This is a genomic window from Natrinema sp. SYSU A 869, from assembly GCF_019879105.1.
Lineage (GTDB): Archaea > Halobacteriota > Halobacteria > Halobacteriales > Natrialbaceae > Natrinema.
This window is the reverse complement of the sequence record NZ_CP082249.1, coordinates 3,513,373-3,744,058: the sequence shown is the minus strand read 5'-3', so window position 1 is coordinate 3,744,058 and position 230,686 is coordinate 3,513,373. Positions and strand designations below refer to the sequence as shown.

The window sequence follows — 230,686 nt, the reverse complement described above, 5'->3', positions numbered from 1 at the left end:
ATCGTCTCTCACAAGAGTTCGTCTCTTGCATAGTATACCCCATATTATTCTCCAGCAAGTACCCTTATATTAGTTATAAATATAGATATGATATACTCACTTCCAATTACAAACTCCATCTAGGACAACACCGTACTCTAATGGCTACTTGATCGTGGAGAGCGCTCAAACCGAGACAGGTTCGATATATCGGTATATGATTCATACCTCACCGTTTCGATCGGTTAGCCACTCGAGCCAATCGAACAGTCGCTCGAGCAACCGCTCTTCGCCGGCCGTCGAAAACCGGTGGCCTTCGCCCGCAAATCGCTCTACCAGCACGTCGGACTCGAGTCGCTGGGCAGCGGCGAAGCTATCGCCCGGATCGACGACATCGTCGCTGCCGCCGTGGAACATCGCGACCGGAATCTCGATCGACCCGACGACATCGTCGAACGGATACCGATCGAGAGCGTCGAAAAACCGCTCATCGATTCGCTCGCCGGTATCGAACGTCCACTCCCCCTCGCGCTCGACGGCGCTCCGGTACTCGTCGAACGTCCCGTTGGTCGTCACGGGTGCACGCGTGGCGACCGCCTCAACCCGCTCGTCCTCGGCCGCGGCGTGGAAGGCGACTTTCCCGCCGAAACTCGAGCCGAACAGCGCGTAGGAGCCCGGATCGAAGTAATCGACGACGTGGCTGAGGTCGGTGAGTCGTGTTGCGAGTGTCGAGTCGACGAACTCGCCGTCGGACTCGCCACAGCCCCTGGCGTCGAATCGGACGGCATTGTAGCCCGCCTCGCGGGCCTGCTGACACCGGTACTCGTAACTGCCGGATTTGTCGCTTCGAAGGCCGTGACAGAAAACGAGCCAGTCGTCAGAGTCGACCTCATGATGGACGGCGGCGACGTCCGGAGCGGCGTCCGTCGTCGCGTTCGCGACCGGAATGCGGTGTGTCTCGGGCATCTCGTATCTCGATAGATGACTGCTGGGATCTTGATATCGGCGTTTACGCAGAGCGTTGGGTGTTTCCCTCCGTGTCGCTTCCGTCTCGAGCCGACTCGCCTCGCGACCTGAGCCCCGGTCGCTCAAGGACGTTCCAACGCCGAACGCTGAAATAGCGGGCAGTGGGTCCGAAGCGAGCCGAGAGGGAACTTGTGAACAGACAACCCCCGGGTTCGAGGTGGCCAAACGCAGGAACGTTAGCCCGGGAATGGACCACTGATGTCCGTGATTGCAGACGAGATCGTTCGATGGGATTCTCCTGCCGCCGGTATACGAACGAATCGGGAGCGAGTCGACGGCATCCGGTCCGATTCCGTTGCGCGTCGAGCCCGTCTCGAGCGACCGCTCCGATCCGCGACCGGTGAACTCCGGCGAACCGTTTATCGCTCCCCGGCGGGTTGGTTCGTTCATGACCCGCACGACCTACCAATGTCCGTGTGGCGCACACATCGAGTTCAAGCAGGACCTCGAGAAGGAATTCGGCATCCCGACCCCGGACTGGAAATGCAAGGACTGCGGGACGCTAGTCCCGGGGATGACGGCCGAGAAGATCAGACATCAGCACCCCTCCTAAATCGCTGGATTGAAATCACGAGCGACGCTGCTGGCAGTTCATAAATCAAATGTCGGTATATTAAACCCTATCTTCGCGCAGAACGATCGATCCCGAGGCACACGTCGAACTCGAGGGCCCGCCGTCGCCAGGCTACTAGCCGGTTACCAGCCGTGCGGAGATGTATACTGAAATCTATTCGCACGGACAGTCGATCATCTTGCTATACGGGGGAATTATAATTTATTTTATCAGTGGCTCCGGTCTGCCGATCTGCTGATGTCCGAGACACACGACGACGAGCGACGAACCGACCACCCGGATACGTCCAGTTCCGCGCTTCGCCGCCGATCGTTCATCGTTGCGACGGGCGCAGCGGCGACCGGCATGGTCGGCGCTGCGGGGGCAACGCCCGGTCGCGGGAACAGAGACGATACGCCTGGTAAACGGCGACGCGACGAATCGAAGCCGAGCCGTTCCGGCGGTCACGGCGGCAATCCGGACCTGATTGCTCACCGCGGCTTCGCCGGCCTCTATCCCGAAAACACCGTCGGCGCGGTTGAAGCTGCGGCCCGCGGCGGGCAGTCCGCCGTCGCACCCTCGCGCGGCGCCGACATGATCGAGATCGATGTCGTGCCGACAGCCGAAAACGATGTCGTCGTCTTCCACGACGACCGACTCGCCAATCGCGACGGCGGCGAGCGCGGCCTTACCGACACCGAGGGCGTCGTCTGGGAGACGGACACGGCGACCGTCACGAACGCCGAGGTCCTCGCAAGCGGCGAAACCGTCCCCCGATTGCGCTCGGTCCTCGAGGCGATTCCGCCACACGTCGGCATCAACGTCGAACTGAAGAACCCGGGATCGTTCGACGTGGCCTTCGCGGAATCGCTGCCACAAGGGGAACTCGAGAAGCAGAAAGAACACTGGCAGCCCTTCGTCGCGCGAGTGCTCGACATCGTCGACGATTTCCACCACGAGTATCTCTTCTCGTCGTTCTACGAGGCGGCGCTGGCGACGACCCGCGACGCGTCCGACTACGCCGTCGCGCCGTTGCTCTGGAACTCCGTCCGGGACGGTGTCGAAATCGCTCGACGATACGAGTCCGAAGCGATTCACCCGCCCTACCACATGATTCGGGGCACGCCGTTCTACGGCGACCAGCGCTACGAGGAAGGTGCCGGCTGGGCGGACATCGATCTCCTCGAGGTCGCACACGAGGAGGGCCGAGATGTGAACGTCTTCACCCTTGCGACGTGGTATCAGGGAGAACAGCTCGCAGCGGCCGGCGTCGACGGGCTCATCAGCGACCACGCGGACGTGCTCCGGTTCGGCGCGACGAACTGAGTCCGCGGCACTCGGAGACGCCTCGCGTCCGGTCGTGGCCGGGCCATGTTTTTCCCATCCGTGAGACCGAAACACGGATTTAGGATCGTGGAACAGTATTCAACGAGTAATGACCCGTGGCGTTACCCGCACGATTCGTTCTTGCCGCGGTGATACCCACCTCGAGGGGCGAAGCAGCGGCCAAAACGGGGACCCGCGGCCGCCGGCACGTCTCCGTCCGAGACCTGGACGGGTGATCGTGTCGTGACCGAAGTGGCGATCGCCGACGCGGTCGACGCCTATCTCCAGCGAAAGGCCGTCGGGGATCCCGACGGATCAGGCGCGGGAACCTACGCGTCCAACGCGGAATCGATTCTCCGGCGGTGGGCAACTTGGCTCGAGCGGGAACACGACCTCACGTCGCTGTTCAGGCTCGATATCGACCACATGTGTGCGTATGTCGAGGAACTCCGTCGACGGACGGAGCGCGGGGAGTACACCGCCTCGACCGCCGGCACCTACTACGCGGTGGTCCGCGCGTTCCTCTCGTGGTGCGTTCGCGGCAGCGTCCTCGAAACCAATCCTGCCGCAACCGACCGAGCCGAGGCTGCACTGCCGACCGCCGACACGCGGCCGTCCGACGACTCCTGGACGGTCGATCAGCGCCGCGAACTCGAGCGCTACGTCCGCGAACGGGTGCTCGAGGCCGACTCCCAGTCGACGAGCGATCGACGCACCCGACTTCGCGAATACGCAATGGTGGCCGTTCTCGCTCACTCGACGGTCCGCGGGGCGGAGCTGTTCCGGGTATCGGAAGACGACCGGCGCACGGGCGCGACCTGGGACGATGTCGACTTCTATACGGGAACGATCCGCGTGTTGGGGAAGTCCCAACGCCTCGAGGACGTGCCGCTTCCCGCCCGTGCGCGGACGCCGTTGCGGCGCTATCGGGTCGTGCTCGATCCGCCCGCGAACGATTGGCCGCTGTTTCCGACGGGCCACGCGCCCTCGATCGCCGCGCGGGTCCGGTCGGTTCTGGGCGACCGCGGCCACGACGAGAGCGAGATTGAGACGCTGCTCGAGGACGCGACGGCGATGGAACTCGCACGAGAGCGGTCGATCGCCCCGCCGGCGATTACCACCGAGGGAGCACGATCGATCCTGAAGCGACTCTGCGAGGCGGCCGTCGTCGACGTCGACGGGAACTACCTGACGCCGCGGGGCGTCCGCCGAGACCAAGACGAGGTGTACCGGCGCGAGGCGACGGCGTCGAAACCGACCCTGCGTGCGTCGGTCCTCGAGCAGTCGATCGTCGTACAGGAAACGCAGCCGCCGATCGATACGAACGCGAGTCAGCGCGACGAGCAGCCGGACACGGACTGACGGGGCGGCAGAACGGGCAGAACAGGCAGAACGGTGACGCACTGATTCTTCGACAGCGTCCTCAGACGACGAGAAGCCACAGGATCACCGTCAGGACGAGCGTCAACAGCAGGACGGTCGTCCCGATACTGGTCCGGAGATGAATCGTCGACGGGCGACCGCCGTCGGTCGGCTGGCGCTCGTCGACGTCAACCAGCCAGTCGGGCAACTGACCCGCTGCCGCGTCGACGGCGAGAACGGGGTTGTTCCCGATCCAGTAACAGCGTTTGACCGCGCCGACGACGGCCCGGTCGACGGCGGCGTAGGTCTCGGTGACGCCCAGCATCGTCCAGCGACTGACGGCGTAGGTTGCGGGATAGACGAACATCGCCGGATCACCGAGATCGAGCTTCGAGAGCGGCTTCCGGACGAGGACGAAGGTGACGGCCGCGACCCCGTCAGGATACCCGCGGTCTGCAGGTGGCCCGAACTGTAGGGGTGGAGGTGGCTGTGGCCGCCGTAGTACTCGAACTCGAGACCGTGGATCGTCGGCGCGAGATCGGCCAGCCCCTGCCACCAGACGCCGAAGAGGAGACAGGCACCGCCCAGGCCGAGCATCGCGACGGTCTGACCGGGCTTCGCGTCGGCGACCTCGCGGTCGCTCTTGCCGTGGAAGAAGACGTAGTAGCCGAGCTTGATGAAGGACAGCAGGGTCCCGATTGCGCCGATCCAGAGCAGCCAGTACAGCGCCTGATACTCGGGCTGACCGTAGTAGTGGGGATTGGCGGCGTCGAAGAGCATCCCCTTGCTGACGTAGCCGTTGAAGCCCGGAATCGCGGTGATCGAGAGCGCACCAAACCCGAACCCAATCGCGGTCAGAGGCATTTCGCGCCAGAGGCCGCCCAGCTTGTATAGATCCTCTTCGCCAGTGCGATAGATGACGACGCCGACGGCCATGAACAGCAGGCTCTTGAACAGCACGTTGTTGAACAGGTGACTCATCGCGCCGGCGGCGGCGAGATCCGATCCCATCGTGGCCATGCCAATTCCGGCGACGATGTAGCCCAGCTGCGCCTGGATATGGTAGGACAGCAGCGCCCGCATGTCGTGTTGCAGCAGGGCGAAGGTCGCGCCGTAGACGGCCATCAGCCCGCCCATGTACGCGATGTAAATACCCAGATCGCTCCCGGCGTCGACGGGGAACGCGCGGTAGAGCACGAATGCGCTCGTCTTCGTCGTGTAGACGGAGAGGAACACCGAGGCCGCGAAGTGCGGTCGCGGGTAGGTGTCGGGCAGCCAGGTGTGGAAGCCGATGAAGGCGACGTTGACGCCCATCCCGAGCACCGCGAGCAGCGCCGGAATCCCGTTGGCGATACCGGCGTCACTGTAGACGAACGTACCAACCTCGACGTAGTGGACGGCGACCGCCATCATCACGAGCACGCCGCCGGTGCCGTGGAACAACGCGTACCGGAAGCCCGCCCGGACCGCCTCGCTGCCGTAGTGCCAGACCACCAGCGTGCTCGTCACTGCCATCAGCTCCCACATAAACAGGAGGACGAGCCAGTCGCCGGCGAATGCCGCGCCGATCGACGAGGAGACGTAGACCAGCGCGAATGCGACTAGCGTCTTACTGGCCTCGCTCGAGTAGGCGTAGATAACGCTACAGATACCCAAAAAGCCGAGGCCGAGCCCGACCATTCGGGAGAAGTCGTCGACGTAGAACGGGACGACCTTGAAGCCGAGGAAGGTCCCGCCCAGATGCTCACCGCCGGGCGCGACCAGCGAAATCGCCAGCACGGCCGCGAGGCTGAGCGCACCGACGGCGAAGCCGGCGATTCGGGGCAGGACGAGCACGAGCAGCGCCGCCGCGAAGACGATGAGCGGCGGGTAGGCCATCGACAGGAGTTCGACTGCCATCAGTTATTCACCTCCGAAATGAGCTGTTCGAACGGAACGTCGGTCAGGTCCTCGAAGCGCATCCCGAAGACGCCCTCGACGATCCGCATGGCTAACTCGAGGAAGACGGCGTAGTCGGGGCCGATCCCGAGAACGACCGCGCCGGTCGCGATCACGGCAATGGGCGCGAGCATGAGCCATGTACTCTCGGTAAACAGCGAGTGACGCGGCCAGCCACCGGCCGGCGGCCCGCCGGTCAGGTGGTCGTCGTGGTCGCCGTGGTGGTCGACAGTACTGACCTGCTCCCCTTCGGAAATTTCGGCGTCGCTGGGGTACTCGTCGACGGCGTACTCGTAGTTCTCGTCCTCGTCCGCGGCGGGTCGCTCCGCATCGGCCCGATCGGCTTCGCCATCAGTCGGCTGCCCACCGTCGGCGGCGACGTCCTCGTCCGTCCCAGCGGTGTAGGATTCGACCAGTCCGCCCCGCGGGAACTCGAGCAGGGGTTTCGCGTCGTGTCGGTCCTCGCTCTCGAAGAAGGCGGTGTAGACGATCGGCCAGAAGTACGCGACGTTGAGAACGGCTGAGAGCAACAGAGCGCCGGCGAAGAGCCAGTATTCGCCGCTCATGGAGCCAGCGCCGATCAGCATGTAGAACTTGCTGACGAAGCCGGCGATCGGGGGGAGACCGGCCATGCCTGCGGCACCGACGGTAAAGGCGGTCATCGTTAGCGGCATCCGCTTGCCGATACCGGCCATCTCGCTGATGTAGTCGGTGTGGGTCTCGACGTGGATCGTGCCGGCACAGAAGAACAGCGTGAGTTTCGCGAACGCGTGGGCGGGGATGTGAAACAGCGCACCGACCATTGCGTAGGGGTGCAACATCGACAGCCCGAGTACGATGTAGGAGAGTTGGGCCGTCGTCGAGTACGCGAGCCGGCGCTTGAGATGATCCTTCCGCATCGCGATGATGCTCGCCGCGGTCAGGGTGAACGCGGCGACGATGGCAACGGGGATGTTCAATCCGACGTCGCCGATGCCGGGCACATCAAGTGGAAGATCGTGAATGAGCCCGGGGCCGTAGACTTCGAGGATGACACGAGCGATGCCGAACGCGCCGGATTTGACGACCGCGACCGCGTGGAGCAGCCCGGAGACGGGGGTCGGCGCGACCATCGCGTCGGCGAGCCAGGAGTGAAGCGGCATCAGCGCGGCCTTGACGCCGAAACCGGCGATGAGTAGGAAGAAGGCGGCCTGTGCGTAGACCGGTTCGACCTGTGCGGCCGCGGCCAGCGCCTCCATACCGCCCGCTTCGAAGGCGAGGGTCGGCCCTTGGCTGACCAGACTTGTCAGCCAGTAGACAATGGCCGTCCCGGCGAGCAGGAAGACGCCGCCGCCGAAGAACGTGTACGTGAGGTACTTCCGGCCGGCGATCCGTGCTTCGTTGTCCTCATTATGGGCGACTAACGGATACGTCACCAGCGAGAGGAGTTCGTAGAAGACGAAAATCGTCACCAGATTCGCCGCGAACGCGATCCCGACAGCCGTCGAGAGGCTGGCCGCGAAGGAGGCGAAGAAGCGGGTCTGGGAGTGCTCGTCGAGTCCACGCATGTACCCCGTCGCGTAAAACGACGTGAAGATCCAGAGGAAACTCGCAAGGAGGGCGAAGAAGATCCCCAGTGGATCCGCTCGCAGGGCGAAGTCGATGTGCTCGAGGAACTGGATGCCCGTACTGTCGTAGAGACTCCACCGGAAGACAGTGCCGTCCATGACCGCGGGGAGCATGCTAACGATGATTCCGAACTTCGCGAGGGCGGCCACCACAGACCAGCCCTCCCGAAGGTTCGGTCGGCGATGCGACGCGACGATCAGGACGATGGCGACCGCCGACACCAACACGGCGGCGAGCGGTCGGAGATCTGCAACCATTAGTTGATCACCTCAGTGAGGAACGGATCGAGCAGTTCGGCGATCGTTCCCCCCGCGAAGCCGAGGGCAACAGCGCCGAGCGCGGCGACGACGACGATCGCGATCATACCGGTCGAGACGGGGTCCTGGGAACCCTTGTCGCGGATGGCAGCGATAGCGGCACCAGGCTCGTCGTACGCGGGTTCGGTGTCTTCAGACTCGTCGCGTCCGGCGTCGCCGCCGTCCGCCGCGACCGGGCCCGGCGCATATGGCCGTTCGGCCGACGCGGACGGTGTGAAGTACATCTTCTCGAGCAGGCGGGCGGCGTAGGCGAGGGTGAGCATGGTACTGAGGAAGATCACGGCGGCGACGGGCCAGAGTTGGGCCTGGACGGCTCCGAGACCGATGTACCACTTGCCGACGAAGCCGACTCCGGGCGGGACGCCGACCAGCGAGAGCAGGAGGACGGCCATGGAGCCGGCGACGACCGGCCGCTCCGTAGCGAGCCCGGCGTACTCGTCGACGGTGCGAGCGCCGTAGCTCGCTGCGACGAGCGCGACGCCGAGGAAGAGGCCGGCTTTCAACAGGCCGTGGCCGACGAGGTGGATCGCGGCTCCGGTCAGCGCCGTCCGCGAGCCGTCGGCGATGACGACCCCGTAGGCGGCGATGACCAGCCCGAACTGCGAGACCGACGAGTACGCGAGCATGCGTTTGACCTCGGTTTGAATCACGGCGAGTACCGTGCCGGCGAGGACGCTCACGCAGCCGACGGTGAGGACGACGGGGGCTGCGTTCGGCATGGTGGCGAGATACTCGACCTCGAAGACGGTGACGATCAGTCGGCCGAAGGCGTACGCCGAGGCGGTCGAGACCAGCGCCGCGATCAGCGGCGTCACGCCGTCGGGGGCCTGCTGGTAGGCGCTCGGCTGCCAGGTGTGCAGGGGCCACTGGGCGACCTTGACGGCGAAGCCGACGACGATGAACGCGAAGCCGGCGTGGATCAGCGTCTGGGCTTCCGCCGCCGGAATCGCCGTCGAGAGCTCGACCATGTTGAGCGTTCCCGTCGCCATGAAGACGAACGCGACGCCGATCAGGTACATCGACGCGGCGACGGTCCCCAGGATCAGGTACTTCAGGGAGGCGACCGCTGCCTCGGGGCCGTCGCCGCTGGCGACCAGTGCGTAGGTCGCGAGGCTCGTGATCTCGAGGAAGACGAACAGGTTGAACACGTCGCCGGTCAGCGAGATGCCGAGCAGGCCGCCGACCAGCAGCAGGTAGGCGGTGTAGAACGTGTTCCCGCGCGGCCCGCCCTGGCGTGTGTACGCGAGGACGCCGGTGGCGACTGCGGTCACGACCAGGACGATCAGCATCGAGAACTCGTCGGCAACGAGTTCGATCCCGTACTTGGGGGAGTAGCCACCGAGCGCGTGCGTCACCGTGTCGTCAGTGTAGACGACGCTCGCGAGGGTGATTGCCCCAGCGAAAAGGCCGCTCGTCGTGAGTGCGGCGACGGACCAGCCCGTCCGGTCGAACCAGAGACCCAGCGCGATCGGGAGCGTCGCCGCGAGGATCGGAACGACGATCAGCAGCGGCGGGAGCAGGTCGACGCTACTCATCGGCACGCACCTCCCGAAGGGTGTCCTCGCGGAGCGTCCCGTACTCCGCGTAGATGCGGATAATCAGCGCCAGCCCGACCGCCGTCAGCGCGATGCCGACGACGATGGCGGTCAGCACGATGACCTGGGGAAGGGGGCTCGCAACCATGACCTCCCCAGGCGTCCCCTCATGGGGGACGATCGGTGCCGATCCGCCCTCAATGTATGCCATCGAGATGAAAAACAGGAAGATCGCCGTCTGGAAGAGGTTCACCCCGATCAGCTTCTTCACGAGATTTTCACTGGCGATCACCATGTAGATCCCAAGGCCCAGCAGGACGAAAGTGAGCACGTACGTGTAGTGACTCGTTAGGAGATCAATCATCGTCGCTCACCTCCGCGTTGGGCGAGTCGGGACCCTCGTCGGCGTTTCCGCCGCCGATACCGCCGGTCCCGCTCGGCCGCTCGGGCGTAAAGCCCGCGGCCATCGTAAAGAAGAGGCTAATGATGACTCCCGAGACGATCAGCGAGATGCCGCCGATCTCGACGGCCTCGAGCCCCCACTTCGGTTTGATGTGGAAGACCTCTTTGAGCATGGTAAACTCGAGGAATCTTCCACCGAGGGCGACCATCGCGAGGCCAATGGCCCCGAAGATGACGACGCCACCAGTGACGATACCGGTGATAAAGGAGTTTCTGAGCCACTGCCGGGTCGGTTCGATGCCGAACGCGAAGGCGATCATGAGGACGGTGACGCCGACGATGGTCCCGCCTTGGAAGCCGCCACCGGGGGCGTCGCCCCCGTGGAAGGTCATAAACAGCCCGTAGGTGAGCGTAAACGGTGCGATGATCTTGACGGCGGTCATGATCACCTGACTCTCGGTGTAGGTATCGTCGACGGATCCAGACATTAGGCGAACACCTCGCGTTTCAGGACGAGCAGGGTCGAGACGCCGGCGGCGAAGACGACGACCGCCTCGCCGAAGGTGTCGAACCCACGGTAGGCAGCGAGTACGGACGTGACCGCGTTCTCGACGCCGGTCTCGTGATACGTCTCCGTGATGTAGTGTTGGGTCACGTCAGGGTTCGACCAGACCGGTGTCTTCGTGCCACCGACCGCGTACATTTCGGGCAGGACGGCAGTACAGAGCAGGAGTACGAACGCACCGACGACGACGACCGCCGGGAGGTGGATTCGCTCTCTGAGCCGGTCAGTCGAGGGCCGCGTCGTGCGCGCGATCGTCAGCAACAGCAGCAGCGTCGTGACGCCGGCACCGATCGCGGCCTCGGTCATCGCCACGTCGGGTGCCAGCAGGAACGTGTAGAGGATCGCCATCCCGAGGCTGTAGGCTCCGAAGACGATGATCACCGACAGGATGTCCCGGAACAGCGCCGTCGCGACGGCCGTCGCAAGGATAAAGGCCACGAGGGAGTACGCGAACAGACTCATCGCGATTCACCATCCGTTTCGGCGGCTACCTCGGGTTCATCCGTGTCTCCGCCCTCCTCGGCGAGGACGGGCTCGACGCCCGTCTCCGCAGCCGATCGGGTGATTGCGTGGGCCGCCGTCGGGTTCGTGATGAACACGAAGAACAGCAGGAGGATGGTATAGACCGCCGCGTGCCGCCAGCCGAAGGCTACTGCGACGCCGGCGAGGGCAAACCCAGCTCCGAGCGTATCTGTCTGGGAAGCGGTGTGGGCCCGCGAGTAGACGTCCGGCAGCCGGATGACGCCGATTGCCGAGACGAACGTAAAGAGCACACCTAGTCCGAGCAGGACGACAATCGCCCAGAACCGGACCGTCTCGAGCGTCGCCTGCAGCGGGATCGGTTCGATCACAGCACACCACCCCGCTCGACGGTGAACTTCGAGATGGCGATCGACATCAGGAAGTTCAGCAGGGCGTAGATCAGCGCCACGTCGAGGAACCACGCCTGATCGAGCCCCGCAGCTAACAGGGCGAGGATGACGACTGTGTTCGTCCCGAGGACGTTGACCGCCAGCAGCCGGTCCTGCGTCGTCGGGCCGACGACGGCGCGATAGAACATCGCGATCGCGAGGATGACAAACAGCGCGGCTGCGACGAGGAACACATCCTCGAGCGAAGCCGGCGTCATAGCTCCTCACCCCCGATGATTTCGGCGTCGTCGCGCTCGCGCGGCGAGGCGATCTCCGCCGAGTCGCGGCCGTAGAAGACGAAGCGGATTCCCCGCTCTAAGCCGCCATCGAAGAGGTCGTCGCGGGCCCCCGGGATCAACGTGTGGACGAGCAGTTGCTGGTTGTTAGCCCGAACCGTCAGTGTCCCCGGCGTGAGCGTGATGCTGTTCGCCAGTGCGGTCAGCGGCAGGCCGCTTCGCACGCGAGAGTTGACCCGCGTCAGCGTGGGCTCGATCGGCATCGACGGCCGAAGGATCACGGCCGAAACCGCGATGTTGGCCTTGACGATCTCCCAGAGCAGATACGGGATGTAGATGACGAACCGAACGACTCGGAGCGGCGACTGAACGCGGTCGAGTGGCACGGTAAACGTCACCTGTGCGAGCGAGACGGCGACGATGCCGGCGACCGCCGCGCCGGTAACGAGATCGAACCAGTAGGTCGGATCCCCGAGGACGAGATAGAAGCCGTAGGAGATCAGGAAGGTTGCGAACAGGCGGTCAAAGTCTTCGGAACCGCCGGCGAGACGGCCGCGTCGGGCCGGCCGCTCGACGGGTGCCTCATCGTAGGCCAGCCCGACGTGCTCGAGTTCGCGCTCGAGTGGTTGGAGCATCTGTGCGGTGACGCCGGGCTGGTACTCCGGATCGAGGACGATACGGTCGATCCCGTGTGCCTCGGCGTAGACGTCGAAAATCTCGGCGTAGTCACGGGGACCGAAGAGGTACTCGTCGGCACCAAGCGTCGTCGTCTCGATCGTCACGTCAACCCCGTTGGCATCCTCCTCGACCCAGTTTCGCGCCCGCGAGAGCAGCCCCTCGGCGTCCTCGCTGTACTGGCTGCTCTCGGGCACGTCGGCGTCGTAGGGCATCGCAACGACGAGATGTAATTCGAGGGGATCGGCTGCCTCGAGGCCGGATTGGACGGCGTAGCCGACCGTTTGCCGGACAGTCACTGTGTCCGATAGCGGGACGAGCAGGCGTTCAACCGCCACGGCGTCTCCCTCCTGGCGACCGTCGTTGGACACTCATGACTCTGGTTGTTAGTCGAACCAAGCGGTAGCCGTAGGAAAACGATTTCGTTATTCGCCAGCAGTCACCCGTTCCGACGGGTTCGGTCCGGTCGTTCGTGACAGACGGGCCGTGTTCTCGGCGAACGGTCGAGCGAATGAAAACCCGCAGCCGCCGCTGGCCGATCGGTAGTTTTACAATCGCAGTTTCAGTAGAGAAAACTGACTTGCATGACGACGACTGAAACCGTTCACGATCGAATCGGGACCGCACGCGACGACCTCACAACTGGCCAGCTGCTGGCCGTCTTCGCGTTCGTCGCGGCGCTGACGTTCGCGCTGCTGTTCCTCCAGGAGCCCCTGGCACACGACTCGATGCATAACTTCCGGCACGCTGCCGGCGTCATCTGTCACTGATGCTCGTTGACTACCTCGAGCGGGGCGTGCTCGCCGGGGCGATTGCGGGAATCGCATACGGCGTCTATATGGCGCTCGTCGCGAACCCGCTAATCGGATACATGGAGACGCTCGCCGAGGGCGGCGAGCACGGCGACCACTCTCACGCCGGCGAACACGCCCACGAGGCCGGTGAGCATGCACACGCTGCCGGCGAACACGCCCATGCGGTCAGCGAGGCGACGACCGCCGCCGTGAGCGTCGGCAGCGGCGTCCTCTGGGGGATCCTACTCGGCGGCGTCTTCGCGCTCGCGTTCTACTTCCTCGAGCCGGCGTTGCCCGGTCGGGGGCGGGTCAAGACCTACGTGCTGGCCGGCGCTGGCTTCCTCACAGTCTCAGTTGCGCCCTGGCTGGTGCTTCCGCCGACGACGCCAGGTGCCGAACAGGCGTTCGATCCCACGCTCCGAAGCGCGATCTACGCAGGTATGATGGCTGTCGGCGCGGTCGTCGCCGGCGCGTCGGTCTACGGCTACGGGCGCGTCTCGGCTCGAAGCCGTCCGTTCGGGGTAGCCACAGCAGCGGTCCCGATTGTCGTCCTCGTCGCGATCACGGCGATTGCGGCGCCGACGATCGTCGAGATCGACGGAATGCCGGCCGATCTCGTGGCCGCGTTCCGCGGACTGACCGTGCTGAGTCAGGCCGCGCTCTGGACGCTCGTCGCCGGCTGTTTCGGCTGGCTTCAGACGCGAGCCGGCGTGCGCTCGGTCGCCGACCGACGCGACGACCTCTTGACTAATCCATGAAAGATCGGACCGAAGAGCATCGTGAGCGCCTCGACGCGCACGTTTTCGTCTGTACCAACGACCGCGACGGCGAGCACGCGAGCTGTGGTGCGGTCGGTGCCGAGGAGACGGTCACAGCGGTCAAAGACTGGTTGCGGGAGCGCGACGCCTTCTGGACGGCTGTTTCGGTCAGCGAGACCTCGTGTCTCGGGCTGTGCAGTGAGGGTGGTACCGCGATTTCGATCCAGCCGCGAAACACCTGGTACTCGGACGTAACACCCGAGACCGTCCCCGAGCTGCTCGAGTCAGCGTTCGGTCCGGACGCAGAGCAGATCAGCGACGAGAGCTGAGCGAGTGCGACGGCCAGTAGGCCGACAGACTACCGACCCGCGGGCGGATACCTGTTTTACCGGTCGGCTCTGATATCATGCACGGTATGAAGGCTCACCTGAACAGAGGAGGCCAGTACGAGGAATCACGGCAGTCGAGACGGCTGTCCCCGACCGCCGGGTCGTCGTCTTCGTCGCATTCGACGGAACAAACGCGGACGGTACTTGCGCACAGTCTCGGGCGGGAGCGATGATCTCGAGTCGATCTGAGTCGCGACTGCATGGTGTTCGATCCCGAGCGCTTCGAGACGTTTACCTGTCGGCCGCCCCCACGTCCCGGCAATGACGCTGTATTCGCGGGTTCGCCCCCTCGCGTTCACACTGCCGGCCGAGACGGCACACGATCTCGGTAAACGGACGCTCCGGGCGGCTCAGTCGACGTGGCCGACGCGGACGGCACTGTCCTACGCCTACGGGTACGAAGATCCCGCCCTCGAGGTCGACCTGTTCGACACCACGTTTCCGAACCCGGTCGGTATCGCCGCCGGCTTCGACAAGAACGCCGAAGTAACTCACGCCCTCGAGGCGCTGGGCTTTGGCTTCGTCGAGATTGGAACCGTCACGCCCTATCCGCAGGCGGGCAACGACCGCCCTCGACTCTTCCGGCTGCGCGAGGACGAGGCAATGGTCAACCGAATGGGATTCAATGGCCAGGGGATGGAACGCGTCAAATCGCGGCTCGCAGACGACGGGACTCCCGATTTCCCGCTCGGCGTAAACATCGGCAAGATGAACTCCTCGACCGAACGAGAGGCAATCGAGGACTACCGCCGCGTCTTCGATCGGCTCTCACCGTTTGCCGACTACGTCGTCGTGAACGTCTCCTGTCCAAATACGCCCGATGAGTTCGACGAGGGGTCGTCCGAACACCTCCGCGCGATCTTCGAGATGCTCGAGGTGGAAAACGACCGGAACGTGCCGATCCTGGTGAAGATCGGTCCCGACGAGCCCGAGGTATCCGTGTTCGATCTCGTGGACATCGTTCAGGAGTTCGACCTCGACGGGATCGTCGCGACGAACACCTCGACGAGCCGCGAGGGCCTCGCGTCTCCCAATCAAGAGGAATGGGGCGGGCTCAGCGGGAAGCCCCTCGCGGATCGCTCGACGGCCGTCATCCGATCGCTCGCGGAATATACGGACGGCGAGCTTCCGATCATCGGCGTCGGCGGCGTCGACTCGGCCGAAAACGCCTACGCGAAGATCCGTGCCGGTGCCTCACTCGTCCAGTTGTACACCGGGTTCGTCTACGAGGGGCCGTCGACCGCGACACAGATTAATCGGGGACTGGCGGCGCTGCTCGAGCGCGACGGGTTTTCGTCGGTCGAGGACGCGGTTGGTGCGGACCTCGAGTAACTGGGTTTCAGCCGCAGCGGTGACGCGAGTGGCGATTCTCGTTCTCAATCGAAGTAGAACCGCTCGACGGAGCGGGTCGCATACAATGCTGAAAGGAGTCCGACGACGACTGCGAACGCACACGACGCCACCGTTCCGGCGATACGAATGGTTCCCTGTGAGGGGTTGACCGCCGACGCGATCGCGCCGGCGATAAACGAGCTATGGCCGACGACCGTCGGCGCGGCAATGAGGAAGAGAACCAGCGAGTAGACCGCAAACGCCACCGTACTTGGGACGATAGCCTTGGTGCTCCTGGAGACGCTGACCGCCTCGAACCGGGGAAATATCGCGCCGATTCCGGTCGCGATCGGTCCGGCGGACGCGGCGAGTACAAGCGCGCTCACCGCGAGCGTGGCGACTGCGCCCGCCGAGTGGGAACTCGCCAGTCCGAGGCCGACGGTCGCCGCGACGGCTATCGGACCGACAAGGAGCGCCCCGGCCGCGATGTGTCCGCCAACGAGCGCGCGGCCGGGTGACGCGCCGAGGAGCGTCGCCGGGAGGACAGCCCCCTCGTTCCCAACGACGTTGAGCGCGAACAGCGCGCCGGCGATCCACGGTCCGAAGAGCGCGATCCAGAGCGGAAGCCCTCGGCCGATCGTCCCGGTCTGGACGGCAGTCGAAACCGGACTGATCAACAGGAAGAGCGGATAGATCGCGAACGTCAGCGTGATCGGTGCCCGCCGTGCCCGCTTCCAGTCCGCCGCGACGACGCCGAGGACCGGCTGCGGAAGGACCGCCGAGAGACGATTCGCTCCTGCGGACGAGGACGCGGGCTCGGCTTTGTGTTCGATGTGAACCCCGTCGGCGTACCAGACGCCAGCCGCGAGCCTGGGAAGGACCGCGGCGCTCACAAGGAGGAACGCAGTACTCACAAGAACCGTGCCGACACCCCGGACGAGGGACGCCTCGGACATCGACCCGACGAGCGCGAGGTCGCCGTACCAGCCGATCGGCGTCGGCTCGAGAACCCGATACAGCGGCTCGAGGACGGAGGCGAACGATTGTGTGAAGAGCACGCCGAAGTAGGCGAGGCCGAGAAGTGCGAACAGGACCGACCGGAGCCGCGTGAGCAGTTTCGAGCGGACGCCGGCGTTCCTGACAAGCAACGCGACGATGAATCCCGTCGCGAGCGCCGTCGTCAGCGTGGTGCAGACGGTGAGAAAGAGGAACGGTGCCGACAGAACCGACCCGGTCCCCGCGGCGAACGCGAGCGATCCGAAGACACCGAACGCGACAGCGGGGACGCCCCACATGGTGACCTCCGCAAACAGGAGGCCGGCCAGCAGTTCGCGGTGGGAAACGGTCGTCAGATAGCCGTCGAGCCGGTCCGGACGGAGCGCCGCCGCGTATGTTCGATAGCCCCCGAAGACGGCGACGAACAGCCATCCGTAGACGAAGCCCATTCGAGCCAGCGTCACCGGTGTTTCGATGTCTCCGGACGCGATCCCCGCACCGAATAGGTAGACACCGACCACCGCCACGGGCGCAACGGGAACGAGAAACAGCGCCGAGATAGCGATCGCAATCATCTGGGCCGTGTTCTCCTTCAGCACCCGCCAGCGCCGACTGAGTTCGAGGCGGCCGATCGTGATGACGTGGTCCCGTGCGATCATCGCTGCTGCACCGCCGGACCGTGATCGGTCGTGACTGCGAGGAACACGTCCTCGAGCGTCGAATCGGTCTCGCTTTCGATCTGTCGGGTCAGCGTCTCGGGTGAGCCCTCGGCGACGATTCGGCCGTCAGCGAGGACGCCGACGACGTCCGCGAGTTCCTCGACGACGGAGAGGATGTGCGTCGAGAGAAAGATCGTGTGGCCCTCATCGGCCATCTCCGCGATGGCGTCCATGACCGTCCGGGCGGCCCGCGGGTCGAGTCCGCTCGTTGGTTCGTCGAGAAAGCAGACGTCGGGTTCGTGCAACAGCGCCTGAACGAGTCCGATCTTCTGGCGCATCCCCTTCGAGTACTCCTCGATCCGTTTGTTGGCGTCGCCGGTCAGGTCGAAGCGCTCGAGCCAGGCGTCGATCCGTCGGTCCGCCTCCGAGGCGGGGATGTCACGGAGGCGCGCGAAGTAGGTGAGCTGTTCTCGGCCGGTCAGTTCGTCGAAGACCGGTGGCTCTTCGGGGAGGTAGCCGATCGAGTCGCGGACGGCGTCGCGGTCGGTCACGGGCGCACCGACGATCCGCGCTTCGCCTGCTGACGGCCGAATAAGCGTCGTCAGCATGCGCATCGTGGTCGTCTTTCCTGCCCCGTTCGGGCCGAGAAATCCGTAGACCGTTCCGTGGTCAACGGCGAGGTCAACGCTGTCGACGGCGACCGTGTTCCCGAATCGTTTCCGCAGACCGGTCGCGTCGATCGCAAACTGAGCAGCAGACATCGGATGTATTGGTTATATTTATAATTGTACTGTATTTAAGTTTTGACTACCGAGAGACGTATTTGTACAGGAGAACGCGATCGTCGGCTTGGTACCGACGGACTCGAGAGAATGGGTTTCATCGGGGACCGTCACGATTTGGGAGGGCCCGATCAGACGGGCTCCGGATCGTCGATCGCGTCGTCGAGCCCGTGGTGTTCCGCGGGACCGACGACCTCGTCGCTTCGCTCCTCACGGATTTCTCGTGTACGGGAGTCTTCCTGCTGTGATTCGACGACTGGTTCGGTGTCACCGTCGGTGACGGAGAGGAACACCGACCTGAGCTGCTCGGTCTTGTCCGTCTCAGTCGTCTCGTCCGGTTCGTCTCGCTCGTTCGGTTCGGATGCTGCATCAGTCATGGCGAGCGGTCCTCACCGAGAGCAGACGGATGGCATCCGAATATAAACCAACCGCGACTTTCACGAACTGAAAACCATCGAAGCAACGGTGAGAGAAGCGATTTGTGACAGGAAACGACGTCTGTCCCCGCGATCAGATTGCTGCCAGTCGCGTGAACCCGGACGGGCACTCATACGGACTACTGTAACGATTTACCGGTGCAACCCCAGAGCGGACGGGGTTGCGCCGGCAATGACTTACAGTAGACCGTATCAGTCGACGTCGACGCGCGTTCCGTGTCCCGACTCGCCGACGACTGTCCCATCCTCAGCCACGACCTCGCCGCGGACGACCGTTGCGACCGCTTTCCCGGTAAATGACTCGCCCTCGAACGGCGTCACGCAGTTCTTCGAATGCAGTTCCGTTCGGTCCTCAAGCGTCCACTCCCGGTCGGGGTTGACGATCGTGAAGTCGGCGTCGGTGCCGACCTGCAGCGACCCCTTCTGCGGGTACATTCCCCAGACTTGGGCCGGCCGCGCCGAGTGGCGGCGGACCCACTCCTCGAGCGTGAAGCGGCCCTGATCGACGAAGCTGAGCATGGCTGGGACCTCGGTCTCGAGGCCAACGAACCCTGAAATCGCGTCCCAGGTGTTGCCGAAGGGGTCGTCTACCATCTTCTCCGCGGGCGTATGGGGGGCGTGATCGGTGGCGATACAGTCGATCGCGCCGTCGTCGATGCCGGTCTCCCAGAGTCGCTCGTGTTCCTCGGCGTTCCGAATCGGTGGCTGGACGCGCGCGACGTTGCCCTTCTCGCGCATGACGTCCTCGGTGAACCAGAGGTAGTGAGGCGTCGTCTCGGCGGTGACATCGACGCCGCGAGATTTGCCGCGGGCGACGGCGTCGGCAGCCGAGCCGGAGGAGACGTGGAACATATGGATCTTTGCGCCCGTCTCCTCGGCGAACGTGATCATCCGCTCGACGGCCTCCTGCTCGGCGATCACGGGCCGTGAGTGGGAGTGATCGATGGGTTCGTTTCTCCCCTCGGCTTTGAACTGCTCCGTGTAGTAGTCGATGATCTCGCCGTTCTCCTCGTGGAATCCCAGGCGTTTGCCCGTCTCGCCGATCCGCTCCATTGCCTCGAGAATCTCGCCGTCGTTCGGCGGCGGCACGTCGCCGACCGTTGACCCGAGGAAGATCTTGTAGCCGAGCGCGCCGGTCTCATCGATCTCGGGAATCAGGTCGAGGTTTTCCGAGGTGACGACCGCGTAGCTCTGGAAATCGACGTGGGCCGACGCCTCTCCCCGTTCGAACTTGAGCTCGAGGTGCTCGGGGCTGTCGATAACTGGATCCGTGTTGGGCATCCCGACGACGGTCGTCACGCCGCCGACGGCGGCCGCTCGCGTCGCGGACTCCCAGTCTTCCTTGTACTCGAGGCCGGGTTCACGATTGTGGATGTGACAGTCGACGATGCCGGGGACGAGCACGTTCCCCTCGGCGTCGAAGACGCGGTCCGCCTCGGGAAGCCGGTCGCTCCGGCCGACGGCGACGATGGTTCCGTCCTCGACGGCGACGCCCGCGTCGGGCGTCCGCCCCGCGGGCGTGACGACGGTACAGTTGCGCACGACGAGATCCACGGTCATTGCCGTGGCATTGCCGAGGACGGCGCATATAGCTTCCCCAACTGGCTCGTCTCCGCGCTGATTTGAATGGGTCTGAAACAACGACTATAGTCGCCGACGAATACGCCTCCCCGTCCAACCGTCATCGGTGGCGCGCGCTGTCCGCGAGACACGACTAGTGCGAGACCGCTGGTCTCGCAGACCATTCGCCCGACAACACTGCGCGAAGACGCCGGGAGCGTCTCGGAAGCGAACGGGTAGCGAGGCGCGAACACTGAAAGCACCTCGGAAAGCGAACGGTGACCAACGGGAACCGTGAGCAGCGAGCGAGTCGGCTGGAGAGGATGAGGTAATCCCGTGTTGCCACGGTAGCAGAACGCTCGCAGTTGCTCCCGTCTTCGACGAGACTGGATCAGTAGTTCACACGTACATCGACTAATCCTCTCAAGCAATCCGCCTCGCAAATTCGGACTTCCGTATCACCACTCACTCGAGGTCGCAGTTATATGGTCTCGTGACTACCCTCACGGGAATACGACACGGATCCGGAGACCACGCAATGACGAGAAATCGATGCTCGAGCCCCGCTTGCGGACCGGCCGCCCGAGAACACTGTCGACGGCGATGGTGGTGCGGTGGTGATTCCGATGACAGCGCTGACCGACCGGTTGGCCGCCGAGGGCTCGAGCGCGAGCCCTCAGTTAGTCCTCACGCAGATCTGCGAGCAGGCCGGGCGGAACCGAACAACCGCAGGGACTGACAGATCCGGTATGCGGGCCGGTGGCGACGGAGACCAGGACCGGGTCGCCACAGCGCGGGCAGTCAGGGAGTGAGGACGATTCGTCGCCATTACTCTCTTCATGGTCACTACTCATCGCAATCACTACTTGTCGTCCGTGTCGGACTCGAGTTCGGACTCGTGACTGGTCGTGTCGGGCGATTCCGCCGTCGTGCGGGACGTTTATATCCCGCTAGAATGTACGCAATCATGGCTTGCAAACGGGTCGTGTTTGGAAGCCAAGTCTCGGGTGTCCCTAGCACCCGGGACGTTTGCGAAACGTCCGTTCGAAAGACCGGCTTCCGTTCTATCCGTTGACCTGTTGAGCCTTATATCTACTGGAAGTCAGGTGAAACCAGTCAGCCGAGTCAGTGTTCAGGTGGTCCTGATACGCAGTTCTGACTGACACCAAGGCGCGATAGTCGCGACGTTCCGCGATCGCCGTCATGACGATCAAAAACGCGAGCAACATGGCGGCTATCGGGCTAATCCAATGGTAGGCGGGAATCATCGCCCATCCGTTCCCCTATAGAATCACCGTCCGCGGATACCGGTCGGCCGGAACGAGATACGTGACGACCAGCGTCGTCATCGCCGCCCCGAACGCGAAATGGCCGATCGCGATCGACATCTATCGTCCCTGTCGAGCGGCGTGACTGAGACACTGTCGCGATCGATGCCGACAATCGGGCCTGTAAGCGCTGCCTTCCGCTCGAGCGAGCACCTGATCAACGAGGGTACGAGTGTGATACTAAACAGCGAGGAACTGGTCGTGTCCAGAAATGGACTCGCCAGCGATACGCGACAGCACGATCCTCGTGACCGGCGGTGCGGGCTTTATCGGCAGCCATCTCGTCGAGGCCCTCGTCCCCCACAACGAGGTCAGAGTGCTCGACAACTTCACGACTGGTAACCGCGCCTATCTCCCCGACGACGTGACGATCATCGAGGGCGACGTTCGGGATCCGATCGCCCTCCAGAAGGCGGCCCGCGGCGTCGACATGATCCACCACCACGCCGCACTCGTCAGCGTCACCCAGAGTGTCGACGACCCCCGCCAGAGCAATCGGACGAACCTTGAGGCGGGGCTACTGGTCCTCGAGCAGGCTCGCCAGGAGGACGCGCGGGTCGTCGTCGCCTCGAGTGCGGCCGTCTACGGCCATCCCGAAGAGCTGCCAGTGCCGGAGACAGCACCGACGAAGCCGACATCGCCCTACGGCGTCCAGAAGCTCGCGCTCGATCAGTACGCCCGCCTCTACGAGGAACTGTACGGGCTCGAGACCGTCGCGCTGCGCTATTTCAACGTCTACGGGCCGCGCCAGCGAGGGCCCTACAGCGGCGTCATCTCGACGTTCCTCGAGCAGGCGCGAGCGAACGAGCCAATCACGATCGAGGGCGATGGCCAGCAGAGCCGCGATTTCGTCCACGTCAGCGACGTCATCCGGGCGAACCTGCGGGCGGCGACGACCGACGCGGTCGGCGCAGCGTATAACATCGGCACGGGGCAGCGAACGACGATTCTGGACCTCGCCGAGACGGTCCGCGATGCCGTGGACTCCGCCTCGACGATCGTCCACCGCGATCCTCGCTCCGGCGACATCAGACACAGTGGCGCAGACACGTCGAAAGCGACCCGCGATCTCGGATTCGACGCCAACGTCGGCCTCGAGTCCGGAATCCGGTCGCTGGTCGGCGACAGTCGAACGGAACTGACAGAGACCGAGACCGACACTGCGCTCGAGCCGAACCGAGGCGGTGGGTCGTATAGCTGAGGCGACTCGACTGGGATGATTCGATCGTCGATCGAGTTCACTCGGCGTGTCGGACTGGCAAGATAGCGTGAAACCTGATACAGACGGCGTCGGACCAGCGATACGGTCGGTCGTGTTCGATCGAGAGAGAATCAGGCTAACGTTTTTTTACCAGCTAAATCTGGACTGAATCCGCGCTAACCGTCTCGAACGTCCGGTCGAGTTTATTCAGTCAGTCGATCAAAGGCCGCCTATACCATGACCAGCGAGTGTTTCACCAGTGTACCTTCGAGTCGCCCCCGACTACTCCCGCCACCCAAGGAGGTCGCTACTCCAGACCGGCCTCCGAGGGACGATCCGTCGTTCGCGTTGAACTCACAGTTGTCGTGATTTACCCGTGAAACACTAACAGAATATGTGTTATAAAAAACAATTTGTAGACCGGTCACGACGGTACAGGACATGAATCACGCGACAACAAACCGTTCACAGCCATGAGCAGTCGACGACGGGGTTCCACTCTTCGCGACGCGTACGAGTCGTCGAGCGGTGGTGCGGTCGCGTCCACGGTCACCGCGGGTTCGTGGTCCGGGTTCCTCCCGGGATTCAGCCGGCCGCTCCAACTGGACGGGAGTGCGCATCTCGCGGCCTTCGCCGGAATGGTCGCGCTCGCAGTGCTCGGTGGGATACTCGTCGCTCGCAACCGATACGAGGAACCAGCCTCGCTCGCGAACGAACCGGAGCCGGCCCGGGAGAAGTTCGTGACCGACCGGGAGCGGGTTCGTCAGCTCCTCCGAGAGAACGGGGGGCGGATGAAGCAGTCGAACATCGTCGACTCGGTCGACTGGTCGAAGGCGAAGGTCAGCCGACTGCTCGCCGATCTCGAGGAAGACGGCCAGATTACGAAACTGCGGCTCGGGCGCGAGAACCTGGTCTGTCTGCCGGGTCATGAACCGACGGCGTCGAAGTCGCCCGAACAGGCGAACGACGATTAGTGTCGACGCATCTCCGTCCCGGATTGCTGTGATATCGAGATCGGAAAGCGGTGGTCCGCTCTTCTAGTAATCACTGACAGTCACTGCACACCAGATTGCATGACAGCTGTGCGATCAGCGTGTCACTCGCTTCAGTGGCTCCGATATTTCGGTCGGCGAGAGACGGATACCAGCGCCCGGTCGTTCCTATCAACAATCGTTGTTTTCCGTGACCGGGGACACCACTGCTGGGCCGTAGTACCCAATTTCTTAGCGTAATGGTTCTGCTGGTTTATCCGCCGAAGGCACGACGAGACGGATGCCTTCACGGCAACTATGAACGCACGCAATCAGTTACTCGTCGTACTTACCGCGCTGATGGTCGTCAGCTCTGGCGGGGCGATGGTGGCAGCCGCGACAGCCGGTGACACCGTCGAGCAGAGCGACAACGTTAGCGAGGACGAGTACGATGAAACAGACACCGAATCGGCGGACGAATCAGTAGCCGAGGGTGAGGACAGTACGGACACGGCGACTGAACTCCAGGACAACGAGTCAGACGGAGAGATCACGCCGGATAACGAATCCGACGGAGAGGTCGAGCCGGATAACGAATCCGACGGTCAACAGGCCGCGCACGTGACGTTTACCGACCAGACGGTCGAGAACGACACGGTCGTCGTCGAGAACGCCACGCTCGCGAGCGGTGGCTTCGTGACGATCCACGACAGTAGCCTCCTCGTAGGCAACGTCTTCGAGAGCGTCATCGGTACCTCGGCGTACCTCGAGGCGGGCACGCACGAAAACATCGAGATCACGCTCGACGAGCCGCTCGAGGAAGACGAGACCCTGATCGCGATGCCGCATCGTGACACGAACGACAACGAGACGTACGATTTCGTCGAGACCGAAGGACAGGCTGACGTGCCATACCTCACGGCCGATGATGAGCCAGTGACCGACGATGCGGAAGTCACCATCGATGGGGACGATGAAGACTCCGTTGAGGAAGAGACGGGAGACGAAGAGTCGGTCGATAACGAGACTGAGGAAGAACCGGTTGATGACAATGAGACTAGCGAGCTCCCTGTCGAAGAAGAGCCGGTCGATAACGAGACTGAGGAAGAACCGGTCGATAACGAGACCGACGAAGAACCGGTTGATGATAACGAGACTAGCGAGCTCCCTGTCGAAGAAGAGCCGGTCGATAACGAGACTGAGGAAGAACCGGTCGATAACGAGACTGAGGAAGAACCGGTCGATAATGAGACCGACGAAGAACCGGTTGACGAGGAGCCCGTTGCTGAAGATCCGATGGACCAGATACCCATCGACGCCGATGAGCGTCCGGTCTTCGTCATGGTGGAGGACCTCACTGTCGAAGATCTGAACGTCGAGAACGCGTCCATTTACGTTCTCGTCAGTGAAGATGTCGATACAGAAGAACTTCCGGACGAGATCGACAACATCACCGAGGAACCGATTACGGAAGAACCGGTCGACGATAACGAGACCGACGAAGAGACGTTCGACAACGAAACCGACGACACTGACGAAGAGACGTTCGACGACGATACCGACGACACTGACGAAGAGACGTTCGACAACGAAACTGACGACACTGACGAAGAGACGTTCGACAACGAAACTGACGACACTGACGAAGAGACGTTCGACAACGAAACCGACGACACTGACGAAGAGGAGTTCGACAACGAAACTGACGACACCGAGGAAGAAGTGACGGCCGGTTCCTTCAACGTCAGTGATCTCGAGGCTCCCGAAAGCGCCGCAGTCGGTGAGACCATCACCGTGACGGCGACGATCGAGAACCCGACCGACGAGGAACGCACCGAGACCGTCCAGTTCCGTCTCGATGGTGACCTCGTCGTCGAGCAGAACGTGACCCTTGAGGGCGACGAAAGTGATGACATCGGCTTCGAGGTCGACACGAGCAACCTCCAGGCCGGCTCGTACATCCACATGGTCCTGACCGACCAGTTCGGTGAAGTCGCGATACTCGAGCTGGTCGAGGAGACCGACACCGACACTGACGATATCGAGAACGAAACCGACGACGACACGGACGACGACCTCAACGACACTAACGAGACCGAGGAAGAAGTGACGGCCTAAGCGAGGAGCGACCCAACGGACAGCGCGTCTTTTCGCGCCGTCGCGGCCAACATGGCGGCGGTGCCCTTCGCCCGAACGGCAACCAGTGATCTATTTTGTCAGTGCCCCTCCGACTTCGAACGGGGAGCGGACCAACAGTTCTCAGGAGAGGACTTGCATCACAGTACTCGAGATGTTCGGCCGTCTGCAGGTCCAAGACGAGCCAGCGGTAGCAATTACGACAGGGCCTCAGCCGAGCAGTCGATAGAGACTGCTCGCGGCAACGGCGAGGAAGACGAGTACGCTCGAGAGCACGGGATCGATGCGCGAGACGACCGGGAGGCTGAGTCCGGCCAGCGCGATGATGGCGAGGCCGAGCACGCAGAGTCCGAGGTGGAGTTGCAAGACCTGTGAGTGATCGTCGGAATGACCGTCGACGTACCGGAGGACTTCCTCGAAGTGGTGGCCCGATTGAATGGTCTTCGCGTCGGAATCGTACTCGATGACGGCGTCTTCCTCGAGTTGGGGGAGATGCGTTTGCTGGAGAGAGACGTAGACGCTCTTATAGAGGTTGTTCGGGACGGGTGTCGTGTCGGATTCGGTGGCAGCGATCTCGCTTGCGACATCGGAGACGTCGATCTGTCCGCCCTCCTCTGCGAGTAGTTGGACGATAGCACGACGTCTGTCGTTGCCGAGGATGTGAAACACTTTGCTCTCCGCGAGCGGCTCAGTTCTGTCCGTTTGAACTGACATCGATCAGGGAGAAGGGACGAGAGTTTCGAGGGGCAATCCACCACCAGTGACCATGTATCCCCACTTCACTCACCACTAACTTTAACTTTTGCAGGTTACGTCGTTGGTCGGTTCGAACTGCGAGTGCGAGTAACTTGTCTCTCTCTCTAGGGAGCGGATACAGTCATCAGTGCTGGCTACCTACCTGCAGAGCTACTATTATCGCGCGTGAACAGGTACATCATCGGAACGTGACGAGGTGGGGGCGGATCAATACTTGCAGCTGATAGTACCGTGTCGGTGTCAACCAGAGGGAACAGGTGTTGCGATAGTTGGTCGGTGAAGAAATACTGGAACCCGTTCGGCGCAATGGTGGTACTCAGTCGCCAGGGAGATGACCGCCGGATTGCATCTCCCGATACGTCGTACAGGACGGACAGCCGTGCACGATATCGCCGTTATCACCGAAGACGCGAGCGAACTGCTGTGTTACGTGCGTGCCGCAGTTTCGACAGCGGGCACCAGCTGTCGACGATTCCATGGGCTTCCAGTCGTGTTGTGTGGAGTTCATGGGTTGTGGGGGTGTACTCGGACGAGCCGCGATCGATCATACCGCCGACCGAGGACGATCCGCTCTGCCTGTAGTCCCGGCCGCCAGTGCTGCCGCCGATCCGTCACGATACCCGTCCGGGCATCATCGAATCAAGGGGAGCAAATGCGAATAAAGGACGCAGACCGTTTACCCAGAGCGCTGGTTTGAAAACCGGGAAAGAGCTGCTTTACGGAGGATAGAGGGGCTGATACCGCGTAAAACAGCGTATCCCGGAATCGGTCGATGAGGGACCTCAATCCGAATTTAGTCGTGTTGGGCAGTATTTGGCACTCAAAAATGGAATTGATCCGTTCGATAGCTGGTCGAAAGCTGTTGTTTCCGGATCGAAATACGATCTTACGTCATGCAGCGAGATGGCTGGAAGGGATAAGGTACATCGTTATAAAATACCACTATCGCTTACCGATCTTCGTGTCGGAATGTAATGGTGGTTCGCCCGACAGTGGTGGCCCGACTGCCGCCCGTCTCGTATCGTCACCTCTCACGAAGAGCGAATGGATCCTGCCCGTCCTGGACGGGTGACCACGACTATGTCAACGCAAGCGAGTAACACGCGATCGGAGTCGACTGCCGACCAGACGGCCCAGCTCGACGTCCTCGGGGACGACTGTGCCCGGACGATCCTCATCGCGACGAGCGAGGGCCCGAAGACGGCAAAGGAATTGACTAAACGAACGGATAGCTCGTCGGCGACCGTCTACCGACGAATCAACAACCTCCTCGAGAGCGATCTCGTCGCGGAGTGCGTGCGGTTCGACGACGACGGCTCACATACGACCGCCTACGAGGCGACCGTCGATGTCCTCCGCATCCAAATCGACGCCGACGGAATCGATGTCGCGGTTTCGGATATCGAAGAGTAATCGTCTGCGACAGATCGAAGGAGAGTCATTCGGATCGTCTGGACGGATGCCGGATGATAGCGACTGAGCGCCGCTCGAGCGCGATAATTGCACGTTCGAAATCGCGTGATCGGTCGGAGAACAGTCAGTTTCCCTCGAGTAAGACCGTTTAAATACAATCGAGAGACCCTGTATGATACGGATAACAAATATCTACTCAGTAGAACGGTCAGTGTGATTGAGCAATGCACGATCTGACCGGCTTCCAGCGTGATCTGCTGTACGTGATCGCAGGCGCTGACCGACCGTCAGGCCAGACTGTTAAAGACGAAGTCGAGAAGTACTACAGTTCGGAGATCAATCACGGGCGGCTATATCCGAATCTGGACACGCTCGTCAACAAGGAGCTCGTCGAAAAGGGGCAACTTGACAGACGAACGAATTACTACGCGATCACAGAGTCCGGTCAACAGCGGATCGAAGAGCGCCGGGAGTGGGAGGCACAGTACGTCGACTTCTAGGTGCTCGAGCGGAGATCGGACGGCCACGTGTGGTCCGACATAGCACCCTGCTTCCCGTCTGACCGTGAACCGGGCAGCCAGCCGGCTTCTATCGGTAATACGGCCATAACAAAGAACCGAAGAGTAGTTCGATCCGACGAGAATGCCACTCGTATTGTCCGCATGTGGATCGAACGCCAACCAGCGAACGCTGGTGGATTATCGATGAGCCATGAAATGAGTACCTGGACCCGATTCGGAGTGGTTCGTCGCTACCCGTTCGACCTCGCGGCCGTTTCGGTCGGTGCAGTAGCCGCCTACCTGCTCGTGATATCGTTCGCAAGCGAGAATCCGCTGCGACTCTTCGTAACTGTTCCGCTCGCCCTGTTTCTCCCGGGCTATGCGCTCGTCTCGGTCCTCTTTCCGGCCGGCGAGCGGGACGCACGCGAGACAGCAGCGACGGCCGCCGAGCGCCGGCCTCGTGGGATCGACGGGATCGAACGCGCGGGCCTGGCGTTCGTCCTGTCGCTGGCGGTCGTTCCCCTGGTCGTCTTGCTATTGCCGCTCGGCGGAATCGGACTGACGACGACGTCAATTGCAGCAGCGCTCGGTTTTGTTACGGTTGCCATCGCACAGCTGGGCGTCGTTCGACGGCTCCAAGTCCCAGACGGCGAGCGCTTTACGGTCTCGCCTATCGCGAGTCTCGGCGGTCTCAGCGGTGACAATGCGATCGCAACGGCGTCGTCGGTACTGCTCGTTCTGGCCATCGGGACGGCGGTCAGCGCGTTACTTGTTGCGTTCCTGGTGCCCGCGTCAGCGGGCGGGTTCACCGAACTCGCGCTCTACAGCGAGGACGAGGACGGCGAAGTCGTCGCCGGCGAACTCCCGAGCGAAATCGAGTCAGGCGAGTCGATTCCGCTGACGATCGCCATCGAGAATCAGGAGGGAGCCGATCGAGACTATACGGTCGTCGTGCAGGAACAGACCCTTGAGGACGGTGCAGTCGTCGATCGAACGGAGTTACGACGGATCGACGCGACCGTCTCAGACGGCGCGACGGGAACCGGGGAGCGGACGATCACACCGACGGCGGAGTCGGGCGAAACGGTTCGAATCAGCGTATTGCTCTACGAGGACGAACCGCCGGCGACGCCGACGAACGAGAACGCCGCTGAGGAGACCCACTTCTGGGTATCGGTGACCGGGGAGTGACTCTCTTGTGGGACTGGCAACTGGAGCGTCCCGTCGCGGGTCGGCCTCGACTCGAGGCTGGGTTCGTCGCTCCGACGGGGAACGCCCCGGTGGGTTCGGTAGGGCGATAGTATGCAGTCGGCCGACGACCGCCAGCCCGTCTTGGCGAATCAACTGCCAGCCCCCGACGAATCAACTATGTATTCGAGAGCGACAGGAATCGCATGGAGGACAGGAGGGGACGGCGCTGGCGTATCGAAGGACGGGGGCCTGACTGATACCGTGTAGAGGGCGGCACGAACGGTGTTAGCGGCTCGCACGACCGAACGGGAGATCGATTCCCGGGCGACGTGAGACGTACTGTGTTGCCGAGAGAACGAGGATGACGACACAGATCACCAGTGCAACGACCGGCGCGGTGGCCGTCGTCAGCGGACCGATCGCGAGTGCCGAAAGCCCGAACGCGATGACGCCGACTGTCGCCACGGCCGCGTAGAACTGATGCCACGGCCGCTGATCATCAAGGTGCCGGTCGAGATACGGTTCGAATCGGTCCTCGCTCGGCAGGAGCTCGATCTCGTGACCGTCCGGATCCCAGTCGACAATCCCGTGATCTTCGAGCATCGGCAGGTGGGTCTGATACAGCGAGATGTAGACCCGCCGGCGCTGTGTCCGGGTCACGTCGTCGGGGTTGGTGTCGTTCTCCCAGGCGGCTACCTGCTGGACGAGCGGTGCGAGATCGCAGGAGCCGCCCTGTCGTTTCAGATACTGGACCGTTCGGCGCCTGCGCGCGTTGCTAAATACATCGAACAGTTTCGCTTGCGTGAGTTCGCTATCAGCCATGTGTGCCCTCCTCGGATCGGATCAGATCCCGTTCCCGTCTGACGGGTGTGGTCGGATTCCTCACAGCACACGATGCCAGACTGTACCACTTTACTATCACTCTGCTACCCGTCCGAAAGGGAATTGTACCAGTTAGCGGCCGTGACTGACGCCTAACTCGACGTTTCGCGGATCAAAGCTGGTGCGATTGGTCACTCGCGGGCGCAAGCGGGGGAGTTTCCGGCGAGCATCGGTTGTCCGTCTCGCTGATACTGTAGTTCGCGGCTACGGGACCTGCAGGCCGGGGATAACAAAGCTTCGTTACCGGCTGTTTGAGCACGATTGCCCACGCGGGTATCGATTAACACTATGAAACGAATACGCGACCAACCACGATCTCGAGTAGCGGTCCGAACGGACGCCACGATTCGTCGCGTTCACTCGAGCGAGAACTGGGACGACTCCCGTGCTGACGGAGGTGGCCAGCGATGAGCGAGGCAGTACGCGACATCGTTCACGGCGACTGCTGTACGATCGACGACGACGCGACGGTCGGCTACGGCGAGTTCGACGAGCCGACCAGAATCGGTGACGACGCGACGATCAGAGCTGGCTCGATCGTCTACGGCGACGTGACGATCGGCGACGAGTTCGCAACGGGCCACGACGTTCTGGTCCGCGAAGGGACGGCAATCGGCGACGACGTGCTCGTCGGGACCAAAACGGTTATCGACGGGCAGACGACGATCGGCTCGCACGTCAGCCTCCAGACGAACGTCTACGTCCCGACCGAGACGTCGATCGGCAGCAACGTCTTCGTTGGCCCGGGAGCCGTGCTGACCAACGACGAGTACCCCATCCGAACCGACGATGGTCTCGAGGGGCCGACGATCGAGGACGGCGCGTCGGTCGGCGCGAACGCGACGCTGTTGCCCGGCGTGACGATCGGCGAGAACGCCTTCGTCGCGGCTGGAGCCATCGTCACAGAGGACGTTCCGGCCGATAGTATGGCCGTCGGAACCCCAGCGACAGTTCAGGAGCTACCGGACCCGCTCGAGGGGGCGAACCAGCTCGCATGACTGACACCGAAACGAACCCCGAGTCCGACCGGAGTATCGAGGCCGCCACCAGCACCGGTACGGGGGCCGAGACGGCGGGCGCTGAGACCGAACTCGACCGCGACGACGCGTCGACGCCGGTTCCGATCGCCGATCCTGAGCTCAGTACCGACGCCATCGAGCACGTCGAGTCGGTTCTCGAGGACGGTCGGCTCGCCGATGGGCCGGAAGTGAGGGCCTTCGAAGAGGAATTTGCCGGCTACTGCGGGACGGATGAGGCGGTCGCAACCGCCAACGGGACGACCGCCCTCCACGCAGCGCTTGAGGCCATCGGGATCGAGGAGGGCGACGCGGTGATCACCTCGCCGTTTTCCTTCGTGGCGAGTGCGAACGCGATTCGACTGGCGGGGGGCAACCCCGTCTTCGCTGATATCGATCCCGAGACGTACACGCTGGACCCGGCCGACGTCGAACGTGTCCTCGGCGAGCGGGACGATATCGTCGGGATCCTCCCCGTTCACCTCTATGGTCTCCCAGCAGACATGCCGGCGCTGTGCGAGCTGGCGGACGAACATGACCTGTTCGTCGTCGAGGACGCCTGTCAGGCCCACGGGGCGAAGGTCGACGGCCGACGCGTCGGCGAGTTCGGCGACGCTGCGTGTTTCTCGTTTTACCCGACGAAGAACATGACCACCGGCGAGGGCGGAATGATCGTCACCGATCGCGACGATATCGCCACCCGCACGGCGAGCTACGTCAACCACGGCCGGGACGTGAGCGGGACCGGCGGCTACGAGCATGTCAATCTCGGCCATAACTACCGGATGACGAGCGTCGCGGCGGCGATCGGCCGCGTCCAACTCGAGCGGCTCTCGGAGTTCAACCGCGACAGGCGTGAAACCGCCGCCTACTACGACGATCGGCTCGCCGATCTGTCCCTCGAGACGCCGACGGAGCCGACGAACTCCCGGCACGTCTACCACCAGTATACGGTTCGGACCGACGAACGGGACGCCCTCGAGTCGACTCTCGCCGAGCGGGAGGTCGGGACCGGCATCTACTACGAGACGCCGATCCACCGCCAGCCGGCCTACGAGACGGTCAGCGCGGCCGCGGCGTCGCTGCCGCAGGCCGAACGAGCCGCCGACGAAGTCCTCTCCCTGCCCGTCCATCCCGGCCTGACCGAGCGCGACCGACGGACCGTCGTCGAAGCAGTGCGCGATCACTTTGCTACCCAATGAGTACGGACCACCGAGCGAACGCGACGACCGAGGAACCGATCCGGGCCGGCGTCATCGGCGTCGGCTCCATGGGCGAGAACCACGCACGCGTCTACGGTGAACTGCCGACCGTCGAACTCGCCGGCGTCACCGACCACGACGACGGGATCGCCGAGCGAGTCGCCGAGCGATACGAGACCGATCCGGTTGATCTCGAGACGCTGTGCGAGCGCTGTGACCTCGTGACGGTCGCCGTCCCGACCCACGCCCACTACGAGACGGTCTCGACCTGTCTCGAGGCGGGCGTCCACGTGCTGGTCGAGAAGCCGATTTCGAAGACCGTCGAGCAGGGCTACACGCTGGCCGAGCAGGCCCGCGAGGCAGGGCTTGTTTTGCAGGTCGGCCACATCGAGCGGTTCAACCCGGCGGTACAGACCGTCGAAGAGCTGATCGACGATCTCGACGTGATCAGCGTCGAGGCCGAGCGGCTCGGCCCGCCGATCGATCGGACGGCGCCGGGCAACGTCATCTTTGACCTAATGGTCCACGACGTCGACATCGTCGGCTCGCTGCTTGACGACCGACCCCACTCGGTCGCTGCGATGGGGGTCAACGACGGCCGGTACGCGACCGCGACGATCGAGTACGACGACGCGATCGCGACGGTGACGGCGAGCCGCGTCACCCAGAAGAAAGTGCGAAAGCTCACCGTCACCGCTCGAGAGTGTCTCGTCGAGGTCGACTACCTCGAGCAGTCGGTATTGATCCACCGCGATTCCTATCCCGAGTATCTCACAGACGATGGCCAGTCCCGATACCGCCACGAGAGCGTCGTCGAGCGGCCCCGTGTCGACAGCGGTGAACCGCTCCGCAACGAACTCGAGTCGTTCGTTGAGGCCGTTCGAACCGGGGCGGAGCCGGAAGTCACCGCCGAAGACGGGATCGCGGCCCTCGAGACGGTCCAGTTGATCGATCGGCTCGCAACGGGGCCGTCGGAGGAAACGGACGACGAACCGCCACAGGAGCGGGAGGTCGAGGTCTGATGGCGGAGCGTTCGATCGACACCGAGACGGCCGATGAAACCGGTGGCCCCGACGCTCGGGTGACTGGGGGCTCTACGGTTCGAGTCAGTCCATGGATCGACAGCGCGATCGGCTGACGAGCGGCGAGATACCGGTCGCGGTCTACGGGCTCGGCAAGATGGGGCTCCCGCTGGCGGCGGTGTACGCGGAGACGACGGGCAACGTGACCGGCGTCGACGTCGACCCCGCCGTCGTCGAGACGATTAGCGACGGCCAGAGCCACGTCGTCGGCGAGCCTGGCCTCGACGACCTCGTCGCCGACCAGGTCGACGCTGGCCGGCTCGAGGTGACGACCGACGGCGAGACGGCGGCCGAGGCGGCGCAAATTCACGTTGTCATCGTCCCGACGCTGCTGGACGACGAGAACGAGCCGGACTTGACCACCGTCGAGTCGGTCGCCGACGACATCGCGGCCGGGCTCGGCCCCGGCGACCTGGTGATCGCGGAGTCGACGCTCCCGCCGGGGACCTGTCGCGATGTCCTTCGACCCCACCTCACGAGCGAGAGCGGGCTCGCACCTGACGAGTTCGGGCTCGCGTTCTGTCCGGAACGCACGTCCTCGGGGACGGCGCTGCGGGACATTCGCGGCCAGTACCCGAAGGTCGTCGGCGGCGTCGACGCGGAGAGCACTCGCGCCGCGGCGGTCGTCTACGACGAGCTCTCGGAGAACGATGTCCACCCCGTCTCGGACGCGACGACCGCGGAGGCGGTCAAAGTGTTTGAGGGGATCTACCGCGACGTGAACATCAGCTTGGCGAACGAACTCGGCCGACTCGCGGACGAACTCGATATCTCCGTTCGCGAGGCGATCGATACGGCGAACGACCTGCCGATGTGCCAGCTGCACGACCCCGGTCCGGGCGTCGGCGGCCACTGCATCCCGTACTATCCGCACTTCCTGCTCGACCGGACCGAGGAGCCGATGGCCGTGACGGAGATGGCCCGCCGGGTCAACGACGAGATGTCTGCAGTCGTCGTCGACCGACTCGAGCGGGAACTCGAGCGAACGGGGGCCGACCTCGCGGACACCTCGGTCGTCGTCCTCGGGATCACGTATCGACCGGGCGTCGAGGAGACCCGTGCCTCGCCCGCGCTGGGGATCATCAACGGGCTCAGCGATCGCGGGGCGGACGTCGCCGGCGTCGATCCGCTCGTCGATCCGGCCGACTACGGCGCGCGACCGGTCGCGATAGACGATCTGGCCGAGGAGTCGTTCGACGCCGCCGTGATTGTCACGCCCCACGCGGCGTTCGACCGAATCGACTGGCCAGCACTCGAGCCGATGACGGTCGTCGACAGCCGAGACGCAGTCGACCTCTCGGAGACGGCCCATCGAGAGTACGACCTGGCGGGCTCGAGCGACGGACGGCCGCCGCGAGGAGCGCGCGACGGCGACGATACCGAACGCGGCGATTCGATGCCGGTGAACGCGACCGTAGACGGAGGAGACGATGTATAAGGGGGACCAGATCGGCGTCGTCGTGACGGCCTATGACGAGGCGTCGTTTGTCGGCCGCGTCATCGAGACGGTGCCCGACTTCGTCGATCGGATCTACGCCGTCGACGACCGCTCACCCGACGAGAGCTGGGCGGTCATTCAGCGGGTCGCCCGGCAAGTCAACGAAGCGGCAGACGGCGAGACCGCCCCGGAGATTGCGGTGGCCGACGGCGGCGACGACCGACGCGTTGTCCCGATCCGCCACACGGAGAACCGCGGCTACGGTGCGGCGGTCAAGACCGGCTACCGCCGCGCCGCCGAGGACGGGATGGATGTCGTCGCCGTGATGAACGGCGATGGGCAGATGGATCCGGCCATCCTCGATCGGATCATCGACCCGGTCGTCACGGGCGAGGTCGACTACGCTAAGGGCAACCGGCTGCTCCGCCCCGAGGACCGCGAGGACATGTCGACGTTTCGCTTCGTCGGGAACGCGATGCTCACCGGCCTCTCGAAGTTCGCCTCGGGCTACTGGTCGATCGGCGACCCACAGAACGGCTATACCGCCATCTCGCGAGAGGCGATCGAGGAACTCGATCTCGAGATGATCACCGACCAATACGGCTTCCTCAACCACCTGCTGACCGCCCTCAACGTGGCCGGGTTTCGGGTCGCGGACGTTCCCATGTCGGCCGTCTATGGCGAGGAGGAGAGCAGCATCGAGTACGTGTCGTTCGTTCGGTTCGTCTCGCTCCTCTTGCTCCGGAGTTTCTGCTGGCGGCTCGCGAACCGGTACGTGATCCGGTCGTTCAATCCGGCGATCGTCTACTACGGTGCCGGCACGGTGGGCCTGGCCGGTGGGCTGGCAGGGCTCGTCGGCTCGGCCGCTCGGACGGCTCGGGGCGAGGACGGCCTTACGGGGATGATCGCCGCGGTCATCGCTGCTCTACTCGGGCTCCTCTCGCTCGGCACCGCCATCCGGCTCGACGCCGAGGCGAACGAAGACCTCGAGCGCCCGTGTGCCGATCAGGCGAGAGCGGACCGGGATCAGGAGCGCGACGAGCGAGCGCCGGCACAAGGCGACTCGACGTAACCGCCCCTCGAAGACGTCGGACCCACACGAATCCGTCACGTCTTCGGGATGACGGGAAACGGACGATAGCACTTTTCGCTGGCAGAAAGGCGGCATAGCCACTCGAGAGCGGACGTTTAGCGCAGCTACTGGCACAGAAAGCAGTCCCGTTTGCAGTCGGTTCGATCGAGACGATAGCAACGGACCGAACTCGAAGAGTCAGTCGGGACTCTACTCGATCGAATACGTGACGATATCTTCGCCCTCACAGGCGGGACAGCGGGCCGTTTCGGCCGAGACGTTTGTCCCGCAGTCGCGGCACTCGTGGACGACCGTGACAGACGGGACGTTGTCGCCGCCCTCGCGGGGGGTTTCGGGGGAGTCGGTCGCGGACCCCGACTCGGAGAACAGATGACTGAGGAGTGTGGAGAGACTCATAGAACGGGCTAGTCGGCTCTTTTCCAGAGATGAATAAAAGTGTTTTGTGTGCGCCAATACAACATTATCGTTCGTGAAATATAGAGAAGGTGGGAACAGAGACTCGTTACATCGATCGCGAACGGGGCTGTAGGACTCGCTTCGTCGACCGATCGAGTCGCTCGAGTTCACCGCGAGACCGAGCGACATCGACGAGCAAGTCAGTGAGATTCACGAGGTCATCCGTATACTCCCGTCGCCGCGTTTGCCAGCGATCGTTCGCACCGTCGTCGGCGAGGATTTCGAGGGAGCGATCGTGAACCGCATCGTACTCGTCGAACTGTTCGGCCAGGCCAGCGCGCTCGAGTTCCCGGAACTCGCCGTACTCGTGGTCGTCGGTTCCGCGGTAGCGGAAGGCGGGCGTGCCGAGCAGCGCGGCCTCGTTGACCATCGTTCCTGTGTCGGCGACCAGCAGCGAGGCCTCGGCCATGGCGTCGTGAATCAGGGCTGGGTGGAGGTCGTAGGACCGGGCGGGGAGTTCCCGGAGGTCCATCTCGTCGCCCTCGTCGGAGACGAAAACCGTTGCTTCCTCGCTCAGGCGCTTGATCAGGTCCCGGCGCTGTTCGGGACGGAACCCCTCGAGATCGGCGTCGTGGAGCGCGTCGAGGGCGTTGAACCGGACGAGGACGTACGGTTCGTCCGGGTCGACGTCGAGGTACTCGCGGACGTCGTCGTTCGGTTCGAAGACGTCGGGGTGGAGATAGGCACATTCCTTGAACCCGTCGAAGGTGTAGTGAGCGTCGCCAAGATCGCGGCGCGTCACTTTCGGGGAGATAATACAGTCGGCGAACGGTCGCGACACGGTGTGATTGAAGTCTCCGGGTTCGTCGTCGAGGACGAGGACGACCGGCGTCCGCGTGAGCGTGCCGGCGTAGGCCGCGTAGGGCCCTCGGCCGAAAACGATGTCGGGATTGAACCGGACCGCTTCGGCCCCGATCGTCAGGAACTGGCCGCCCAGCTCACGGGCAAACCCCAGTTTCGAGTAGCCCTCCGTTTCGTGGTCGCCATATACCCGGTAGGGCATGTCGAAATAGTCGAGTAGGTCGGTCGTACAGGCGTACTCCCGGGTGAGCACGAGCACGTCGTGTCCCGCTCGCTCGAGGCGGTCGACGGCGTGTCGATACAGATGAACATGTGCGGGCGTATTGGCCAAGACGAGGATCCGCATCGATGCCAGCTACCCCGCGTCGGCCCTTTGTAATAGCATTGCTACGGGGGGATTCGCTCGGAAGCCTCCATATACGGCCCGTTCGTCTAGGTTTACGTGAAGAAAACTCGAGTGGCCTCACGGATAACAAAGCGACCCCGGGCCGTCGAGCCAGTCACCGAGATGCACGTCCTCACGCTCACGACGAACGCCGACGCTCCCTTCATGACCCAGCAGCTAGCGGCGCTCGAGGAGCGGGGCATCTCGTTTACCACGGTATCGGTGGCCGGCGAGGTCGACGCCGACACCGACCGATCGCCGGCGGATTACGTGCGGACCGTCCCGAGGGTCATTAGAGAGGCGGGATCCGGCTACGACCTGATCCACGCCCACTACGGCCTGACGGCACCGATGGCGCTCGCACAGCTCCGGCAGCCGGTCGTCCTCTCGCTGTGGGGGTCTGACGTGCACGGCCCCGTCGCTCCCGTCAGCCGGCTCTCCGCGCCGTTCTGTGAGGAGGTCGTCGTCATGTCCGAAGAGATGCGTGAGGCCCTCGGCCGCGACTGTACGGTGATCCCCGACGGGGTCGACCTTGAGAAGTTCCGGCCGGAGCCACAGGAGAGAGCGAAGAAACGGGTCGGTTGGGACGACGATGAGGACACATACGAGGTACTGTTTCCGTACTCGCCCGCACGCGGAGTAAAAAATTATCCGCGGGCAGAGCGCGTCGTGACCGTCGTCAACAACCTCCTCGAGCGACCGGTGCGGCTCCGGACCGTCTCCGGTGTCGACCACGACGCCGTCTCGGACTACATGAACGCCGCCGACGCGCTCCTGTTGACCTCCGATAGCGAGGGCTCGCCGAACTCGGTGAAGGAGGCCCTGGCCTGCAACCTCCCTATCGTCGCTGTCGACGTGGGCGACGTTCGGGAGCGCCTGGCCGGCGTCAACTCCTCGCACGTCGCAACGAGCGACGAGGACCTGATTCGCGGGTTGATCGACGTCCTCGAGCGCGACGAGCGATCGAACGGCCGCGAGGCCGCTCGCGAGGTCAGTATCGACCGCACGGCCGACCGGATGCTCGCGGTCTACGAACGGGTCGCCGGGACGGTGATCGAGACCGAGGCCGGCAGTGAGACGCGGCGCGTGGAGGGTGCGGCGGGCCGACTCGAGTAACGGCCGTTCCGGTCTTCAGCGGGAGACTCGAGCGAAACGCGATCGAAGCCGAACCGTTCTCCGATCGGGTAGCGCTCGATGAACGTCGTCAGCGAGATCTCGAGGTCGTCACGGTGCTCTTCGAGTCGCGATGCGGCTCGATCACTCGCTCTCTCGTCTGTTATAAAATGAGTCCGTTCTCACCCTCACTCCTTGTGCGGGAGTTTCAGGTTACAGCGGTTCAGCCGTCTGACGAACGTGGTCTTCGAAATGGAGATGAGGATGTTTCTGTTCCCGTATGTCGGTCGGACCGACGATCGGTGACTACCGCACTTCCGTCCGATACCACTCCATCGCCTCGGGCACATGGGCCTCGATCGGCTGGTACTCGTAGCCCAGTTCCTCGCTGGCTTTCCGCGAGGTGTAGAACAGCCGTTGGGTCGCAAGGCGGGCCATCTCTCGATCGAAGGGGAACATCCGTCGGTCAGCGACGGCGTCGACAACCTCGGCCACGGGACCGGCGGCCTGGATCGCCGCAGCTGGGACGCGGATTCGCGCGGGCGAACCGTCGACGGTGTTGGCGATCCGGGAGACGGCACTGTCGTAGGTGAGATTCTCACCGCCGAGGATGTAGTGCTCGCCGCTAGTGCCGTATTCGTACGCCGCCGTGATGCCGTCGACGACGTCCGACACGCCGACGATGCTCAATCCGCCGGGGAGGTGGGCGGGCATCGTCCGGTCGACGCCCATCGAGAGCAGTTGTGCGGTGAAGGCCTCGTCGCCGGGGCCGAAGATAGAGGTCGGATGGACGGTGACGGCGTCCCCGTCCGTATCGGCGTATCGATCGATCAGATCCTCAGCCGCAGCTTTCGACGCCTGATAGGCCCCGATCGGCTCGGCCACGTCCGTCTCGTCCGCAAAGTCGTCGTCGCCCTGCGGACGGCGCGTCCCGGAGGTACTGGTGAACACGACACGGCCCACGTCGCCGTCGCGACAGGCCTCGAGCACCCGATCCGTGCCGTCGCGGTTGACCGCCCAGACGGTCTCGGGGCCGGCACTCCAGAGGCCGACCCCCGCGAGGTGGAAGACGGCGTCGGCCCCGTCGACGAGTTCTCGCAGCGTCTCGACGTCGAAGATATCGCCGACGTACCAGTCGACGCCGTCGAGGTCGCCCCGATCCGAGGTCGGCCGACTGAGCCCGCGAACCGTCCAGCCCTCCTCGAGCAAGCGGTCACAGAGCCGCGAGCCGAGGAACCCGGTCGCGCCGGTGACTGCTGCCGTACGCGTTTCGGTCATCGCGGTCATCGCCCGCCCTCGAGTTGCGGCGGGACAGCGTCGCCGGCCACCGCTGCGTAGACGCGGTAGGCAGTGGAGACGGCGGGATGGGTGTCGTCCGCCGGTGGCAACTCTCCGTCGGGAATTCGCGCTCGAAGCGCCTCGAAGTCGGCGTTGCCCTCGACGGAGATCGGTCCTCGATCCCCGCGAGCGGTCTCAAGCGCCCCGTCGCTCTCGAGCGATCGGCCGAGAAGGGAAGCTGCGACGGCGTCGACGGCGGGTGCCGAGCCCGCAAACAGCGCGTTCCCCGCGACGGGCTCGCCGCCGTACGCGGTCACCGCGTCGAGGACGGCGACCTGGGGGTCAATGACTCGCGTCGCCACAACGGGAGCCCGATCGGACCCCGCGTCGCAGTCGACGAGGTCGGCGAGCGTCCGCATCGCGCCCGCGACCGGCCCGTCCTCAGTCGGCCGGAGCGACGGCATGACGACCACGGCCCCGTCGGCGAGGCGATTCGGTACTGAGAGCGCGACCGGGGCGTCCTCGACCACACAGAGGTCGCCGGTGTGGGGCTCGTCAGCCAGATCGACGAGGGCTGCGTCGAACCGCTCGAGCAGACTCTCGTAGCCGAGATACGCGGCGGTCCGGTCGAACGAAATGTCCTCATCGCTCGCGCCGGCAACCGCGACGTCGGCGTCCGTCTCCCGCTCGAGGCGGGCGACGACCGAGCCGACGACGGCGGGGTCGGTGACCATGCCCGAGGAGGGGTGGAACGGATAGTGTGCGTCCGGGACGACTGTAATTCGGTCGGCCTCGGCGAGCGTCTCGAGGACGGGCTCAAGGATATTCCGAACCGGTGACTGGAGTGTGGCCATGCGGGCGTTGACGTCGGGAATCCAGCCGCCGCGGCGTTCGGCGGTCTCGACGGCGGCCGCGCGGACCGGTGCAGTGCTCATAGGGACACCTCTGGCGTCTCGAGGCCGTCCGGGTCCTCCACGTCCGCCTCCGCTCCTACCGCGGCGAGTTCGTAGGCTGTTTCAGCGAGCTCGAGCGTTCGCCGGCCGTCTTCGCCGTCGACTGGCGGCCGCTCGCCCTCGCGAATCGCGTCACAGAAGTCGGCCAGTGCGTCGTAATGGGCCTGCAGATAGAACGTCGGCCCGAAGACATCCGGCTCGTCGCTCGTCAGCCGGCTCGCGACGTTCGATAGCGCGGACTTCGCCGCGTCGCCGTAGAAGTTCTCCGGCAGATGCTCCTGGTTGCTGATCGTCCCCGTCACGCCCTCGAGGCGCAGCCGGGTGTTGACCTCCGGAAGCTGCTCCCACTGGTAGGTACCACAGTGGAGCGTGATCGTTGTGTCCGTTTCGGGAGCCGCCATGAGCACAGTCGCGGCGTCCTCGGCGTCGGTCTCGAGCGTTCGTCCCATCGACGCGTCTCTGACCTCAAGGTCCCCAAACAACCACTCGAGGACGTCGAAACAGTGGACGCCGAGTTCGACGAGGGAGCCGCCGCCGGCGGCGTCGGGGTCCATGGGCCACTCCGGCGGCGCGTCGCCTGCGGGCGGCCGACCGAGCGGATGGTCGTTGAGCCGCGTGATCGAGGCGTATGGAACGTGGCCCACGCCGCCCTTGTCGTAGGCCTCCTTGACGCCCACCATATCAGGCTGGTAGCGCAGCGTGTGGTCGACGCCGACAGCGATGTTCGCCTCGCGGGCGGTCTCGAGCAGTCGATCGGCTTCCTCAGTCGAGCGAGCGAGCGGTTTCTCGACGAAAACGTCGACGCCAGCCTCGGCGGCCCGTTCGACCGCGTCGGCGTGGAGGAAGGGCGGCAAGGCGACGACCGCCGCGTCCAACTCCTCGGATTCGAGCAGCGTCTCGTAGTCGTCGTATGTGCGAGAAACGCCGGCATTCCGGGCTCGATCGCGGTTCTCGGGAAGGGCGTCGGCGGCCGCGACGACCGCGACGTCCGGCATCGCGACTGCCGATTTCAGGTGTACCATGCCGATGTTACCGACGCCGAGTATCCCCACCGACAGGGCGCTCGAGTCAGTCCATCGATGTAGAAGCGGTAGTGCCATCTACCCGGAGTCGGACCGGCTGTAGGCTTTGTTATCGTCGCCGTATCCTCCCGAGCGGGCGAGTAGCAGGTGCCTTCGGTCGACTACTGGCGAAGTCGACCGGAGCTGGCGATCAGCTCCAGCTCGCCGTCGCCCGTTCGGTACTACTTGGAGGTCCCGTGATACGACGAGCGACGTCGGCAATCGTCTCGACGGTGAGATCGGTCGCCGACCGCTGGCGCTCGAGGTGCGACAGGATTGCCCGCATGCGGCGGTCGTCCCGTTCGCGGGTCAGGTTGTTCGGATGGAGCCACATGTGAAAGAGCCCGTCAGTGCGCGCTGCCTCGTCGATCCCGCGGCGAGCCAGCGCGACCATCGGGTCCTCCCAGATCGACTCGGCGACGGTCCGCGCCGGGCCCTCGAACCCGAAGAGGAACATCGACGCCGGCACGTTGACCAGTCCGTACTCATCGACGACCGGTTCGACCAGCATCGATTGGTCTCGGATCGTCGAGTCGAAGACGCCGCGAACGCCGTCTCTGGTCGGCGATTTCCCCCGATAGGCCGTGACCCCATGGTCGGCCAGTACGTCGCGGTGGCCGACGTCGTTGCGCGGATAGATGAACGAGTCGATCGACTGGTTCCAGTCGGCCGCGAGTTCGTGGCTGCGCTCGAGTTCGGCGTCAGCGAGCTTGCGGTCCGTCTCCGGACGGCCGAACAGGACGTGCGAAAAGGAGTGGCTGGCAAACTCGTGTCCGGCGTCGGACTCGAGAACGTCGGAGACGAGATCGGGGCCAAATCGAAGGTCGGGGCGGTCTCCCCACTCACCCCGTTCGCGCTCGAACCAGCCCTCGGGAGCCGGATGATCGGCATGGGTGCCATCACAGGAATCGAGCATGAGGTGGCCGACGATGGCCCACGTCGCTGGCACGTCGAATTCCTCGAGCAACTCCACCATGACCGACCAGCCGCGGCGGCCGGCCTCGACGCGGTCCGCCGGCGGTTCGGTGAGGTCGTGAAATCCCCACCCGAGTTCGGCATCGAGGGAAATTACGACGCTGCCCACGGATCCCACCACGATTGAATGCGTCTCATATCCGGACGGTCGCGTTTGGGTGGCTTTGTTATGGATGTCTTGTTGGGACGACGGCCGGACATCGAGAGGGACTCGAGCCGAGCGGAGCAAAACGAGAGAGTGACAAACGCTGATCGACGCGTTAACTTGACCGAACAGTCTCGGCAGGAACGAACCCTCCGCTGAAACCTCTCTATAACAAAGCGCTCATCGGGCGATCCACAGGACAACAGGCGTCTTCGACGTCTCATACAATAATCATGAGCGGATCTACGACCCCCTCCGAGCGAGCGTTCGTGCTTGGACTCGACGGCGTGCCGTGGAGACTCATCGAGCAATGGAGCGACGAGGGTGAACTCCCGAACTTCGCCCGGATGCGCGAGGAGGGTGCGTCCGGAACGCTCGACAGCACTCGCCCGCCGACGACGCCTCTTGCCTGGCCATCGATCGCGACGGGGGTATGGCCGGACAAACACGGCATCTACGGCTTTCAGAATCTCTCTTCGGAATACAGCCACGAAATGTACACGAGTCGGAATCTCGCACAGCCGGCCCTCTGGGATCAGCTCGGGCCGGCCCACGTCGGGAACGTCCCGATGACATATCCAGCCCGCGAGATCGACGGCACCATGGTCACGGGGATGATGACGCCCTCGACGGATCGGGAGTTCACGCATCCATCGGATCTGCAAGACGAGATTGACTCCCGGATTCCGGACTATAATATCAGTCTCGACTATCCCGAGTACGCCGATCGGCTGGACGACTTCGAGGTCGCTGTTGACGACATGCTCACAAAACGTCGCGAACTCATGGAGATCCAGATGGATCGCGCCGGCGACGACTGGCAGCTGTTCTTCTTCGTCTACACCGCGCCCGACCGGTTCCAGCACCTTATCTGGGATATGGACCGACTGCTCGCCCATTACAAGAAACTCGACAACATACTCGGCGAGGTCATGGAGTACACGGATGATCACGATGCAGACCTCTATGTCGTCTCCGATCACGGCTTCGGCCCGATCGAGGAACTTGTCTATGTCAACCGTATTCTGGAGCAGGAAGGGTACCTCTTCCGGCGCGAGGACGAGGGAACCCGCGGGGCGCTCGCGAGCCTCGGCATCTCTCGCGAAGCCATTACCGGGGCACTCAATCGGGTTGGTATCACCGAAGAAACCCTCGTCCAGTCGCTGCCTCGGCGGCTGGTCGACTCCGTTGCCGAGCAGATCCCCGGCGATCACGCCCTCTACGACGTCGACTACGACCGGACCGTCGCGTTCGTCCACGACACCGGCAACTGCTATATCAACGACACCGAGCGCTTCGACAGCGGCGTCGTCTCGCCGAGCGAAGTGTCCGAAATAAAGGCCGATATTAGAGCCACGTTCGAGTCAGCGACCGACGACGACGGCGATTCCCTCTTGGTCGTCCACGACGGGGACGACCTGTTTCCGACGGATGAGGACTCGCCTGATCTCGTGGTCGGCGGCCGCGGCGTCTACGAGTCCCGAAGCGGGATGTCAGACGAGATACGCGGCGATACGGGGACCTACGACGCGAGCCACCGCAGCGAGGGGATCGTTCTCTGTCGCGGCCCGTCGATCGCACCCGGCGCGACCCTGCGCGGGGCTCGAGTAGTCGACATCGCGCCGACGCTGCTGCACGGAATCGGCGAGCCCGTGCCGGAAAACGCCGACGGGCGGGTCCTCTTCGACGCCTTCGATGAGGAGGGGACGCCGGCGGCGACCAAAGTCGAGCGGACGGCGGTGGGCCGGATCGAGAACGGTGAGGAGGTCGACGAGGACTTCGACGACGTGGAGGATCGGCTGAAGGGACTCGGCTACATGGAGTGACCGACCCGACGGTCCGTCGGTCGGTTCGCTCACCGACCGAGACTGGTCGTCGTGAGCGAACCGATCAGGACTGGCCGCGCGGGAGCGACACGGTGATCGTATTCCCGTTCTCGGACCGTTCGAAGGAGATTTGGCCGTCCGAGAGGTCGACGGTCCAGTAGATGAGCCACAGCCCCAGTCCGGACGTGTGATAGATATCGTCCATCTTCCAGTCACCGGTCAGAACGCGAAACTCGACCTCCGGAATCGGCGGACAGTTGTCCTGGATGACGATATCGACAGTTTCCGCGCCTGAACGGACAGTAACCGATACGTCCGGCAGTCCGTCAGGCTCGTGTCGGACGGCGTTCTCGAGGAGTTCCGTCACGGCCAACTCGATCTCGTGGAGGGTGCTCGCGGTCGCAGACGCCGGTAGCGTCGTTTCGATCGTCACGTTCGGGTACTTCTCTCCGATCGCATCGACCGCGTTAGCGACGACTGCGACGAGATCGATCGACGCCGGCACCCCATGGTCCGTGAGCAGATCGATGATCTCGCGCTGTTTGTCCGCGCTCTCGAGGAGTTCCCGTCCCTGTTGTCGAATGATCTCTGCGCGCTCGCGAGATGGATCGTCGGCCTCCTGGGCGATACACTCGGCGTTCCCGAGGACGACGGCCATGTCGTTTCGCAGGTTGTGTCGGAGCAGGTTGTCCATGACCGCCAGCTGGCGTTCGCGCCGTCGACGACCGGTGATATCTCGAGAGAACCCGACGATGCGGACGACCTCACCGTCCTCGACGATCGGTTCGGCTCGGACCCAGACCCAGCGGTTGTACTCCGCGTTCGGGTTGACGCGATACTCGATGTCGACGGATTCGCCGCTCGAGGCGCGATCCATGGCCTTCCGGACGCAGGCGGCGTCGTCGGGGTGGACGGCTTCGAGAAAGTTCTGGGGGTTTGCCTCGAGATCGGCGACGGACTGGCCGAAGACGTCCTCATAGGCCGGATTGACGAACAGCAGTTCGCTCCAGTCGCCGTTGAACATCCACAGGACGTCGCCGACGGTGCCGGCGATCGTCCGTAGTCGGCTCTCGGCGTCGCGGCGTTCCCGTTCCGCAGTCACCTGATCGGAGATATCCCGCGAGCTGACGACGTAGCCGTCGAGAGTATCGTCCGGGAGGTTCGTCACGCGGCTCTCCAGCCACACCCATTCGCCGTCCGCGGTCGCGTGGCGATAGCGGACCGTCACCGACGACTCCGCCGACGAACGGACCTGCTCGAACCGATCCGCGACTGCCCGCCTGTCATCCGGATGAACGTACTCCTGAGACCGCTCGCCGACGAGCTGGTCTGGTTCGTAGCCGAGAATGGGATCGCTCGCCGCGTTGACGTAGACGTACGTGCCACCCTCATCGACGATAGCGAGTTTGTCTTGGGCATACTCGAGCAGGACCGAGTCCAAGTCGTCGATTTCGACGGTCATCGCGATACTATGCTACCGTTTCCTGTACCGGGAGAAAAGCGTGGTGGGCAGTATACAGGCTCGGACCGTCGGAAACGATCGACCGACGGGACGAGGGTGGCCCTCCGAGCGAGACGACGGAGCCAACGGCTATCGATCCGTCCGGATGTGCCGTAGTCCGGTTTTCGCCGTGACCCAGGCCGGGTAGACGGTGTTATAGACGGGAGCGGGGGCGTTTCTCGCGCCGGCACGGAGCAGTCGGTCGGTGAGCGGTGGTTCAGACTCCGAAATCAGGTCGTCCAAGTCGACGCCCTCGAGCCACTCGAAGAAGGTCTGCTCGGCCGGCGTGGCGGGTTCTGTCTCCCGAGCGCGCTCGCGGATATCCGCCCACATGTGGCGCTCATCCTGACCGAGCACCCAGTCACCGCGCTCGAGGGAGCGCCGGAGCCGACGGTAGTCCGAGTCGGCGAACGGATAGCCATGATTGGCCGGCTCGAGGCCCGAGAGACGAAGCCCGACGGCAGTGCGGTAGCACTTTTCACACTCACCGCAGTTGCCGTCCATCTGATCGTTACAGGTCTGGAGTTGCAGTGTCGGCTCCTCGTTGCGGACGTAGTCGGCGATGCGGTCGATACGTTCCTGGCGGTGAGTTCGTAGCCGTCGTGGTGACACTGCGTCCCGGTCCACCGAACGTGATCATCGATGTCGGGACGCGAGCCCCACTCGAGGTCGATTCCGTCCCAGTGGGTCGCGGCGACATAGAGAGTAGTCATCCCGCGCGCGTAGGCCATCGGTGCACAGAGACCGAGCAGTCCCAGCCCGTGGCCGACGGAGCTGTACCAGCCGCCGTCGACGTGACGCTTGTAGTGGGCCAGCAACATGGGATGGTCGAGAAACGAAAGCATGTTCGACTCGACAAATGCGGTCTCGCAGTCGTGGTCGTCGGCGAACCGCGAGACGCGCGTTCGCAGCGCGTCCCACTTCCCGTCGTCGGCGGAGTTCGGGGTGATCGTCCAGCCCCGGATGCTGACCAGCGTCGGCGACTCCTCGCGGTGGCGGACGTACGAACACGTCGAGTCAACGCCGCCGGTAAAGAGGAGCCCGCTCTCGTCGCTCGGCTCTGGCTCCGGATCGATCGTCCAACGCGCATAGAGGGTTCCACCCTCGAGGAAGTCGTGCATCTCGCACAGCGACGTTTTCACGTCCTCGAGAGCCTGTGCAAAGGTTGCGTCGACCTCGTCGACGTAGACGTCGGCCCCGTTGGCCCACGCGACCGGACAGATCTGTGCGAGGACCGGAATCGCCAGCACGCCGTCGGGAACGTCCTCGATCGAGACGTCATACTCTGTTCGGAACGATTCGTCGGTGAAGAACCGCTCGAGGTCGGCCGTGGATCGAATCGAACACTCGAGGGTTCCGCCGTCGGCAGTCAGCCGATCAATGATAATTGATGACATGATGAAGGACGTGTCGCTCTCGAGTGAGCGGACCACGACGGGCTACAAAAACCACCAGAACCGTTGATCAATCAGCACTCGAGAAAGCAATCCATAGCTGACTGTCCGGGACCGATAGGGGCAGCATACTTCGACTGCGGGGACCGCAGTCGGTCCCGCTCACCCGCGATCGGAGAGTGGATCGCTCGCTCGAGGTGTGCGGTCGGCGGGGACGACAATTGGGACGGTATCGGAGCCCGTAATCGTGTGACCGACGCTCACACCTAGTTTCGAGGGTAGGAGCTGTATAACAAACCACGCCAGCGCCGACGACTTGGGCAAGACATGCGTATCGAGACTGGCCCGGACGAACGCGGTGAGATGATATGAGACGGTCGACGCTCAACGTGACGGTCGCGGCCGGATTTCTCGCAGTCGCGATCGGAATTCTGGTCGCGAGAGCGAACCCGGCGGCCGCCTACGAGTCCTCAGTCTACGTGGGATCGCCGACGATCACCTGGGCCGTGTTCGCACTCGCGCTCGCCGTCGCAGTCGGGACGACCCTGTCCTGTCGCGGTCGCCAACAGGGGTACGGGATTGCACTCGGCGGGACGACGGTGACGGCCATCGTGAGCCTCCCCGTGATCCGGAACTATCGCTTCGCCGGGATGGGCGACGCGATGACACACCTGGGCTGGACGCGAGATATCGTCTCCGGGGGAACCGCGCCCCACGAACTGTTCTATCCCGGATTACACGCCATCGCAACAGTGTTTCACTTCGTCGGTGGCATCCCGATCGAACGCGGGCTCCTGATCGGTATGGTCGTTCTCTTCGTTCCGTTCGTTATCTTCGTCCCGCTCGCCGTCCGCGATATGGCCGGCAGCGGACTGGCGGTCGGGCTCGCCGCCATCGTCTCTTGGATGATATTGCCGGTCAACAACATCGCGACGTTCATGGGCGTCCACACCAACTCGAACGCACTCTTTCTCGTTCCACCCGTGGTCTTCGCTATCGTCGCCTATCTCCGACGGCGGTCGACGGTCGAACGGCTCCCGCTCGGGCTATCGCCGTTCAGCGCGCTCATCTATCTCACCAGTCTCGCACTCCTGTTGGTCCATCCTCAGCAGATGTTCAATATCATCGTCTTCGTCGGCGCGATCAGCGGCGTCCAGTTCCTCGCCCGCCGACGATTCGACGAGCACCCGATGCTCGAGCATCCGACGACGTACGCGCACACGCTCGTCCTCGGTGGGATGTTCGGACTCTGGGCGCTCGGCAACGAACGGTTCAGAAGCGCTGCGTCCGGACTCATCTCCGGGCTGCTCGCCCAGGACATCGGTGCCGGGACCGAGGTCGATCAGCGAGGATCGTCGCTGACCGATATCGGCGGGAGCCTCGCCGAACTCTTCGTGAAGATGTTTCTCGACGCGGCGATCATCGGGCTCCTCGTCGGCTTGCTCATCTTGGCCGTCTGGCTCGGGCGGACGAGTCTCGACGCCGAGAGCAGATCCTTCGTCAACTACGTCGGATTCGGATTCATCCCGCTCGGTGGCCTGTTCGCGGTCTACTTCGTCGGGACCCCGACGATGGCGTTCCGACAGATCGGCTTCATCTACGTTCTCATCACGATCCTTGCCGGAATCGCGCTGGCACAGTTCACGGGCGGCCTCTCGAGACTGCTCACGAGACCGGGAGCGAACGCGGTCACGGCCCTGATACTCGGCTGCTGTCTGGTGCTCGGTCTGATAACGGTGTTCGCGTCACCGCTGATCTACAACCCGGGCCAGCACGTGACCCCCGAAATGATGAGCGGCTACGAGAACGGCTTAGATCACGGGGCCGAGGACGTTCCCTACGCGGGCATGGGTTATGATCCCTACCGGTACGATCACGCGATCAACGGTATCTCCGGCGGCGGCGATACCATCGGTGGCGCGTCGGCGTCCACCGGAACCGTCAACGCGAGCGTCTTCTCGTCAGGCAACTACAGCGGGGCCTATCCGACCGACGAGTACTACTTCGTCGTCACGGAGTGGGACAGGACGAAAGAGATCGACATCTATCAAGAACTCAACTACCGCAACGCCGCACTCGAGGGGCTCGACACCGAACCGGGCGCGAACAAGGTCGTCTCGAACGACGAGTTCAAGATGTACGCTATCAGTAGCGAGCCGTAGCTTGACCTCCTCCACGCCCTGAAGGACGTGGAATCCGACCATCGGATTTCCGCCGAGTGCGACGTTCGAGGTTCCAACCCGCACTCAAGGGGAACTCTCGTTTCCTCCCCTGTATAGGGCTGTGGCCCGGTCAAATAGGCCCCATCGAATACCATGTCATCGCCGTGTGAGGAACAGACCGCGCTCCTCACCATCCCTTGTCTGTTCGGGAACGGCCTCTCACGGTATTCGTAGCACCCTATGTTACGTGCTATCACACTAAAACGATTACGATGGAAATCCGTCCCGATCACCGGCTGCGGGTGACACGCTGCGCCTACCGCTCGACCTGCGCCTGAAGACGCAGGTATGCGCTCGAAATTCGTATCAGTCCCGTTCGACGGTCCGCTTTCCCAGCGCTGGCCAAACTGACTCTACTCGCTGGGGACCGCCCACGGTTCGAGTCGAGGGCTCATATTTCTATGCGCACTCGCGTCCGCGAGCTCGTTCGCACTCCCAAGGTTTGCATCGTTTGCCCGAGACGTCCATCGACGTCCCTCGCTCGAGACCCTGCGCTCCTGTTGTGATCCTCTCCTTCCCTCGCTGCCGGAGCCCCGAAACGGCTCGAAACGGCCGGTAATAGAGTATTACGACTCGAGAAAGACAATACTGCCCGCTCGAAACAGTGTCGTCGATACGGACGGCTGGTCCGAGTGTCACTGCCGGATTTAGGGTCGAGATCGGTTTGCTGCACGATATGCTCTCGTTTCCTCGGAAAAGAGCTGGTTACGACCACGGCAACTGTCATCAATTCGTTCGTATATTCGTGAATGAATACCGGTAGATTGTGACCTAATCAACAGTGTTAGAAATATATTCTGTAAATTTAAGCCATAGCTCCAAGAAAAAGTTTATGAGTGTAAAGCGATGTTACGGACATGTATGGCGCAGAATCCCCGTACGTCCGAGACGGAATCTACTCCGACTGCAGGCCGTAATAGCGACTTAACCCGCCGTAACTACGTTCGCTCGCTCGCCGCCGTGGCGACTGCGGCGACTGCGATCGGTGGAGCTGGCACGGCAGCCGCCCAGGACGACTACGAGGTCATTGAAGCAGAAGGACAGACGATCACCATCGATGCCGGTGAGACGTGGGAGAACAAGCTCATCGACATGACGACCGGCCAGGACATCATCATCACCGCCCACAGCAGTGACTGGACGATCCGAAACATCGGCTTCAAGGGCGAGAACACCTCCGGCACCGGGTCCGCTACGTTCGGTATCTCCGATACGGGCAACGGCACTAGCACCATCGAGAACGTCTACCTCGGTGACGGCTCGAGCGCCGGTAACGGCAATCCGAACGGCCACGGGCAGACGGCCTTCTGGGTCGCTCCGGACCACAACGGTCACATCGACTTCGAGAACGTCAACATCCAGAACTTCGCGGACAACGCGATCTACGGCTCTGCCCCCGGGAACAAGGGCGGCGGGACGATCCACATCGACAGCACCTTCGCCGCGAACTGTTACGTCTCGCACTTCCGACTGGCCACCGAAGGGAGCAAGGTCACGAACTCGAGCGTCTACGTCGACAGCAGTCACGGCTACGTCGGCCGCGGTATCTGGGGCTGGGCCCCAGGGACGATCGAGGTCGAGGGCTGCCAGATCGAGATGAACGGGCAGAACACCGCCATCGACGCCGGCGCGAACGGAAGTCCGACTGAGATCAACGTCACGGACTCCGATTACGACGAACAAGCCGGCGTCGCGAAACACGCCGGTTCGACCGTCCAGCTCGGCGACAGCGTCGGCACCGACCCCAAGGCGTTCATCCCGCAGGGCGTCCCGACGAGTCCCGAAGAAGCAGCATCCGGTTCGCAGAACTGACGACGCGACCCGCTCTCGAGGAACCCCGACCCGTTGACGCGAACGCATCCCTCCCCCGCTGACGCAGCCCTCCCCACCCCACCACGCACACATCGTTGCGGTCCCGTTGACGCAATTTTCGCGTATGGCCTCGATACGCGGCAGCCACTATACGCGACCGTTTTTCACGTCTCGTTTTTCGCAACTCGTTCCGAAACAGGAGCACCGACAACTGTATCGTTTCTCTCCTCGACCGGCCACCGGTATCGACTGCGAACGTGCGACGGTTCCGTTCGACGCTATTGGCCCAGCGAGCGGCCGGCAATCCGTGGCCATGCTCGAGAACGCCAGTCGTCGTTCGATCCCAGCTTGATCGACCGGCTGCAATCGATGGCCGCCAGACCCGGGAAGTGAACCACACGAGCTGATGACAAACAGTATCGCAGAGTAGCAGCGAAGCGGTAATACCGTATTACTCGCTGAATTACCCGGATCTCGACGGCGAGTGCGTAGTTCGCGTGAACAGCGGTTCCGTCTGCGGATCTCTCGAGCGCTCGAGACGCTTCCGAGACGCCGGGGAACCGTGATTGAACGGCTCTCGAGTGCTGTAAATCGAATGAGAACGAGTAAAACGAGCGCGAGTCGGGCCGATCACTGATACCGCATCGCAACGTATCGATGCCGCGTCAGTTACGACGTTGTCTATTGTTCGCGCGCGTTGTATTGAACGTCGACCGTCGCGTCACCGAGGATCGTGAAGTCCTCGATATCGCCGTCGAACCAGTAGGCGTCGAGCCAGTTGCCGACGCCACCGCGGACCGTCGTCTCCTCGACGATGTCGTTCTCATCGACCGACGCGTCGCGGTACTCGGCCTGAATGACCTTTCCGTCGATGCGGAACGAATACGTGCTCGGCTTGGACGCTTCGGTACCGTCGAAGACGATCGCGTGGGGCAGCAGTTCGGGATCGCCATACTCCTCGAGGTCGATCTCTTCGCCGTCGACCGTGATGGTTGGCGTCCCATTGGTCAGCGTCACGTCGGTCAGCGTTCCGGAGAAGCGAAAGCGGATGCTGTCGTCGGTGACGGAGCTCTGGACCGTCGATCCGGAGATCGTCGTCGCTTCGTCTTCGGGCTCCTCGTCGGAAGCGAGTTCGATCGTCCCGTCGACCGTGATCTCGAATCCGACCGGGTCCCCCGACCCCTCTACCTCGAGGACGTGCGGGAGGTCGTCGCCGAAGTCCGAGGGATCGATCTGCTCACCGTTGACTGAAACCGTTCCCGGCCCGTCGACGGTCAGCTCTTCGATCTCACCGCTGAACAGGAACGCGTCCTTCCAGTCGGCAACGCCGCCGTAGATGGTGCCGTCCTCAATGGCATCCTCGTCGTCGATCGAAGCGCCGTCGTAGCTGCTCCGTTCGGCCTCACCGCTGACGGTGAACTCGTAGCGGGTCGCGTCCTCGTCGCTCCCATTGATAACGACGATATTGTCCAGAATGTCGTCGATGTTTGCGGGGTCGATCTCGACGCCGTTGACCCGGACGGTCGCGTCGCCGTCGACCGACAGGCGCTCGATTTCGCCGTCGAAGCGGAACGCATCGAGGTAGTCGGCGACGGTACCGCTGGCGCGGGTGCCGTCGACCGAGGCCGCCTGGTCGATTGTCGCGTTTTCGTCAGTGCTCGCTTCGACCGCCTCGCTGACGATGAACTCGTAGCTCGTGGCGTCCGACGTGCCGTTCCCATCGAAAACGATCGTATTCGCCAGTGATGAGTCGTTGGGATCGTCTTTCGTGGGTTCGTCGGTGGGCGGGCTACTGGACGAACCGCCGCTCGCGGCCTCCTCTGCGGAGGTCGGAACGCCCTCGGGCATCGAGAGATCGGGGTTCGAGCCGAGCCCGCTCCCGCGATTGAGCCGGATGTCACCGCGCTGGCTGATGCCGTCGAACTGTGTATCCTTGACGCTGATCCGCGTCGTCTCGCCGTTCCGACCGAGGTGGATCGCGTCGTTGTACGAGCCGGAACTGAAGTCACAGCCCGAGACCTCCATCTGTCCGGGGTTCCAGCCCCAGAAACACCGGCCGTTGTAGCGGCCGTTGCCGTCGTTGTACGCGACGGAGTCCGTACATTTCGAGCCGTCGGAGCTCAGCCGGTAGCTCGAGACGTAGTTGTTCGCCGCGTAGCAGCGATCGATGTGGACCGTGCCGCCGTTGCCGTTGTATCCGGGTGCGGACCCGTAAATCCCGTTGTTGGGCCAGTCCTGAACGTTGCAGTGTCGAATATCGATGTGACCGCTGTGCTCCGGAGCGACCCAGATCCCACACTGACCGTGGGAGCTGTAGCTGCTCGGGCGCACGCAGCCGTCACCCATGTAGACGTTTTCGATCGTCGACGTGTTGCCGTCGACGTCGGCCACCGCGATCGCGTGCTTGTCGTGGCTGTGGGTTCCGACGAAGCCGACGTTCCGGATCGTCCAGTTCGTCGACTCTCGAGCGTAAAGCCCGAACCAGTTACCGTTTGAAAAGTCGATGATCTTGTTCTCGAAGACCTCGCCGTCGTCGATGTTGTACCACTCGTTGGAGGCCTCGATGACCTCGTACTCCTCTGCGGCGGCCGCGGTGCCGGTCGCGAAACCGCCACCGACCACGGACGCCGCACCCGTCAGCTTCAGGTACGAGCGACGGTCGAGTAATTTGTTATTACCGGTCGTATCCCCGTTTTTGGGGATATTACCCGCAGAATCGTCGTCATCCAATACCGAATTGTCGCGTGCCATGCATTCGGTTAAGGATAATATGCCACCATAAACTTTCCGCTTATATCTGTATAAATAAACAGAATTCAGGCGTTCATCGATATTTGTTGTTTAATATATTGAATTGGAGTATGGATGTCTTATATTGGAACCGCGGTACTGCGGCGTGGTAATAGCTAGTTAGCGACGTTTCCTCCGTATACACTGACACTCTCGGCTGTCGATCAGTCAAGAATTACTGGCAACAAACATATCTCGGTTTAAGGCGACTATCAATAGTCGAACTATCAAAATTGTCTGTATATTCGCTCCAGATAACTATCAGTCTTTGAGGGCAAAGACAGATCCATCGCTTTCGAGATACGACAGTGGGCGCTGCTACGGGACAGCAAGTGACGACTCGCCGGACGACTTGAGCGCCTCCGATCGAACCGGGCATGAAAGCGGCAGAAAATCGAATCACCGTCGCCGAGAGCCAGCGAGACAGCTCAGATATGGGCCGTGAGCTCGTAGATATCGATCAGACCGCTCGCGACGGAGAGCACTGCCCAGACTGCGACGCCGGCGGCGATGACGGCGAGCAGGGTGATGAGTCCGGTGACGAACGGCTGCAACACGACGACGGCGGCGATCATCGCGACCGTCACGCCGCCGGCCGCCACGATTGATGTAGCGAGTCGCCGCCAGTGCAATTCGAGTTCCTGATCGATGAGATAGACGTTGTAGCACACCATGAGGCCATAACAGAGCGCCGTCGATGTCGCCGCGCCGACGACACCGATTGCCGGGATCAACACGAGGTTCAGCCCGAAGTTCAGCGCGCCGGTGAGACCCTTCCCGAGCGCGCGTTCGGTCGCCCGACCCAGGTAATCGAGGCTATCGTTGGTGATCTTGTCGATCGCCTGGAACAGGACGAAGGCGCTGAACACCTGCAGGACGGGTGCGGCACCGGTGTACTCGTTACCGAAGACGAACCGAACTCCGGGTTCCGCCAGGAGAACGATCCCAGCGACCGCCGGCAGGTACAATAGGAGGACGTACTCGAGCGACTGTTCGTACACTCGAGCGGCGCGCTCGAGTTGCTCGGACGATTTGTGCTCGCCGAACGTCGGCGCGACGGTAAAGCCGAGTGAGTCGGCGGGTGCGATCACGAACGTCGAGATCTGTTTGGCGAGTTCGTAGAAGCCGACCGCGACCGGCGTCAGGAAGAACCCGACCATTAGTGTGTCGACGCGCTTGTACAGTACGTTTGCGCCCTGCGAGGCCGTCAGCGGCAGACTGTACCTGCCGATCCGTTTCGAGAGGCCGGGTTCGGCGGACTCGGACGCGGGGTACGACGAGAGGAGCCGATAGAAGAAGTATCCGCCGACGACGACGGACACCAGATAGCCGGCGACGAAGCCGGCCAGCGCACCGTACGCGCCGAATCCGGCGGCCAGAAAGAGCACGATGAAGCCGAGTCGGCCGACGCTCGAGACCGTACTGGTCGCCGCGGTCAGAGTGACCTTGCCAAAACCCTGGAACGCGATCAGCAGGTAGCCGTGAGCGACCTTGACGACGATGAAGACGATCCCGAGCGCCAGCAGCGGCTCTAACCGCGGCTCGCCGTACGCGGCCGCGATCGCGTCGCGAAAGAAGAAGAACAGGACGCAGACGAGTCCGACGGTGACGACGTTGAACGCGATCGACGAGCGGACGATGTAACGGATCTGGGAGTCGTCCGTTTCCCGATACTCCGTGACGAACTTCGCCATCGATTTCGGAATGCCGAGGGTTCCAAAGAGGGTCGCGATCGAGAAAACCGCGATGGCGAGGAAGATGAGGCCGTACTCGTCGGGCGAGAGGAACACCCGCGTGAGTAACAGGGTGATGGCCCCCTGTGCGCCGAGTCGAAGCAGTTCAGCGCCGAACGTGGCTTTGACTCCGCGGACGATACGCTGTGAGAGTGACATTGTAAGCGATGAACAGGTGCGGCTAGCAGCGGTCGGTTAGAAGTCAACCGGGACGGACTCCTCGTCCGTCCCCGTCTCCACTGTTTCGGTTCCGTCCGCCGCGTCGACCGCCGCCGCGTCCCCCTCGTGGTGGAGCTGGGCGGCGTCGCGGATGGTCTCCATGATGCGGATCGTCCACTTCGACTGCTCGAGGGGCACCGGCACGTCGGCGTCGCCCTCGATTGCGTCGACGAACCCGTCGAAGATCGCACAGTGTGAGTTCGTCTCCGTCTCCGCCTCCCAGCTGTCGTCGAACCGGGAGGTGGCGACGGACTTCGCGTTCTCGAGGGTGCTGGTGACCTGGGCAAGCGAGACGTCAAGGCTCTTCTTCGAGCGGGCGATGACCGACGACGTGTAATCCTCGTCGACCTCGTAGAGCGATTGGTTGATCTCGTCGACCACGAGCGACTTTTCGGAGCCGGTGATCACGTGGAGGCGCTGGGGGAGCGTCCCCGAGAGCATCGTCACGTTACAGAGCGCGCCGTCTTCGGAGACGTATTGGGCCTGTGCCTGGTCGTACTCGAAGTCCTCCTCGTAGTGCTCCGAGAGAACGGTCTGTGCGGAGACGTCGTCGTCGCGTTCCGGCCAGCCGCCGATACCGAGAACCGAGTAGATCGGATGCGGAAGTCCTTCCTCAAACTCGCCGCCAGGCAGTTCGAACACCCACGATCCCCGGTTGACTTGATCGGGCGGCGTCAGTCCCGCATAGAGGGTGTCCACGGACTTGACGTGGCCGAGTTCGCCGGCGTCGATCAGCTCCCGGGCCTTGCGGACCGCCGGATAGAACAGGTGGTTGTGAATGACTGTTACGGGCGTCTCATGCTCTCGAGAGAGCGTCTGGAGTTGTTCGACCTCCTCGGCGGTGACGGTAGCGGGTTTCTCGATGATGACGGCGACGCCGGCTTCAATCGCCTGCCGGGCGATGTCGAAGTGCGTCTGGACCGGCGTGCACACGTGCAGACAATCGAGTTCGTCGAGGAGTTCCGTAAAGTCCGTCACTGCCATCGTCCCGAACTCCCTGGCCCGCTCCCTGGCCAGTTCCTCGTCGAGGTCACAGACTGCGACCAGTTCCATCTCAGGGTTGTTCTGCGCTCCCGCGAGGTGGGCCCGCGAGACCGTTCCTGCGCCGACGACTGCGGTTCGAACGACCATGAAAGAGCGGACACTACTTCGGTCATTAGTTTTAGTCCGATTACTTCACGAACGCTAACTCGGTCTCGACGCACCGACCGGGTATGGACCTGTTACCTGGGGTGATGGTCGTCCCTGCCGGTACCGGACGAGACACTGAGCCGGAGTCGGAATACGTGAAATAGCTACCCTAGTCGAGTTGCGACTCGAGGACGAATTCATCCGAGAGCGGAGTATCGACAGCCGAGACGGCACGGTTTGAAAGGCGGCTCCCGCGCCGGGAACAGCTGCTGGCACGCGACTGTTCCGGTATCGGATGACGGTCGTCGGGAGCCAATTGGACGTACGTAACCGGATGATAAAACCTTCTCAGCGATCCGATAGCAGCGGTCGCCGAAATCGGGTGTAACGATCATGTCAATCGTAGAACGCGTGCGTTCGAGTGGCGATCGCACTGACCGTGTGAGATGGTTCTACCGGTGATCGTGTCGGTCACTCGATCGAATCAGCGGTCGATAAACGAAGTGGTACTCGAGGAGACGTGAGCGGACAGCGCGGGCGAGAATAGCCATCAGCGATTAGGACACGGAGCACCGTCCGAATGTCGGGTCACTCGATCCGGGACAGTTTGCCGTCGACGTTGCGTTCCTGCGAACGGTTCTGGACGACATGAGCGATCGAGAGACAGAAAAAGGCGACGACGACGACGCCAGCGAGGCCGAGCATCGGGACGGCCGATAGCAGCGGCGTGCCGAGGGCCGCCGCACCGAGGAGGACAGCGCCGACCACGCTGAGGCCGGCATACCATCGGTCCCACCGGTCCTGGCGGTGGCTGTCCGTGTCGAGATACATCATCAGCAGGTCGGCGTTATCGGCCAGCGAGATCAAGCCTCGGTCCTGGTCGTACTCGACGATACCGGCATCGTCCATCTTCGGCAGGTGGGTCTGGTAGAGGGCGACATAGACGCGTTTCCGTTGATCGGAACTGAGCGCGTTGACCTCGGTATCGTTCTCCCAGGCGGCGATCTGTTCGGCGAGTTCACCGAGAGTGACTGTTTCGTCGGCTTCGAGCAAGTACGCGAGGACTTCTCGGCGACGGCGATTCTTTAAGAGCTCAAAAATGACGTCCTTCGAGAGACGCTCATCCTCGTCTGCGTCGGCGACTGAGGCGATCTCGTCGGGCAGCGACGTATCGATTGAGGACATTACGACGACCCTCCGGTTGTAGAGACTCCATTCGAGCTCGGTGCCCTCCGGACCCGCTCCCCGTCACCGGAGCGTTGTCCCGACGGCGACCGCTGTACGTTCGAACGGCGAGTCGAAATCACGATTGACACACCAGGTTGTACACCAACAGAGATACTCTTAAACACGGCCACGTTTCGCACCGTCTGCAAAGGGGGTACGGAACGACTTCCCGATAGGATCGGCGGGAGACCTGCCCAACGCCGGGGCTGGCGATTACGGTCGCTGTTGAAATCGATCGGTATCTGTCGATTGTATCCGTATATCGATAGCGTACGAGCGACCGACTCGATGGGAGACCAAATACGAGTGTGGTCCCGTGGACTGATTACCAACACAGCACTGGTACCGAAGGTTCGAACCAACCAACATAAAGTCGAACGACAGTTCACAGCCGAACGACGGATTTACTTCATGAACAGGTGATTTACGTCGTCGACTCGTCACAACAATCGCCACGTTTCATGTGGCATGTGTGCATTGGTCACGATGGGTCGAAACGACCGATCCGCGGTCGTTTCACCCGGACACGACCGATGGGACACGGTCTCGGTACGGCCGCCACCCCTGTTTGCTCGAGGCAGCTGGCGGTCGTATCGATCATCTTCCGTTCTCTCTTCGGGCGGTGACAGCCATACCGTCGGCTGTTCTCAGTCGTGTAAGCGGACTCCCGCCGATTCTGGGTATGTGATTCACCGCAAACGGGCCGGCGAACTACCACGCAAACTGACAGCCGGCAGCGTCGTAAGTCGGTGTTTCCCGCGAAACCATGTGAACCCCTTACAGTGCCGGCACGGTTTCTTCCGGCTACTGATGACGCGGTCTATCATCGATCAACACAGCACCGAATCACAGTCCGAGGAGGTGGAGACCGGTCTGTGTCCCGACTGCGAGACCGACACGGTCGTCCACGATCCGGACCGCGGTGAGCAAGTCTGTAAGGAGTGTGGCCTCGTCCTTACCGAGGATCCCATCGATTACGGGCCAGAGTGGCGGGCGTTCAACGCACAGGAGCACGACGAACTGTCGCGCGTCGGCGCGCCACTGACTCAGTCGATGCACGACCGGGGGCTGACGACGACCATCGACTGGCGCAACAAGGACGCCAATGGCCACTCGATGTCGGCCGACAAACACGGCCAACTCCATCGACTCCGGGTCTGGCAGGAGCGAATTCGAACGAAGAACGCGGGCGAACGAAACCTCAAGTACGCCCTCTCGGAAATCGACCGAATGGTAAGCGCGTTAGGCGTCCCCAAGCCCGTCAAGGAGACTGCAAGCGTCATCTACCGACAGGCGCTCGAGCAGGACCTCATCCGGGGCCGGTCGATCGAAGGCGTTGCGACCAGCGCGCTCTACACCGCGTGTCGGAAAGAAGACATTCCGCGCAGTCTCGAGGAAGTAACCGCTGTTTCACGTGTCGATCAGCGTGAGATCGGCCGTACTTACCGGTACATTGCGGACGAACTAGACATTAACCTCGAGCCGACAAACCCCCGGCAGTTCGTCCCGCGGTTCTGTTCGGAACTGGACGTCGACAAGGACGTCGAGACGAAAGCCATCGAGATCATCGACCGAACGACCGAGCAGGGGCTGCACTCAGGGAAATCACCGACCGGGTTCGCCGCCGCGGCCATCTACGCCGCCGGCCTCCTCTGTGACGAGACCATCCCGCAGCGAGCGGTCGCCGACACCGCCCAGACGACCGTCGTCACTGTCCGGAACCGATATCGGGAACAGCTCGAGGCGATCGATCAGCAGCCCGCTACATGATCGACCGCTCGTCCTCGCCCCCGCTCTCGGTGTAGAGGGCTTCGTCGGCCAACGCGTGGAGGTTGGCGTAGGGCACGAACGCAATGAACTCGTCGTCATCGCCGTAGAGTTCGACGCCGTTCTCAGTCTTGTCGTACCGGTCGCATTCGATCTGTCCCTCGGGGAGGATCGCGCGGTACATACTGGCTATCCATGCCGTCCAGTCAGATATAGCTATCCCGGAACGACAGAAGAGATCAACGAAGCGCTTGACGTCGTTCCCGTTGGATGGACAGTGGCGGATCTTCTCCCCCGGATCCCGAGGGAGACGATGGGATTCCACGCGGACGGAGAACCGGTTGATAATCCTGCCGAGCTGTTCGGATCGAGCGTGGGGCTATCCTTCCATAACCTCGACGAGGTGCTACAAGAGTGAAAGAGACTGTACGAAGGTATTTCCGCACCAGTCAGAAAACATACACTGACTATGTCTAAATACCGGCGTGAAGCACTTTGGCACTTCCTCCTATCGTCACCGCCAGCGCCGGCTGCGTGAGCTTCAACGGCGAATCCGACGAGTGGGAACTCGACCGGGAACGGCTCAGGTGGCGATACGAAACCGACGGCCGCGTATCCGCATCGCCAGTTCTCAGTGACGGACATCTCTACGTCGGCAGTCACGACGGGTATCTTCGGTCGCTCAATCCGGCGAGGGGATCTCTCAACTGGAAGTTCGATACTGGCGATCAGATCTGGTCCGCCTCGACAGTCCACGAGAAGGTACTCTATACCGGCAGTGAAGGCGAGGGGCTCTACGCTATCGACATCGACGGCCGTGAACGATGGCAGTTTCGGGCAGATGACAGCATCGGATCGACGCCAACAGTAGTGAACGGAATAGTGTACATTGGAAGTTACGATGGGAACGTGTACGCTGTGGATACGGAGACAGCGGTAGAGCAGTGGTCGTATCAAACGGGAGACGGCATCGTCTCCAGACCGACGATACACGACGGAACGGTCTACATCGGGAGTAGAGCCAACTCGCTTTCTGCGCTCAATGCGGACGACGGCACGTTCATCTGGAAGTACGGTACAGGTGACTACGTGTCAGTCGACGCTGCTGTCGACGGTGACCGCATCCTCTTCGGTTCGGCTGACAAACATTTCTACGCAGTAAATCGCCATGACGGAAGTCTCGTCTGGTCACGAGAGGTCGACGGGGGAATCAATTCCTCTCCGGCTATCTCCGATGGTACCGTCTACTTTGGGACGTACGGCAGGACGTTCTACGCGCTCGAGACGGAGACAGGAGATATTCGCTGGACGAGCGACAAACCGATCGGGACGATCAACTGCGATCCGATAGTCGTCGACGGAACTGTCTTCGTCGGGGACCTCCGAGGACATCTCCGCGCGTTCGACGCATCGACGGGCGATCAACTGTGGACGTACCGAACCGGCAACGCAGTCCACTCGACTCCCATCGTCACCGACGACACGATCTACTTCGGCAGTAACGATGGCTACGTCTACGCCATCGAGCGACCGCCCTGATCGAGGGCTATCGATCGAGGGAGACCGCTCGAGTCCGTCCCCCGAGCGAAATCGGTTTATTAGCCCCGCCGCTACGACATGCCAGTGACCGACGAACGTTCTTCGCCGCCCTCCGACGAACAGCGAAGCGATCCCCACGACTCGAGCGACGGGGAGACGGCCGACGCCGACGCGACCTCCGACGAGAACGACGCCGACGCGACCGACGACGCCGACGAGTTCACCATCGCCGACTTCCACGACGCCAGCCAGCACGAGGGGCGGCCAGTGCTCACCGCCGCGGCCGTCTCCCGCGCGCTTGAGATGCCCCACGAGGAAGCGAATGAACACCTCGAGGAACTCGCCGAGCGCGGGGGCCTCGAGCGCCACGCCGTCTCGACGGATCCCGTGGTCTGGTACCCCACCGAACTCGAGGATCTGACCGATCGCGAGCGGGTGATTGTCTTCCCCAAACAGCGCGAGATCATCGTCGATCGACCGGACCAGTTCACCCGCGCACAGCTCTCCCAGTTTGCCCACCTCGCGGACGGGAACGGCGAGCAGGGCTATCGCTACGTCGTCCGGCCGGAGGACGTCTGGGGGACGCCACACGACTCGTTCGAAGACCTCGCCCGGACGATGCGGCAGGCACTCGGCCAGCGCGCCGAGAAACTCGAGGACTGGGTCGAGAGCCAGTGGGATCGCGCCCACCAGTTCCGGCTGGCGACGCACGAGGACGGCTACACCGTTCTCGAGGCCCAGAGCCCGGAGATCATGGGTAACGTCGCCCGCCAGAAGCTCGACGAGGAACACGTCCATGCGCCGATTTCCGAAACCGAAGACTGGGTTCAGGAGGGCTCGGAGGCCGCAATCAAGCGTATCCTCTACGAGGCCGGCTATCCGGTCCAGGATCATCGCGAACTCGAGTCCGGCGAGGAACTGCCGATCGATCTCGAGGTTCGACTGCGGGACTACCAGCGGACCTGGGTCGATCACTTCGCCGAGGCCGGCGAGGGCGTCTTCGTCGGCCCACCCGGAAGTGGGAAGACGGTAGCCGCGATGGGTGCGATGGCCCACGTCGACGGCGAAACACTCGTGCTCGTGCCGAGCCGCGATCTCGCACAGCAGTGGGCCGATACGATTGTCGAGTACACCTCGCTCGAGCCCCACCAGATCGGGCAGTACCACGGCGGCCGGAAGGAGGTGCGGCCAGTGACGATCGCGACCTACCAGATCGCGGGGATGGACCGCCACCGCTCGCTGTTCGACGACCGCGAGTGGGGCTCGTTATTTTCGACGAATGTCAGCACGTCCCCTCGGACGTCTACCGGCGCAGCACGCATCTCCAGTCCAAACACCGACTCGGGCTCTCTGCCAGTCCCATTCGGGAAGATGACCGCCAGAAGGAGATTTTCACCCTCGTCGGGCCGCCGATCGGCACCGACTGGGAGGCGCTGTTCGACGCAGGCCACGTCGCCGAACCCGAACTCGAGATCCGTTACGTGCCGTGGGGCGACGATGAACAAGCGAATGCCTACGGCTCGGCCGACGGCCAGGAGAAGTACCGGATCGCCGCGCGCAACCGGGGCAAGATCGACGAAGTTCGGTACCTGCTGTCGGCCCACCCCGACTCGAAGGCACTCGTCTTCGTCGACTACTTAGAGCAGGGCCGGGAGCTATCCGAAGCGCTCGACGTGCCCTTCCTCAGCGGGGAGACGCCCCACCACGAGCGCCGGCGACTACTCGACGAGTTCCGGCGCAACGAACGCGACCTGTTGCTCATTTCCCGAGTCGGCGACGAGGGGATCGACCTGCCGACGGCCGATCTAGCGATCGTCGCCTCCGGGCTGGGCGGGTCCCGCCGGCAGGGCACGCAGCGAGCCGGCCGAACGATGCGGCCCGCGGGCGGCGCGCTCGTCTACGTGCTCGCGACGCGAGGCACGCGCGAAGAAGACTTCGCCCGGAAACAGCTCCAGCATCTGGGCCGCAAAGGAATGACGATCCGCGAGCAGGCGGTCGACCGCGGCGAGGACTGATCGGACTCGAGGGGAGACGGACCCCCAGAATCCCCCATCACGGCGGATCGGTGGTTTCGGACCGAAATCGAACGCAGGCACGAGGCCAATATTGAAGGTCGCGTATTCGGACTGTACTGATAGTATGAACGAGCCGCGCACCATCGGGGTGGGGAGTCGGTGAGCGACCAGTCCCAGCAGCGTCAGATTCTCGTCGGTGAAACGGACGACGGCGCGGACCTGAGGCTACCCGTCGTCGAACTCCTTACTGGCCGCGGGTTCGTCACCGGCAAGTCCGGGTCGGGGAAGTCGAACACCGCGTCGGTGATCGCCGAGGAACTGCTCGAGGCTGGCTATCCACTCCTCATCGTCGACACGGACGGAGAGTACTACGGGCTGAAAGAGGAGTATGAGATGCTCCACGCCGGAGCCGACGAGGAGTGTGACATCCAGATCGGGCCGGAACACGCCGAACAGATGGCGACGCTGGCCCTCGAGGAGAACGTGCCGGTCATCCTCGACGTCTCGGGGTATCTCGACGAGGACGTGGCGGACGAACTCCTGCGGAAGATCGCTCGCCAGCTCTTTATCAAGGAGAAGAAATTAAAGAAGCCGTTCCTGCTGGTCGTCGAGGAGGTCCACGAGTACATTCCGGAGGGTGGTGGCGTCGGCGAGACCGGGAACCTGCTGATCAAGATCAGCAAGCGCGGCCGCAAACACGGGCTGGGCATCGTCGGCATCAGCCAGCGGCCGGCCGACGTCAAGAAAGACTTCATCACGCAGGCGAACTGGCTGGTCTGGCACCGGCTGACCTGGGACAACGATACGAAGGTCGTTGGCCGGATCATCGACACCGAGTACTCGGAACTCGTCTCGGATCTCGGCGACGGGCAGGCGTTCGTCCAGACGGACTGGACCGAAGTTGACGTCCGGAAGATCCAGTTCCGCCGGAAGCGGACCTTCGACGCCGGGGCGACACCCGGTCTCGACGACTTCGAACGCCCCGAGCTCAAGTCCGTCTCCGATGCCCTAGTCGGCGACCTCCAGGACATCTCCGAGCGCAAGGAGCGCGAACAGGACCGGATCAACGAACTCGAGAACGAACTCGAGAAACGGGAGAAACGGATCGAGACGCTGGAGGACGAACTCGCCTCGGCGCGGGACGTCTCGAGTGCGGCCAGACAGATGGCCGATGCTCTGCAGAACACGGACACGATCCAGTCGGAGCTCCCGGGGTCCGACGAGGACCTGCGCCGACTCCACGAGGAGATTGCAGAACTCGAAGCCGAGCGAGACGACCTCCAAGAGGACCTCGACGCGCGCGACGATCACATCGAGAGCCTCGAGGAGCAACTCGCGGATCGAGCGGCGGAAGTCGATCGGCTCCGAAACGAAACCAAGCAGTTGCGCGAGGTCGTCCGCGACCTCCAACGCGAGGAGCGTACCGAGCAGGTGACCGACGATGTGCCGAGCGGAGACGAGGGAAGCGACGCGGGCGACGAATCGTCGATCATCCAGGCCGGCGGTGACGACATTGAGTTCGGATATACGTCCGTTGACGAGGATGCGGAGTCGGCAACAGACGTCGCGGACGAGCCGGGATTCGTCGTCGCGGACGAGGAACGCGACCTGACGGAACTGCTCGAGACCCCGTGGATCAGCGAGCGGGTTACTCGCGCGTGTGATGGATCACAGTGTTCGACCGAAACGGCCGAGAAGATTCTCGGCGTGTTCGCGCGAAACGGGTCGCTCGAGACGGCGACCGTCGCCGCTCGGGTCGATCGGTCGAGAGTCGCGGTCCAGAGTCTCGTCTCGGAGCTCCGAACGGAAGGGTTGCTCGAGCGGTCCGGCGAACGGGCGTACGTGCTGGCCGACAACGTTCGGTCGGAACTGCCGGCCGTGGCCACGGACGACTAGCGGAGAACGCGGTCCCGATCGGACCGAGACAAGCGGAGGGAGCGGACTCATTTTGGAAGTCGATCGCCGACCGCCTCGATGGCCGACGGCTCGATTCCCTGGTGGACGGGGAGTGCAACGAGGTTGTCAGCGAGCCGGACCGATGTCTCGTAGGTTCCGTCCTCGCGAACGGCCTCGCGAAGGGTCGGCCAGGAGTGGGCACCGACGACGCCCAGATTCCCGAGTTCCGCGCGAAACGAATCCGAATCGGTCGCCCGGACCGGGAACTCGTACGGACTGATTCCCGCTGGAAGGTGCTCGTAGAGCGGGGTCACGTCCTCACGGTCGTCCAGGACGCGCTGCCAGACCCGGAAATTCTCCCGGCGGACGGTTCGGATCGCGTCCGGATCGGCGGCGTCTGCGACGACCGCCGAACACTTCGACATCGGAACTTTGGCCGCTTCGTATCGATTCACGGGATCCACGGACGAGGAGTCGTCGGCCCCGTCGGCGAGGACCGCCTCGACCGATCGATGCAGCGACGGGCTGATCTGGAGGACGCTTTCAGCGACGGAGGTGGCTACGAACCGGCAGTCAGTGGTCGCGATGCGATCCGATCTGCCGGCCAGCGACGAGGGAGAGAACCACTCGTTGACCGTCTCGCCCGTCCGGTAGAGGACGGCACCGTCGGGAACCGGAAGCAGTTTCCGCAACGTCGTGATGCCGAGGTCGCCGTGCGTTCCGAGCAGGGTTCCCTCGTGGACGCTGAGCGGTGAATGCGCGTTGTCGTCGATGTGGTAGCAGTCGTACTCGTCGGTCAGCGCGGCGATCCGATCAAGGCCGGGCTGGGGGAAGCCGAAGTAGTTGACCGACATGACGGCGGCGGTATCGTCGTCGATTCGCGCCTCGAGGTCGTCGAAGTCCGGCGCGAGCGACGCTTCGATGGCGTAGTACCGCGACTCGAGCCCGAGTTCGTGGAGCGGTTCGACGACGGCGGGCGAGAGGTAGGCGGGAACGACGACGTTCTCACCGGGTTCGACGAGTCCGGCAAGGCCGTCCCGGAGCGCGACTTTCCCGGACCCGTAGTACGTGTGCATGGTGCCGGGGGCGTGTCGGTCGACGAACGCGTCGATTCCTGCCCCTGGCTTCGAGAGCGACGCGTCGAACACGGAGGGAGTCGCATCGATCATAGAGAGCGGCGGTGTGGGAAGTCAGTAGTAGAGACGATCATCGACGTAACACGGAAACGGGCGCGGCCTTAGTGATAGGGGCGATACAGCCCGCGATCGGCGGGTCAATCGGGTATTACAGATATCGACAGCGAACGACAGTCACGCTGCCTGAACTACTATTCTGACCGTAGAGCGCCCAGCACGATCTTACAGCACGCCAGTAGTTGCATAACAAAGCACGGGCGAACGGACAACGCCTCCATGGCAGGTTCGACCGACGACAAAGACCTTCGTCTGCTCGTTGTTGGGCTGGACGCCGGCTGTCGGCCGGTGCTCGAGCCGTTGTTCGAGTCGGGCGAACTTCCCACACTCAGGGGCTGTTCGATCGCGGGGCTGCGGGGCCACTCGAGTCCCAGATTCCGCCGTGGACGGCGAGCGCATGGCCATCGCTGTACACTGGCAAGAATCCGGGAAAACACGGCGTCTACGACTTCCTCTCGTTCGACGGCTACGACTGGGACGTCGTCAACGCGACGCACGTCAGGGCGCGACCGGTCTGGGAGCTACTGAGCGAGCACGGGCTCTCGAGCGTCGTCGTCAACGTGCCCGTAACCCATCCCGCCCGGGAGTTCGATGGCGCGTTGATTCCGGGACTGACTGCCCCCGAGGATCCGGGCTGCCATCCCGAGGGAATCCTCGAGGACGTGAAACTCGCCTGCGGTGGCGAGTACTGGGTGTATCCACAGAGCGGGCCGGCACCGGACCGGTCGATCGAGGGGTACGAACGGACGATCGAACTCCGAGGGCAGGCGTTCCGGTACCTCTGTCGCCGAATGGCTCCCGACTTCGGCTTCCTGCAGTTCCAGCAGACCGACTCGGTGTTTCACGAGCGTCCTGGGGACAAACGGGCGATCGAGGCGGTCTACCGCGAGGTCGACCGACAGCTCGAAGCGACCATCGAGCGAACCGAGCCGGAGAACGTCCTGGTCGTCAGCGACCACGGCATGGGGACGGTGACCGGCGACGAATTCCGGGTCAATGAGTTCCTTCGCGAGCGCAACTACGTGCGTGCTCGAAGCGGCGGTGGCGGAATGCCCAACTGGTCGAAATCCTGGGAGAACGATCTCCTCGAGGGACCGAGGCCGGCGATCACGCGCCGAGCCCGCTCGAGCGAGCGATGAACCTCGCCGCGAACGTCGGGCTCACGACCCAGCGGGTCGCGAGTGCACTCGATCACGTCGGCCTGAAAGAACCGATCGGCAAACGGGTACCGAACGACGCGATCCGAGCGGCGAGCGAACAGGTCGACTTCCCGGCGTCGAAAGCATACGTCCGCTCGAAGAGCGAACTCGGTGTCCGGATCAACCTCGCGGGCCGCGAACCGAACGGACAGGTGCCGTCCGCGGAGTACGAGAGCGTCCGCGAGGAACTCATCGAGACGCTGTCGGACGTCCGAACGCCGGACGGCGAACCGATGTTCGACGCGGTCGAACCGAGAGAGACCTATTTCGACGGCCCATACGTCGATGAGGCACCCGACGTCGTGACGGTTCCGAGAGAGTTCGACACCGCGATCGACGCTGGCCTCGGGAAGGCGCAGTTCGGCGAACCGATGGAGCCGTGGAATCACAAGCGAACCGGCGTCGTCGCAGCTGCCGGGCCGGCGTTCGACGAGTCCGCTCCCTCGAGGGAGCGACGATCTTCGATGTCGCACCGACGATCTGTTCGCTCTTCGACATCCCGGTCGACGCCGCGATGGACGGTGACCCGCTCTCGATTATCGGCGGGAACGCGGAGCGAACGTACCCGGCCTACGATCCGAACCAGATCGTAGCGACCGACGATGGGACTGTCGAAGACCGACTGTCCGACTTAGGCTATCTATGAGCGTGGAAATACGCGTCCTCGATTCACGAACCGATGCGGACGAGTGGAACCGCCACGTCGAACGCTCCGACGGAACGAACCCGTTCTTCCGGGCCGAAGCGCTTCGGTTGCAGGCCGAAGATACCGGATCGACACCCCACCTGCTCGCCGGCTTCAAGGGCCAGGAGCCGGTCGGCGTCTTTCCCGTCTTCGAGTACACGAGGGGGCCGGTTACCGGTGCCTTCTCGCCGGCTCCCCACTCGTGGACGTCATACCTCGGCCCCTCGCTGCTGAACGTCGACAAACTCAAACAGCGTAAGGCCGACCGCCGGACGAAGCGGTTCCTCGAGGGCTGTCTCGAGTGGATCGAAGACGAAATCTCGCCGCTGTACAGCAAGTTCGTCACGGCGGAGTTTGACGACATCCGGCCGTTCGTCTGGAACGAGTACGACGTCGAACCCGGCCACACGTACGTCGTCGATCTCGAGGGGACCGAGGAGGAGTTACTGAAACGGTTCAGCAGCGACGCGCGGAGTAACATCCGGAACGCCGACGAAGACGGCTATACGATCGAGGAGGGCGACAATGACGACGTCGCGCGCATCGTCGAGAAAGTCCGCGAACGCTACGAGAGCCAGGGCCAGCCGTTCCAGTTGAGCACCGACTTCGCACAGTCGCTGCACGAGACGCTCCCCGACGGCGCGATTCGGCCCTACGTCTGTCGCGTCGACAGCGAGTTCCTCGGCGGCATTCTGGTCGTCGAGTCCGAGCGGACGCGGTATCGGTGGCAGGGCGGTGTCAAACCGGACGCCGATGTCGATATCGCGATCAACGACCTGCTCGATTGGCACGTCATGCGCGACGGCCTGCACGGCGATATCGATGAGTACGACCTCGTCGGGGCCGGCGTGCCGAGCATCAACCGGTACAAAGCGAAGTTCAACCCGCGTCTCGAGACCCACTACGAGATCACGGCCGGCTCGTTCGGGATCGACCTGCTCGTCGATCGGTATCAGAAACACCGGTAGCGCAGTCCGTCAGCGTCTGACCGTCGACCGTTCGTCGCCGTCCGATGCCGACGTTCGTCACGAGTACCCTACTTCGGGAGCCGATACTTCGACTGACGCGCGTCCTCGAGACAGACGCGACTGGTGACCAGTTCCTGATCCTCGAGTTTCCCCAGCGCGTAGCGGACGGTCCGGGGACAGAGCCTCGACTCGGCCGCAACTCCCTCCTGAGTCAGCGGTGCCTCGTACTCGAGGACCTTGTGGACCAGTTTCGCGCTGGGCGGGAGTTCGGCGAGCACACTGTCACGGTCCCGGTCGTCGCGGCTATCGGTGTGCTCGCTGGTGTCGTCTCGCTCGCTGGTCTCGTCGGTCCCGTCAATTTCGGCGTCCGGTTCAGTCGTACTCATCGGTATCGACCACTGCGTTCGGTCCGTGTGCGATTAGTGCACAGTACTCGAGGCGACGATCGATCAACGCCCGTTGCGTCGGTCGATCGGGGCCGCGTCACGATTCCGTCGACCACCGGAGTCCGTCCGGCGACGGTAGGATCTGCCGGTATCATTCTCACTCGAGCGTACTGGCGCGGCCCATATATACAACACTGACGGTTCAGAAATATAGGGAGGAACTAACGAGTGGTCATCGCTACACAGGTCGATCCGGATCGCCACGAGCGGCCATCGATGAACGACGCTCGAAACGACATCGTAGCGACGATACCGGAACCGGAAGCAGTACGGTCGCCGTCGTTAACACGTGCATAGTAAGGCACTCGACGCCCTCAGGGGAGGGTATGTTCGGAACTAGCGGCATTCGCGGACGGGTTGGGAGCGAGGTGACGGCGGAGTTAGCACTGTCTGTTGGGCGCGCGGTCGCGTCGGAGGGATACGATCGCGTCGTCGTCGGTCGCGACGTCCGTGAGAGCGGATCGATGTTCGTCGACGCGGTCAGCGCGGGGCTGCGTGAGTGCGGGGCGGACGTGATCACGGTCGGCGTCGAGGCGACGCCGACGGTCGCGCGAGCGATTAGCCACCTCGAGGCCGACGCGGGGGTCGTCGTCACGGCATCGCACAATCCGGCAGCGGACAACGGAATCAAGCTCTGGAATCCCTCCGGGAAAGCCTTCGGCCCCGACCAGCGCGAGGCGATCGAGCGGTGGCTCCGCGAGGACGACTACGCGTTGGCCGAGTGGGACGGCGTCGGCGATCGATCACTGCGCAAGGGCGTCCGGGACCATCACGCCGAATCGATCCGGGACACGGTCGACCTAGAGCGGTCGCCGAGCGTCGTCGTCGATATCGGTAACGGTGCCGGCGGCGTGACGGCAGCGGTCCTCGACGATCTCGGTTGTCGGGTTCAGACGCTGAACGGGCAGGAAGACGGCTCGTTCCCCGGGCGGCCCAGCGAGCCGACCGAGGAGACCCTCGAGACTCTGTCGACGCTGGTCGCGGAGACCGACGCCGAGCTGGGAGTCGCACACGATGGCGACGCCGACCGGATGATGGCGGTCGACGAAACGGGATCGTTCGTGCCGAAAGACGCGTTATTCGCCCTCTTCGCCCGGGAAGCGGCGGGCGAGGGTGATCGCGTCGCTGCTCCCGTTGATACCAGTCTCGCCGTCGACGACGTACTGGCCGGTGTCGGCGCGTCGTTGACCCGGACGCAGGTCGGAGACGTCTACGTCGCGGAGCGGACGACCAAATCCGATGTCGTCTTCGGCGGCGAACCGAGCGGTGCCTGGATCTGGCCCGCGGAGACGCGCTGCCCGGACGGCCCGCTGGCGGCCTGCAAGCTGGTCGCACTCGTCGCCGAACGAGGGCCGCTATCTGACCTCGTTGATGGAATCGATCGATACCCGATCCGGCGAACGTCTATCGAAGTTACGGACAAAACGAAGGTTATGGCCGACGTGACCGACCGCGTCGGAACGCGATACGACGAGGTTGACACGCTCGACGGCGTCAGAGTGGAGACCGAAGACGGCTGGTTCCTGCTTCGCGCCAGCGGGACACAGCCACTGATCCGGGTGACCGCAGAGGCGCGGTCGGCGTCGGACGCAGCAGCACTGTTTGAGACTGCACAGGGGCTTGTTACTGAGACGGCTGCGGTGGATGCCTGACGAGACAGACGAACTGTCCTGATTCGTTCTGCAGTGGGACGAAGACATGCAGACGGTGCTCGAGACGACCGATCGGTCACGAACCGGTTATCTGGCTTCCTTGGGAATGAAATCGGAGGTCTTCATCTCGCGGTACGTCGCGCAGTCGGGACAGGCGTGGACGACGTCGCGATTATCACCGAACACGCGGGCGAACTGACGTGTTACCTGATTCCCACAGTTGACACAGCGAGGGGCACTCGTTTGCGATCGGGACGACATCGGCGTCCACTTCGCGGATTGATCCGTCGACATCAACAGCCCGTACCGACAGAACAGTATTTACTATAGACCGCATAATTGACGGGATAGCTGTTAGTCGGTGCTTTCGTTCGAAATGTGCCCGTGAGAAAAACACTCCGGATATCGAGAGAGTCGACACCCCGTCCGCGGGAAATTGGATATTTCGCTCGAGTAATACGATATTATGCGGCCGTGACGCCGAATACCGACCGGAGAATCGGCGGCCTCGAACGAGCGATTCGTTCGGCGACCCTCGACCTCGCACTGTGTCGAGACGGCCGTCGACCCGAGCGTGGGGACTATCGACGGTGGTGTTATATGTCAGGAAATAAACCTGTCAGACCGAGCGAGTGGACGACTCGCGCTCATCAGTGTCACCGACATCGTCGAATGACCACGGAGTCATCGTCGGCACTCGTCACGACGCGCGCGATTATGAATATTCGATGCAACTGTCGACCGGCCGGTGCCGCTCCCGGTCAGCGTCACTCTCGCTCCATCGATGCTGACGCCGTCGCTCATTCTCGACTGTGACTGACGCTGTCGTGTACGTCCACTCGAGCGACGATCCGGTACCGATCGAACGGGCTGCCCGTAGCTATCAGGTGTGCCCTTTATATCACGCGGAATTCCTAGCCTAACTGGAGGGTATCGGTCGATACCCACGAGTCCGGTGATACCATCACCGCGACTCGGTCGCACAGTGACCCTCCACGTTCGATTCCGACATCGTTCGAGTACGGGTCGAGTTACCGACGCCGTGCGGACCAGGGCTACGGGGGTGGTCTCGGGTCCTGCGGCTTCGATGACCCCTACTCGAGTCCGATCGTCGTCCCGACTCACCGCAGTCGGCGCAGAGACGGAGAGCGACTGGTCCATCCGTACTGACGGTTCGTTATCGTGACTCTGCCGTCGCTGGAAGTGAGACCGTCCCCGTCTTTTGTGCGCGAACCAGCGACAGAGTGACTAGCTCGAGCGGAGCACGCTATCGGCGTCACTGACCGAGACTCGCGGCCGGCAAAAGAGATCGAGACTACGATCGACCGACGTCACTCGACGGTGACGCTCTTGGCGAGGTTTCGGGGTTTGTCGATCGGTCGATCGAGGAGGTCGGCGGCGTAGTAGGAGACGAGCTGGAGCTGGACGTTCGCGAGCAGCCCAGCGAGGTCGGGGTCGGTCTCGGGGATCGCGAGGTGCTCGTCGGCGGCCTCGACGGCCGGATGCCCGTCGGGACAGACCGCGATCACGGGCGCGCCGCGGGTCTGGGCCTCCTCGGCGTTTTTCAGCGTCTTCTCGTCCTCCTGGCCAGTGAAGATCGCGAACACGGGCGTCTCGGGCGTGACCAGCGCCAGCGGGCCGTGCTTGAGCTCTCCGGAGGCGAACCCTTCGGCGTGCTCGTAGGTAATCTCCTTGAACTTCAGCGCGCCCTCGAGCGCCACGGGGAAGCCGAGACCGCGCCCGATGAAGAAGTACGACTGGCTCTCGCTGTAGCGCTCGGCGATCACCTCGGCGTCGGACTCGGCGAGCAGGTGGTCGATCTGACTCGGCATTGACTCAAGTTCCGAGAGGAGGGTCTCGAGGTCGGCTGGCGGCTCGCCCCGCAGGTCGCCGGCGATGCGCTGGCCCAGCAGCGTGAGCATGACGGCCTGCGAGGAGAACGTCTTCGTCGCGGCGACGCCGATCTCCGGGCCGGCGCGGATGAAGAGGGTGTCGTCCGCCTCGCGAGCGGCCGTCGACCCGACGACGTTCGTCACCGTCAGCGTGTCCGCGCCCTCGGCCTTGGCCTGCCGGAGCGCGTTGAGCGTGTCGGCCGTCTCACCGCTCTGCGTGACCGCGATCACCAGCGTGTCGTCGTCGATCGGCGGGGCCGAGACGCTGTACTCGTTGGCCAGAAGCGCGGTCGACTGCACGCCGGCCTGATTCAGCGTGAGCGAGCCGTAGAGCGCGGCGTGGTAGGAGGTGCCACAGGCGACAAACTGGACGCTATCGATGTCGTCGAAAGAGCCCGGTTCGAAATCGGACAGGGCGATCCGCCCGTTCGTCGGATCGACCCGCCCTTCGATCGCCTGTGCCAGCGAGGTCGGTTGCTCGGTGATCTCCTTGAGCATGAAGTGATCGTACTCGCCCTTGCCAGCCTGTTCGGGATCCCACTCGACCGTCTCGGACGCTCGTGTGACCGGGTTCCCGTCGAGGTCCGTGAACTCGGCGCCGTCCTCGTCGACGATGACGACGTCGCCGTCCTCGAGGTAGACCACGCTGTCCGTGTACTCGAGGAAGGCCGGCACGTCGCTCGCAAGGAAGTACTCGCCGTCCTCCATGCCGACGACGAGCGGCGAACCCTGTCGTGCGGCGTAGAGGACGTGCTCGCCCGAGACCATCGCGGTGACGGCGTAGCTCCCCTTGAGTTCGTCGATGGCCTGCCGGAACGCCGCCTCGCTGTCGAAGCCGGCATCGAGGTAGTACTGGACGAGATGCGGAATGACTTCGGTATCGGTGTCGCTCGTGAACTCGTAGCCGTTTGCCGCCAGTCGGTCCCTGAGCGCGGCGTAGTTCTCAATGATCCCGTTGTGGACGACCGCGACGTCTTCGCTTTCGTCGGTGTGGGGATGGGCGTTCGCGTCGGTCGGCGGCCCGTGGGTACTCCAGCGGGTGTGGCCGATCCCGACTTCTCCCTGCAGGGGGTCACCGATCGACTCCTTGAGCTCCTCGACCCGCCCGGAGCGTTTCTCGATGTTGATTCCTGATCCGTTCTGAACGGCGACGCCGGCCGAGTCGTAGCCCCGATACTCGAGGTTCTCGAGTCCCGTTAGCAACGGCTCGAGTGCGTTGCCGTCGCCGACGCGGCCGATGATACCACACATCGGTTGCTCACCGACCGTCGGGCCGTTCGATACGTTTGTGTGGCCCGGTCACGGTATCAGTTCCCACGGACGACGCGCCGTCGGCTCGGTCCCCCTCCGACATCAACAGGAGATGCGACGTAGTGTCCTGCTGGTCCATCGCAATTGATCGAGACGGTAGACGGTACGCAACCATGAGAGAAGTCCAACCCTCCCGAACCCATTACTATAGACGGACTACTGAACCCTGTAGTCTGCAGGTACTCGAGCAGTGATTATCGATGACAATGATTTCGAGTATTGTATCCGAACTGTCTATTAAGGGATTATTTCGTACAGCTATCCGAGGAGAGCTGCTCTCTCGTCGGTTTTCTGGGAGAGTGGCGTTTGTCTGAAAAGTATGGTAAACGAACAGCCGATCGTCGCTCTCGCATGGTGCGTCGGACGATCGGTATCGGCTGTCAACAATCGGTAGGAAGGGGAAACAAACGACACTGGTTGCCGCCATGCTGAGCGCGGTCGTTGGCTCTCCAGAACGACTCGAGTTGCATCCGATCGGACCGCGCAGTTCCGTGGGTCGCTGTCGGCTGACTGCCGGCAGTGGAATGAACCGCCACACCTTTTGCAGTGGGGCGGCATGTATGCGTATGGGTTTTGGTAGCTACGACGAATCCGAACAACAAGAGCAGACGACGGATGACGAGGACGTAGAGGCAGTCAACGTCCACGAAAATGACCACCAGGGCGAAATGTCATTCGAGTCTGATGTCTCGACGGACGAACTGGTCGACCAGCTTGGCTCGATGAAAGACGACGAGTCCGAGGAGTAAGGTACCCCGCGAGTTCGGGGTCGAAGTCGATCGGAGAGGCCACCTTCGATCGACACATCTCGAGGCGGCCCCGTCCCGAAGCGGTTCGACTCGGTCGGAGATTTGCTTTTTCGCGCGCGCTTGAAGTTTAGGTAGCTACGACGAATCACGACGGAGTAGTCACGATCAGAACGCACTCCTCGGTGTTCGGCGACTGATACTCGGCGTTCAGTGACTGGGACTCACGTCCGGCAGCCGGAACCCGGTGCGTAGTCGTCGCTACTCGGCGAGTGATCGATAGACGAGCAGGGTCGCACGGTCAGGAGAGCGTCGCGGCACAGAGTTCGCCGATCGCCCGTCGCAGTCGCTGGGAGACCGCCGATTTCGAGACGTCGAGCCGATCCGCGAGTTCGTCCTGCGAGATGCCCCGTGGCACATCGAAGTAGCCCTCCTCGTAGGCGACGGCGAGGAGTTCCTGTTGTTTGTCGGTCAGGGCGACGACGCCGTCTCCCTCGTCGTCGGAGACCCGAAGGTGATCGACCGTGACCGAGATATCTCGCTCGCGACAGTAGTCGTTGAACGCGACGAGCCGCTCGCGGTCGGGGAATCGAAGCTGGACGAGCCAGCCATCACGGGAACTCGAGAGGTCGAGCAGACGACCGCCGACGGCGGCGGTCTCGGCGGTGAACGTAACCGCACGGTCAGTGAGCGTCACGCGGTAGACCCGTCTATCGGGGTAGCGATCGACGAGCACCGGATCGGTGACGGTCGGATCGGCCTCGAGGGCGGTGTCGAAGGTCTCGAACTCGCTTCCGTAGACGGTGACGAACACGAACGGCCGTTCCGGTTCGACGGTGGTCCAGTACTCCGGTTCGACGGTGACATCCGGCGCGTGCTGGAGGGTCGGGCGCAGGAACAGGGCCGAGTGATCGAGTCGGAGCTGGGCAATGATTCCGCCCTCGGCCTGGGATCGGATTCCTTGCTGGTTGTCATCAGTATCGGCGCTGGAAACACGCCCGGTGTCGGCGGTAGTTGCGCCCTCAGTATCGGCCGCATCCTCGGCATCGGTGCTCACAGGGCCATCCGCCATCCGGAGAGACGACCATCGTAATTACTACTTACCTCGAACGCACTCATTGAATAGCCCATTAGGAGCCGAGTACATGATCGTGGACGCTATACACGGAACCCGGCCGGTCTCGGTCTCAATATTGATTCATCCATCAGCCTATTGGGGTCTTCTGCCAGCATGGAAAGATCGAATTACCGGCCCAAAACGGCCTGGTAAGAGCATTATACTGATCGAAACCGTCCGGAAGACACTACTGTCTCAGTCTTCGGCTTCGTCGAACAGCGACGCGAACAGTTTGCGCTGTGCAATCCGGAGATGTCGGCTGAACGTCGGCTGCGAGACGCCAAGTGACTCAGCGACCTCCTCGCCGGTGTGCGTGCGAGGCCACTCGAAGAAACCACTGTGGTAGGCCGCCTCCAGCGTCCGGCGCTGCCGTTCCGATACGGTCTCGGCCAGGGTATCGAACGGCTGGGTCGAACGCGGCGGTCGATCCCGCTCCCGGCGAGCGACCAGTTCCGTTCCCGAGTGAATCGCCTCGAGAGCGTGGAGGAACGAGCGGACGCTGACCGGTTCCCCGAGGTCGATCACGAGTCTGGTCCGATCATCGACCGGCGTGACCGACCGGAGGACGCCGCCGTGGTCCGCGATCGTCCGCGCGATAGATGGCTCAGTAGCGTCAACCAGTCCGATCTCGAGGACAGTTTCGTCGGTCCCGCGGCCGACGATCGAGACCGAGTCGACCGCCGGAAGCGACCCGACGCTATCGTGGATCGCGTCCGCGTCGGACTTGGGGACCGAACAGAACATCGTCGACCCGCCCGACGATCGGGGGATCACGGCCCGAACGTCGATTCGGCAGTCCAGCTGCCCTGCGATCGACGAGAGTGGCTCCGACTCGTCTCGGAGGACGACCTCGAGTTCGGTGACGCGATCGGCGAGGAGAGCGCGTTTCGTCTCGATCGCACCGATCGCCTCGCTGGCGACTGTCGCGAGATGTTCGCAAGCCCGGCGGGTGGCATCGTCGAACGCCGACGGCCGTGCCGCGTACGCGGTCAGCGTTCCGTACCGAAGCGCGCCCGATTCGAGCGGGAGACTCAGCGCGGACTGAAACCCCCGCTCGAGGAGGTGCTGCCGCCACGCTCGCTCCGCGTCGCTACCGTCCGTCCGACCGGCTTCGGTGGTGTCGAGAGCCTCGAGAACGACCGGTTCGCGGGTCGCCGCCGCGTTCGCCGTCGGCGACTCGGTGTGTCGGTCGAGCGAGACTTGAGTCGACTCGAGGAACTCGCCGTCGCGACCGGCCCACGCCTCGGGGACGATCCGCTGACCGCTGTCGTCCGTGCGGCCAACCCAGGCGAGTTCGAGCCCGCTGGCCGACTCGAGGGGAGTCAACGAGACGAGCGCCTCACAGAGCCGTCGTTCGACCGTTTCGCGCGTCGAAGCGTCCAGTAGCGACCGTGCCGCGTCACAGACCCGCTCCGTTCGCTCCACGCGGGTTTGCAGTCGTTCCCGGTCGTGCTGACTCGTGTGGAGGGTATCGGCGCGCTCGAGCCCCTCGAGCGTCAGTACGGCCGCGTCCGACAGGGTTTCGATCGGGTCCGTGTCCAGCCCGTCGAACGCCATCGGCTCCGTACTGGTCGCGAGAACGAGACCGTGATCCCCGATTGGGACGGCCAGGGCCTGTTCGGCCCGGAGTCCGAGACGGGCCAGTCCATCGTCGAGAGCCGCACGCTCGTAGACGGTCGGCTCGCCGCTCTCGAGGCCGTCGGCCAGCGGGGTGTCGCCGAGGTCGATCGCCGGCGGCTCGATCGTTTCCTGCTCGTTTTCGGGTGCTCGTCCCGTTGCCGCCGTTACTGCCGCCGGACGAAGGCGGTCATCGTCGACGAGATACCAAATGGCGACGTCGGCGTCGGCACACTCGCGAACGGCACCGGTGACGGCCGCTCGAACAGGAGCCGGTGTCTCGGCACGGCGGAGGGCCGCGACGGTTTCCCGGATCGTCGACAACGCGGCAGCCCGAGAGCCGCGCCTGTCGCGGACCACACAGAGCGTTCGATCAGGATCGGGCAACGGTGCGACGGAGACGTCGACCGGTCGGGGACGGCCCGCGTCAGTCGCGAGCTCGCCCATCGCGGGCTCCATCCACCTGACGACGGGCGATCGGGCTCGCTCTCGAATCGTCGCGGCGAGGTCATCCTCGAACAAGTCCGCGAGGTCACGACCGACGAGCGCGTCCGCCTCCGAAAGCGCCAGCAGGGCCGTGTTCGCCAGCCGAACCGTCGACCCCTCGAGGACGACGATGCCGTCGTCCAGTGTATCGACGACAGCCTCGAGGAGTTCGAGGCGATCCCGATCCGTCGACGCCACAGGAGCCTCGATATCGGGGGATCGCTCCCTCGTATACACGGAGACGCCCTCATCGCCGGGATGGACGGAGACGGATAGTCGGCTCTCGCGATCGGGCAGTGGCGTCTCGAACTCGACGATCGATCCCGTCGTTTCTGCCTCGCGGATCCGGTCGGCGAGCGCTTCGCCAAGTCGGTCGGGAAGCAGGTCCCAGACGACCGTCCCCGTCGGGACATCGTCATCGATCGGCTGATCGGCGATGTCGGTAACGAGCCGGATCGCCGCTGGATTCGCGTACCGGATCTCGCTCCGCGGACCGAGCGTGAAAAACGCATCCGAGAGCCGGTCGACCCCCGCTCGAGCCCCGTCATCGGTAGCCGACTCGGTCACGGGCGAACTCGTCCGCGTGACGACGATCCCCTCGACGGCCGGATCCTCGAATCGGTTGGTGCAAGTCAGTGCCGCGACCTGCCAGGTGCCGTCGGCGTGACCCAGCCGACCGGTGACCCGTTCGGTCGTCCCGATCGGGGCAGCGGCGACGGCGGCGATCGTCTCGCGAACCGTCTCGCGATCGTCCGGATGGACGAGTCGCGTGATCGTCGTCCGCTCGAGTTCCGTCGGCGTGTACCCCAGTCTGGACTCGACGGCCGGGCTCGCGTACTCGATATCGCCGTCAGCGTCGAGCACCCAGACGACCGCCGCGGCGTGCTCGAGGATCGACCGGTGGCGCGGATCCGCGTTCGCCGCCGCCAGCCGGTACCGCTCTCGCTCGGCGGCGTTCCTGACGCGAGCGGTCAGCACCGCTTCGGACGCATTCCGGCCGACGACGTCGCTCGCGCCGGCCTCGAGGGCTCGGGAAGCGTCCTCATCGTCGACGACAGCCACGATCGGTCGTTCGCCGGTTCGGGCCGCCAACTCCTCGAGCGGCGAGTCGGACGATGACCCGTCGTCTGCGCTCGCGAACGGGCAGACGAGACAGTGGATCTCTCGAGTAGCGAGTCGGTCGAGCGCCCCCTCGAGCGTTCGTTCTCTGAGCAGCGACCCGCCGTCAAACGCTGGAGCGAGTGCGTCCATCGCGTCATCGGCGGGGTCGGAGTCACCGACGACCAGGACACACGGAGCGTCGCTGACGACGGTCGTGGTGCCGTCACTCATCCGAGGACACCTTCGGGGAGGAGTGTGGACCAGGCTAGTGTTGCCCGCTCCAGATATCGGTTCAGCCGACTGGCCACTAGATCGATGAGGGGACGAGCGGGATGAGCGGCCACGATAGGGCTCGAGTCACTCCCTCGCGTGGTAAGTATCGGGTTCGTATCGACGCGTAGCACAGGACTAGGAGTCGAAGCGACCGGAACCGCAATTACGGCTGTTCGCGAACAGTGAGAACCGGAATCGGTGCGTTTCGAACGATTTCCTCGGCGACACTGCCCGAGATCAGGTGGTCGAGCCCAGACCGGCCGGCCGTCCCGACGATGATCATATCGACCGGGTTCGTCTCTGCGAAGTCGACGATCTGTTCCTGGGGGACACCGTGACGGATGTCGGTCGTGACGTCGACGCCCTCGCGCTCCGCTGCCTCTTTGGCGTGTTCGGCGGCCGAAGCGGCCTCTTCTTCCCGATCGGACCGTAACCGGTCCTGTTTTTCCGTGGCCTGCGGGCCGTCTTCGGAGACCGACAGGACGTGTAGTGTCGCATCGAGTTCCCTCGCGAGTTCGACTCCGTGATCGGTCGCTCGACGGGCGGCGTCGCTCCCGTCCGTCGCGAGCAGCAAATCCTGGTACATCGCTTGCATCTACCTTTGGGAGACAGCGGGATAGGTTCCGGACCTGCCGTTGCTTGCCGGATACCGGTTCGGCGTCCGCTCGAGTGACGACTGTCCGGACGCGCTGTGTTGTTACGCGACGCCCGTTTCGAGCTGCGGTCGTCGATGGAAGGGCGACCCGATTCAGAACAGACCGAAGATATCGAGGACAACGACCGCGAGATAGAGCTGTCCGATCCCGGCAATGATCATGACGGCACCCGCAACGCGTTTCAGGACGCCAGTGTAGGCCGCGAGTTGACCGGCGCTTGCGACCAGCCCCATCCCCGTCGCAACGGTCAGCGAGACCATGAGGACGACGAAACTCCCGACGTACGTCCCGAGGAGGACCGCCGCCGAGGTCGCGGGTACCGAGAGCGCACGGCCGACGACGCCGAAAAACACCGGCGCGACGCAGCCGGCCGCCGCCAGGGCGTAGCCCACGCCGAAGATCGCGAACCCGACGACGCTCGAGCGGCGTTTGGGGAGTGCGATCGACGCCGACGGGGCGCGGTCGAAGACGATCAAGAACCCGAACGCGATCAGGACGAGCCCGACGACGACTTCGAACCACGTGATCTTCGACAGGGTCGAGTAGCCGACCCAGAACGTCGCGCCGAGTAATGCACCGAAGGTGACCAACACGCCGAGACCGGCGACCAGCCCCCGGCTCAGCGCGCCGCCGAGCGACGCGCGATCGCCGTCGGTCTGACTGGCGTAAAAGCCAACGTATCCTGGAAGGAGCGGATAGGAACACGGCGAAAAGAAGGTCGCGATTCCCGAGGTAAGCCCAAACGCGATCGAGGTGGCGAGCGTCGTGTCGACCATGTCAGTCCCCGTTCTCGAGGGCGCGTTCGATGCCGTCGACCAGTTCGTCCGCGGACTTTCGACCGCCCTCCGACCATTGGATGCGTCCGTTAGTGTCGATTGCAACGGCGTAGGGAACCCCGCGGATAGAGTACTCAGCGCTCAGTTCGGCTGTCGGATCGATTCCGAGTGACCAGTTCCCGTTGTGATCTTCCCACCAGTCGACGACCTCGGCTTCCGTCACCGATCCCCCGACATCCTCGTTTGTGACCGACATGAACAACACGTCGTCGCCGAGACGCTCGTGGGCCTCGACGAGGGCGGGCATCTGCTTGGAACAGGGGGTACACCACGTTCCGAAAAAATCGACGAACGTCGCTCGATCGGTCGCCGGGACGCGTACCTCGTCGGCCTCGCTGCCCTGAGCAGCGATCGTCTCGACCGTGTGAGGATCGGCGGTCGGTTTCCCGTCGCGTCCCCCGCCGAACGACGGCGTCCCGTGTATCGCTACTGCGCCTGCGCTCCCGATCACGGCTAGGCTGCCGACGCCAGCGAGGACGTCGCGCCGACGCATCTACCCTGTCACCACCGTTTCAAAGTCGTCGACGAGCTGTGGGATATCCACTGTGTGTCCCCTAGCGTATACACGTTCGACGATCCCCTTGTCGTTTACGAGGAAGATGTAGGGGAGATGCGGGAAGGTGTACTCGAGTTTCTCGTACTCGTTTTCGTACTGTTTCTCGAGGCTCTCTTCTGGCAGTCCGTACGTCTCGCTAATAATCGATTGGGCGTCCTCGTACCGTTCGGGCCGCAGGAAGTGCCAGTTGCCGGCGTCGAGATCGACGCCTCGTTCTTCGCCGAAGGTACGCAGTTTCTCTTCGGTATCCCGCTCGGGGTCGAACGTCATCGCGAGGAACGCGGCCTCGTCACCGTACCCGTTCTCGGCGGCAGCCTCCTGTGCACGTCGCAACCGGAGTGTCAATGCGGGACACATCCCGTCGGGACAGCTCGTATAGAGAAAGGTCATCAACACGGTGCGGTCCCCCTCGAACTGGTCAGTCGAGATCATCTCGCCCGACAGGGGGTCTGGCACGCTGATCGCCGGGTATTCGTCGCCGTAGCTCGGATGCGTCGCCTCGCTGAGATCCGTCTCTGGCGGGCCGAGAACGGCGTCAGGATGGCCCGCGTTCTTTTCGTCACCGCCGAGTGCCTCGCCGAGACAGCCGGCAACGCTGGTAAGTCCCCCAATTCCGGCTGCGCCGAGGTATGTTCGCCGGTCCATACGTAAACCGTAGGATGGACCGATCAAAGGTTCGTTGGTTCGGTTGCCGAAGATCTGAATGGGATCACAGATTACCCGTTCGATTGCTGAACCAACAGGCGTTTTGTCGCCGGTGCCCAAGGATTGTCCAATGAATCGCCGGGGTTTCCTCCGCGGAACAGCCACGATCGGAGCCGTCGGGACCGTCGGAACCGCCGGCTGTCTCGAGCGACTCGGGTTCGAAGAAGAGTCCGCGTGGGCGAATCCGCCGCTCGTCGAGAACCGCCCCGACGCCGTCTACCTCCCGTCCTCGCGCGAGGAGATGGGAACTTACGGGATGGCAGCCGACGGCGACTACGCCGTCGCAATTTCCTATACCTTTCCGCATCGGTTTTGGACCGTTGAGGCCACCAGCGACGGGAAACAGCTCGTCGATGTCAACACCGATGACAGCCACCACCTCATGGTCACCCTCTGGGACCGGGAAACCCACACCGTCCTTCCGGTGGACATGCAAGTCGAGATCCTACAGGACGGCTCGCCGGTCGATGCGGGCATCTCGTCGCCGTGGCCGATGCTCTCCCAGCGGATGGGATTTCACTACGGCGACAACGTCCGGCTGCCCAGCGAAGGCGAGTACACGGCCCGCATCCGGGCCGGTCCTGTTTCGCTCGAGCGAACTGGCGCGTTCGAGGGGCGGTTTAAATCGGCGGCCTCGCTCGAGGTCGACTTCGAGTACGCCCGATCGGATGTCAACGACCTCTCTTTCGAGACGATCGAGGAGAGCAAGCGAGGGAACCGTGACGCCTTATCGGTGATGGACCACGGCGAGGGCAGCGGTAACCACGACGGTGATCACAGTGAGGGTAGCGGCGACCACGGCGGTGAACTCGGGCCACCGCCGACAGGACAGGGGCCGCCGATCGCAGACATTCCGGGTGAGTCACTCGGAACTGAGCGCAGCGGCGACGCGGCGATCACCGCGTTCGTGATCGACGCCGACCGGTTCACCGGTGGGGAGTCGTACCTGGCAGTCTGTCCCAGAACGCCGTACAACGACATTATCCTCCCGCTGATGTCCCTGTCCGTCGCCGTCGAACGCGACGGTGACATCGTCCAGGAGGGGGCACTCGCAGAAACGCTCGACGGCGAGATCGGCCATCATTACGGACTCGAGATCGCCGATCTCGCAGCGGACGACCGTGTGACGATTACCGTCAATTCGCCCACACAGGTATCCCGTCACGACGGCTACGAGACGGCGTTTTTCGAGTTCGACGATATCACGTACACCGTTTAGTCGTCGGAGGCGCTGTGCAGTCGAGACACTGTGCAGTCCGAATCACTAGTTACTGTATCGCTTCTCCGCTTCGAGATTACGGACTGTTCGGCCTTTCACCTGCGATGGTGCACACCGGTGCTTTTGACGGTACCGCTCGGGCAATGGGTCCGTCAGTCAGTCGACCACTGCCGGGAGAGCAGATGCCGGTGCTGGAACCGTGTCTGCGGCGAGTCGGGATAGTCATCCGAGATCGGTCACCGAGCTCGGGTCGGAAACAACGGCTTTCGGGTTACCAACGACATCCAAACGGAGTCGAATCGGCGGACGAACGGCCGACGGAATTCCGCACCCGTTTCGGTCGTTTCGCGGCGTAAATCCGACTCTATAGCGATCGAACGATCAGATGGGAGCGACAGCGGTTCCGTACGACTCCGATAACTATTTGGGGCCGTCGACTACGCTCGAGTGATGTCCCGTACAGGTCATGCAGATATGCATATCGGCTGCCCGGAATGCGAGACGATGGTCAACGCGACCGTCCCGCCGGGGCCGGGGATCCACCCGGAGAGCGATTCGAATCCGCTACTGGGGAAAGAAACCCGGTGCCGGAACTGCGGTCACGAACTCGAACTCTACTATTACTGAAACCGACTGCGACTGACGGATCGGCCAGTTGATGGACTGGCCGACTGCGCAGTATTCGATTTGAATACCGAGCGACGAATTCGTGGACCGTCGGGTAACCGATCCGTGGAGGTGACGCGGGCATCCTTCTCGAGGGAGTACACGTATTGGGACCCGCCCCACACCGTGTTTCCGGTGAAATTCATTCGATCGCCAGAGACACGATGTGGGGGCCAGGACGGGGAGACACACCGTGTTTCCGGTGAATCGCATCGGAAACCGAGAGCGAACGAACGGTCGATCAGCCGATTTTCGGTAACACCAGACATTCCCGATAGGAGAGTCAACGACGATCGAGGCTGGAACGACTCGACACACCGTGTTTCCGGTGAAGTTACGAACGATGTCGGCTGTCGAATATCGCGATCGACTCGGTCGTCAGGGGACAGTTCCATTGGATTTGGCCCACACCGTGTTTCCGGTGAAATATTACGGAGTCATCGGAATTACTGAAGGTATCGATCGATGGCGGCCGAAAAATGGGCTACTCAAGATATCTTGATCCGTTGGACACCGGAACAAGTAGAGAACGGGAGCACGTGCCGACAGCAATCGAGATCCCGCAACTGGAGCGAACTCGAGTTCCCGCATCTGGGACGGACTCGAATGCTCATACAGACACACACCATGTTTCCGGTGAAAGCCGTCGAGGACGGTCCCTGCTGTGGACGATGATGTGATGTGGTAGTATTCTCCTCTACTATGGTGAGAATTTCAGTGCCATGCCAATATGTTATAGGAATACATAAATAGTAGATATGAGTATAGTCCACCAAGTGAATCAGTTCATAGTTTTCCAGTGATCGGAAAGGCAACGCACGATACGATACTCGCTTCTCATCTTGCAATTGTCATATAGCGATTGTCGTCAGCGTCGGCCCTCGTTGTCGGTCGTTGGCGACGCTCTCCTCGCAGACATCAGGGTTCCGGGGAACGGAACCCCCGTTTCAACTGGACCGTCCCCACGGCTTCTCCCCGTTTCACCGGAAACACGGTGTGTGTTCGCGGCCGATAAATCATTGAACCGCTTCATCGAGTAGGCCGCCTCGAGCCCGTGCGCCGAATCTGAATCCGTTGTATATCTGGTTCTCAGGGCTGTTCCACCGAATCCCGTTCCGTACTCAAGTCTCCGATGTCAAACGGAAGGGCTATTTCACCGGAAACACGGTGTTCGACTATGTCGAGTTCCGGCGACGACCTGTTCACGCGCGACGACCCGATCTTCGAGAACAAGGAGCTCCTCGAGATCAATCATCTCCCGGCGGAGGGCCGGATCGTTGGCCGGGACGATGAGATTTCGGAACTCGCGAACGCTGTCAATCCCGCGATTTTCGGGCAGAGTCCGAGTAATCTCCTCATCTACGGGAAGACGGGGACGGGCAAGTCCCTCTGTGCGAAGTACATCTCGGAACGGGCCGTCCGTGTCGCGGGGGACGAGGACGTCACCTCCGCGTTCGCCTACGTTGATTGCGCACAGGACAACACGGAGACCCAGGCCGTCCAAACGATCGCCCACTCGCTGAACGAGCCGGCAATCACCGACGTCCGGATCCCTGACAAGGGACTCAGCACCTCGACATACTATAAGCGGCTCTGGACGGTGCTTGACTCCCAGTACGATGTCGTCCTCGTGATCCTCGACGAGGTCGACAAACTCGACGACGACGACATTCTCATGCAACTCTCTCGCGCGGGCGAGGCCGGCAAACTCGAGTCGTGCAAGATCGGCGTGATCGGGATCAGTAACAAGATCAAGTACAAGGACCGCTTGGACGAGCGGGTTAAGTCCAGTCTCTGCGAACGGGAGTTCGTCTTTCCGCCGTACGACGCGAATCAGCTCCGGAACATCATGCAGGCCCGCAGCGACGCGTTCAAGGACGGCGTCCTCGAGCACTCAGTCATTCCGCGAGCCGCGGCGCTGGCCGCCCGCGAACACGGTGACGCACGGAAGGCGATCGATATCCTCCGATACGCCGGCGAGATCGCCCAGTCGAAGGGCAGCGAAACGGTTCGCGAAGAGTTCGTCGTTCAGGCACGAGAGCGAGCCGAAACCGATCGATTTCGGGAACTCATCCGCGGGTCGACGCCTCACTCGCGATACGTCCTGCAGGCACTTGCCGTCCTCTCGCTCAACACGGCCGACGAGGACGGGTTCCGAACGACGAAGATCTACGACGTCTACGAAGAGATCTGTCGGCAGGAGAGCTCCGAACCCCTCTCGCTGCGACGGGTCCGTGATCTGTTGAAAGAACACGCCTTCCTCGATATCCTGGAGCAGACCCGCCGGAGCGGCGGGAGCGCGGAGGGAAGCTATACCGAACACCAGTTGCTCGAGGACCCGGATGTCGTCCGAACGGTGCTCGTCGAAACCGACGAGCCGTAGCCGTGTGCCGGCACTGACAGCGGCCGGACGATCACTGACAGCGGCCGGACGATCACTGACAGCGGACCAGACGATTGCGGACGATCAAGTAGCACGCATCAGTCGGCAGCGCGCCGACATTTCACCGGAAACCCGGTGTCCCCGTTCGACGCGCGTCGGGGTCACCGACCCGATTTGGTGCGCACTCAGCGACCGACGCACTCAACGACCGCTCTCCCTGCCGCGCGGCGTGTCGTTCAGTCGCTCGGCACCGTCGTCAGTCACGGCGACGAGATCCTCGATCCTGACCCCGAACTGTCCCTCGAGATAGATCCCCGGCTCGACGCTGAAGACCATGCCGGGCTCGAGTTCGCGGTCGTTGCCATCGACGATGTAGGGCGGTTCGTGGACCTCGAGACCGACGCCGTGGCCGGTCCGGTGGACGAAGGCGTCACCGTAGCCGGCGTCCTCGATGACTGACCGGGCGGCGCGGTCGATCGCACCGGCTTCGACGCCCGGCTCGATGGCGGCGATCGCGGCCGCCTGTGCCTCCCTGACTGTTTCGTGGACTCGTTCGTACTCCGCAGGCGGGTCACCAACGACGATCGTTCGCGTCTGGTCACCGGGATACCGGCCCGTTCCGCCCTCGAGATCGGCCGCGACGAACGCGCCGAAATCTAAAACGATCGGGTCGCCGGCCTCGATTGCTCGCGAGCTGCTGTGGTGGTGTGGCCGGGCCCCGTTCGGGCCGGCGGCGACGATGGTCTCGAACGCGGGCTCCTCGCCGCCGTCCGCGGTGAGCAGTCGGTTGATCTCGTCCGCCAGCTCCGATTCGGTCATCCCGACGAGGTCGGCCCCGCGCTCGCGAATCTCGAGCGAGATCCGATCCGCGAGCGCGCCGGCCCGCCGGAGCGCGTCGAGTTCGACGGCATCCTTCCGGATTCGCAGCGATTCGAGGACGGTGCTCGCGAGCCCAAACGTGGCGTCCGGCAGCAGCTCTCGAAGGTCCTGCGAAAACGTCGCCCACAGTCGGTCGTCAAGGAGGACGGTCGCCGGGTCGGTTCCACCGAGGGAATACCCCTCGAGTACGTCCGCGATCTCCTCGAGCGGGTCGTCCGCGTCGGTCCAGAGCTGGAGTTTTAGGTCCGCGATCGGCAGTCCGGACAGTTGCGCCTCGTACATCGCCGGTGCGACGAGGGTCGGATCGCCGTTCTCGGGAACGAACAACAGCAGATGGCGCTCCGACGGTGATTCTTCGAATCCGGTCAGATAGGTCAGATTCGGACTCGGGAAGCAGACGGCCAGGTTGGCACCCTCGCGATCGAGTCGGCGTTGACAGGCCGCGATTCGGCGCTCGAACGGCGTTTCCATGGGGGAGGCTTCGCTCGAGCGAGAAATCAACGTTTGGTTGCGGTGACGGTGACACTGATGGCGGCAATTGCGGGAGTGCTTTGCTCGTCCTTCGCGTCCTTCACCGCGGCACACATCATCGTGTTCTGGCGCGTTCGAAGCCCGGCTCGGTCAAAGAAGCAAGTCTCGAGCAGCGACTGTCTCGGTGTTCGAACAGTCGGTATCCTACGATCACTAACGGGAACCTATTAACCCCCAAGCGATCGCAAGCGGCGGAGCAACCCGTCGTGACGCTGTGGTATTTCAGCGAATGCGAGTTACCGAGCGGTTGTCGTCGACGACTGTACGCAATCGACAGCGACGGGCCGACGGCCGCGGACGAGCAGATGATGGGTCTGCGTCTGACGGTCCCAGCTGTCCCGGTTCGTTGATCGTTGTCTCGAACCGGCAACCGTATCGTCACGAGTATGAAGACAAGGACGAGAACGATTCCGTCACACCGTCGGATTCCGGCTCCTCGAGCCCCGACGGAAACGGAACCACGTTGATGGGAGCTGACGGCGGTACCCATTCGACGGCCGAAACGCGATCGATCACGGTCGATGAGCCGACCGGTGGGCTGACCGCCGGTCTCGATCCCGTGGTTCAGCGGACTGATGGCACCTGGATCGCCTGGGGTGACGGCGACGCGGACTTCACCGTCACGGACGAGCGAAACTGCGTGGCCGTGCCGCCCGACGAGGAGGCCTACACGCTCCGCCGGCTCGAGCTCTCCGACGAGGCGGTCGATTCCTACTACTATGGGTTCAGCAACCAAGTGCTCTGGCCGCTTTGTCACGGCTTTCCCGACTTGATCGAGGATCGATCGAACGACTTCGAGTGGTATCGGACGGTCAACGAGCGGTTCGCCGAGGCGGTGGCCGATCACGCGACGGACGATTCAGTAATCTGGATACAGGACTACCACCTCGCGCTCGCGCCGCGGATGGTCCAGGAGTCGGTCCCCGCCGGCGCGACCGTCGCCCACTTCTGGCACATCCCGTGGCCGTCGCCCGAGACATTCCGGCACTGCCCCGCCGGCGGCCGTATTCTCGAGGGACTGCTGGGTAACGACCTGCTCGGTTTCCACGTCGAGCGGTACGCCGATCAGTTCCTGAACTGTGTCGATCGATTCCTCCCGAAGGCGACCGTCGACCGCGCCCGCCGGACGGTCCGCTACGATGGACGAACGACCCGTGTCGTGGCAACGCCGATGGGTGTTGACGCTGAATCGTACGAGCGGGACGCACAGTCGAGCGATCCCGACCAGCTCTCCGATCTGTTCGAGGAGTACGGAATTCCACAGGGAACGACGATCGGTCTCGGTCTGGACCGCCTCGACTACACGAAAGGGATCCCCGAACGGTTAGCGGCGCTCGAGCGCTTCTTCGAGCGAAATCCGGGATGGCGCGGCGAGTTCACGTTCGTCCAGAAAGCAACCCCCTCGCGCACGGAGATCGGCACCTACGAGCAGTACGGTGAACTCGTCCGCAGCGAGGTCCAACGGATCAACCGTCGCTTCGAAACGGACGACTGGCGGCCAATCGTCTATACTGAAGACATGCTGTCTCAGACGGACATCTGTGCACTCTATCGTCGCGCGGACGTGATGGTGGTCAGTCCGCTGATCGACGGCATGAACCTCGTCGCACAGGAGTACGTTGCCGCGAGCATCGACGGCGACAGCGCGCTGGTACTGAGCGACCGGACCGGCGCACACGAACGGCTCGGTTCGCACGCACTGACGATCGATCCGACCGATACCGACGGATTCACGGACCAACTCGAGCACGCGCTCTCGATGTCGCCGTACGAGCGCCGCCGGCGGATGAACACGCTCCGTCAGCGCGTCTTCAACAATGATCTCGAGTCGTGGATGGATACCCAGTTCGACTGGATCCGGCGCGTTCACGGTGACCACCAGCAAACCGAAACGGGTACTGACACTGACTCCGACTCCCGGGAACCGACTCCGCCAGTGTAGCCGATGACAGGGACCGAGACATCACCGCAGCCGCTCGAGGAGTGTTTGCCACGGATCCGGGCGACGCTCGAGGAGGCCACCGGACTGCTGGTCTGTCTGGATTTCGACGGCACGCTCGCCCCGATCGTCGACGACCCGGACGCGGCGGTACCGACCGAGCCGAACCAGCAGGCAGTGACCGCGCTCAGTGAAACGCCGGGCGCGACCACGGCGGTCGTCAGTGGCCGTGCGCTGGCGAACGTCCGCGAGCGGATCGACGGGCCGGTGATCTACGCCGGCAATCACGGACTGGAACTCGCCCGCAATGGATCGATCGCCGTCCACCCGGTCGCTCGAAAACGCACCGCGCGAGTCGAACGGCTCTGTGCGATCCTCGAGACCACGCTATCGTCCGTGCCGAACTGCCGGATCGAAAACAAGCGCCTGACTGCGACGGTCCACCTCAGATCGGTTTCAGCGGCCGCAGAACCGATCGTTCGGCGGGCCACCCACGAGGTCGTCGACCGCTTCGGTGGCGACGACCTTGCGATTTCGACCGGGAAACGGATCCTCGAAATCGGGCCGGACTTCCCGTGGGGGAAGGGAAACGCGGTCGAGTTGATCGCCGCCGACGAGCCACCCGGTACGGCCGTCATCTATATCGGAGACGATGTCACCGACGAATCGGCGTTTCGGGCCGTCGAGCCGGACGGAATCGGTGTCCGAGTCGGTAACGACGACCTCTCGAGTGCGTCCTGTCGGGTCGAGTCACCCGCTGCCGTCGCGTCGTTTCTCTCATGGCTCGAATCGACTCTGGCCGACCGTGTCGATCGAACGAGCACGGCGTCGGCGACACGAATTAGTACTGATAGCGTGCGCAGTCACTATCCAGATCGGTGGTAGCGACGCTGTCGGTTCGCCGGTCCCGTGGGTCTCCGGAAATCGAGGACGGTCGGGATGGGGAGAATCTGGTTCGGGGGTGGGGGGTGGGGGCCGAGTGGGGGAAGGTCCGATCGAGCCCGGCATGGGGGAGCAGAGTAACCTATACTGGCTCGACCCGATTTGGACGGCCGGGGGGCCCGTCCGGAATCGCTCGGCTACCCACTCGGATCATATGAATGCCCACCACTTAATACTATTGATGGCAATAACCAATACGAACATCTTGTTCCGAGCCGAAAGTATTAGTTACCACTGGAAATATAGACCGGTACGAGAGTGAACGAGAGTGAAACTCCGCCAACCAACTGATTTCCTGATTCTCGAGGCGCTCGAGGATAAGGGACGAAACGTCGCAACGAACCTGGCCGCACACACGGAAAAGAGCCGGAAGAACATCAACACCAGACTGCCGGTGCTCGAAGATTACGGTCTCGTCCGCAAGATTGGACCCGCCGAGCGATCCGGTCTCTACGAGATCTCCTCGACGGGGAAAGCAGCGCTGGTGTACCAAGACCAGTACGACGAAGTCGACGACTTCGAAGCGCTCATCGAGGGGCCAAACGCGGGTACGGACCAAGATGGTGAAACGCAAGCCAGTTTCGCCCGCGGTGAGAACGACGACGAAACAGACGAGTAACGTCACGGTCTTCCAGTTCCGTTCGGTTCCGCGTCGGCCGTTCGGTTCTTCGTACCGGTCACAATGCCCGGTAGCGATCGGTTCACGGCTCCGACCGGCGACCTATGAGAAGAGCCCGCCGTCGTACGCCGCGAGTTCGCGGCGGGCACACGACGAAAAAGCGAGACTGAGTTTCTTGTCCAGTTCGTCCGGCGTCGACGGAATCGCCGTGCCACAACGAGAGCGGTCGGCCTCGTACGATGGGTCCCACGCGTAACTGCTGAGCATCGGCGTCGCAATCACGGCACCATCGTAGCGAAACGCAACGCCGTGACCGTGGTCCAACCCGAGTGCGTGTCCGATCTCATGGACGAGAACCTGAATTGTTCGTGTCGATGCCGTGTTCGGAACGATCCGACGCGCGTCGGTGAGTTGCTCGTCGAACGGCTCGAGGTCGGCGATGTGTCGCGCCCCGCCGACCGATGCGATGTATGGAATGCCGTACCCGGTCGGTGCCTCTTCCATCCCCCCATCGGTCACCAGCAGGTTGACGTCCGAGACCGGCTCGAGGTCGCGTCGGCCGAGTCCGCCCGCAGCGACGGCCATCGGCCACTCTCCACGAGTCATAAGCCGAGCAGCGTCCTCGGTCGAGACCGAGACGGTCCCGCCAATAGAGAGGTCGAGCGTCCAGTGCTCGAGTGCGAGTATCTCCGAGAGATACTCTCGAATGCGGTCGGTGACTCCCTCGTAGGTAGCGGCTTGTTCCGAGAGCCAGATTCGAACCGAAAGCGTCTCGTTGGGTTCGCGCGCTTCGTATGCCAGCGTGCCCAGCGAGGCCATCGATCCGACCGCCCGAGGAACACGCGACGCTTCATGAGTGACACCGTCCCGCTGGCCCCCGGTTCCTGCGGATGAACATGACGGTCGTTACCCCTCGTGTGGCGCTGGATCGCTTCGATCACTGTCGGCCGTCGGGACGATCGATGCCATCGAGGAGGGTCTCACTCGAGTATCGGCGATTCGAGCAGAGTTCTCGAAAACGCGAATTTCGATGCCGGCCGGCAATCCGCTCGGCTCAATCGGAGTGAGCAAGAGCAACGCCCCCGCTTCGGTTTCGATCAGCACCCTGTTGGGAGCTCGCTGTCGAATGCAGAGCGACCACACGCCGGTTCGAAGGCGTCGCTCGAGCTGCCAGCCAGTGAAGTACCGCCCATCGGACCCTTCGAAGAGGGACTCAAACGGAGACACGAATCTGACCCCCTGCCACACGCGATGTGGCACCGAATAGCGTTTCTCGAACGGTCGTCGTCATTTCTATCCGACCGATACGCTCCCGAATGCATCGATACTGGGGTTCATATGGGCGACGTTTAAGGAAACATGACAATCAAGTCGGTATTAACATACTACCGAAATCAAACACGTCATCTTCCAGTGGTCCACAGCAGGACTTCGACGAGACGAACGGATTCTGTACTCTCCAGTCGCCGAACACGGCCGATTCCGGCCAGTTCAAGTGTGGCTGCCGCTCTCGAAGAACTCCCCGAGGATCCCCTTGAGCCCCTTTCGAAGGTGCTGGTGCATCGTCGGTGGTGAGATATCCATCGCCTCGGCGATCTCCTCGCCGGTACTTTCGCGCGGCCAGTCGAAGAATCCACCATAGTAGGCGAGTCGCAGCGTCGTGAGTTGACGGTCGGTGAGTTGATCGAGGATCCGGTTTCGGCGTTGGGCCGCCGTTCGAACCGGTCGGTCGACTTCCCGTTTGGCGACGAGTTCGGTATTCTCGTAGACGACGGTCAGTGCCTCCGCGATCTCTCGGACGTCAGCGGTCTGAGAGAGTTCGACCAGACAGGTCCCGACCCCGTTCTCGACCGCGACCTCGCGGATCGTCGCTCCGTGATTCGCGAGCGTCCGAACTCCCGACTTCGCCAGCCGCATCTCGATCGTACAGTTATCCTCGCCATCGTGAATGAGCCGACACTCCTCGATAGAGTCGTGGTCCTGTGCCTCCTTGAGGACCGTCTCGCCGCCCACTCCGTCGATCGTCACATACTGGAAGGTGCGCCCGTTCGCTGTCGTGCCAGCCCACTCGAGGGCGCAGGTACAGTCGTACATCTCGGAGAGATCGAACGAGAACGTATCACCGCCGTCGATCCGGAACTCGAGTTCAACGACGGTATCGGCAAAGAGTAGCTGGCGGTTCTTCACCGCCATGATGGTAAAGCCGATCGTCTCGCCCAGTAGCCTGAATCCTGCCCGTTCGCGCTCGCTGAACGCATCGTCGCGGCTCGCGAGAACGGTGAGCACGCCGTAGGTCGCGTCCTCGTGGGTGATCGGGACGGCGATCGCGGATCTGACGTCGTCTTTGCGTGCGGCCGCTTGGAGCGGTTCGGGGACCGTCTCGTCCTCGAGAATTCGATTCGTCGTTCGGATTTCACCGGTCCGTACTGCCTGTGTGACCGGCCGTTCCTGTTCGACGGAGAGATCGCGGACGCTATCGAGATAGGTCTCGGCCTCCCCTGCGCCGGTCCGATAGGACAGTCGCCCGTCACCGGTCCGTTCGGCGATCCACGATCCACAGTACAGTTCGGAATCAACGAGTTGCTCACAGACCTCGCGTTCGATAGCGTCCCGGGCCGGTGCCTCGACAAGCGTCTCGATTACCTGCCGGACGACCGCGTTGATACGGTTGAGCGTCTCGAGTTGGTCCTGTCGCGATCTGAGTTGCTGTTCGCGCCGGACCCGTTCGGTGATGTCACGGGCCAGCCAGACGACGGCGCTTCGACCCTGAATTTGCTGATCGATCGGCACGACGCGGGCTTCGAATCGCCGGCATCCGTCGGTCGTCTCCGCATCGTACTCGACGGACTGGACATCGTCGTTCCTGATCGCCTGATCGATACAGTCCTGTAGCTTCGCGGCGACCTGGTCGGGGAACGCGTCCTCGAGTCGGGCTCCGGGAAGGTCATCGGCTGCCGTCGAGTACAGGTCGGCCGAGTCAGGCCGGACCTTCGCCTCGAGGTAGGTGCCGTCCTCGCCGATGACGAAGGCTTCGTCGGGCAGTTCGTTGGCGAGAATACGGTGGTATCGGCCGTCGTCGCGGTTCTCCGGCGGCCGCGATCGGGACCGAACCGTTGAAACGATCCGATCGATCGGGTTCTCGTCGCCTTCCGTCGGTACGTATTCGGTCGCATTCGCCCTGAGTGAAACCGTTGCGAGCCGTTCGCATCCCTCTTGGGGTGCGACGATCGTCGGGACAGTCGCCAGCATCGCGTGGACACGCTGGAGGATGGTCTGTATTTCACCGGGACAGTCGAGTTCGAGGACGACGGCGCTCGGGGTAGCCGATTCCGTCTCACTGCCAGTCGAATCGTCAGTGTCCGCCTCGAGAGCGGAATCGAGATCCCCGGTCGCGGGGACCGTTCGAACGTCGTGTTCGGTCGCCCTGCCGAGTCGCGTTCGGAGATCGCTCTCTTCCTCTCGAGCATCCGTCACGACAACGATCGGGCCAGATCGATATGCACCGTTCATCCTGGGTCCTCCCTGTTCCGCATGACTGCAGACGAATTCACCCAACGCCAAACTCCGTTCTATCAAGACAGGTTGTGGAATAAAAGCCTACTGGTCGTCTGCCCTCCGTTCGAGAGATGATACGCGATACCGTCCCCACTCCCTGCAGTCACATTTGGCTTACAGTTCGCCTCGCTCTCGGAGTTCCGCAAGCAGGTCGTCGACGAGTGACTCGACGTCATCGTACGGAAAGTCACCGCCGGAGGTCTTCGTGCTCAACTCCATCGCGGTCATCGAGAAGTCGCCGGACTCGAACTTAGTACCTGGACCGTTCGGAAGCGCCGGGACGAGATCCATTGGACTCGAGACCGGGTAGTCAGCGCCCTCGAAGGCATCGATCAGTTGCGCTCGGAGTTCGGCTTCGTCTGCCATTACATGCCACCGTTCGGCGTCGCAAATGATAAATCTGCAGGTAGTTCCGGGAAACGTGTGTACCTCGAGCGTGTCCGTCCCGGACGCGTGAGCGGCGAACGAACGGAGGAATGACCGGTATCGAACGGACGGAGTCGAGGACAGCGATCGGCTTGCGGAGTTGACGGCAGCGATCGGCTCGAGGTGACGAGAGATTCACAGAGAACACCTCCGGTCGAGAGACATCGTTACATCCCACGTCCGAGCGATCACAGCCCGCCGTGGTACCGATCCCCGTTCGAATCTCGATACGGATACCGTGGAATCGGCCTAGTCGGCGGCCGCGACTCGAGTCGATACCGCCTTCGTCTCCTGCGTTTCGACCGATCGATATCATACCGAATCCGACACATCTACTGAACAGTAGAAACAATAATTAGTCAGCAGCAACCAGTGTTGGGACATGGCGAAGGATACCGTCAGGTACCCCGACGACGTGGTCGAGGAAATCGACTCGCTCGTCGAAGACGGTATGTTCGAGAGTAAGTCCGAGTTCTATCGCTTCTCCGCGGAGTACGTGCTCACCCTGATCGATTCCGACCACAAGGTGAAGACGTTCAACTTCGACGAGATCAAGACGGAACTCGATATCAGCGAGGAAGACCACGCCAAAGCGCTCGGAGCCGACGGTGGCACGTTCTTCCTCGACGCCGTCATCAACGTCCGAAAACACGGCCTGCGCAGCAACTATGAGGCCGCCGAGCGGTTCATCGACACCCACTACGACGAGACCGACCAGGAGTGTATCATCCTTGAGGAACTGCTCGGCACCTACCGCGACGAATCAGCGTAGTCGGTTCCGCGTCGCGTCGCTCCGGCCGATTCCGTCTTTCCTCCTCCGAACGACTCCGCCCGTGTTCTCTCCGCCGGTTTCTCAACCGGATTCGTCAGTTCGATTCGAACGGCTCGCCCAGCGCCGCCAGATCGACGTGTTCGTCGACGAGTCGCGCCGCTCGGTCGTACGGCGTCGGTCCGGTCGCATCCGGTTCCGTCGACGCCACGGATTCTGCATGCGCTGGCCGATCGACGCCCGCCGTCGCAGCGACATGCTCGAGAAACGCCGCTCGAACCGATTCGTTATCGAACAGGCCGTGCAGGTACGTCCCGAGTATCTGCCCGCGGGCTGCACTCGAGTCACCGAGCGGACGGTTCACGTCGTCGAGCGTCGCCGTTCGTCCGGCGTGGATCTCGTAGCCCGAGGCGGGGCCGTTGGCCCCCGAAAGCAGCGGCGACGCAGTTCCGTCGACGGGAACCGCCGTCTGCTTGAGGCGCTTGTCGCCCTCGAATCGCGTCTCGACCGGTAGCAGGCCTAATCCCTCGACAGTGTCGTCCTCACCAGTCCCCTCAAGCGCGGCGTTGGTAATCCGCTCGCCGAGCAGTTGGTAGCCGCCGCAGACGCCGACGATCGGCCCGTCGAAGGCCGCGAGCGCGTCGGGGAACCCGGCCTCCCGCAGCGCTAGGAGGTCATCGACCGTGTTCTTCGTGCCCGGAATGACGACCGCGTCGGCGTCGACGCCCTCGAGAGGAGCAGTGTCGCTGCCGTCGACCGGCACGTACACCACCGAAACGCCGGGTTCGTCGGCCAGCGCCTCGAGGTCGGTCGCGTTCGAGAGTCTGGGAAGCCGAGGAACGGCGATCCGGACGCGTCGATCGGCGGGAACGCCGTCGTCATCGCCAACGATGCCGCGCTCCTCGGTTCCGGGGAGGCCGACGCTGTCCTCCTCGGGGAGCCCCGGGTCGTCGTAGGGCAACACACCCAGAATCGGAACACCGGTCTTGGACTCGATCTCCTCGATGCCGGGCTCGAGCAGGGATCGATCACCGCGGAACTTGGTGATGAGCGCACCGACGATACGATCGCGAAGGTCGTCGGGGACGAGCTCGATCGTGCCGTAGAGACTGGCGAAGGCCCCGCCGCGTTCGATATCGACCAGCAGGAGAATGTCGGCGTCCGCAAACGTAGCGGTCTCGACGTTCGCCAGGTCCCGGTCGTGGAGGTTGATCTCGCCGATGCTGCCGGCACCCTCGGCGATAATCACGTCGTTGTCAGCCGCTAATCTGCGGTAGGACTCCTCGGCGGCCTTGCACGCTCGCTCCCAGTATTCCTCATAGTAGGTTCCGGCAGGGACATGATCGTGAGCCTCCCCCTGTACCACCAGTTGACTCTCGCCGTCGCCGCGCGGTTTGAGCAACACCGGGTTACAGTCCGTGGTCGGCGTGATCCGGGCCGCTCGAGCCTGGACAAACTGGGAGACGCCGATTTCACCCCACTGGTCGCCGTTACTGTCGTCTGACTCGACACGCTGCCGGCCGTCCACATCCGGCTGAACGACGACGCGAGCGTTGTTGCTCATGTTCTGGCCTTTGAATGGCGCGACGTCGATCCCGCGATCGGCGAGCAGCCGACAGAGGCCAGCCGCGACCGTCGACTTACCGACGTGGCTCGCCGTTCCGGCGACGAGAAGCGTTCTGGTCATCCGCGTTGTCGGTACTCGAGTGTCGGGTAGTATCGTCCTATCGGTTCAGTTTGGAGCAGTCCTGTCGTAGCTATCAGGGCAGCGTATCGGTACGGTCACGGAGTTCGTCCTCGGTCTGCCAGACGTACAGTCGGTCAGCGTCCGAGAGCATGTCGAAAATCGCCGTCTGCATCCCGCTGTACGGCTTCTCAAGATCAACGGCCGTATCGACGGCTTCGGGTTCTAAGTCGTCGTATGTCCGTTTGAAGACGTGCGTCTTTTCGAAGTACTCCGGTATGGCAGTGAAATACCCCTGTTCGACGAGGAATCCGCTGCGGTCGTGTTCGGTTACGCCGACGATGAAACCGGCGTAATCGGCGAGGAGGCGGAACTTGAGATAGGTATTCGTTCACTCGCTTCGGATATCGACCATCAGAAACGCGTAGCTACCCGAACGTCGATTGAGTCTGTCCTTGACGAGTTGGAGTCGATGGATCTCCGGCCGTCCGTAGCTGCCCAGAACGAAGTATGTCCGCTCGGTCGTGAGAAGCGGCGAAAGTTCTGCGACGCTGTGTTTGAGCGCTTCGTACTCTTCGGGCGTCAGCGACGACTCGTGGAGGTGTGATTCGGCTTTCTCGGCGAGTTCGTCGACGGTCACCGACTCCTCGGTCATCAGCCGAGCGGACGCAGCTCCGATCCTTCAATTTACCGACTGGATCGGTGGACGTATCGTATATGACCTATTCGCTTTTGAGCGAAACGCTTTTGCACGTATCGCATGAAATGACGGATATGAGCACGCCGGATCGGACGCCGACCGACCTCGAGACCGTTCGCGAGCGGCTGAACGTCGTCACCCAAGAGACACGGTTCGCTCTCGTTCAGGACGTTCTGGGCCATCCCGCGCAACTGCCGACGCTGAAGGAACTGGATTACGTGAGCCCCAGCAAGAGTCGGACGACGATCCGGCAGCACCTGCAGCGACTCATCGAGGCGGGTATTGTCGATGAGCTGACACTCCCGACGGATCGCCGACGGAACGATCTCCCGTACAAGTTCTACGGAATCAGCGAAGAGGGACGGGAGTTCCTCGAGGCACACGATCTCCTGCGAGCGGAAGAGACGCTGCAGTCGATTTACGAACGAGTGGAAACGACCGACGAAATCGAGCGGTACGAAAACGCACCGCGACCCGAACGCTGACTCGAGGACTGACTACTCCCATTCTCTCGGACGGTATGGGAGCGGTGTCCGTTTCAGGGTGGATTGTCGGCCGTATTGAGGATCGAGGGGTCGTTCTGCTCGTAGGCTCGCCGCCACAATTTCGTGACCGCTCGAGCGACCAGACGATGTTCCTCGATGTCGATACACGATCGTGCTGCCGTCTCGGCGGGTGCGTCGGGCGGTTCGTGAAAGTGCTTCTCCGGAGAATGGGGGTTCGGATGGCGGTCGAATCGCCAGTTCACGTCGTTTTCGTCGACGTAATGGAATCGATACGCGCCCGATTTGTACCACGTGATATCCAGTCGGCACCATTCCGCGTCCCCGATCCCGTCTACATATTCGACGCGGATCTCTTGGGGATCGAGAACGTCGTCGAATGCGGCGGTCTCGACGAGCGGTTCCGTCTGCCGGAAGAACTCGCGGAGGCGACGCATCGTCGTGACATCGGGCGCGCCGAGATCGGTCGTTCGTTCTTCGGACGGAATGCCGGCTGACTCGTCACGATCCATCCGTTACGCCGAGAGGTCCCCCGTCTCACCGGCGAACGCGCCTCGAGACGTGTCAGTATCGTCCGATCGCGCCGTTTCGTCGCCGTGTTCACCGTCCGGATCGAAGTCGTACAGCGACAGCGCCGCCTGCGCGATTTTCAGGTTCTCCTCGAGCGCCCGCCAGCGCGAGATCGCAGTCCACCCCTCGCCGTCGTCGGCCTCGAGTTCGAGCGCGAGGTCGTTCGGGTCCATTACGCCGTATTCCTCGCGGTAGGTCTCGATCTTCTCCTTGAGGTCTCGGATGCCGTCGACGAGTTCCGCCTTGGTGAGTTCCGCGTGCAACTCGCGGATCCGACCCATCGCGACCGTTTCGCGCGAGCGTTTGTATCTCGTCCCCCGACCTGTAGCCTCGCGCTCGGCGAGGCCGGCTTCGGCGAGCGTCTGCAGATGCTTGCGGGCGCTGGGCTCGCTAACGCGTGCCCGTTCGGCGATCGCCCCCGCATACTGGGGCGTCGTCGTCGCCAGCAGCACCTCTTTGACCCGATCGAACGGTGACGTTTCGGCCCGCCACTCCTCGATGACGGTTTCGTTTACGTCCCCGTCCCATGGGACACCGATATCACTCATTGCTATCGTATTACGAGATTGGCACAAAATAGTTTGCTATAGCTATTCTATAGCTTGCTGTAGCCGTTCAATACGTCCGAATCAATCCCAGTTCGAACCGCTATTCCGCTCTATATCGCGCGTCCCAGCGCGGTCCGGCGCGACTCGAGAGGACGAGTCCGAGGAACCCCATGCCGATGCCGGCGAGCGCGAGGACGGCGGCGAGTTCCACGGACGGGGGGACGACGACGAAGCCGGCGACCAGCGTCGGCACGAGCGGGACGGCGACGCCGACCGTGAACGTCGCGAAGCGGACGGCGTCGAAGAGGAACTCGTTGGGGTCGAAGCCGGCGATGTAGACGGTCAGGCCGTAGTAGTACAGCGCGTAGCCGGCCAGCAGTATCGCTCCGACGACGGCGTCGACGAGCGTCGCGTCGAACCAGACGACGGCCGCGAGGTAGGGCACGGCGACCGCCGGCGCGCCGACCAGGACGAACGCGATCCGTTTCGCGCGGAAGACGTCCGCGATCGAGACGGGGTAGGTGAGGTAGGCCTCGAGCGAATCGAACTGGGTCAGCCAGTTGTAGGTCGTAAACGCCGAGAGGCCGAGGACGCCGCCGAAGAAGATTCCCGGCGCAGGTGCGATGCCGGTAATCGAGTCGACGACGCCGACGAGCGCGGCCACGAGCGCGAGCAGGATGCTCGCAGAGACGAACGGTTTCCAGACGCCGCCCGAAGAGCGCGCGAGGTCGAGCAGCGACTTCGTGACCAGTGGTGCGTTCTCGAGCGGGAGCACATCACTGAGTCGGGCGAAGCGGTCGGTGGCGGTCCGCGAGGGCCGGCCGTAGGTCGGATCGTAGATCGCGAGCGAGCCCGCCGCGAGGACGAGGGTCCCGACAGCCAGTCCGCCGGCGGTGACTGGAGATCCGGTAATCGGAACGAGAGCAGATTGGAGCGTTCCCAGTCCGCCGACCGCCCAGCCGCCGACGACGGCGAGTCCGATCCCTAGACCGATCGTCCACGGCGGCACGCCGCGCGTGCGGACGGCGATCAGGGCGACGGTCACGGCCATTCCGACGGTGAAAACGAGACAGAGCGAGAGCCAGAACAGGCCGACCGAGAGCGGCGTCGTCGCCGACAGGCCGTCGACCGCGACGTTCCCGAGCGACATGGGCAACACGAACGCGACCGCGTAGAACAGACCGTCCTTCAGGAGGAACGCGCCCAGCAACCGCCGACGCGAGAGCGGCAGCGTCGTCGACGACGAGAGCAACAGCGACAGCCGCCCGAAGACGTTCTCGAGCATGTCCGACCCCGCAAAGCCCGCAGTGCCACTATAGAGCCCGAAGCCGACGGCGAGGACGTGCAGGCCGCCGACGACCGTCCCGGGCGCGGTGCCGGTCTCGACGAGCGCGAGCGACCCGCTCACCGCGAGGACGGCGATCACGAGTGGGAACAGCGCGAACCGCCAGCCGCCGAATAGCTGCGTGTGCAGTCGCCACTCCTCGCGAAAGAGGATTGCGAGCAGCCGCGGCGTCGAGAGCCCGGGACCCGATCGGCTCGAGTCCGTCACGCTCGCGCCGTCGGTCGTACTCGTCCCGGTCATGCGTCAAGTTGCTCGAGCGTGGGCGTGTCTCGCGCGCCTTCGCCCTCAACGCGGTCGAGGAAGAGGTCGAGGAGCGACTCGTCGTCCTCGCCGTCCTCGAGCGAGCGTTCGGTCACGAGCTGGCCGTCGGCGACGATGCCGACGCGAGTACAGATCTCCTCGGCGACGTCGATGTTGTGCGTCGAGACGAAGACGGCGTTGTCACCGGCCGCATAAGAGACGAGAAAGCGCTTGACCTGTTCCTGGACGAGCGGGTCGAGGTTTGCTAGTGGCTCGTCGATGAAGACCACGTCGGGTTCGTGGACGAACGCCTGCGCGATCATCACTTTTTGTTGTTGTCCGCGGGAGAGATCGGTGTGCAGCGTGTCGAGTTTGTTCTCAAATCCGAGCCGTTCGGCCCATATATCGGTCTGCGCCGCGATCCAGTCGGGATCGAGCTCGCGCACTTCACCGACGAACTCGAGGTACTCACGCGGCGTGAGAAAACTCGGCGGCGATTCCTGTTCGGGAAGGATGCCGACCCGCTTGCGCGTCTCGATGGGGTCGGCGACCGGATCGGTTCCGAGGACGCTCACATCGCCCGCATCCGGCTCGATCTGGCCGGTCAGGACCCGAATCGTGGTGGTCTTGCCGGCACCGTTCGGCCCGAGAAAGCCGTACAGCTCTCCCCGATCAACGGCGAACTCCATTCCATCTACAGCGTTGACAGATCCGTAGGACTTTCGCAGCCCGTCTACTCGAATCACACCCATTGGATGACGAGTCTTTCTCAGTATCTGATAATAACTGTGTTGGTAGAAGAATAGTGACAGCCCGGTCGCCGTGCGCGATGGAGCGCGCAGCGAGCCGGTCAGAACTCGGTTCCCTGTCGCGCCCGCTGGCCGTCGTCGATCGGATGTTTCACCTTCCGGACGTTCGTGATCAGGTCCGCACGGTCCGCGAGGTAGTCCGGCTCGGTGTGACTCCCCGACAGCACCAGCTCGAGACCATCCGGCTTCGCATCGATGAGGTCGTGAACGTCCGCCTCCGAGAGCAGGCCCCGATCCGCGGCGTAGAGTACCTCGTCGAGAATCAGCATGTGCATTCCCGCCTCCGGATCCGCGTCGAGATCGATCGGTTCGTCGAGGGCGGTTTCCTCGGCCGCCTCGAGCAACTCGCGGGCGCGCTCGAGGCCAGCCTGTGCCTCGGCCTCGTGGTTGGCCTCGGCGCTCCCGTCTTCCATCCCGTGCCAGCCGTAGTGACCGAGGTTTTCGTAGCTGATTCCCGGCAGCGCGGCGATGGCATTGTACTCGCCACGAACGGCGTCGACGCTCGAGGCCCCGCCTTTCATGAACTGGAGCATGTGGACGCGGTAGCCGTGGCCGGCGGCCCGCATTCCCATGCCGAGTGTAGCCGTCGTCTTCCCCTTCCCGTCGCCCCACCAGACCTGCACGAGGCCGAACTCCTCGGGGGCGGTGGGTTCGATCCGCTCGGCCTCGGGCGTTCGTCCCTGCCCGGGCGTGTTCTCGACCGTGGACTCGGACGTCCGATCGTCGCTCATACCCGTTCTCTCGGGCCGATTGCACATGTAGTTGCCCCATCGATTCCTCGGGCCGCAAATCGATCTATTCCGGTTTACTGACACTCGTAATCAAACGTGTCTTTAATCCTCGCTCCTAATGTCGCTGCACCCAATGTCACTCGAGCTCTCCTCGTCCGGCGAGACTCCCGGTCTCGAGTGCGTCATGGGCGCGCTCGACGACGAGGCCTGCCAGGAGATCATCGCGGTACTCGAGGAGCCGATGACGGTCGAGGACATCGCCGAGGCCACGGATCACCCACTTTCGACGACGTATCGAAAACTCGACTGTCTGACCGAGGCCGGACTCGTCGAGAACGCCGTCGGCGTCCGTAAGGGTCGCCACCGAAAGTCCCGATACGTCGCCAACCTCGACGAAATCTCGATCGACCTTGACGACGACAACGAGTTGCGTGTCGATATCGAGCACTCGACGGAGTTCGGCATCTGGTCGGAGCTCCAGCGAGAGTTCTGAGATAGCGTGCTATTGCTCGTTTAACTCGAGTTCGGTGAGCCGATCCGCGAGTGTCATTCGTTCCGTCCGTCCCGCTACGTTCGTCAGCCACCGCTCGGGCAGCGCGCTCGCGCAGCGCGCTCGCGCCGAATCGCGCCCCGGCGACGGCATCGGTGACCGCGCCGATCGTGTCCGCGTCCCCGCCCTCGTTGACCGCACCGATAACCGCCGTCTCGAGGTCCGACGCCGTTAGCGCGTGATAGAGCGCCGTTCGGAGCGTCTCGATGGCGTCGTTTTCCGGAACAAGCGAATCGGACTCGACACCGTCCGGTATCGGTTCAAGTCGGTCGACCAGTTCGGACGGTGCATCGTCGGAGAGCGCCGCGAGTGCGGTCTCGAGCGGGCGCTCGGCCCCCTCGAGTGCGGCGGCGATCGTCAGGGTGAGTGCGGCGCAGCCGTGGACGCAGCGCGGATCAGCGTGTGTCACGCGCGAGGACTCGCGGCTCACCCGCTCGAGGACTGCCCGGTCGTCGGCGTAGGCGATCGCGAGCGGCGCACAGCGCATCACGCTGCCGTTCGTCGCTTTCTGCCCCGGTGGCTTCACCGCTCTGGCTGCCTCGGCCGCCTCGAGCGGCGGGGTGCCGTCCGCGATTCGGCGGAGTGCTTCGGTCGTCGTGCCGCCGATACCGAACGGCCGGCTCTCGTACCAGTCGACCAACCGCGAGACGAACTCATCCCGGTCGAACCCGTCGCATGCGAGGAGGCTTCGAGCGAGTACCGTCGCGAGTTGCGTGTCGTCGGTGACCGTCCCCGGTGGTTTGCTGTGGGTCCCGTCACCGACGAACGACTCGAGGGTGCCGTACTCGCGGGCGATTCGGTCGGCCGACCAGCCCTCGACGGGACGACCGAGCGCGTCGCCACAGGATAGGCCGAGGAGGACACCCCTAGTACGGTCTCGGTCGACCATACCGGCGGTACGGTCGGCTCCGTCTTCAGCGCTGCCCGGTCGTGACGACGGTGGTACGAGCCGCAGCCGCTAAGCGCTAGTTCCCGACGAGATCGGCATCAGTTGGCCCCTGTCCGTCGAACTCCCGGACGAACGCGTCAAGTCGCTCGGGATCCGACGCGCCCGGCAATCGCTCGTCCGCAGTGGAACAGTCGGTGTCAACCCCGAGCCGGTCGCAGACGAGGTCCGCGGTCGCCTCGGCCATCTGACGGTACGTCGTCAGCTTCCCGCCAACGACGCTACAGCAGTTCGCGACACCCTCATCGGCGTGATCGACGCGGTGAAAGCCCCTCGAGATCCCGCGGCCGCCGCGAGCGGCTTCCTCGGGTTCGTACAGCGGGCGGACGCCCCACCACATCCGAACGCGGGGGGCGTCGGCGACCGGGGGGAGCATTGCCGCGCACTCCCGAACCGTCTCTGCAACTTCCCATTCGGCCTGCTCGTAGTCGTCGGGATCGTCAACCGGCACGCTCGTCGTACCGAGGACGACCTCGTTGTCGTGCGGGACGATGATATCGCCGTCGTCGGGTTCGCGACATCGGTTGAGGACCGGCTCAAGGCCGTCGTATTCGACCGAGACCATGACGCCACGGGTCGGCCGCATTTCGACGGTGAGACCCGCCATGTCGGCGATGTGGCCGGCGTAGGGACCGGTCGCGTTCACGACGTAGTTCGGCCGTACCGTTTCGTCGGCGTCGCCACCGAGCGCGACCGCCGTCACCCGCTCGTCCTCGACGGTCATGGACGTGACCGGTGCGTGCGTGTGGATCCGCGCGCCGTGCTCGCGGGCGTCGGCCGCGTTGGCAGCGACCAGCCGAGAGGGGATAACGACGCCGTCCGGCACCCACATCGCTCGCTCGACGTCGCCAGCAAGGTCCGGAATCGCCTCGCGAGCGGCGTCTCCGCTGACGACTTCGGTCTCAATTCCCACGTCCTCACAGGCGTCGCGCTTCGCCTCGAAGTACGCCGGATCGTCGTCCGCGAGTTGGACGAAGAGGCCCTGTGTTTCTCGGACGCACGCACCGCCGATTCGGCGCAGGATTCGGTTCTCCTCGAGACACTCCCTGGCTTCCGGGCCGTCGGCCTCGGCGTACCGAGCGCCGCTGTGGAGCAGGCCGTGTGAGCGGCCCGATGTTCCCGACGAGAGCCCATCCCGTTCGACCAGCGTGACGTCGACGCCTCTGCGCGCGAGATCTCTGGCGATCCCCGTTCCGGTGGCACCGCCTCCGATCACGAGAGTGTCCATTCGGTTGTCCATAATCGATCGACGGCTCCCAGACGGACGTACCTTTCACCGGTGGCGTTCAGTGGGGAGATCCGTCGGTAAAAACGTGAAAGTCACACGCCGGAGATCACACCGCTGTGCCGCAGTCGGTTCGAAAAGGTGTTCCAGGCGTTACGGATTGTACTCCGGCGACTGGGCTTCGATCGTATCGGCGACGTTCTCGAGTTCCTCGCCGATCGTTGCGACCAAGTCGTCCAGCGTCGCGATGCCCGCTAACTTGCCGTCATCGTCGACGACCGGGAAGCGGCGGACGTTGTTATCGCGGATCGCCTCCGAAATCGTGATCGGATCGTCGTCCTCGTGGACTGTTACCGGGTTTTCTGTCATCACGTCCTCGACTGAGACCGACCCAACGTCGTCGTGGTCGTGGATCGCGAGCGCCGCATCGCGGTCAGTGATCATCCCGATCGGTTCGTCGTCTTCGGTGACGACGATCGAGCCGACGTTTTCCTCCTCGAGCATCGCCGTGATCTCCTCGAGTTGGCTGTCCGGACTGGTCGTGACGACGTCCTGTGGACCGAGTTTGCCAATGGACATGGTTCAGTTTGAACGACTCCCGGACTACTATTCAAATCAGTCCTTTCACACGAAACCGACCGAGTCCAGACCCTTCCGAAATCCGAATGGAAAAACGAGTTTCGCTACCGGTAGCCGAGTACTCGGAGTTTCTCCGTCACCGCATCCTCGTCCATGCGAACGGACTCGACCGGTGCCTCTTCGACGATCCGTCTCCGACCGTCCGCGTCCACAACGTGCCAGGGAACGCGTCGCAGCGACTCGTTCGCCAGATACTCGAAGTGACCGTACTTTCGGCTCGTAAAGGGAAGCAGCCGTTCGCCGAGCAATTCGCCGTGATCGGCGGAGATAACGGACTTCCCGTCTAACTCTCGGATCAATCGGTCGGCGTAGGGAAGGACGATCTCGAGGGTTTCCGCATATGCCTGCCGCAGATCGGTGACGTCGATATCGAACGCATTGTCCTCGATAATCTCGTAGAGTTGCACGTTCAGCGCGCCGAAGCGGTCCCCTCTGCCGCCGCGGGATACCGACGAGAGATCGCGCTGGGACGCGATCCGCTGGTAAATCTCGAGCCCGGTCTCGCCGATGAGCGGGACGTGTGGTTGCAAGAAGTGAACGATCAGCCGCTTGTTGGGGTGTCGGTCGTGGGCCTCGAGTGCCGTCTCGACGACGGTTTCCGGGTCGATCACGGAACTGTCCTCCAGCAGCCGGGGATCGAAGATGTCGGCCGCGTCGACGGCCGCCGACTCCGTGACCGGCTCCGCCGGCACCGGATAGATCGCGTGAAATACGTCGTCGCCGATATCGGCCGTGAAGGCGTTTCCGCTCACGTAGACGGTGTCGTGGTGTTCTCTCTCCGTGAAGTTCGCGTCGATCCATCCCGGGCTGCTCGAGCCGGCGGACAACCGCGACTCGAGGGTCCCGTCGATCCAGTTCATGTCGGCAAAGAAATCGTATCGACAGGCGTCGAGTATGAGGAGCGTGTCCCAGTCCTCGTCCATGACGTCGATACCGCTCCCGTGGCGGAGTTCGAAGAGCTCCCGATGGGCCGACCAGAGGTACTTACAAAGCTCCGTCCAGATGAGTTGCGGCTCTCGGATCCCGTTGCGAACACTCTGTAACGAGTATTTCGTACGCGGCATTTCCACGCTAGACTGTGCCGGGAACGTCACATATAAAATAGGGGCGGGCTGCTGCTGGCGAGAATCCCATCAGGATTGTGAGACGGTTCGCGCGAAAACAGCATCCCTCAGAATCCAGAGCGGAGACCGAACGGAACCAATTCCGGTACTACACCGTCGTCGTTCCATCTGACGGCGTGTGAGCGGCTGTTTTCGTCGCGACGGCGTTTCTACGGCGAGGTCGGGACTGCAACGGCGAACCAGCGACGGTTCACTGCTGTGCGGCGACGATCTCGCCGAATTTCTCGCGGACCTTCTCGACTTTCGGAGCCGCGTGCATCGTACAGTAGGCATCGTTGGGGTTCTTCTCGAAGTAGTCCTGATGCTTTTCCTCGGCGCGATAGAAGGTCTCGAGTCCCTCGAGTTCGGTCACGACATCGTCGTCGTACTCCTGGTCGAGCGCCTCGATGTAGGCCTCGGCCTGTTTTCGTTGGTCCTCATCGTGAGACAAGACGATCGAGCGATACTGCGTTCCCACGTCCGGCCCCTGTCGATTGAGTTGCGTCGGGTCGTGGGTGGCGAAGAACACCTCGAGTAGTTCGTCGTACCCGATCACGTCGGGGTCGTACTCGACCTGAACGACCTCTGCGTGGCCAGTGTTGCCCGAACAGACCTCGCGATAGGATGGGTCCTCGACGTGCCCGCCGGCGTATCCGGACGTAACCGACTCGACGCCCTCGAGTTCCTTCATTGCCGCTTCCGTACACCAGAAACAACCGCCGCCGAACGTGGCTCGTTCCATACCCCATTGTAGGGTGCGACCGAGGAAAGATGTGACGGGTAGGCTCGGTCGGTTCCCGGCGGACATGGCCCGTCCCTGCCTCGCAACCTGAATCGCGTGCAAAGGGATTTGCCGATGGCTGACGAACGCCGCGGTATGTCCTGGGACACAGTCCGACTCGAGTGGGATGGCGACGTCGCGACGATAACCGTCGATCGACCGGATGCGCTCAATGCTCTGAACATTGAGACGCTCGAGGCGATGGGCGAAGCGATCGAGGAGGCCGCGGCGGCGGACGCCCGCACGCTTGTTTTGACGGGCGCGGATAACGCGTTCATCGCCGGTGCCGACATCAAGTATATGCGGGACCTCTCCCCGGAAGCCGCCCAAGAGTGGGGCGAACTCGGCCACGACGTAGCCGACGCGCTCGAGGCCTTCCCCGCGCCGACGATCGCCGCGGTCAACGGCTATGCCTTCGGCGGCGGTTGCGAGATGGCGCTGGCCTGTGACCTGCGCGTCGCGGGCGAGTCGGCATTGATCGGCAACACGGAGATCGATCTCGGGATCATTCCCGGCTGGGGAGCGACGCAACGGCTGCCGCGGCTGGTCGGCGACGAGACGGCGCGACGAATGATCTTCCTCGGGGAACGCCTCGACGCCGACTCCGCCGCGGAGGCAGGCCTGTTCGGTGAGGTCGTCCCTGACGACAACCTCGACGACGTCGTCAGTGAATTGGCCGATCGACTTGCGGCGAAACCAGCCTTTGCGATGCGGACCGCCAAACAGGCGATCAACCAGCGCCACGAGGGTCCGCAGGGAAGCGGCCTCGCATACGAGAAGCGCGCCTTCGCGAGCCTCTTCGGAACGCACGACCAGCGCGAGGGGATGGCGGCGTTCGTCGAGGATCGGGACCCCGAATTCGAGTGAGTGAGTGAGAGTCCCCGCGAGGAGAGATCCGAAGCCATACTCGATCCCACAGCGACAGCCGTGGGCGTCCGCTAGCGATCCCTCAGTCGTTTCGTCCGTGACTCCGCTTTCCGCCGCGGTCGAATCCGACGGCCTGCCCGTCGCGGGTCGGATCGGCCGCGCCGAGTAGTTCGTCGTCGCCGATCTCGATGGCCTGGACGTTTCCGAAGTCACCGCTGGTCTCATCGCTCCAGACCTGCCCGAACACTTCGGTCGCTGCGCGGGCCTGTGCTGGCACGTCCTCCTCCCAACTGATCGGCGGGCACTCGGTGGTGAATACGGTCGGTTCGGAGAGCGCCTCGAGTGGCTCGAGCCCGTAGACGTAGCGGTGGAGGAGCGTCTGTGCGACCGAGGTGATGATCGTCCATCCGCCCGGCGATCCCACGGTGAACTCGGGGACGCCGTCGCGAAGGACGATGGTGGGGCTCATGCTGCTCAGCGGCCGCTTCCACGGTTCGACCATGTTCGGTCCCTCGGGGACGGCGTTGAAATCCGTCAGTTCGTTGTTGAGCATGAAGCCGCGGCCGGGGACCATCATCCCCGAGCCCATGAACTGCTCGATCGTCGAGGTGTACGAGACGGCGTTGCCGTCGGCGTCGATGACGGAGAAGTGGGTCGTCGACCCGTGCTTCGTGTCGGGTGATGGTGCCTGCGAGGGCTCAATACCGGGCGGGCTGCCGGGATCGACACACTCTCCCGCCTCGTAGTCTGCAAGCGTGTCATCGACCCGGACCGTCTCAGCGCGCTCCCTGAGATACGCGTCATCAAGCAGTCCGTCGATCGGAACGTCGACGAACTCGGGGTCGCCCATGTACTCGTTCCGGTCGGCCCAGGCTAGGCTCGTTGCCTCGCTGACCAGGTGATACATTTCTGGCGAGCGTCGGTCGTACTGTCCGATATCGAGGGACTCGAGCAGTTTCAGGATGTACGCTACGGTACTCGGGCCTGAACTCGGGAGTGGTTGGCCGACGATCTCGACGTCGTTCCACTCGGCGCGGACCGGCTCGTCGATCGTGACGTCGTAGGTCGCGAGGTCATCGGTAGTCATGCTACCGCCGGCGTTCCGGACCGTTGCCGCGAGATCCGCTGCGATGGGGCCATCGTAGAAGGCGTCGGCACCGCCTCGCTTGATCGCCTCGAACGTCTCGGCGAGATCGGTATTACTGTGCGTGTCGCCCTCTGTGAGAGGCCGTCCGTTCTCGTCCGAGTAGGCCGCCTTCGCCGCGTCGTTGAACTTGTCCCAGTTCTCCGCGATCTGGTTCGCGAAGACCCTATCGACCGGGAAGCCGTTGCGAGCGAGGTCGATCGCGGGGGTGACGAGCCGCTGACGGGGTCGGGATCCGTGTCGGTCCAGCGCCGTTTCCAGTCCCATCACGGTCCCCGGAACGCCCACGGCCTCGCCCAGCCGGATTCGATCCGCGAATGGGATCGGCTCGCCGTCGTCGTCGAGGAACATGTCCGCGGTCGCACCCTGGGGGGCGCGCTCGCGGCTGTCGATGACGTCGACCTCGTCCGCGTCGGCGTCGTAGATCACCATGAACCCGCCGCCGCCGACCCCCGATCCGTGGGGCTGTGTGACTGCCAGTACGTACTGCAGCGCCACGGCGGCATCGACGGCGTTGCCACCCTCGCGCAGGACACTCGCGGCGACGCCGGAGGCGATCGGATCGACGCTCGAGACCATCCCGTCGCCCGCGGTCACCTGCTGGCCGCACGTGAACTGCGGGCGCTCACACTCGAATCCGTGAACGTCGGTAGTCGACCGTGCGTCGCTCGCCGCGACGGATCCCGTACCGATACCGAGCGCACCGGCAGCAGTTCCGGCTTTCGCCAGAAAGGCGCGTCGCTCGAATCCCGACGGACCGCTCGGACGTGGTGCGCCATCACCGGCTCGGTTCGCATTGGACCGTTTTGTCATATTTCAGAACACCGTCAAACGATAGATATTACCAGTCAAAATACCTTCGGCGGATACGGTGATGATACTGTTTGACCCAGCGACACTGGACGAGTAGTCCTCTCCAACAGACGTTCTAATATCACCGTACTGGCACTGATACTCGCCGGTCGAACGGTTCGGCCGATGAGACGACGGCTCGAGCTTAGCGGTCGTCAGTCTTCCAGATCAGCAAGACGCCGTCATCAAGTCGGTCGATGTCCGCAAGCTCGAGCGTCGGAAACTCGGCGACGAACCCCTCGCCGTCGGCGAGGGTTGGGGCGTCGCGACCGCCAATGATTTTCGGACCGACGAACATCCGTAGCTCGTCGACCAGCCCGGCCTCGAACATCGAGAAGATGAGCTCGCCACCCCCCTCAACCATGACCTGCTCGAGGCCCTGCTCCTGCAGCGTTGCGAACGCCCGAAGGAGGTCGACCCGGTCGTCACCCGCGGTGATCAACTTGGCGTGATCGGCGAGTTCCATGCGCTGATCGACGGGCGCGGCCTCGCTCAGACAGAGGTAGGTCGTCGCCGCGTCGTCGAGGACCGCCGCATCCGTCGGCGTCCGCCCGCTCGAGTCGACGACGACCCGTGCGGGATTCTCTGGTCGACCCGCCTCGAGACGCTGGGCCCGCAAGTCGTCGCCTTTGACGGTCAGATGCGGGTTGTCGGCGAGCACAGTGCCGACACCGACCACGACCGCGTCGCTTTTGGCCCGCAGTCGGTCGACGCGCGCGAAATCGTCCTCGCCACTGATCGCGATCTGTTCGCGGCGACGCGAGGAGAGTTTCCCATCCGCGCTCGCGGCGGCGTTGACGATGACATCCATACCTGTGGTGCAGCATCGCTCCTAAAGAAGTCCCCGTCTCCTGTCCCGTTCTCACGCACTGCAGGCCCAAATCCGGGTCTCGTCCGTGCTATACGCCCCTATATAGCATTCAATACGAAACATATAAACGACTTATCCTGTTTCGATGGACAGTTCTGACGCATAACACGTGACGACCGCCAACTCCGCGTTCGACGACTCAGTATCGTTCGACCACCGGCACATCGACCTTGAGAACCGGGACGACGTCTACGTCATCGGTGACGTCCACGGTTGTCTCGACTCGCTCGAGGCGTTGCTGGGGTCGCTGGAACTCGGCGCGAACGATCTCGCCGTGTTCGTCGGTGATCTGGTTCGAAAGGGACCGGAGAGCAAGGCCGTCCTCGATCGCGTCAGGCGGTCGCCGCGGCTGGTCTCGGTCCGCGGAAACAACGAGCGAAAGCTCCTCGAGGGCGAGGCCTCGCTGCCGGCCCTCGATGCGGTCGACTACCAGTACCTGGAGTCGCTTCCGGCGGCGATTTCGTGGGACGGTGGGATCGTCGTCCACGGTGGGGTCGATCCGAGCCGACCGCTGTCAGCGCACTCGGACGACGACGTGCTGACGATGCGGGCACTGGACGGCGACGGCTACGACGGCCCGTTCTGGTTCGAGAGCTACGAGGGGCCGCCGCGGGTCTTCTTCGGTCACACCGTCCTCGCGGAGCCGATCGAACGGGAATGGGCAGTGGGGCTCGATACCGGCTGTGTCTACGGTGGGAGACTAACAGCGTACAACGTCCGCCGCGGAGAGTCGATTAGCGTGGCCGGGACCAGCCACGTCGAGCGGTCGTCCGAGAAGATCGTCACGGCCGATAGCGAGTGAGATATGAGGGGGGATTCCGGGGTCACCTTCTCCGCCCTAAAGGGCGGAGCTTGTCAGTGGACTTCCGTTCTAGCCGAAACTAGTCGGCAGGCGAATACTCGCTGTTCACGTTCAGCGTCCCCGACTGCAGGGCGAGGTGACGTGTCGCCCCTCCGTGTGGGGACGTTTGCCCCGCACGGAGCATCTTGAACCCGATGTTCTTCGCTGCATTGTAATCCGCATTCACTTCGTAGCCGCACTCCTGGCAGCAGAACTCTGATTGCGACGGGCGATTCTCCCGTAGCGTCGTTCCGCACTTCGAACACCGCTGGCTCGTATACGCTGGATCGATTTGTGTCACGTCGATCCGTTCAGCTTCCGCCTTGTAGGCTACGTAGTCGTAGAGCCGACGGAACGCCCATGCATGGAACTTCTTTGTACCCGGCATCCGGTCGCGGATGTCCGTTAGTTCCTCGAAGGCGATTGTATCGCACCCGTGCGAAACGGCCTCGTGAACGATCGCTTTCGAAACGCGGTGTAGGTAGTCTTCAGCCCACCGTGTTTCGCGGTCGCCCATCTGTTTGATCGTTCGGTGGGTTGATTCGGTACCAGTTGTTGGAGTGTGCCGCGAATCCGCTCGTACTCCCGCCGACGGTGGTTCAGGTAGTCGCCGTTCCAGAACAGTCCGGTCGACGTGACGGCGATCTGTTCGATACCGAGGTCGACGCCGAGGACTGTGCTGTGCTCGGTGTCGCCGTTGTCCGGTATCTCGGACTCCACGTCGGCCTTCGTTCCGATGTGGAGATAAAAGTATCAGTCATGTCGCGGTACTGTAACGTCGCTCCTGTCACCTCGTAGTCGTCGTGGCGGAGGTACTTCGTTTGCGGATTGTCGCCTTCCGGTGGGAGGACGTACTCGGCTTCGATTCGTCCATTGACGGTCGAAAGCGACACCCGGTCGTCGTGGAACGTGGCGCTTCGCTTATCGTAGCGAACCGAGGGCGTCGTAAAGTTCGGTTGCGACGCCATCTTGCTGTTCTTCCACCGGGCGACGACGCTTTTGATAGCTTCAGCGGCCTTGTTTCGTGCCGATTGGACGAGGTTGGCTTGAAGCCGCGTCTGTTCGCGGACATCCGAGTACGTTCGGTCGTGGAGTTTCGTTTTTGAAGTGGGCTTATACTCGTCTTGCCACGCGTCGCGGACGACATAGTTGGCGGCCCACAGATATTCCTCGATGGTGTCGTGGAGGAGAGTCGCGTCGCTGTCGTCTACGTCGAGTTTGACGACAACAGTGCGACGGATCTCCACCATACTTCATATATAGTCTCTTGTATTTATATTAGTACCGTCTTCCATTAGGAAGTCAGCCGGCTGTAACTGCCAGTCGTGGAACAGAGCGTACGCGATTCCTCCCCGTCGTAAACGGCAGGGTTTCCTCGCTGACTGAAGATGACCCGCAACCTCGACAACCGGGTCGAGGCGATCACGCCGATCGACGATTCGCGGCTCCAGTGCCGACTCGATGGTATCCTCGAGACGCTGCTCTCGGACGATCAGAACAGATGGGTGATGCGATCGGACGGAACCTACGACCGGTGTCAGCCAACGGATGACGGTCCGACAACCAACGTCCACGAGACGCTTATGCGATCCGCGTTAGACGACGTCCGGCACAACACCCGTCCGTAGGCGTGGCAACCGGCGAGACGGGACCTGCGTGGTTCGCAGTCCCCGTCCCGTGGGCCGTTCGTTTGGTGACTCTCGGTTCCGTTCCGATACGTCCGCCGTACCGGATGCCATTCGAGGGAAACAACCCATTTCTCGGTGTACGGACACCATTCACATCGGCGGCGGCACCGATACGGAGCAACTATAACCGTATAGATCGCTCAATATCACAATTAGCAGCCGCTTTGTACGTGTCGTCGCTCGATTCGTGTACGGGCGAGGTTTCCAAACTATGAACGGATCCACCGGCGGTTACGGCGATCGGTCACCCCGACAGCGACTGGCCACGGCCACGCAGTACTCGACCGACGAGACCGACCTCGAGTCGATCGTCGTCCGATACGAGGACCGGCCCGATCGGTGTACGATCACGCCGCGGACGTGTTCCGACTCGGAGCGGATGACGACGTGGCTCTCGGCGGACGTCCAAGCCATCGTCGATCTCGCCGACGTCCGATAGCCCGCGGTATCATCGCGGCGCGAGTCGCGCGTCGCTGATACCGTTTGATTTCGGTCGCATAGCGATCGTGACTCGATCGTGACCCATTTCTATATATACCTATATATGGCAACAGTTATCGATGTATATATACTAACCAATAGGGGCCAAAATACATTAGACAGGCCGTCTGCTGGCAGAAGTCGACATTCTCTACCACTCTATAGACTAGTGGATTTATATTGTTGCAGTCGGAAGCGGGTCGTATGGAGACGCGAAAAGTGCAGGTCACAGGTGGGTCGACCTTCACCGTCTCGTTGCCGAAGACCTGGGCGACGGATAACGACGTCAGCAGCGGTACCACAGTCGAATTCTATCCCGAAGGGGACGAACTCCTCTTGACACCCGAACGCGAGACCCGACGCCAAGAAGGGACGCTGGACGTATCGGGGCTTGAGGACGAGGAACTGATGCGGGCCGTGATGACGATGTACGTCAGCGGGTTCGACGTCATCTCGCTCGAGGCAGGACGGATCACGACCGAGCAACGGAGCGCGATCCGCGATGCGACCCAGCGACTCGTCGGTGTCGAAGTGCTCGAGGAGACCAGCGACAGCGTGGTCATTCAGGACCTGCTCGACTCCTCGGAGCTGTCGATCGTCAACGCCGTCACGCGCATGCGCCTGATCGCCCAATCGATGCTCAAGGACGCGGTGACGGCGCTGATCGAGAACGACGACGATATCGCCTACGACGTGATCGATCGCGATGACGACGTCGATCGCCTCTGGCTGGTCGTCTCGCGAATCTTTCGCGCGACGCTGCGATCGCCGCGTGCCGTCGAGGAACTAGGGGTCTCCCGCGAAGCTTGTTTCGACTTTCACTCGAGCGCCCGCCAACTCGAGCGGATCGCCGACCACGCCGTTAAGATCAGTGACATCGCGCTCAAGCTCGATGACCTCCCCGCTGACGTAGCCGACGCCATCCACGGCCTCCACGCCGAAGCCGCGACCGTCTTCGAGCAGTCGATGGACGCGCTGTTCGCCGAGGAAGCTGACGAAGCCAACCGGCTCGGGCACGACGCGCTCGCAGCCGTCGTCGATATCGATGAACATACCCGCCAGATCGACGACATGCTCCGCGATCTCGAGCCCGCACAGGCCCAGTCGCTGGGACTGATCATCGACTCGCTGTCCCGAAGCGCCGACTACGGCGGCAACATCGCCGAGACGGCACTCCAGAAGGCGGCACCGCGGCCCTGATTGACCTCCTCCCGCGCCTGAAGACGCGGGAATCTCGCCACGAGATTTCAGGCCGAGTGCAACGACCCTATGGTTTCAAGACGCATATGTTCCAAACGTCTTCTGCTGGGTTTCAGCATCGGCTTGGCTGTCTTGTGGCGCGGTCAAACGCGCCCCATCCTCAGCCGAGTCATCGTCGTCCGTGTGTTCTCTGAAACGACTCTCTCCGCTGAGGTAGCGGTCTGCGATGTTTATCGCGCCGTTCACGTCCGCTTGGTACTCGCCCATCCAACAGTCGTCGTTCGTGCATTTGAACGTCGCCTGCTTTGGACGATACCCCACTTCACCGCACGAATGGCACTCCTTCGATGTGTTGTACGGATTCACCATTTCGACGGGGATACCCTTCTCGACGGCTTTGTAGCGTATCTGGGCGTGGAGTTTGGCGAATCCCCAACCGTGGAGACGGCGATTCATGTACTCGCCGTAGTCCATCGACTCCCGAATATACGTTAGGTCTTCAAGAACGAGCACGGGATTCTCGACCGCCTCGGCATACTCCACGACTTCGCGGGTCACACGGTGGAACACATCGTCAATCTGCGCCCACAGGTCATCACCGTAGGACTCCACCATACGTTCACTTCCGCGCTCCTGAAGCCGTCGCGCGGCGGTGAAGTGGGTTTTGCGGAGCCGGCGAACGGTCTTCCCCTCGTCAGCCCATAGTTCGGGGCGGGTCGGAGAACCGTGGTCATCACGGTGACACACCGTGACGAGTGACGCTTCCCCGATGTCTATTCCGATAGGCGTCCGTTCTTCGGCGGATTCATCGGAGCGTTCCTCCACGTCACGGGTGGCGGTGACGTGGAGATACCACATCCCGTCCCGCTCGAATAGGCGACTCTCGCCCATCTTGGCGTCTCCCGCGTTCAACGCTTCCAGCCAACCTCGCTGTTCGGGATTCGATTGTGCTGGCATCCAGAGGTGATAGTCTTCGTGATGGGGGATTTTGACGTACCACTCGATAGCGTTCTCGGGCTTGTGGTCGAGGCGCAGTCCTTCGTTGGTGAAGCGAACGGGGTGGTCGTCGTGAAGTTCGCCCGCGTTGTAGGTCGTCGTGAGTTGCGGGACGTACTTCTTGAGTGCGTTCTTCGCGTACCCGCTCAAGTCGTAGTAAACCACTACGTCGTTCGCTTCGGTCTGGGTGGTACAACCAGCGTTGAACGCATCCGCGAGGGCTTGCTGGTAGGCGTCCCGCGTCTCACGGAGTTTCCTCTGCTTGTGGGCGTTCGGGTCGACTAGTTTCAGTTCCAGCGTCTTGGTGAGTTCCGTCATGTGTCACCCTCCTCGTGACGTCCCGAGAAACACGCCGCGTTTCTCGTGGGCCAAACAGAATTCATGAGTTCTGTTGACGCTGGATGTAGTCCTGAACCGTTTCGCTGGAGACGTTCCCCGCCGTCCCTGCGTAGTAGCCTCGCGCCCATCGAATCTTCTCACTCTCGTTATCGGCGTAGCGGTGGTTATATTTCCGCGAGGAAATTCCCTTGAACCAGTTAGCGAGAAGCGAGGGAGCGTGTTTCGGCGGGCTACTGACGAACAGATGGATGTGGTCGGGTTGGACGGTTATGTCGAGTATCTCTACTCCCTTCTCGTCAGCGATTTCGTGGAGGATGTTTCGCACACGGTCAGCGACCTCGTTGACGAATACCGACTGGCGGTACTTCGGCGACCACACGATGTGGTAGTTGAGGTTGTAGGTCGCGTGCCGTGTAGTCTTCATCCGTGTTGCATACTATAGTTCATACCGTCTTAATACCATCGGTGAAGAGTGGGAAATCAAGCAGTAGCGGAGACTCGTGAATTAACACAATGCCTATTGCTTGACCTCCGCCTAAAGACGGAGGTATGCGCTATCGCTCTGTATCACCGCCCAAGACCGGAATCGGCGGACCCGTGACTCGTTTTCATCGTATCAGTGCTCGAGGGACTCCATGGCGGCTTTAACCCGCGTCAGGACGAAGGATGACGGCATGGAGTACACGCGCCTCGGTGAGACGGGACTGGACATCTCTCGGCTCTGCCTCGGCTGTATGAACTTCGGGACCGACCAGCCCTGGATGGTCCACGACCGCGAGCAGGCCCACGCGGTGATCGATCGCGCGCTCGAGCTCGGCATCACCTTCTTCGATACGGCAAACGTCTACTCGAGCGGTGAGAGTGAGGAAATCCTCGGAAACGCCCTCGCCGATGCGGACCGAGACCGGTCGGAACTCGTCGTCGCGACGAAGGTATACGGTCGGATGCATGAGGGACCGAACGGACAGGGCCTCTCCCGTAAACATGTGCTCGAACAGGCCGATGCCAGCCTCGATCGGCTGGGAACCGGCTCCATCGACCTCTATCAGATCCACCGCTGGGACGACGAGACGCCGATCAAGGAGACGCTCTCGGCGCTCGACCGGCTCGTCGAGGTGGGCAAAGTACGGTACGTCGGCGCAAGCACGATGCCGGCCTGGAAACTGATGAAGGCACTGCACGCGGCCGACGTCGACAACTACGAGCGCTTCGTCTCGATGCAGTGTGAGTACAACCTCGTCGACCGCCACGAAGAGGCGAACGTGTTGCCGCTGTGTGCCGACCAAGACATCGGGGTTATTCCGTGGTCGCCGCTGGCCGGCGGCTTCCTGACCGGGAAATACGAACGGGACGAGGAGCCGGACTCAGGCCGTGCCGCGACGGATGAATTCATGCAGAAACGGTTCACCGAGGCGAACTGGGACGTTCTCGAGCAGGTCCGTGATATCGCCGACGCCCACGATGCGACGCCGGCACAAGTGTCGCTCGCCTGGTTGCTCCACAAAGATACCGTCGACGCACCGATCGTCGGCCCGCGGACGATCGCCCACCTCGAGGATACTGCCGGCGCACTCGACGTTACTCTCAGTGATGGGGAACTCGAACGACTGGAGGATCCGATCACGCCCGTCTGGAACCCCGATATTGGGGACGTGTGACACGACGCGAGGCGTGGAGCTACCGACGGCAACAGCAGCGACAGGGATACTACCCGCTATTGAACGACACTGTCACGAATCGCAGTGAACCGAAAACCAGGTCGCGTTAATCGAGGAGTACGGCGTTGACCTGACCGGTCTGTCCGGGACGGGAGGTGACGCGGGCTTGCCCCTCGCTCGTCTCGATGACGGCTCCCTTCGTGATGATGTTCCGGCGGATGTAGTTCGGGTTAGCGTCGTTCTCGACGACGTCCTCGATCTCCGCGGAGACCGTCTCGTCGCCCTTGTTGACGCTCGCGACGTCCGTCGAGAGCGCTCGGGTCTTCGTGACGTTTCCGCGAGCGTCGACGGTCCGGAATCGCTGTTCGCCGACCTCCGTCTCGGTCGGGAGGCGACCGAGTTCGTTCTTGCGTCGTTTTCGAACGTTCTTCAGTCGGCCACCGGTTCGTTTGCGCGTAGAGCGTCCCTGATCTTGCATACCCGATAAAAATCCGGGCGTATACTTGAATGCACTGCTACGACCTTTTGCTCTGCGGGCGCGGCAAAGCCGCGCCCTCGGCAAAACGTCGATGAAAAGCACCCCTCCCTCCGCTCCGGCCCCTTCGGGGCCTCCACATCAGTCGTCGGCCCGCTCACTCAGCCTCCGGCTTCGCTCGCGGTGACTGAAGTAGACCGTACTCATTCATCCGGAACGAGACAGTAGGCGCGGCCGGGCTTCTCAAGCACCGTCTCCTCGTCATCGTCGTAGTAGTTCGAGAAGATGCCGCGCTCGGCGTAGTAGATCCGGTCGCCCTGCGGGATCGCACCGCTGGTGACGTGGCCGCGGTTTTCGACTCGCCAGCGCCGGTCGCCGGTCGCCCGGTCGAGGGCGTACAGGTGCGTATCGTAGGAGCCGACGAGGATCGTCTCGGCCGTCGCGGTTATCGATCCGATGACGCGACCGCCGACGTCCGCCGACCACAGTTCGTCGCCGGTCTCGGTATCGAGCGCGTACACGTGGTGGTCGTCGCTCCCGATGTAGATGACCCCCTGCTGGGGATCGATCGCCGGATTCGACATGACGATATTTCCGGTCTCGAACGACCACTCCTCGCTGCCGTCCGCGAGGTTGAGCCGGTAGAAGTGGCTGTCCCAGGAGCCGACGAACGCCGCGCCGTCGTAGGTCGGGATCGTCCCCTTGATCTGTGCGCCGAGATTGAATCGGCCATCTGCCATCGGTTCGCCGTCGGGGCCGCCCTCGCCGCTGGCCTGAAACGACCAGGCGAACTCGAGGGAGGGGAACTCCCAGCAGTAGACGACGCCGTCGTTCGACCCGGTTACGAGCCGACCGGTCTCGCAGTCGATCGCCGGCGAGGGGTGGGGCATCCCCCAGAGGCGGTCGTCGCTCCAGGTCGGATTCCCGGTCGCGGCGTCGAGCTCCCAGAGCGTGCCGCTGGCGGGATCGCTGTACTCGGCGAGCAGGTACAGGTTGCCGTCGATATAGGCGGGACTCGAGCCGATCGCGATCGCGCCGCCGAACTCGCGCGCGGACGTTCGCCAGATCACGTCGCCGGAGTCGATATCGACGGCGTAGCAATCGCCGTCGTAGCCGCCGATATAGGCGGTGCCGTCGACGATCGCCGGCGTTCCATGAAACCCGAGGCTTCTGGAGGCACCGGTATCGATACGCCAGCGGCGCTCGCCACTCGGTGTGACGGCGTCGATCCGGCCGGTATCGCTCGCGACGAGAATCGTTTCGCCGTCCGGCGTCGGTCGGGGCGTCGACTTGGCCGCCGTGTGTCCGATACGGTTGGTGGGGAACGACCAGTCGACGCGAACGTCGGACGGAACGGTCTCGTCCGGATAGTAGCCGTAGCGGCGCAGTCCGCGCCGAAACATCGAGATGTCCTCGTCCGCGGGCAGCGGGACGTACCCGTCTGCGGTTTCGGCAGCGGCAGCGACGGCGGAACAGTCCGATGGCGACCGATACCGTCGTCCAGCACAGCCGGCGAGACCGATCGTTCCGGCAGTCCCCGCAGCACAGAGCAGCCGCCGTCTGGTAACTCGAGCACCGTCGGTTTCGCGACTGGTGCGATCGGAGTCGGCAACGGAGACGGTGCGCTCGGATCCGTCTTCGCGACGGTCGGCGGCGTGCTCGCTCACGCGTTTACTCCTGTTGGGCGTCGACGACCGCAACGCCGGCCAGGTTCACGATGTCCTTGACCTCGTCGCCCCGCTGGAGGACGTGGACCGGCTCGTCCATCCCGACCAGCATCGGGCCGATGGCGTCGGCACCGCCGAGTCGCTGGAGCAGCTTGTAGCCGATGTTACCCGACTCGAGGTTCGGGAAGACCAGCACGTTCGCGGGCTCCTCGAGTTCGGAGAAGCCGTAGGTGCCCTGGAGAATATCCTCGACGACGGCGGTGTCGGCCTGCATTTCGCCGTCGACCGTGAAGTCGACCTCGGGATCGTCCTGCAGCATGGACGCTGCCTTGCGGGGTTTGCGGGTCCCCTCGTTGTTGACGCTACCGAAGTTCGAATACGAGAGCAAGGCGGCGCGCGGTTCGATGTTGAACCGGCGTGCGAGCTTGCCAGTTTGCTTGGTGACCTCCGCGAGGACCTCCTCGTTGGGATCCTGATTGACCGTCGCGTCGGCCACGAAGATCACGCGATTCTTGAACGTCAGCATATAGACGCCGGCCGCGTAGTCGACATCCTCGTCGGTGCCGACAACCTGCAGCGGCGGTCGGAGCGCCGAGGGTAGTGATGGGAGAGACCGGTTAGTAGAGCGTCAGCATCGCCCTGTTCAACCATTATGCTGCCGAAGTAGTTCGAGTCGCGTTCGATGAGTTCGCCGGCCTCGCTCCGCGTGATACCCTTGCGAGCGCGGAGCTCGTGGAGCCGGTCGGCGTACTCATCGTAGTCGCCGACGGACGGATCGGCGACCGTCGGATCGAAGTCCAGTCCGAGATTCGCAGACGTCCCCCTGATCTCGTCCTCGTCGCCGATCAGGATCGGCAGGGCGATCCCCTGCTCTTGAATCTGGTAGGCCGCGCGGATCATTTTCTCGTTTTCGCCCTCCGCGAGCGCGACCGTCTTGGGATCGCTCTTGGCCTTGTTGAGGACGACCCGCATCATCTCGCGGGACTTGCCGAGGCGGGCCTCGAGTTCCTCTTCGTACGCGTCGATATCGATTTCGGTGCGAGCGGCACCGGACTCCATCGCGGCCTCCGCGATCGCCGGCGCGACGCGGAAGAGCACGCGCGGATCGACGGGCTTCGGGATGATGTAGTCGGCACCGTACTGAATCGGATCGTCGCCGTAGGCCTTGACGACCGCGTCGGGAACGTCCTGTCGGGCGAGTTCGGCCAGCGCCTCGGCGCACGCGACCTTCATGTCCTCGTTGATCTCAGTGGCGCGCACGTCGAGTGCACCCCGGAAGATGAAGGGGAACCCGAGGACGTTGTTGACCTGATTCGGGTAGTCCGAGCGGCCGGTAGCCATGATGACCGTGTCGTCGCGGGCCGCTTTGGCCTCCTCGTAACCGATCTCGGGGTCGGGGTTGGCCATCGCGAAGACGATCGGGTTGTCGGCCATCGACTGCACCATCTCCTGATCGACGATGCCGCCGATCGAGAGGCCGACGAAGACGTCCGCGCCCTTCATCGCGTCCGCGAGACCGCCTTCGGGGAGGTCTCGGGCGAACTGCTGTTTGTACTCGTTGACGTCGCCCTCCTCCGCGCGGGCCTCGGTGATGATCCCCGAGGAGTCACACATCGTGATGTTCTCCTTTCGGACGCCGAGCGACTCGTAGAAGCGGGCCGACGCGATCGCGCTCGCACCGGCGCCGGAGAAGACGACCTCGAGTTCCTCGAGGCTCTTGCCGGCGATGTCGGCTGCGTTGAGCAGCGCGGCGCCGGAGATGATCGCGGTGCCGTGCTGGTCGTCGTGGAAGACCGGGATGTCGATTTCCTCGCGCAGGCGTTCTTCGATGGTGAAACAGCCGGGCGCTTTGATGTCCTCGAGATTGATCCCGCCGAAGGTGGGCTCCATCATCTTGATGGCCTCGACGAGCTTGTGGGGTCCGAGTCATCGAGCTCGAGGTCGAAGACGTCGATATCCGCGAACCGCTTGAACAGGACGCCCTTCCCTTCCATGACCGGCTTCGAGGCCTGTGCACCAATATCGCCGAGGCCGAGCACGGCCGAGCCGTTCGAGACGACGCCGACGAGATTGCCCTTCGCCGTATACTGGTAGGCGTCGGTCTCGTCCTCGTCTATTTCGAGACACGGCGCGGCGACGCCCGGCGAGTACGCGAGCGAGAGGTCGCGCTGCGTGTTCGTCGGTTTCGTGGTCGATATCTCGATCTTTCCTGCCGGATCGGTCCGGTGGTACTCTAATGCGTCCTCGTCTAGTCCCATACCGGGGACACTGCAGGCGACTACTAAAAACAATGTGAAGGGGAGTTTCGACATCTGTCGAAATAGACGGCTATAGAGATATACGCGGCTCCCCGTGAGAAAATATATCGATTCGACCGTTTTATACGCACCGCGAGAATGACGTGGGGTATGGACGTCGCGCTTGGTGGGACCTTCGACCCCGTTCATGACGGCCACCGGCGGCTGTTCGAACGGGCGTTCGAACTCGGAGACGTGACGGTCGGGTTGACCAGCGACGAACTCGCGCCGAAGACACGGGACGTCGACCGACGAGTCCGATCGTACGACGAACGGAAAGCGGACCTCGAGTCCGAACTCGAGACGATCGCGGCTGATCACGACCGCGAGTTCGAAGTCAGGATGCTCGAATCGCCGACGGGAATCGCGACTGAACCGCAGTTCGACTACTTGGTCGTCTCGCCGGAGACCCGCGAGGGCGGCGAGCGGATCAACGAAATCCGCCGCGAACGGGGCCACGATCCGCTCGAGGTCGTCGTCGTTCCGCACGTCCTCGCCGACGACGGCGACATCATCTCGAGTACGCGGGTCGTCAGCGGTGAAATCGACGAACACGGAAACGTCATCGACGACGACTGAAGCGGACGCGAGGTCCCGAGGCGATCACGCCTGGCTTGCGGCAATTTCCGATAGACATCCATTTTGCACCGTTCGTTCTCGTATCGTATACTTATGCCAAATCAGTCCATCACTGGGCGGTGAACAGTCGGATGTACGACGCTGTTACCAGCGTGGCGGCTCGAGGCCGGCCGACTCGAGCAACTCCTTCCAGCGCGATTGGATCGACAGTCGAGAGACGTCTGCAGCCTCGGCGACCGCACCCTGTGTGCGGCCGTCACCGGCGACGAGCGAGCCGGCATAGAGGCTGGCGGCTAGGACCGCTTGCTTCGAGCGATCGGACGAAGGAACGTCAGTGAGGAAGAGATCGACCGCACACGATCGCGCCTCCGTTGAGAGCTCCAGGCGCTCGGCGATCTCGGAGAGATCCTCAAGCCACGGTTCGTACTCGATGCGATCGCGGGCGCTATGCATACTGCCGGGTATCGGGTCGGACGGCATAAACCCACGGTCGCGCCACCACAGCGCATCGCTCAGATGACGCTCTGACGACCGACTCGCCAATGATGCACTACGACTGGCAACGTTCAGATACGAATACCTCGGAAATACGGCCGTTCTCGGCTGATTTCACTAGGAGATAACTACTAAACCATCCGTCGGTCCAAGCGTAGAGACACCCGTCGTTGGGGGCGGTCGTACCTCTCTATGAAAGAGCCAACCTGCAAACTCGTCTGTACCGGCTGCGGGCTCGAGATGCCGTACCGGGAGCGGTCGCTGGCCGAACAGGCCGCGGAGCTGCACCAGCTTCGCGACCCCGAGCACGTGACGTTCATCGTCCCGCCGGACTGGTCACCGGAGGAGCCAGTGAAACACTAGGATCCGCTCGAGTATCGACCGTCGGGTCGAACTCGTGGTTTGGTGGTTCGTCCGGCAGGTCGGAACGGCACTAGCGCGGACCGACAGGTACTTACTCGATTCGTGAAAACGAAGTTGTGAGCGCGGGTAGCCAAGCTAGGCCAACGGCGCAGCGCTTAGGACGCTGTCCCGTAGGGGTCCGCCGGTTCGAATCCGGTCCCGCGCACTAAACGAGTTCTCGAGCGGAGCGAGAAACGAGTGAGGGAGCAGGACTGATTCGAGCCTTGGAAACCGAACGAAGTGAGGTTTCTTCCGGTTCGAATCCGGTCCCGCGCCTTCTCCGCTAATAACTTCGTGAACGAAGGTTGGAGATGAACCGGTGACAGCCGGTGATGGTCGGTGACATTGTCGGCTATTATAATAGAGGAACTTGGTTTCGAGGCAATGTTGTCAGCTACTACGAGATAGTCGGTTAGTTCTGGACATGGTAGTCGATACACTATAGTAGCCACTGGAAGTCAATGCACACCCGATCGCACAACGGCTATGCAATCGGCGTGTAAATCATTTCAGTTGTTACTATAGCGGTACTGGATCGATTTGGAATCTCCGTGCGGAGGACACGCCGATTTGAAATGAACTGCAAGAGGGGATTACAGGGGTTTTTGTGACATCCTCCCGCGCCTAAAGACGCGGGCCTCCCACCCGGTGTTGGCCGGGCAGGTCAATCCTGACGGTTGGGAGTCTACGGTTTGCGACCGACGGCGCTGGCTCTGCCACGAAGCCGTTACTCCTACCGCGTTGACGGCTCGGAGGTGTCTTGTTTTGTGTCGGTCGGCGCGGTCGGCTCACTTGTTTGATTTCGGCTCGCGCCGTGGCAAACACCGAGTCAACTGCCAGTTCTCCGCGCACAAGAGGTGTATAGTGGGGTCGAACAATCAAGCTTACGGCGCGTATTCACGGCCTGAAGGCCGTGGTATTGCGCCTGTTCATCAGTATAAACTGGTCACGGTCTGAGAATTGTGGTCTCTGACCACTGGACGCACGGATGAATTGCGTCTCAAAACAAAAGATGCCACTGGGGTGAGAATCCATCACTCCGAAAGTTAGCGCGGCCTTCGCGACTGGCGGCATTGCCCTGATAGGACAGGGGAATCCAGTTGGCTGGGTGTTCGTCGCCGTCGCGATCGCCGCATCGACCGAGGCACCGCGTGACGAATAACGCTGGCCGCTATGACGGCCGGCGTATTGCCGTTCTTTTATCGCTGATGTAGGCGGTTGGTCATGATACGGTGGGTGCCTACGGATAAGAGTAGTACTACCACCACCAAAAAGTATTGCTATATTTTCTCTACGCGGACTTTCCTAGAGAACTCCTAGTGAGAGCGATCGATCACGCCGTATCTCCGGCGCTAGGGAACGCAGAGTCAAATGCTCAAGACTGCGGGCCTGAGGACGCGGGAGTAACGATGTCTCTGTTTGTGTGCACGTAGAGATACGTGCTGTTATCGATATCTGATTCGAATCCGGTCCTGCGCCTTCTCCACAAGCGGCTTCAGACGGAGGAATCCAGCCTCAACCAGCCGACACCCTCATCACCTCTCGAGCAGTCACGACCGAAACCCGAGAGACAACATCACTCGAGCGACACGATTACACGACCGCGTTCGAGAGCCACCGAGCAGCACTCACCGCGGGGTGTAGCGTAGGCTGCCACCGATTGAAGTCGAATGACGTGCGAAAGACGCACGTCAGACGCTCCATAACGCTTATTCGCGCAGGACCGGGTTGTAGTATCAATGGCCGGGTTAGACGACGTGTTCGGGGATATCTTTGCGAGTGTTGATGCTGTCGTGCTCTTTTCGCCGAGCGGCTCATACTACGAGCGATTCACGGCTGTCGATGATCTCGACGTAGTCGTTGTTGGGACCGAAAACGCAGTCGGCGCGGAGACGTTCGTCGAGCTCCCCCTCGAGTTCGAGGAGATCACCGATCGGATCCGCTTTGGCCTCGAGGGAGCCCTAGAACAGGGCGTGATCGAGGGCGGTGATGACCTCGCGTGTGCGACGAGCGTCTTCAGCGATGGGATCGATACGGTTTCTCGAGTTCGGGCGGACATAGAGACGCAGACGGGAATTTACGATCTGTTCGTCAAATCCCGGGCGGACCCGGAGGTCGTCAAGGCGGTCCTCGAGTTGGCGATCGAACTGGGACAGAAGGGCCAGAAGGGGAAGCCCGTGGGTGCGCTGTTCATCGTCGGCGACGCGGGGAAGGTGATGAACAAGTCCCGTCCACTTTCCTACAACCCTTTCGAGAAGTCCCACGTCCACGTCGGCGATCCGATCGTGAACGTCATGCTGAAGGAGTTCTCACGTCTCGACGGCGCGTTTATCATCTCCGATGCAGGCAAGATCGTCTCGGCGTATCGCTACCTTGAGCCGTCCGCAGAGGGGATCGACATTCCGAAGGGGTTGGGTGCGCGACACATGTCTGGCGCTGCGATCACGCGGGATACGAACGCGATCTCGATCGTCCTCTCCGAGAGTGACGGTCTCGTCCGGGCGTTCAAGGCCGGTGAACTTATCCTGGAGGTCGATCCGGAGGCGTACTGATATGGTAGAGTGGCAGCCGTTCCTCAATGAACCGGCCGTTATAGCGGCGGCGGTACTCGCGCTCGGTCTCGTCGTCGGCTATCTCGTCGGCCGGCTCAACGAAGAATTGCTCTCGGCATCGGGCGTTCCGGAGGCCGTCGAGGGAACCCCCTTCGAGCGGACGGCACAGTCGATCGGTACGTCGACGGTCGAGATCGTCGCGCGGCTGAGTTCGTGGTTTATCTATGGAATCGCAGTGTTGACCGCGATCCACATCGCGCAGTTACTGGACACGGACGCCTTCTGGCTCCGCGTCACGGAGTTCATCCCGCAGCTGTTTATCGCCGTCCTCGTACTCATCCTCGGCTTTATCGTCGCGGACAAGTCCGAACTGATCGTCAGCGAGTATCTGCGGGGCGTCAAGCTCCCCGAGGTGTCGATCATCCCGAAGGTCGTCAAGTACTCCGTTCTCTACGTTACCTTCATCATCGCGCTCGGTCAGGTCGGCGTCCACGTTCTCGCACTGCTGATCCTGCTGACGGTCTACGCCGTGGGTATCGTCATCGTCGGCACCGTCGCCTTCAAGGACTTCCTCGTCTCGAGTGCCGCCGGCATCTACCTGTTGCTCAACCAGCCCTACGGGATCGGTGACGAGATCCGGATCGGGGACCAAACAGGGATCGTCCAGGAGGTCGACCTGTTCGTTACCAAGATCGAGAACGACTCGGAGGAGTATATCGTCCCGAATCGGAAGGTCTTCGAGGACGGCATCATCCGGATGCGAGACTGATACGGACTACTGTAACGATTTACCGGCGCAACCCGTCCGCTCTGGGGTTGCGCTGGCAATGACTTACAGTAGACCGTATGACGCGACCGGAGACGAACGGCTACTCGAGCGACAAGCCGGCGTGCCAGCGGTCGACGCCGGCCTCGCGTTTGACGGTGTCCATTTTCGCGAGAAGGTGAGTCGCGAGCGTTGCGGTTTCGGCGGCGCGGGACTCGCCTTCAGTACGGAACTCGCCGGTCTCGCGGTTGGCGTAGACGGTACAGACCGCGCCCGCTCGGAGGCCGTACAGGTTCGCGAGCGTTAGGATAGCGCTGGCCTCCATCTCGATGTTTTTGACGTTCGCTGCTTTGAGTTCGTCGACCAGGTCGTCGGCTCCGGCGGCCTCGAACCCGTCGAAGCCGGGTCGTCCCTGGCCGGCGTAGAACGAGTCCGCACTCATCGTGACGCCGGTGTGGTAGTCGTAGCCGAGTCGCTCGGCAGCAGCGACCAGCGCCGAGACGACCTCATGGTCCGCAGCGGCTGGGTAGTCCTCGCGGACGTACTCGTTGCTCGTCCCCTCCTGGCGGACCGCACCAGTGGTGATGACCAGATCGCCGACAGCCATCTCGGGCTGGATCGCGCCACAGGAGCCGACCCGAACGAACGTGTCGACGCCGACACGGGCCAGTTCCTCGACGGCGATCGCAGCGGAGGGACTGCCGATGCCGGTGGAGGTGACTGAGATCGGCGTTCCTTCGTACGATCCCGTCGCCGTCCGATACTCGCGATGGTGAGCCCGGATCTCGTGGTCGTCCCAGAAGGCGACGATTTTCTCGAGGCGTTCGGGATTCCCGGGGAGCAGTACGGTATCCGCTACGTCCTCGGAGCCGACCTCGAGGTGGTATTGGACATCGGAGTTCGGGTCTTCGCTGTCGTCGATATCGTCGCCGGTCATTCGGTCCTGCGGTTCGGTCCGGCGCGGTATATAACTGCAGGGCGCCCGTAGCGAGGGTATGGCCGACGCAGACGAGCACGAGACCGCGGGGGCCGACGAGAGCAACGATATCGTCGGGAACGAGGACGCTGACGGAAGCAGTGGAACCCTCACCGACACCTACGTCGCCGCGATCCAGCACGAATTGGTCGATCTTCCCGCCGATGCAACCCGGGTCGGCGTCGTCCGCAAACCCACGTCGTGGTTTCACGGCACTGTCGACGAGAACCTGCCCGAACTCGGCCCGCCAGCGGACCTGCTCGAGACGTTCCGCCAGCGCGAGGAGGACATGAAGATGCAGGGCCTCTGCGAGGAGGGCGCCCACAACGCCGCGTGGGACGAAGTGGGGTTCGAGGACGCGTATCAGGAGTACCTCGAGGAGTCAGCCGACGCGCAGGCGGCAATCGACGACCTCGAGTCGCGCTTGGCCGCGGGCGAGTCGCTGGCGCTGGTCTGTTTCGAGAACACCGAGAAGAAGCGGTGTCATCGGACGGTTCTCCGGGACGTGCTCTCGGACGGATCTTCGGAGTGATCGCGGCGAGCGGATCGACGGCCGTGTTTATCTGATATGATGAGAAACCGAATCGTATGATCAAGAGCCCGCGGCTTTTCGGCGCATTGTTTCTGCTATTTCTCGGCTACTCCGCCGTCAAATCAGGCTCGGTGGCGCTCATCCTCTTCATCGGACTCATCCCCGCGCTATTTCTGGCGCAGGTGATACTGGACCGTACCGAATCGGACAGCAGCGAGTGACAGCCCCGGTCTCACACTCTCACTCGACTATTCGAGCGTGTCCTGTGAGATCGTGTTCGGCAGGAGTTCGCCGAGAGTGTACTCAGTTACCTCGTCGTCCCCGTCGTCACAGAGCACGACGAGGTCGTCGTCGCAGAACTCGGAGAGGGTCTGGCGGCACATGCCACAGGGAGTGACGCCGTCGCGGCGGTTTGAACTCACGGCGAGTCGCGAGAACTCGCGGTGGCCGTTCTTGACCGCCTCGGCGATTGCGACCTCCTCGGCGTGGAGGCTGTTGCTATAGTTCGCGTTCTCAAGGTTACAGCCGACGAAGACCTCGCCGTCTTCGGTTTCGAGGGCGGCACCGACCCGGTAGTCAGAGTAGGGAACGTGTGCCCGGTCTTGGATGTCGCGAGCGGCGTCGATCAAGTCGTTCATGCGGATCGGTTCGGCGAGGGGCCACCAAAGGATGTCGACTGCTTACCGGCTCCTCTCGACTGCCGTCTCGATGACCGTTCGTGCTTCGGCGACGAGTTCGTCGACCGATTCGCTCTCAGCGTAGAGACGCACATAGGGTTCGGTGCCGCTCGGTCGGACGAGCAGCCACGAAGCGTCCTCGAACTCGAGGCGGACGCCATAATCCGTGTTGACTGTCGCGTCCGGAAACGTCTCGGGGAGGTCCGTCTCGAGGGCGGCCATCGTGTCGACTTTGGCCGCGTCCGGACACTCGACACTGACCTTTCGGTAGGGCCGTTCGGTGACCGGCTCCCGGAGCCGATCGGTGGCGCCGGCGTCGGCGACGAGCGCGGCGACGACTGCGGCGCTGGCGACGCCGTCGATCCAGCCGCCGAAGGCGGTGTGGATGTGCTTCCAGGGTTCGGCGGCGAAGACGATCTCCGTGTCGTCGGTCCCGGCAGCGCGTTCGCGGGCGACTCCCTCGTGGAGCGCTCCCAGCCGGACGCGTTCGACCCGGCCGCCGGCCGCACGGACCCGTTCGTCGATCCGAGCGGAGGCGTTGGGTGTCGTGACGACGACGGGGTCGCCGACATCGCTCGCCGCCGTGTAGTGGGCCGCGACGACTGCGAGGACGGTATCCTCGTGAATGATTTCGCCGTCAGGGCCGAGGACGACGAGTCGATCGGCGTCACCGTCGTGGGCCAGCCCGAGATCGAAGTCGACGCTCGCGGTTTCACCGCCGTCTCGCGGCTCAGCCGCTCGACGGTCCGCGGAACTGCGTTCCGCGCTACTCGCGTGGTTCAAGGCGCGTCGTGCCTCGCTACCCTCCGCGAGAAAGTCGGTGAACTCCGAGAGCGTCTCGGGCGTCGGTTTGCTCCCGCGCCCGGGGAAGTGACCGTCGACGGAGGCATTGACGGCGACAACTGTCCCGCCGAGTCGCTCGAGAATCTGCGGTGTCGCGAGCGCGCCGACGCCGTTCCCGCAGTCGACGGCAATCCGAAGGCCCTCGAGCGGTTCACTTGCTGACGATTGCTCGCCGTCCTGGGTTTGACCGCCGAACTGCTCCCGGACGTACGTCTCGACGGCGGACCAGTACTGATCGAGCACCGAGAGTCCCTCGGCGTCGCCCCACTGGTCCCAGCGGGCGAGCCGGGAATCGTCGCTCGCGACCCGGTCGTCGATGATTCGTTCGGCGTCGCTGTCGTACTCGACGCCGTCCGCGAAGAGTTTGATGCCGTTGTCCTCGGGCGGGTTGTGACTCGCGGTGAGCATCACGCCCCGTCGCCCCTGCGAGGCGAAGGCGAGCGCCGGCGTTGGTACCTGGCCGACGCGGCGGACATCCGCGCCGGCGCTCTCGAGGCCGGCCTCCATCGCCGCTGCGAGTGCCGGGCCCGTCTCCCGGCCGTCGCGACCGACGACGACTGTTTCCCCGGGTTCGCCCGCAGCCTGGCCGACGGAAAGCGCCAGCGATGGCGAGACATCCTCGACCGGGCCACGGATTCCTGCGGTCCCAAAGAGCGTCATATCCACCCGTTCCGTAAGGAACCACTTAGAAACATTGCACTCACCGCTGTGCCGACGAGACTAGCAGCCTCTGGCCGACAGAAACAGCTACTCGGCGGGCAGGTCGTCGATCAGAACGACGGCCTCGCCGTCGATCACGGTCGCATCGTCGTCCTCGTTGCGGACGACCGTCTCGAGTCGATACTGATCGTTGCCGAGGTCTTCGACGATTTCGACACGGGCCGACACCTGGTCGCCGATACCGACGGGCCCACTGAACTCGAGATCCTGCGAGAGGTAGATAGTGAGTCCGGGGAGTCGAGCCAGGGCGGCGCTGATGAGTCCGGAGACGAGGGTGCCGTGGACGATGCGCTCGTCGAAGCGGGTCTCGGACGCGAAGTCATCGTCGAGGTGGAGCCGGTTCGTATCGCCGCTAACCGCGGCGAAGGCCCGGACGTCATCGTCGGTCAGCGCCTTCTCGAACGTGACGGTGTCGCCGACGCTAATCCCCTCGGGATCGTCGACGGTGCGATCGAACTGCCAGTTGAGATCGGAGTGATCAACCGATGGGATTGGCGGAGCGACCCTGTTCGCCTCCGAGTCAGTTTCGCCGTCGTCAGGTGGAAGCATCGCAGAGACGGCGGCACGGTTCGCCGCAGTTGCAGTTCGAAGAAATCCTCGCGTCATAGCCGACCACGCGTTCGTCATGGCAGCGAGGTTGTCTTCGCCAGCGTTCTGGTGGGGCATCTATGGGCGGTAAGTGTGGTGTGTATATGACTTCTTTGACTCTCCCAAGACCGTTTTACCGTGCCAAATATCTGGTAATGGCCTATTAGAGCCTCTATTACGCCCGTTTCTGCCATTCAAATTGGATTGTCGCGTTCACTGTTCGGTCCCGATCGTCGTTCATCCCACCCCGCTCCTCGGTGGATCGATCCAGGGATAACCATCTCATGGCATTAGATGGTATCTAGTGGAAAGGCTTATTATGTCTGCGAGCCAATGTACTGTTGATGACGGACGACACCGACCGGTCGGCCTGGTTCCCGCCTGCGATGTTCACCGAACAGATGCAGGAAGCGGGCGAACAGGTCGCCGAATCCCAGCAGGAGATGATGAAACAGTTGCTGCAGGCCACGTCGGCGAATCCGCTCGAGAACACGTCGGCCTTCGGGCCGATGAATATGGGCACAGCGACGTTCAAGGCCCGCGTCCAGAGCGGCGGTCGGATCAGCATTCCCGGTCCCGAACGGGAAGCCCTCGACATCGAGGAGGGCGATATCGTCCAGACGATCGTCGTTCCCGTCAAACGCAACCGAGAGGACCAATCATGAGCCAGAATCCATTCACCGCAGTACTCAACGCACAGCGCACCGCACTCGAACAGTCCCAGAGCCTGACCCACGACGCCCTCGAGGCCCAGCAGACCTCGATCAGCGCCTTCGCTGACGCCGTCGAGACCTCGAGCTCGTTCGCCGAGTCCAACGCCGAGCTGACCAAGGGCGCAATTCACGCCTACTTCGACGCCCTCGAGGCGTCCCTGCCCGAGGAGGCGGCCGACTTCGGCGAACTCCGCGAGCTCGTCGACGAGGGCTTTGACTCGGCCACCGAGGCCCAGTCGCAGTCGATCGACGCCTACCTCGAGGCGCTCGAGGAGTCGGAAGTCGCCTACGAGGAGTTCACCCAGAGCTACGCCGAAGTCGTCGACACGTCATTCGACGCGGCGCTAGAAGCCCACGAGCAGGTCGAAGAGAATGTCGGCGTCGTCGCCGAAAACGTCGAAGAGGCGGCCGACGAGTTCGACGTCTCGGCGTAAATCCGGGCTCAATTTTTATCGTTCACCGTCAATTTTCACCCATGTCAGATTCACAACCCCCGATGCAAGACTGGAACGCGTTCGCCGAACAGTGGAACGAACAGTTCCTCGAGGCGCTCGAGGACAATATGGAAGCCCAGGCGCAGTTCGTCGAGAGCTGGTCCGAGACCGTCGGCGAGGTCAGCGAGGACAACGAAATCTCCGACGGCGTCGAGGGCTACGCCCGCGCCTATGAGACGTGGATGAACGCCTCTCAGCAGATGGTCGAACGGATGAACGACCAGCTCGAGGGCGAGGACGTCGACGTCGAGGAATTCCGTGACATCTGGCTCAACACGGCCAACGAGGCGTTCAAGGACGTCATGTCGACGACCGCCTTCGCCAAGATGACCGGCGAGACCGTCGGCGATGTCCTCGAGATGCAACAGCAGGCCGACGAGGCCGCCCAGGAGACGCTCCGCTCGCTCGGCTTTGCAACCCAGGACGATGTCGTCGAGATCGGTGACCGCCTCGTCGAACTCGAGCGCCGCCAGCACACCGTCGAGCAGAAACTCGACCGCGTTCTCGATCACCTCGAAGACGAGCAATGAACAATCCCTTCGCAACCACACTGAACATGCAACGGCAGGCCTGGGAGGCGACCGCCGACCTGGCCGAGAAGACGCGGATCGCCCCCGAGCGCACCGAGACCGTCGAAAACATCGACGTCGGACAGACGCCCAGCGAGGTCGTCTATGAGGAGAACAAACTCGAACTCCTCCACTACGAGCCGATGACGGAGGAGCAACACGACATCCCCATCCTCATCGTCTACGCGCTGATCAACAAGCCGTACATTCTCGATCTCCAGCCCGACCGCTCGGTGGTCCAGACGCTGCTCGAGGCCGGCTTCGACGTCTACCTGATCGACTGGGGCGAGCCGTCGAAACTGGATCGTTCGCTCTCCATCGACGACTACGTCAACCGATACATTGACAACTGCGTCGATGTCGTCCGCGAGCGCTCCGGCCAGGACTCGATCAACATCCTTGGCTACTGCATGGGCGGCACGAAGGCGGCCATGTATGCCTCGCTATACCCCGAAAAGGTCGAGAATCTGGCCCTGATGGCCGCCGGTCTCTGTTTCGCCGGCGACGGCGGTGTCCTCGAGCTCTGGGGCGGCGAAGAGTACTATGACCCCGAAGCGGTCACCGAAACGTTCGACAACGTCCCCGCCGGGTTCTTAGACGTCGGATTCGCGCTGATGGATCCCGTCGCGAACAACGTGACGAAGTACGTCCGGTTCTACGACAACATGGAGGATGAGGACTTCGTCGAGAACTTCGCTCGTATGGAGCGCTGGCTCGACGAGGGCATCGACATGGCAGGCGAGGCCTACGAGGAGTTCATCCGCGACATCTACCAGGACAACCAACTCTACGAGAACGAACTCTACCTGGGCGGCGAACACGTCGATATCACCAACATCGACATGCCTGTCCTCCAGATCGTCGCTGAATACGACCACCTCATCCCACCGGAGGCCTCGAAACCGTTCAACGACGTGATCGCCGCCGATGACACCGAGATCCTTGAGTTCGCAACGGGCCATATCGGGATGTCCGTCTCCTCGCGGAGCCACGACGAACTCTGGCCACAGGTTTCCGAGTGGTTCGAGGAGCGATCGAACGGGACCGAGGTCGAATCCGAACCGGAGACGCCCGAATCCGAGGCGGCGGACGCCGCCCTCGCTGAGGACGTCGAAGGCGACGAAACGGGCACCGAAGACCTCGCGGACGGCGGCTCGAGCGTGGAAATAGACTCGAGTCCAGATTCAGACGCGGACCTCGACGTGGAAACCACCGACCGGGCGGACGAGGAAATCGCCGAGCGCGGCGAAGGCGATATTCAGGAAGAACCGGCAGAGCCGGGCGAGATGACCGTCGACGAGGACGTCGTCGAAGAAGTCGCGGGCGAGGAGGCCGCGTCCGAAATCGAGTCCGAGACCAACGATCTCACCGATCTCCGGGGCGTCGGTCAGGCGTACGCCGAAGATCTCACCGCGGCCGGTATCGAGACCTTCGACCAGCTCGCCGCGGCCGACGTCGCCGAACTCGCCACCGAGACCGGCATCTCGCCGAGCCGACTCGAGGACTGGATCGAACAGGCCCGAGAGCGGTAGTGTCGGTTTCGCGACCCAATTGATTGGGTTCCTAGTACCCACTCGAGGGCGGCAGTTCGATCGTTCTGTCACTCGTCGCTATTCGTGCCGGAGACGGCGATTCACTGGTGTGACTGATCCGTAATCGGCTCTCCTGTCTTCAGCCGACTGGCATCCGTCGGGTTATTATCGGCCTAATTGTACTGATAACTAACAGGTCGTTATTTATCACCGGACGTCGAATGTGTGAGTCATGTCCATGGATGGTCGTACCTGCGTTATCACGGGCTCAGCGAAGGGGATCGGTCGTGGTATCGCCGAAAACTTCGGTGAAGAAGGGGCAAACGTCGTTATCAACTACCGGACCTCTGAGGGTCCCGCCTACGAGGCCGTCGACGCCATCGAGTCCGCCGGCGGTTCAGCCGTCGCGGCACAGGCGGATATCTCCGATCGTGCGGACGTCGAGCAGATGGTCGAAGTCTGCCATGAGACCTTCGGCCCAGCGGACGTTCTCGTAAACAATGCCGGCATCACGGCCGATAAGCAGTTTACCGAGATGTCCCGCGAGGAGTGGGACCGCGTGATGGACGTCAACCTCGGCGGCATGTTCAACTGCACCCAACTGTTCTACGACGACATCTGGAACGCCGAGGAGGGCCGGCTGATCAACATCTCGAGCGTCGTCGGCAAACAGGGCAACTACGGCCAGGCCAACTATGCCGCCGCAAAAAGCGGGATGTTCGGCTTCACGCGAACGATCGCACTCGAACTCGCCAAAGGTGGCTCGACGGCCAACTGCGTCGCGCCCGGCTTCACCGCCACAGACATGGTCGAGAGCGTCCCCGACAAGGTCCTCGACCGGATCATTGCAGGTATTCCGCTCGAGCGGCTGGCCGAAGTCGAGGACGTCGCCGCGGTAGTCCGATTCCTCGCGAGCGAGGACTCATCGTACGTGACCGGCGAGGTGATCGACGTCAACGGTGGAATGGACCTCTAAGCCCGACTCAAGCGTCGATCTTTCTTAAAAAATGGCTATACGATGTGAGTTAGTAATAGCGAGCGTCGCGTGAACGCGAGTTACCGTTGTTCGTCGCTCGTTTCGCTGCTCACTTCCTCGGTTCGCGTCTTGTTTTCCGGCGGTTCTGGCGGTTCGAACACTGCGATGAGAAGCTTGACTGCTCGCATCTCGAGGAGGTCTTCGAGACTCCGTCGCGAACGGAGTCCGATAGTCGCCAAGACGGTGGCGGTGAGATGGATTCCGACCAGCAGGAGACTGAGCGACCCGCTGAGTCCGAGCATGATGAGCGAAACCGCGACGGTGGGGAGTACGAAAAAGCTCGTCGCTGCGAGCGGTCGGTCACGAACTGCGTTCCCGACACGAGTCACGACCTTGGTGATGGCAGACGTTGGCATCGCGCCCGTCGCGCCGTCCAGTACGCGATCGAGGATTTCAATAAACGGACCGATCACTTTGGTCTCACGGAGATCGATGACGATAATGTCCGGCTCTGGCTCCGTCGTGAGCCATCGATAGCCGACCGATGATGTCGCATACCGATAGAGTGTCGCTCCGAGGGCTGTGATTCGTGCGTTCGAGGCAACTGTCTGTACTCGCGTACTCGTGGCCGTTATCGCGGATCGAAGTGCCGATCCGCTCGCGATCGTCTCGAGCACTGACGGCGATGGCGTAGCGGTCGTCTCTTCAGATACTGAGACGCGAGAGTCGGTTTGCCAGCGGGATAGTGATCCGAGCCGTGAGCGTTCGATAGCCGTCCGCATTCGATCGGCTATCTTCCGTCCGACCCGGACGACTGCTGATCCATCGCGTGCGTTGGTGCTCATTTGTGATCGCTACTACTCCATCTGTGTGGCCGTTCCGCTGACGGTCGTCGTCCCGAAGTCGAGGACCACGGTATCACCGGTCTGGAGCGAGTCACCGTGGAAGCGTACGCCAGTATCGGTCCGTCGCGTCTGCAACTCGACGAGTCGGTCGATATCGAACTCGTTGAAAATCCTCGGAGTGCCGAGACAATGGTCGAGAACTTCGAAGTCGATACGTCACGAGCGAACGAGATACTCGGATGGAAAGCACGTCACACAGTTGAGGAGTCCGTACGAGAGCTATTACAACAGAACGCATAAATCTGGGCAATAGCTGCACTATGCTCGGGATTTACTTGGTTGACTTCAACTATTCAATCCTATAGAGGCCCCGAATAATAATGAGTTCACAAAACAGTTCGACGGAATTGCTTCAGCAACTGGAATTGAAGCAGTATGAGGCCACAGCGCTTGCCAATCTACTAGGAGCAGGCCGGACAACCGCTCCTAGTGTGTCCGAGGCGACTGATATCCCCAAAGCACGGGTGTATGATGTCCTCGATTCGCTTGCCGATTACGGGTTCATCAAGGTGATTCCTGGCCGGCCAAAGCAGTATCAACCAAAATCACCGGAAGCAATCCTCGAACGGGCAAAGGAGAATCGACGTCAACAATACGAGGACTACTGCAACGAGGTTGAAGGGGCGCGTGAGGAATTCCTCGAAGAGTTCGGACCGCGTTACGAACAGGCCGACGAGGAAGTGACGCCGACAGCCGAGTTGTTTTCCGTCGTTGATGTCGGTGATCCGAGCGAGACGGAAACTCGGCAACTCTACCAGAACGCGGTGGACGAAGTCTATGTTATCACGAACAGTTTCGCATACTTTGACGATGTCGAGTCAGCGGTGAAGAACGCACTCGAACGTGGTGTTGATGTCTCGGTATTGTTCCTCGATCCGGGAAAACTTCCGGAAACGAAGGCAACCGTGCAAGAAGATATCGTCGACCGAATCACGTCCGAATATCCTGAAATCGACAACCGGTTTAGTGAGGCAGTACTTCCCTGGCGTGGAACATTCATCGATCCGAGCATGACTTATGATTCAGGAAAAGCGATCTTCCTCGTCGAGGAGACAGATGTTCCTAACCATCAACGGCAGGCCGCAATTACGGAGAACGGATCCTTTGTTGCTGGTATGAAACGGTACTTCGATTTGATATGGGAGTATGAAATTTCGGACAAATCCAGCTCAAAGAATCCACATCCATGAACGACTGCTCAAACCGAGACTATGACGCTATCATCTAAGTGGAACTGGAAGGGTCGAGGGGCCAGGAGCAGGATGGTCTAAGTATTGGGCGAGCAGCAAGTCACAGTCATCGAGCTCATAAGGGCCTTCTGTGAGCCAAAACAAGCAGTTTCGTCGACAAGCAACGCTATTGATTTCTCCAATTCACTCAGATCAAGACCACCGCGTGATAAGTCATTTTACTAAGACTAGGTATAATGCAGATCACTTCCTCATCTCTCCGAGTCACGCTCAGACTAGATTTGCATATTAAACTGGTCAATCAAACTACCGCGGATGGGACTGAAAGGGGCGACTGGCTCGAGGTGCGAGACGACGCAAGCACTGAAGCGACCGAAGGGAGCAAAGCGCGCAGCGAGTCACAGCCCTCGAGCCAGTCGGGGCTTTCTGGATATAGTCAAACGAGCGGTTTCATCAGTACGGGATAATGCTATTTGTCTCCCTTGAGCTCACTCGCATCGAGCTCCCCTCAAGATACGCAGCACCCGACTCAGAGAGAACATAGAACCCTCGAGAGGGGCGATCGACCAGCCCGTACGAAGCGAGTTTCCGACACCGAGCTCCGATATAGTCGTTGTTCCGATCGATTTCGTCCGCAATGGATTTCGGTGTCCCAGCACCGTGTGTTTCGAGGTACTCGAGGATCTCATCATCCGCCCGCGTCATCCACTCAGCTCGCTTTCGCATCTGTATAGCACTGCTAAAGGGAGTTGTATCAAACTACGCCGTAGCATATCTATAGGCGGCCTCTACATCGTTCTAAAACTGTATTACCTCTTAGAAGATATGCGAAGCATAGTTTTATGTTGGAATAATATATAATATTAGCTAACGGGACGAAACACGGGTCTAAAAGCGAGGATCACGTGAAAAGCGCAACCCGGTGGTGGAGTCACCGAGTCCGCGAAAAGCTCCCGTAACACGACTACGGAAGCCATGTCAGACGACGATACACGGGGTTATGAAAGCCCCGACCGACGGGACGAATCACAGCAGCCGACCACCTACCGAACAAGTCTCGAGGCCGTTGACACCCACGCAACCATTCTCCTCGAGAAAGTCATCAACGACGACCAACTCGAGTCAGATGCCCGCCGCGCGGCGAAACGCCATTGCCGCGAGCTCCGGGCGGAACTCGAGTGTCTCCGACGTCACCTCCCCGAGACGGACGAGCGACAGGCCTCGAGCGACGGACGGGTGGGCGGGATCACGAAGGTCGATGGTCCCTTCGGGGCACTACGCGAGGCATCGCGACGGGACGACCGGGAACCCGACGACCGACGCGAGCGCGAAGACACCTCACATGACGAGGGACGAGATCGATGAGTCCGTCATCCCTCGACGAAGACCAACTCGAGACTGCGACCCTCGAGAATGATCTTCTCGAAACCCTCATCGAAGAACTCCAGACCCTCCGCGCGGAAAACGAACGACTCACGGCCCGTATCGACGACCTCGAGCAGTCGGTCGACTCACTCGAGTCCCGGACCGAGACTCTCGAGACCGACCACACCGAAGTCCAAGACTGCCTCGAAGACCACCAACAGGACCTCGAGCGAGTTGAGTCGCTCGCGAAGGCCACGCGCAATCGGACGGGGGCGAACAAAGCACGCCTCGAGGAACTCCAGGCACGCGAACTCGAGAAGGGGGCACATCTCCGCGAATCGAACGCCGACGTCCACGAACTCGACATCGCCGCCGACACGCTCGAGCGGTTCACCAAGACGGACGGGCGGGCGTACTACCGCCTTCCGGATCACGAGGATCCGCTGGACCGAGGGAACGACGTCGCGCTCGCACACGGTGACCTCCTGCCGATCCAGCAACTCGCGCGTATGGACGAGGACATGCGTCGCTCGACCGCAAATGCGCTCCCGACGCGACTCGCCGCGAAGCTCTGGCAGGCACGAACCGACTCGACCGTCGGCGACGATCCCTGGAAACCCGGCACTTCGGGCGTCAGAGAGTACCTCGAGGCGAGCGACCTGAAACACTGGATCCGACGCCAAGAACAGGGGATCAGCGAGACCTATGCGAAGAAACTCGTCTCGCGAACGATCGACGCGATCCTCGAGTGCGCTAACCACCGGCTGGCGGTCCGTAAGCGAACCCAGCGGAAGAACGGGCTTGAGTACACCGAACGGCGACTCGTCCTCCCGGCGGACGCCGAGATTCCGGGTGAGACGACAACCGACGCCGATCAGGCCCCGGAGACAGCTGACGTCCACGGCTAACCGAGGACACCCCCGAGTGCGTCCCCTCGAGAGAGCCACCATCTTCACAGGATACCTCCGAACCGACGCCCTGTGAGCGGTCGATTACGTGGTCGGTAGCCGTGGGTCTTCCCCTCGAGCAGTCCTCGGCAGTTATCGACGGAGACGACCCTCGCGGGGCTATCCGAAGACGACGGCTGTCCACGGACGAACTTGTACGGAGTGCTACCGCGAGAACCAGCCGCGAGTTCGTCGCCGAAACTACCACCGCGAACTCACAGAACGACGGTTTCGAGCCCCTCGAGGACCTCGAACCCCTCGAAGTCCGGATCCCCGGAGTAGAGCGTGTGACAGTCGTCGTGGATCGCCGCGGTCGCGAGGTGGATCGTATCGGCGTAGGAGAGCTCTCGTTCGCCGGGCTCGTAGCACTCGAACCGAAGCTCGGCCGCGTATTCGCCGATGTCGTCGATCACTGGGATACTCTCGATGTGGTCGTAGTCGCGGATCGGTCGAATCGCTTCGTCCGCCGTCGCCTCGTCTTCGATGCTCCGAATTCGATACGAGACCTCCGCGAGAACGGTCGGGGCGATGAGCCCGCCTTCGTCGGCCGAGTTGGCTCGTTCGATGGCCGCCTCCGCGGCGGCCGCATCGTCGCCGTCGAAACGAACTCCAGCCACACCCACGAGTCGAGAAAGATCACGACTGGTTCTCGCGACGATCATGCGAACTCCATGCGGCCTTCGATTCCCGACGCATCTCCTCGAGGTCGATGTCGTGCGCCGAGAGCGTCCGCTGGACGTCGCGAAGCCGTTCCATCGCAGGCCTTTTGGGTCGGATTTCGAGTCCGCCATCGTCACCGAGCACGAACTCCACCTCCGTCCCTTCCTCGAGCTCGAGTCTGTCGCGGATCCGTTTCGGGATGGTGACCTGGCCTTTGCTCGTGATACAGACCGATAGCGCATACCCGCGTCTTTAGGCGCGGGTCGAGCGGTAGGTGTAGTGCGTCACCCCACCGTAATTCATCCAGTCTGATACAGACCGATAGCGCATACCCGCGTCTTTAGGCGCGGGTCGAGCGGTAGGTGTAGTGCGTCACCCCACCGTAATTCATCCAGTCTGATTTCCCAATCGAAGCACTTGAATTGATACAAAGTGTAAACACACGCATGGAGGACCGCTTCGAAATCAACGGCCACGAAGTCATCGAAGGCGAGGTCAAGCCCACTGGAAACGGTGCCCACATCCTCGTCCCCAAAGACTGGCGCGGAGCCGACGTTAAAATCGTCCGCACCAGCGAACCCAACGACGAATAACTATGTCCGAACTCACGGAGACCCTCACTCTCAAACTCGTCAACCCCAACGCACACAAAGAGAGCAAACTTCGTGAGACACGCGACGAATACCAACACGCCCTCCACGAAGCGTTCACCCAAAATTGCGACACGCAAGGAAAAGCCAACGACGTGGTCGTCGAATACGACCTCTCAGGGTACGCGAAGAACGCGTTGAAACAATACGTCCCCAATCTCCTCGATGACAATACATATGGAGCAAAAGAACTCCGCGACGGAGACCATCCCGTGAGATTCACGAACGAGGGACCCGACCTCGACCACAAGCCACAGAACGCTATCGAGTGGTACGCGAAATACCTCATCATGAGGATTACCACCTGTGGCTCCCCGCACAACCCAAATCGAATCAGTGTGAGTGGCTCGAAGCTGTATACCACGGGGAGGCGGAGATGGGTGAGTGTCAACTCATCGAGCGAGAAGGAGAGTGGTATTTCCACGTGAGTGCGACGATGGAGGTCGAGCAGTCCAGTTCGGTGTCTGTCAAAGAGCAGACGCCGATTGGAGTGGATATCGGGGAAGCTGCGTTAGCCACGGTGTGTCACCGTACTGAGTGCGGCTCCCCGGCCAATCCAACACTCTGGAGCAGCGAAGGCAGAGAAGTCCGAAACCTCCACGAAACCTACTTCAGCGCCGTCAAACGCTTACAAGAACGCGACAGCGAACGACTCGCCGAAGAGTATGGTGATGCACTCTGGGCGAGAATCGATGATATCCTCGACAATGTGTCGAGTAACATTGTCGAATACGCTTGTCAGGTTGAGAATCCGGTTCTCATCTTGGAGAACTTGACCCATATCCGTGAGAACATGGATTACGGTCAATTCATGAACCGGCGGTTGCACGGGTGGGCGTTCGCGAAACTCCACGCGCAGATATCATACAAAGCAAAGGAACACGGTATCCCCGTGGAAACCGTGAATCCCGCGTACACGTCGAAGGAGTGCCATGCGTGTGGCGAGCATGGATACCGCCTGAGGCAGGCAGTGTTCAAGTGTTCGAACGCGGAGTGTTGGGTTGGGGAGTATCAGGCGGATATCAACGCCGCACTCAATATCATCAATCGATACTACGCCAGTTGTGAGAGCCACGTCCAAACAGATTCGGAGTGTTCATCCGACGAGAAGGGGGTGGCAGTGACATGACTGGCGACGGGGCGTGTTTGACCGCGCCACAAGACACTCACACTGACACGAACTCTATAGTAACCGTTAGAATTTTTCGCCCGTAGGTTGTTACTGTAGACAATGGACCATCTCGACGAGATTTCCGTTGAAGAACTCCAAGACGCCCTTGACAAGGTTGAGGGAAACAAGCCGACACAACGGTTGTTAGCGGCGATTGCGTACAAGAACGGCGTGACACAGACCGAACTTGCAGAGTGGCACGACACTGGTCGAAGGACGATCTACAGTTGGCTCATGCGACTCGATACGGACGAACCGCTTGAGCAAGCCGTCTCTGATGCTCACCGATCCGGGAGAAAACGAAAGCTCTCAGAAACACAGCAAGAAGAGTTTGAACAAACCGTTCACGAACCTCCCGAGGAAGTCGGGATCGACGCGCCGGCATGGACGCCGGCGCTCGTCCAGGAGTTTCTTGAAGAAACCTACGGCGTCGAGTACTCCTATCCGAGTTGCCGGCGGTTGCTCAAAGAAGCTGGATTGAGTTACCAAAAACCGCGCCGCACAGCCGACGAAGCCGAGGAATCCGACACAGAAGAGTTCCGTGACGAACTCAAAAAAAGCGAGCGGAGATGGACGCCACAGTAGTCTGCATCGATCAGACCAAGAAATCCGTCCAGGTTGAGCCGCGTGCCGCGTGGTTTCCGCGCGGCACGCGGCCGAGCGTCGAACTTTCTGGCCAACGCGACTGGACGTGTCTGCTCGGCGCGATCACCGAAGACGGCGAGTGCTTCTTCTCACGATTCACCGAGTACGTCACTGCCGATCACGCGAAACATTTCATTCTCGCGTTATGCAAAGAATTCGAAGAAGATCTAATCATCGTGCTCGATGGAGCGCCGTATTTCCAGGCATCGGCCGTCACGGACCTGGCGGCCCGTGACGACCTCGCCTTCGTCACGTTACCGGCGTACTCTCCTGAACTCAATCCGGTCGAAGAGTGCTGGCGACAGCTCCAAACGGCTCTCAGCAATCGGTTTTTTGACTCACTTAGCGAGTTAACAACGGCGATCGATACCGCACTTAATCAGCTCTCTGTACCAAAGGTGAGCAGTTATTTCTAACTCCTACTATAGCACCCAGTGGTTAGGCTCTGCGAGGAGGGAGTGGCTGACGTGTGAACGCATGCGTCTTGAAACCTCGAACACGTAACAGAAGCGACGCGGAAATCCCATGGTAGGATTCCACGGCCTTCAGGCCGTGGAGGAGGTCAATCTCCAGAGGCGACCCCAAATCGATCGTGGCTGAGTCATTTTCGAGGGGTCAGACGGCTGCTCTCAAGTCGCAGGTCGTCCCTCATATGTCTCGAGCCGTCGCTCTAGTTGTTCAATACGCGCAGTCTTTTCCACCAGGTGTGTCTCGAGGGTCGAGGTCTGCTTTCGAAGGAGGGAAAGCTTCTCTTTGAGATAGGCGTGTTCGCGATCCTTCGGCGACTCGACCTCTTGCGTCTGTGTTGTACTCGACCTCGTTTCGGACGGCTCGTAGAATTCAGAGGTATGCTCGATCGCTCGAGTAATAGTTTTTCACCATACGTGGAGCCGTCTGCATAGTGGACGTGAAACCACTTCGGGCGGTCTAGTTTGGATCGTCGAAACAGTCGGTCCACTTGGACGGCATGGCCACCGGTTCAGAACGCCAAGAGACAACAAGGGCCATATCTACCTCCAACTGACTCGTGTATCCGGTAATCGTTCCGTTCCAGAGACGTTTAACATGGGCGCTGCTACTCCAAGAACTGTCGTAACTGTGCGACGTAGGGGCTATTCTCCCAGCTGCGGTGTGGGCTGATCGACGCCAGTAGCGTTCGGGCCTCATCGTGGGTTATATGATCGTTTCGGGCGTAGTCACAGATGAGCCGCGGTGTCGGGACAATACGTGGACCCTGCAGTACTGCGTGGATGAGAGCGAAATTCGTCCCACCGAACTCGTCAGTCAGAAAACCATCAACATCGAGTGCGTTTGCAAGGACGATTCCATCGGTTTCGCCATCGTCAAGGCCGAACGTCGGCCGCGACTCGAGCGTGTCGGCTCGCTCATACGGGTCCTCAACCGTGTAGTAGTCGCGAGCTGTGAGGACGTTGGTCGCCGCGGCACCGTGGATATCCTGATACTGCGTGATGTTTCGAAGTTCTGTGATGACTTCCGGTGGTACGACTACGTCACACGAAGTGAGGAGATACTGGAGGGGGTCCGGGGCAGTGTCAGTATCGTATGCTGTATCGGCCCGCGGAACAGCGAGACTGACGAGTGCGCTCGTGTCGGCGACGACTGTCTGCAGGCGTGGGCCGCTCATCACTCGTCGCCATCGTCGGTATCGACCGTCGCCGCGTCATCGCCGTAGATATCGACATCGTCGGGAGCAGCGAGATCAAGCGGTTCGTCTTCAAGGTCCGCTTTCAGGAGACGGAGCCGCTGGGCGGTCTCAGCACCGACCAGTTGCTTGACCGTTTCGAACTCGAGTTGGTCGTCGTAGTACTTCGTTGCGACAAGTTCTTGAAACGTCTCGCTGTCGGCGGTCTCCTCGAGGTACTCACGGATGGCCTCGACGAGGAGATCCGTTCGATCCTTGTCGAAAAGGTCCGCGATCGCGTCAAGGCGCTCGACGAGATACTCCGGAGATTGGAAGTGGACTCGTCGAGGATCATCACTAGCACTCATTCTATGTGCATGTTCTGCACATAGTCGGATAACGGTTGCGGCGACCTGCACAGCGTTAGCTGTGAGTAGTTCGTGACCCGAGCCGTCATAGATACACCATCCACCATACTATAATAGACAGCAATCACACAGTCACTCAATGGACAGCCGCCAGCAGAGGTGCAAAAGGAGACAATGCTAACTCACCCGTTCCGTATTCCACGTATCCAACGTACTATCGATTGAAGTTGCGTCTCTGAGGACCGTTCTCGTTTCTCCTCTCTCACAACGCTCCCCTCATATGTCTTGAGCCGTCGCTCCAACTGTTCAATACGCGCGGTCTTCTCTGCCAGTTGCGTCTCGAGAGTCGAAGTCTGCTTTCGAAGGAGGGAAAGCTTCTCTTTGAGATAGGCGTGTTCGCGATCCGTCGGCGACTCGAACTCCTGCGTCTGTGTCTCGTTCGACCTCGTCTCGGACGGCTCGTAGAACTCAGAGGTGTGCTCGATTGCTCGAGTAATGGTTTTCTCACCATACGTGGAGCCGTCTGCATAGTGGACGTGATACCACTTCGGGCGGTCTAGTTTGGATCGTCGAAACAATCGGTCCATCTGGACAGCATGACCACCGGTCCAGAACGCGAGGAGACAACAGAGGGCCATATCTGCCTCCGATTGACTCGCGTATCCGGTGGTCGTTCCGTTCCAGAGACGTTCGAATTTATCTCCATTCGATGCGTTTCGCGCCTTTTCGAGGAGTTCGTCGTCCGAGAGAGGAGGATTCGAATCCGATTCTGGTGAAAGCGTCTCGTGACGGTCGTCATCGGTCTCACGAACGTATGTCTCGTGGACTTCCGTGAGTTCGGCCTGTCGTGATTCGACTCGCGTCGGCATTCCCGAAACGTGATCGCCAGTGACCGTGAAGTATCGGGCGTGGTCGTACATCTCGACGTGACCGCATCGGTTGCGACCGTCGGGGAGTTCGCCGGTAACCAGAATATGGTAGCCGGTTCCTGACGGTGAGCTCTCCGTATACGAGTCTAATCGATTGATGATGCGCTTTGCTCGCTCGGTCGGCCGGCCAGTTTCCGGATCGCGACAGTCATCGAGATCGACGCCGACGACCGGATCGTCGCTCGTGAACACGAATCCGAGACCATCGACTACCGCCTGATTCGAATCCAAGTACCCGAGAGCGGTCTCGAGAGTGCACCACGTCTGGTCATTCGTCGTCGATGCGAAGCGCCCCGTCTGCGGGTCAATCGGGATCTTCGTTGGCTCTCCGTTCCGTTCGGCTTGCTCCCAGCAGATCCACTGATCTCGAGCGCACAGCGTTTCCGGAATTGCGTTTTCGTCGATCATATCTTTCAGTCAGAGTATCCTCGAGAACTCTGACCGCCACCCTTGGTGCGGTCAGAAACATCGTCGGCGGTATCGCTAGAGTGGCCCGGTAACTGGGACTGAGACTGTGATTTCGGATCGAAGTCGATAACCTCTTTTTCGTTATCCAGCGCCCGAACTTCGATACCGCGCCACTCGCCGTCGACGCCGACGAGGGCCTCCGAGTAGCCCGCCAGATCGTTTCCGGGGACGGCGTCCTGGATGAACCGCATCTGTGCGGAATTGAGTCCGAATTCGTCGGCCCACTCGCGGTCCATTCCGTCGAGGTGGTGGAACTGCTTGATTGCACACTGGTCGATGATCGCCTCTGACTCGGGATGCTGAAAGAACTCGTCGACGGTCTGTGTGACGAGGCGAATCGAGAGATCGTGATGGCGGTGATGCCGAAAGACGATTTCGAGATACTCGAGACTCGCTGCGTCTTGCATAATGTAGCGGGCCTCGTCAATAACGAAGACGACCTCTTTGTCCGTCTCTTTCGCTCGCTCGTAGACCGCCGAGATCAGCAGTTGCATGATGAGGCTCGTACTGCCGCCGAGACTCCCCTCTTGTTGGGCGAGATCGAGATAGATTACCTTCTCGTCACGGATATCGAACTCCGTTTCCCGTCCGAGATTCTCGTACCGGCCGCCCTCGTCAAAGGATCGTAACTGGTCGATGAGCCACGTTGCGTCCTCGCGGATCTTGGTCGCCTCCTCGTGAGTGCGGACGACGTGTTCGTCAGGGTCGTCGACCATCCCCTCGAGAATATCGAGGGTGTCACGCATTGTCGGACTCTCGTTGTGGTGTGTCGCGATATCGTCGGTGATTCCCTTGTGGTCGTAGGCGCTCTCGATCGCCGTCTCGAGCGTCGTTCGTCGATCGCCGAGTCGAATCCCGCGGAGGGCGAAGTAGTTCGAGAGGAAACTCATGACGCTATCGAGCTTTTCTCGGTAGGGGCTAGCATCCTCGCCCATCGCTCGCTGTACCCGTTCGGGCGTCGGCTTGATTTCGAGTGGGTTCAGACCCATGTTCCCACCGATCGTAATGCGCTCACCGCCGAGGGCTTCGGCGACGCCTGCCCAGTTATTCAGCGGCTCCAGGATGATCCCGATGCGATCCTCGCTGTGTTCGATCGAGCGGATGAAGTTCTGCTTCGCGCCGAACGATTTACCCGAACCGGGATCGCCGATCGTGAACATCGCGTACCCGTTTTCTCGAGCGAACGGGTCGATCACGACGGGGCTCTGATTCCGCCAGTGATCGCCGAATTCGACGCCACCGTCCTCGAGGATCGTCGCATTGTGTGGTGACGCTAACAGCGCACCGATGGCCCCGCCGAGTGCAGTCGCCTCCCGGCCGAATGGATTGGGGCCGATCGGTGCCGCCGCCTGAATCGCGAGATCTTGCTTGCAGATGGCCGTCTTCGGTGAGAGCCCTGCTGGTTCCTCGCGGAGGCGACTCTTGACGGTGCGGACGGCATCCCGAAGCTGGTCACGGGTCGCTGCACGGATCGTGATGAACGTTCCCTGGTCGAACACGCGACTGCCGTTCTCAACGCTCTTGTAGGTCGAGACCGCCTCGACCGCTCGCTCCTGAAGGTACGCACCACGCACGCTCTGCTCAAGGTCTGCGTCGGCTCGGAGATCGTCTGCGACCCGCTGGAGTTCGTCACGTGCCTGTTGCTGATCCTTCGGCGTGATGTGGTCTCGCAACTTCACGGCGATGCCCACGCCCTCGAGGTCATCGGCAACATCCGCAGTAACGCATCCGTATCGAGAACGAATCCGATTACACGACAATGGAGACGACGCCACCGCCGACGATCGCGAGGCCGCCGAGGCCGAAACAGACGACCCAGAACGGGACTCGATCGACGACTCGCATGAGGGCGTCGATCGTGAGATAGCCGACGACGGCGCTGAGCGCGAGCGCGGCCAGGGCGGGTCCGAGTCCGATACCGGGGAGGCCGCCGGCACCCGCGACGGTGAGCGCGGCCGCACCGCAACTCGCGGGGATCGAGAGCAGGAAGGAGAGTCGGAACGCCGCCGGCGGGTCGTAGCTGCGAAACAGCAGCGCGCTCGTCGTGACGCCCGATCGAGAGATGCCGGGCAGGATCGCGACGCCCTGAACGGCACCGACCAGCACAGAATCCAGCAGTGTCGGCGCGTCGCGGATTCCCATCGAGACCGACTCCGAAGCCAATTGCAGAGCTCCCGTCAGAACCAACAGGACGCCGATGACGGCGATGAAGACGCCACCGGTGAGCTGTCCGGCGAGGTCAACCGCGAACACGTACAGCGGGATCCCGACGACGCCGGTCACGAACGAGGCAACGACGATGTATGATGCAATCGCGTTCTCGCCGGTGTAGGCGCTGGCGGGTCGCCAGCCGGGCACTGCGCGCAGGGCCGTCGCAATGTCTTCGCGATAGTAGGTCGCCGCCGAGAGGGTCGTCCCGAGTTGCAAGAAGAGCGCGAGTTGTAGCGCGACGTCGGGATCCGTCCCCGCGAACGTCAGAAACAGCGCCAGATTGCCCTGGCTCGAGACAGGGAGCCACTCGACGATCCCTTGGACAATCCCGGCGAATATCGCGACGATGAGTTCCGCGCGGTTCACTGGTGAAAGTGGGAGAACACGACTACTTAAATCGGCTCGATTCGAGCCGGCGGTCGGCATCGGAGACGATCTCTGCGACGATCATTCGACGGTCACGCTCTTGGCCAGATTTCGCGGCTTGTCGATCGACCGCTCCAATTGGTTCGCGACCCAGTAGGCGACCAACTGTAGCTGTACGTTCGCAAGCACCGACGCACCGAGGTCATCGATAGCGGGGATCTCGAGGACGTGGTCTGCGTACCGCGTCACGTCGGATTCGCCGTCGGTGACCGCCACGACGGGCGCGTCGCGGGCTTCGACCTCTTTGATGTTCCCGATTGTCTTCCGGGCGGTTTCCCCGTCGCCGGTGACGGCCGCGAACACCGGCGTGTTTCCAGTCACGAGCGCGAGCGGGCCGTGTTTCAGCTCGGCGGCGGCGAACCCTTCCGCATGTCGGTAAGTAATCTCCTTCATCTTCAGCGCGCCCTCGAGCGCGACTGGATAGTGATACCCTCGTCCGATGAAGAAGTAGGCGTCCGCGTCGACGAACTCCTCGGCCACCGCTCGGGCGTCCGTCGTCTCGAGAACCGACTGGACCTGTCCGGGAATGTCACGGAGCGCCTCGAGTTCGGCGCGCGTCGGGTCTTCGCCGAGTTCGAACGCCAGTAGTGCGAGCGCGAGTTGCTGGCTCGCGAACGTCTTCGTCGCCGCGACGCCGATTTCGGGGCCGGCTCGGATGTAGAGGGTGTGATCGCACTCGCGTGCGGCGGAGCTGGCGACTGTGTTCGTCACTGCAAGCGTCGTCGCCCCGGACCGGTCGGCCTCGCGCAGTGCGCGTAGCGTGTCGGCGGTCTCGCCGCTCTGGGTGACGCCGACGACAAGCGTGTCCTCGTCAACGGGGACGCGATCAGACGCATACTCGCTGGCGAGGAACGCCTGTGCGTTCACGCCGCCCGTCCGCAGTCGCTCCGCCCCGAACATCGCCGCGTGGTACGACGTTCCGCAGGCGACGAACTGGACCGGGCCGGTGTGGTCGATATCCTCGAGTTCGGGGAGATCCACCGTCCCCTCGAGTTCGTCGATCCGACCGCGGAGGCACTGACGCAGGGAGGACGGCTGTTCATGGATCTCCTGAGCATATAGTGGTCGTAGCCGCTCTTCTCCGCGTCCTCGGGATCCCACGCAACCGTTTCCGCCGGCCGATCGACGGCATGGCCCTCAGCGTCAGTGATGACTGCGCCATCCGTGCTCAGCCGGGCGAAGTCACCGTCCTCGAGGTAACAGACGCGATCAGTGTGCTCGACGAACGCGGGGACATCACTCGCGAGGTACGTGCCGTAGTCGCCGAGGCCGACGACGAGCGGGGAGTCCTGCCGCGCCGCGTACACCGTCTCCGAGCCGTCGACGACCGCGGCGATCGCGTAACTGCCCTCGAGCTGGTCGATCGCCAGCCGGAACGCCTCCTCGGAGTCCGCGCCGCGATCGAGGTAGCGCCCGATCAGGTGAGGGACCACTTCGGTGTCGGTCTCGCTCCGGAACGCAACACCGGCGTCGACGAGATCGTCGCGCAGTCGCTGATAGTTCTCGATAATCCCGTTGTGGACGACGGCGACCCGGCCCTCCTCGTCACAGTGCGGGTGGGCGTTGACATCGGACGGTGCGCCGTGCGTACTCCATCGCGTGTGGCCGATGCCGACCGATTCGCCCGCGAGTTCGTTCCGCGAAACCGTTCCCTCGAGGGCCGACAGCTCGCCAGCTGCCTTGGAGACCGTCATCGAGGGTGTCGGCACGGCAAGTCCGGCGGAGTCGTAGCCACGATACTCGAGTGCCGAGAGCCCGTCGAGGACAACATAAACGGCGTCGTCCCCACCATCCGAGCCGACGTAGCCAACGATTCCGCACATTGTTACTGCACCTCAGTTCCAGTTTCGATCGTGCCGCGAACAGTCGTGCCGGCAGCGATGACGGCATCGGAGCCGACCATCGTTCCCGGCGTGTAGGTCACGCCGCCACCGTCGCGAACGCGGTCCGCGAGCAACGCGCCCAGTCGCTCGTCTTCGTGGACGCGGTCACCGATGCGGACGTCTCCAGGGCCGCCGACGACGGTCGAACCGGTGCCGACCCGGACGTTACGGCCGGTGACACAGTCGACGAGTGTCGCCCCCGACCCCACGCGTGTGTCGGCGTCGACGACGCTGTCCTCGACGACGGCGTTCGCGCCAATCGTCGCGTTCTCGCCAAGCGCGACGTTCGGTCCAACGACGGAGCCGGGACCGACGACGCAGTCCGCCGAGACGATAACCGGCTCAATGATCGTCGCCGACTCGTGGATCCGCGCGTCCGCCGAGACTGTACTCTCGACGCCGTCCGCGTGCTCGAAGAGCGTCTCGGTCACCTCAAGCAGGTCCCACGGGTACGTCGCGTCCATCCAGATACCTTCGGAGGTGACGCCGCGGACGGTCTCCTCGGCGTCGATCGCGTTCGCGATGCCGTCGACGAGCGAGTACTCGCTCAACTGCGGTTCCGGTCCCCGGAGATACTCGAATGATTCCGGGTCGAACGCGTACACGCCCGCGTTGAGCTGATAGGTTCGATCATCGCGGGGATGTTCGACGATCTCCGCGACGCGGCCGTCGTGTTCACAGATCACGCCGCCATATTCGTCGACGTTCTCATCTCGAATGAGCCCGAGCGTCGCGACTGCATCGCCGTCGTCGTGAGCGGCGCGGACGTCCTTGACGATTCGCGAGGCCACGAGCTGATCGCCGTTGAGGACAAGATGTGGCTCCGACACCTCGGACTCGGCCGCGAGGAGGGCGTGACCGCTCCCGAGTTGCTTGTCCTGTACGACGTACTCGAGGCTCGCGTCGCGATACGCCGATCCGAAGTGAGACTGAACGTGCGTCCGGCCGTAGCCGACGACGACGGTAATATCTGTGATACCGGCCTCGACGAGCGCATCGAAGACGTACTCGAGGATGGGTTTGGTCGCCGCGGGAAGCATTGGCTTCGGCCGATACTTCGTCAGCGGCCGGAGGCGGGCACCCTCTCCCGCTGCGAGGACCACCGCAGAACGGATCGTCATACGAGACTGAGAGTAACAAGTGACTATTATTCTTGTGGCCTGTACCGAAAGCCAAAGCTAGCAATCTGCTCGCCTCACGACTGGACGGAGAGACGTAATTGGCGACCAGAATTCGCGATTACCGCCTCACGGAATGAGCGCGCGCCAGTCGGGCTTGTAACAGACGAGGGCAGCGGCGGGAACGAAGACGAGCACCAGCGGGACCAGGTAGAGCAGTTGCGTCAACGGATCCGGCGGCGAGACGAGTGCGGAGGTGATGAATGCGGCGGTGCCACCGATCCCGAACGCGCCGAGTCCGCGTTCGAGTGGTTCGGGAGACGCGTCTCGAGCGGGGAGTCGCGTCCTGTACACCGCGTAGGCCGGAGCGGCGATCGGCAGGAACAAGACGGCAAACAGCGCCCAGCCGACGCCGCTCGCGCCGCGGGCGGCCGCGTCCGTTCCGATCGCATAGCAGAGACAGAGCATCGATGAAAACACGAGGAGGCCGCTGAGCAACGCGAGCACGGTCCACGGCCAGAAGGTGAGCATACTCATTCCGTCCGATCGGATACGCACCGAGCAGGGAAATGATTCAGCATTCTATCACTATGGGTGCGGAACGAAGGAGGCGTGAGAACCTCAAGGAAGTGATCGCCCCCTCCGGAGGCGATCAGCCGTCGTCGCGCCGCCGACTCGGGAGTCCATCGATCGCGTTTCGCGTTTCCGAGACGAGTTCCTCGACGACGATATCGGCGGATCGGATCTCATCCGTCAGCCCGACGCTCTGACCGGCGAACAGCGCCATCGCCTCGATATCCCCGTCGACATTCGGGGTCGCGAGCGCCTCGTCGTAGCGCTCGATCCGGTCGCCCGCCTCGGTGGTCGCGACGATATCGGTCTCGCCCGGCCGTTCTCCTGTGGGTGGACCGCCGTCTCCCTCCCATCGCTCGAGCGTCTCGTTTCGCAGGACGCGATGTGGCATTCCGGGCCAGCCCTTGTCGAAAAGGGTCGTGTACTCGGTATCGGTCTCGTCGCTCTCGCGGAGTCGGCGCTGGTAGGCGTCGTGGACGGCCGCTTCCTCGGTCGCCACGAACCGCGTCCCGAGCCATGCGCCGTCGGCACCGAGTGCGAGCGCGGCCGAGATCCCTCGGCCGTCGGCGATCCCACCCGCGGCGACGATAGGAACCTCGCCCCCCACGGCGTCCGCGACGCGGGGAACGAGCGCCGTCGTCGCCACCTCGCTCTGGACGTGGCCGCCGGCCTCGAGTCCCTGCGTGACCACGATATCCACGCCCGCATCGACCGCCGTGCGTGCTGCCTCGGCGCTACCGACGGTCTGAGCGACGATCGATCCCGCCTCGTGAATCCGGTCGACGGAGGGAGCGGCGTCCCCGAACGAGAGGGTGATGACGTCGACATCGGCCTCGAGAACCGTCTCGAGGTGTTTCTCGGTGTCCACGGTCGTCGTCGAGTCGTCCAGCACGAGGTTGACCGCGAACGGCCCGTCGGTCAGTTCGCGCGTTTCGCGGATCACCGCGCACGTTTCCGCCGTGTCACGCCACGTGACGGCGAGGTGACCGAGCCCACCGGCGTTCGAGACGGCGGCTGCGAGTTCCGGAGTCGTCGCGCTCCCGATCGGTGCCTGAACGATCGGATACTCGATCTCGAGCAGGTCACAGAGTGGGGTCTGTAGCGTCATTGTCCACCACGGATCAGGCCTGTCGCTTCTCCTTCTCGAGTACCCGCACGTTCTCGATCCCCGTGTCCGGATACTGGCCGTCGTCGTCTTTCTCGATGGCCTTGACCATGTCCCAGACGACGTTCAGGCCGGTCGTCACGCCCTCGAGGGCCTCCATCTCGCAGCCCGTCTTGCCGGTGGTCTCGACGGTGACCTGCAGTTCGATCCGGTCCTTGGCGGGCGAGAAGTCAGTGTCGACGTTCGTGATCGGGATCTGGTGACACATTGGGATCGTCTCCCAGGTGTGCTTGACGGCCTGAATCGCGCCGACGCGAGCGGTCGCGAGTACGTCACCCTTGCCGACTTGATCGTCTCGGATCGCCTCGATCGTCGACGGCTGGAGGCGGATCTCCCCGGCGGCAACGGCGCGGCGTTCGCTGTCGGGTTTGTCACCGACATCGACCATCTGGACGTCGCCCTCGTCGGTGGTGTGGGTCAGTTCGTCGGCGTTCGCGGACTTCTTCTCGGAATCTTCACTCATCGTGATCACCCCAGAGTACCGCTGGCAGCTCCTCGAGTAGATCGGATGCGAGGAAGCCGAACTCCTGTGTTTGGGCCAGACGTTCGCCGGCGAGACCGTTGACCTGTGCGCCCGCTGCGGCGGCATCGAGCGGTTCGGCGTGTTCGAGCAGCGCCGCGACGACCCCGGCGAGCGTGTCGCCGGTGCCGCCGACTTTCATCCCGACAGTTCCCGACCGGCTGATCCGCGTTCGCTCGCCGTCGGTGATCACATCGTTCGCCCCCTTCGCGAGGACGACGTGGCCCAGCTCGGCCGCGAAGGACTCGATCTCGTCGGCCGCCGACGCCAGGTCATCGGTGTCCGGGCCACCCATCCGCGCGAGTTCACCGCGGTTGGGCGTACAGATCAGCGTCGCGTCGGTCTCGATGTCGGGAACGACCGTCAGTGCGTCCGCGTCGACGACGGCTCGCCCCGTGTACGACGAGAGGAACTGGCGAGTCGCCTCGAGAGTCTCGTCGGCAGTGCCGAGACCGGGCCCGATGACGACGACGTTGTCGTAGTTCTCGGCGGTCTCGAGGAGGTCGTCGGCCACCTCGGGGGTGAGGACCTCGCTCTCGTAGGACTGGACGATCAGATCCTCGCTGTAGCCCTGTATCTCGCCGGCGACGGACTCGGGCGCGGCGACGAAAGAGAGTTCCGCACTGGCACGGAGCGCTGCCTGGGCGGCGAGCGCCGGCGCCCCGGTGTAGGGACCGCCGCCGATGATGTAGGGTCGCCCTTCGCGGCCGTCGGGCCGCGCGAGCGTGACATCGCCGGGCCCGACGAACCGCTCTGCGGCGGCCGGAATTCCGATGTCCGCGACTTTCACGTCGGCCGCCAGATCCTCGAGCCCCGGTTTCGCGTCGTGGAAGGTGACGACACGGTCTGCCTCGATGCCGTTGGCTGCATGGTCGCCCCCGTCGGCGTCGAATCCGGATGGAACGTCGACCGCGACGACGGTCGCGCCGGCCGTGTTGATCGCCGCGGCCGCGGTCGCCGCGGGTTCCCGGAGGTCGCCGCTGATCCCCGTTCCGAGCATTGCGTCGACGACGACGTCGACCTCCGGGAGGTCGAACCCGCTCGAGTCAGTGATCTCCCGAGTGTCGTAGTCGGCTTGCTCGAGGGCGTCCCAGTTCTCGCGAGCGATGTCGGTTCCGATCAGTTCCGCGCGGCCGAGCAGCAGCGTTGTGACATCGTACCCGTCTAAGAATCGGGCCGCGACGAACGCGTCCCCGCCGTTGTTGCCCCGGCCGGCGACGATGGCGACTCGAGCCCCCGGCTCCGCGACGTCGCGGACCGCGCGGGCGACAGCATTCCCGCTCGACTCCATCAACTGCTTTCGCGGCACGCCCAGCGCCGCGGCGTTCTCGTCGACGGCGGCCATTCGCTCGCCTGTAATCATGGCTGGGGGTTCGACGGGCCGTCCGTTCAACGTTGCGGACCGTTCGCAATCGGTCGGGAACATTGGTAGGCGGTAGGCCCAACCTCTTCGAGCCCCTACCGCTGCCGTGAACGTCTTCTGGCTCGACGAGGACCCGCGGCTCGCCGCGCGCTATCACTGCGACCAGCACGTCAACAAGTTGCTGCTCGAGGCCGCGCAGGTCCTGTGTACCGCGGCCCGCGAGAACGGTTACGAGGCCGACTTCCTCTATAGCTCGACCCACGTTGACCACCCTGTGACGAAGTGGGCGACGGAGTCGCGGGCCAACTGGCTTCGCCTCCGGGAGCACGCCGCGGCGCTCAACACTGAGTTCGTCGAGCGCTACGGGAAAGACGACGACCATGCCTCTTGGCAGGTAATCGAGCGGATCGACCCCGACGCGATTTCGTTTCCCGCCGACGAGCCGACGCCCCGGCCCCAGACGATGCCCGACGAGTATAAGCGACCTGACGACCCCGTGGCCGCCTACCGCGCCTACTACGCCGGCGAGAAGGCTGATTGGGCCGAGTGGAAGTACACCGACGAACCATCGTGGCTCGAGGCGTCTCTCCCCGGACACGAGTAGGGGCTCGCGCGAACGTTCGGATCCGGCGGTCGAGCAACGGACAGTGGTTCGTGGTTGCAGTATCCGTGTGACGGTTTCTCTATGACGGTTGTTTGTTTTTGATTCCAAAACAATAGTTGCCAATTCATAAATAGGCAGGGTTCGTAGCCAGGACATGGACGCACACGAAGCCACCGACTCTCTCGACACGCGCCGCAGTGAACAGTTCGACACCCCAATGGAACAATCCGATCCCGAGATCTACATGCCCGGGACGCCGACTGTCTCGTTCCTGGAGTACGTCGAAATTGCCGTCAGTACGCTGTTCCGATAAGACGACAAGGGTCGTCCCGATAGCATCGTGGCAAAAACCGACTCAGTACAGAATTTCGAAGCCGTCCTCTCCCTGTGGTTCCTCGTACTCAGCCTCGACACCCTCGACGTTAGCCGCGGGACTGCCCGTGTGGCACCACTCGATCATCTCCTCGACGGTGTCTTCGGGGCCCTCGAAGATCGCCTCGACCCGTCCGTCGTCCAGATTCTTCACCCAGCCGTCGACTCCCGCCTCTCGTGCCGTATCGCGGGTGTTCGCGCGGTAGTAGACGCCCTGTACCGTCCCCGAGACGAAAACGTGTGCACGTGTTCGATCTGCCATGTGGGAGCCATCGACCGCGACCGTCAAAAACCCGATTCCGATTCCCGCACAGTAGATGCGATAACGGGAGGTGTCTCGATCCCCTAGCGATTTCAGTGACGGTACGGCGACGAGACGGAATTCATTTCGAACGCGAGCGCGACGAGCCGGGCGTCGTCGCCGACACTCGGAGCACTGTCGGCGCGATCAACGTGGTGAGCCATGCCCACGCCGACCACACCTTTCGAACGACGCCGGAGACGGTCGTCTGCTCGGCCGAAACCGCAGCGATCGCCGAAGCCCGAACGGGAACCGGATTCGAGTTCGTCGACCGGGCCCCCGGTATCGAACTCGTCCCAGCCGGCCACGTTGTCGGCTCGCGAGCGGCGATTATCGATCTCGAGGACAGGCCCGGAGGACTGGGCGAGGACGCAGTCGACGACACTACCCCGCGGCGCTACTGCTACACCGGCGACTTCTCGATTCGGGATCGGTGCTACCTCGAGGGATTCGATCCCCACGCCGTCGATGCGGACGCGCTCATCATGGAGACGACCTACGGCCTGCCAAAGTATCGATTTGCTCCACAGGACGAACTCGAGGCTGCGATCACGGACTGGCTCCGTGATAATGACGATCGGCCGCTCTTTCTGTTCGGCTACTCGCTTGGTCGCTCCCAGAAGCTCCAGTGGATCGCCCGCGAGGCGACCGGCGACGACGGCCGCGACATTCTGATTTCCCAGTCAATTCACGACGTGAACCGGGCCATCGAAACGGCGACCGAGGGCGAGCTCGCGTTTCCCGGCGAGCGCTACGACTCGCTTCGCGGGCTGACCGACGAAATCGTGATCCTCCCTTCAAATCAGGCACGCGCCGACTGGGTCGAGACGGCCGTCGACCGCGAGGGCGGACTGAAGGCAGGGTTCTCGGGGTGGGCCGTCGACGACTCCTTCCGCTATCGCGGGAACTATGACGTCACCTTCCCGCTCACCGATCACTGTGACTTCGACGAACTCCTCGAGACGGTCCGCGCGATCGACCCTGAGATCGTCTATACGACGCACGGCTTCGACGAGGCGTTCGCGGATACCCTCGCGACCGAATACGGCTATCGTGCACAGCCACTGAAGCAAAACCAAACCACGCTCGAGGAGTTCCGCTGATGGGCATCATCGATCGCTTCGAGGAGGAGTACCTGGCTGTCTCGAGTGACCGCGCGTCGGTTCAGGAACTCCTCGAGTCAGTCGTCGGCGCGGTGCTGTTCGTTCTCGGAGCAAGCGCGGCTGGCGTATTCCTGCTCGGATAGCAGGTCGCGATCTGGATCGCCGCGGCGCTCGTCGTCATGTTCGCGATCATCCTCGTCTTGCAGACCTACTGGGCTATCACCGGGCGCGAAGATTCACAAGTGTACAGGGACGGCTGTCGGTCACAATCGGCTCACGGTCCCACTAGGCGGTTCTCACGCACGACAGAGTTACGTGCAACGGGCAATCATCGTGTTCTGCTGATCGATTGCACACTCACGGTGGAATCGAGCGCTATCCCGCGACTACGCCGGTTCCTCGTAGCGGCGAGCACCGAGTATCATTCGAATGGCGAGTCCGATGATACCGACCACGAATACGATCCAGATCGCCTCGGAGCCGTCGAATGGATCCGTGTACTCGACCGCTGCGACGAGGAAAACCAATGTTGCGACGTACAGTGTGTTCGACTGGGAGCGAGACGACCGTCAGTCGCCGGTTCGTAAGTGATGAAAGACGTACGTCTGGGCGTACCCCGCATACTCGCCACCGAGCCGTTCGCGAAGCGCCCGCGAGGTTGCGGCGTAGGACCCGCGATCGCAATCGGGATAGTACTCCTCGATCGCCGACTTGAGCCACGTATCCAACGGGACGGCCTCGTCGAAGCCCAACGAGAAGAGGAGCACGCAGTCGGCCACCTTGTCGCCGACGCCGACGAACCGCGTTAGGTACTCCCGCGCGGCTTCGTACTCGAGGTCACGTGCTTCGGCCGGGTGAGCCTCGCCGCCGGCGACCATCTCGGCGGTCCGGACGACGTAGGGGGCTCGATATCCTAGTCCGAGGTCGCGAAGTTCGGCTTCGGTCGCGGTCGCGAGCTGTTCAGGCGTCGGAAACGCGTGATAGCTCTCCCCGTCGAACGTGATCTCGTCGCCGTACTCGCGGGCCAGCGTCGAGACCATTGTGTGAATGCGACCGACTCGCATCTGTGCCGAGCAGATAAATGATATTAGACAGCCAAAGGGCGGGTCTTGGACGAGCCGCATTCCGCGATGGGCCTCGTAGGCCTCGCGAAGCAACGCATCGTCCGGCCCGGCCGCGACGATTGCCTCGAGGTCGTCGTCGAGACGTAACAGTCGGCGAACGGTCGGCTCGGCGTCGGCCGTCGATTCCCACTCGAGATGTCCGTCACGGGCCCGGACGCGGATTACGTTGCCCTCGACGACCGTCGCGTACCACGCATCGGGGGCCGGCGTGTCCGTGTACATCTCGCCGTCTGCGCGCCGCCAGAGGTAGCTCTGGCCGCTCTCGAGCGTTCTATATAGGTCGAATCCACCACCGAGATCGTCGATTGGGATGGTCCCCGTCTCCATTCAGCTTCCCCTTCGGAGGTGTGGCTCCTGTGCCTTTCGAAGCGGGACGCTGGGCGGTCCTCGACTGCCGAACGGTTCACAGCGCGATAGCACCGATCTGACCGCCGTGAGGCGAACCTTCTTACTGTATGCCATACAACGTCTACGCATGAATTGCAGGGTTGTCGTCGAAGCTGCCGTGCCGGTATTCGACGTTGAAACGGAAGACGAGGCGATCCGTATCGCCATCTCGAAGACGGGCGAGATGTTGAACCCTGACCTTAATTACGTCGAGATCAACATGAGCGAGCGTACCTCGCCATCGGGAGAGGAACTCCCACCCGCGTTCATCGCGGCCGACGAAGCTCTCGTCGCGCTCGAACTGGAGATGACCGTCTTCAACGTTGAGCGCGAGGAACACGCCTCGCGTATCGCACGAAAAGAGATCGGCCAACTCCTCGAGAATATCCCGCTCGAGGTTATACAGATCGACGTACTGGAAGACGAGGATGACGAAGCGGGGGAGTCGAGCGACGAGTCGTCGGACGACGATCAGGCGGACGAGGAGACCGAGGCAGCGAGCACCTCGGACGCAGGGACTGACGACGAAGACGATGAGGAAATCCTCCCCGAATTCGAGGATCTCGTCGAGTAGCCCGCGGTTGTCGGGCCACCGATCGGACGGTCGGACCGTCGGAACGATTCCTGCTGACCAGTCGAACATCGGTGACGGGCAGCGAGTACACCGGTCGCTCGTTTCGCTCGTCGCATCAAATGAGGGCCGACGAGCGTGATAGGGACAGTTGTTCGTCAACCGCCACGATCGGCGGCGATGTCTCTCACCAGTTGGCGTGGTGATCTGTCGGAGGATGCGACGAGATGCTTAGTCCGCAGTTGCTGCGACTGTTTCCTGCTCTTCTTCCCGCATGTTCTTCGTAATTCCCCCGGCAAGCGCAAAAACAGCGGCCTTGTGGTCGGTTTTCGATTTGTGGATCGATGTCGGTCGAATACCCCGTGACTCGTATTCTTCGAGATCGATCTGACAGTTTTCCCATGCTGCACACTGATTGGATACCTCCGCGAGAAGGCCGTGAAGGTGAATGAGCTCCTGCTTCTTCATAACCATCCTGTCCTACCCACTGCAGGGTTATTATTATCTTGAGTCGCGTTAACACGAGGCCTGTGTTAGCTATCCAGTGTGTCACAAACAAGGGTAGTTCGAATGCTGTCCCTACGCGATAAAAACCGCCGGACATGGAAGCGTTACAATTCTATTTACGGATGTAATACTATGTTTCTCCCCAGCTTCCGATACGCTGTGTTCGGAGAGTTAAACCGTGACTACTACTGAAACGATAGCGTGAAAATGTTCGTTCGGTGACGGAAGGGGCTGCGACCTGGCCCCTTACCCAAGCTGTTTCAGCGTCTGCAGATCACGGTCCGTTCGCATAAACTCGGCAGTTCGACGGGACGCGTGACAGTCCGGGCAATGAAACATCTCGGTGGCCGCGGGAAGTTCGTCCGGAGAAGTCTGCCAGTCTTTCGTACACTCGGGACACAACAGTTGGACGGTCGTCCTGTCCATGTTATACTCTTTCACACGAGTGCTGAAAAACGTTGTCGCAGTTCCACACGGCCAAAAGACCACCCGCGTCATCGCGACGCGACAGACGACAGCCGCAGTTGTCGATCGTTTAGGCAGGTGCGGCGGTGTCCGAGGCCTCAAGCAGTTCCTTGTACCGGTTTCGGATGGTCACTTCGGAAATGCTCGCGACTTCGCTGACCTCGTTTTGGGTGACCTTCTCGTTGGTCAGCAGGGCAGCGGCGTAGACCGAGGCGGCCGCGAGGCCGACCGGGGACTTCCCGCTGTGGACGCCCTCCTGACGAGCCGACTCGAGCAGTTCGCGGGCCATGCGCTCGGTCTCGTCGGAGAGGTCGAGGTCGCTGACGAACCGCGGCACGTAGTGTTCGGGATCGGCCGGCTTGACCTCAAGGCCGAGTTCCCGAATGATGTAGCGGTACGTACGGGTCAGCTCCATCTTCTCGACGCGGGAGACCGCGGAAATCTCGTCGAGACTGCGCGGTGTGCCGGCCTGTCGGGCCGCGGCGTACAGCGAGGACGTCGCGACGCCTTCGATGGAGCGGCCCGGCAGTAGGTCCTCCTCGAGTGCGCGCCGATAGATGACGCTGGCTGTTTCCCGGACGTTCTCGGGGAGGCCGAGCGCGGAGGCCATTCGATCGATCTCGCCCAGCGCTTGCTTCAGGTTTCGTTCCTTGGAGTCACGGGTGCGGAACCGCTCGTTCCAGGTGCGTAGGCGCTGCATCTTCTGGCGCTGGCGACTCGAGAGCGAGCGGCCATAGGCGTCCTTGTCCTGCCAGCCGATGTTCGTTGAGAGGCCCTGGTCGTGCATCATGTTGGTCGTCGGTGCACCGACGCGGGACTTCTCGTCTTTCTCGGCGGCGTCGAACGCACGCCATTCAGGGCCGCGATCGATCTCGTCTTCCTCGACGACGAGACCGCAGTCCGTACAGACTGTCTCGGCGTGTTCGTCGTCCGAGATCAGTCGACCGCCACACTCCGGACAGTATTCCTGTTCGTCGGATACCGCTGTGCTTTCCTCCTCAGTTTCTGTCTCTCGCTCGTTCGTATAGGTTCGGATGCTAGTGTCTGTCATGGTGTGTTGGGTGGGTTACTCGGGACTCCCGGGTGGGGTAACCAGAAGAAACCCGGTCGCCTCAGCTAACATAGGGTAAGGCCGTAAGCCATATAAACCTTCCGCCTACTTTATAAACTGCCCGGATTTTCTGGTATATAGGTTCCGGTTACATAGTGATTAATCGTTTGAGATAGCAGGGCAAGGGTTCAGGGGCCGGTCGATAAGCAAGCCGCGCTAGTCGACGGTGAAGAGATGCCCCTCTCTCGGTACGTCGAACAACCCGACGCGTGCTCCCGCATCGAGCCACGCGTGCCCGTAGGAAAATGACGCGAGTGCATTGACAAGGTCATCGTGCTCCTGAAAGTGATTGCCATCGTCCAGGTACGACGCCGCCATCTCGTAACAGTCGGCGGCCGCGTTAGCCATCGGAGTTCCCTCAGGGGGTGCGATCGTGGCCTCCTCGAGCGCCGCCGCGAGCAGTTCGCCGTACCGATTCGTCTTCTCCTCGAGATCGGCAGCCATGGTCGACCCTCGTTGCTCGGGCCCGTAAGTGCATCGTCGCACCCGCGGCGGTCGTCATCCGCATTTGCAAGGTAGGCAACCGGATAATGGCCACATACGTTTCAACCGGCTCATCGTGTCCCTCGAGAGTGCGACTCGTTCAGGTATTCGTGCCGGAGGCGGTCCGGGGTGACGCGCTTCGCGTCCTCGAAAGTGAGGACCTCGATTACGTCCGAACTGACGAGAACAGTAACGAGGATAACGGCGAACTCGTGACCTTCCCGATCCCGACCCAGGCCGTCGATCACGTACTCACGTCACTGCGCGAGGTCGGGATCGAGGACGATTTCATCGTCGTCTCCTCGATCGAAACCGCTCGAACTCCGCGGATCGAGAAACTCGAGGAACGGTACGTCAACGGTCGGGAAGAGGACGATAGCATCGCCCGTGAAGAGATACGCACGCGGGCGCTGAATATGATGCCTGGTCGAGTCACCTACTACGCGATGACCGTCCTGAGCGCACTGGTCGCGACGGCGGGGCTGTTGCTCGACTCTCCGGCGATCGTTGTCGGGTCGATGGTGATCGCCCCGCAGGTCAGCGCAGCCCTCACTAGTACCGTCGGACTCGTACTCGACGATCGGACCATGGTCCGTGATGGCCTCTCGTCGCTAGCGATCGGGCTCGGCGTCGCGATCCTCAGCGCCTTCGCGTTCGCCTGGGTGGTCCGCTTCAGCGGTGCGGTTCCCTCGACGATCGATATCACGGCCATCGCACAGGTCCAGAACCGTATTTCGCCGGGCCTGCTCGCGATCGTCGTCGGTGTCTGTGCCGGAGCCGCGGGCGCGTTCGGCCTCGCAACGGCAATCCCTGTCTCGCTGGTCGGTGTAATGATCGCTGTCGCGCTGCTCCCGGCCGCCGCTGCAGTAGGAATCGGGTTGGCCTGGGGCCACGCGACCGTCACCCTCGGCGCGTTCGTCCTCGTCGCAGTCAACGCCGCCTCGATCCTGCTGGCAGGACTCGCCGTCTTCTTGTACCTCGGCTACCGGCCTGAGGGCTGGACACGAGGCCGACTCCGCGAGAACGTCTCTCGGGACCGGGTCGGCACGCTCGTCATCGTCCTCGCACTCGGTACGGTCGCCGTCACCGGTGCTGGCATCGTTCTCGGCCAGCACGTTGCCTTCGAAAACGATGTCCACGACGAGGTCAGAACCGTCCTCAGCGAGGACGAGTACGCTCGCCTCGAGTTGGTCGAGGTCCGAACCGAGTTCAACGACGGCGGCGTCGTCAGCGACGAGACGAGCGTCACCGTCGTTGTCCAGCGACCCGTGGACCAACCATATCCCTCTCTCGCTGAGACGCTCAAGACGGCACTCGAAGACCAAACCGACCGTGAAATAACGGTCGCCGTGGAATTCGTCGACGGCGCGACGACAGCGGACGACGCCGTCGGGCCGTCACAGTAAGCGGGAGTGATTGCTGAGAACGCAAGCGGTTTAGGCGCTCTGTCCCTATCCTGAATACATGAGTGACCAGCCACGCGTCGAGATTTATACTAAGACCGACTGTCCCTATTGCGAGAAGGCCAAGGATCTCTTCGACAGCAAAGACATCGAATACGAGACTTACAACGTCACTGGCAACGACGAACGCTTCGAGGAGATGATCGAGCGTGCAGACGGTCGCCAGACTGCCCCGGAAGTATTCATCGACGATGAACTTATCGGCGGCTGGGACGACACCAGCGCACTCAACGAGACCGGTGAACTCGACGAGAAACTCGGAATCGCCACCGAAAACGACGATGAAATCGTCGAACACCGGACACTCATCATCGCCGGCACCGGCATCGCCGGGCTAACCGCCGCGATCTACGCCGGCCGCTCGAACAACGAGCCCCTGGTCATCGAGGGCGACGAACCCGGCGGCCAGCTCACGCTGACCACCGATGTCGCCAACTACCCCGGCTTCCCCGAGGGCATCGGTGGCCCCGAACTGGTCAACAACATGAAAGAGCAGGCCACACAGTTCGGTGCCGACCTGAAAAACGGTATCATCGAGTCCGTTGACGACTCGAGTCGACCGTTCCGTGTCGAACTGAAAGACGGCGATGTCTACACCGCCGACGCCGTCATCGCCGCCTCGGGTGCCAGCGCCCGCACGCTCGGCATCCCCGGCGAGGACGAACTCATGGGCTACGGTCTCTCGACGTGTGCGACCTGTGACGGCGCGTTCTTCCGCGGCGAGGACATGCTTGTTGTCGGCGGTGGCGACGCCGCCATGGAGGAAGCCACCTTCCTCACGAAGTTCGCTGACACCGTCTACATCGCCCACCGCCGTGAGAAGTTCCGCGCGGAGGACTACTGGGTCGACCGCGTCCACGAGAAGGTCGAGGACGGCGACATCGAGATCATGAAAAACACCGAACTGATCGAAATCCACGGCTCCCAAGCGGAGGGCGTCGACCACGTGACCCTCGTCGAAAACGATCAGGGCCACCCGACGGACCGCCTCGACGACCCCGAAACCGAGGAATTCGACTTCGACGTCGGAGCCGTCTTCTTCGCGATCGGTCACACCCCCAATACCGACTACCTCGAGGACACCGGCGTCGAGATGGACGCCGAGGGCTACCTGAAGACCACAGGCGGCGAGGGCGGCGGCCAGACCGAAACCCACGTCCCCGGCATCTTCGGTGCCGGCGACGTCGTCGACTACCACTACCAGCAGGCCGTTACCGCCGCCGGCATGGGTTCGAAAGCCGCACTGGATGCGGACGAGTACCTCGAGGATCTGGAGCGAGCCGACTCGAGCGCGGAAGAAGCGGAACCGGCCACGGCCGACGACTGACGGAATCAGTTATCGGATATCGTCACGAGAATCACGAACCGATCACCGATAGTTCTCTGTTCTCCTCTATTCGGCATTCACTATCTCTACATCACATCTCTAGTCCGTCATGGATGGTGTAACACCAGCATACTCGAGGCCAGCCGAGCCGTGGGTGATCATCTAACTCGCGTCCCTTGGAACCCATCCCGTCGGAATCGAGCCGAGACGTTCGTTTGCCAACGTTCTACACGATGCCAATGATATCATATCATGATCTAGAACGTTTCGCATACCAGAGAACGCCCTCGTCTGCCACAGTTCCGTGACGTCTGTGGGCTCATCGATCGTTACGATTCCGGCCACTCCATCATTGAGTTGTCGACATCCGTCGGCAAGATTCGAATAGCCGTGTAGCGTAAGCGTCCACCGGTGATCGAGGCTCGTCGAGGAGCGCCAACGAGAAAGACTGCGAAATCTTCACGTCCACAAAACTTCGGGGGCGCTCAATGACGATGGTTTTCACCAACTCGTGGTAGGCATAGCTCCTCTCGGACGACTTCGCGTCGGTCAATAACAGTCTGGTGTGACTCGTCGACGGATCTACTTTCGGTTCCTCGAGCGTTGGTGTCCCCCTCGACCACTCGGCTGTATTACCTTCGGTAATTCTCTCGGGAGACGAAACCCGTCACCAGTCCGGCTCAGACTGTCAACACCCAACTCTTGCTATCGCTGGTGAGTGTGACGGTCAAGAAAAGAAACCGCGAAATAAGGGCCGGCGTGAGCCGGTAGTGTTACAGCTTAGTTCTGGCGTCGGAGTGCCAGCATGGCTGCGCCGAGCAGAGCGACGAGTGCGACGCCGACACCGAAGCCGGGCGTCTCGTCAGAGCCGCCGTCCTCGGAGCCGCCGTCCTCGGAGCCGCCGTCCTCGGAGCCGCCGTCCTCGGAGCCGCCGTCCTCGGAGCCGCCGTCCTCGGAGCCGCCATCCTCGGAGCCGCCGTCCTCGGAGCCGCCGTCAGAGGTATCCTCTTCGGCGACCGACAGCGAGCCGTCCTCTCTGCTTTCACCGTTCACGAAGAGGTCCCACTCGTAGTCGCCTTTCTCAGCGTTTTCGAGGAGTTCGACACTGATCGTGTCGGAGCCGCTTCCGTTGAGTTCAACGGTCTCATCGTAGAGCGTATCTCCGTTGAAGACGAACTCAACGTCTTCGGACTTGGGTTGGTCGGCGTTGGGGTTCTCAACAGTGATCGTTGCAGTGACGTTGTCACCGACCGTCGGATTGGACGGGGCAGTGGTCACGTCGTAGTCGAAGGACTGGAGCTCGTCGGCCGGGATCGTCGTGCCTTCGAGGTCGTCTTCAGCGCTAACGTCTTCCTCGGCGCTGAGCGTGTAGTCGATGCCAGCGCTGTACTCGCTGAGATCGTGACTGATCTCGAAGGAGCCGTCACTGGCAACGTCTGCGGAGTTGGACTGCGTGAAGTTACCGGGCGAACGGAGTCGGTCGCTGACTTCCGTGCCAGGTGCGACGTTGGTGTCACCGGTCACAGTCGCCGTCGCGGAGGCAGGCAGCTCTTCGTTGCTGCTGTCGAGCTCGAATTCACGGTCTTCGAGATCGAACGCTGTGGTTGCCTCTTCGTTGTCCTCGGCATCTTCGCTGGCGTACTCGAACTCGTCGTCGACAGCGAAGGTGACATCGTAGCTCTCGTCGATCGAGAGGTCGTCAAGGTCGTCGTCGTTGTTAATCGCCTGATAATCGATAGCGAACACGACGTGCCCGAGGGTCTGGTTAGCCTCGACAACCGTCACGTGTTCGGCAATCTGGTTGTCAGCGTCGACACCGTTGGTGTTCCACTTGACCGGGTCAGCGTTCGGTGCCGAGTCTTCCTCTGCGATACTCAGGTTGAGACTGTCGTTACTTTCGAGTTGGTCGTTGACATCGCTGAACGAGTCTCCCTTCTCGAAGTACGTGTGGAGACCGTCGGTCTCGAGGGTGGCCAGCAGCTTGTCACCGTCTGCGATCGTGTTGGTGCTGGTGATGGTCGTGTCCTCGAGATCGCCGAGATTCTCGTCGTCGTCGGTGTCTAAGTCATCACTTGCAGGAACAGTCTGCGTGATGAGCGCGTCCCCGCTGAGACCCTCTCGGTCTTGGAGCGTCAGGTATGCACTGTCAATCTCTTCATCTGCGAAGGCGTCAGTGTTACCTGCTTCGAAGTCGAGCGAGGTAGCGAGTTCGTATTCACCGGCTTCGAGTTCCCCGTCTGGGGAAGCCACTTCTTCCTCGAAGTTAACGGCATCGTCGTCATTAGCAGCCGAGAAGGCGTCACCGTTCGCGTGGTGGGCCTTGGTAGTGTCCATCTCGACGGTTACGACGCCGTCGTCGTTATCGTCGACGAGTTCGAGGTACACTTCGTAGTTCGAGGTTCCCTCGTCACCGACCTTGAGGTAGCCGCTGTCGGTATCCTCGAGGTTGACGGTGATTTCGGCAGTGTTACTTCGCGTTTCGAACATGTCGGAGGAGTCGAACTCGACTTCGCCTTCAGCCGCCTCGACCACGTCGATGCTTGCGTTCGCTTCGGCTTCGGTGTCAGTCGACTGGAAGTCGAAGTCGTACGAGCCAGTGTCGACGTCGTCGAAGTCAGCGCTGAACGTTCCGTCGTTGATGTTCGAGATCTGGATGATCTCTTCGTCATCATCGACCGTCGCGTCAACGTCGAAGTCGTTCTCTTCGGTGTTGAAGATGGCTGCGAGCTCGTCAGCGTCCAGGCTGTCGGAGCTAACGTTCACCGCGTACGTGCCGCGGTTGGAGTCAAACTCGATGTCGACTGCTTCGTCGTTCTCGGCCTCATCCTCATCGAACTCTACGTTGAGTTCCTGGGTCGCCACTTCGAAGGTGGTGGAACTAGCGTCTGCTCCCGCACCCTCAAGGAAGTATTCGCCGTCGAGGCTGTCAGTGTCGAACTCGACGACACCATTGGAGTCGGTGCTAAGCTCTTCTTCGAGTCTGTCACCGTCTTCCAGATCCTCGCGGAGCGCGATGTCTGAATTCTCGTCTAGGCCGTGAACTTCGACGGACTGACCCGCCCAAACAACGGAGACTTCACCGAGGTCGTTCGGGGTGTCGAAGACATGATCGGCGCTGCTCGAGTCATCCTCGTTGGAGTCGTCCTCGTTGGAGTCGTCCTCGTTGGAGTCGTCGCCTTCGACGACTTCGAGGGTACTAGGTCCGTCAATGGAAACGGACGTATCCGACTGGACGGTACCATCGAATTCGTAGGTGGTTCCAGCGTCGGCGGTTTCAGGAACAGTCACGTCGTACGTGACTGTAGCCTGATCCGTCGAGGTACCGAGAGCACTAACGAAGTTATAGGTAACATCGTTACCGTCGACGTTACCAGGACCGCTGGTAACTTCGGCATCCAGCTCTTCGTCGATCGTATCAACGATCTGGAACTCTGTTTCTTCGTCGAACGCTACATCAATCGTAACTTCGACCGTCTCGCCGCTCGTGACTTCAGTCGTCGCGAGTGCGCGATCGGCCGTGGAGGCTTCCTGTGCTGCGGCAGCGCCAGCGAAACTGGCGGACATCGCGAACACAGAGAGCACCATCATAACAGCGAGAAGTACGCTGCGTGCCTTATTTGTTGTATTGCTTGTCATTTTTATCCACTTGTTGTGCCGGGGACAAGGGTGGATTACCCGTCCCGATACACCCGAAACCTTGGGTTGATATATTAAATGCTTTGTGTTACCTGACGCGGAATCCTATTTACACTACACGTTAGAAATAACCATGCTGTCGGCCTCTCCGGCCATATTTCTCCCGTAATTTGTTGAAATAATATTCTATTATCGCCGATAGATCAGTCTTGAGGGGTATCTAACATACGTGAACCAACGGGAAACCATGTGTGATGATGAATTCTACTATCCGTAAGTGAAATCGCGGGCTATGCCGCGCCCGTAAACGAGCAGAGATTCGCATTGGCATCCGATCTCGTTGCAATTCTATTAGCTATCACGTGCGTTCAACTAGTAGACGGGTCTAACAACTAATCGGTAGATCCAAAAAAGAACTCGATTAGACGGAAAGGACAGGATGCCCTTTACGCGGTTATGCGAGCGGTTCGTCGGTAAGGTAGGCGCTGACGAGCTCGTTGAAGGTGTAGCTACCCTGGAGATCGTCGTTCAGGTAGTCGGTAACAGCGGTGTTGAGACCCTCTTCGTCGACAACACCGTTGTCGTTGGTGTAGGGGTGATCGTTGCTGCTACCGTTGTCGTTGACCGTCAGCGTGGCAGTCGTTTCAGTGTCGCCAGTCGAGACCGTGAGATCGTACTCGCCGGCCTCGAGGTTAACATTCTCCACGTTGAGGTCCACAGTGGTATTTCCACCAGCTTCGAGCGTCACTTCAGTACTGTCGAGCTCGGTCACACTGCCGTTCTCGTCTTCGACAGTCAGCGTGACGTCTCGGGTGGACTCGATTGCACCGGTGTTCTCGACGTCAACGGTGACCGTCAGATCCTCTCCCTGAGTGATCGTTTGGGAGTCAGGGGTACTGACGCCGAAGAACGCGCCCTGAAGCGGCTGGTCGGGCGACGCACCTTCGACGACGATGTCTTCACCACCAAGGGCGTCCTGAACGGAGTCGCCCTTATTCAGCGTTCGGGTGTTGGACACCTTGTTTTCGTCGGCATCTTGGGCGATAGCCTTGATACCATATCTGTTACCGGTTTCGACGCTCGTGTACACGTACGAGCCCTCAGTACCGGTACTGGAAGACTGGGTCACGTTCTCGTCACCGCGCTCGAGTTGAGCCGGATTATCGACTTCGTCGAGGTCGAATAGGAGCACGACTGCGCCCTTGATGTTGTCGTCGTTCTCGTTGACGACGTCGCCAGTGATCTCGACGGTGTCGAAGACCTCAACCTGTGCCTGGTCACTACGATCGTTGGTGCCTGCCCCCTCGCGGGTTTCGTACACCTGATCGCGGTCGTTCGTAGTGGATGCGGAGATGTTCGCAGTACCAGTCTGGAGTGCGTCAGCCGAGAACGTCGTGTTGGCGTACGCCGTGCCGTTTACGACGTGTTCAACCTCAAGTTCGGTGTCGGCGAGACTACCGAACTCGGGGTCGATCTCGGTCTGGTTGGCGTCCTGGTCGAGCGTCGTGAGGTTGATCTGCTGCCCCTGCACTGCGCTGGAGTCAGCGTCGATCACGTTGCCGTTGTCTTGGTTGCTCGCATTGACGAAGACACCGACTTCGATCTCTTCGCCGGTCTCGATGCGATCTTCCTTGACGAGTTCACCGTCTTCGTTACGGAGCTGGACGTCGAGGTCGTAGTCGAAGTACGTGTCGATTTCGACTTCCTCGACCGTCAGGTCGACTTCCTTCTGCTCCGAGCTTTCATCTGCGTTCTCGTAGACGGAGACGTTGTCGAATCCACGGAAGTTCGCGTATCCGTCTGCGGTGTCAGCTTCTTCGGTGCCGATACCACCAGCGATCACGACGTAGTCGTTGTTCGCCGGCAGGTTGTACAGTTCGAAGTTACCCAGGCTGTTGGTCACGTCGACCGGCACCACGGGGTCCTCCTCGTACTTGGAGTCGATCGCGTCGTAAGTCAGGTCCTCCGTAGCTTCGAAGGTGCTTGCAACGTCATCGCCATCTTCGACGGTCACCGTCTGATCGAAGGCGGTAACGTTGTCGTCAGCTTCGAACTCACCAGAGGTTTCGTTGTATTCCTGAAGCTGGTAGGATTCGTTCTGCAGGAAGCGCAGGGTGAGGTTGTACGAAGTGTCGACTTCGGAGGCGATCTCGAAGGAACTCTCGTTCTCCGTCACTTCGACTCCGTTGTCGGTCGAGACAAGGTAGTTGACGCGAGCGTCTTCCACACTCGTCTCACCGGTTTCATCGCTGACGCTCACGATACGGTACGTGTCGCCTTTTTCGACCGTCAGATTATCAGTCTCGCTGATCGTAGCGGTGTTCGGAGCGAAGTCCGAGGTCTGGACAGCGTAGACCTGCGTGTCAGCGGGTTCGACGTTGCTGTCAGAGTCGTCGACGAGTTCGTCGACTTCACCGGAGATCGTACCGGTACCGTCGACTTCAGGCACGAAGGTGACGGTCAGCTCGTCGGTCGTGCTGGCGTTGCTGTTAGCCGCGAACGTCAGATCGACGACGATGTTCTCAGTGAAGTCGTCGGGGTTGTTAGCGCCGAGGTCGAGCGAGACATCGAAGGCAGTAGTCGCGTTCTCGTTGACGGCTTCGCTGCTACTCGGATTGATGTTCACGTCGCCCGTAGCGACCGTGGTCCCATCGTTCGGGTTATCGACGTTGTCGACGGTAACATCAACCGTATCGTCGGGGAACGGTGCGGATTCACCGAGTGCAGTATTGAATGCCTCGGTGTTATTGGTCTCGACGAAGGCGTTGACGCTGACCGTCTCTTCGAGGTCAGCTTCCTGGGCCCCTATCGACGTCGGTTCGCCGTGCGTGTACGATCCGTCCTCGAGGTCGCCCTCGATGGTCTCGAGTTCACCGTCATCGATGAGGGTCAGACGGTCGGCGTCCACGTTTCGGGTGAGACGGAGGTTCCGGTCGCCCTGCTGTCCGGGGCTGACCGTCACCGAACCGTCGAACGCTTCGAAGCCCTCGGCATCAGCCTCGAAGGTGTAAGTCGTTTCGCCGGAGGTCGCGAGTTCGATGTAGTACTCGCCGCGCTGATCGTTGCTCATGTCCGAGGAGGACGTGAAGCCAGCACTCTCGACGAAGTCGTTGTTCGAAGCGAGCGTATCGAAGTCAGCGAGCTGGACCTCATCAACGATCGTAAGACCGTTGTCGTCAGTCACGTTGATGGTGATGCTCCCATCGTCCTCAATCGGGTTCAGGCTGTCGTCAGCGATGTCACCGTCAATATATGCGGTGTCCTGATCGGATGCCTGATGACTGACGGTGACAGCGTTGCCATCAGCACTCAGCCCCTCGGTGAAGGTAGCATCGTAGACGCCCGTACCAGCGGCCGTAGTGTTGGACAGTGTCTGCGTGGCTTCACCGTTAGCATCCATGGTGATATTCGTCGGGAGGTCAGAGGCAGCTTGGCCGGCAGTCGTTGCCAGCGTATCGGCGCTGACCTCGTCAACCGTGACATTAACACCTTCAATCGGGTCGTCGTTGCTGTCGGTCACCGTAGCGGTGTATTCGACACTGGTTCCGACAGACGTAACGCCGGGATTGGGTTCAACATCGACGTTCGGCTGAGTGGTTGCGAGACCTAGGTTAATGTTGTCGTCAGCCGTGTTACTGGTTTCCGATAGCGTAACAGCGACGTTAGCGCTTTCTGCACTCTCAGGGTTGTCGACACCAACAAGTTGGACTTCGACGGTGTCTCCAGCCTGAAGGGTGGTGTTAGTGACGTTGATGACTGCCTCGTCGCCACTTGTACCCTGGGTGACGCCGTTAACCGTTACTTGGTTACCGTTAACCAGAACAGTTGCGTCATCATTCGCAACGACATTCGCTACGGAGTCAGTCCCAGTAGTCGTGAAGTTTGAATAGTTGGCCGAGATTTCAGTGAGATCCCCATTTCCAACTACACTATCTCCACTTTCGACTGTAACGTTAGCTGTGTGAGTTGCCTGTACGCCTGTGGTGGTGACATTTGCGGTAATGCCATCTCCACTAGTAGTGTCGGATACTGCCGCCGCCCCGCCCGCGAACGCTGCGGACATTGCGACGACAGAGAGTACCATCATCACGGTCAGGACTACTGCGCGTCCCTTCTCGCGATAGGTTGCTGTATTGTCTCTTGTCATGTTTTGTATTATTCGGGTTGCTTCTCCTGCGTGGCCACGCTTGCGTTCCGATCGTGAATCGGGGTAATCGGACATTGGGGCCGGTCCGAGAGACGCCGTCCGATCCTACTTGCTTGCATGACCATGGGTAGGGGTACGGCAGGTAATTCATAGGCATCTCTTATATAGTTTGTTGTACGTCACAAGTGACGAGTATACTGTTCGACATACAAAAAACGGGGTTAGCAACTAATTAATACGCCAGCTATATTGGGCATATAGCGCTTTCAGTGGCTCAAACGACCAATTTGCGTGATATCGGTGGCCGTGAGATATAATATAACTAATCCGGTATAAAAAAGTTGTTTTGGAAGACATTCCACTTGATATAATTTTCGAGCCGTTCGTGGTCAGAAGCACGATCGGCGAAAGAAAGTCCCAATCAATCGTAAGAAGTTCTTACGACAGGAGTTTACTACCCCGTTCGAAGACCACTATTTGAGAATGTAAATTTGAATATATTTACAGGAGTGCAACTGTTCGAGAACACGTTTCGCAGTCCGAAATCATGTCACAGAACCACGAATAGCACGCGGACAAGAGATAGTCACTTGGCCTGCATCAAAAGTCGGATGGTTAGCGGTAGTCACCCTGGTACCCCTACCCACAGGGCGGGAGTCGGTGATTGTGGGTGAGCAGGGCGATACCCCATCCGTCCCCGCCACCGATAGCTATCGATTCTCCCCTTATCAACTTGTCTTATGTCTAATGGAGATAGTAATAGAATACTACTATATTTAATACGAATAATATCTACCGAATTATCGAGAGACAATACTCGAGTTACGACATTGGCTCACCGGAGAGGTAGTAGGAGATAATTTCATTGAGCTGATTCGGAGCAAGCTCGTTGGCTAAGTAATCTGTAACTGCCCCATTGAGTCCACTGTTGTCGACGACACCGTCTTCGGCGGTGTAGTCTCCGTACCAATTATTGAGCGTCACGTTGACGGTAGTCGCAATCGGTTCACCGTCGACCGTAATCACAGTACCAGGTGTCTCATCGGTGACATGGTGTAGTCGCGCTGTTACCCGCTGTGTCTCCTCGAGCGGCGACGCTAACTCGACCGAAAGCCCCTCGACGGCGTCACCGGCTGGGATCACATCGCTGTGACCGACTACATCGCCGGATTCGGTTTCAACGACAACAACGGCGTTAGCGGCATTATAAAACGCCAACCCCACGGTAATGGCGTCGCCGGTCGACTCCTGATCAGCAATGAAGATGTCACCGATGTCGGCCGGAAACACGTCGGCGACCGACGCCGGACACCCCTCCGGAACGATGGCGTACGGATCGTTGCCGTTGCCACCGTCGAAGCAGATATCTCCGCTGTACCGGTTCGCCCACCCGCCGTGGAACTCGTCGTCCCATTCCGTGTCGGTAACGGAGAGCCGACTCGAGTCGTCGTTCGCGCCGACGACGAACGAGTAGTGGCGACCGTCCATCGCAAACTGGCAGTTCGCTACGTTGACCTCCCCGGGGGACCACGCCCAGACGCCGCGGCCGTCGTAGCCGCTCTCGGTGAGTACAGCGGTCGAGTTGGCAATCGTATCGTCGTCGCCGCCGACGCGATACTGGGAGACCCCGCAGTTGGCTGCATAACAGCCGTCAATGTGGATCGATCCCTCGCCACTCGTTGCCGGGGCGGAAGCGTAGATGCCGTTGTTGGGGAACCCTTGGACGTTGACGTTCCTGAACTCGATCGTTCCGGTGTGCTCCGGGCCGACGAAGATGCCGCCGGGGCCGTGTGGTGAGTCGCCGACGTCGTCCGATCCATCGCCGAGATAGACGTTCTCGACGGTGCTCGTCCCGTTGTCGGTATCGGAGAGGCCGAATACGGTCCGTGGCGCTCGCTTTCGCCCTCTGAACCCGACGTTTCGTATCGTCCAATCGGTCGACTCCCTGGCGTCGATCGTACACCCCTCACCGGTCGTGTAATCGATCAGTTTGTTCGCAAACGTTTCGCCATCGTCGATGTCTATCGTCTGGCCGCGGGCCTCGATGACCTCGTACGACTCGGCATCGTCCGCTGCGCTCGCTACCGACATCGAGGAGACGGCCGCCGGAACCGCCAGTCCGGCTAGTTTCAGATACGATCGTCGGTCGAGTCCGCTCGTGGGTCGCGTCCGTTCCGTACTCATCTCTCTCGTGCCGACAGTTCACGGATTACATATAATAGATACTGACAGTCATCACTCCGTGTGAATCAAGTGCTCAATCTCAGCCACAGGGCTGATCCGTTCCGTTTCGACATCGGAGAAGATAGGTACTCTCTGGCGGCGACTGAGTTACTTGCAACGGATGTCTTCCAGGGGCACCTCATTCGTGATGGATGGGGACATGGGATAACGACTGTGCGGGAGCCGTCGCTCGAGAAAGTATCGTCCAAATCGAGTCCTGAAGCCAGACTGACTGCGGAACGCGGTTTGTCGCCACCGACCGGTCAGGTTTATCGAATGCTGACGGATCAGAGCCGACCGCTCACTCGTCAGCAGAATCCGAGTCTGGTCCCGCGTACACGCGCGTTCGAAGATATTCCTGTAATTCGCCGTGGACCGCTGAGAGCCACTCATCGTCATCGGTGCTTGAGCGACGAAGGACCGTCCCGTTGAGGGTCGTCTGTAGGATCTCCGCGACGCGCTCTGGCTCGCACTCGCGGAACGTCCCGCTTTCGATCCCCGCTCGGAGGAGCGCGGCGAGCGACCGTTTGAAGACGCGATCGCTTCGGGTGAAGTGAGCCCGATAGTCCGGATCGTGGACTGCCTGTGCCCGGAGCTCGAGCACCGTCGTCACGAACGCGTGCCACTCGTCGTCGACGTCCGTGGCGAACCACCATTCGAGTATCTCCTCGAGTCGCTCCCGTGGCTCCTCGATCGTTCCCTGTCCGAGCTCGTCCTCGAAGTGCTCGAGCAGAAATTCGAGACAGGCGAGCACCAGCGCGTCCTTGTTCTCGTAGTGGTGATAGACGAGCGACGGACTCTGCTCGAGTTCGTCACCGATCGTTTGCATGGTCAGGTCGGCGTAGCCATGCTCACTGAGACTACGATAGGTTGCCGCCAAGATTTTCTCGCGGGTGTCCGTCGGCTCGTCGAAGATATCACTCGACACAGCGGTTCACCTCGATACCCATCATCGGTACCGACCGGAACAACGCGCCGACGGCCGACGCCGTGAGCGAATCGAACGAGTGCATGCAGCGATACGTCACGCCGTAGTGCCATAATCGGTTTGATTGAACGTTCATTCAAAAGAGTTATACCGACAGCGTTCCGCTCCTTTCCCAATGAGTAACAATCAATTCTACAAACATATCGGCCGAGAGAAACCGGCGATGAGGGCGTCGCCGGTGGCTCTGGAGTCGCAGATGGGGTGGTCCAAATGAGTCGTCGGCGCGTTGCTGTTCTCGCGCTCGCCATTGTGACGGTCGTCAGCGTGCTCGCACCCCTTTCAATCACTGCCACGATGGCACAGCAATCCAGTGGCGAGTTGACTCGCGGCGAACCGAATCTCGAACTCGTCGACTCGAACCCGGAGGTCACGCCGGGCACTGAAACGACTCTCGAGGTCGAGATTAAGAACGACGGCACCCTGCGAACAGGAACGCAGTCCAACCGGGTGCTCACGGCTCGCGGCGTGACTGCCGAACTCGCCGATGCTGATCCCTTCAAGTCGACCGGCGGCGAAGTGGCGGTCGGCCCGATTCAAGACGGGACGATCGCGACGGCTCCGCTCACGATCGACGTTCCTGAAGACGTAGAGCCCGGCACTCACGAGATTCAGGTCGATATCGAATACGCCTACACGAACCGCGTCTCGGACTCCTCCGGGGTCCAGCAGCGACTCACGAAGACCGAAACCCTCGACCTGCGAGTGACGGTCCCCGAGGAACCTCGATTCGACGTGTCGACCGTCGCGACTGACGTCTCCCCCGGTGCGAGCGGTGACGTAACGATGGAGATCGAAAACTCGGGAGGCGAGTCCGCGAACCACACGCGCGTATCCGTCACCGGCTTCGGCGGTGTGACGATCGATGGCGGGACAAGCGAGAACGCGATCGGTGACCTCGCGCCAAACGAGTCGACGACGACGACCGTCGAGGCGTCGATCGCCGAGTCGACCAGCGCGACAGACAAGCCGATCGAGGCGACGTTCACCTACGAGGACGAGTCCGGTATCGACCGGACCAGCGATCCCGTCCGGACGACGCTCTCGCTGGGAGCAGCCCAATCGTTCTCGGTTCGGAACCTCGAGGACTCCCTCTCGGTCGGCTACGAGGGGAACGTGACGGGTGATGTCGTTAACGATGGGCCACGACCCGTCGACGACGCGGTGTTGATCGTCGAACCGATGAGCGACTCGCTGTTCGTCGAAGACACCCGCTACGCGCTTCCCAAGCTGAAGTCCGGCGAGGCTGCAACGTTTGCCTATCCGGTGGAAGTCAGTGGCCAGGCAGACGCGGGTGCCCGACAGCTCCAGTTTACGGTCGAGTACACCGGGAGCGGGGACGCGACCCTGCAGGACGGTCCGATCTCCAAGCGAGTCGTCGTTGACGACCGAACCGATGAGTTCTCGATCAGCGACGATGGCGCGTCGGTTCGACAGGGCGAAACCAGCGACCTCGTTCTCGAGATCACGAACGAGCGTCCGGAGACGGTGACGAATATCGACGCCAGACTCTACACCGAAGGGGCCCTCGATGCGCCCGATGACGAAGCGTTCGTCAAGGAACTCGAGCCCGGAGAGTCGGCCGAAATTCCGTTCGAGATCTCGGCGGCGGCGGACGCGACCGTCGAGACACATCCGGTCGAACTCGATTTCGAGTACGACACCCGGCGAGGAGAGACGGTTCTTTCGGACGTCTATAAGCACCCCATCGAGGTCGAACCTAGCGAAGATGACGGTGGCGGATTCCCGTCACTGATCGTCGGCGTACTCGGCGCACTCGCCGTGAGTGGAATCGGTATCGGCCTCTGGTTGAGACAGGACTGATCGATGTCAGATTCCGATTCGATCCGCGGCCGGACGGACTCGACGGAGAGCGAGCCGACCCTCAAAAGCCGGCTCAATGCGATGATATCCGACCATCCTTGGCGGATCGTTCTCGCGTTCGCTGTGGTCACCGGACTGTTCGTCGGTGGCATCGGCGGTGGTGGCGAACAACAGGCCGGAACCGACCAGTTCACTGATGGTCTGGAAGAACAGGAGGCCCTCGAGGACATGCAGGACGACTTCGAGAACGGGGGCCGCGAGGGCGGCGGATCGACCGCGAATCTGTTCATCAGCGATGATCGAAACACCCTCTCGAAGCCGAGCCTCCTTCGGATGCTCGAGTTCCAAGAGCGTGCCGAAAACGAAGATGGGCTCAGGGTCGCATCGACGACGAGTCCGGCCTCACTCGTCGCCCAACACCTCGATCCGGACGCGGAAACGCCCGAAGAGCAGCGACGCGCCGTTGAGCGGGCCACGCAACGGGAAATAGAGGCGGCGATCACGGATGCTGACGAGACCGCAGGCCTGCCAGTGAGCACGGACTTCACCCGGGAGTCGGCACAGGCAGACGTTGCCCAGGTCGCGGTCACCTACGATACGCCGCCGAACGCTGATACGGACGACACGGCGGAGTTACAGACGGGAACCGCCGAGCTAGCCAATGAAATCGACGGCTACGAGACGGGCGAGAACGTCGAGGTGTTCGGCGATGCGATCATCGAAGAGGAGATGCTACAGTTGCTCGGCGATACCGCGATCGTCGTCTTCCCGGCGGCGCTCGTATTGCTTCTGTTCTTCCTGTTGGTGGCCTATCGCGATCCGCTCGATCTCGGACTCGGATTGCTCGCGCTGCTGATGACGATGATCTGGACCTTCGGCTTCATGGGCTATGCGGGCATCCCGTTCTCGAGTATGATGATAACGGTGTTCCCGCTCCTGATAGCTGTGGGGATCGACTTCGGGATCCACATCATCAACCGGTATCGCGAGGAACGTGCCGAGGGAGCGGCCATCGGCGATGCGATGGGAATCACAACGGGACAGTTGTCGGGTGCGTTCCTGATCGTCACTCTCACTACCGTCATCGGGTTCGCTGCGAACCTGACGAGTTCGCTGTCCCAGCTTCGAGAGTTCGGAATCGTCGCGTCGGTCGGCATCCTGTTTACGTTCCTTATCTTCGGCGTCTTCCTGCCGGCCGGAAAGGTCGGGCTGGATCGACTCCGAGACGGGACCCGATTCCCGGAATTCGGCACGAGCCCGATGGGGAGCGAGGACTCCGTCCTCGGCCGCATCCTTCCAGTGGGGGCGAGGGCCGCACGAATCGCCCCCGCTGTCGTCCTCGTGAGCGCACTCATCTTCGGCGCAGCGGCGGCCGGCTACGGGACAGGCGTCGACACGGAGTTCTCCCAGGAAGCGTTCTTCCCGGACGAGGATCGGCTCGACCAGTACGAGCGACTCCCTGAACCACTCACACCCGGAGGCTACACCTTCATGACCGTCCTCGACTACCTCGAGGAGGACTTCGATCAGGGATTCGTTGGTTCGGTAACCGTCTACGTCGACGATCCGGACGTGAGATCGGACGCCGTCTTCCGCGATATCGATCGCGCGGTCGAGGAGCCGCCCGATGCGTTCAAGGAGACCGATCGCCGCGCGGAAGCGAGCAGCATTGTCAGCGTGATCGAACAGCGCAAGGCGTCCGATCCCGAGTTCGCGGCGACCGTCAAGCGGACCGACTCGAACGGCGACGGTCTTCCGGATCGAGACGTCGACCGCGTCTACGACGAACTGCTCAAGGAAGACGATGCTCGACAGTACGTCACGAGCGACCGGAGTGCGACCCGGATCGTGTATCAGGTGGATGTTGACGCCGACCAGACAGAGGCGACGAACGCCGCCGAGTCCATCGCTAACGAGATGACGATGGACGCGACGGCGACGGGGAGTCTTGTGGTCAATCAGGCCGTCATCGATCGCATCACCGAGTCGGCGATCAGGAGTCTGGTCGTCGCGTTCGTCCTCACTGCGGTCTTCCTGATGCTGTCCTACTGGTGGCTCGAGGGGCGGATGGTCTACGGCGTGATCAACCTCGTTCCGGTCCTTGTCACGGTCGCGATGTTGGCTGGGTCGATGCGACTGTTCGATATCCCGCTGTCGCCGTTCAATGCCCCCATTCTGTCAGTTTCGATCGGACTCGGCGTCGACTACACGGTCCACTTCATGCACCGGTTCGTCGACGAATTCGAGTCGGGGGCCGACGTCCACGACGCGCTTGCGGTCACGGTTCGCGGTACCGGGGGTGCCCTGACTGGCAGTATGCTCACGACCGTCTGCGGGCTCGGCGTGTTATATTTCGCGTTGATCCCCATGATCATGGAGTTCGGACTCCTGCTCGCGCTGGGGGTCTTCTACGCCTACCTCACGTCGATCCTCCTGCTTCCCTCGACGATTGTCGTCTGGGATCGCCTCGAGCGACGATTCGGCCCGCTCGGCGACGTTCAGTGGCGGGAGTCGGCTCGGTCCCTGTCTGGGGAAAGCTAGGCGCTCAAGTCCGGACGACGTATCGATGCTCTTGCTGTTCGGTCTCGTTCAGGTCTGTCAATACGAGCGGTATAGATCGCTGTGGGTAATAGTGGGTAACACTCATTCGACAGTAGGCTTTAGTCGGTAACATGACGAAAGTAGATGCCAAGGACCTACGAACCAATGAGACCGACGACCGAGGTCGAATCTATCTCGGGACGGAGTACGCGAACAAGCGTGTAACCGTCGCCGTCGTCGAGGTGGAATCCGACCATCCCGACGAGGACGAACTAGCCGCCGCGTACCGCGAGGCTTCAGAGAATTCGGAATCGCTGGCGGAAGAATGGGCTGAAGTGTCGGACGAGGCGTGGAGCGGACTAGGTCAACAACCCCGACCTTAAGGGTCGGGGCTTGTCAGTGAACTCTCGCTCTGCCGCTAGACAGCGAAGACGTTGAAATCGCCATTCGCGTTCACGGTTCCTGACTTGAGGGCTAGTTGACTGGTAGCCCGTCCAGAACCAGACTTGAGCCAGTTCTGGACAAGACGCCACGCTACGTTCTGAGCAGCGTTATAATCCGCGTGCAGTTCTTTCCCGCAGTCCAAGCACTCGAACTCGTCACCATCACGGTTGTCCTCGTGTGTGAACCCACACTCGCCGTGACTACATCGCTGAGACGTGTACTGTGGAGCGACGGTTTCGACTTCGATACCGTGTTCCTCGGCCTTGTATTCGACTTGGCGTTGGATTTCTCGGAACGCCCACTGCTGGAATTTCAAGGCGTTCGAGATGCGCGTCCAAATCCACGTCAACCGCTCGAACGCAATGTGCGTACAACCGTTTTCAACGGCTTCTCGAACGATACCGTTCGACACGTCGTGCAAGCGGTGACGACTCCACCCGGAAAACCTGTCACCGATACTTTGAATGGTGAGATGTGCTGAGCGAGTACCCGTCTGTTGGAGGTGTCCACGGCGGCGTTCGTACTCGCCGCGCTTGTGGTTGAGTTCGTCCGCGTTCCCGAGGAACGATCCGGTGCTGGTAACGGCGAGGTAGCCGTCCACGTTGAGGTCTACGCCGAGAACCACTCCGTTCTCAGTCTGTTCATCAGTAGAAACAGGATCAACTATTTTCTCAACAGCAACGTGGAGGTAGTATTCTCCGTCTCGCTCGTGGAGCGTGGCCTCTTTTTTCTCCCACTCGTCCTCGTGCCAGTATTCCTCAAACGGTGTGCCTTTGTCCTCGTGTGGGAGGACGTATTCGGCTTTCACGCGGTCGCCTACCGTGGCGAGTGTCACATGGCCATTATTGTACGTGATGGTGCGTCCATTGTACACGATGACGCTTCCCCGAAATTCGGGTTTGCTCGTGTTCTTGTCGTCATCGAGCAAGTCCTTGCAGTTCGACAGGGCGTTGGCTGCGAGGTTTCTTGCGGATTGAACGAGGCTGGATTGAATGTTGGTTGTCTTGCGGACTTCGGTATATGTGGCTTTGTGGAGTTTGTTCTTGGCTTTGATGAGGTAGTCAGGATTGTCGTTCCATCCGTGGTCTGCGACGTGTTGGGCGGCTTGGCGGAACTCCTTGAATGTCTGGTCAACATCCGAGTGTCGTGACTCGGGGATGTTGAGTTTGACTTGGATGTTCCTAACCACCTCTGCCATACTTCATTAGAAGTGGTAGAACTGTTTAATTATGCTGATTTGGATGGGGGGAGTTGGTCGTGCTGGTAAACGTGGTTTGCTCCCCCAGTGTCGGCTTCCTCCCCGAAGTCAAGCCTCGGGGTATCCGCCTCGACCGCCGATGAAGAAGTCTCGACCCGCGGTGATCGTACAGAACGACATTGGAAACGAGAATTCTAGTACGACCATCGTCGCACCTGCAACAGGAACGTATCGAGGTTTTCCGTTCGAGGTGCTTGTTGAAGCGGCGGAGTCACCCTTCGAGAAGGATTCGTCCATTCGTCTCGACCAGATTCGTGTCGTGTCAATCGAAAAGCGGATTCATTCAGTAATTGGAAGTCTCGGCGCAGAAACGATGGAAGCGGTGGACGAAGCGTTGAAACTGAGTCTCGGACTAGACTGACTCATGTGTTTGTTACACCGGACGCTTCCGGTTCCAACGGCTAATTCAGCGACAAACTAACTGAACAGCAGTTGGAAGATTGTCCGACACTAATTACCCAAGACGGTGTCTATAAACGCTGATTTTGTCTACCGATTCTCTCGCTGCTCAACCTTGTTCAGGTCTCAAACTGACGTTACAGATTTCGTCTACTTTGCCGCTTTCGGAGGAAAAGTCGGCGGAGGGAATATTACTCTTCGATTTCGAACTGCGGATTCCAAACTACTTCCCACAGGTGATCGTCCGGGTCTTGGAAGTGGCCTGAATATCCACCCCATTCGCGGTCACGAGGCGAGTCGGTAATCTTCGCACCGGCTTCTTCCGCCGTCTGCATTACGTCATCGACTTCTTCTTTCGACGCGACGTTGTGGCCGATAGTGAACTTCGCAGGACTCAACGCAGTTTCGTCGACGTTTGCGTCTTCCGCGATTTGATGTTTAGGGTAGAGTGCAAGTTGCAAGCCGTTACTCAGAGAGAAGAAGGCGACTGCTCCACCCTCAAACTCCGTTCCGACGATTCCCTCCGTTGGCCAACCTAAGCCATCACGGTAAAAGGTGAGGGATTTTTCTAAGTCACTGACTCCCAACGTGATGACGGTAATGCGTGGTTCCATGGTTACTGGTCTAGCGTGGCTGAGAACCACCCGCTGACCAGTATCTAGATGGGGTGGTGGTGAAATAGGCTTTCGTGAAGATCGGAGGGCTGTAACGTGGTTCATCGACCGGGAATCACGAAGACAGCTAACGGAAGAGAATCTCAAATCTATGCGGCCCGGATACAGCCTAAAACGCCTGTTTTCGACTACCTATCTCTCGCTGCTCAACCTCATTCAAATAGATGAAAGCCACCATACACACTACTGAACTGTTTTGATGAAAACCATCAACCACTCGATAGTGGTAAGATTCTTTTTCTGTGGTAACATAGTCCCATCCATGTCAGCAGAGACGGACGGGCAGGGACGGCTGTACATCCCAAAAGAGGTGCGCGAGAAGTACGGCCAGAAGTATCACATCGTTATGTACGAGGACAGAATCGAGTTGATTCCGGTCGCGGACGATCCACTTGCAGCTGTCCGCGAGGCGGCAGGCGAACTTCATGATGCATCAGTCGAGGAAATTCGAGAGGACATCGAGGCGGAGGCGAAGACGAGGCTGAGGAAGCCGGCGGCGACAGATGACGGTGTACGTCAAGACGGATTTCCTGCTCGCACTCGCCAAAGACACTGATTGGTTGCAGGGCTCCGCTGAGGACGCCCTCGGCGAGTACGACGTCGAAACGTCACCGTTCTCGTATCTCGAACTCCTCCTCGCCCGAGAACGCTACGAGTTCGACTACGTCCCGCTGGTGGCGAACCTACTCGAACTCGTCCCTGTGCGGAACGAGGAAGAGAAACAGGTAGTTCTGAAAGGTGTCAACTACTACGACGAGGGAATGACGCCGTTCGACGCCTTCCACGCGGCGACTGCGGAAACGCGAGGGATGAACGTACTCTCCTCTGAGAAGGACTACGAAGATATCGAGGTAGAACGAGTCCCACTCGAGCCGACCGACGAGGAATGACTCCGGACGGAGGATATAGTCACAGCTGAACGAAGCGTGGTACTTGTAGTGGTTGTCGTGGCCGCGTGGGCAACAGACTCGCGTCGAATCTTCCGGCTGCTCATCAAGTCTGAAACTTCGTATGGTGGCGTCGAGAATCGACCCTACCTCACTAATACGCAGCTAGAAGCTCTGTAACAGCCGCCCGTATCCCTACCGACTCTCACGCTGCTCTACTTTGTTCAGTTCGATCAGTAGCCGAAAGATCGCCTTGACGAGGTTCGCGTCGACGTCGAACTGTTCGGCGTTGTTGCCCGCTCGCTCCATGACCTGCTGTTCCTGTTTCTCGTCGGTCGTTGGCAGCCCTCGTTCGTCTTTGACTGCCGCGATCGTGTCCGCGACGTAGGTCCGCTGGGCGATCAGTTCGACGAGCTCTTGGTCGATCGTCCGAATCTCCTCGCGCAGTTCGTCGAGGTCCATCTCCTCGGGCGTGCGATTCTCCGCGTCGATTCCGTCGTCCGTCGCTCCGTCAGTTGGCTCTCGAGTCATATCCGTTGTGTCCCGTCCGTTCGCGTTTGCAGTAATCGTGTCGTTCCGTCCCGCTCGTCCCATCGCTCGTTGACTGCCTCGAGCGTGTCCCGTTCCCCGACGGCAACGTAGCTCGGGCCGGTGCCCGAAAGCGAAACGCCGGTGACATCGGGCAAGGCGTCGATCATCGGTCCCGTCGAGAATTCGAGCGCACCACAGAAGGCGAAGCCGTTGACAGTCATGGCCTCGCCGTAGCGGCCGTCAAGCGCGAGTTCCTCGACGAGTCGGGCCATCGGGGCGACGCGCTCGCAGGCCGAAACGTCCGCGTCGGCGCTGTAGGACTGTTCTGGTGGCGTGTAGACTAGCGCGTCCCAGTCGACCTCCTCGCGAGCGAGTAGCGCGTCGGCCGTGTTGTCGGTCACCGTCACGCCGCCGAGCATGCTCGCGCTGGCGTCGTCGAACGCGCCGGTCACCGTCACACCGGCGTCGCGAGCGGCCCGGACGCCGAGCCGGCAGGCCTCGATTCGTTCGACCGCATCGGCGACCTCGAGCGCGTCGAGCGTTGCGAGCACCGTCGCGTTGGCCGCGGCGCTGGAACTCTTCAGCCCAGAGGCCATCGGCACCTCGCTTTCGGTGTGGACTCGAGCACCGACGGTTGATTTGTCCAATCCGGCCCGCTCGGCGTACTCACTGATCGTCATCGTGGCACAGCGTTCGACGAGCGTCGTATCGGCCTCGGGCTGGCCGGCGACCTCACCGACGACGTCGCCGTCCTCGGTGAGCTCGACGGTCGCCGTCGTCTCGAGGTCGATCGCGAACGCCGACCCGGTGCCGGTCGCGAGCGCGTTGAGTACCGTTCCGGCTGCGGGGGCGACAGCACGGCCATCCATACTCGGACACTCTCAGAGGGCGTACTTACGGCTGACGGTCTCGTGGCTACGCGACGACCGGTCGGTAGCGGTCTGCTTTGGTGCCCAACCAGTCGCCAAGTAGAGCACCGACTAGTCCCTACGGCTGACGATCCGTAGAAGTCGGACTACTCGTCTCACATCCGCGACAATCGACTGCAATCCGGCTATTCCGTCCGGTTTCGGAACTCCGACTCGAGCATCCCGTAGAGAACGGCGTTTACGGATCGTCCGTCGACGTAGTAGTGGTCACGGAGCCGTCCCTCCTCGCGAAAGCCGAGTTTCTCGAGGACGCGCATCGAGGCGTCGTTGTCCTCGAAGACGCGGGCGGTGACTTTTCGGAGGTTTCGTTCGTCAAATGCGTGACGGAGACTCAGTCGGGCGGCCTCGGTCGCGTACCCCTGTCCCGTCTCGTCGGTGGCGATCCAGTAGCCGAGTTCCCCGTTGCCATGGACGTCGCTGATCTGAAACAGCCACGTCAGTCCGACCGGTTCGCCGTCTCGACAGGGGAGGAAGTAGACCGTGTCATCGGCTGCGAGGAGGTCCGCGATATCAGACTCCGTTATCGGCGTGTATTTGTTGGTTCCATGACGGACGGTGGGATCGTTCCAGTGTCGGGAGAGAAAGGCGTGGTCGTCCGGTTCGAGCGGACGGAGTGTGAGTCGATCCCCGGAAAGAAACGCTGAGCCCGGCATAGGGAGGTTATCTCCTGCAGTAGGAAAATGTCTTCCGACACCTCTGGATAGAAAATATCAAATCCGGTTCGAGCGGACGACCCATGGAACGCACCGCTTTTCCCCGATCCGATCCAACGAGGGAGTAATGAGTGCACGCAACGACGTCGCCCCGAGCACGATCGGCGTCGATTTCGTCGACGGTGGCGTGGTCGTCGAGTACCACGACGGCCGAGAAGTGTTCTACCACGGCCCACCGGAACCGGTTGATGGGGCCCTGACGACCCCGCCAGGAAAGGAAGTCCACGTCCTCGTCACCGACCCCGATGGCGTCGAGGGCGTCATGACCTACGTCAACGACCGGAACACCCACGATGACATCCTCGAGACGACCGGCGTCGGTCGCGTAATGCTCGACCGAGACGACGAAGCAGAACTGTTCCCGGGCGTCACCGTTGCCACGGAGGCATACTCGATCCGCGTCGAAGCTGATCTCTCGGTCGTCGACGGGCGGGTGTTCGTCTTCGCCGAGGACGAGATGAGCGAACACGCCTACGAACTCGTCGAGAGCGCGGACTAATGCCGCTGCAAAAACCCTGGCGCGACCTCGAGCGGGAGACGGTTGCTGCCGCGCCGGACCGGCCCGGCGTTTACGAACTCGGCGACGGGTCGGGGACGGTGCTGGCGGTCGATCACGGTGTCCTCCGAGACGAACTCAAGAGCGTATTAGCCTACGGTGACGGCGACCGCGTCCGTTGGACGGAGACCCACACGCTCGAGGGGGCGCGCGAACTCGCGGCCGAGCACCGCGACCGACTCGAGTGACCGCTACTGGATGTAGGTCGGATCGGAGCCGTCACACCGCTTTTCGTGCTCCGCTGCGTCGGACTGCTCGTCGAAGAGGAGTCCGCAGGTCTCACACTCATACCAGATGGTGTCGTCGCGTTCTGTCTGGACGACCATGGGAGACGATGGAACGCGAACGACAAAGGCGTTTCTCCGGCCGCCATCGCCGTCCTGAACGGATCGTCGGCGCGGAACGCTTGCGATTCAGGCGTCGAGTTCGGTTAGCTCTTCGACGTCCGGGATTTGCTCGCTCGCGGAAGTGATCTGTTGCATTCGCTGTTCGTGTTTCGTGTACGCGTAGTCGGCCAGATCGGAGGGGCTCGGGCCGGGACCGGCCTCGGAACTGGCCCCCTCGTCGCCGGCCAGGCTCTCCTGGACGAGCGGCACCAGTTCGTCGACCGTCTCGCGGAGGAGGTCCGGGTCGATCTCGCCATCGCTGACGAGTTCCTTGAGTTTCGCCATCCCGAAGCCGACGTGACGGCCCTCGTCGCTGCGAACCAGTTTGAGCCCCTCGACCAGCCCGGGCAGATCGGGTAGGTCGGGTTCGTTCTCTCCGTACGCGAGGGTGAGCCCGTAGTAGCCGGTCTGGGCCAGAATCCCCTCGATCGTCAGGTGATAGTGGCAGTGAGCCTTCGCGCGAGTTTCCGGCGTGTCCTCCTCGAGAAGCCGTGCCATTGCCTGCTCGTTGCGCTCAAACAGTTCGTCATAGGGCTCGCTGAACCACTTCTCGTCGGTCGGAGAGGAGCGTTCCTGTCCGCGTCGCTCCTCTTCAGTGTGGATCACGTCGCGCCAGTAGCGATCGAAGAAGTCGGTGTGTTTCGACTCTTCGTAGAGCTGGGTCGTGATGAACAGCTGGTCCTCGATGTCCTCGAGGACGACTGCCAGCGGCGCGAGATCCTCGGTCACTGACTCTTCGCCCGCGCCGAACAGCGCGAGCGACTGTTTGAGGCCCGTAAAGGCCATATCGGGGAGTTCTGCGACCCCCTCGAGATCCGCCTCGAGGTCTATCTCGTGGGGATCCCAATGTTTCTCGACCGCGTTCCGGTAGTAGTTATGCGATCGAATCGTCGTATCGAGTTGCATCGCAGGGTGATCGTCGGTGGCCATACTCACTCGAATATATGCGCCGTCGTCCGATCAACCTGTATCTCATGCATTAGCGTGTTTAAGTAGCACCAGGATGAAAGAGTCGTATGGGACTCATCGCGGAGTTTCAGCTCAACTCACCGGACTTACCGTTGACGGATGCAGTGATGGCCGTCCCGGACGTCACGCTCTATATCGAGCGAATTCTGGTCGTCGATCCCGATCGGCCGGTCGTTCTCTGCCGGGCCACCGGGGCCGCCGATGGGTTTTCCGAGGCGCTCGCTGACGATCCGACGGTCGAGACGTACACCACGATGGACGATTTGGACGGGGAGGGAGACGCGCTGTATCGCATCAAACTGCGGGATCCACCGCTTCCGATCTACCGAAAGTACGTCGAACTGGGGACCACTCCGTTGGGCGGAATCGTCACCGTCGACGGTTGGTGGGGGCGGGCGCGGTTTCCCGACCGGGAGGCGCTCGCGGAGTATCGCGCGTTTTGTACGGAACGGGGCGCCACGTTCAAACTCGAGCGACTCACGCGGGAGTCGTCGACCGACGATCCGCCGTTCGGACTCACCGACGAACAGTACGAAGCACTGATCGCAGCCCGCGAAGCGGGTTACTTCGCGGTTCCACGGGAAGCCTCGACCGAGGAGATCGGTGACCGGTTGGGCATTTCGGCACCGTCGGCATCCGAGCGGCTGCGACGGGGGATCGATCGGGTACTCGAAAACGCGCTATAATCCGCGAGCGGGCACCCATCATCGACGGTTCCAACTGCCGGTGAGAGGACAATTCTCAAGGCGACTGATCCGAAAGGAATGGGTATGAGTTCGTCGGAATCGGACGGCGTGACGCTGTCGGTCCGCGCTGCGGAGAAAGGAGACGCCGGCCGGGGCGTCGCACGGATTCCCGAACCGACACGGAGACAGCTCGGCATCTTGAGTGGCGACACCGTCGTGATTGAGGGCGACGAGACGACGGTCGCCAAGATGTGGCCCGCCGACCAGTCGGTCCCGGAGAACGCGATTCAGATCGACGGGGACACCCGTGCGAACGCCGGAGTTCACGTCGGCGATACGGTTTCCGTCCGCGCGAAAGACAAATCGACTATCACTGACGCGGACCGAGTCACGCTAATCGCGCCGCCGGCACTGCCCGAACGCCAGCGGCGGGCCGCCGAGAACGAAGCGACGGAGAAGCTCCGCAACCGGCCGGTGCGTGCCGGTGAACAGGTCCGGATTGAAGGCATCGACCAGCAGCCGTTCAGAGTCACCGACACCGATCCCGACGGCGACGTTCGAATTACGGATGCGACGACGATTCGAATCGTCGACGCCGACGTGGGACCGGGCAGCACCGCGAGTGCGAGCAGTTCCGGAGCCGCCGACCGCGGCCGCGGAGCGAACGACTCCACGGGCACACCAGCCACCGCCGGCACTGGTTCCGAGGCCGATATCGACGAACCCAGCCCGAACTCCGGCGTCACCTACGAGGACATCGGCGGGTTAGACGAGGAACTCGAGCTCGTCCGCGAGATGATCGAGCTCCCGCTATCGGAGCCGGAGCTGTTCCGTCGACTCGGCGTCGAACCGCCGTCAGGCGTCCTGCTATACGGTCCGCCGGGGACCGGCAAGACGCTGATCGCCCGTGCAGTGGCCAACGAGGTCGACGCCAACTTCGAGACGATCTCGGGGCCGGAGATCATGTCGAAGTACAAAGGCGAGAGCGAGGAACGACTCCGCGAGGTGTTCGAAACCGCCGAGGCGAACGCGCCAACGATCATCTTCTTCGACGAGATCGACTCTATCGCCGGCACGCGCGACGACGACGGAGACGCTGAAAACCGGATCGTCGGCCAATTACTGACCCTGATGGACGGCCTCGACGCCCGCGGCGAGGTGATCGTTATCGGCGCGACTAACCGCGTCGACACGATCGATCCCGCGCTCCGTCGCGGCGGTCGCTTCGACCGCGAAATCCAGATCGGCGTCCCCGACGAGGAGGGTCGCCGGGAGATCCTCGAGGTCCACACCCGCGGAATGCCACTCGCTGACGACGTAGACGTTGATGCAATCGCGCGACGGACCCACGGCTTCGTCGGAGCGGACCTAGACACCGTCGCGAGCGAGGCCGCGATGGCCGCGATCCGCGACCGGCCGACCGAGACTGACGAGCGACGGGACTGGAACCGTAATCCGACGGTTCGAAAGACCCACTTCGACGCTGCGCTCGCGTCCATCGAGCCGTCCGCGATGCGCGAGTACGTCGCCGAGTCACCGTCCACCGACTTCTCGGACGTCGGCGGCCTCGAGACGGCGAAGCAGACGCTCCGGGAGTCCGTCGAGTGGCCGCTGACCTACGACCGCCTCTTCGAGGAGACCAACACCAATCCGCCCTCCGGCGTCTTGCTGTACGGTCCGCCGGGGACTGGAAAGACGTTGCTCGCCCGCGCGCTGGCGGGCGAAACGGACGTCAACTTCGTCCGCGTCGACGGTCCCGAAATCGTCGATCGATACGTCGGCGAATCAGAGAAGGCGATCCGGGAGGTGTTCGAACGCGCGCGCCAGTCGGCCCCGTCGATCGTCTTCTTCGACGAGATCGATGCCATCGCAGCCGCCCGGGGCGACGGCCACGAGGTCACCGAACGCGTGGTCTCACAACTTCTGACGGAACTCGACGGGATGCGGGAGAACCCGAATCTCGTCGTGCTGGCCGCGACCAACCGCAAGGACCACATCGACCCTGCACTGCTCCGTCCCGGTCGGCTCGATACGCACGTCTTCGTCGGCGAACCCGACAGGGAGGCCCGCGAGAAGATCCTCGCGGTCCACGCCCAAGGGAAACCGCTCGGCGACGACATCGACATCGCCGAACTCGCGGCCGAACTCGAGGGATACACCGGGGCCGATCTCGAGGCGCTGATCCGGAACGCATCGATGCGAGCGATCCGCGAGGTCGCCACTGAGTACGGGCCCGAAACGGCAAACGAAAAAGCGTCCGAGGTTCGCATCGAACGCCATCATCTCGAGGCCGCTCGAGCGGAGACAGACGCGACGTGATGCCCGCTCGATCGCTGTCGATTCGACATGCACCGAGCGGACCGTTACCGCGGTGCCCTCTCCTCGTTCGCCGATAGCGAATCGAGTTCACTGGGCGTCCCTAGAACGGAGAGTCGGTCGCCGGCCCGTAGCGTCTCGTTTCCATCGGGAAACGGGATCACCTCGTCGTCGCGAACCACGACGAGGACGGTTCCGGAGAGCCAATCAACGAACTCGTTGTCGAGAGACCCGTCCTCTCGGACCGTCACGGACCGGACTGTCTCGTCGGCGGCACGGAGTACGGACATGAAGCCATAGCCATCGTCTGGCGGGTCCGACCGCGTCGTCAGTCTGTACGTCGGCTCCGGATCGAACGCGAACTCGTCGACGGTATCGGCACTGACGGTAATCGTCGCGATATTACCCGCCGTGGCCCGGAGCGTCCCGGTCGTGACGAGTCGACTCGAGTCACCGGCGGTCGTCCAGACTTCGATCGGATCCCCGGCGCTGGCGGTCGGCGACGGATCGCCACGGATCGCAACGGCGGCCGTTCCCGACGGAAGCATCGCGCCGATTCCGGCGCGTCGCCGTCCCACCGCGAGACGATCGATCGTCCCGTCACTGTCGATCGCGATGGAAGCGTGGTCGACATCGTAATCCCGCTCGAGGCGGGTCGACAGCCGCGACCGTAGCGCGGAGTCGTTGCGATACTGTGGAACCAACACCGTTCGGCCGGCAAGTTCGCGTTTGACCGACGCGTCGACGGGCGGGTAGCCGTCGATATCGCCGATCTCGTCGGGCAACTCGATCGGCGTTGGTTGTCGTGCCGATCGGACGAGCGATGCGACGTCGCCAGTAGCCGCCACGCGATCGATATCGAAGACGTCGTGGGCAAACTGATCGCCGATCCGGCGTCCGCCCTCGGCCGCGACCGCACTGACGGCGATCGCACCGAGGAAGTACGCGGCGGTCGCGTGATGAACGAGCGGCACATCGCCGATACTCGTTGCGTGCTCGAGACCGACCAGATTCAACCAGCCCGCGACAACGGCGATCCCAGCGAATATGCCGACCCCGACTGGGGATCCTCGAGTGCTATATCCTCGGTAGCCGAACGCGATGCCCGTTGCGACGACGCCGGCGAGCACCGCGAATCCGAGGCTATTGATCAGCGCCGTTTCGGTCCATTCGGTCACGATCGACTGCAAAACGATGGGTCCAGTCACGACTCACCCTCCAGTTCTGGCGTCGCGGTCGCACCCGGTCTTGTCTCGCAATCGTCGTCGAGATGTCGTTTCACTGCGGCACGCGGACCAACGACGAACACCTCGTCGCCGGCTTCGAGCGTTTTCTCGCCCGGATCGATGGTCCATTGATCGCGTTCGGCTGCCGTCTTCATGCGCATCGCGGCTGTCCCATCGACGCCGGTATCGCTGCGACGAGTCGCCGCGAGCGCGCGGAGATCGCTCGCTTCGTCGGTCGACTCAGGGATCATCCCGATCTCGCCGACCCTCGCGTGACGAACCGAGTAGTCGGCTTGCTCGAGTCTGGAAAGCGCCTCGCGATCGGCGTCTGGCGTGCTGGCGGGAACGATGATACGACACCGATCGGCAGTCAGTAACGCGCCGGCGCGACCGGCGGGCACGGCGACAGTGACCCGGGCATTACCACCGTCCGCCTCGGGGTCCGGTCGCTGGAGTACGATCGGCGATCCGACCCCCGTCCGACCGCCAGTCTCGGCCGGCTGCCCGGTATCGGTCTCGGAACGGCAACCGTGTTCGGTTGCCAGGTCAGATCCAGTTCGGCTGTTCGTGCTCCCCGAGTCGTTTCGACCGATGCTCAGAATCGTGCCCTGTACTGCCTCATTGCAGGCGTGAACCTCAATTTCGTCACCTGGTGCCACTCCCGTTGGCAAGAGGGCGGCAACCGAGACGGCGCGCCAGCCGTCCGGAACCGCCGTCGAGTTGCCGCCGGACGACGGCGCGGCGGCGATCGTCGCCCGGCCGCGCCGATCAATCGATACCGAGACTGCAGCCAGATCGTACTCGGTCCGGAGCCGAGCCGCGAGCCGAGTCTCGAGCGCCACGAGCGGAAGGTCTGCGGGGAGTTGCCACGAATCTACCTCGAGAACTTCCCGAAGATCGGGCGAGGGTGACGGATAGCCGTCGATGTCGCGAATTCGGCCCGTTACGTGGATCGTTACCTGTCCCATCGCGTCGACCGAGTCGATGGCGTCGCCGGAGAGTGCACACTTTCGCACGACCGGCCGTGTGGCCCCAAGTGGGAGCTCCGATGCGACGCGTTTGCCCTGACTGGTCGCATACAGCGCCAGGAGAACGACCACGACCGATCCGATCGCGAGGCGCGGTGCCTGCATTCGAAGAGACCCGAGATCGAGCATCCCCACAGCGGCAGCGTTGAGAGCGGCAAGCGGGAGCGCGGCCGCGATACTCGCTGACCGCGGGAGCGTCGAGCCGCGGTAGTCTCCTACGGCACCGAGGAGACCGACCGCGACCGCAGGTCCGATTCCGAGTACCAGCCCGAACGCGATGCCGATGATGAGTTCAGTCGTCGTTTCTAGCATAGCTGTTCGAGACGCGTGTGCGATGGCGATCCTGTGCAGTGTGACCGAGCGTATTCGTATCGGACAGGGATGAACTCACCATCTCAGCGGGAGACGACCCGAATGCTCGGGTTCGGTTGTTCGTCGATGTAGTTGCTGTCCGAGGGCGGAATCACTTCGAGTTGGATCGCACCCATATCCTGATCCGCTCGAAGGCTCTGATCGCCGTCGAACTCCAGCTCGGCGTGGTGGTCGTCGTCGGTCGATTTGTCGAGTACACCGTCAAGTTGGGCGGAATCGGCGGTCGCGACGATCGTCGCGCCTGTAACGTTGTTCCCGTTTTCGTCCATCGCATAGACGTCGACCGTCGCATCGTTGTTATCCGAATCGATCACCTGATCATCGTCAGCGATTTTCACGGTCACCTCCGTATCGCCGACAGCCCCGATCCCACCGAGCATGTTCAGCATGATCGCGAGCGCCGCGACACCGACGACCAGTGCGATCACCAATCGAATCGGCAACCCCTCGATCGCACGGTCGTCCCGAGCGAACGACCGCGAACGGTACGTCTCGTCGGTCGAATCCGAATCGGCCCGTTTCGAAGCCATGCCCCGCTTGGCCGCGGCTTCCGCCTTAAACGTTGGATCGAGGGTTCAAATACGAACGCGCGGGAATTCTGCTCGTGAGTTTTGTACTCGGTCGCGACGCCGCTCTCGAGGACGGGCCGGTCGGTTCGCTCGGCTCCTATCGTGCACTCGACGGCAGCGACGGCGCGGCGTTGCACCTTGATCTGGACAATCCACATGCACTGTTGATCGTCGGCAAGCGCGGCTACGGGAAGTCCTATACGATGGGCGTCGTCGCGGAAGGACTCGCGCGTGCACGCGGCGTCGCACCCGTCATCGTCGACCCGATGGGCGTGTTCGACACGCTCGCAGCGACGGTCGACGGCGACGCGGTGCCTGTACGCGTGATCGACGACCCGACCGTTACCCCCGCGTCGCTCGATCCCAGATCGTGGTGTGCGCTCCTCGGCCTGTCGCCGGAAAGCGGCGCTGGCGGACTGATCTGGCAGGCCGCACAGGCGGAATCGACGATCGACGGAATGCGAACCCACATCGAGTCGGCCGAGGCTTCGAGCGTCGCCGCGCGCGCCGCCGGCAACCATCTCCGCCTCGCGGATTCGTGGGACATCTTCGATGCCGACGGACTCAGGGCTACCGACCTCGCGGGCACCGATGTGACGGTCGTCGACGTCTCTGGGCTCGCGGACGCCCCGATGAACGCCGTCTGTCGCGCGATCGCGGAAGGGCTCTACCGGGCACGGATTCGCCGCTCGATCGACCGGTTACCCTGGCTCCTGCTCGACGAGGCCCACACGTTCTTCGAGGGCGTCGCCGAACCCGCCCTCGAGACGATTCTCACGCGCGGCCGTGCGCCCGGCGTCAGTCTGGTCGCCGCGACACAGCGTCCCAGTGCCATCCCCGAAACCGGGATCTCCCAGTCGGACATCCTCGTTTCGCATCGACTGACTTCCCGGGACGATCTGACGGCGCTCGAGGCCGCCCAGCCGACTTACATGAGCGGCTCACTGTCCGACGCGGAACGGTTGCCGGACGCACCCGGCGAAGTCGTCGTGATCGACGATGCGACCGAGACGGTCCACGCCGCACGGATTCGATCCCGTGATACACCACACGGGGGCGATAGCCCGAACGCGAGCGACAGCGGGAGAACGGAGTGACCTCTCTCAGACTGCGGGAAGAAATCAGGTAGCAATTCATACCGAGACGGTCACTCGAGAGTTGTTCGGACGACTTTCCACCCGGATGTCGATGCCCGAGCGGTCCTCCGTTATCGCCTCACTTCTCGACTCACTCCCAGCGCTCGAGACACTCGATCTCGACGAAAACACGAAACACGAAATACGACTGCGATCGGGTTCGGACTCGAGTCCGAAGGCGATGACCGTGACTACTGGAAGCCGATGCGGCTGCCGCGACGACCCGTCGGATCGGGGCCGCTCGTGCCGCCCTGGAACTCCTCTTCGACCTGTTCGTAGTAGTCGAGGATATCGTCGGTGATCGTCGGCCGGACGTTCTCCATAGCCTGTCGGAAGTGACGCATCTCGACGATATCGGCCTCCTCGTCCTCGCGCAGTGCCTCGATGGCCGCCTCGCGAGCGATCGACTCGAGGTCGCTGCCGACGTAGCCGTCGGTGATCTCGGCGATCTCGCGAAGCGTGACGTCCGCAGCCAGTGGCGTGTCCTCGGTGTGGATCTCGAGGATGCGTTCCCGACCGTCGACGTCGGGCTGGCCGATCATGACCAGCCGGTCGAACCGCCCCGAGCGCAGCAGTGCGGGGTCGATCATGTCCGGCCGGTTGGTCGCGCCGATGACCATCACGTTGCCCATCTCCTCTAACCCGTCGAGCTCGGTCAAGAGCTGGTTGACGACCCGCTCGGAGACGTTCGAACCAGTTTCACCGCCCCGGCCCGGCGCGAGCGCGTCGAGCTCGTCGAAGAAGATGACCGTCGGCGAGACCTGTCGGGCCTTGCGGAAGGTCTGCCGGATGGCTTTCTCCGACTCGCCGACCCACTTCGAGAGGAGCTGTGGGCCGCGCACCGAGATGAAGTTCGCGTTGGTCTCGTTGGCAACGGCTTTCGCCATCAGCGTCTTCCCGGTGCCCGGCGGGCCGTACAGCAAGACGCCAGCCGGCGGATCGACGCCCAGCCGGTCGAACCGTTCGGGGGTCGAGAGCGGCCACTCGACGGACTCCTTGACCTGGTCTTTGGCATCCTGAAGGCCGCCGACGTCGTCCCAAGAGATCTTCGGGAGTTCGACGAGGACCTCTCGCATTGCACTCGGTTCGACCTCGTTGAGCGCGCCGCGGAAGTCCGTTCGCTTGACGATCATTCGGTCGATCAGGCTCGGCGGGATGTCCTCCTCGTCGAGATCGATCTCGGGGAGGTAGCGCCGGAGCGCCTTCATCGCCGCCTCCTTGGTCAGGCTCTCGATGTCGGCACCGACGAAGCCGTGGGTCTCGTCGGCGAGGTGACCGAGGCTGACATCGTCGGAAAGCGGCATCCCGCGGGTGTGGATCTGCAGGATCTCCTCGCGGCCCGTTTCATCGGGGACGCCGATCTCGATCTCGCGGTCGAATCGGCCCGGACGGCGCAGCGCGGGATCGACCGAATCGACGCGGTTGGTCGCGGCGATGACGATGACCTGGCCTCGCGACTCGAGGCCGTCCATCATCGTCAACAGCTGTGCAACGACCCGGCGTTCGACCTCGCCGGTGACATCTTCCCGTTTCGGGGCGATGGAGTCGAGTTCGTCGATGAAGATGATCGACGGCGACTCCTCGGTGGCGTCCTCGAAGATTTCCCTGAGTTGCTGTTCGGACTCGCCGTAGTACTTCGAGATGATCTCCGGCCCGGCGATAGAGAAGAAACTGGCGGAGGTCTCGTTGGCGACGGCCTTGGCGAGTAAGGTCTTCCCGGTGCCCGGCGGGCCGTGTAGGAGCACGCCCTGTGGCGGCTCGATGCCGAGCTTCTTGAATATCTGGGGATGCTTCATCGGGAGTTCGACCATCTCCCGGACCCGCTGGATCTCGTTTTGCAGGCCGCCGATGTCCTCGTATGTGATCCCGCCTCCGGTCTTCTCGAAGCCCGAAATGGGCTCTTCGCGGAGTTCAACGTCGGTATCTTCGGTGATGAGGACAACGCCCTCCGGTTCGGTCTCGACGGCTATGAGTGGGATCGCCTGGCCAGGCGACCGCATGAACGGATGATTCGTCGAGCTCATGACGGGGACGATGTCGCGACCGACGACCGGCCGTTTGAGGATCTGCCGTTTCACCATGCCGGCGGCGTCGGAGCCGAACTGGACCGACGCCTCTTCGGGCGGTGCAAGCACCAGCTTGTCGGCTTTCGTCGCTTCTGCCTTCCGGATCGTCACCCGTTCGCCGATACCGACGTCGGCGTTCTGGCGGGTGAAGCCGTCGATACGGACGGTATCCGTGTTCCAGTCCTGCCGGTCCGCGCGCCAGACCTTCGCGGCAGTCGTATCTGCACCCTCGATCTCGATGATGTCGCCCGGACTCAGCTTCAGATGCAACAGCGTGTCCGGGTCGAGTCGGGCGATACCACGACCCGAGTCGTTCGGGTACGCCTTCGCAACCTCAAGTTGAACTTCGTTCATATTTTAGGGACAGCGGTGTCAATGACTCCGATTCGTGCGCGGATAGGTTTTTGCTAGTGTGAGTCATTTCCTGTGCTAGTGGCTACCACACGCAGATAAGGTGGGACGCTACAAAGGTGTACCGGCCTCGGTTGGTTTTGGCCCTATCGACACCGTGCCTGTACGGAGTAGGAGAGGTGGCTTTTGCGTCTTCCGCTCCGAGAATGGAAGTATGCGAGTCCTCGCTTTCGACGGCCGGATGGGAGCCAGCGGCGACATGCTCCTCGCCGCGCTCCTCGGCGCCGGTGGCGACCCCGACGCCCTCGAGCCCGTGACCGAGTCTCTCGAGGTCGAGTATCGGATCGACGAGGCTGACAAGAACGGTATCGCCGCGACGGCCGTCGACGTGTTCCTGACGGACGCGGATGGCGACGACGATAGTTCACACGCGCACGAGGAGTCCGACGCCGAACACGACCACACTCACGACGACCATACTCACACCAGCCACACCCACGACGGCGTTCGCGCCGAGGGCCACGGCCCCCATCGGAGCTATCTCGAGGTCCGCGAGATCGTCGCCGACATGGACCTCGAGCCGGCAGTCGAACGCGACGCGCTCGCGATCTTCGAGTTGCTCGGCGAGGCGGAGGCGAGCGTTCACGGAGAGACCCTCGAAGAAATTCACTTCCACGAGGTCGGGGCCGACGATGCGATCGCGGACGTGGTCGGTGCCACGGCCCTGCTTCACGACCTCGAGCCCGATCGCGTCATCACCACGCCGCTGGCGACCGGCGGCGGGACGGTGACGATGAGCCACGGCGAGTATCCCGTGCCGACGCCAGCGGTTGTCGAGATTGCCGAAGGTGCTAACTGGTCGCTGCGCGGCGGGCCGGTCGACGCGGAACTACTCACCCCGACCGGCGCGGCGATTCTGGGCCACGTCGCCGACGGCGTCGACTCGCTGCCTGCACTCGACCTCGAGGCCTCGGGCTACGGCGCGGGTGGCTACGACCTCGATCCCCACCCGAACGTGCTTCGGGTGTTGGTCGGGGCCGGCGAGGACGGAAGCAAACTCGTCAAAGATGATATCGCGGTGCTGGAGACGAACCTCGACGACGCGACGCCCGAAGTGCTGGGCGGACTCCAAGAGACCCTCACGGACGCGGGCGCTCGAGACGTGTCGGTCCTGCCTGCGACAATGAAGAAGTCCCGACCCGGCCACCTCGTGAAGGTCATCTGCAAGCCCGCGGATCGGGAGCGGGTCGCTCGAGCGCTGGCCGAAGAAACTGGGACGCTCGGAGTCCGCGACGCCGGTGTTACGCATCGGTGGATCGCGAATCGTGAATTTGAGACCGTAACGCTCGCAATCGACGGCGAGGAGTACGAAGTCACCGTGAAAATCGCGAGTGATGCGGATGGTGAGGTCTACGACGTGAGTGCGGAGTACGACGATGCAAAGGCGGTGGCTCGAGAGACGGGACTGGCGACTCGAGATGTCATACGGCGTGCGAAGCGTGCAGTCGACTTAGAACCGAAGCAATAGCGTTACGTATCTTGTGGTGGCCGAAAATGATTCGGAAGTAAACACAGTAGTTACTTAGCGCCTGTAGTGCCAATCGTGCTGGCAAATACGGATAGTATGATGCTCGTAACGGCGAGACAAAACCGCTATATCGTCTGATTGGGATCCTGGGACCCTCACTGGAGGACTGTTCCCGTGGTTTTAATTGGTAACAATACCTGAAGTAACGGCAGTGGAACTAACATAGTGATTATTTTAACACAGATGTAATACTATATATGTTCGTTCTATCTTCGCCAATATTGAGGCGTCCTCACCACCTTTACCGGTTACACCGAATGACGGTTCCATCTTCTCCATTTTCTCCATCTTCGCCATCCTCTCCGTTCTCTCTATGTTCGCCATCCACACCATCCTCACCATCCTCGCCGATGGCCGAAGCGTCCTCACCATCCTCGCCGATGGCCGAAGCGTCCTCACCATCCTCGCCGATGGCCGAAGCGTCCTCACCATCCTCGCCGATGGCCGAAGCGTCCTCACCATCCTCGCCGATGGCCGAAGCGTCCTCACCATCCTCGCCGATGGCCGAAGCGTCCTCACCATCCTCGCCGTTGCTCTGAACGACGGTTCCATCGTCACCGTCTCTCCCATCTTCGCCGTCTTCACCAGCGGTTGAGATGGTTTCACCATCTTCACCGTTGCTCTGAGCAATGATACCATTCTCACTGTCAGTACCAATAGCGTCATTGGCAATACTACCAAATGCAAATAGCAACATGAACAGTACTACCAGTAGGACCGCGATCGTTCGAATCATTTGTAGTTTTGAGAGGTGGTCTTCCCGTCTAGCTTCCTCGGTTCTGTCAGAGCATTCGTACGGTTATGAAGATGCGACACGGTTTCAACGGTAGCGCGGTCGTAACGCGGATTCCGCGCCGTGCTCCGTGTAAAACGGACGATTCCCAGACCGTCCATTTCGATAAGTATCATTCATACTGATAGTAATAATTGAAATTGTTTACACACGGATTGCACAGTTGTCATGCGATACGGTGCACACTGACGTTCAGTATTTACTATATTATAGGTGGACGATCAGCAGATCTTGCTCTCAGAGACCCGCTTTCGGCTGGTCGGTGGGTCCGCTATACAACAAAAAAGTAGGGTTCAATTCGCTGCCTGGTGTAGGGAAGCTACGGAAAGCTTCTACCAGTTGTAGTTGTTCTGACTGTAGTCACTCAGACTAAAGGCATGTCCGCCGTCACCGCCATCTCCAAAGTTGATAGCGCTACCGCCGTCACCGCCGTCACCGCCATTGGCATCGCCGCCTTCGACGTCGTCTTCAACGTCACCGCCGTCACCACCTTCAACATCATCTTCAACGTCACCACCGTCACCACCAACACCGATGAGGAAACTGTTTCCATCACCGCCGTCACCGGCGTCAGCATCGGCATCACCGCCGTCACCGGCGTCAGCATCGGCGTCACCGCCGATACCGCCGTCCCCCCCATCGCCGCCGGCACCGCCGACTGTGACGACGTCTCCACCGGAGGAATCAGCGATAGTCGGTGAGTTGGAGATGGTGTTAGTCTGTGTGGTGTGAGAGGAGGAACTCGTTGCTGCCGCGGCTCCCGCTCCCATCGTCAGGAGCATGCCGAGAGTCAATGCAACCGTAAGCGTTGCCGTGAATGTTCGGTTCATAGTTGTCTACCGTTGGGTACACGCGCGGACCACCGGAACTGTCTCATCGCACCGGCCGGCTACACAACCCTTCGCAGCTCGTCCGACCGATCCGAGCGGATGCCACGGCGCGTTGCCCAGATGACCCTGTTGCTGGTATCACGTATTAACCCGAATTATGGTTTCACGAGCTATGCGGGATTAGAATTGAAATAGAGGCCCGCAAACGCACGTAGCAGCTGTCTTTGGAGCAACAGTTAGTCGGTTTCAGGGTTCAATTGACAACATAATTAGTATAAGGCAACTTATACGACCAAATTGATCAATATATCGACCCGGCGCCGTCACCGAAATAGTATCCATGAAACAGTCACCGACATACAATGTAAGGAGCAAGACTATATTCCTCCTAAGAGAGACTCATATGCAGTCATTATAGCGACGATGATTTCTCTGTTCTGGTACTTTAATGGTTTTGGCGCCTGATACGGGACGAAATGCCCAGGAAATACGGTACTTCTTCTCAGGGCTTGCTCATTACTGGTAGGTACATCCCTTCTCCAAGGGTAGCGCTCACCTTCTGTCCTATAAAGCATTGATAACAAAGACTATATCCGAGGGAGATTGGTTCGCGTCGCAGAGATTCAGCAATGAAAGACCCTCACAGGTCATTCGACACGAACCACGATCAACAAAATGTCTGAACGATCACGCATTACGACGGTTTTCGTCGCCGTTATGGTCACCATCTCGATGGTCGGGATGGCTGTCCCGGCGGCTGCCGGCGGCGACCAACACGCACAGGACGAACCAGTATACACCCTCGAAGACGGCGAAGATCTCTATCTGGTCTTCGGTGCCGATCTTGGCGAACAGAGTCTTGACGAGTTCATCAAGGAGAACGTTGCGGGCAATCCGACAGCCGCCGAAGAGCAGGAGGCGGTCGCCGAGGTCGTCTCGTACCAGAATGTTAACCAGGTAAATATCCACGAAGAAGGCGCCGCCGTCTCCATCGCCATCGACAACGGGACGGCGACGGCCGTTCAGGACGTGGATCAGCAGAACATGAACGTCCAGCAAGGCGAGGCATCTGCCGAAGACCGGGCGTTCGGGTCCACAACAACTGACTTCGAGGACGTCGGCGACGTCCATCTCGTCATGGCGGACGGGAGCGGCGGCGGCCAGCAGTTCAGTGGCTGGGGAATTGCTGACGAAAAGGGTGAAACGACGGCCAGCCAGACCGCAACCGCGGGCGTGGCTCAGGCCCAAGACGTCGCCCAGCTCAACTACAATGAGGAGAGCACCGCCTTCGCGCTCGCAATGAACGAGAGTCAGGCGACCGCCTTCCAGCAGACCACACAGGCGAACCAGAACATGCAGCAAGGCGCTGCCAACGCGTCCAACGTCTACCTCGGAGATGGAAAGTTCGGAGAGTACGACGATCACAAGAAAGGCAAGAAGGACGACGAGACGCAGTCCGCAGCTGCCTTCGTTGCGCAGGGACAGAACGTCTCTCAGAATAACGTTAATCAAGGGGTAGCTGCCGTCGCTATCGCCGTCGGCGAGAACAGTTCCGCGACGGCGATCCAACTGACGGATCAGTCCAACTTTAACCAACAGCTGGGGTCCGCAGAAGCGATGAACGTCCTCTCGTCAATGTCCGGGATGAACGTCGCGAATATCGGTGAGAGCGAATCTGTTAGCACCCACAGCCCGAAGAAGAGCGACGACAAAAACCCGAAGAAAGGCGACGAAGTCGGTGAACAAACAGCGACTGCGACGGTAGCGCAGGCACAGTCCGTCGAGCAACTGAACGTCAATCTGAACAACACTGCGATGGCTATCGCACTCAACGGCAGCGAAGCGACGGCCTTCCAGATCGCTGATCAGAAGAACTTCAACGCTCAGGTCGGATACGCCGAAGCGCTCAACGTCTACGCCAGTCCAGGGTACGCAACCGATAGTGCCACCCGAACCGAGTCCTCGACCGTGACCATCGGTGGCGATGACATCGAAGCAAACCCCGGTATCTCGTACGACTATGACACCAGCGCGCACCACAAAAACGACATCGATCAGGGAGCGACCGTTGCCATTGAACAGCAACAGTTCGTTACTCAGGAGAACCTCAACGAACACTCTTCCGTGGCAGTCGCTGAGGGCAACGGTAGTGCGAACGCTGCGCAGGTAAGTATTCAGGAGAACGAGAACATCCAGTTCACGTCCGTCGCCGCGACGAACGTCTGGTCCAAAGCGTAACCGTATTCCGTCACACGGTCGGCTTTCGACCACGTGACTGGTAGTTTCCGTTTCTTTTGTCTTCCCGTCCGAAAGTGCTAGGGGCTGTTGGTATGCGCTATACGGGATTGAATACGAATCACGACTCTTTAGAGCGATCCGTTTCCGCCGATTCGTCTCCGTCATCTCGATGTTCAGCGAGCGCCTCGTCGATCGTCAACTCGCCGGCAGCGACCCGCCGGGCGAGTACCTCGTCGATCGCTCGGTTGTGCTCGCTCGCTTCGCGCGAGCGGTCCTTGATGACCTGAATCTCGCCCTCCGTCGGATCGATCTCGCGGGCGTCGACGACCTCCCCCTTGAGCCGGGCGATATTGACCGCGGCGAGGACGTCACCCATCCCTCGAGCCCCCGTGCCGAGGTAGGGCGTCGTTCCAGTTTCGTCGACGAGTTCGACTGTGACGGCGTCGAGTTCGTTGACCAGTTTCGCGCTCTCGAGGCGGGAGCCGTCGCCGATTCGGACGACTGGGGACGGCGCGTCGGCAGCCTCGCGTTGAATCACATCGACCGCGTCACCGAGCGGGACTTGAAACGTTGCAACGATCGTCTCGCCGGTCAGAACGGCGATTCCGGGCCGTTTGCCCGGATCGACGCCGATGATCGTTCGACCGCCGTCGCCGCGAACCGCGGCCAGCGCCCGATCGACTGTACGCCGAGGATCGTCTGGATCGGCGACGATCGTCGTCACGTCCGCGAAGGTATCGGTGTGACCGGCTCCGGTGACGACGACGGTGGCCTGCTCCGGCAGGTCCTCGTCGGGTTCGACGGTCGTAAACGTCGTTCCGCGGTCGCGGAGCTCGTTGACGACGCCGTGGTACACCTCGAAGTCTGACGTGGCGACGACAATCACGCACTGGGCTTCGCTCCCGCGACGAATAAACGTACGCGAACTGCCGGTATTGACCGCGGGCCGAACTGTGAGGCTAGCTGTCGCGGAGTGTGTGCGGTTCGCATCGGACCGAGAAACCGACCGCGGTAGCGCACGCTGGACCGCGGAACCATCGCTTCCGAGAGCGGTCGAACGGGTGTTTCCACCCGTGAGACGACGTCTCCGGCGTCCCGAACGCCCGTGAACAGACGGACGCGAAACGTCCGTGAGTAAGAACTCGGCTAGGGAGTATGGTACCTAGCCACCACGATAGCAGCCCACACGTCTGTCTCACAAACCGGGTCAGTAGTGTACGTCCGATTCCGATACCGATCTCCGGCCCGTTCCGGGGCCTTTTTGCGCGTTCCCTGTCAACTGAAACCGTGACCGACGAGCCGATTTCAACCGGTTGTGGCCCGGTCGACGAGTTGCTCGGTGGGGGGTTCGAACGCGGGACCGTCACGCAGTTGTACGGCCCGCCGGCCGCTGGGAAGACGAATCTCGCGCTGTCGGCGGCCGTCGAAACGGCCGTCGACGGCGGGACCGCGGTCTATATCGACACCGAGGGTGTCTCGGTCGACCGCTTCCAGCAGTTGCTCGAGGCCAAAACCGGCGAGGGGACGTCTCGAGACGGCGAGGAGACCGATGACGTCGAAGCCGTTGCCTCGCGAATCGTCATCGAGGACGTACTGGACTTCGAAGAACAGGCCGAAGCCGTCCGCGACGCCGAGGAGTTCGCCGAGCGCGCGGAACTGATCATCTTAGACAGCGCGACCGGCTTCTACCGTCTCGAGCGCACGGCCGACGGCGACGAGGGGGAAGCGCTTCGAAGCGTCACCCGGCAGGTGACACATCTGCTCTCGCTCGCGCGAAAACACGATCTCGCGGTCGTCCTGACGAATCAGGTCTTCGCCGACCCCGACTCGGACCGCACCCGCGGACTGGGCGGCAACACCTTGGAGCACTGGACCGGAACGGTCGTCCGTCTCGAACGCTTCCGCGGCGGGAAGCGACGCGCGACGCTAGAAAAGCACCGCTCGAAAGCCGCGGGCGAGTCGGTGCAGTTCCGGATTACCGATACCGGACTCGAGGGTGAAGACGGAACCGTTCGTTCCTGATTCGCACTGACTTGGCGAGTGCCGTTCCTCGCACCGGTCTCCCGGTTCGTGGTCGAATCGCATCTCGTGTTCACCCGAGTATGATCGTCTTATCGACGTGAACCGCCGGCAGGCTAGCCGGTAGTAATCGGTTCCTGATCGGTTACTGTGAGGAAAAATACGCGACCGTCGGTTTGACAGCGTGATCTCACACCCGAGCGTGAGTGTTGACTTAGATCTGGTTCAGCTTCCGCAGGAGCTGGCCGCGGTACTCCTCGTCGCTGGTGACGCCCTTGAGTTCGAGGACGTTTCGCTCGAGTTTGTCCAGTGCGACCCGGAAGGAATTCTCCGCGCCGTAGCCTTCGCCGGTGCCGGCGACCTGGTCCTTGTTGGTGCGCAGGCGGATCTGACACTGCACAAGCGGGGTCCCACGGAGCTTCTCGTTGTGCTCGTGGAAGCGGACGTGGGCGTGCATCACCTGCATGTCTGCGTACTTGTCCGAAACGTCCTCGATGCTCTGGACGATCGACTCCCGGGTGATGGTGTCGAGCATCGAGATGTTCGTGATCTGGACGTCCATGTGCTCTTCCTCGGTGAACGTCAGCGCGCGCAGGACGTCCGTCTTGGTGATGACGCCGATGACGACGCGGTCGTCGTCCGCCGGCGTGACCATCAGCCCCGCGTAGTCGTCCTCGAGCATCGCTTCGACGGCCTCCTTGGCGGTGGCGTCGAGCGTCGTCGTCTCGACGGGACTTGCCATGATATCGTAGACCGGGACATCGAGCAGTCGCTGGGTGTCACCAACTCGATCGCCGGTTGTCGTCGTGTGGTTCTCCCGAATGACGAAGTCGGCGATGTCGTGAGTCGTCACGACCCCGGAGAGGTAGCCGTTCTCGTTCATGATCGGTAGTCGGGAGATGCCGTGCTCACGCAGGAGGTTGATCGCCTTCCCGATCCCGTCGTCCTCGGTGAGCGTGACCGGATCGGCGGTGTAGATGTCCTCGACGGTGAGCGCGTCGAGGTTCTCCAGGACCGCCTCAAGGATCGCATCGTTGGTGATGACGCCCCAGAGGTCGCCGTTTTCGAAGACCGGCGCGACCTTGGCATTGCTCTCGACGAGCACGCGTGCGGTCTCCCGAACGTCTTCCTGCCGGTCGACCTTCGGCGATGGTGTGCTTCGGCTCGGTTTGGTGAGTGCCGCGACCTTGGCGTCGTCCTCGACGTGGGATTGGAGGATCTCCCGCTCGCTGATGACGCCCTCGTATTCCCCGTCGTCGGTGACGATGATTCCCTTGGGGTTGCCGTTCTCGAACATTGAACGGACCTTCCCCATGCGTGTGCCGACGTCGACTTCGATGAACTCCGTGGTGGCGATATCAGCGATATTCATCCTTCTAGGGGTACATACTGTCGCAGAGGTATTTAACATACTGCCCGTTTTATCCAGGGAGGACCGGCCCCGGGGGTTTTTGCATCGGCCGTTGAATCGGCGGCTGATGCCCGATATCAGCGTCTTCGGTCGCTACACCTACCTCGTCACGGAACTAGTTTGGGGAGCCGTCGCCACCGTGTTGCTCCGTCGCGCGAACGCGCTCCGGAAGGCGGCGGTAACCATCCTCGCGCTCTACCCCATCGCCTACGTCTGGGACCGGTATACCCTCGCCGTGGGCGTCTTCGACATCAAACTTCGGACCGGCATCGACGTCGCCGGCATCCCGCTCGAGGAACATCTCTTCATGGCGGTCGTTCCCGGTCTCGTCATTGGGGTCCACGAGACGATCTTCGGCAACGGAGCCACGGACGACTGAGACACCTGCTCTCAGTCTTCAGATATACGCCCTCGTCCTCGTCTCACTGTGTGGAAACGCCGTCTCACGATGTGTAAGCGACCGCGACTGTCTTGTGCCGAGCGGCCGATACTCAATCTAATGGAGGGCAAGCGGTCCGCGACGACGGCGATCGATACGGCGGAGGGCACTGACCGTGCGCTGCTTCGAGGCGTAGTGAGTCTCCTCATCGCCATTGCCCTCATCTGTTCGCTCGCGCTCGGAACGGCACTGTTCATACCGCAACTCATCGATGTCCCCGGTCTCGAGAACGGAGCCGCCCCCAGTTCCGAGCCGCCGCCGGCCGGCGAACGCAACCCCGCGGTGACTGACCCGGATAACCCCGGGAACTCGAGGTATGAGACCAACGTCGAGACGATCGCGTCCCCCACCGTCGAAGATTTCGTCCACGCCGAGATCAACGACCGCCGGGCCGAGCACGGCCTCGAGCCCCTCGAGTGGGACGGGACGGTCGCGTCGGTTGCTCGCGCTCACACCTACGACATGGCCCAGCGCGAGTACTTCGCGCACACGAACCCCACTGGGGAGGGCCCCTACGACCGGTTCGAGGACGTCGACAGCTATTGTCAGGGCTACGGCGAGAACATCGCCATGACCTGGGTCGATCGGCGCGTCCAGCGGTCCGATGGTGATGACGTCGTTCGCTATCAGACCGCCGAGGGCCTCGCGAACGGGCTGGTCAATCAGTGGATGAACTCCACAGACCACCGACACGCGATCCTCGAGGAAGGCGAGACGCCCTCTTGGGATCGTGCGGGCGTCGGCGTTTACATCGCCGAGGACGGTTCCGTCTACGCGGGCCAGAACTTCTGTCGCGAATGGTGACTGTTGTTTGAACATACAACCTCGAGCGGTGATAGCTTCGACAGAAACGGAGGGGCTAGGCCGACCACAGGGACTGCGAATCACTTACACGTTATTAAACCTGATAATCATACGGATCATATGGCTATTCCGGAGACACTCACCGCGATCTACCGGACGGCGAGCGACCGCGATCTGACCTTTCTCGCCGCCGGCTTCGCCTACTACGCGTTCGTCTCGTTGATACCGCTCGTCTTGCTCGCGCTCGTCGTTGGCTCGCTGCTCGGCGGCGAGCAGGCGGCTCAGCGGCTAATCACCGTCGCCGGCGACTTCCTCCCGGCGTCGGGTGAACAGCTGGTCACCGAAGCGCTGACGACCGAATCGGGTCGCGCCGAGGCGACCATCGTCGCGTTTCTCGTCGCCACCTGGGGTGCGCTCAAGGTCTTTCGCGGCCTGAGCCTCGCGTTCGACAAGGTCTACGACGAGGTCGCCGAGGACACTCTCGTCGACCAGATCAGGGACGGGCTCACCGTGATCGTCGCCGGCGCGGTCGCGCTCGTCCTCATGATCGGGATCGGCGCGGCGCTCCGGCTCGTCCCCGAGACCGTGCCGTTCGCTGGCCTACTGAGTTGGGTCGCGCTGCTGGCCGGGCTCGTCTTTGTCTTCCTGCCGATTTACTACGTCCTCCCGCCGATCCCGGTCGAACTCGGCGAGGTCCTCCCGGGCGCGCTCTTCGCGGCCGTCGGCTGGACGGTCCTCCAGTTCGGCTTCCAGCTCTACGCAACGAACGCCGCCCAGTACGAGGCCTACGGAGCCGTCGGTGCCGTCCTCCTGTTCGTCACCTGGCTCTACTTCGCCGGCATCATCATTCTCGTCGGTGCCGTTCTCAACGTCGTCCGAGCACGGCCGCTGATCGCCGAATAGGTCGCGTTCGAGTCGCCCCTGTCTCGGCCTGCCGAGCCTGGGGGAAGGATTATGTCCCCGGCAGCGACAGATCACCACAATGAGCGACGAGCAATCGACCACCACCGCGACCGACGACCCCGGCGCGGCCGACGAGACCGATTCGACGGGCAGTCCCGAACCCGGCGGCGGTCCCCAGCGCGTCGTCTCCGATGAGAGCGTCGACGACATCCTCGAGTCGCTAGATTCGACGAACTCGGAATCATCAGAATCGGACGATACGGCCGTCACGACGAGCGAACCGAGCGATTCCGCCACGGCTGCGTTCGACGAAGACGATATTCCCGCAGTCGATGAGACGACAGCTGACGATGCCGGTCAGCCAGAGGCAGAGCCGACCACCGCGACGACCGACGACACGACCGCCGAAGGGGAACCCGAGACTGAGACCGAGACGGCCGACGCCGGGTCCAACGAGGGATCGAACACGACCGACGCCGCAACGGTCGATGCGGCCGCGTCATCGCTTCCCGACGACGCCTCGCTCGAGGACCTCGCCGCCCGCGTCGAGGACGGAACCGTTACCGGCGCGGACGTCCGCGCGTCCGAAGCCGGCGCGGATCGGGAATCGACCCCCGAGATCGACGACGTCGACCTCTCGATGAACGACCTCGAGATGAGCCAAACCGGCAGAACCGATGCCGACGAAGAGTTGCCCGATGACGCCGGCCCGCTCGCCGGGTCGGTCGACCGCGACGCGGCCCCAGCCTCGAGCGACGACGAGGACAAGGACGACAGTCCCGGACTGCTCGGCCGGTTCAAACGGTTCTTCTCTCGATAAGAGCTGGTCGACGCGGTTCCGATCTCACTTTCCGGCCCCATCCGCTCGAGGGCTGTCGACAGTAAACTGGCGTCCCGTTCTCAGCTCACGAGCGTGATCAGGACGAACAGCGTCGCGATCGAGACGAGCGTCGTGACGAAGACGTTCAGTGAGGCGAACTGCCTGTCGCCGCCGAGTTCGTTCGCGAAGACGAACGTCGAGACGGCAGTCGGCGTCCCGAGCATCACCACGCAGGCAGTAAACGTCGCGGAGTCGACGGCGAGCGCGGAGAAGACGGTCCACGCGATGACGGGCATTAGACAGATTTTGAGTGCGACGACGGTGGCGGTCGCACCGACGTCGATCGAGGGCAGGTCGACCTGGAGGGAGGCCCCGACACAGAGCAAGGCGACCGGGAGCGCGATTGAGCCGACGACGTTGAGGCCGGCCGCGGCGGACGACGGAATCGAGATCCCGAGCGAGCCGACGGCGAGGCCGGCGATCAACGCCAGTAGGACGGGGTTCCTCGCGAGCCCGCGGAGTTCGCGCGCGATCGACGCGTCGGTCCCGTTGAGCATCGAGAGTATGACGACCGTCAGCGGCACCTGCGTTAACGACATGACGCCCAGCACGACGCTCGCGATCGCCGTCACCGCGGGATCGAACGTTGCGGCGACCAGTGGCAGTCCGAGATAGCCTAGATTCGAGTGATAGGACTGTATGATCGCGACACTTCGGCGCGCCTTCGAGTCGCGATTCCGGTGGACGATCCAGGCGGCCCCCGCGGTCGCGAACAGCACGAACAGGAGCCCGCCCAGCAGTGCGGGGGAGAGGAGCTCCCCGATCGACCGATCGTAGGTCGAGACGAAGATCAGCGCCGGGAGCGCGACGTAGTAGGCGAGGGCGTTCAGCAGTTCGGTCCGGCGCGTATCGAGAATGCCGGTCGTTCGCAATCCAGCGCCGACCAACAACACGACGAGCAACGCCAGCAGCCGACCGACGACTTCCATATCACGTTCGAATCGACTCGCGGGTTTGTAGCGTTCGATACCGAGCGGAGTGAAACGTTGGTCCGTCTCCCGTCGTTTACGGGACCAACGATCCACCGGACGACCGATACCGCTGCGTGATGCACCTCTCGCAGAATGAGTTGCTCGTTTTGGGAAATCTCATGATAGATGACAAGTGCCGATTGATATCATGAGAACAAACCGTCGTACTATACTGAAGTTCACGGGCGTTTCGATGGCAATGAGTGCCGCTGGTTGTCTCGGTTCCGACGATGAGAGCGGAAACGGGAACGGAAACGGGACCGGAAAGGGCTTCTCGAACGTGGAATACTCCGAACTCGAGGGGCTCGAGGGTGGCGTCGCTTCGCTGTCTCTCGACGCGGAGCAGGACGGAGCGACCGGCGAATTCGCAGCCGTTCTCGGCGACGCGGATACAAGCGCGCTCGAGGACTCAGTTGGTTCTTCCGCCGATGAGAGTTCGGTCGATGTCGATGACGACCGTCTGACGGCCTCGGCGTCTTGGGACGCCGTCAAGTGATTCAATCCGGTCGGTGGGGCGACGACGCGGCCGGTGGTCCGTCGACCGTGGGTGCTCTCGTCTGTGAAATCAGTGCTGACAGTGGGCACTAACACGTTACTCGAACACGGATCGGAGCGAGTCGCAAACGAAGTCGCTTGCGAGTAGTACCAGACTCGAATGAGGACCGAAACTCGCGGAACCTGGTTCGAATGTTCCATAACAATTTCTGATGGAACGACTCGCTTCGCTCACGGTTTCACCGTTCGACATTGACTGGGCAGTGCCCCACACGCTCCTCGATTGTCGTTCCGTCAGGAATGGGTTCGAGCAGATTTGAACCACGGTCGCAGCAAAGCTGCTCCCTGATTCAAATCTGTCCACCATGACGATTTCGTCGCTCGCGGATTTGCTCGCGACAGAAATAGTGGGTTGGAGCAGATTTGAACCACGCCGAGACGGTCGCCCTCACTTCGTTCGGGCACCGCGACTCGTCTCGTTCAAATCTCTCAGTACAATTTCTGACGAACGTACTCCTCACTCTGTTCGTCGTATTAGTTCGTCAGAAATGGGTTGGAGCAGATTTGAACTGCCGGCCTCCTCCATGTCAAGGAGGTGTCGTAACCAGACTAGACCACCAACCCTGGTTTTGCTTTCATCCGTGGCGTCCGTCGCCACGTTGTCTCCACTCATTCGTTGCTCCCCATACCAATTGAAGGTTTCGAATCGACTGCCGTACGTGAGTTGACCCCACGCACCCGTTCGATACGCTTAAGTCGATGTACTGATTTGGGCATTACAAGACAACTACGTACATTGGTGTCCACTATGCAGGAATACGTCGAACGAGTCACGGACGGGGAGGATCTCACGCAATCGGACGCTCGAGCGGCCTCAACGGCCGTTTTCGAGGGCGCGACGGAGGCACAGATCGGTGCGCTGCTGGCGGCGCTGCGTGCGAAGGGAGAGACGGAAGCCGAGATCGCGGGCTTCGCCGAGGGGATGCGCGATGCGGCTAGAACGATCACGCCCGACCGAGAACCGCTGGTCGACACCTGTGGCACGGGCGGGGACGATTACAACACGATCAACGTCTCGACGACGAGCGCGATCGTCGCGGCCGGAGCCGACGTTCCAGTCGCCAAGCACGGCAACTACTCGGTCTCCTCCGCCTCGGGCAGCGCGGATGTCTTAGAGGAAGTCGGCGTGAACATCGAGGCCGAACCGCCGGCCGTCGAGGGGGCAATCGAGGACAACGGCATCGGCTTCATGCTCGCGCCGGTGTTCCACCCGGCGATGAAGGCCGTCATCGGACCGCGCAAGGAACTCGGCATGCGGACGATCTTCAATGTGCTCGGTCCGCTGACGAATCCGGCCGGAGCGGATGCACAGGTCGTCGGCGTCTACGACCCCGACCTCGTCCCCGTGCTCGCGGATGCGCTGTCCCGGATGGACATCGAGCGCGCGCTGGTCGTCCATGGCGCAGGGACCGACGAGATCGCTATCCACGGCGAGACCGTCGCCGCGGAAGTCGACGGCGACTCTTTCGAAGAGTACGTGCTTGAGCCGTCCGATCTCGGCCTCGAGACCCACGATATCGAGGACATCTCCGGCGGCTCGCCCGAAGAGAACGCCGACGACATGCGTGGGATCGTTGAGGGCGACGTGACCGGTGCAAAGCGAGACGTTATCCTCGCGAACGCCGGCGCGGCGATCTACGTCGCCGGCGAGGCCGACTCGCTCGAGGCCGGCGCAGACGTAGCCCGCGAGGCGATCGAGTCCGGGGCGGCGGCCCGGAAACTCGAGCGACTCCGCGGCGCGACGGTGGAGCCGGTAGAGGAGGGACGATGACGCGCGTCAAGATCTGCGGACTGACCAGCGAAGTCGACCTCAAGGCCGCGATCACCGCGGGAGCGGACGCGATTGGCATCATCTGTGACGTCTCGGTTGACACGCCACGGGAGGTCTCGATCGAACGGGCCGCGGCGCTCGCGGCGGCCACGCCGCTGTTCGTGACGAGCGTACTCGTGACGATGCCCGCCGGTCCAGAGGAGGCGATCGAACTGGCCGAGGAGATCGAACCCGACGCGATTCAGATTCACAGCGACATCCGAGTCGGTGATCTTGCGTACCTGCGCGCGAAACTCGAGACGGAACTCCTGCTCGCGGTCGACGCCGACGATGCGACGACCGCCGAGGCCTATGACGACGTCGTCGACGGGCTCATCGTCGACACGGCCGGCGAGGACGGCGGCGGCGGCACCGGGCGGACCCACGACTGGGACCAGACGCGAATGGCAGCTGCGGACCTCGACTCGCCGCTGATCCTCGCGGGCGGACTGACGCCCGACAACGTCGGCGATGCGGTCCGAACCGTCGAGCCGTTCGCCGTCGACGTGGCCAGCGGCGTCGAGGACAGCGGCGGCGTCAAGGACGTCGACGCCGTCCGATCGTTCGTCGACCGAGCCAAGAACGCCCACAGACCGGCGGAGCCGTAACCGTGACCGTGCACAACTCCGATTCGGTGCCAGCAGATCGACCCACGTTCGACATCGATCGGGAGACGTTCCGCAACCACGCAGGAACGAGCGGGGATCGGGCGGATCAGCCCGTCGTCGTCCACACCGTTGCGACGCTCGAGGTTGAGACGACGCCGCTGGCCGCCTATGCCGCGCTCACCGGCCGCTCCGAGGCGATCGATCGCGAGCGCTCGCCGTACGCCTTCCTGCTCGAGAGCGCGGAGAAGACCGCCTCGAGCGACCCTGATGGCGCGTTCCGGCCGAGCGCTGCGGACGCCGAACGGCACGCGAGATACTCCTACGTGGGGTACGATCCCGAGGCCGTCGTGACGGTCGAATCCGGCGAGGCCACCGTCGAGGCGCTATCCGACGACGCGCCGCTCGAATCGATTCGGACGGACGCCGAGGGCGACACCGTCGACGCGCTTCGAGCCGCAATGCCGAATGTCCGCCTCGAGAACGCGCCGGACCACGACCGCCAGCATCTCGAGGGCGGGCTGGTCGGCTTTCTGGCCTACGACGCCGTCTACGATCTCTGGCTCGAGGAGGTCGGCTGCGAGCGGCCCGACTCGCGGTTCCCGGACGCACAGTTCCTGCTGACGACGAAGACGCTGGCGTTCGACGAGCGCGACGGGACGGTCTCCCTGGTCTGTACGCCGGTCCTCGAGGCCGAGGACGACCCCGATGCGGTGTACGACGCGCTCCAGGCGGAGGCCGCCGAGGTCGCGGCGACGCTACGCGAGGCCGAACGGCCCGAGACGGGCGGGTTCGTCCGCGAGGACGAAGCCGCGGGTCCCAAAGATGAGTACGAGGAGAGCGTCCGACAGGCCAAAGAGCACGTCCTCGACGGGGACATCTATCAGGGCGTCATCTCGCGGACGCGAGAGCTCTACGGCGACGTCGATCCCATGGGCTTCTACGAGGCGATGCGTGATGTGAACCCGTCGCCGTACATGTACCTGCTCGACCACGACGACCTGACCGTCGTCGGGGCCAGCCCTGAGACCTTGATCTCGGTGCGCGGGCGCGAAGTCATGTCCAATCCGATCGCTGGCACCTGTGACCGGGGATCGAGCCCCGTCGAGGACCGTCGACTGGCGGGCGAGATGCTGGCCGACAGTAAGGAACGCGCCGAGCACACGATGCTGGTCGATCTCGCGCGCAACGACGTGCGCCGCGTCTCGGAGCCGGGCTCGGTCCGCGTCGACGAGTTCATGAACGTCCTCAAGTACAGCCACGTCCAGCACATCGAGTCGACCGTGACGGGAACGTTGGCAGCCGACTCGGACGGGTTCGATGCGACTCGCGCATCATTCCCCGCCGGGACTCTCTCAGGAGCCCCGAAGATCCGGGCGATGGAGATTATCGACGACCTCGAGTCCAAGCCTCGCGGGCTCTACGGCGGCGGCGTCGGCTACTACTCCTGGACTGGCGATACGGACTTCGCGATCGTGATTCGGACTGCAACGGTGGAGGACGAAGGAGAACGTGATCGAATCACGGTTCAGGCCGGCGCGGGGCTGGTCGCCGACAGCGACCCCACCGCCGAGTACGAGGAGACCGAGCAGAAGATGGGGGGCGTCCTCGCGGCCCTCGAGGAGATCGAGCTCCCGCCCGGCGAGGCTGGTTCGGACACGGACCGCGAAGCGACGCCGGAGGTGGGGCGATGAGCCCGGCTGCGACGGACGAGACCGACGCGACCACAACGAGTGGCGACCGCAGCGACGCGGACCCGACCACGGTCCTGTTCATCGACAACTACGACTCCTTCACGTACAACCTCGTCGAGTACGTCAGCCAGCAGGCCGGTACCGAGACCGAGGTGCTGAAGAACACCGCCTCGCTCGCGGACGTTCGCATCGTCAACCCCGACGCGATCATCATCAGCCCCGGTCCCGGCCACCCGAAAACGACCGCGATGTCGGCGTGACGATGGACGTGCTTCAAGAACTCTCCCCCGAGGTACCGACGCTCGGTGTCTGTCTCGGCCTCGAGGCCGCCGTCTACGAGTACGGCGGCACCGTCGGCCGCGCGCCGGACCCGATCCACGGCAAGGCCTCCGCGGTCGACCACGACGGTGCGGGGGTCTTCGAGGGCCTCGAGCAGGGCTTTCGCGCGGGGCGGTACCACTCGCTCGTCGCGACGGCCGTTCCGGACTGTCTTGCGGTATCAGCGACGGCGGAACACGGCAGCGCGGAACACGGTTCCGCTGGCTCTGCGGTGGAACCGCAGAACGACGAAACGCTCGTCATGGGCGTTCGCCACGAGGAGTATCCTCTCGAATGCGTACAGTTTCATCCCGAGAGCGTCCTCACCGCGAGGGGCCACGACGTGATCGAGAACTTCCTCTCGAGCGTCTAGACGCGAATCGGTTCACGTTGCTCTCGAGACGGACTGAATCGAAAACGAGCAGCGGTTCCGTAGCGAGGCGATTCTTTACTGGTGTCGCCGATTGTCCAAGTCGTATCAGACGCCGGGAAGCAACTCGAGTTGCCCGACCGCGTAGAGGGCCGCGAGGACGACTGCGGCGACGATGCCGACTCGAACGGCCAGTTTGATCGCGATTCGGAGCGCGATGACAGCGACCGCGAAGGCGGCGAGTACGGTCAACACCAGCAGGACCGGTGGTGCCGACGTCAGTGCATCGATCATATGCTATTTCCCATGCCCAGTGACGTAATCTTTCTGGATACTATGACTGACTCGCGATATTGACTGACTCACGAAGAAATATCTACAAACGAGAAAATCACGGGACTGCGACGCCATCTCATCGGTTACAGTCATTTTCAGCCGAGTCTGAAAATCGTTAAGACGGTCCGCGACGTAGGTATCGTTGACCACCCAGGCGGCCGTTTCGACGGTCGCGGGAGAATGAACCACGATAGGTTACAGAGATATCTCTGAAACCGAATTTGTATTACTACAAGAAAAGTAGGACAACAACACCACGTTTTATGAGGGATGCATGAATACCGAACCTTCGTCACGAATGATGAGAGCAAGGATTCCGACTCACGCCAGAATCGACACGCGGCGGCGGTATAGCGACGAGGTGACCCGCGCATGAGCGACGCCGAGCTATCCGCGGCGGATCTCACCCTCCCGATCAAACGCTCCGACGGGGAGACCCTCGAAGAGCGATTGACCGACAACGCTTACAATAACATTCTCCCGGCTCGCTATCTCCGGAAGGACGCCAACGGCGACCTGATCGAGACACAGGAGGACCTCTTCGATCGCGTTGGCAAGAACGTCGCCCTCGCAGAAGCGGTCTACGAGGCCGAAAAGCAGGACCACGAGATTACGGTCACGCCCGACCAGCTGAAGCCCGACCATCCACGCCGAGACGAACTCGCCGGAGAAGTCTTCGGCGAGGGTGTCACCGTAGACGACGACGCCGAGACGACGCTCACCGAGCGCAACGTCAACAAGTTCGCGTACGATACTATCGTCCCCGAACTCCCCGACGAGGTACGCGATCACGTCGAGGACGTCGCCGGGTCCTTTACGGACGGAATGGAGTCGCTCTCCTTTATGCCGAACTCGCCGACCCTGATGAACGCAGGAGACGAGCTCCAGCAGCTCTCAGCCTGTTTCGTCATGTCCCCCGACGACGACCTCTCGGATATCCACGAGACCGCCAAGAAGGCGGCCGAAGTCTTCCAGTCCGGCGGCGGCGTCGGATACGGTTTCTGGCAATTGCGCCCCTACGGTGACTCGGTCGGCTCGACCGGCGGTATCGCCTCCGGCCCGATCACTTTCATGCGGACCTACGACCAGCTCTGTGAGACCATCGCCCAGGGCGGGACCCGTCGCGGTGCCCAAATGGGCATCATGCGTGTCTCCCACCCCGACGTCATCGAGTTCATTCACGCCAAGAACAAGGACGTCTCGCTCGCTCACACACTGCGACTGAACGATCCGGACGACTACACCTACACCACCTTCTCGGAAGCCCTCGAGGAGGCCCGTGACCTGATCGACGAGGACGGGCGCGTGCCCAAACACCTGCGCAACGCTGTCGAGGGCCACCTCTCGAACTTTAACATCTCCGTCGGCGTCACCGACGACTTCATGGACGCGGTCCAGAACGGCGAGGAGTACACGTTTACCAACCCGCGTACGGAAGAGCCCCACATCGCCACCGAGGAGACCAAGGAGATGTACAGCCGGTACGACCTCGGCGAGCACATCGAGGTCGGTGAACCGCTCTCGATCCCGGCGGAACTCGTCTGGGAACGCATCGTGCAAGGTGCCCACGAGAACGGCGAACCGGGCGTCATCTACCTCGAGCGAGTCAACAAGGAACACTCCTTCGACGTCGAGAAGGAAGACGACCACCGGATGCTCGCGACGAACCCCTGTGGCGAGCAGCCACTCGAGGAGTACGAGGCCTGTAACCTCGGCCATATCAACCTCTCGACGCTGGCGGATCTCGACGCTCCCGACTGGCGCGTCTGGTCCGACGAGCACGGCGACGAGTACGATTCGCAGGAAGCGGCCGTCGACGCTTTCCTCGAGGAAGCTATCGACTTCGAGGAGTTCGATGAACGCATCGAGTACGGCACCCGCTTCCTCGAGAACGTCGTCACGATGTCGGACTTCCCGGTCGAGGAGATCGAAGAGAAGGTCCGAGATATGCGCAAGATCGGTCTGGGCGTCATGGGCCTGGCCCAGCTATACGTCCAGCTCGGGATCAAGTACGGCAGCGACGAAGGGAACGAAGTCGCCAGCCAGCTGATGACCCACATCAACCACGGTGCAAAGGCCAAGAGCCACGAACTCGCCGAAGAGCGCGGTTCGTTCAACGACTGGAACGAGTCGAAGTACGCGAACCCAACCGAGTACCGCGAGTGGTTCGAGCGCCAGACCGGCGAGAACGCCGACGACTGGGAAGACGGCTTCCCCATCCGCAACCACAACGTCACGACCATCGCCCCGACCGGGACGACCTCGATGGTCGGCAATACGACGGGTGGCTGTGAACCGATCTACAACGTCGCCTACTACAAGAACGTCACCGACGACGTTCAGGGCGACGAGATGTTAGTCGAGTTCGACGACTACTTCCTCCGCGTCTTGGAGGACAACGATATCGACGTCGATGCCGTCAAGGAAGAAGCACAAGAGCAGATGGCGACGAATCAGTTCGACGGCGTCGAAGGCCTCTCGACGGTGCCGGACGCGATCGGCGAACTGTTCGTCATCACCTCGGCCGTCTCGGCGAAACAGCACGCTGCAGTGCAGTGTGCCTGCCAGAACGGTGTCGACTCCGCCATCTCGAAGACGGTCAACGCACCGAACGACTCCACGCTCGAGGACGCCAAGGAGGTCTTCGAGTGGGTCTACGAGAACGGCGGCAAGGGCGTCACCTACTACCGCGACGGTACCCGCTCGAAACAGGTGCTGACCACGCGTGCGGACAACGCCGACTTCGCCGACGAGACCGAAGCCGCCCAAGCGCTAGTCGAACAGATCGACGAGATCTTCGGCGGGCTCGAGGCCTTCCTCGAGAGCGATGAAGTCCGGGACGTCCTCGAGGAGGACGTCGGCTCGCTGGTCGACAACGATGACCGCCAGCCGGTCGAGATCGACTTCACCGAGAAGCGCGAGCGACCCGATGCGCTACAGGGCGTTAGCCAGCGCATCGACACCGGCTACGGAAAGATCTACGTAACGATCAACGAAGATCCCGAGACCGGACAGCCGTTCGAACTGTTCGCGAACATCGGCCATTCCGGCGGCTTCACGAACTCCTTTACCGAAGCGCTGGCAAAGGTCATCTCGACCTCGCTGCGCTCCGGTGTCGACCCCGAGGAGATCGTCGACGAACTCTGTGGCACTCGCAGTCCGAAAGTCGCCTGGGACAAGGGCGAACAGATCCAGTCCATCCCGGACGCCATCGGCACTGCGATGCGGCGCTACCTCGACGGCGAGATCGACAAGCCGTACCCGAAACAGCAGACACTCGAGGAGTCGGCCGACGCCGAGATCGCCGACTACGACGGTCCCAAGACCGACGGCGGTGCGGCCGCCGCGCAGGGCAGTGAGGCCGCGGACGACGACGACACGACCCAGGACCTCATCGACGCCGGCGAGTCGCCGGAGTGTCCCGACTGTGGCTCGATGACGCTGTACTTCTCCGAAGGCTGCAAGACGTGCGAATCTTGTGGCTGGAGCGAGTGCTGAGCGCTGACTGAGGCCGTTTCGACGCTGTCTTTCTGCGTCCATTTCTCCCTCTCGTTTCGCGCTCGACGATCCACTGGAAACACTACACTTAGCATCGCTGGCGAGAACACTATCGTATGACTGCCGACAGTGAGACGAGGTCGGACGGTGGTGTCGATACGGACGGCTCGAGCAACCAGACCGCCGCCGGTCCGCGCTGTCCACACTGCGACGCAGCGATGTACAAGCGCCACTGCAAGTACGTCTGTCCCCAGCACGGGGTCATCATCGATTGTAGCGATCCCTTCCGCTGAGCACCGTCTCTCGAGTCGGAGCACGAATCCGAACGGCTCGCTCGTCGAGACGTTCGGCGACGAGTAATCGAGAGTCGATAGCGCACCCCACGGCCCTGGTTTCCGCGTTTTAATCTGCGTGACCGCAGGTACTGGCAGCGACGCCGTTAGCTGTCCGTCGATCGGCTCGCACTGTCCGTGTCGTCCGTTTGTGTTCGGCTCCCCGTCCGAATCCTGTGGTACGCGGGGCCGGCGAGGAGGAGGACGGCGGCGACGCCACAGGCCAGCGACAACGCTACGCCGACGCCCTCGAGCCCGCTCGCGGTGATCGTCGCCGCCGAGGCACCGACGACGACGGCAGCGATCGTCCACGGGAGTTCGCCGATCACCGTCCCGACTACCAGCTGGCGAGCCTCAACGCCGCTGACCGCGGCGGCACACGTCGCGACGTCCGAGGGAATCGGTGCCAGTCGCGAGGCGATGACGCCACGGAGCGGCCCGCCGTCTCGTAGTAGCGCGCGACGGTCTCGCCGGCCTGCTCGAGGAGGCCGCTGTCGGTGTCCTCGCCGGGCGTTTCGGTGGCTCGAGAGCGAGTGTCTCGAGTCGTCGCCGGGTCATCAGCGGCCAGCCAGCGCGCCGCGACGAAGACGGGAAGGACAGTTACAACGACACCGACGAGTGCGACGGGGACGCCGACGGCGACGCCGAAGCCGTAGCCGACGACGACCGCGAGCGGTGTCGTCGGCCATGCGAGGAAGGGGCGCACGAGGTAGAGTCCGGCGACGAGGAGACCGAACAGGAACGGATCCGCAGCGACGGCATCAACGGTCCCGACTATCGTCGACGGCGAGACGAGCACGCCTGCGGCGACCGTGCCGCTGGCCACGGCCGCACCTGCGAGCGCACGCGTTCGAGCCGACCACATCGACATCGGTCGACGATTCCCCTCGAGTATTGAAACCTTTGTGTCTCTCGCAGGTCGAGAGCCGATCGGACGGTACGGAAAGACGCCGGAATCGGTCAAACGAGTGCCGGCAAGGCGAGTGTCTCGAGTGTCCGTTACTCGCGGGCCCCGTTCCCGTGGGACCCAGCCGCAGTCGCCGACCTAAAGGAAAGGGCTTTTATAATCACACTGGATACGAATGAGTGCAGACAGAGACCGCGAGCGTGGGTAGCCAAGCCAGGCCAACGGCGCAGCGTTGAGGGCGCTGTCCCGTAGGGGTCCGCCGGTTCGAATCCGGTCCCACGCATCGCATAGGTGGGTCACTCCACCACAAATCGATGCAGGTGATTTCCCTTCGTGGACATCACCCACGCATAATTCCTTCCGATGCTACACCGACGAGCGATGGCTTCGTCTCTCGCATCGTCTTACTCGAGGGAGGGTACCGTCGAGCCGAATCACCGCCGGTGAACAGTTCGTACCAAGTAAGGAATATACTTTAGTAACGATAGGTGGGTATTGAATATGGACTTGCAACTGCTGTTCAGTTACATGACTCTCGTCGGACTGTTGTTCCTCGTCGCCGTTGTGGCCGCATCGTATGCAGGAACGACGATTGCACTGAAGCGGTTTTTCAGAGCGGAAACCCGGAAATTGGCTGACAACGACCCTCAATAACACTGTTCGAGACGCGTTAGCGGACCGTCGAGTGGGTAGTCCAGCAAAGAGAGCAACCACTTTCCCGTTGCGCTCGAACGTCCACACATGGAATACGTCCCTCGAGAGCGCGTGCGCCTTCTCACCGGCGTGTTGAGCGTCGTGTCGCTGGCGGTCGTCTTCGCGGCCGCAGGCGGACGAATTCCGTCCTCGAGCGTGCCGGCAGCCCCGGAGTGGGTCCTCGATGCGATTCCGCTCGTCAACGCCGTGCTCAGCGCGGCCGCGATCGGCACGATCACGCTCGGCTGGCGGGCGATCCGACGCGGCGACATCGAGCGCCACCGCGTCGCGATGGCCGCCTCGTTCGGGCTGTTCGTGGCCTTCCTCGCGCTCTATCTCTACCGACTGACCGTGACCGGCGGGCCCCAGCCGTTCCCTGGCCCCGATCAGGTCTATCAGTTCGTCTATCTGCCGCTGCTGGCGATACACATCTTCCTCGCGATCGTCTGTATCCCACTGCTCTACTACGTGCTCTTGCTCGCGCTCTCCCGCCCGATCGCGGAGCTTCCGGACACGAGCCATGCCCGCGTCGGCCGCATCGCGGCGACGCTGTGGCTGGTCTCCTTCTCGCTCGGGATCGTCGTATTCGCCCTCTTACACGTCGTCTACTGACTCGAGGCGCCTGAAACCGGACGACGGTCCGCTCCTTGGACTCTTCAGGGACAGTTCAGTCGAGAATGTCGCCGATACGGCGGGGCTCGCCCTGCAGGTTCGGCTGTTCGGCGACGATCTGTAGCACTTCGTGGTCGGTCACGTCGTAGTACGATTTCTCGGTCGCTTCCTCGATGAGTTCCTGCTCGAGACGGAACTCGGTGCCTTCGTAGACGACGTCGACTCCCTTGTCGTCAAATGCGAGCGTAGTCATGGCCGGACGTACGCGGTGGGGTAATAAAAGCGAGGCGACTGTGATCGACGGCTGAAGCGATGCGAGTGCCGAGAAGAGCAGACGGGCGTCAGACGAACGACTGACGACGCGCGAGCTTTATTAGGTGGTACTCCCTTTGGACCTGAGTGTGGCCTTCAGCAGGGATCCGCTCGACGAACTCGTCGTTCCCGACGGAACGGAAACTCAGGAGCGTGACCTCGTTACCGACGGAGATATCCTCGTCGGCGGGCGCTCGAGCGTCGAGTTCGGCGTCCGCGGCCGGAACGTGCTGGCCGGCGAATCGGCCGAGTTCGGCGGGGCGATCGAGGCAGGCGGCGACTGTCGGCTCGACATGTGGTGTGACGTAGCCGAGAACGTCCTCGTCGGCGAGGATGCATACATCGGTGAGCGCGTCCATATCGGTGATCGACTGAAAGTCGCCGGCGATCTCGACATCGGCGACGACGTAGAGATCGAGGACGGGTTCGAAGCCAACGGCTGGATCGTCATCAGGAACCCGATGCCGACGATCGTGTTCCTGTTCGTCTACCTCAAACACCTCCTCCTCCTCGGCGAGGAAGACGCCGCTCAGCAGCTCATCTCTGAAATCGTCGATGATGAGGAGGACGGTGAGCCCGATACGGAGCCGTTCGTCATCCCTCGGAACGCAACCGTCGGCGACGATACCTGGCGTGTCTCGACGCCTGCGACGATCGGCGACGACTGCCGACTCCACGGCAACGTCCGTGCCGAGACGATCGACGTCGGCAGCGATACCACGATTTTCGGCAGCCTCCGCGCCCGTGGCGACATCACTGTCGGCGAGGGGACCCAGATCCACGGCGATCTGACCACCCGCGACGGCGACGTCACGATCGGTGCGGACGCTCGCATCCTCGGCGACGTCTCCTCGGCCGACCTGGAACTCGGTCCAGACGGCGAGGTCGACGGGACGATCCGCGCCGACGGCGAAATCACGATGGGCACGACCGAACGCGACCCCGAATAACAACGAGTGACCACCAATCCGTTTGCCCGCTGGTCTCATTCTAGCCCCAGTTAAAACGGTTCACACACTGATCGCCATACAGCCCCGCGATCGGGTGTGCACGACGTTCAACTGGCGCTATAGTCGGTGATCCCCCGCCGCCGCTCGAGTTTGCGACCCACTGATAGCTGCCGGTCCGCGATCGATACCCAACTGAAACCCGGCTGCTCTCGGTTTTGATCCGACTGCTCGGCACGGGTGGCGATTTCTCTTGGCGATACGGACCCCTATTCTTAATACTGATACTTACGACAGGGTATGACGAGCATGAGAGAGAACGACAAGCAAGTAGAATGGAGGGTGTCATGCGATCGATCGTCCTAACGAAAGGTGTCCCGGACTTCTCGGAGGGAGCCGTCTCGTTCGACGAGGACGGTCACTTAGAGCGGGGGAAGACGCCGACGGTGATGAATCCGAACGATGAGTTCGCGCTGCAGGCCGCGCTCCAGACCACGGTCCGCCACGGCGGCCACGTCAGCGGAATGAGCATGGGACCACCGGGATACGGTGATGTCCTCCAGGGGGCGATGGAATCTGTCTACACCGACGACAGCTATCTGCTCTCGGATCGGGAACTCGCTGCCTCCGACACGTGGGCGACGGCGATCACGTTGAGCGCCGGCCTCGAGACGTACCAGGAGGAAATCGCCGACATTGACCTCGTCTTCGCGGGGTTCAAGACGGCGGACGGGGAGACCGGCCAGACCGGCCCGCAGACGTGCTGGGCGATGGACTGGCCGATAGTCACGCACGTTATCGCGCTCGACATCGATCCCGACGAGCGGACCCTACGCGCGAAACGACTTGTCGAGGGAGACATCGACGAGATCGAGACGGTCGAAGCGCCCTTGCCCTGTTTCGTCATCACTGATCCCGAGTTCGAGCCGACCTATCGGAAGGCATCACACAGGTTGGCGCACAAAGAACTGCGAGCCGAAACCGAGGAGCGAGCCGCCGAGCACGAGGATCACCTGACGACGTGGGACCACACCGACCTGAACCTCGATCCGGATTATATCGGGCTCGACGGCTCGCCCACGATCGTCTCCTCGGTCGATCCGATCCCCAAAGCGCCGTCCGAGCGGGAGGCGACAATGATCGATCCCGATGACGAGGGCATGGGAGAAGTACTCGAGGAAATGCAGCCGTATGCCGCTGGAGCGGGTGATTAGAATGACAGCAATAGATCCAGACGACCACACGGTTGACGAACTGACCGAGGAACTCGAGACGGTCGACGATGAGGACGAACTACAGGCGATCCTCGAGGCAGAGCGAGCCGGACAGGACCGGGCGACGGCTCGCGAGGCGGTCCACCGGCGGCTCGAGGAGACCGGTGCCGAAGCGGACGACGAGAGCGACGGCGTCGAGGAGGGCACGGAAACGGAAGGCGAGTACGAGGAGACGAAAGAGGACGTGGGTGACGAAGCAGAGGGTGAGGACGTAGACGAAGACGAAATCGACGAATCAGAAACCGAGCCAGACGAAGCCGAAGGGGAAGCGGAGGAAGACGACGGCCTCTCTCATCCTACCCGTGACAAGAAACACATCCGGGCGCTCGAGGACGGCGACTACGCGGACATGTGGATCTTCTGTGAGACGCAGGGCGGGGAGTTGCTCGATGTCTCGAGGGAGATGCTCGGGAAGGGCCGCGAACTGATGGACCAGTTCGAAACGGACTACGGTGACGAGGAAGACGTTGTCGCGTTCCTGATGGGCGACGACTGCGAGGACCTCGCCGAGGAATGCATCGCCTACGGGGCCGATGTCGCGGTCTATCACGAAGACGAGCGCCTCGAGCGGTTCCTGCACAAGCCCTACACCGAAATCGCGTCCCACATGGCTCGCGGGGAGGGAACCATCGAGAGCACCGACTGGCGGGAGTACGACAAGCCGCGCTATATCCTGTTCCCGGCGACGAACAACGGCCGGGACCTCTCGGCGAAGGTTCAGGCCGAACTCGACTCCGGGCTGGCCTCGGACTGTTCGGACCTGTTCATCGAGGAAAACGAAATCTCGAATCCGGTCAAGACCGGTGAGCCCGGCGTCAAGAAGACCGTCGAGAAGGTCCTGCACATGAAGCGGCCCGACTTCTCGGGCTTCGAGTACTCGACGATCCTCTGTCTCGATAACCCGGACCGGGACTTTCATCCGCAGGGAGCATCGGTCATTCCGGGCAGCTTCGAGCCGATAGAGCCGGACGCCGATCGCGACGGGCTGGTCGTCGAACACGAAATGGAACTCCCCGACGACTGGTTCCGCGTCGAGATTACCGAGTACGATCAACTCGAGGCCGGGATCGACCTCACCGGCCACGATGTGATCGTCTGTCTCGGCCGCGGGATTGGGGACGATCCCACCGAGGGGATGGAACTCGGCCTCGACCTCGTGGACGCGTTCGAGGACGCCGAACTCGGCATCACGCGGGGGATCGTTACCTCCTCCTACCAGTTCGAGGGCCACGTCGAGGCGTACTCGAAGGAGGAACGCCAGATCGGTGAGACCGGGCAGGTCGTCGCACCCACGATCTACATCGCCGCTGGCGTCTCCGGTGCGGTCCAGCACAAGGTCGGCATGGACGAGTCCGATACCATCATCGCGATCAACACCGATACCGACGCCCGGATCCGGGACTTCTCGGATTACTTCATTGAGGGAGATCTCTTCGAGGTCCTGCCACGGCTCACCGAGGCCGTCGAATCGGGAGAGACGGACCTCGAGCCCGAGGCCGTCGCCGACGGAGGTGAGGACGATGACTGATGAGTACGAACACTACGAGGCCGTGGTCGTCG

At 62.1% G+C, this 230,686-nt stretch carries 205 protein-coding genes, 3 tRNA genes and 13 pseudogenes (1 of these 221 cut by a window edge); 106 read left to right on the top strand and 115 right to left on the bottom strand.

From position 1 onward, the window contains the following. Window positions 1-201 precede the first annotated feature (201 nt). The gene (locus K6I40_RS26715; protein ID WP_222918414.1) at window positions 202-945 is read right to left on the bottom strand and encodes an alpha/beta hydrolase; all 744 of its coding nucleotides are present in this window, start codon (window positions 943-945) and stop codon (window positions 202-204) included. 268 nt (window positions 946-1,213) lie between these two features. Between K6I40_RS26715 and K6I40_RS26710 the strand changes: the two genes are divergently transcribed. The 3 genes from K6I40_RS26710 (at window position 1,214) to K6I40_RS26700 (ending at window position 4,246) form a co-directional block, all read left to right on the top strand. Beyond that, window positions 1,214-1,558 carry a hypothetical protein gene (locus tag K6I40_RS26710; RefSeq protein ID WP_222920484.1) on the top strand — a complete coding sequence of 115 codons (345 nt, stop codon included), beginning with the start codon at window positions 1,214-1,216 and terminating at the stop codon, window positions 1,556-1,558. Window positions 1,559-1,816: 258 nt separating this feature from the next. After that, a complete protein-coding gene (locus K6I40_RS26705; RefSeq protein WP_222918413.1) occupies window positions 1,817-2,884 on the top strand; it encodes a glycerophosphodiester phosphodiesterase in 1,068 nt (355 codons plus the stop codon). 243 nt (window positions 2,885-3,127) lie between these two features. Beyond that, the gene (locus K6I40_RS26700; RefSeq protein ID WP_222918412.1) at window positions 3,128-4,246 is read left to right on the top strand and encodes a recombinase XerD; all 1,119 of its coding nucleotides are present in this window, start codon (window positions 3,128-3,130) and stop codon (window positions 4,244-4,246) included. A gap of 61 nt (window positions 4,247-4,307) precedes the next feature. Here K6I40_RS26700 and K6I40_RS26695 read toward each other — a convergent pair. The 9 genes and pseudogenes from K6I40_RS26695 to K6I40_RS26655 all read right to left on the bottom strand — a co-directional run bounded on the left by K6I40_RS26695 (window position 4,308) and on the right by K6I40_RS26655 (window position 12,804). Next, window positions 4,308-6,145 (bottom strand): annotated as a pseudogene (locus K6I40_RS26695) (Na(+)/H(+) antiporter subunit D). Next, window positions 6,145-8,049, bottom strand: a complete 1,905-nt coding sequence (locus K6I40_RS26690) for a proton-conducting transporter membrane subunit (protein WP_222918411.1) — start codon at window positions 8,047-8,049, stop codon at window positions 6,145-6,147. Before K6I40_RS26690 ends, K6I40_RS26695 begins: the two are co-directional and overlap by 1 nt. Next, window positions 8,049-9,644, bottom strand: a complete 1,596-nt coding sequence (locus tag K6I40_RS26685; protein ID WP_222918410.1) for a proton-conducting transporter membrane subunit — start codon at window positions 9,642-9,644, stop codon at window positions 8,049-8,051. Before K6I40_RS26685 ends, K6I40_RS26690 begins: the two co-directional genes overlap by 1 nt. Then, the gene (locus tag K6I40_RS26680; RefSeq protein ID WP_222918409.1) at window positions 9,637-10,008 is read right to left on the bottom strand and encodes a cation:proton antiporter subunit C; all 372 of its coding nucleotides are present in this window, start codon (window positions 10,006-10,008) and stop codon (window positions 9,637-9,639) included. Before K6I40_RS26680 ends, K6I40_RS26685 begins: the two co-directional genes overlap by 8 nt. Then, window positions 10,001-10,534: an MnhB domain-containing protein gene (locus tag K6I40_RS26675; RefSeq protein WP_222918408.1), complete on the bottom strand. Its 534-nt coding sequence runs from the start codon at window positions 10,532-10,534 to the stop codon at window positions 10,001-10,003. The genes K6I40_RS26680 and K6I40_RS26675 overlap by 8 nt, the downstream gene beginning before the upstream one ends. Beyond that, complete coding sequence (locus K6I40_RS26670) at window positions 10,534-11,073, bottom strand: DUF4040 domain-containing protein (protein WP_222918407.1); 540 nt, start codon at window positions 11,071-11,073, stop codon at window positions 10,534-10,536. The genes K6I40_RS26675 and K6I40_RS26670 overlap by 1 nt, the downstream gene beginning before the upstream one ends. Next, window positions 11,070-11,462: a monovalent cation/H(+) antiporter subunit G gene (gene mnhG, locus K6I40_RS26665; protein ID WP_222918406.1), complete on the bottom strand. Its 393-nt coding sequence runs from the start codon at window positions 11,460-11,462 to the stop codon at window positions 11,070-11,072. Before mnhG ends, K6I40_RS26670 begins: the two co-directional genes overlap by 4 nt. After that, the gene (locus K6I40_RS26660; RefSeq protein ID WP_222918405.1) at window positions 11,459-11,740 is read right to left on the bottom strand and encodes a cation:proton antiporter; all 282 of its coding nucleotides are present in this window, start codon (window positions 11,738-11,740) and stop codon (window positions 11,459-11,461) included. Before K6I40_RS26660 ends, mnhG begins: the two co-directional genes overlap by 4 nt. After that, window positions 11,737-12,804, bottom strand: coding sequence for a monovalent cation/H+ antiporter subunit E (locus K6I40_RS26655; RefSeq protein WP_255681885.1), 1,068 nt, complete (start codon window positions 12,802-12,804; stop codon window positions 11,737-11,739). Before K6I40_RS26655 ends, K6I40_RS26660 begins: the two co-directional genes overlap by 4 nt. Window positions 12,805-13,017: 213 nt before the next feature. Here K6I40_RS26655 and K6I40_RS26650 point away from each other — a divergent pair, with 213 nt between their 5' ends. From K6I40_RS26650 to K6I40_RS26635, 4 genes are all read left to right on the top strand, one after another. Next, a complete protein-coding gene (locus tag K6I40_RS26650; protein ID WP_222918404.1) occupies window positions 13,018-13,203 on the top strand; it encodes a CbtB domain-containing protein in 186 nt (61 codons plus the stop codon). Continuing rightward, entirely contained in the window at window positions 13,203-13,985 is a 783-nt protein-coding gene (locus K6I40_RS26645) for a CbtA family protein (protein ID WP_222918403.1), read from the top strand. The genes K6I40_RS26650 and K6I40_RS26645 overlap by 1 nt, the downstream gene beginning before the upstream one ends. Further along, window positions 13,982-14,314: a (2Fe-2S) ferredoxin domain-containing protein gene (locus tag K6I40_RS26640; RefSeq protein ID WP_222918402.1), complete on the top strand. Its 333-nt coding sequence runs from the start codon at window positions 13,982-13,984 to the stop codon at window positions 14,312-14,314. Before K6I40_RS26645 ends, K6I40_RS26640 begins: the two co-directional genes overlap by 4 nt. Window positions 14,315-14,635: 321 nt before the next feature. Beyond that, window positions 14,636-15,706 (top strand): quinone-dependent dihydroorotate dehydrogenase, encoded by a 1,071-nt coding sequence (locus K6I40_RS26635; RefSeq protein WP_222918401.1) that lies wholly within the window; start codon window positions 14,636-14,638, stop codon window positions 15,704-15,706. Between the two features lie 44 nt (window positions 15,707-15,750). Here the strand turns inward: K6I40_RS26635 and K6I40_RS26630 are convergent, their stop codons facing one another. From K6I40_RS26630 to allB, 4 genes are all read right to left on the bottom strand, one after another. Further along, entirely contained in the window at window positions 15,751-17,361 is a 1,611-nt protein-coding gene (locus K6I40_RS26630) for a hypothetical protein (protein WP_222918400.1), read from the bottom strand. Beyond that, window positions 17,358-18,122, bottom strand: a complete 765-nt coding sequence (locus K6I40_RS26625; RefSeq protein ID WP_222918399.1) for an ABC transporter ATP-binding protein — start codon at window positions 18,120-18,122, stop codon at window positions 17,358-17,360. Before K6I40_RS26625 ends, K6I40_RS26630 begins: the two co-directional genes overlap by 4 nt. A gap of 152 nt (window positions 18,123-18,274) precedes the next feature. Continuing rightward, window positions 18,275-18,520: a hypothetical protein gene (locus tag K6I40_RS26620; protein WP_222918398.1), complete on the bottom strand. Its 246-nt coding sequence runs from the start codon at window positions 18,518-18,520 to the stop codon at window positions 18,275-18,277. 252 nt (window positions 18,521-18,772) lie between these two features. Beyond that, window positions 18,773-20,140 (bottom strand): allantoinase AllB, encoded by a 1,368-nt coding sequence (gene allB / locus K6I40_RS26615; RefSeq protein WP_222918397.1) that lies wholly within the window; start codon window positions 20,138-20,140, stop codon window positions 18,773-18,775. A 626-nt stretch (window positions 20,141-20,766) separates the two neighbouring features. Here allB and K6I40_RS26610 point away from each other — a divergent pair. The 4 genes from K6I40_RS26610 (at window position 20,767) to K6I40_RS26590 (ending at window position 25,758) form a co-directional block, all read left to right on the top strand. Continuing rightward, complete coding sequence (locus tag K6I40_RS26610; RefSeq protein ID WP_222918396.1) at window positions 20,767-20,952, top strand: hypothetical protein; 186 nt, start codon at window positions 20,767-20,769, stop codon at window positions 20,950-20,952. Between the two features lie 727 nt (window positions 20,953-21,679). Beyond that, window positions 21,680-22,669 carry an NAD-dependent epimerase/dehydratase family protein gene (locus K6I40_RS26600; RefSeq protein WP_222918395.1) on the top strand — a complete coding sequence of 330 codons (990 nt, stop codon included), beginning with the start codon at window positions 21,680-21,682 and terminating at the stop codon, window positions 22,667-22,669. 473 nt (window positions 22,670-23,142) lie between these two features. After that, window positions 23,143-23,643, top strand: coding sequence for a helix-turn-helix domain-containing protein (locus K6I40_RS26595; RefSeq protein WP_222918394.1), 501 nt, complete (start codon window positions 23,143-23,145; stop codon window positions 23,641-23,643). Window positions 23,644-23,958: 315 nt separating this feature from the next. Further along, window positions 23,959-25,758, top strand: coding sequence for a hypothetical protein (locus tag K6I40_RS26590; RefSeq protein WP_222918393.1), 1,800 nt, complete (start codon window positions 23,959-23,961; stop codon window positions 25,756-25,758). 228 nt (window positions 25,759-25,986) lie between these two features. Here the strand turns inward: K6I40_RS26590 and K6I40_RS26585 are convergent, their stop codons facing one another. Both K6I40_RS26585 and K6I40_RS26580 read right to left on the bottom strand, forming a co-directional pair. Next, on the bottom strand, window positions 25,987-26,490 hold the full coding sequence (locus K6I40_RS26585) for an ArsR family transcriptional regulator (RefSeq protein ID WP_222918392.1): 504 nt from the start codon (window positions 26,488-26,490) through the stop codon (window positions 25,987-25,989). A 358-nt stretch (window positions 26,491-26,848) separates the two neighbouring features. Continuing rightward, on the bottom strand, window positions 26,849-27,010 hold the full coding sequence (locus K6I40_RS26580) for a hypothetical protein (protein ID WP_007109247.1): 162 nt from the start codon (window positions 27,008-27,010) through the stop codon (window positions 26,849-26,851). 602 nt (window positions 27,011-27,612) lie between these two features. Between K6I40_RS26580 and K6I40_RS26575 the strand changes: the two genes are divergently transcribed. The 3 genes from K6I40_RS26575 to K6I40_RS26565 all read left to right on the top strand — a co-directional run bounded on the left by K6I40_RS26575 (window position 27,613) and on the right by K6I40_RS26565 (window position 29,636). Next, complete coding sequence (locus K6I40_RS26575; RefSeq protein ID WP_222918391.1) at window positions 27,613-27,945, top strand: winged helix-turn-helix domain-containing protein; 333 nt, start codon at window positions 27,613-27,615, stop codon at window positions 27,943-27,945. A gap of 224 nt (window positions 27,946-28,169) precedes the next feature. After that, window positions 28,170-28,445, top strand: a complete 276-nt coding sequence (locus tag K6I40_RS26570; protein ID WP_222918390.1) for a PadR family transcriptional regulator — start codon at window positions 28,170-28,172, stop codon at window positions 28,443-28,445. A gap of 216 nt (window positions 28,446-28,661) precedes the next feature. Next, window positions 28,662-29,636: a DUF1616 domain-containing protein gene (locus K6I40_RS26565; RefSeq protein ID WP_345779419.1), complete on the top strand. Its 975-nt coding sequence runs from the start codon at window positions 28,662-28,664 to the stop codon at window positions 29,634-29,636. Between the two features lie 285 nt (window positions 29,637-29,921). Here the strand turns inward: K6I40_RS26565 and K6I40_RS26560 are convergent, their stop codons facing one another. Next, entirely contained in the window at window positions 29,922-30,458 is a 537-nt protein-coding gene (locus K6I40_RS26560; protein ID WP_222918388.1) for a hypothetical protein, read from the bottom strand. 467 nt (window positions 30,459-30,925) lie between these two features. Here K6I40_RS26560 and K6I40_RS26555 point away from each other — a divergent pair, with 467 nt between their 5' ends. The 5 genes from K6I40_RS26555 (at window position 30,926) to K6I40_RS26535 (ending at window position 36,328) form a co-directional block, all read left to right on the top strand. Beyond that, window positions 30,926-31,516, top strand: coding sequence for an acyltransferase (locus tag K6I40_RS26555; protein ID WP_222918387.1), 591 nt, complete (start codon window positions 30,926-30,928; stop codon window positions 31,514-31,516). Continuing rightward, on the top strand, window positions 31,513-32,736 hold the full coding sequence (locus K6I40_RS26550) for a DegT/DnrJ/EryC1/StrS family aminotransferase (RefSeq protein WP_222918386.1): 1,224 nt from the start codon (window positions 31,513-31,515) through the stop codon (window positions 32,734-32,736). Before K6I40_RS26555 ends, K6I40_RS26550 begins: the two co-directional genes overlap by 4 nt. Further along, entirely contained in the window at window positions 32,733-33,758 is a 1,026-nt protein-coding gene (locus K6I40_RS26545) for a Gfo/Idh/MocA family oxidoreductase (protein WP_222918385.1), read from the top strand. The genes K6I40_RS26550 and K6I40_RS26545 overlap by 4 nt, the downstream gene beginning before the upstream one ends. 91 nt (window positions 33,759-33,849) lie before the next feature. After that, window positions 33,850-35,256 (top strand): nucleotide sugar dehydrogenase, encoded by a 1,407-nt coding sequence (locus K6I40_RS26540; RefSeq protein ID WP_222918384.1) that lies wholly within the window; start codon window positions 33,850-33,852, stop codon window positions 35,254-35,256. Beyond that, complete coding sequence (locus K6I40_RS26535; protein ID WP_222918383.1) at window positions 35,249-36,328, top strand: glycosyltransferase family 2 protein; 1,080 nt, start codon at window positions 35,249-35,251, stop codon at window positions 36,326-36,328. Before K6I40_RS26540 ends, K6I40_RS26535 begins: the two co-directional genes overlap by 8 nt. 210 nt (window positions 36,329-36,538) lie before the next feature. Here K6I40_RS26535 and K6I40_RS26530 read toward each other — a convergent pair whose 3' ends face one another. Further along, window positions 36,539-36,745 (bottom strand): hypothetical protein, encoded by a 207-nt coding sequence (locus tag K6I40_RS26530; protein WP_222918382.1) that lies wholly within the window; start codon window positions 36,743-36,745, stop codon window positions 36,539-36,541. 106 nt (window positions 36,746-36,851) lie between these two features. After that, entirely contained in the window at window positions 36,852-37,952 is a 1,101-nt protein-coding gene (locus tag K6I40_RS26525) for a DUF354 domain-containing protein (RefSeq protein ID WP_222918381.1), read from the bottom strand. A 162-nt stretch (window positions 37,953-38,114) separates the two neighbouring features. Here K6I40_RS26525 and K6I40_RS26520 point away from each other — a divergent pair, with 162 nt between their 5' ends. Further along, window positions 38,115-39,107 (top strand): glycosyltransferase, encoded by a 993-nt coding sequence (locus K6I40_RS26520; protein ID WP_222918380.1) that lies wholly within the window; start codon window positions 38,115-38,117, stop codon window positions 39,105-39,107. Between the two features lie 303 nt (window positions 39,108-39,410). On the opposite strand, the gene K6I40_RS26515 is transcribed toward K6I40_RS26520, so the two are convergent. From K6I40_RS26515 to K6I40_RS26500, 4 genes are all read right to left on the bottom strand, one after another. Beyond that, window positions 39,411-40,382: an NAD-dependent epimerase/dehydratase family protein gene (locus K6I40_RS26515; RefSeq protein ID WP_222920468.1), complete on the bottom strand. Its 972-nt coding sequence runs from the start codon at window positions 40,380-40,382 to the stop codon at window positions 39,411-39,413. 5 nt (window positions 40,383-40,387) lie between these two features. Next, window positions 40,388-41,317, bottom strand: coding sequence for a DUF362 domain-containing protein (locus K6I40_RS26510; RefSeq protein WP_222918379.1), 930 nt, complete (start codon window positions 41,315-41,317; stop codon window positions 40,388-40,390). Beyond that, window positions 41,314-42,435: a Gfo/Idh/MocA family oxidoreductase gene (locus K6I40_RS26505; RefSeq protein ID WP_222918378.1), complete on the bottom strand. Its 1,122-nt coding sequence runs from the start codon at window positions 42,433-42,435 to the stop codon at window positions 41,314-41,316. The genes K6I40_RS26510 and K6I40_RS26505 overlap by 4 nt, the downstream gene beginning before the upstream one ends. Window positions 42,436-42,547: 112 nt before the next feature. Continuing rightward, a complete protein-coding gene (locus tag K6I40_RS26500) occupies window positions 42,548-43,480 on the bottom strand; it encodes a polysaccharide deacetylase family protein (RefSeq protein WP_222918377.1) in 933 nt (310 codons plus the stop codon). Window positions 43,481-43,749: 269 nt separating this feature from the next. On the opposite strand from K6I40_RS26500, the gene K6I40_RS26495 reads away from it, so the two are divergent. Beyond that, a complete protein-coding gene (locus tag K6I40_RS26495) occupies window positions 43,750-45,342 on the top strand; it encodes an alkaline phosphatase family protein (protein ID WP_222918376.1) in 1,593 nt (530 codons plus the stop codon). A 64-nt stretch (window positions 45,343-45,406) separates the two neighbouring features. Here the strand turns inward: K6I40_RS26495 and K6I40_RS26490 are convergent, their stop codons facing one another. Together K6I40_RS26490 and K6I40_RS26485 are read right to left on the bottom strand one after the other, a co-directional pair. Then, window positions 45,407-46,804: a PAS domain-containing sensor histidine kinase gene (locus K6I40_RS26490; RefSeq protein ID WP_222918375.1), complete on the bottom strand. Its 1,398-nt coding sequence runs from the start codon at window positions 46,802-46,804 to the stop codon at window positions 45,407-45,409. Window positions 46,805-46,933: 129 nt separating this feature from the next. Beyond that, window positions 46,934-48,240 (bottom strand): annotated as a pseudogene (locus K6I40_RS26485) (hypothetical protein). A gap of 365 nt (window positions 48,241-48,605) precedes the next feature. Here K6I40_RS26485 and K6I40_RS26480 point away from each other — a divergent pair. After that, entirely contained in the window at window positions 48,606-50,399 is a 1,794-nt protein-coding gene (locus K6I40_RS26480; RefSeq protein ID WP_222918374.1) for a hypothetical protein, read from the top strand. A 921-nt stretch (window positions 50,400-51,320) separates the two neighbouring features. Then, complete coding sequence (locus K6I40_RS26475) at window positions 51,321-52,271, top strand: hypothetical protein (RefSeq protein ID WP_222918373.1); 951 nt, start codon at window positions 51,321-51,323, stop codon at window positions 52,269-52,271. A gap of 681 nt (window positions 52,272-52,952) precedes the next feature. On the opposite strand, the gene K6I40_RS26470 is transcribed toward K6I40_RS26475, so the two are convergent. The 4 genes from K6I40_RS26470 to K6I40_RS26455 all read right to left on the bottom strand — a co-directional run bounded on the left by K6I40_RS26470 (window position 52,953) and on the right by K6I40_RS26455 (window position 59,329). Then, entirely contained in the window at window positions 52,953-55,022 is a 2,070-nt protein-coding gene (locus K6I40_RS26470; protein ID WP_222918372.1) for a right-handed parallel beta-helix repeat-containing protein, read from the bottom strand. A 467-nt stretch (window positions 55,023-55,489) separates the two neighbouring features. Further along, window positions 55,490-56,953: a flippase gene (locus K6I40_RS26465; protein WP_222918371.1), complete on the bottom strand. Its 1,464-nt coding sequence runs from the start codon at window positions 56,951-56,953 to the stop codon at window positions 55,490-55,492. A 36-nt stretch (window positions 56,954-56,989) separates the two neighbouring features. After that, window positions 56,990-58,144: a Gfo/Idh/MocA family oxidoreductase gene (locus tag K6I40_RS26460; protein ID WP_222918370.1), complete on the bottom strand. Its 1,155-nt coding sequence runs from the start codon at window positions 58,142-58,144 to the stop codon at window positions 56,990-56,992. Between the two features lie 588 nt (window positions 58,145-58,732). Beyond that, window positions 58,733-59,329: an ArsR family transcriptional regulator gene (locus K6I40_RS26455; RefSeq protein WP_222918369.1), complete on the bottom strand. Its 597-nt coding sequence runs from the start codon at window positions 59,327-59,329 to the stop codon at window positions 58,733-58,735. 852 nt (window positions 59,330-60,181) lie between these two features. On the opposite strand from K6I40_RS26455, the gene K6I40_RS26450 reads away from it, so the two are divergent. Then, complete coding sequence (locus K6I40_RS26450) at window positions 60,182-61,141, top strand: transcription initiation factor IIB (protein ID WP_222918368.1); 960 nt, start codon at window positions 60,182-60,184, stop codon at window positions 61,139-61,141. Here K6I40_RS26450 and K6I40_RS26445 read toward each other — a convergent pair. Next, complete coding sequence (locus K6I40_RS26445) at window positions 61,134-61,322, bottom strand: hypothetical protein (protein WP_222918367.1); 189 nt, start codon at window positions 61,320-61,322, stop codon at window positions 61,134-61,136. The two genes, K6I40_RS26450 and K6I40_RS26445, sit on opposite strands and share 8 nt — an antisense overlap. A gap of 311 nt (window positions 61,323-61,633) precedes the next feature. Here K6I40_RS26445 and K6I40_RS26440 point away from each other — a divergent pair, with 311 nt between their 5' ends. The 3 genes and pseudogenes from K6I40_RS26440 to K6I40_RS26430 all read left to right on the top strand — a co-directional run bounded on the left by K6I40_RS26440 (window position 61,634) and on the right by K6I40_RS26430 (window position 66,588). Continuing rightward, complete coding sequence (locus tag K6I40_RS26440; RefSeq protein ID WP_222918366.1) at window positions 61,634-62,677, top strand: PQQ-binding-like beta-propeller repeat protein; 1,044 nt, start codon at window positions 61,634-61,636, stop codon at window positions 62,675-62,677. An 84-nt stretch (window positions 62,678-62,761) separates the two neighbouring features. Further along, window positions 62,762-64,692: pseudogene (locus tag K6I40_RS26435) on the top strand (DEAD/DEAH box helicase). 159 nt (window positions 64,693-64,851) lie between these two features. Continuing rightward, window positions 64,852-66,588, top strand: a complete 1,737-nt coding sequence (locus tag K6I40_RS26430) for a DUF87 domain-containing protein (RefSeq protein ID WP_222918365.1) — start codon at window positions 64,852-64,854, stop codon at window positions 66,586-66,588. 47 nt (window positions 66,589-66,635) lie between these two features. Here the strand turns inward: K6I40_RS26430 and K6I40_RS26425 are convergent, their stop codons facing one another. Next, on the bottom strand, window positions 66,636-67,757 hold the full coding sequence (locus tag K6I40_RS26425) for a DegT/DnrJ/EryC1/StrS family aminotransferase (RefSeq protein ID WP_222918364.1): 1,122 nt from the start codon (window positions 67,755-67,757) through the stop codon (window positions 66,636-66,638). Between the two features lie 243 nt (window positions 67,758-68,000). Between K6I40_RS26425 and K6I40_RS26420 the strand changes: the two are divergent. Together K6I40_RS26420 and K6I40_RS26415 are read left to right on the top strand one after the other, a co-directional pair. Beyond that, window positions 68,001-69,626, top strand: a pseudogene (locus K6I40_RS26420) (alkaline phosphatase family protein). Beyond that, window positions 69,623-70,633: a GNAT family N-acetyltransferase gene (locus K6I40_RS26415; RefSeq protein WP_222918363.1), complete on the top strand. Its 1,011-nt coding sequence runs from the start codon at window positions 69,623-69,625 to the stop codon at window positions 70,631-70,633. The pseudogene K6I40_RS26420 and the gene K6I40_RS26415 overlap by 4 nt, the downstream one beginning before the upstream one ends. Before the next feature lie 68 nt (window positions 70,634-70,701). On the opposite strand, the gene K6I40_RS26410 is transcribed toward K6I40_RS26415, so the two are convergent. After that, on the bottom strand, window positions 70,702-71,019 hold the full coding sequence (locus K6I40_RS26410; RefSeq protein WP_222918362.1) for a MarR family transcriptional regulator: 318 nt from the start codon (window positions 71,017-71,019) through the stop codon (window positions 70,702-70,704). Window positions 71,020-71,405: 386 nt separating this feature from the next. On the opposite strand from K6I40_RS26410, the gene glmM reads away from it, so the two are divergent. Continuing rightward, entirely contained in the window at window positions 71,406-72,731 is a 1,326-nt protein-coding gene (gene glmM, locus K6I40_RS26405; RefSeq protein WP_222918361.1) for a phosphoglucosamine mutase, read from the top strand. A gap of 87 nt (window positions 72,732-72,818) precedes the next feature. Here the strand turns inward: glmM and K6I40_RS26400 are convergent, their stop codons facing one another. From K6I40_RS26400 to K6I40_RS28805, 3 genes are all read right to left on the bottom strand, one after another. After that, window positions 72,819-73,025 (bottom strand): hypothetical protein, encoded by a 207-nt coding sequence (locus K6I40_RS26400; RefSeq protein WP_222918360.1) that lies wholly within the window; start codon window positions 73,023-73,025, stop codon window positions 72,819-72,821. 1,037 nt (window positions 73,026-74,062) lie between these two features. Further along, window positions 74,063-75,874, bottom strand: a complete 1,812-nt coding sequence (gene glmS, locus K6I40_RS26395; protein WP_222918359.1) for a glutamine--fructose-6-phosphate transaminase (isomerizing) — start codon at window positions 75,872-75,874, stop codon at window positions 74,063-74,065. Window positions 75,875-75,881: 7 nt separating this feature from the next. Continuing rightward, on the bottom strand, window positions 75,882-76,013 hold the full coding sequence (locus tag K6I40_RS28805; protein ID WP_255681884.1) for a hypothetical protein: 132 nt from the start codon (window positions 76,011-76,013) through the stop codon (window positions 75,882-75,884). A 487-nt stretch (window positions 76,014-76,500) separates the two neighbouring features. On the opposite strand from K6I40_RS28805, the gene K6I40_RS26390 reads away from it, so the two are divergent. Further along, window positions 76,501-76,683, top strand: a complete 183-nt coding sequence (locus K6I40_RS26390) for a DUF5786 family protein (protein ID WP_222918358.1) — start codon at window positions 76,501-76,503, stop codon at window positions 76,681-76,683. Between the two features lie 298 nt (window positions 76,684-76,981). On the opposite strand, the gene K6I40_RS26385 is transcribed toward K6I40_RS26390, so the two are convergent. The 6 genes from K6I40_RS26385 to K6I40_RS26360 all read right to left on the bottom strand — a co-directional run bounded on the left by K6I40_RS26385 (window position 76,982) and on the right by K6I40_RS26360 (window position 83,967). Then, complete coding sequence (locus tag K6I40_RS26385; protein WP_255681883.1) at window positions 76,982-77,737, bottom strand: helix-turn-helix domain-containing protein; 756 nt, start codon at window positions 77,735-77,737, stop codon at window positions 76,982-76,984. A 255-nt stretch (window positions 77,738-77,992) separates the two neighbouring features. Further along, window positions 77,993-81,232, bottom strand: coding sequence for a bacterio-opsin activator domain-containing protein (locus tag K6I40_RS26380; protein WP_222918356.1), 3,240 nt, complete (start codon window positions 81,230-81,232; stop codon window positions 77,993-77,995). 205 nt (window positions 81,233-81,437) lie between these two features. Beyond that, complete coding sequence (locus K6I40_RS26375; protein WP_222918355.1) at window positions 81,438-81,860, bottom strand: universal stress protein; 423 nt, start codon at window positions 81,858-81,860, stop codon at window positions 81,438-81,440. 162 nt (window positions 81,861-82,022) lie between these two features. Further along, the gene (locus K6I40_RS26370) at window positions 82,023-82,706 is read right to left on the bottom strand and encodes a cytochrome c biogenesis protein CcdA (RefSeq protein WP_222918354.1); all 684 of its coding nucleotides are present in this window, start codon (window positions 82,704-82,706) and stop codon (window positions 82,023-82,025) included. Window position 82,707: 1 nt separating this feature from the next. Beyond that, window positions 82,708-83,259: a TlpA disulfide reductase family protein gene (locus tag K6I40_RS26365; protein ID WP_222918353.1), complete on the bottom strand. Its 552-nt coding sequence runs from the start codon at window positions 83,257-83,259 to the stop codon at window positions 82,708-82,710. After that, entirely contained in the window at window positions 83,260-83,967 is a 708-nt protein-coding gene (locus K6I40_RS26360; RefSeq protein WP_222918352.1) for an SCO family protein, read from the bottom strand. Window positions 83,968-84,097: 130 nt separating this feature from the next. Here K6I40_RS26360 and K6I40_RS26355 point away from each other — a divergent pair, with 130 nt between their 5' ends. From K6I40_RS26355 to K6I40_RS26345, 3 genes are all read left to right on the top strand, one after another. Next, complete coding sequence (locus K6I40_RS26355) at window positions 84,098-85,246, top strand: iron transporter (RefSeq protein ID WP_222918351.1); 1,149 nt, start codon at window positions 84,098-84,100, stop codon at window positions 85,244-85,246. A gap of 450 nt (window positions 85,247-85,696) precedes the next feature. Beyond that, on the top strand, window positions 85,697-85,873 hold the full coding sequence (locus K6I40_RS26350; protein WP_222920483.1) for a hypothetical protein: 177 nt from the start codon (window positions 85,697-85,699) through the stop codon (window positions 85,871-85,873). Window positions 85,874-87,089: 1,216 nt separating this feature from the next. After that, complete coding sequence (locus tag K6I40_RS26345) at window positions 87,090-88,295, top strand: orc1/cdc6 family replication initiation protein (protein WP_222918350.1); 1,206 nt, start codon at window positions 87,090-87,092, stop codon at window positions 88,293-88,295. A 201-nt stretch (window positions 88,296-88,496) separates the two neighbouring features. Here the strand turns inward: K6I40_RS26345 and K6I40_RS26340 are convergent, their stop codons facing one another. Continuing rightward, window positions 88,497-89,645 (bottom strand): Xaa-Pro peptidase family protein, encoded by a 1,149-nt coding sequence (locus tag K6I40_RS26340; protein WP_222918349.1) that lies wholly within the window; start codon window positions 89,643-89,645, stop codon window positions 88,497-88,499. Between the two features lie 289 nt (window positions 89,646-89,934). On the opposite strand from K6I40_RS26340, the gene K6I40_RS26335 reads away from it, so the two are divergent. From K6I40_RS26335 to K6I40_RS26325, 3 genes are all read left to right on the top strand, one after another. Next, window positions 89,935-91,647, top strand: a complete 1,713-nt coding sequence (locus tag K6I40_RS26335; protein ID WP_222918348.1) for a trehalose-6-phosphate synthase — start codon at window positions 89,935-89,937, stop codon at window positions 91,645-91,647. A 3-nt stretch (window positions 91,648-91,650) separates the two neighbouring features. Continuing rightward, window positions 91,651-92,529 (top strand): trehalose-phosphatase, encoded by an 879-nt coding sequence (gene otsB / locus K6I40_RS26330; RefSeq protein WP_222918347.1) that lies wholly within the window; start codon window positions 91,651-91,653, stop codon window positions 92,527-92,529. A gap of 325 nt (window positions 92,530-92,854) precedes the next feature. Continuing rightward, a complete protein-coding gene (locus K6I40_RS26325) occupies window positions 92,855-93,205 on the top strand; it encodes a winged helix-turn-helix domain-containing protein (protein WP_222918346.1) in 351 nt (116 codons plus the stop codon). A 102-nt stretch (window positions 93,206-93,307) separates the two neighbouring features. Here the strand turns inward: K6I40_RS26325 and K6I40_RS26320 are convergent, their stop codons facing one another. From K6I40_RS26320 to K6I40_RS26305, 4 genes are all read right to left on the bottom strand, one after another. Then, window positions 93,308-94,024, bottom strand: coding sequence for a peptidase M10A and M12B matrixin and adamalysin (locus tag K6I40_RS26320; protein WP_222918345.1), 717 nt, complete (start codon window positions 94,022-94,024; stop codon window positions 93,308-93,310). A gap of 87 nt (window positions 94,025-94,111) precedes the next feature. Beyond that, window positions 94,112-94,432, bottom strand: coding sequence for a hypothetical protein (locus K6I40_RS26315; protein ID WP_222918344.1), 321 nt, complete (start codon window positions 94,430-94,432; stop codon window positions 94,112-94,114). 264 nt (window positions 94,433-94,696) lie between these two features. Further along, window positions 94,697-96,715: a bacterio-opsin activator domain-containing protein gene (locus tag K6I40_RS26310; RefSeq protein WP_222918343.1), complete on the bottom strand. Its 2,019-nt coding sequence runs from the start codon at window positions 96,713-96,715 to the stop codon at window positions 94,697-94,699. A 159-nt stretch (window positions 96,716-96,874) separates the two neighbouring features. Then, a complete protein-coding gene (locus K6I40_RS26305) occupies window positions 96,875-97,126 on the bottom strand; it encodes an MTH865 family protein (RefSeq protein WP_222918342.1) in 252 nt (83 codons plus the stop codon). Window positions 97,127-97,568: 442 nt separating this feature from the next. On the opposite strand from K6I40_RS26305, the gene K6I40_RS26300 reads away from it, so the two are divergent. Further along, window positions 97,569-97,958 carry a CopG family transcriptional regulator gene (locus K6I40_RS26300; protein WP_222918341.1) on the top strand — a complete coding sequence of 130 codons (390 nt, stop codon included), beginning with the start codon at window positions 97,569-97,571 and terminating at the stop codon, window positions 97,956-97,958. A 94-nt stretch (window positions 97,959-98,052) separates the two neighbouring features. On the opposite strand, the gene K6I40_RS26295 is transcribed toward K6I40_RS26300, so the two are convergent. Further along, window positions 98,053-99,642, bottom strand: coding sequence for a cobyric acid synthase (locus K6I40_RS26295; RefSeq protein ID WP_222918340.1), 1,590 nt, complete (start codon window positions 99,640-99,642; stop codon window positions 98,053-98,055). A 73-nt stretch (window positions 99,643-99,715) separates the two neighbouring features. Beyond that, a pseudogene (locus tag K6I40_RS29085) lies at window positions 99,716-100,294 on the bottom strand (hypothetical protein). 119 nt (window positions 100,295-100,413) lie between these two features. On the opposite strand from K6I40_RS29085, the gene K6I40_RS26285 reads away from it, so the two are divergent. Then, on the top strand, window positions 100,414-100,824 hold the full coding sequence (locus K6I40_RS26285) for a transcriptional regulator (protein WP_222918339.1): 411 nt from the start codon (window positions 100,414-100,416) through the stop codon (window positions 100,822-100,824). 53 nt (window positions 100,825-100,877) lie between these two features. Here the strand turns inward: K6I40_RS26285 and K6I40_RS26280 are convergent, their stop codons facing one another. The 5 genes from K6I40_RS26280 to K6I40_RS26260 form a co-directional block, all read right to left on the bottom strand. Next, complete coding sequence (locus K6I40_RS26280) at window positions 100,878-101,354, bottom strand: hypothetical protein (protein WP_222918338.1); 477 nt, start codon at window positions 101,352-101,354, stop codon at window positions 100,878-100,880. Window positions 101,355-101,357: 3 nt separating this feature from the next. Continuing rightward, window positions 101,358-101,960 carry a winged helix-turn-helix domain-containing protein gene (locus K6I40_RS26275; RefSeq protein ID WP_222918337.1) on the bottom strand — a complete coding sequence of 201 codons (603 nt, stop codon included), beginning with the start codon at window positions 101,958-101,960 and terminating at the stop codon, window positions 101,358-101,360. A gap of 100 nt (window positions 101,961-102,060) precedes the next feature. Then, window positions 102,061-103,545, bottom strand: a complete 1,485-nt coding sequence (locus tag K6I40_RS26270; RefSeq protein WP_222918336.1) for a hypothetical protein — start codon at window positions 103,543-103,545, stop codon at window positions 102,061-102,063. Beyond that, window positions 103,542-104,297 (bottom strand): ABC transporter ATP-binding protein, encoded by a 756-nt coding sequence (locus K6I40_RS26265; protein ID WP_222918335.1) that lies wholly within the window; start codon window positions 104,295-104,297, stop codon window positions 103,542-103,544. The genes K6I40_RS26270 and K6I40_RS26265 overlap by 4 nt, the downstream gene beginning before the upstream one ends. 98 nt (window positions 104,298-104,395) lie before the next feature. Next, window positions 104,396-105,085 carry a cob(I)yrinic acid a,c-diamide adenosyltransferase gene (locus tag K6I40_RS26260; protein ID WP_222918334.1) on the bottom strand — a complete coding sequence of 230 codons (690 nt, stop codon included), beginning with the start codon at window positions 105,083-105,085 and terminating at the stop codon, window positions 104,396-104,398. A 133-nt stretch (window positions 105,086-105,218) separates the two neighbouring features. On the opposite strand from K6I40_RS26260, the gene K6I40_RS26255 reads away from it, so the two are divergent. Then, window positions 105,219-105,578 carry a transcriptional regulator gene (locus tag K6I40_RS26255; RefSeq protein WP_222918333.1) on the top strand — a complete coding sequence of 120 codons (360 nt, stop codon included), beginning with the start codon at window positions 105,219-105,221 and terminating at the stop codon, window positions 105,576-105,578. Window positions 105,579-105,612: 34 nt separating this feature from the next. Further along, the gene (locus K6I40_RS28795; RefSeq protein ID WP_255682183.1) at window positions 105,613-105,810 is read left to right on the top strand and encodes a hypothetical protein; all 198 of its coding nucleotides are present in this window, start codon (window positions 105,613-105,615) and stop codon (window positions 105,808-105,810) included. Here K6I40_RS28795 and K6I40_RS26250 read toward each other — a convergent pair. The 5 genes and pseudogenes from K6I40_RS26250 to msrA all read right to left on the bottom strand — a co-directional run. Continuing rightward, window positions 105,742-106,524: pseudogene (locus K6I40_RS26250) on the bottom strand (ADP-ribosylglycohydrolase family protein); the annotation flags it as partial. The gene K6I40_RS28795 and the pseudogene K6I40_RS26250 overlap by 69 nt on opposite strands. Window positions 106,525-106,600: 76 nt before the next feature. Then, entirely contained in the window at window positions 106,601-107,821 is a 1,221-nt protein-coding gene (locus K6I40_RS26245) for an FAD-dependent oxidoreductase (protein WP_222918332.1), read from the bottom strand. Between the two features lie 138 nt (window positions 107,822-107,959). Next, on the bottom strand, window positions 107,960-108,385 hold the full coding sequence (locus tag K6I40_RS26240) for a CBS domain-containing protein (RefSeq protein WP_222918331.1): 426 nt from the start codon (window positions 108,383-108,385) through the stop codon (window positions 107,960-107,962). A 104-nt stretch (window positions 108,386-108,489) separates the two neighbouring features. Continuing rightward, on the bottom strand, window positions 108,490-109,509 hold the full coding sequence (locus tag K6I40_RS26235) for a hypothetical protein (protein ID WP_222918330.1): 1,020 nt from the start codon (window positions 109,507-109,509) through the stop codon (window positions 108,490-108,492). Between the two features lie 250 nt (window positions 109,510-109,759). Beyond that, a complete protein-coding gene (gene msrA / locus K6I40_RS26230; protein WP_222918329.1) occupies window positions 109,760-110,290 on the bottom strand; it encodes a peptide-methionine (S)-S-oxide reductase MsrA in 531 nt (176 codons plus the stop codon). Window positions 110,291-110,425: 135 nt separating this feature from the next. Here msrA and K6I40_RS26225 point away from each other — a divergent pair, with 135 nt between their 5' ends. Then, window positions 110,426-111,196, top strand: a complete 771-nt coding sequence (locus tag K6I40_RS26225) for an enoyl-CoA hydratase-related protein (protein ID WP_222918328.1) — start codon at window positions 110,426-110,428, stop codon at window positions 111,194-111,196. 82 nt (window positions 111,197-111,278) lie between these two features. On the opposite strand, the gene ggt is transcribed toward K6I40_RS26225, so the two are convergent. Further along, window positions 111,279-113,153, bottom strand: a complete 1,875-nt coding sequence (gene ggt / locus K6I40_RS26220; protein ID WP_222918327.1) for a gamma-glutamyltransferase — start codon at window positions 113,151-113,153, stop codon at window positions 111,279-111,281. A gap of 184 nt (window positions 113,154-113,337) precedes the next feature. Further along, complete coding sequence (locus K6I40_RS26215; RefSeq protein ID WP_222918326.1) at window positions 113,338-114,003, bottom strand: 2,5-diamino-6-(ribosylamino)-4(3H)-pyrimidinone 5'-phosphate reductase; 666 nt, start codon at window positions 114,001-114,003, stop codon at window positions 113,338-113,340. Between the two features lie 169 nt (window positions 114,004-114,172). Here K6I40_RS26215 and K6I40_RS26210 point away from each other — a divergent pair, with 169 nt between their 5' ends. Next, on the top strand, window positions 114,173-114,865 hold the full coding sequence (locus K6I40_RS26210) for a metallophosphoesterase family protein (RefSeq protein ID WP_222918325.1): 693 nt from the start codon (window positions 114,173-114,175) through the stop codon (window positions 114,863-114,865). A gap of 79 nt (window positions 114,866-114,944) precedes the next feature. Here K6I40_RS26210 and K6I40_RS28790 read toward each other — a convergent pair whose 3' ends face one another. Then, the gene (locus tag K6I40_RS28790; protein WP_255682174.1) at window positions 114,945-115,658 is read right to left on the bottom strand and encodes an RNA-guided endonuclease TnpB family protein; all 714 of its coding nucleotides are present in this window, start codon (window positions 115,656-115,658) and stop codon (window positions 114,945-114,947) included. 634 nt (window positions 115,659-116,292) lie between these two features. On the opposite strand from K6I40_RS28790, the pseudogene K6I40_RS26200 reads away from it, so the two are divergent. From K6I40_RS26200 to K6I40_RS26190, 3 genes and pseudogenes are all read left to right on the top strand, one after another. Then, window positions 116,293-116,532 (top strand): annotated as a pseudogene (locus K6I40_RS26200) (hypothetical protein); the annotation flags it as partial. 271 nt (window positions 116,533-116,803) lie between these two features. Then, the gene (locus K6I40_RS26195; protein WP_222918324.1) at window positions 116,804-117,031 is read left to right on the top strand and encodes a hypothetical protein; all 228 of its coding nucleotides are present in this window, start codon (window positions 116,804-116,806) and stop codon (window positions 117,029-117,031) included. 245 nt (window positions 117,032-117,276) lie between these two features. Then, window positions 117,277-118,272, top strand: a complete 996-nt coding sequence (locus K6I40_RS26190) for a phosphate uptake regulator PhoU (RefSeq protein ID WP_222918323.1) — start codon at window positions 117,277-117,279, stop codon at window positions 118,270-118,272. A 75-nt stretch (window positions 118,273-118,347) separates the two neighbouring features. On the opposite strand, the gene K6I40_RS26185 is transcribed toward K6I40_RS26190, so the two are convergent. Together K6I40_RS26185 and tnpA are read right to left on the bottom strand one after the other, a co-directional pair. After that, window positions 118,348-119,586, bottom strand: a complete 1,239-nt coding sequence (locus tag K6I40_RS26185) for an RNA-guided endonuclease TnpB family protein (RefSeq protein WP_222918322.1) — start codon at window positions 119,584-119,586, stop codon at window positions 118,348-118,350. Between the two features lie 61 nt (window positions 119,587-119,647). Next, window positions 119,648-120,031, bottom strand: coding sequence for an IS200/IS605 family transposase (gene tnpA, locus K6I40_RS26180; RefSeq protein WP_222913008.1), 384 nt, complete (start codon window positions 120,029-120,031; stop codon window positions 119,648-119,650). Between the two features lie 250 nt (window positions 120,032-120,281). Between tnpA and K6I40_RS26175 the strand changes: the two genes are divergently transcribed. Beyond that, window positions 120,282-121,265: an aldo/keto reductase gene (locus K6I40_RS26175; protein ID WP_222920467.1), complete on the top strand. Its 984-nt coding sequence runs from the start codon at window positions 120,282-120,284 to the stop codon at window positions 121,263-121,265. 106 nt (window positions 121,266-121,371) lie between these two features. On the opposite strand, the gene K6I40_RS26170 is transcribed toward K6I40_RS26175, so the two are convergent. The 3 genes and pseudogenes from K6I40_RS26170 to K6I40_RS26160 form a co-directional block, all read right to left on the bottom strand. Next, window positions 121,372-121,743 carry a 30S ribosomal protein S8e gene (locus K6I40_RS26170; protein WP_222918321.1) on the bottom strand — a complete coding sequence of 124 codons (372 nt, stop codon included), beginning with the start codon at window positions 121,741-121,743 and terminating at the stop codon, window positions 121,372-121,374. Between the two features lie 200 nt (window positions 121,744-121,943). Further along, window positions 121,944-123,407 carry a PQQ-binding-like beta-propeller repeat protein gene (locus K6I40_RS26165; protein ID WP_222918320.1) on the bottom strand — a complete coding sequence of 488 codons (1,464 nt, stop codon included), beginning with the start codon at window positions 123,405-123,407 and terminating at the stop codon, window positions 121,944-121,946. A gap of 4 nt (window positions 123,408-123,411) precedes the next feature. Beyond that, window positions 123,412-125,665, bottom strand: a pseudogene (locus tag K6I40_RS26160) (NADP-dependent malic enzyme). A 150-nt stretch (window positions 125,666-125,815) separates the two neighbouring features. On the opposite strand from K6I40_RS26160, the gene K6I40_RS26155 reads away from it, so the two are divergent. Then, window positions 125,816-126,283 carry a phosphopantetheine adenylyltransferase gene (locus K6I40_RS26155; protein ID WP_222918319.1) on the top strand — a complete coding sequence of 156 codons (468 nt, stop codon included), beginning with the start codon at window positions 125,816-125,818 and terminating at the stop codon, window positions 126,281-126,283. A 144-nt stretch (window positions 126,284-126,427) separates the two neighbouring features. Here K6I40_RS26155 and K6I40_RS26150 read toward each other — a convergent pair whose 3' ends face one another. After that, window positions 126,428-126,736, bottom strand: a complete 309-nt coding sequence (locus K6I40_RS26150; RefSeq protein WP_222918318.1) for a transcription initiation factor IIB family protein — start codon at window positions 126,734-126,736, stop codon at window positions 126,428-126,430. A gap of 234 nt (window positions 126,737-126,970) precedes the next feature. Between K6I40_RS26150 and K6I40_RS26145 the strand changes: the two genes are divergently transcribed. The 4 genes from K6I40_RS26145 to K6I40_RS26130 all read left to right on the top strand — a co-directional run bounded on the left by K6I40_RS26145 (window position 126,971) and on the right by K6I40_RS26130 (window position 130,501). Continuing rightward, window positions 126,971-127,141, top strand: a complete 171-nt coding sequence (locus K6I40_RS26145) for a hypothetical protein (protein ID WP_222918317.1) — start codon at window positions 126,971-126,973, stop codon at window positions 127,139-127,141. Window positions 127,142-127,261: 120 nt separating this feature from the next. Continuing rightward, window positions 127,262-127,346, top strand: a tRNA-Leu gene (locus K6I40_RS26140). A 1,573-nt stretch (window positions 127,347-128,919) separates the two neighbouring features. Further along, complete coding sequence (gene dacZ, locus K6I40_RS26135; protein WP_222918316.1) at window positions 128,920-129,732, top strand: diadenylate cyclase DacZ; 813 nt, start codon at window positions 128,920-128,922, stop codon at window positions 129,730-129,732. Window position 129,733: 1 nt separating this feature from the next. Beyond that, complete coding sequence (locus K6I40_RS26130) at window positions 129,734-130,501, top strand: mechanosensitive ion channel domain-containing protein (protein ID WP_222918315.1); 768 nt, start codon at window positions 129,734-129,736, stop codon at window positions 130,499-130,501. Window positions 130,502-130,601: 100 nt separating this feature from the next. On the opposite strand, the gene K6I40_RS26125 is transcribed toward K6I40_RS26130, so the two are convergent. Then, a complete protein-coding gene (locus K6I40_RS26125; RefSeq protein WP_222918314.1) occupies window positions 130,602-131,435 on the bottom strand; it encodes a nucleoside phosphorylase in 834 nt (277 codons plus the stop codon). Window positions 131,436-131,493: 58 nt separating this feature from the next. Between K6I40_RS26125 and K6I40_RS26120 the strand changes: the two genes are divergently transcribed. Together K6I40_RS26120 and K6I40_RS26115 are read left to right on the top strand one after the other, a co-directional pair. Then, window positions 131,494-132,006: a DUF488 domain-containing protein gene (locus tag K6I40_RS26120; protein WP_222918313.1), complete on the top strand. Its 513-nt coding sequence runs from the start codon at window positions 131,494-131,496 to the stop codon at window positions 132,004-132,006. 56 nt (window positions 132,007-132,062) lie between these two features. After that, window positions 132,063-132,227 carry a hypothetical protein gene (locus tag K6I40_RS26115; RefSeq protein ID WP_222918312.1) on the top strand — a complete coding sequence of 55 codons (165 nt, stop codon included), beginning with the start codon at window positions 132,063-132,065 and terminating at the stop codon, window positions 132,225-132,227. A 27-nt stretch (window positions 132,228-132,254) separates the two neighbouring features. On the opposite strand, the gene cdd is transcribed toward K6I40_RS26115, so the two are convergent. The 3 genes from cdd to K6I40_RS26100 form a co-directional block, all read right to left on the bottom strand. Then, entirely contained in the window at window positions 132,255-132,644 is a 390-nt protein-coding gene (gene cdd / locus K6I40_RS26110) for a cytidine deaminase (RefSeq protein WP_222918311.1), read from the bottom strand. A gap of 42 nt (window positions 132,645-132,686) precedes the next feature. Beyond that, window positions 132,687-134,186: a phosphomannomutase gene (locus tag K6I40_RS26105; protein ID WP_222918310.1), complete on the bottom strand. Its 1,500-nt coding sequence runs from the start codon at window positions 134,184-134,186 to the stop codon at window positions 132,687-132,689. Between the two features lie 87 nt (window positions 134,187-134,273). Further along, window positions 134,274-134,912, bottom strand: coding sequence for a MaoC family dehydratase (locus K6I40_RS26100; RefSeq protein ID WP_222918309.1), 639 nt, complete (start codon window positions 134,910-134,912; stop codon window positions 134,274-134,276). Window positions 134,913-135,178: 266 nt separating this feature from the next. Here K6I40_RS26100 and K6I40_RS26095 point away from each other — a divergent pair, with 266 nt between their 5' ends. The 5 genes from K6I40_RS26095 (at window position 135,179) to K6I40_RS26075 (ending at window position 139,118) form a co-directional block, all read left to right on the top strand. Further along, the gene (locus K6I40_RS26095; protein WP_222918308.1) at window positions 135,179-135,499 is read left to right on the top strand and encodes an AbrB/MazE/SpoVT family DNA-binding domain-containing protein; all 321 of its coding nucleotides are present in this window, start codon (window positions 135,179-135,181) and stop codon (window positions 135,497-135,499) included. After that, window positions 135,496-135,981, top strand: coding sequence for a hypothetical protein (locus K6I40_RS26090; protein ID WP_222918307.1), 486 nt, complete (start codon window positions 135,496-135,498; stop codon window positions 135,979-135,981). Before K6I40_RS26095 ends, K6I40_RS26090 begins: the two co-directional genes overlap by 4 nt. A gap of 41 nt (window positions 135,982-136,022) precedes the next feature. Next, window positions 136,023-136,571: a poly(R)-hydroxyalkanoic acid synthase subunit PhaE gene (locus tag K6I40_RS26085; protein ID WP_222918306.1), complete on the top strand. Its 549-nt coding sequence runs from the start codon at window positions 136,023-136,025 to the stop codon at window positions 136,569-136,571. After that, a complete protein-coding gene (gene phaC / locus K6I40_RS26080) occupies window positions 136,568-138,142 on the top strand; it encodes a class III poly(R)-hydroxyalkanoic acid synthase subunit PhaC (protein ID WP_222918305.1) in 1,575 nt (524 codons plus the stop codon). Before K6I40_RS26085 ends, phaC begins: the two co-directional genes overlap by 4 nt. Before the next feature lie 232 nt (window positions 138,143-138,374). Then, window positions 138,375-139,118, top strand: coding sequence for a beta-ketoacyl-ACP reductase (locus K6I40_RS26075; RefSeq protein ID WP_222918304.1), 744 nt, complete (start codon window positions 138,375-138,377; stop codon window positions 139,116-139,118). Between the two features lie 80 nt (window positions 139,119-139,198). Here K6I40_RS26075 and K6I40_RS26070 read toward each other — a convergent pair whose 3' ends face one another. Continuing rightward, entirely contained in the window at window positions 139,199-139,963 is a 765-nt protein-coding gene (locus K6I40_RS26070; RefSeq protein ID WP_222918303.1) for a hypothetical protein, read from the bottom strand. A 12-nt stretch (window positions 139,964-139,975) separates the two neighbouring features. Continuing rightward, window positions 139,976-140,098: a hypothetical protein gene (locus K6I40_RS28785; protein ID WP_255681880.1), complete on the bottom strand. Its 123-nt coding sequence runs from the start codon at window positions 140,096-140,098 to the stop codon at window positions 139,976-139,978. A gap of 245 nt (window positions 140,099-140,343) precedes the next feature. Between K6I40_RS28785 and K6I40_RS26065 the strand changes: the two genes are divergently transcribed. The 3 genes from K6I40_RS26065 (at window position 140,344) to K6I40_RS26055 (ending at window position 143,486) form a co-directional block, all read left to right on the top strand. Continuing rightward, entirely contained in the window at window positions 140,344-141,213 is an 870-nt protein-coding gene (locus K6I40_RS26065; protein WP_222918302.1) for a helix-turn-helix domain-containing protein, read from the top strand. A 975-nt stretch (window positions 141,214-142,188) separates the two neighbouring features. Beyond that, window positions 142,189-142,578: a hypothetical protein gene (locus tag K6I40_RS26060; RefSeq protein WP_222918301.1), complete on the top strand. Its 390-nt coding sequence runs from the start codon at window positions 142,189-142,191 to the stop codon at window positions 142,576-142,578. Next, the gene (locus K6I40_RS26055; protein ID WP_222918300.1) at window positions 142,575-143,486 is read left to right on the top strand and encodes a hypothetical protein; all 912 of its coding nucleotides are present in this window, start codon (window positions 142,575-142,577) and stop codon (window positions 143,484-143,486) included. Before K6I40_RS26060 ends, K6I40_RS26055 begins: the two co-directional genes overlap by 4 nt. Window positions 143,487-143,740: 254 nt before the next feature. Here the strand turns inward: K6I40_RS26055 and K6I40_RS26050 are convergent, their stop codons facing one another. After that, complete coding sequence (locus tag K6I40_RS26050) at window positions 143,741-144,142, bottom strand: PIN domain-containing protein (protein ID WP_255681879.1); 402 nt, start codon at window positions 144,140-144,142, stop codon at window positions 143,741-143,743. A gap of 19 nt (window positions 144,143-144,161) precedes the next feature. Beyond that, window positions 144,162-144,329, bottom strand: a complete 168-nt coding sequence (locus K6I40_RS26045; protein ID WP_255681878.1) for a hypothetical protein — start codon at window positions 144,327-144,329, stop codon at window positions 144,162-144,164. Between the two features lie 302 nt (window positions 144,330-144,631). Between K6I40_RS26045 and K6I40_RS26040 the strand changes: the two genes are divergently transcribed. The 3 genes and pseudogenes from K6I40_RS26040 (at window position 144,632) to K6I40_RS26030 (ending at window position 147,067) form a co-directional block, all read left to right on the top strand. Continuing rightward, window positions 144,632-144,778 (top strand): DUF2080 family transposase-associated protein, encoded by a 147-nt coding sequence (locus tag K6I40_RS26040; RefSeq protein WP_222918299.1) that lies wholly within the window; start codon window positions 144,632-144,634, stop codon window positions 144,776-144,778. A gap of 2 nt (window positions 144,779-144,780) precedes the next feature. Continuing rightward, a pseudogene (locus K6I40_RS26035) lies at window positions 144,781-146,050 on the top strand (transposase). 16 nt (window positions 146,051-146,066) lie between these two features. After that, window positions 146,067-147,067 (top strand): IS630 family transposase gene (locus K6I40_RS26030; RefSeq protein WP_222918298.1). Its coding sequence is split into 2 segments (ribosomal slippage): window positions 146,067-146,559 and window positions 146,559-147,067, totalling 1,002 coding nucleotides; the frame shifts between segments, so codons are not numbered across the junction. Between the two features lie 659 nt (window positions 147,068-147,726). On the opposite strand, the gene K6I40_RS26025 is transcribed toward K6I40_RS26030, so the two are convergent. The 11 genes and pseudogenes from K6I40_RS26025 to K6I40_RS25975 all read right to left on the bottom strand — a co-directional run bounded on the left by K6I40_RS26025 (window position 147,727) and on the right by K6I40_RS25975 (window position 159,317). Next, complete coding sequence (locus K6I40_RS26025; RefSeq protein WP_222918297.1) at window positions 147,727-148,296, bottom strand: hypothetical protein; 570 nt, start codon at window positions 148,294-148,296, stop codon at window positions 147,727-147,729. Next, window positions 148,296-148,661, bottom strand: a complete 366-nt coding sequence (locus tag K6I40_RS26020; RefSeq protein WP_222918296.1) for a ribbon-helix-helix domain-containing protein — start codon at window positions 148,659-148,661, stop codon at window positions 148,296-148,298. Before K6I40_RS26020 ends, K6I40_RS26025 begins: the two co-directional genes overlap by 1 nt. A 182-nt stretch (window positions 148,662-148,843) precedes the next feature. Then, complete coding sequence (locus tag K6I40_RS26015; protein WP_222918295.1) at window positions 148,844-149,998, bottom strand: hypothetical protein; 1,155 nt, start codon at window positions 149,996-149,998, stop codon at window positions 148,844-148,846. A 5-nt stretch (window positions 149,999-150,003) separates the two neighbouring features. Further along, window positions 150,004-151,737, bottom strand: a complete 1,734-nt coding sequence (locus K6I40_RS26010) for a transferase (protein ID WP_255681877.1) — start codon at window positions 151,735-151,737, stop codon at window positions 150,004-150,006. 70 nt (window positions 151,738-151,807) lie between these two features. Beyond that, window positions 151,808-152,635 carry an undecaprenyl-diphosphate phosphatase gene (locus K6I40_RS26005; RefSeq protein ID WP_222918294.1) on the bottom strand — a complete coding sequence of 276 codons (828 nt, stop codon included), beginning with the start codon at window positions 152,633-152,635 and terminating at the stop codon, window positions 151,808-151,810. An 81-nt stretch (window positions 152,636-152,716) separates the two neighbouring features. After that, window positions 152,717-154,518, bottom strand: a pseudogene (gene glmS, locus K6I40_RS26000) (glutamine--fructose-6-phosphate transaminase (isomerizing)). 2 nt (window positions 154,519-154,520) lie between these two features. Beyond that, window positions 154,521-155,699, bottom strand: a complete 1,179-nt coding sequence (locus K6I40_RS25995; RefSeq protein ID WP_222918293.1) for a sugar phosphate nucleotidyltransferase — start codon at window positions 155,697-155,699, stop codon at window positions 154,521-154,523. A 126-nt stretch (window positions 155,700-155,825) separates the two neighbouring features. After that, complete coding sequence (locus K6I40_RS25990) at window positions 155,826-156,233, bottom strand: hypothetical protein (RefSeq protein WP_222918292.1); 408 nt, start codon at window positions 156,231-156,233, stop codon at window positions 155,826-155,828. A 115-nt stretch (window positions 156,234-156,348) separates the two neighbouring features. Continuing rightward, complete coding sequence (locus K6I40_RS25985) at window positions 156,349-157,377, bottom strand: nitronate monooxygenase (protein ID WP_222918291.1); 1,029 nt, start codon at window positions 157,375-157,377, stop codon at window positions 156,349-156,351. A 13-nt stretch (window positions 157,378-157,390) separates the two neighbouring features. Next, window positions 157,391-157,897: a cyclic pyranopterin monophosphate synthase MoaC gene (moaC, locus tag K6I40_RS25980; RefSeq protein ID WP_255681876.1), complete on the bottom strand. Its 507-nt coding sequence runs from the start codon at window positions 157,895-157,897 to the stop codon at window positions 157,391-157,393. Beyond that, window positions 157,890-159,317, bottom strand: a complete 1,428-nt coding sequence (locus K6I40_RS25975; protein WP_222918289.1) for an NAD(P)H-hydrate dehydratase — start codon at window positions 159,315-159,317, stop codon at window positions 157,890-157,892. The genes moaC and K6I40_RS25975 overlap by 8 nt, the downstream gene beginning before the upstream one ends. Window positions 159,318-159,423: 106 nt before the next feature. Here K6I40_RS25975 and K6I40_RS25970 point away from each other — a divergent pair, with 106 nt between their 5' ends. Together K6I40_RS25970 and K6I40_RS25965 are read left to right on the top strand one after the other, a co-directional pair. Beyond that, window positions 159,424-159,921, top strand: a complete 498-nt coding sequence (locus K6I40_RS25970; protein ID WP_222918288.1) for a hypothetical protein — start codon at window positions 159,424-159,426, stop codon at window positions 159,919-159,921. Between the two features lie 154 nt (window positions 159,922-160,075). Beyond that, window positions 160,076-160,234, top strand: coding sequence for a hypothetical protein (locus K6I40_RS25965; protein ID WP_222920482.1), 159 nt, complete (start codon window positions 160,076-160,078; stop codon window positions 160,232-160,234). Between the two features lie 42 nt (window positions 160,235-160,276). Here the strand turns inward: K6I40_RS25965 and K6I40_RS25960 are convergent, their stop codons facing one another. Beyond that, entirely contained in the window at window positions 160,277-160,555 is a 279-nt protein-coding gene (locus K6I40_RS25960; protein ID WP_222918287.1) for an acylphosphatase, read from the bottom strand. A gap of 95 nt (window positions 160,556-160,650) precedes the next feature. Here K6I40_RS25960 and K6I40_RS25955 point away from each other — a divergent pair, with 95 nt between their 5' ends. Both K6I40_RS25955 and K6I40_RS29080 read left to right on the top strand, forming a co-directional pair. Next, window positions 160,651-161,697 carry an mRNA cleavage and polyadenylation specificity factor-like protein gene (locus K6I40_RS25955; protein ID WP_255681875.1) on the top strand — a complete coding sequence of 349 codons (1,047 nt, stop codon included), beginning with the start codon at window positions 160,651-160,653 and terminating at the stop codon, window positions 161,695-161,697. Next, window positions 161,697-161,840 (top strand): hypothetical protein, encoded by a 144-nt coding sequence (locus tag K6I40_RS29080; RefSeq protein WP_345779418.1) that lies wholly within the window; start codon window positions 161,697-161,699, stop codon window positions 161,838-161,840. Before K6I40_RS25955 ends, K6I40_RS29080 begins: the two co-directional genes overlap by 1 nt. A 243-nt stretch (window positions 161,841-162,083) precedes the next feature. On the opposite strand, the gene K6I40_RS25945 is transcribed toward K6I40_RS29080, so the two are convergent. Continuing rightward, window positions 162,084-162,224 (bottom strand): hypothetical protein, encoded by a 141-nt coding sequence (locus K6I40_RS25945; RefSeq protein ID WP_255682182.1) that lies wholly within the window; start codon window positions 162,222-162,224, stop codon window positions 162,084-162,086. A 42-nt stretch (window positions 162,225-162,266) separates the two neighbouring features. Next, entirely contained in the window at window positions 162,267-163,148 is an 882-nt protein-coding gene (locus K6I40_RS25940; RefSeq protein ID WP_222918286.1) for a DNA glycosylase, read from the bottom strand. A gap of 148 nt (window positions 163,149-163,296) precedes the next feature. On the opposite strand from K6I40_RS25940, the gene K6I40_RS25935 reads away from it, so the two are divergent. Next, window positions 163,297-163,782, top strand: a complete 486-nt coding sequence (locus K6I40_RS25935; RefSeq protein ID WP_222918285.1) for a DUF555 domain-containing protein — start codon at window positions 163,297-163,299, stop codon at window positions 163,780-163,782. A gap of 228 nt (window positions 163,783-164,010) precedes the next feature. On the opposite strand, the gene K6I40_RS25930 is transcribed toward K6I40_RS25935, so the two are convergent. From K6I40_RS25930 to K6I40_RS25915, 4 genes are all read right to left on the bottom strand, one after another. Beyond that, the gene (locus K6I40_RS25930) at window positions 164,011-164,247 is read right to left on the bottom strand and encodes a UPF0058 family protein (protein ID WP_222918284.1); all 237 of its coding nucleotides are present in this window, start codon (window positions 164,245-164,247) and stop codon (window positions 164,011-164,013) included. A gap of 285 nt (window positions 164,248-164,532) precedes the next feature. Next, on the bottom strand, window positions 164,533-164,712 hold the full coding sequence (locus tag K6I40_RS25925) for a hypothetical protein (protein WP_222918283.1): 180 nt from the start codon (window positions 164,710-164,712) through the stop codon (window positions 164,533-164,535). A 109-nt stretch (window positions 164,713-164,821) separates the two neighbouring features. After that, window positions 164,822-165,802 carry a transcription initiation factor IIB gene (locus tag K6I40_RS25920; RefSeq protein WP_222918282.1) on the bottom strand — a complete coding sequence of 327 codons (981 nt, stop codon included), beginning with the start codon at window positions 165,800-165,802 and terminating at the stop codon, window positions 164,822-164,824. Window positions 165,803-166,018: 216 nt separating this feature from the next. Continuing rightward, on the bottom strand, window positions 166,019-166,306 hold the full coding sequence (locus K6I40_RS25915; RefSeq protein ID WP_222918281.1) for a DUF357 domain-containing protein: 288 nt from the start codon (window positions 166,304-166,306) through the stop codon (window positions 166,019-166,021). Between the two features lie 128 nt (window positions 166,307-166,434). Here K6I40_RS25915 and K6I40_RS25910 point away from each other — a divergent pair, with 128 nt between their 5' ends. Continuing rightward, complete coding sequence (locus K6I40_RS25910; protein WP_222918280.1) at window positions 166,435-167,751, top strand: DUF389 domain-containing protein; 1,317 nt, start codon at window positions 166,435-166,437, stop codon at window positions 167,749-167,751. 58 nt (window positions 167,752-167,809) lie between these two features. Next, on the top strand, window positions 167,810-169,135 hold the full coding sequence (locus K6I40_RS25905) for an FAD-dependent oxidoreductase (protein ID WP_222918279.1): 1,326 nt from the start codon (window positions 167,810-167,812) through the stop codon (window positions 169,133-169,135). Between the two features lie 780 nt (window positions 169,136-169,915). Here K6I40_RS25905 and K6I40_RS25900 read toward each other — a convergent pair. The 4 genes from K6I40_RS25900 to K6I40_RS25885 all read right to left on the bottom strand — a co-directional run bounded on the left by K6I40_RS25900 (window position 169,916) and on the right by K6I40_RS25885 (window position 180,069). After that, the gene (locus K6I40_RS25900) at window positions 169,916-172,723 is read right to left on the bottom strand and encodes a BGTF surface domain-containing protein (protein ID WP_255681873.1); all 2,808 of its coding nucleotides are present in this window, start codon (window positions 172,721-172,723) and stop codon (window positions 169,916-169,918) included. Between the two features lie 502 nt (window positions 172,724-173,225). Then, complete coding sequence (locus tag K6I40_RS25895) at window positions 173,226-176,291, bottom strand: hypothetical protein (RefSeq protein WP_255681872.1); 3,066 nt, start codon at window positions 176,289-176,291, stop codon at window positions 173,226-173,228. Window positions 176,292-177,740: 1,449 nt separating this feature from the next. Further along, window positions 177,741-179,102 (bottom strand): hypothetical protein, encoded by a 1,362-nt coding sequence (locus K6I40_RS25890; protein ID WP_222918277.1) that lies wholly within the window; start codon window positions 179,100-179,102, stop codon window positions 177,741-177,743. Between the two features lie 340 nt (window positions 179,103-179,442). Beyond that, window positions 179,443-180,069 carry a TetR/AcrR family transcriptional regulator gene (locus K6I40_RS25885; RefSeq protein ID WP_222918276.1) on the bottom strand — a complete coding sequence of 209 codons (627 nt, stop codon included), beginning with the start codon at window positions 180,067-180,069 and terminating at the stop codon, window positions 179,443-179,445. Between the two features lie 270 nt (window positions 180,070-180,339). On the opposite strand from K6I40_RS25885, the gene K6I40_RS25880 reads away from it, so the two are divergent. From K6I40_RS25880 to K6I40_RS25870, 3 genes are all read left to right on the top strand, one after another. Then, window positions 180,340-181,950 (top strand): NEW3 domain-containing protein, encoded by a 1,611-nt coding sequence (locus tag K6I40_RS25880; protein ID WP_222918275.1) that lies wholly within the window; start codon window positions 180,340-180,342, stop codon window positions 181,948-181,950. 3 nt (window positions 181,951-181,953) lie between these two features. Continuing rightward, the gene (locus K6I40_RS25875) at window positions 181,954-184,491 is read left to right on the top strand and encodes an MMPL family transporter (RefSeq protein ID WP_222918274.1); all 2,538 of its coding nucleotides are present in this window, start codon (window positions 181,954-181,956) and stop codon (window positions 184,489-184,491) included. Window positions 184,492-184,622: 131 nt separating this feature from the next. Continuing rightward, window positions 184,623-184,874: a hypothetical protein gene (locus K6I40_RS25870; RefSeq protein ID WP_222918273.1), complete on the top strand. Its 252-nt coding sequence runs from the start codon at window positions 184,623-184,625 to the stop codon at window positions 184,872-184,874. 35 nt (window positions 184,875-184,909) lie between these two features. Here the strand turns inward: K6I40_RS25870 and K6I40_RS25865 are convergent, their stop codons facing one another. Further along, window positions 184,910-186,133 carry an RNA-guided endonuclease TnpB family protein gene (locus tag K6I40_RS25865; protein WP_222918272.1) on the bottom strand — a complete coding sequence of 408 codons (1,224 nt, stop codon included), beginning with the start codon at window positions 186,131-186,133 and terminating at the stop codon, window positions 184,910-184,912. A gap of 139 nt (window positions 186,134-186,272) precedes the next feature. On the opposite strand from K6I40_RS25865, the pseudogene K6I40_RS25860 reads away from it, so the two are divergent. Then, window positions 186,273-186,554, top strand: a pseudogene (locus K6I40_RS25860) (type II toxin-antitoxin system PemK/MazF family toxin); the annotation flags it as partial. A 229-nt stretch (window positions 186,555-186,783) separates the two neighbouring features. Here K6I40_RS25860 and K6I40_RS25855 read toward each other — a convergent pair. After that, complete coding sequence (locus K6I40_RS25855; RefSeq protein WP_222918271.1) at window positions 186,784-187,206, bottom strand: VOC family protein; 423 nt, start codon at window positions 187,204-187,206, stop codon at window positions 186,784-186,786. Window positions 187,207-187,528: 322 nt separating this feature from the next. Here K6I40_RS25855 and K6I40_RS25850 point away from each other — a divergent pair, with 322 nt between their 5' ends. Both K6I40_RS25850 and K6I40_RS25845 read left to right on the top strand, forming a co-directional pair. Beyond that, window positions 187,529-187,822 (top strand): AbrB/MazE/SpoVT family DNA-binding domain-containing protein, encoded by a 294-nt coding sequence (locus tag K6I40_RS25850; protein WP_255681871.1) that lies wholly within the window; start codon window positions 187,529-187,531, stop codon window positions 187,820-187,822. Beyond that, entirely contained in the window at window positions 187,770-188,156 is a 387-nt protein-coding gene (locus K6I40_RS25845) for a PIN domain-containing protein (protein WP_222918270.1), read from the top strand. Before K6I40_RS25850 ends, K6I40_RS25845 begins: the two co-directional genes overlap by 53 nt. Window positions 188,157-188,348: 192 nt before the next feature. Here K6I40_RS25845 and K6I40_RS25840 read toward each other — a convergent pair whose 3' ends face one another. The 3 genes from K6I40_RS25840 to K6I40_RS25830 all read right to left on the bottom strand — a co-directional run bounded on the left by K6I40_RS25840 (window position 188,349) and on the right by K6I40_RS25830 (window position 190,266). Then, window positions 188,349-188,684: a chorismate mutase gene (locus tag K6I40_RS25840; protein WP_222918269.1), complete on the bottom strand. Its 336-nt coding sequence runs from the start codon at window positions 188,682-188,684 to the stop codon at window positions 188,349-188,351. Continuing rightward, window positions 188,681-189,553: a shikimate kinase gene (locus K6I40_RS25835; protein WP_222918268.1), complete on the bottom strand. Its 873-nt coding sequence runs from the start codon at window positions 189,551-189,553 to the stop codon at window positions 188,681-188,683. Before K6I40_RS25835 ends, K6I40_RS25840 begins: the two co-directional genes overlap by 4 nt. A 185-nt stretch (window positions 189,554-189,738) precedes the next feature. After that, entirely contained in the window at window positions 189,739-190,266 is a 528-nt protein-coding gene (locus K6I40_RS25830) for a GNAT family protein (RefSeq protein WP_222918267.1), read from the bottom strand. 127 nt (window positions 190,267-190,393) lie between these two features. Between K6I40_RS25830 and K6I40_RS25825 the strand changes: the two genes are divergently transcribed. Then, window positions 190,394-190,825, top strand: a complete 432-nt coding sequence (locus K6I40_RS25825; protein ID WP_222918266.1) for a DUF5796 family protein — start codon at window positions 190,394-190,396, stop codon at window positions 190,823-190,825. Then, entirely contained in the window at window positions 190,825-191,070 is a 246-nt protein-coding gene (locus tag K6I40_RS25820) for a hypothetical protein (RefSeq protein ID WP_222918265.1), read from the top strand. The genes K6I40_RS25825 and K6I40_RS25820 overlap by 1 nt, the downstream gene beginning before the upstream one ends. A gap of 3 nt (window positions 191,071-191,073) precedes the next feature. Here K6I40_RS25820 and K6I40_RS28780 read toward each other — a convergent pair whose 3' ends face one another. Next, window positions 191,074-191,208, bottom strand: a complete 135-nt coding sequence (locus tag K6I40_RS28780; protein ID WP_255681870.1) for a hypothetical protein — start codon at window positions 191,206-191,208, stop codon at window positions 191,074-191,076. A gap of 87 nt (window positions 191,209-191,295) precedes the next feature. Next, a complete protein-coding gene (locus tag K6I40_RS25815; RefSeq protein ID WP_222918264.1) occupies window positions 191,296-192,198 on the bottom strand; it encodes a ribonucleotide-diphosphate reductase subunit beta in 903 nt (300 codons plus the stop codon). Between the two features lie 86 nt (window positions 192,199-192,284). Between K6I40_RS25815 and K6I40_RS25810 the strand changes: the two genes are divergently transcribed. After that, entirely contained in the window at window positions 192,285-192,923 is a 639-nt protein-coding gene (locus tag K6I40_RS25810; protein ID WP_222918263.1) for a helix-turn-helix domain-containing protein, read from the top strand. Between the two features lie 84 nt (window positions 192,924-193,007). Continuing rightward, window positions 193,008-195,242 carry an AAA family ATPase gene (locus K6I40_RS25805; RefSeq protein ID WP_222918262.1) on the top strand — a complete coding sequence of 745 codons (2,235 nt, stop codon included), beginning with the start codon at window positions 193,008-193,010 and terminating at the stop codon, window positions 195,240-195,242. A gap of 44 nt (window positions 195,243-195,286) precedes the next feature. On the opposite strand, the gene K6I40_RS25800 is transcribed toward K6I40_RS25805, so the two are convergent. From K6I40_RS25800 to K6I40_RS25790, 3 genes are all read right to left on the bottom strand, one after another. Further along, window positions 195,287-196,447: a TrkA C-terminal domain-containing protein gene (locus K6I40_RS25800; RefSeq protein ID WP_222918261.1), complete on the bottom strand. Its 1,161-nt coding sequence runs from the start codon at window positions 196,445-196,447 to the stop codon at window positions 195,287-195,289. Next, window positions 196,444-197,805 carry a hypothetical protein gene (locus tag K6I40_RS25795; RefSeq protein WP_222918260.1) on the bottom strand — a complete coding sequence of 454 codons (1,362 nt, stop codon included), beginning with the start codon at window positions 197,803-197,805 and terminating at the stop codon, window positions 196,444-196,446. The genes K6I40_RS25800 and K6I40_RS25795 overlap by 4 nt, the downstream gene beginning before the upstream one ends. Window positions 197,806-197,888: 83 nt before the next feature. After that, window positions 197,889-198,395: a hypothetical protein gene (locus tag K6I40_RS25790; RefSeq protein ID WP_222918259.1), complete on the bottom strand. Its 507-nt coding sequence runs from the start codon at window positions 198,393-198,395 to the stop codon at window positions 197,889-197,891. Between the two features lie 74 nt (window positions 198,396-198,469). On the opposite strand from K6I40_RS25790, the gene K6I40_RS25785 reads away from it, so the two are divergent. Beyond that, window positions 198,470-199,531 carry a DUF87 domain-containing protein gene (locus K6I40_RS25785; protein WP_222918258.1) on the top strand — a complete coding sequence of 354 codons (1,062 nt, stop codon included), beginning with the start codon at window positions 198,470-198,472 and terminating at the stop codon, window positions 199,529-199,531. Between the two features lie 230 nt (window positions 199,532-199,761). Here K6I40_RS25785 and K6I40_RS25780 read toward each other — a convergent pair whose 3' ends face one another. Beyond that, complete coding sequence (locus K6I40_RS25780) at window positions 199,762-201,990, bottom strand: CDC48 family AAA ATPase (protein ID WP_222918257.1); 2,229 nt, start codon at window positions 201,988-201,990, stop codon at window positions 199,762-199,764. 211 nt (window positions 201,991-202,201) lie between these two features. On the opposite strand from K6I40_RS25780, the gene larC reads away from it, so the two are divergent. The 4 genes from larC (at window position 202,202) to K6I40_RS25760 (ending at window position 207,436) form a co-directional block, all read left to right on the top strand. Further along, window positions 202,202-203,515, top strand: coding sequence for a nickel pincer cofactor biosynthesis protein LarC (gene larC / locus K6I40_RS25775; RefSeq protein ID WP_222918256.1), 1,314 nt, complete (start codon window positions 202,202-202,204; stop codon window positions 203,513-203,515). A 373-nt stretch (window positions 203,516-203,888) separates the two neighbouring features. Next, window positions 203,889-204,170: a hypothetical protein gene (locus tag K6I40_RS25770; RefSeq protein WP_222918255.1), complete on the top strand. Its 282-nt coding sequence runs from the start codon at window positions 203,889-203,891 to the stop codon at window positions 204,168-204,170. 575 nt (window positions 204,171-204,745) lie between these two features. Then, window positions 204,746-205,069 carry a hypothetical protein gene (locus K6I40_RS25765; RefSeq protein ID WP_222918254.1) on the top strand — a complete coding sequence of 108 codons (324 nt, stop codon included), beginning with the start codon at window positions 204,746-204,748 and terminating at the stop codon, window positions 205,067-205,069. Window positions 205,070-205,873: 804 nt separating this feature from the next. Continuing rightward, window positions 205,874-207,436, top strand: coding sequence for a hypothetical protein (locus tag K6I40_RS25760; RefSeq protein WP_255681869.1), 1,563 nt, complete (start codon window positions 205,874-205,876; stop codon window positions 207,434-207,436). A gap of 118 nt (window positions 207,437-207,554) precedes the next feature. On the opposite strand, the gene K6I40_RS25755 is transcribed toward K6I40_RS25760, so the two are convergent. Then, window positions 207,555-208,322 carry a hypothetical protein gene (locus K6I40_RS25755; RefSeq protein ID WP_222918253.1) on the bottom strand — a complete coding sequence of 256 codons (768 nt, stop codon included), beginning with the start codon at window positions 208,320-208,322 and terminating at the stop codon, window positions 207,555-207,557. A 401-nt stretch (window positions 208,323-208,723) separates the two neighbouring features. Here K6I40_RS25755 and radB point away from each other — a divergent pair, with 401 nt between their 5' ends. After that, on the top strand, window positions 208,724-209,458 hold the full coding sequence (gene radB, locus K6I40_RS25750; RefSeq protein ID WP_222918252.1) for a DNA repair and recombination protein RadB: 735 nt from the start codon (window positions 208,724-208,726) through the stop codon (window positions 209,456-209,458). A gap of 211 nt (window positions 209,459-209,669) precedes the next feature. Here the strand turns inward: radB and K6I40_RS25745 are convergent, their stop codons facing one another. Further along, window positions 209,670-210,827, bottom strand: coding sequence for a CBS domain-containing protein (locus K6I40_RS25745; RefSeq protein WP_222918251.1), 1,158 nt, complete (start codon window positions 210,825-210,827; stop codon window positions 209,670-209,672). 106 nt (window positions 210,828-210,933) lie between these two features. Here K6I40_RS25745 and K6I40_RS25740 point away from each other — a divergent pair, with 106 nt between their 5' ends. From K6I40_RS25740 to K6I40_RS25725, 4 genes are all read left to right on the top strand, one after another. After that, window positions 210,934-211,245 (top strand): lycopene cyclase domain-containing protein, encoded by a 312-nt coding sequence (locus tag K6I40_RS25740; protein ID WP_222918249.1) that lies wholly within the window; start codon window positions 210,934-210,936, stop codon window positions 211,243-211,245. 120 nt (window positions 211,246-211,365) lie between these two features. Continuing rightward, on the top strand, window positions 211,366-212,109 hold the full coding sequence (locus K6I40_RS25735) for a CAP domain-containing protein (protein ID WP_222918247.1): 744 nt from the start codon (window positions 211,366-211,368) through the stop codon (window positions 212,107-212,109). A gap of 120 nt (window positions 212,110-212,229) precedes the next feature. Next, entirely contained in the window at window positions 212,230-213,012 is a 783-nt protein-coding gene (locus K6I40_RS25730) for a YihY/virulence factor BrkB family protein (protein WP_222918245.1), read from the top strand. A gap of 79 nt (window positions 213,013-213,091) precedes the next feature. Next, entirely contained in the window at window positions 213,092-213,832 is a 741-nt protein-coding gene (locus K6I40_RS25725; RefSeq protein WP_222918243.1) for a hypothetical protein, read from the top strand. A gap of 80 nt (window positions 213,833-213,912) precedes the next feature. Here the strand turns inward: K6I40_RS25725 and K6I40_RS25720 are convergent, their stop codons facing one another. Continuing rightward, window positions 213,913-214,821: an AEC family transporter gene (locus tag K6I40_RS25720; RefSeq protein ID WP_222918241.1), complete on the bottom strand. Its 909-nt coding sequence runs from the start codon at window positions 214,819-214,821 to the stop codon at window positions 213,913-213,915. A gap of 241 nt (window positions 214,822-215,062) precedes the next feature. On the opposite strand from K6I40_RS25720, the gene K6I40_RS25715 reads away from it, so the two are divergent. After that, window positions 215,063-215,359: a hypothetical protein gene (locus tag K6I40_RS25715; protein ID WP_222918239.1), complete on the top strand. Its 297-nt coding sequence runs from the start codon at window positions 215,063-215,065 to the stop codon at window positions 215,357-215,359. Between the two features lie 548 nt (window positions 215,360-215,907). Here the strand turns inward: K6I40_RS25715 and K6I40_RS25710 are convergent. Beyond that, window positions 215,908-215,982, bottom strand: a tRNA-Val gene (locus K6I40_RS25710). Window positions 215,983-216,166: 184 nt separating this feature from the next. Between K6I40_RS25710 and trpD the strand changes: the two genes are divergently transcribed. The 4 genes and pseudogenes from trpD to trpG all read left to right on the top strand — a co-directional run bounded on the left by trpD (window position 216,167) and on the right by trpG (window position 220,218). After that, a complete protein-coding gene (gene trpD / locus K6I40_RS25705; protein WP_222918237.1) occupies window positions 216,167-217,189 on the top strand; it encodes an anthranilate phosphoribosyltransferase in 1,023 nt (340 codons plus the stop codon). Continuing rightward, complete coding sequence (locus K6I40_RS25700) at window positions 217,186-217,836, top strand: phosphoribosylanthranilate isomerase (protein WP_222918235.1); 651 nt, start codon at window positions 217,186-217,188, stop codon at window positions 217,834-217,836. The genes trpD and K6I40_RS25700 overlap by 4 nt, the downstream gene beginning before the upstream one ends. Before the next feature lie 2 nt (window positions 217,837-217,838). Continuing rightward, window positions 217,839-219,527 carry an anthranilate synthase component I gene (trpE, locus tag K6I40_RS25695; RefSeq protein ID WP_222918233.1) on the top strand — a complete coding sequence of 563 codons (1,689 nt, stop codon included), beginning with the start codon at window positions 217,839-217,841 and terminating at the stop codon, window positions 219,525-219,527. Beyond that, window positions 219,524-220,218, top strand: a pseudogene (gene trpG / locus K6I40_RS25690) (anthranilate synthase component II). Before trpE ends, trpG begins: the two are co-directional and overlap by 4 nt. A 105-nt stretch (window positions 220,219-220,323) precedes the next feature. On the opposite strand, the gene K6I40_RS25685 reads toward trpG, so the two are convergent. Then, window positions 220,324-220,509, bottom strand: a complete 186-nt coding sequence (locus tag K6I40_RS25685; RefSeq protein WP_222918230.1) for a hypothetical protein — start codon at window positions 220,507-220,509, stop codon at window positions 220,324-220,326. Between the two features lie 414 nt (window positions 220,510-220,923). Between K6I40_RS25685 and K6I40_RS25680 the strand changes: the two genes are divergently transcribed. Next, on the top strand, window positions 220,924-224,049 hold the full coding sequence (locus K6I40_RS25680; RefSeq protein ID WP_222918228.1) for an adenosylcobalamin-dependent ribonucleoside-diphosphate reductase: 3,126 nt from the start codon (window positions 220,924-220,926) through the stop codon (window positions 224,047-224,049). 116 nt (window positions 224,050-224,165) lie between these two features. After that, on the top strand, window positions 224,166-224,342 hold the full coding sequence (locus K6I40_RS25675; RefSeq protein ID WP_222918226.1) for an HVO_2523 family zinc finger protein: 177 nt from the start codon (window positions 224,166-224,168) through the stop codon (window positions 224,340-224,342). 146 nt (window positions 224,343-224,488) lie between these two features. Here K6I40_RS25675 and K6I40_RS25670 read toward each other — a convergent pair. Then, a pseudogene (locus tag K6I40_RS25670) lies at window positions 224,489-225,252 on the bottom strand (VTT domain-containing protein). Window positions 225,253-225,486: 234 nt separating this feature from the next. Here K6I40_RS25670 and K6I40_RS25665 point away from each other — a divergent pair. The 3 genes from K6I40_RS25665 (at window position 225,487) to K6I40_RS25655 (ending at window position 226,593) form a co-directional block, all read left to right on the top strand. After that, window positions 225,487-225,571 (top strand) — tRNA-Leu (locus tag K6I40_RS25665). A gap of 218 nt (window positions 225,572-225,789) precedes the next feature. Then, on the top strand, window positions 225,790-225,942 hold the full coding sequence (locus K6I40_RS25660) for a hypothetical protein (protein WP_222918223.1): 153 nt from the start codon (window positions 225,790-225,792) through the stop codon (window positions 225,940-225,942). An 87-nt stretch (window positions 225,943-226,029) separates the two neighbouring features. After that, the gene (locus tag K6I40_RS25655; RefSeq protein WP_222918221.1) at window positions 226,030-226,593 is read left to right on the top strand and encodes a DUF420 domain-containing protein; all 564 of its coding nucleotides are present in this window, start codon (window positions 226,030-226,032) and stop codon (window positions 226,591-226,593) included. A gap of 55 nt (window positions 226,594-226,648) precedes the next feature. On the opposite strand, the gene K6I40_RS25650 is transcribed toward K6I40_RS25655, so the two are convergent. Beyond that, window positions 226,649-226,846: a DUF5800 family protein gene (locus K6I40_RS25650; protein WP_006431251.1), complete on the bottom strand. Its 198-nt coding sequence runs from the start codon at window positions 226,844-226,846 to the stop codon at window positions 226,649-226,651. A 148-nt stretch (window positions 226,847-226,994) separates the two neighbouring features. On the opposite strand from K6I40_RS25650, the gene K6I40_RS25645 reads away from it, so the two are divergent. The 4 genes from K6I40_RS25645 to K6I40_RS25630 form a co-directional block, all read left to right on the top strand. After that, window positions 226,995-227,855: a polymer-forming cytoskeletal protein gene (locus K6I40_RS25645; protein ID WP_222918219.1), complete on the top strand. Its 861-nt coding sequence runs from the start codon at window positions 226,995-226,997 to the stop codon at window positions 227,853-227,855. Between the two features lie 344 nt (window positions 227,856-228,199). Beyond that, window positions 228,200-229,066 (top strand): electron transfer flavoprotein subunit beta/FixA family protein, encoded by an 867-nt coding sequence (locus K6I40_RS25640; protein ID WP_222918217.1) that lies wholly within the window; start codon window positions 228,200-228,202, stop codon window positions 229,064-229,066. Window position 229,067: 1 nt separating this feature from the next. Next, window positions 229,068-230,654: an electron transfer flavoprotein subunit alpha/FixB family protein gene (locus K6I40_RS25635; protein ID WP_222918216.1), complete on the top strand. Its 1,587-nt coding sequence runs from the start codon at window positions 229,068-229,070 to the stop codon at window positions 230,652-230,654. Beyond that, window positions 230,647-230,686, top strand: partial view of an FAD-dependent monooxygenase gene (locus K6I40_RS25630; protein ID WP_222918214.1) — the 5' end (the start) only. It continues 1,634 nt past the right edge of the window; 40 of the gene's 1,674 nt are visible here — the first part of the coding sequence; the start codon lies at window positions 230,647-230,649; the stop codon falls past the right edge of the window. Before K6I40_RS25635 ends, K6I40_RS25630 begins: the two co-directional genes overlap by 8 nt.

Bases quoted from the DNA above. Each gene is read 5' to 3' on its own strand.
- msrA (WP_222918329.1), bottom strand. From the start codon at position 110,290: ATGGAACGAGCCACGTTCGGCGGCGGTTGTTTCTGGTGTACGGAAGCG.
- K6I40_RS25680 (WP_222918228.1), top strand. From the start codon at position 220,924: ATGAGCGACGCCGAGCTATCCGCGGCGGATCTCACCCTCCCGATCAAA.
- K6I40_RS25780 (WP_222918257.1), bottom strand. From the start codon at position 201,990: ATGAACGAAGTTCAACTTGAGGTTGCGAAGGCGTACCCGAACGACTCG.
- K6I40_RS26060 (WP_222918301.1), top strand. From the start codon at position 142,189: ATGTCAGACGACGATACACGGGGTTATGAAAGCCCCGACCGACGGGAC.
- K6I40_RS26265 (WP_222918335.1), bottom strand. From the start codon at position 104,297: ATGGGTGTGATTCGAGTAGACGGGCTGCGAAAGTCCTACGGATCTGTC.
- K6I40_RS26535 (WP_222918383.1), top strand. From the start codon at position 35,249: ATGTATAAGGGGGACCAGATCGGCGTCGTCGTGACGGCCTATGACGAG.
- tnpA (WP_222913008.1), bottom strand. From the start codon at position 120,031: ATGAAGACTACACGGCACGCGACCTACAACCTCAACTACCACATCGTG.
- K6I40_RS25795 (WP_222918260.1), bottom strand. From the start codon at position 197,805: ATGCTAGAAACGACGACTGAACTCATCATCGGCATCGCGTTCGGGCTG.
- K6I40_RS26555 (WP_222918387.1), top strand. From the start codon at position 30,926: ATGAGCGAGGCAGTACGCGACATCGTTCACGGCGACTGCTGTACGATC.
- K6I40_RS25735 (WP_222918247.1), top strand. From the start codon at position 211,366: ATGGAGGGCAAGCGGTCCGCGACGACGGCGATCGATACGGCGGAGGGC.
- K6I40_RS25675 (WP_222918226.1), top strand. From the start codon at position 224,166: ATGACTGCCGACAGTGAGACGAGGTCGGACGGTGGTGTCGATACGGAC.
- K6I40_RS26520 (WP_222918380.1), top strand. From the start codon at position 38,115: ATGCACGTCCTCACGCTCACGACGAACGCCGACGCTCCCTTCATGACC.
- K6I40_RS25765 (WP_222918254.1), top strand. From the start codon at position 204,746: ATGTCCGCCGTCACCGCCATCTCCAAAGTTGATAGCGCTACCGCCGTC.
- K6I40_RS26225 (WP_222918328.1), top strand. From the start codon at position 110,426: ATGTCCTGGGACACAGTCCGACTCGAGTGGGATGGCGACGTCGCGACG.
- K6I40_RS26105 (WP_222918310.1), bottom strand. From the start codon at position 134,186: ATGACGCTCTTTGGGACCGCAGGAATCCGTGGCCCGGTCGAGGATGTC.
- K6I40_RS26300 (WP_222918341.1), top strand. From the start codon at position 97,569: ATGGCGAAGGATACCGTCAGGTACCCCGACGACGTGGTCGAGGAAATC.
- K6I40_RS26690 (WP_222918411.1), bottom strand. From the start codon at position 8,049: ATGGTTGCAGATCTCCGACCGCTCGCCGCCGTGTTGGTGTCGGCGGTC.
- trpD (WP_222918237.1), top strand. From the start codon at position 216,167: ATGCAGGAATACGTCGAACGAGTCACGGACGGGGAGGATCTCACGCAA.
- K6I40_RS26295 (WP_222918340.1), bottom strand. From the start codon at position 99,642: ATGACCAGAACGCTTCTCGTCGCCGGAACGGCGAGCCACGTCGGTAAG.
- K6I40_RS26595 (WP_222918394.1), top strand. From the start codon at position 23,143: ATGAGCAGTCGACGACGGGGTTCCACTCTTCGCGACGCGTACGAGTCG.
- K6I40_RS25825 (WP_222918266.1), top strand. From the start codon at position 190,394: ATGAGTGCACGCAACGACGTCGCCCCGAGCACGATCGGCGTCGATTTC.
- K6I40_RS25870 (WP_222918273.1), top strand. From the start codon at position 184,623: ATGACGAAAGTAGATGCCAAGGACCTACGAACCAATGAGACCGACGAC.
- glmM (WP_222918361.1), top strand. From the start codon at position 71,406: ATGTTCGGAACTAGCGGCATTCGCGGACGGGTTGGGAGCGAGGTGACG.
- K6I40_RS25855 (WP_222918271.1), bottom strand. From the start codon at position 187,206: ATGGAACCACGCATTACCGTCATCACGTTGGGAGTCAGTGACTTAGAA.
- K6I40_RS26660 (WP_222918405.1), bottom strand. From the start codon at position 11,740: ATGACGCCGGCTTCGCTCGAGGATGTGTTCCTCGTCGCAGCCGCGCTG.
- K6I40_RS26570 (WP_222918390.1), top strand. From the start codon at position 28,170: ATGCACGATCTGACCGGCTTCCAGCGTGATCTGCTGTACGTGATCGCA.
- K6I40_RS26075 (WP_222918304.1), top strand. From the start codon at position 138,375: ATGTCCATGGATGGTCGTACCTGCGTTATCACGGGCTCAGCGAAGGGG.
- allB (WP_222918397.1), bottom strand. From the start codon at position 20,140: ATGACCGTGGATCTCGTCGTGCGCAACTGTACCGTCGTCACGCCCGCG.
- K6I40_RS26155 (WP_222918319.1), top strand. From the start codon at position 125,816: ATGGACGTCGCGCTTGGTGGGACCTTCGACCCCGTTCATGACGGCCAC.
- K6I40_RS26270 (WP_222918336.1), bottom strand. From the start codon at position 103,545: ATGACCGGGACGAGTACGACCGACGGCGCGAGCGTGACGGACTCGAGC.
- K6I40_RS26370 (WP_222918354.1), bottom strand. From the start codon at position 82,706: ATGGTCGACACGACGCTCGCCACCTCGATCGCGTTTGGGCTTACCTCG.
- K6I40_RS25840 (WP_222918269.1), bottom strand. From the start codon at position 188,684: ATGACTCGAGAGCCAACTGACGGAGCGACGGACGACGGAATCGACGCG.
- K6I40_RS26465 (WP_222918371.1), bottom strand. From the start codon at position 56,953: ATGTCACTCTCACAGCGTATCGTCCGCGGAGTCAAAGCCACGTTCGGC.
- K6I40_RS26240 (WP_222918331.1), bottom strand. From the start codon at position 108,385: ATGTCCATTGGCAAACTCGGTCCACAGGACGTCGTCACGACCAGTCCG.
- K6I40_RS26095 (WP_222918308.1), top strand. From the start codon at position 135,179: ATGACGGACGACACCGACCGGTCGGCCTGGTTCCCGCCTGCGATGTTC.
- K6I40_RS26545 (WP_222918385.1), top strand. From the start codon at position 32,733: ATGAGTACGGACCACCGAGCGAACGCGACGACCGAGGAACCGATCCGG.
- K6I40_RS26365 (WP_222918353.1), bottom strand. From the start codon at position 83,259: ATGCGTCGGCGCGACGTCCTCGCTGGCGTCGGCAGCCTAGCCGTGATC.
- K6I40_RS26415 (WP_222918363.1), top strand. From the start codon at position 69,623: ATGAGCGTGGAAATACGCGTCCTCGATTCACGAACCGATGCGGACGAG.
- K6I40_RS26620 (WP_222918398.1), bottom strand. From the start codon at position 18,520: ATGACTGATGCAGCATCCGAACCGAACGAGCGAGACGAACCGGACGAG.
- K6I40_RS26640 (WP_222918402.1), top strand. From the start codon at position 13,982: ATGAAAGATCGGACCGAAGAGCATCGTGAGCGCCTCGACGCGCACGTT.
- K6I40_RS26460 (WP_222918370.1), bottom strand. From the start codon at position 58,144: ATGGTCGTTCGAACCGCAGTCGTCGGCGCAGGAACGGTCTCGCGGGCC.
- K6I40_RS26380 (WP_222918356.1), bottom strand. From the start codon at position 81,232: ATGAGTGACGGCACCACGACCGTCGTCAGCGACGCTCCGTGTGTCCTG.
- K6I40_RS25740 (WP_222918249.1), top strand. From the start codon at position 210,934: ATGCCCGATATCAGCGTCTTCGGTCGCTACACCTACCTCGTCACGGAA.
- K6I40_RS26610 (WP_222918396.1), top strand. From the start codon at position 20,767: ATGACAGCGCTGACCGACCGGTTGGCCGCCGAGGGCTCGAGCGCGAGC.
- K6I40_RS25730 (WP_222918245.1), top strand. From the start codon at position 212,230: ATGGCTATTCCGGAGACACTCACCGCGATCTACCGGACGGCGAGCGAC.
- K6I40_RS26335 (WP_222918348.1), top strand. From the start codon at position 89,935: ATGCGAGTTACCGAGCGGTTGTCGTCGACGACTGTACGCAATCGACAG.
- K6I40_RS26550 (WP_222918386.1), top strand. From the start codon at position 31,513: ATGACTGACACCGAAACGAACCCCGAGTCCGACCGGAGTATCGAGGCC.
- dacZ (WP_222918316.1), top strand. From the start codon at position 128,920: ATGGCCGGGTTAGACGACGTGTTCGGGGATATCTTTGCGAGTGTTGAT.
- K6I40_RS25960 (WP_222918287.1), bottom strand. From the start codon at position 160,555: ATGGCAGATCGAACACGTGCACACGTTTTCGTCTCGGGGACGGTACAG.
- K6I40_RS26410 (WP_222918362.1), bottom strand. From the start codon at position 71,019: ATGAGTACGACTGAACCGGACGCCGAAATTGACGGGACCGACGAGACC.
- K6I40_RS26560 (WP_222918388.1), bottom strand. From the start codon at position 30,458: ATGGCTGATAGCGAACTCACGCAAGCGAAACTGTTCGATGTATTTAGC.
- K6I40_RS26670 (WP_222918407.1), bottom strand. From the start codon at position 11,073: ATGAGTCTGTTCGCGTACTCCCTCGTGGCCTTTATCCTTGCGACGGCC.
- K6I40_RS25770 (WP_222918255.1), top strand. From the start codon at position 203,889: ATGTTCGCCATCCACACCATCCTCACCATCCTCGCCGATGGCCGAAGC.
- K6I40_RS25900 (WP_255681873.1), bottom strand. From the start codon at position 172,723: ATGATGGTGCTCTCTGTGTTCGCGATGTCCGCCAGTTTCGCTGGCGCT.
- K6I40_RS25935 (WP_222918285.1), top strand. From the start codon at position 163,297: ATGAATTGCAGGGTTGTCGTCGAAGCTGCCGTGCCGGTATTCGACGTT.
- K6I40_RS25985 (WP_222918291.1), bottom strand. From the start codon at position 157,377: ATGACGCTACAGACCCCACTCTGTGACCTGCTCGAGATCGAGTATCCG.
- K6I40_RS26040 (WP_222918299.1), top strand. From the start codon at position 144,632: ATGGAGGACCGCTTCGAAATCAACGGCCACGAAGTCATCGAAGGCGAG.
- K6I40_RS25810 (WP_222918263.1), top strand. From the start codon at position 192,285: ATGGGACTCATCGCGGAGTTTCAGCTCAACTCACCGGACTTACCGTTG.
- K6I40_RS28805 (WP_255681884.1), bottom strand. From the start codon at position 76,013: ATGGACCAGCAGGACACTACGTCGCATCTCCTGTTGATGTCGGAGGGG.
- K6I40_RS26065 (WP_222918302.1), top strand. From the start codon at position 140,344: ATGAGTTCACAAAACAGTTCGACGGAATTGCTTCAGCAACTGGAATTG.
- K6I40_RS26635 (WP_222918401.1), top strand. From the start codon at position 14,636: ATGACGCTGTATTCGCGGGTTCGCCCCCTCGCGTTCACACTGCCGGCC.
- K6I40_RS26235 (WP_222918330.1), bottom strand. From the start codon at position 109,509: ATGCCGCGTACGAAATACTCGTTACAGAGTGTTCGCAACGGGATCCGA.
- ggt (WP_222918327.1), bottom strand. From the start codon at position 113,153: ATGACAAAACGGTCCAATGCGAACCGAGCCGGTGATGGCGCACCACGT.
- K6I40_RS25975 (WP_222918289.1), bottom strand. From the start codon at position 159,317: ATGATTACAGGCGAGCGAATGGCCGCCGTCGACGAGAACGCCGCGGCG.
- phaC (WP_222918305.1), top strand. From the start codon at position 136,568: ATGAACAATCCCTTCGCAACCACACTGAACATGCAACGGCAGGCCTGG.
- K6I40_RS25745 (WP_222918251.1), bottom strand. From the start codon at position 210,827: ATGAATATCGCTGATATCGCCACCACGGAGTTCATCGAAGTCGACGTC.
- K6I40_RS26470 (WP_222918372.1), bottom strand. From the start codon at position 55,022: ATGGCACGCGACAATTCGGTATTGGATGACGACGATTCTGCGGGTAAT.
- K6I40_RS29080 (WP_345779418.1), top strand. From the start codon at position 161,697: ATGGGCATCATCGATCGCTTCGAGGAGGAGTACCTGGCTGTCTCGAGT.
- K6I40_RS26055 (WP_222918300.1), top strand. From the start codon at position 142,575: ATGAGTCCGTCATCCCTCGACGAAGACCAACTCGAGACTGCGACCCTC.
- K6I40_RS26170 (WP_222918321.1), bottom strand. From the start codon at position 121,743: ATGCAAGATCAGGGACGCTCTACGCGCAAACGAACCGGTGGCCGACTG.
- K6I40_RS26195 (WP_222918324.1), top strand. From the start codon at position 116,804: ATGAACGGATCCACCGGCGGTTACGGCGATCGGTCACCCCGACAGCGA.
- K6I40_RS25805 (WP_222918262.1), top strand. From the start codon at position 193,008: ATGAGTTCGTCGGAATCGGACGGCGTGACGCTGTCGGTCCGCGCTGCG.
- K6I40_RS26575 (WP_222918391.1), top strand. From the start codon at position 27,613: ATGTCAACGCAAGCGAGTAACACGCGATCGGAGTCGACTGCCGACCAG.
- K6I40_RS26255 (WP_222918333.1), top strand. From the start codon at position 105,219: ATGTCACTCGAGCTCTCCTCGTCCGGCGAGACTCCCGGTCTCGAGTGC.
- K6I40_RS26150 (WP_222918318.1), bottom strand. From the start codon at position 126,736: ATGCATAGCGCCCGCGATCGCATCGAGTACGAACCGTGGCTTGAGGAT.
- K6I40_RS25925 (WP_222918283.1), bottom strand. From the start codon at position 164,712: ATGGACAGGACGACCGTCCAACTGTTGTGTCCCGAGTGTACGAAAGAC.
- K6I40_RS25655 (WP_222918221.1), top strand. From the start codon at position 226,030: ATGGAATACGTCCCTCGAGAGCGCGTGCGCCTTCTCACCGGCGTGTTG.
- moaC (WP_255681876.1), bottom strand. From the start codon at position 157,897: ATGAGTGAAGATTCCGAGAAGAAGTCCGCGAACGCCGACGAACTGACC.
- K6I40_RS25820 (WP_222918265.1), top strand. From the start codon at position 190,825: ATGCCGCTGCAAAAACCCTGGCGCGACCTCGAGCGGGAGACGGTTGCT.
- K6I40_RS26215 (WP_222918326.1), bottom strand. From the start codon at position 114,003: ATGGATGTCATCGTCAACGCCGCCGCGAGCGCGGATGGGAAACTCTCC.
- K6I40_RS26185 (WP_222918322.1), bottom strand. From the start codon at position 119,586: ATGACGGAACTCACCAAGACGCTGGAACTGAAACTAGTCGACCCGAAC.
- K6I40_RS26400 (WP_222918360.1), bottom strand. From the start codon at position 73,025: ATGTCGACGGATCAATCCGCGAAGTGGACGCCGATGTCGTCCCGATCG.
- K6I40_RS26645 (WP_222918403.1), top strand. From the start codon at position 13,203: ATGCTCGTTGACTACCTCGAGCGGGGCGTGCTCGCCGGGGCGATTGCG.
- K6I40_RS25815 (WP_222918264.1), bottom strand. From the start codon at position 192,198: ATGGCCACCGACGATCACCCTGCGATGCAACTCGATACGACGATTCGA.
- K6I40_RS25905 (WP_222918279.1), top strand. From the start codon at position 167,810: ATGAGTGACCAGCCACGCGTCGAGATTTATACTAAGACCGACTGTCCC.
- K6I40_RS26445 (WP_222918367.1), bottom strand. From the start codon at position 61,322: ATGTACCGCGCGATCCTCCCCGAGGGACAGATCGAATGCGACCGGTAC.
- K6I40_RS26565 (WP_345779419.1), top strand. From the start codon at position 28,662: ATGAGTACCTGGACCCGATTCGGAGTGGTTCGTCGCTACCCGTTCGAC.
- K6I40_RS26675 (WP_222918408.1), bottom strand. From the start codon at position 10,534: ATGTCTGGATCCGTCGACGATACCTACACCGAGAGTCAGGTGATCATG.
- K6I40_RS26680 (WP_222918409.1), bottom strand. From the start codon at position 10,008: ATGATTGATCTCCTAACGAGTCACTACACGTACGTGCTCACTTTCGTC.
- K6I40_RS26125 (WP_222918314.1), bottom strand. From the start codon at position 131,435: ATGACCGGCGACGATATCGACGACAGCGAAGACCCGAACTCCGATGTC.
- K6I40_RS25650 (WP_006431251.1), bottom strand. From the start codon at position 226,846: ATGACTACGCTCGCATTTGACGACAAGGGAGTCGACGTCGTCTACGAA.
- K6I40_RS26630 (WP_222918400.1), bottom strand. From the start codon at position 17,361: ATGATCGCACGGGACCACGTCATCACGATCGGCCGCCTCGAACTCAGT.
- K6I40_RS26625 (WP_222918399.1), bottom strand. From the start codon at position 18,122: ATGTCTGCTGCTCAGTTTGCGATCGACGCGACCGGTCTGCGGAAACGA.
- K6I40_RS26175 (WP_222920467.1), top strand. From the start codon at position 120,282: ATGGAGTACACGCGCCTCGGTGAGACGGGACTGGACATCTCTCGGCTC.
- K6I40_RS26530 (WP_222918382.1), bottom strand. From the start codon at position 36,745: ATGAGTCTCTCCACACTCCTCAGTCATCTGTTCTCCGAGTCGGGGTCC.
- K6I40_RS26510 (WP_222918379.1), bottom strand. From the start codon at position 41,317: ATGAGCACTGCACCGGTCCGCGCGGCCGCCGTCGAGACCGCCGAACGC.
- K6I40_RS26495 (WP_222918376.1), top strand. From the start codon at position 43,750: ATGAGCGGATCTACGACCCCCTCCGAGCGAGCGTTCGTGCTTGGACTC.
- larC (WP_222918256.1), top strand. From the start codon at position 202,202: ATGCGAGTCCTCGCTTTCGACGGCCGGATGGGAGCCAGCGGCGACATG.
- K6I40_RS25890 (WP_222918277.1), bottom strand. From the start codon at position 179,102: ATGAGTACGGAACGGACGCGACCCACGAGCGGACTCGACCGACGATCG.
- K6I40_RS26305 (WP_222918342.1), bottom strand. From the start codon at position 97,126: ATGGCAGACGAAGCCGAACTCCGAGCGCAACTGATCGATGCCTTCGAG.
- K6I40_RS26390 (WP_222918358.1), top strand. From the start codon at position 76,501: ATGGGTTTTGGTAGCTACGACGAATCCGAACAACAAGAGCAGACGACG.
- K6I40_RS25930 (WP_222918284.1), bottom strand. From the start codon at position 164,247: ATGAAGAAGCAGGAGCTCATTCACCTTCACGGCCTTCTCGCGGAGGTA.
- K6I40_RS25920 (WP_222918282.1), bottom strand. From the start codon at position 165,802: ATGACAGACACTAGCATCCGAACCTATACGAACGAGCGAGAGACAGAA.
- K6I40_RS26275 (WP_222918337.1), bottom strand. From the start codon at position 101,960: ATGAGTGATATCGGTGTCCCATGGGACGGGGACGTAAACGAAACCGTC.
- K6I40_RS26490 (WP_222918375.1), bottom strand. From the start codon at position 46,804: ATGACCGTCGAAATCGACGACTTGGACTCGGTCCTGCTCGAGTATGCC.
- K6I40_RS26345 (WP_222918350.1), top strand. From the start codon at position 87,090: ATGTCGAGTTCCGGCGACGACCTGTTCACGCGCGACGACCCGATCTTC.
- K6I40_RS25845 (WP_222918270.1), top strand. From the start codon at position 187,770: ATGACGGTGTACGTCAAGACGGATTTCCTGCTCGCACTCGCCAAAGAC.
- K6I40_RS26320 (WP_222918345.1), bottom strand. From the start codon at position 94,024: ATGGCCTCGCTGGGCACGCTGGCATACGAAGCGCGCGAACCCAACGAG.
- K6I40_RS25940 (WP_222918286.1), bottom strand. From the start codon at position 163,148: ATGGAGACGGGGACCATCCCAATCGACGATCTCGGTGGTGGATTCGAC.
- K6I40_RS25720 (WP_222918241.1), bottom strand. From the start codon at position 214,821: ATGGAAGTCGTCGGTCGGCTGCTGGCGTTGCTCGTCGTGTTGTTGGTC.
- K6I40_RS25850 (WP_255681871.1), top strand. From the start codon at position 187,529: ATGTCAGCAGAGACGGACGGGCAGGGACGGCTGTACATCCCAAAAGAG.
- otsB (WP_222918347.1), top strand. From the start codon at position 91,651: ATGACAGGGACCGAGACATCACCGCAGCCGCTCGAGGAGTGTTTGCCA.
- K6I40_RS25700 (WP_222918235.1), top strand. From the start codon at position 217,186: ATGACGCGCGTCAAGATCTGCGGACTGACCAGCGAAGTCGACCTCAAG.
- K6I40_RS25915 (WP_222918281.1), bottom strand. From the start codon at position 166,306: ATGGCTGCCGATCTCGAGGAGAAGACGAATCGGTACGGCGAACTGCTC.
- K6I40_RS26085 (WP_222918306.1), top strand. From the start codon at position 136,023: ATGTCAGATTCACAACCCCCGATGCAAGACTGGAACGCGTTCGCCGAA.
- K6I40_RS26190 (WP_222918323.1), top strand. From the start codon at position 117,277: ATGGAGACGCGAAAAGTGCAGGTCACAGGTGGGTCGACCTTCACCGTC.
- K6I40_RS26020 (WP_222918296.1), bottom strand. From the start codon at position 148,661: ATGAGTGCTAGTGATGATCCTCGACGAGTCCACTTCCAATCTCCGGAG.
- K6I40_RS26650 (WP_222918404.1), top strand. From the start codon at position 13,018: ATGACGACGACTGAAACCGTTCACGATCGAATCGGGACCGCACGCGAC.
- K6I40_RS26580 (WP_007109247.1), bottom strand. From the start codon at position 27,010: ATGGAATCGTCGACAGCTGGTGCCCGCTGTCGAAACTGCGGCACGCAC.
- K6I40_RS26070 (WP_222918303.1), bottom strand. From the start codon at position 139,963: ATGAGCACCAACGCACGCGATGGATCAGCAGTCGTCCGGGTCGGACGG.
- K6I40_RS25715 (WP_222918239.1), top strand. From the start codon at position 215,063: ATGAGTGCCGCTGGTTGTCTCGGTTCCGACGATGAGAGCGGAAACGGG.
- K6I40_RS26515 (WP_222920468.1), bottom strand. From the start codon at position 40,382: ATGACCGAAACGCGTACGGCAGCAGTCACCGGCGCGACCGGGTTCCTC.
- K6I40_RS26480 (WP_222918374.1), top strand. From the start codon at position 48,606: ATGAGACGGTCGACGCTCAACGTGACGGTCGCGGCCGGATTTCTCGCA.
- K6I40_RS26130 (WP_222918315.1), top strand. From the start codon at position 129,734: ATGGTAGAGTGGCAGCCGTTCCTCAATGAACCGGCCGTTATAGCGGCG.
- K6I40_RS28780 (WP_255681870.1), bottom strand. From the start codon at position 191,208: ATGGTCGTCCAGACAGAACGCGACGACACCATCTGGTATGAGTGTGAG.
- K6I40_RS25965 (WP_222920482.1), top strand. From the start codon at position 160,076: ATGGACGCACACGAAGCCACCGACTCTCTCGACACGCGCCGCAGTGAA.
- K6I40_RS26540 (WP_222918384.1), top strand. From the start codon at position 33,850: ATGGATCGACAGCGCGATCGGCTGACGAGCGGCGAGATACCGGTCGCG.
- K6I40_RS26285 (WP_222918339.1), top strand. From the start codon at position 100,414: ATGAGCACGCCGGATCGGACGCCGACCGACCTCGAGACCGTTCGCGAG.
- K6I40_RS25990 (WP_222918292.1), bottom strand. From the start codon at position 156,233: ATGAGTATGCTCACCTTCTGGCCGTGGACCGTGCTCGCGTTGCTCAGC.
- K6I40_RS26350 (WP_222920483.1), top strand. From the start codon at position 85,697: ATGTCCCGTACAGGTCATGCAGATATGCATATCGGCTGCCCGGAATGC.
- K6I40_RS26340 (WP_222918349.1), bottom strand. From the start codon at position 89,645: ATGGAAACGCCGTTCGAGCGCCGAATCGCGGCCTGTCAACGCCGACTC.
- K6I40_RS25995 (WP_222918293.1), bottom strand. From the start codon at position 155,699: ATGACGATCCGTTCTGCGGTGGTCCTCGCAGCGGGAGAGGGTGCCCGC.
- glmS (WP_222918359.1), bottom strand. From the start codon at position 75,874: ATGTGTGGTATCATCGGCCGCGTCGGCGACGGCAACGCACTCGAGCCG.
- K6I40_RS26245 (WP_222918332.1), bottom strand. From the start codon at position 107,821: ATGGACAACCGAATGGACACTCTCGTGATCGGAGGCGGTGCCACCGGA.
- K6I40_RS26525 (WP_222918381.1), bottom strand. From the start codon at position 37,952: ATGCGGATCCTCGTCTTGGCCAATACGCCCGCACATGTTCATCTGTAT.
- K6I40_RS25635 (WP_222918216.1), top strand. From the start codon at position 229,068: ATGACAGCAATAGATCCAGACGACCACACGGTTGACGAACTGACCGAG.
- K6I40_RS25725 (WP_222918243.1), top strand. From the start codon at position 213,092: ATGAGCGACGAGCAATCGACCACCACCGCGACCGACGACCCCGGCGCG.
- K6I40_RS26145 (WP_222918317.1), top strand. From the start codon at position 126,971: ATGAAAGAGCCAACCTGCAAACTCGTCTGTACCGGCTGCGGGCTCGAG.
- K6I40_RS25865 (WP_222918272.1), bottom strand. From the start codon at position 186,133: ATGGCAGAGGTGGTTAGGAACATCCAAGTCAAACTCAACATCCCCGAG.
- K6I40_RS26260 (WP_222918334.1), bottom strand. From the start codon at position 105,085: ATGAGCGACGATCGGACGTCCGAGTCCACGGTCGAGAACACGCCCGGG.
- K6I40_RS26100 (WP_222918309.1), bottom strand. From the start codon at position 134,912: ATGCCCCACCAGAACGCTGGCGAAGACAACCTCGCTGCCATGACGAAC.
- K6I40_RS26310 (WP_222918343.1), bottom strand. From the start codon at position 96,715: ATGAACGGTGCATATCGATCTGGCCCGATCGTTGTCGTGACGGATGCT.
- K6I40_RS26025 (WP_222918297.1), bottom strand. From the start codon at position 148,296: ATGAGCGGCCCACGCCTGCAGACAGTCGTCGCCGACACGAGCGCACTC.
- K6I40_RS26450 (WP_222918368.1), top strand. From the start codon at position 60,182: ATGACGCGGTCTATCATCGATCAACACAGCACCGAATCACAGTCCGAG.
- K6I40_RS25685 (WP_222918230.1), bottom strand. From the start codon at position 220,509: ATGATCGATGCACTGACGTCGGCACCACCGGTCCTGCTGGTGTTGACC.
- K6I40_RS25835 (WP_222918268.1), bottom strand. From the start codon at position 189,553: ATGGATGGCCGTGCTGTCGCCCCCGCAGCCGGAACGGTACTCAACGCG.
- K6I40_RS25660 (WP_222918223.1), top strand. From the start codon at position 225,790: ATGGACTTGCAACTGCTGTTCAGTTACATGACTCTCGTCGGACTGTTG.
- K6I40_RS26280 (WP_222918338.1), bottom strand. From the start codon at position 101,354: ATGGATCGTGACGAGTCAGCCGGCATTCCGTCCGAAGAACGAACGACC.
- K6I40_RS26505 (WP_222918378.1), bottom strand. From the start codon at position 42,435: ATGGCACTACCGCTTCTACATCGATGGACTGACTCGAGCGCCCTGTCG.
- K6I40_RS26120 (WP_222918313.1), top strand. From the start codon at position 131,494: ATGGCCGACGCAGACGAGCACGAGACCGCGGGGGCCGACGAGAGCAAC.
- K6I40_RS25760 (WP_255681869.1), top strand. From the start codon at position 205,874: ATGTCTGAACGATCACGCATTACGACGGTTTTCGTCGCCGTTATGGTC.
- K6I40_RS26375 (WP_222918355.1), bottom strand. From the start codon at position 81,860: ATGTACCAGGATTTGCTGCTCGCGACGGACGGGAGCGACGCCGCCCGT.
- K6I40_RS25880 (WP_222918275.1), top strand. From the start codon at position 180,340: ATGAGTCGTCGGCGCGTTGCTGTTCTCGCGCTCGCCATTGTGACGGTC.
- K6I40_RS26355 (WP_222918351.1), top strand. From the start codon at position 84,098: ATGAATCGCCGGGGTTTCCTCCGCGGAACAGCCACGATCGGAGCCGTC.
- K6I40_RS26115 (WP_222918312.1), top strand. From the start codon at position 132,063: ATGATCAAGAGCCCGCGGCTTTTCGGCGCATTGTTTCTGCTATTTCTC.
- K6I40_RS26475 (WP_222918373.1), top strand. From the start codon at position 51,321: ATGGCGCAGAATCCCCGTACGTCCGAGACGGAATCTACTCCGACTGCA.
- cdd (WP_222918311.1), bottom strand. From the start codon at position 132,644: ATGAACGACTTGATCGACGCCGCTCGCGACATCCAAGACCGGGCACAC.
- K6I40_RS26715 (WP_222918414.1), bottom strand. From the start codon at position 945: ATGCCCGAGACACACCGCATTCCGGTCGCGAACGCGACGACGGACGCC.
- K6I40_RS26685 (WP_222918410.1), bottom strand. From the start codon at position 9,644: ATGAGTAGCGTCGACCTGCTCCCGCCGCTGCTGATCGTCGTTCCGATC.
- K6I40_RS26360 (WP_222918352.1), bottom strand. From the start codon at position 83,967: ATGGACCGGCGAACATACCTCGGCGCAGCCGGAATTGGGGGACTTACC.
- K6I40_RS26090 (WP_222918307.1), top strand. From the start codon at position 135,496: ATGAGCCAGAATCCATTCACCGCAGTACTCAACGCACAGCGCACCGCA.
- K6I40_RS26015 (WP_222918295.1), bottom strand. From the start codon at position 149,998: ATGATCGACGAAAACGCAATTCCGGAAACGCTGTGCGCTCGAGATCAG.
- K6I40_RS26585 (WP_222918392.1), bottom strand. From the start codon at position 26,490: ATGTCAGTTCAAACGGACAGAACTGAGCCGCTCGCGGAGAGCAAAGTG.
- K6I40_RS26705 (WP_222918413.1), top strand. From the start codon at position 1,817: ATGTCCGAGACACACGACGACGAGCGACGAACCGACCACCCGGATACG.
- K6I40_RS25640 (WP_222918217.1), top strand. From the start codon at position 228,200: ATGCGATCGATCGTCCTAACGAAAGGTGTCCCGGACTTCTCGGAGGGA.
- K6I40_RS25830 (WP_222918267.1), bottom strand. From the start codon at position 190,266: ATGCCGGGCTCAGCGTTTCTTTCCGGGGATCGACTCACACTCCGTCCG.
- K6I40_RS25790 (WP_222918259.1), bottom strand. From the start codon at position 198,395: ATGGCTTCGAAACGGGCCGATTCGGATTCGACCGACGAGACGTACCGT.
- K6I40_RS26590 (WP_222918393.1), top strand. From the start codon at position 23,959: ATGAACGCACGCAATCAGTTACTCGTCGTACTTACCGCGCTGATGGTC.
- K6I40_RS26455 (WP_222918369.1), bottom strand. From the start codon at position 59,329: ATGTCCTCAATCGATACGTCGCTGCCCGACGAGATCGCCTCAGTCGCC.
- K6I40_RS26425 (WP_222918364.1), bottom strand. From the start codon at position 67,757: ATGATCGATGCGACTCCCTCCGTGTTCGACGCGTCGCTCTCGAAGCCA.
- K6I40_RS26600 (WP_222918395.1), top strand. From the start codon at position 21,680: ATGGACTCGCCAGCGATACGCGACAGCACGATCCTCGTGACCGGCGGT.
- K6I40_RS25875 (WP_222918274.1), top strand. From the start codon at position 181,954: ATGTCAGATTCCGATTCGATCCGCGGCCGGACGGACTCGACGGAGAGC.